The sequence below is a fragment of the Mesorhizobium sp. B2-2-3 genome, from assembly GCF_006442405.1.
Classification (GTDB): domain Bacteria; phylum Pseudomonadota; class Alphaproteobacteria; order Rhizobiales; family Rhizobiaceae; genus Mesorhizobium.
This window is the reverse complement of record NZ_VFWC01000006.1, coordinates 168,574-353,140: the sequence shown is the minus strand read 5'-3', so window position 1 is coordinate 353,140 and position 184,567 is coordinate 168,574. Positions and strand designations below refer to the sequence as shown.

General features: G+C 62.6%; 190 protein-coding genes, 3 tRNA genes and 5 pseudogenes (1 of these 198 cut by a window edge). 141 read left to right on the top strand and 57 right to left on the bottom strand.

Annotation, left to right across the window (positions count from 1 at the left end; all coding sequences use genetic code 11):
* The 13 genes and pseudogenes from FJ951_RS14190 to FJ951_RS14130 form a co-directional block, all read left to right on the top strand.
* Positions 1-76, top strand: a pseudogene (locus tag FJ951_RS14190) (elongation factor Tu); the annotation flags it as partial.
* A gap of 206 nt (positions 77-282) precedes the next feature.
* A complete protein-coding gene (locus FJ951_RS14185) occupies positions 283-765 on the top strand; it encodes a group II truncated hemoglobin (protein WP_140515459.1) in 483 nt (160 codons plus the stop codon).
* Positions 766-976: 211 nt separating this feature from the next.
* A tRNA-Trp gene (locus FJ951_RS14180) sits at positions 977-1,052 on the top strand.
* Between the two features lie 247 nt (positions 1,053-1,299).
* Positions 1,300-2,058 (top strand): hypothetical protein, encoded by a 759-nt coding sequence (locus FJ951_RS14175; RefSeq protein WP_140515458.1) that lies wholly within the window; start codon positions 1,300-1,302, stop codon positions 2,056-2,058.
* A gap of 452 nt (positions 2,059-2,510) precedes the next feature.
* Positions 2,511-2,714, top strand: coding sequence for a preprotein translocase subunit SecE (secE, locus tag FJ951_RS14170; RefSeq protein ID WP_013531408.1), 204 nt, complete (start codon positions 2,511-2,513; stop codon positions 2,712-2,714).
* A gap of 27 nt (positions 2,715-2,741) precedes the next feature.
* The gene (gene nusG / locus FJ951_RS14165) at positions 2,742-3,269 is read left to right on the top strand and encodes a transcription termination/antitermination protein NusG (RefSeq protein ID WP_140515457.1); all 528 of its coding nucleotides are present in this window, start codon (positions 2,742-2,744) and stop codon (positions 3,267-3,269) included.
* Positions 3,270-3,443: 174 nt separating this feature from the next.
* A complete protein-coding gene (gene rplK / locus FJ951_RS14160; RefSeq protein WP_140501622.1) occupies positions 3,444-3,872 on the top strand; it encodes a 50S ribosomal protein L11 in 429 nt (142 codons plus the stop codon).
* Positions 3,873-3,876: 4 nt separating this feature from the next.
* Positions 3,877-4,575 carry a 50S ribosomal protein L1 gene (gene rplA, locus FJ951_RS14155; RefSeq protein WP_140501624.1) on the top strand — a complete coding sequence of 233 codons (699 nt, stop codon included), beginning with the start codon at positions 3,877-3,879 and terminating at the stop codon, positions 4,573-4,575.
* A 409-nt stretch (positions 4,576-4,984) separates the two neighbouring features.
* The gene (rplJ, locus tag FJ951_RS14150; RefSeq protein WP_140515456.1) at positions 4,985-5,503 is read left to right on the top strand and encodes a 50S ribosomal protein L10; all 519 of its coding nucleotides are present in this window, start codon (positions 4,985-4,987) and stop codon (positions 5,501-5,503) included.
* A gap of 54 nt (positions 5,504-5,557) precedes the next feature.
* A complete protein-coding gene (gene rplL / locus FJ951_RS14145; protein WP_027146630.1) occupies positions 5,558-5,935 on the top strand; it encodes a 50S ribosomal protein L7/L12 in 378 nt (125 codons plus the stop codon).
* A 266-nt stretch (positions 5,936-6,201) separates the two neighbouring features.
* On the top strand, positions 6,202-10,338 hold the full coding sequence (gene rpoB, locus FJ951_RS14140) for a DNA-directed RNA polymerase subunit beta (protein ID WP_140501628.1): 4,137 nt from the start codon (positions 6,202-6,204) through the stop codon (positions 10,336-10,338).
* A 135-nt stretch (positions 10,339-10,473) separates the two neighbouring features.
* Positions 10,474-14,670 (top strand): DNA-directed RNA polymerase subunit beta', encoded by a 4,197-nt coding sequence (rpoC, locus tag FJ951_RS14135; RefSeq protein WP_140501630.1) that lies wholly within the window; start codon positions 10,474-10,476, stop codon positions 14,668-14,670.
* Between the two features lie 85 nt (positions 14,671-14,755).
* Positions 14,756-15,421, top strand: coding sequence for an O-methyltransferase (locus FJ951_RS14130; protein ID WP_140515455.1), 666 nt, complete (start codon positions 14,756-14,758; stop codon positions 15,419-15,421).
* 49 nt (positions 15,422-15,470) lie between these two features.
* Here FJ951_RS14130 and FJ951_RS14125 read toward each other — a convergent pair whose 3' ends face one another.
* Positions 15,471-16,397: a Gfo/Idh/MocA family oxidoreductase gene (locus tag FJ951_RS14125; RefSeq protein ID WP_140515454.1), complete on the bottom strand. Its 927-nt coding sequence runs from the start codon at positions 16,395-16,397 to the stop codon at positions 15,471-15,473.
* A 164-nt stretch (positions 16,398-16,561) separates the two neighbouring features.
* On the bottom strand, positions 16,562-16,843 hold the full coding sequence (locus FJ951_RS14120) for a transcriptional regulator (RefSeq protein WP_140501636.1): 282 nt from the start codon (positions 16,841-16,843) through the stop codon (positions 16,562-16,564).
* A 464-nt stretch (positions 16,844-17,307) separates the two neighbouring features.
* On the opposite strand from FJ951_RS14120, the gene rpsL reads away from it, so the two are divergent.
* The 40 genes from rpsL (at position 17,308) to FJ951_RS13915 (ending at position 47,680) form a co-directional block, all read left to right on the top strand.
* Positions 17,308-17,679 (top strand): 30S ribosomal protein S12, encoded by a 372-nt coding sequence (gene rpsL / locus FJ951_RS14115; protein ID WP_006333356.1) that lies wholly within the window; start codon positions 17,308-17,310, stop codon positions 17,677-17,679.
* A 63-nt stretch (positions 17,680-17,742) separates the two neighbouring features.
* Positions 17,743-18,213: a 30S ribosomal protein S7 gene (gene rpsG / locus FJ951_RS14110; protein WP_008875664.1), complete on the top strand. Its 471-nt coding sequence runs from the start codon at positions 17,743-17,745 to the stop codon at positions 18,211-18,213.
* Between the two features lie 29 nt (positions 18,214-18,242).
* Entirely contained in the window at positions 18,243-20,333 is a 2,091-nt protein-coding gene (fusA, locus tag FJ951_RS14105; RefSeq protein ID WP_140515453.1) for an elongation factor G, read from the top strand.
* A 65-nt stretch (positions 20,334-20,398) separates the two neighbouring features.
* The gene (gene tuf / locus FJ951_RS14100; protein ID WP_140515452.1) at positions 20,399-21,574 is read left to right on the top strand and encodes an elongation factor Tu; all 1,176 of its coding nucleotides are present in this window, start codon (positions 20,399-20,401) and stop codon (positions 21,572-21,574) included.
* Positions 21,575-21,640: 66 nt separating this feature from the next.
* The gene (gene rpsJ / locus FJ951_RS14095; protein WP_006205468.1) at positions 21,641-21,949 is read left to right on the top strand and encodes a 30S ribosomal protein S10; all 309 of its coding nucleotides are present in this window, start codon (positions 21,641-21,643) and stop codon (positions 21,947-21,949) included.
* A gap of 61 nt (positions 21,950-22,010) precedes the next feature.
* On the top strand, positions 22,011-22,739 hold the full coding sequence (rplC, locus tag FJ951_RS14090; RefSeq protein WP_140501257.1) for a 50S ribosomal protein L3: 729 nt from the start codon (positions 22,011-22,013) through the stop codon (positions 22,737-22,739).
* Positions 22,739-23,359, top strand: a complete 621-nt coding sequence (gene rplD, locus FJ951_RS14085; RefSeq protein ID WP_140501259.1) for a 50S ribosomal protein L4 — start codon at positions 22,739-22,741, stop codon at positions 23,357-23,359. The genes rplC and rplD overlap by 1 nt, the downstream gene beginning before the upstream one ends.
* Positions 23,356-23,649, top strand: coding sequence for a 50S ribosomal protein L23 (locus FJ951_RS14080; RefSeq protein ID WP_006205465.1), 294 nt, complete (start codon positions 23,356-23,358; stop codon positions 23,647-23,649). Before rplD ends, FJ951_RS14080 begins: the two co-directional genes overlap by 4 nt.
* 22 nt (positions 23,650-23,671) lie before the next feature.
* A complete protein-coding gene (rplB, locus tag FJ951_RS14075) occupies positions 23,672-24,505 on the top strand; it encodes a 50S ribosomal protein L2 (RefSeq protein WP_140501261.1) in 834 nt (277 codons plus the stop codon).
* A 16-nt stretch (positions 24,506-24,521) separates the two neighbouring features.
* Positions 24,522-24,800, top strand: a complete 279-nt coding sequence (gene rpsS, locus FJ951_RS14070; RefSeq protein WP_006205463.1) for a 30S ribosomal protein S19 — start codon at positions 24,522-24,524, stop codon at positions 24,798-24,800.
* A gap of 2 nt (positions 24,801-24,802) precedes the next feature.
* Positions 24,803-25,192 carry a 50S ribosomal protein L22 gene (gene rplV / locus FJ951_RS14065; protein ID WP_006205462.1) on the top strand — a complete coding sequence of 130 codons (390 nt, stop codon included), beginning with the start codon at positions 24,803-24,805 and terminating at the stop codon, positions 25,190-25,192.
* Positions 25,192-25,920 carry a 30S ribosomal protein S3 gene (rpsC, locus tag FJ951_RS14060; protein WP_140501263.1) on the top strand — a complete coding sequence of 243 codons (729 nt, stop codon included), beginning with the start codon at positions 25,192-25,194 and terminating at the stop codon, positions 25,918-25,920. The genes rplV and rpsC overlap by 1 nt, the downstream gene beginning before the upstream one ends.
* Positions 25,921-25,947: 27 nt before the next feature.
* Positions 25,948-26,361, top strand: coding sequence for a 50S ribosomal protein L16 (rplP, locus tag FJ951_RS14055; RefSeq protein ID WP_027026963.1), 414 nt, complete (start codon positions 25,948-25,950; stop codon positions 26,359-26,361).
* 13 nt (positions 26,362-26,374) lie between these two features.
* Positions 26,375-26,575 carry a 50S ribosomal protein L29 gene (gene rpmC, locus FJ951_RS14050; protein WP_006205459.1) on the top strand — a complete coding sequence of 67 codons (201 nt, stop codon included), beginning with the start codon at positions 26,375-26,377 and terminating at the stop codon, positions 26,573-26,575.
* Between the two features lie 11 nt (positions 26,576-26,586).
* A complete protein-coding gene (gene rpsQ / locus FJ951_RS14045; RefSeq protein ID WP_010909280.1) occupies positions 26,587-26,826 on the top strand; it encodes a 30S ribosomal protein S17 in 240 nt (79 codons plus the stop codon).
* Between the two features lie 85 nt (positions 26,827-26,911).
* Positions 26,912-27,280, top strand: coding sequence for a 50S ribosomal protein L14 (gene rplN, locus FJ951_RS14040; RefSeq protein ID WP_006205457.1), 369 nt, complete (start codon positions 26,912-26,914; stop codon positions 27,278-27,280).
* A gap of 12 nt (positions 27,281-27,292) precedes the next feature.
* Positions 27,293-27,607: a 50S ribosomal protein L24 gene (gene rplX / locus FJ951_RS14035; RefSeq protein ID WP_006205456.1), complete on the top strand. Its 315-nt coding sequence runs from the start codon at positions 27,293-27,295 to the stop codon at positions 27,605-27,607.
* Positions 27,600-28,178, top strand: coding sequence for a 50S ribosomal protein L5 (gene rplE / locus FJ951_RS14030; protein WP_140501265.1), 579 nt, complete (start codon positions 27,600-27,602; stop codon positions 28,176-28,178). The genes rplX and rplE overlap by 8 nt, the downstream gene beginning before the upstream one ends.
* A gap of 27 nt (positions 28,179-28,205) precedes the next feature.
* A complete protein-coding gene (gene rpsN / locus FJ951_RS14025) occupies positions 28,206-28,511 on the top strand; it encodes a 30S ribosomal protein S14 (RefSeq protein WP_013895695.1) in 306 nt (101 codons plus the stop codon).
* 12 nt (positions 28,512-28,523) lie between these two features.
* On the top strand, positions 28,524-28,922 hold the full coding sequence (gene rpsH / locus FJ951_RS14020) for a 30S ribosomal protein S8 (RefSeq protein WP_006205453.1): 399 nt from the start codon (positions 28,524-28,526) through the stop codon (positions 28,920-28,922).
* 92 nt (positions 28,923-29,014) lie between these two features.
* Positions 29,015-29,548 carry a 50S ribosomal protein L6 gene (gene rplF, locus FJ951_RS14015; RefSeq protein WP_140501269.1) on the top strand — a complete coding sequence of 178 codons (534 nt, stop codon included), beginning with the start codon at positions 29,015-29,017 and terminating at the stop codon, positions 29,546-29,548.
* A 139-nt stretch (positions 29,549-29,687) separates the two neighbouring features.
* The gene (rplR, locus tag FJ951_RS14010) at positions 29,688-30,047 is read left to right on the top strand and encodes a 50S ribosomal protein L18 (protein WP_140501271.1); all 360 of its coding nucleotides are present in this window, start codon (positions 29,688-29,690) and stop codon (positions 30,045-30,047) included.
* Between the two features lie 147 nt (positions 30,048-30,194).
* Positions 30,195-30,758, top strand: a complete 564-nt coding sequence (gene rpsE, locus FJ951_RS14005) for a 30S ribosomal protein S5 (protein ID WP_006333394.1) — start codon at positions 30,195-30,197, stop codon at positions 30,756-30,758.
* 24 nt (positions 30,759-30,782) lie between these two features.
* A complete protein-coding gene (gene rpmD / locus FJ951_RS14000) occupies positions 30,783-30,980 on the top strand; it encodes a 50S ribosomal protein L30 (RefSeq protein ID WP_006205449.1) in 198 nt (65 codons plus the stop codon).
* 22 nt (positions 30,981-31,002) lie between these two features.
* Positions 31,003-31,476 carry a 50S ribosomal protein L15 gene (rplO, locus tag FJ951_RS13995; protein WP_140515451.1) on the top strand — a complete coding sequence of 158 codons (474 nt, stop codon included), beginning with the start codon at positions 31,003-31,005 and terminating at the stop codon, positions 31,474-31,476.
* A gap of 191 nt (positions 31,477-31,667) precedes the next feature.
* Positions 31,668-33,008, top strand: a complete 1,341-nt coding sequence (gene secY / locus FJ951_RS13990; protein WP_140501275.1) for a preprotein translocase subunit SecY — start codon at positions 31,668-31,670, stop codon at positions 33,006-33,008.
* Positions 33,005-33,613, top strand: a complete 609-nt coding sequence (locus FJ951_RS13985) for an adenylate kinase (RefSeq protein ID WP_140501277.1) — start codon at positions 33,005-33,007, stop codon at positions 33,611-33,613. The genes secY and FJ951_RS13985 overlap by 4 nt, the downstream gene beginning before the upstream one ends.
* A gap of 191 nt (positions 33,614-33,804) precedes the next feature.
* Positions 33,805-34,173, top strand: a complete 369-nt coding sequence (gene rpsM / locus FJ951_RS13980; protein ID WP_006205445.1) for a 30S ribosomal protein S13 — start codon at positions 33,805-33,807, stop codon at positions 34,171-34,173.
* 155 nt (positions 34,174-34,328) lie between these two features.
* A complete protein-coding gene (gene rpsK / locus FJ951_RS13975) occupies positions 34,329-34,718 on the top strand; it encodes a 30S ribosomal protein S11 (RefSeq protein ID WP_006205444.1) in 390 nt (129 codons plus the stop codon).
* 101 nt (positions 34,719-34,819) lie between these two features.
* Positions 34,820-35,830, top strand: coding sequence for a DNA-directed RNA polymerase subunit alpha (locus FJ951_RS13970; protein WP_023682599.1), 1,011 nt, complete (start codon positions 34,820-34,822; stop codon positions 35,828-35,830).
* Between the two features lie 43 nt (positions 35,831-35,873).
* Entirely contained in the window at positions 35,874-36,305 is a 432-nt protein-coding gene (gene rplQ / locus FJ951_RS13965; protein WP_140501279.1) for a 50S ribosomal protein L17, read from the top strand.
* A gap of 162 nt (positions 36,306-36,467) precedes the next feature.
* A complete protein-coding gene (locus FJ951_RS13960) occupies positions 36,468-37,958 on the top strand; it encodes a DegQ family serine endoprotease (protein ID WP_140515450.1) in 1,491 nt (496 codons plus the stop codon).
* Positions 37,959-38,003: 45 nt separating this feature from the next.
* Complete coding sequence (locus FJ951_RS13955) at positions 38,004-39,311, top strand: replication-associated recombination protein A (RefSeq protein ID WP_140515449.1); 1,308 nt, start codon at positions 38,004-38,006, stop codon at positions 39,309-39,311.
* Between the two features lie 334 nt (positions 39,312-39,645).
* On the top strand, positions 39,646-40,476 hold the full coding sequence (locus FJ951_RS13945) for an aspartyl/asparaginyl beta-hydroxylase domain-containing protein (protein WP_140515448.1): 831 nt from the start codon (positions 39,646-39,648) through the stop codon (positions 40,474-40,476).
* A 253-nt stretch (positions 40,477-40,729) separates the two neighbouring features.
* Complete coding sequence (locus FJ951_RS13940; RefSeq protein WP_140515447.1) at positions 40,730-42,388, top strand: hypothetical protein; 1,659 nt, start codon at positions 40,730-40,732, stop codon at positions 42,386-42,388.
* Between the two features lie 95 nt (positions 42,389-42,483).
* Positions 42,484-42,858: a fluoride efflux transporter CrcB gene (gene crcB / locus FJ951_RS13935; RefSeq protein ID WP_140515446.1), complete on the top strand. Its 375-nt coding sequence runs from the start codon at positions 42,484-42,486 to the stop codon at positions 42,856-42,858.
* 60 nt (positions 42,859-42,918) lie between these two features.
* Positions 42,919-43,899: an RluA family pseudouridine synthase gene (locus tag FJ951_RS13930; protein ID WP_140515445.1), complete on the top strand. Its 981-nt coding sequence runs from the start codon at positions 42,919-42,921 to the stop codon at positions 43,897-43,899.
* Positions 43,900-43,901: 2 nt separating this feature from the next.
* A complete protein-coding gene (locus FJ951_RS13925) occupies positions 43,902-44,825 on the top strand; it encodes a DMT family transporter (protein WP_140515444.1) in 924 nt (307 codons plus the stop codon).
* A gap of 1 nt (position 44,826) precedes the next feature.
* Positions 44,827-45,618, top strand: coding sequence for an ATP12 family chaperone protein (locus FJ951_RS13920; RefSeq protein ID WP_140515443.1), 792 nt, complete (start codon positions 44,827-44,829; stop codon positions 45,616-45,618).
* 172 nt (positions 45,619-45,790) lie between these two features.
* Positions 45,791-47,680 carry an MFS transporter gene (locus tag FJ951_RS13915; RefSeq protein ID WP_140501296.1) on the top strand — a complete coding sequence of 630 codons (1,890 nt, stop codon included), beginning with the start codon at positions 45,791-45,793 and terminating at the stop codon, positions 47,678-47,680.
* A gap of 77 nt (positions 47,681-47,757) precedes the next feature.
* On the opposite strand, the gene FJ951_RS13910 is transcribed toward FJ951_RS13915, so the two are convergent.
* On the bottom strand, positions 47,758-47,952 hold the full coding sequence (locus tag FJ951_RS13910; protein ID WP_140501298.1) for a DUF2735 domain-containing protein: 195 nt from the start codon (positions 47,950-47,952) through the stop codon (positions 47,758-47,760).
* Positions 47,953-48,263: 311 nt separating this feature from the next.
* Here FJ951_RS13910 and FJ951_RS13905 point away from each other — a divergent pair, with 311 nt between their 5' ends.
* The gene (locus FJ951_RS13905; RefSeq protein ID WP_140501300.1) at positions 48,264-49,304 is read left to right on the top strand and encodes a glutamine synthetase beta-grasp domain-containing protein; all 1,041 of its coding nucleotides are present in this window, start codon (positions 48,264-48,266) and stop codon (positions 49,302-49,304) included.
* An 851-nt stretch (positions 49,305-50,155) separates the two neighbouring features.
* On the opposite strand, the gene glnA is transcribed toward FJ951_RS13905, so the two are convergent.
* Entirely contained in the window at positions 50,156-51,565 is a 1,410-nt protein-coding gene (gene glnA, locus FJ951_RS13900) for a type I glutamate--ammonia ligase (protein WP_140515442.1), read from the bottom strand.
* A gap of 59 nt (positions 51,566-51,624) precedes the next feature.
* Entirely contained in the window at positions 51,625-51,963 is a 339-nt protein-coding gene (locus tag FJ951_RS13895; protein ID WP_006205430.1) for a P-II family nitrogen regulator, read from the bottom strand.
* A gap of 332 nt (positions 51,964-52,295) precedes the next feature.
* Here FJ951_RS13895 and FJ951_RS13890 point away from each other — a divergent pair, with 332 nt between their 5' ends.
* Positions 52,296-53,825, top strand: coding sequence for an NAD(P)H-hydrate dehydratase (locus FJ951_RS13890; RefSeq protein ID WP_140515441.1), 1,530 nt, complete (start codon positions 52,296-52,298; stop codon positions 53,823-53,825).
* A 17-nt stretch (positions 53,826-53,842) separates the two neighbouring features.
* Here FJ951_RS13890 and FJ951_RS13885 read toward each other — a convergent pair whose 3' ends face one another.
* Positions 53,843-55,375, bottom strand: coding sequence for an acyl-CoA carboxylase subunit beta (locus FJ951_RS13885; protein ID WP_140515440.1), 1,533 nt, complete (start codon positions 55,373-55,375; stop codon positions 53,843-53,845).
* A gap of 398 nt (positions 55,376-55,773) precedes the next feature.
* On the opposite strand from FJ951_RS13885, the gene FJ951_RS13880 reads away from it, so the two are divergent.
* The gene (locus FJ951_RS13880; protein ID WP_140515439.1) at positions 55,774-57,189 is read left to right on the top strand and encodes a DEAD/DEAH box helicase; all 1,416 of its coding nucleotides are present in this window, start codon (positions 55,774-55,776) and stop codon (positions 57,187-57,189) included.
* A gap of 108 nt (positions 57,190-57,297) precedes the next feature.
* Here the strand turns inward: FJ951_RS13880 and FJ951_RS13875 are convergent, their stop codons facing one another.
* The gene (locus FJ951_RS13875; protein WP_140515438.1) at positions 57,298-58,272 is read right to left on the bottom strand and encodes an alpha/beta fold hydrolase; all 975 of its coding nucleotides are present in this window, start codon (positions 58,270-58,272) and stop codon (positions 57,298-57,300) included.
* 93 nt (positions 58,273-58,365) lie between these two features.
* Entirely contained in the window at positions 58,366-59,187 is an 822-nt protein-coding gene (locus FJ951_RS13870) for an SDR family oxidoreductase (protein WP_140501312.1), read from the bottom strand.
* A gap of 231 nt (positions 59,188-59,418) precedes the next feature.
* Between FJ951_RS13870 and FJ951_RS13865 the strand changes: the two genes are divergently transcribed.
* From FJ951_RS13865 to FJ951_RS13840, 6 genes are all read left to right on the top strand, one after another.
* On the top strand, positions 59,419-60,453 hold the full coding sequence (locus tag FJ951_RS13865; RefSeq protein ID WP_140515437.1) for a cysteine synthase A: 1,035 nt from the start codon (positions 59,419-59,421) through the stop codon (positions 60,451-60,453).
* Positions 60,453-61,196, top strand: coding sequence for an alanyl-tRNA editing protein (locus FJ951_RS13860; RefSeq protein WP_140515436.1), 744 nt, complete (start codon positions 60,453-60,455; stop codon positions 61,194-61,196). The genes FJ951_RS13865 and FJ951_RS13860 overlap by 1 nt, the downstream gene beginning before the upstream one ends.
* Before the next feature lie 81 nt (positions 61,197-61,277).
* The gene (sseA, locus tag FJ951_RS13855; protein WP_140515435.1) at positions 61,278-62,129 is read left to right on the top strand and encodes a 3-mercaptopyruvate sulfurtransferase; all 852 of its coding nucleotides are present in this window, start codon (positions 61,278-61,280) and stop codon (positions 62,127-62,129) included.
* A gap of 2 nt (positions 62,130-62,131) precedes the next feature.
* Entirely contained in the window at positions 62,132-62,695 is a 564-nt protein-coding gene (locus tag FJ951_RS13850) for a GNAT family N-acetyltransferase (protein WP_140515434.1), read from the top strand.
* 96 nt (positions 62,696-62,791) lie between these two features.
* Positions 62,792-63,349, top strand: coding sequence for an OmpA family protein (locus FJ951_RS13845; protein ID WP_140501321.1), 558 nt, complete (start codon positions 62,792-62,794; stop codon positions 63,347-63,349).
* A gap of 143 nt (positions 63,350-63,492) precedes the next feature.
* Complete coding sequence (locus tag FJ951_RS13840; RefSeq protein WP_140515433.1) at positions 63,493-63,960, top strand: DUF1203 domain-containing protein; 468 nt, start codon at positions 63,493-63,495, stop codon at positions 63,958-63,960.
* Positions 63,961-64,337: 377 nt separating this feature from the next.
* Here the strand turns inward: FJ951_RS13840 and ald are convergent, their stop codons facing one another.
* Entirely contained in the window at positions 64,338-65,453 is a 1,116-nt protein-coding gene (ald, locus tag FJ951_RS13835) for an alanine dehydrogenase (RefSeq protein WP_140501325.1), read from the bottom strand.
* A 158-nt stretch (positions 65,454-65,611) separates the two neighbouring features.
* Here ald and FJ951_RS13830 point away from each other — a divergent pair, with 158 nt between their 5' ends.
* Entirely contained in the window at positions 65,612-66,085 is a 474-nt protein-coding gene (locus tag FJ951_RS13830) for an Lrp/AsnC family transcriptional regulator (RefSeq protein WP_140501327.1), read from the top strand.
* 30 nt (positions 66,086-66,115) lie between these two features.
* On the opposite strand, the gene FJ951_RS13825 is transcribed toward FJ951_RS13830, so the two are convergent.
* Positions 66,116-66,775, bottom strand: a complete 660-nt coding sequence (locus tag FJ951_RS13825; protein ID WP_140515432.1) for a 5-formyltetrahydrofolate cyclo-ligase — start codon at positions 66,773-66,775, stop codon at positions 66,116-66,118.
* A 165-nt stretch (positions 66,776-66,940) separates the two neighbouring features.
* Between FJ951_RS13825 and FJ951_RS13820 the strand changes: the two genes are divergently transcribed.
* The 7 genes from FJ951_RS13820 to FJ951_RS13795 all read left to right on the top strand — a co-directional run bounded on the left by FJ951_RS13820 (position 66,941) and on the right by FJ951_RS13795 (position 73,397).
* Positions 66,941-68,206 (top strand): NAD(P)/FAD-dependent oxidoreductase, encoded by a 1,266-nt coding sequence (locus FJ951_RS13820; RefSeq protein WP_140515431.1) that lies wholly within the window; start codon positions 66,941-66,943, stop codon positions 68,204-68,206.
* A 152-nt stretch (positions 68,207-68,358) separates the two neighbouring features.
* Positions 68,359-70,335: a bifunctional 2',3'-cyclic-nucleotide 2'-phosphodiesterase/3'-nucleotidase gene (locus tag FJ951_RS13815; RefSeq protein WP_140515430.1), complete on the top strand. Its 1,977-nt coding sequence runs from the start codon at positions 68,359-68,361 to the stop codon at positions 70,333-70,335.
* 200 nt (positions 70,336-70,535) lie between these two features.
* On the top strand, positions 70,536-70,670 hold the full coding sequence (locus FJ951_RS29000) for a hypothetical protein (protein WP_263483007.1): 135 nt from the start codon (positions 70,536-70,538) through the stop codon (positions 70,668-70,670).
* Between the two features lie 117 nt (positions 70,671-70,787).
* Positions 70,788-71,078, top strand: a complete 291-nt coding sequence (locus FJ951_RS13810; RefSeq protein ID WP_140501335.1) for a Dabb family protein — start codon at positions 70,788-70,790, stop codon at positions 71,076-71,078.
* Positions 71,079-71,126: 48 nt separating this feature from the next.
* The gene (locus FJ951_RS13805; protein WP_140515429.1) at positions 71,127-72,017 is read left to right on the top strand and encodes a VOC family protein; all 891 of its coding nucleotides are present in this window, start codon (positions 71,127-71,129) and stop codon (positions 72,015-72,017) included.
* Positions 72,014-72,859, top strand: coding sequence for a 3-deoxy-8-phosphooctulonate synthase (kdsA, locus tag FJ951_RS13800; RefSeq protein ID WP_140501337.1), 846 nt, complete (start codon positions 72,014-72,016; stop codon positions 72,857-72,859). Before FJ951_RS13805 ends, kdsA begins: the two co-directional genes overlap by 4 nt.
* 172 nt (positions 72,860-73,031) lie before the next feature.
* Positions 73,032-73,397: a PRC-barrel domain-containing protein gene (locus FJ951_RS13795; protein WP_140501340.1), complete on the top strand. Its 366-nt coding sequence runs from the start codon at positions 73,032-73,034 to the stop codon at positions 73,395-73,397.
* Between the two features lie 68 nt (positions 73,398-73,465).
* Here FJ951_RS13795 and FJ951_RS28995 read toward each other — a convergent pair whose 3' ends face one another.
* Entirely contained in the window at positions 73,466-73,588 is a 123-nt protein-coding gene (locus tag FJ951_RS28995) for a hypothetical protein (protein WP_263483006.1), read from the bottom strand.
* 199 nt (positions 73,589-73,787) lie between these two features.
* Here FJ951_RS28995 and eno point away from each other — a divergent pair, with 199 nt between their 5' ends.
* The 10 genes from eno (at position 73,788) to FJ951_RS13745 (ending at position 83,863) form a co-directional block, all read left to right on the top strand.
* Positions 73,788-75,062: a phosphopyruvate hydratase gene (gene eno, locus FJ951_RS13790; RefSeq protein WP_140501342.1), complete on the top strand. Its 1,275-nt coding sequence runs from the start codon at positions 73,788-73,790 to the stop codon at positions 75,060-75,062.
* Positions 75,063-75,219: 157 nt separating this feature from the next.
* Complete coding sequence (locus tag FJ951_RS13785; RefSeq protein WP_140501344.1) at positions 75,220-75,543, top strand: septum formation initiator family protein; 324 nt, start codon at positions 75,220-75,222, stop codon at positions 75,541-75,543.
* A 214-nt stretch (positions 75,544-75,757) separates the two neighbouring features.
* The gene (pdhA, locus tag FJ951_RS13780; protein WP_140501346.1) at positions 75,758-76,795 is read left to right on the top strand and encodes a pyruvate dehydrogenase (acetyl-transferring) E1 component subunit alpha; all 1,038 of its coding nucleotides are present in this window, start codon (positions 75,758-75,760) and stop codon (positions 76,793-76,795) included.
* A 15-nt stretch (positions 76,796-76,810) separates the two neighbouring features.
* Positions 76,811-78,202 carry a pyruvate dehydrogenase complex E1 component subunit beta gene (locus FJ951_RS13775; protein WP_140515428.1) on the top strand — a complete coding sequence of 464 codons (1,392 nt, stop codon included), beginning with the start codon at positions 76,811-76,813 and terminating at the stop codon, positions 78,200-78,202.
* A gap of 18 nt (positions 78,203-78,220) precedes the next feature.
* A complete protein-coding gene (locus FJ951_RS13770) occupies positions 78,221-79,615 on the top strand; it encodes a pyruvate dehydrogenase complex dihydrolipoamide acetyltransferase (protein WP_140515427.1) in 1,395 nt (464 codons plus the stop codon).
* Positions 79,616-79,738: 123 nt separating this feature from the next.
* On the top strand, positions 79,739-80,374 hold the full coding sequence (locus tag FJ951_RS13765) for an SGNH/GDSL hydrolase family protein (RefSeq protein ID WP_140515426.1): 636 nt from the start codon (positions 79,739-79,741) through the stop codon (positions 80,372-80,374).
* 15 nt (positions 80,375-80,389) lie between these two features.
* Positions 80,390-81,835 carry a dihydrolipoyl dehydrogenase gene (lpdA, locus tag FJ951_RS13760; RefSeq protein WP_140515425.1) on the top strand — a complete coding sequence of 482 codons (1,446 nt, stop codon included), beginning with the start codon at positions 80,390-80,392 and terminating at the stop codon, positions 81,833-81,835.
* A gap of 99 nt (positions 81,836-81,934) precedes the next feature.
* Positions 81,935-82,192 carry a GlsB/YeaQ/YmgE family stress response membrane protein gene (locus FJ951_RS13755; protein WP_140498561.1) on the top strand — a complete coding sequence of 86 codons (258 nt, stop codon included), beginning with the start codon at positions 81,935-81,937 and terminating at the stop codon, positions 82,190-82,192.
* A gap of 135 nt (positions 82,193-82,327) precedes the next feature.
* Positions 82,328-83,293 (top strand): lipoyl synthase, encoded by a 966-nt coding sequence (gene lipA, locus FJ951_RS13750; protein WP_140515424.1) that lies wholly within the window; start codon positions 82,328-82,330, stop codon positions 83,291-83,293.
* A gap of 114 nt (positions 83,294-83,407) precedes the next feature.
* Entirely contained in the window at positions 83,408-83,863 is a 456-nt protein-coding gene (locus FJ951_RS13745; RefSeq protein WP_140515423.1) for a type II toxin-antitoxin system RatA family toxin, read from the top strand.
* Here the strand turns inward: FJ951_RS13745 and FJ951_RS13740 are convergent.
* Together FJ951_RS13740 and FJ951_RS13735 are read right to left on the bottom strand one after the other, a co-directional pair.
* On the bottom strand, positions 83,842-84,348 hold the full coding sequence (locus FJ951_RS13740; protein WP_140515422.1) for a CinA family protein: 507 nt from the start codon (positions 84,346-84,348) through the stop codon (positions 83,842-83,844). The two genes, FJ951_RS13745 and FJ951_RS13740, sit on opposite strands and share 22 nt — an antisense overlap.
* Positions 84,345-85,574: a bifunctional 2-C-methyl-D-erythritol 4-phosphate cytidylyltransferase/2-C-methyl-D-erythritol 2,4-cyclodiphosphate synthase gene (locus FJ951_RS13735; protein WP_140515421.1), complete on the bottom strand. Its 1,230-nt coding sequence runs from the start codon at positions 85,572-85,574 to the stop codon at positions 84,345-84,347. Before FJ951_RS13735 ends, FJ951_RS13740 begins: the two co-directional genes overlap by 4 nt.
* 239 nt (positions 85,575-85,813) lie before the next feature.
* Here FJ951_RS13735 and dusB point away from each other — a divergent pair, with 239 nt between their 5' ends.
* The 8 genes from dusB (at position 85,814) to hflX (ending at position 96,026) form a co-directional block, all read left to right on the top strand.
* A complete protein-coding gene (gene dusB / locus FJ951_RS13730; protein ID WP_140515420.1) occupies positions 85,814-86,836 on the top strand; it encodes a tRNA dihydrouridine synthase DusB in 1,023 nt (340 codons plus the stop codon).
* Positions 86,833-87,975 (top strand): nitrogen regulation protein NR(II), encoded by a 1,143-nt coding sequence (locus FJ951_RS13725; RefSeq protein WP_140515419.1) that lies wholly within the window; start codon positions 86,833-86,835, stop codon positions 87,973-87,975. Before dusB ends, FJ951_RS13725 begins: the two co-directional genes overlap by 4 nt.
* Positions 87,972-89,432 (top strand): nitrogen regulation protein NR(I), encoded by a 1,461-nt coding sequence (ntrC, locus tag FJ951_RS13720; protein WP_140515418.1) that lies wholly within the window; start codon positions 87,972-87,974, stop codon positions 89,430-89,432. Before FJ951_RS13725 ends, ntrC begins: the two co-directional genes overlap by 4 nt.
* Before the next feature lie 130 nt (positions 89,433-89,562).
* Complete coding sequence (locus FJ951_RS13715; RefSeq protein WP_181169983.1) at positions 89,563-91,848, top strand: PAS domain-containing sensor histidine kinase; 2,286 nt, start codon at positions 89,563-89,565, stop codon at positions 91,846-91,848.
* Complete coding sequence (locus tag FJ951_RS13710) at positions 91,838-93,199, top strand: sigma-54 dependent transcriptional regulator (protein ID WP_140515417.1); 1,362 nt, start codon at positions 91,838-91,840, stop codon at positions 93,197-93,199. Before FJ951_RS13715 ends, FJ951_RS13710 begins: the two co-directional genes overlap by 11 nt.
* Positions 93,200-93,382: 183 nt before the next feature.
* On the top strand, positions 93,383-94,246 hold the full coding sequence (locus tag FJ951_RS13705; protein WP_140498570.1) for a D-amino-acid transaminase: 864 nt from the start codon (positions 93,383-93,385) through the stop codon (positions 94,244-94,246).
* Between the two features lie 145 nt (positions 94,247-94,391).
* Positions 94,392-94,637 carry an RNA chaperone Hfq gene (hfq, locus tag FJ951_RS13700; RefSeq protein WP_006202172.1) on the top strand — a complete coding sequence of 82 codons (246 nt, stop codon included), beginning with the start codon at positions 94,392-94,394 and terminating at the stop codon, positions 94,635-94,637.
* The gene (gene hflX / locus FJ951_RS13695) at positions 94,638-96,026 is read left to right on the top strand and encodes a GTPase HflX (protein ID WP_140515416.1); all 1,389 of its coding nucleotides are present in this window, start codon (positions 94,638-94,640) and stop codon (positions 96,024-96,026) included.
* A gap of 6 nt (positions 96,027-96,032) precedes the next feature.
* Here the strand turns inward: hflX and mazG are convergent, their stop codons facing one another.
* Positions 96,033-96,857, bottom strand: a complete 825-nt coding sequence (gene mazG, locus FJ951_RS13690; protein WP_140515415.1) for a nucleoside triphosphate pyrophosphohydrolase — start codon at positions 96,855-96,857, stop codon at positions 96,033-96,035.
* Between the two features lie 89 nt (positions 96,858-96,946).
* A complete protein-coding gene (locus FJ951_RS13685) occupies positions 96,947-98,131 on the bottom strand; it encodes an amino acid aminotransferase (protein WP_140515414.1) in 1,185 nt (394 codons plus the stop codon).
* 205 nt (positions 98,132-98,336) lie between these two features.
* Here FJ951_RS13685 and FJ951_RS13680 point away from each other — a divergent pair, with 205 nt between their 5' ends.
* From FJ951_RS13680 to FJ951_RS13660, 5 genes are all read left to right on the top strand, one after another.
* Complete coding sequence (locus tag FJ951_RS13680; RefSeq protein ID WP_246671044.1) at positions 98,337-98,858, top strand: sigma-70 family RNA polymerase sigma factor; 522 nt, start codon at positions 98,337-98,339, stop codon at positions 98,856-98,858.
* Positions 98,855-99,628, top strand: a complete 774-nt coding sequence (locus FJ951_RS13675; protein WP_140515413.1) for an anti-sigma factor — start codon at positions 98,855-98,857, stop codon at positions 99,626-99,628. Before FJ951_RS13680 ends, FJ951_RS13675 begins: the two co-directional genes overlap by 4 nt.
* A 23-nt stretch (positions 99,629-99,651) precedes the next feature.
* Positions 99,652-100,368 (top strand): Bax inhibitor-1/YccA family protein, encoded by a 717-nt coding sequence (locus tag FJ951_RS13670; protein WP_140515412.1) that lies wholly within the window; start codon positions 99,652-99,654, stop codon positions 100,366-100,368.
* 205 nt (positions 100,369-100,573) lie between these two features.
* Positions 100,574-101,458 carry an aldose 1-epimerase family protein gene (locus tag FJ951_RS13665; RefSeq protein ID WP_140515411.1) on the top strand — a complete coding sequence of 295 codons (885 nt, stop codon included), beginning with the start codon at positions 100,574-100,576 and terminating at the stop codon, positions 101,456-101,458.
* Between the two features lie 78 nt (positions 101,459-101,536).
* Positions 101,537-101,929, top strand: coding sequence for a GFA family protein (locus tag FJ951_RS13660; RefSeq protein ID WP_140515410.1), 393 nt, complete (start codon positions 101,537-101,539; stop codon positions 101,927-101,929).
* A gap of 43 nt (positions 101,930-101,972) precedes the next feature.
* Here the strand turns inward: FJ951_RS13660 and FJ951_RS13655 are convergent, their stop codons facing one another.
* On the bottom strand, positions 101,973-103,490 hold the full coding sequence (locus tag FJ951_RS13655; protein ID WP_181172235.1) for a winged helix-turn-helix domain-containing tetratricopeptide repeat protein: 1,518 nt from the start codon (positions 103,488-103,490) through the stop codon (positions 101,973-101,975).
* 135 nt (positions 103,491-103,625) lie between these two features.
* On the opposite strand from FJ951_RS13655, the gene FJ951_RS13650 reads away from it, so the two are divergent.
* A complete protein-coding gene (locus tag FJ951_RS13650; RefSeq protein ID WP_181171999.1) occupies positions 103,626-103,886 on the top strand; it encodes a DUF1127 domain-containing protein in 261 nt (86 codons plus the stop codon).
* Between the two features lie 358 nt (positions 103,887-104,244).
* A complete protein-coding gene (locus tag FJ951_RS13645) occupies positions 104,245-105,012 on the top strand; it encodes a putative nucleotide-diphospho-sugar transferase (RefSeq protein WP_210239544.1) in 768 nt (255 codons plus the stop codon).
* Between the two features lie 377 nt (positions 105,013-105,389).
* On the opposite strand, the gene FJ951_RS13640 is transcribed toward FJ951_RS13645, so the two are convergent.
* The 8 genes from FJ951_RS13640 to FJ951_RS13605 form a co-directional block, all read right to left on the bottom strand.
* Positions 105,390-105,875 carry a heme-binding protein gene (locus FJ951_RS13640; RefSeq protein ID WP_140498580.1) on the bottom strand — a complete coding sequence of 162 codons (486 nt, stop codon included), beginning with the start codon at positions 105,873-105,875 and terminating at the stop codon, positions 105,390-105,392.
* A gap of 280 nt (positions 105,876-106,155) precedes the next feature.
* Complete coding sequence (locus FJ951_RS13635; RefSeq protein ID WP_140515409.1) at positions 106,156-106,977, bottom strand: MBL fold metallo-hydrolase; 822 nt, start codon at positions 106,975-106,977, stop codon at positions 106,156-106,158.
* 3 nt (positions 106,978-106,980) lie between these two features.
* Positions 106,981-107,775 (bottom strand): TatD family hydrolase, encoded by a 795-nt coding sequence (locus tag FJ951_RS13630; RefSeq protein WP_140515408.1) that lies wholly within the window; start codon positions 107,773-107,775, stop codon positions 106,981-106,983.
* Positions 107,775-109,328 (bottom strand): methionine--tRNA ligase, encoded by a 1,554-nt coding sequence (gene metG, locus FJ951_RS13625; protein ID WP_140515407.1) that lies wholly within the window; start codon positions 109,326-109,328, stop codon positions 107,775-107,777. Before metG ends, FJ951_RS13630 begins: the two co-directional genes overlap by 1 nt.
* An 83-nt stretch (positions 109,329-109,411) precedes the next feature.
* Positions 109,412-110,467, bottom strand: a complete 1,056-nt coding sequence (locus FJ951_RS13620) for a DNA polymerase III subunit delta' (protein ID WP_140515406.1) — start codon at positions 110,465-110,467, stop codon at positions 109,412-109,414.
* The gene (gene tmk / locus FJ951_RS13615) at positions 110,464-111,138 is read right to left on the bottom strand and encodes a dTMP kinase (RefSeq protein WP_140561191.1); all 675 of its coding nucleotides are present in this window, start codon (positions 111,136-111,138) and stop codon (positions 110,464-110,466) included. The genes FJ951_RS13620 and tmk overlap by 4 nt, the downstream gene beginning before the upstream one ends.
* Positions 111,139-111,322: 184 nt before the next feature.
* Entirely contained in the window at positions 111,323-112,489 is a 1,167-nt protein-coding gene (locus FJ951_RS13610; RefSeq protein WP_140515404.1) for a D-alanyl-D-alanine carboxypeptidase family protein, read from the bottom strand.
* Positions 112,490-112,572: 83 nt separating this feature from the next.
* Complete coding sequence (locus tag FJ951_RS13605) at positions 112,573-113,790, bottom strand: septal ring lytic transglycosylase RlpA family protein (protein WP_140498587.1); 1,218 nt, start codon at positions 113,788-113,790, stop codon at positions 112,573-112,575.
* Between the two features lie 328 nt (positions 113,791-114,118).
* Here FJ951_RS13605 and FJ951_RS13600 point away from each other — a divergent pair.
* From FJ951_RS13600 to FJ951_RS13575, 5 genes and pseudogenes are all read left to right on the top strand, one after another.
* Positions 114,119-114,208: transfer RNA gene (locus FJ951_RS13600), tRNA-Ser, on the top strand.
* A 246-nt stretch (positions 114,209-114,454) separates the two neighbouring features.
* Positions 114,455-114,712 (top strand): annotated as a pseudogene (locus FJ951_RS28790) (FAD-dependent oxidoreductase); the annotation flags it as partial.
* A gap of 47 nt (positions 114,713-114,759) precedes the next feature.
* Entirely contained in the window at positions 114,760-115,458 is a 699-nt protein-coding gene (locus FJ951_RS13585) for a DUF2161 family putative PD-(D/E)XK-type phosphodiesterase (protein ID WP_140515402.1), read from the top strand.
* Positions 115,459-115,503: 45 nt separating this feature from the next.
* On the top strand, positions 115,504-115,911 hold the full coding sequence (locus FJ951_RS13580; RefSeq protein WP_140498595.1) for a DUF930 domain-containing protein: 408 nt from the start codon (positions 115,504-115,506) through the stop codon (positions 115,909-115,911).
* A 185-nt stretch (positions 115,912-116,096) separates the two neighbouring features.
* Positions 116,097-116,783 carry a TerC family protein gene (locus FJ951_RS13575; RefSeq protein ID WP_140498596.1) on the top strand — a complete coding sequence of 229 codons (687 nt, stop codon included), beginning with the start codon at positions 116,097-116,099 and terminating at the stop codon, positions 116,781-116,783.
* A gap of 29 nt (positions 116,784-116,812) precedes the next feature.
* Here FJ951_RS13575 and FJ951_RS13570 read toward each other — a convergent pair whose 3' ends face one another.
* Complete coding sequence (locus FJ951_RS13570) at positions 116,813-117,238, bottom strand: hypothetical protein (RefSeq protein ID WP_140498597.1); 426 nt, start codon at positions 117,236-117,238, stop codon at positions 116,813-116,815.
* Between the two features lie 310 nt (positions 117,239-117,548).
* On the opposite strand from FJ951_RS13570, the gene rimO reads away from it, so the two are divergent.
* Together rimO and FJ951_RS13560 are read left to right on the top strand one after the other, a co-directional pair.
* Entirely contained in the window at positions 117,549-118,862 is a 1,314-nt protein-coding gene (gene rimO, locus FJ951_RS13565; protein WP_140498598.1) for a 30S ribosomal protein S12 methylthiotransferase RimO, read from the top strand.
* A 99-nt stretch (positions 118,863-118,961) separates the two neighbouring features.
* Positions 118,962-120,071: an acyltransferase gene (locus tag FJ951_RS13560; protein WP_140515401.1), complete on the top strand. Its 1,110-nt coding sequence runs from the start codon at positions 118,962-118,964 to the stop codon at positions 120,069-120,071.
* A 46-nt stretch (positions 120,072-120,117) separates the two neighbouring features.
* On the opposite strand, the gene FJ951_RS13555 is transcribed toward FJ951_RS13560, so the two are convergent.
* The 8 genes from FJ951_RS13555 to FJ951_RS13520 all read right to left on the bottom strand — a co-directional run bounded on the left by FJ951_RS13555 (position 120,118) and on the right by FJ951_RS13520 (position 128,422).
* Positions 120,118-121,185: a BMP family ABC transporter substrate-binding protein gene (locus FJ951_RS13555; protein WP_140498600.1), complete on the bottom strand. Its 1,068-nt coding sequence runs from the start codon at positions 121,183-121,185 to the stop codon at positions 120,118-120,120.
* Positions 121,186-121,236: 51 nt separating this feature from the next.
* On the bottom strand, positions 121,237-122,157 hold the full coding sequence (locus FJ951_RS13550; protein ID WP_140498601.1) for an ABC transporter permease: 921 nt from the start codon (positions 122,155-122,157) through the stop codon (positions 121,237-121,239).
* A complete protein-coding gene (locus FJ951_RS13545) occupies positions 122,157-123,287 on the bottom strand; it encodes an ABC transporter permease (protein ID WP_140498602.1) in 1,131 nt (376 codons plus the stop codon). Before FJ951_RS13545 ends, FJ951_RS13550 begins: the two co-directional genes overlap by 1 nt.
* Positions 123,284-124,861 carry an ABC transporter ATP-binding protein gene (locus FJ951_RS13540; RefSeq protein WP_181165345.1) on the bottom strand — a complete coding sequence of 526 codons (1,578 nt, stop codon included), beginning with the start codon at positions 124,859-124,861 and terminating at the stop codon, positions 123,284-123,286. The genes FJ951_RS13545 and FJ951_RS13540 overlap by 4 nt, the downstream gene beginning before the upstream one ends.
* Before the next feature lie 215 nt (positions 124,862-125,076).
* Positions 125,077-126,054 (bottom strand): quinone oxidoreductase, encoded by a 978-nt coding sequence (locus tag FJ951_RS13535; protein WP_140515400.1) that lies wholly within the window; start codon positions 126,052-126,054, stop codon positions 125,077-125,079.
* Positions 126,055-126,081: 27 nt separating this feature from the next.
* Positions 126,082-126,900, bottom strand: a complete 819-nt coding sequence (gene pcsA / locus FJ951_RS13530) for a phosphatidylcholine synthase (RefSeq protein WP_140498605.1) — start codon at positions 126,898-126,900, stop codon at positions 126,082-126,084.
* Entirely contained in the window at positions 126,897-127,511 is a 615-nt protein-coding gene (locus tag FJ951_RS13525) for a DUF1326 domain-containing protein (RefSeq protein ID WP_140515399.1), read from the bottom strand. The genes pcsA and FJ951_RS13525 overlap by 4 nt, the downstream gene beginning before the upstream one ends.
* Positions 127,512-127,525: 14 nt before the next feature.
* Positions 127,526-128,422, bottom strand: coding sequence for a DUF2182 domain-containing protein (locus FJ951_RS13520; RefSeq protein ID WP_181172234.1), 897 nt, complete (start codon positions 128,420-128,422; stop codon positions 127,526-127,528).
* Positions 128,423-128,534: 112 nt separating this feature from the next.
* Between FJ951_RS13520 and FJ951_RS13515 the strand changes: the two genes are divergently transcribed.
* Positions 128,535-129,749: a UbiH/UbiF family hydroxylase gene (locus tag FJ951_RS13515; RefSeq protein ID WP_140515398.1), complete on the top strand. Its 1,215-nt coding sequence runs from the start codon at positions 128,535-128,537 to the stop codon at positions 129,747-129,749.
* A 159-nt stretch (positions 129,750-129,908) separates the two neighbouring features.
* The gene (gene hspQ / locus FJ951_RS13510) at positions 129,909-130,232 is read left to right on the top strand and encodes a heat shock protein HspQ (protein ID WP_181165343.1); all 324 of its coding nucleotides are present in this window, start codon (positions 129,909-129,911) and stop codon (positions 130,230-130,232) included.
* Between the two features lie 92 nt (positions 130,233-130,324).
* Here the strand turns inward: hspQ and FJ951_RS13505 are convergent, their stop codons facing one another.
* Complete coding sequence (locus FJ951_RS13505; RefSeq protein ID WP_140498608.1) at positions 130,325-130,954, bottom strand: invasion associated locus B family protein; 630 nt, start codon at positions 130,952-130,954, stop codon at positions 130,325-130,327.
* A 225-nt stretch (positions 130,955-131,179) separates the two neighbouring features.
* Between FJ951_RS13505 and FJ951_RS13500 the strand changes: the two genes are divergently transcribed.
* The 5 genes from FJ951_RS13500 to mgtE all read left to right on the top strand — a co-directional run bounded on the left by FJ951_RS13500 (position 131,180) and on the right by mgtE (position 137,918).
* Positions 131,180-133,000 (top strand): extracellular solute-binding protein, encoded by a 1,821-nt coding sequence (locus tag FJ951_RS13500; RefSeq protein WP_140515397.1) that lies wholly within the window; start codon positions 131,180-131,182, stop codon positions 132,998-133,000.
* 61 nt (positions 133,001-133,061) lie between these two features.
* On the top strand, positions 133,062-133,742 hold the full coding sequence (locus tag FJ951_RS13495) for a DsbA family protein (RefSeq protein WP_140498610.1): 681 nt from the start codon (positions 133,062-133,064) through the stop codon (positions 133,740-133,742).
* Complete coding sequence (locus FJ951_RS13490) at positions 133,717-133,986, top strand: hypothetical protein (protein WP_140515396.1); 270 nt, start codon at positions 133,717-133,719, stop codon at positions 133,984-133,986. Before FJ951_RS13495 ends, FJ951_RS13490 begins: the two co-directional genes overlap by 26 nt.
* Before the next feature lie 372 nt (positions 133,987-134,358).
* Positions 134,359-136,263, top strand: a complete 1,905-nt coding sequence (locus tag FJ951_RS13485; protein ID WP_181165342.1) for an ABC transporter ATP-binding protein/permease — start codon at positions 134,359-134,361, stop codon at positions 136,261-136,263.
* Positions 136,264-136,553: 290 nt separating this feature from the next.
* The gene (gene mgtE / locus FJ951_RS13480) at positions 136,554-137,918 is read left to right on the top strand and encodes a magnesium transporter (protein ID WP_140515394.1); all 1,365 of its coding nucleotides are present in this window, start codon (positions 136,554-136,556) and stop codon (positions 137,916-137,918) included.
* A gap of 52 nt (positions 137,919-137,970) precedes the next feature.
* On the opposite strand, the gene gor is transcribed toward mgtE, so the two are convergent.
* From gor to rpiA, 3 genes are all read right to left on the bottom strand, one after another.
* Positions 137,971-139,362 carry a glutathione-disulfide reductase gene (gor, locus tag FJ951_RS13475; protein ID WP_140515393.1) on the bottom strand — a complete coding sequence of 464 codons (1,392 nt, stop codon included), beginning with the start codon at positions 139,360-139,362 and terminating at the stop codon, positions 137,971-137,973.
* A gap of 118 nt (positions 139,363-139,480) precedes the next feature.
* A complete protein-coding gene (locus FJ951_RS13470; RefSeq protein ID WP_140515392.1) occupies positions 139,481-140,077 on the bottom strand; it encodes a DUF2059 domain-containing protein in 597 nt (198 codons plus the stop codon).
* Positions 140,078-140,099: 22 nt separating this feature from the next.
* A complete protein-coding gene (gene rpiA / locus FJ951_RS13465; protein ID WP_140515391.1) occupies positions 140,100-140,795 on the bottom strand; it encodes a ribose-5-phosphate isomerase RpiA in 696 nt (231 codons plus the stop codon).
* A gap of 387 nt (positions 140,796-141,182) precedes the next feature.
* On the opposite strand from rpiA, the gene FJ951_RS13460 reads away from it, so the two are divergent.
* From FJ951_RS13460 to FJ951_RS28440, 3 genes are all read left to right on the top strand, one after another.
* On the top strand, positions 141,183-141,866 hold the full coding sequence (locus tag FJ951_RS13460; RefSeq protein ID WP_140498617.1) for a phosphoglycolate phosphatase: 684 nt from the start codon (positions 141,183-141,185) through the stop codon (positions 141,864-141,866).
* Positions 141,867-142,240: 374 nt separating this feature from the next.
* Positions 142,241-142,315 (top strand) — tRNA-Val (locus FJ951_RS13455).
* A 196-nt stretch (positions 142,316-142,511) separates the two neighbouring features.
* Positions 142,512-142,685 carry a hypothetical protein gene (locus FJ951_RS28440; RefSeq protein ID WP_181165341.1) on the top strand — a complete coding sequence of 58 codons (174 nt, stop codon included), beginning with the start codon at positions 142,512-142,514 and terminating at the stop codon, positions 142,683-142,685.
* 30 nt (positions 142,686-142,715) lie between these two features.
* Here FJ951_RS28440 and FJ951_RS13450 read toward each other — a convergent pair.
* Positions 142,716-142,876: pseudogene (locus FJ951_RS13450) on the bottom strand (glutathione S-transferase N-terminal domain-containing protein); the annotation flags it as partial.
* A 114-nt stretch (positions 142,877-142,990) separates the two neighbouring features.
* On the opposite strand from FJ951_RS13450, the gene FJ951_RS13445 reads away from it, so the two are divergent.
* Both FJ951_RS13445 and FJ951_RS13440 read left to right on the top strand, forming a co-directional pair.
* Positions 142,991-143,248, top strand: coding sequence for a PepSY domain-containing protein (locus FJ951_RS13445; RefSeq protein ID WP_140515390.1), 258 nt, complete (start codon positions 142,991-142,993; stop codon positions 143,246-143,248).
* Between the two features lie 166 nt (positions 143,249-143,414).
* Positions 143,415-143,891 carry a hypothetical protein gene (locus FJ951_RS13440; protein ID WP_140515389.1) on the top strand — a complete coding sequence of 159 codons (477 nt, stop codon included), beginning with the start codon at positions 143,415-143,417 and terminating at the stop codon, positions 143,889-143,891.
* Positions 143,892-143,895: 4 nt separating this feature from the next.
* Here the strand turns inward: FJ951_RS13440 and FJ951_RS13435 are convergent, their stop codons facing one another.
* Positions 143,896-145,791 carry a murein L,D-transpeptidase gene (locus FJ951_RS13435; RefSeq protein WP_140515388.1) on the bottom strand — a complete coding sequence of 632 codons (1,896 nt, stop codon included), beginning with the start codon at positions 145,789-145,791 and terminating at the stop codon, positions 143,896-143,898.
* A gap of 224 nt (positions 145,792-146,015) precedes the next feature.
* Here FJ951_RS13435 and FJ951_RS13430 point away from each other — a divergent pair.
* Together FJ951_RS13430 and FJ951_RS13425 are read left to right on the top strand one after the other, a co-directional pair.
* Positions 146,016-146,195 (top strand): annotated as a pseudogene (locus FJ951_RS13430) (TetR/AcrR family transcriptional regulator); the annotation flags it as partial.
* Positions 146,196-146,267: 72 nt separating this feature from the next.
* Entirely contained in the window at positions 146,268-146,669 is a 402-nt protein-coding gene (locus tag FJ951_RS13425) for a rhodanese-like domain-containing protein (RefSeq protein ID WP_140498621.1), read from the top strand.
* Positions 146,670-146,676: 7 nt separating this feature from the next.
* Here FJ951_RS13425 and FJ951_RS13420 read toward each other — a convergent pair whose 3' ends face one another.
* Positions 146,677-147,588, bottom strand: a complete 912-nt coding sequence (locus FJ951_RS13420) for an alpha/beta fold hydrolase (protein ID WP_140498622.1) — start codon at positions 147,586-147,588, stop codon at positions 146,677-146,679.
* Between the two features lie 47 nt (positions 147,589-147,635).
* On the opposite strand from FJ951_RS13420, the gene FJ951_RS13415 reads away from it, so the two are divergent.
* The gene (locus FJ951_RS13415; protein ID WP_140515387.1) at positions 147,636-148,088 is read left to right on the top strand and encodes a MarR family transcriptional regulator; all 453 of its coding nucleotides are present in this window, start codon (positions 147,636-147,638) and stop codon (positions 148,086-148,088) included.
* 21 nt (positions 148,089-148,109) lie between these two features.
* Here the strand turns inward: FJ951_RS13415 and FJ951_RS13410 are convergent, their stop codons facing one another.
* Positions 148,110-148,721 (bottom strand): pyridoxamine 5'-phosphate oxidase family protein, encoded by a 612-nt coding sequence (locus tag FJ951_RS13410; RefSeq protein ID WP_140515386.1) that lies wholly within the window; start codon positions 148,719-148,721, stop codon positions 148,110-148,112.
* Between the two features lie 63 nt (positions 148,722-148,784).
* The gene (locus tag FJ951_RS13405) at positions 148,785-149,138 is read right to left on the bottom strand and encodes a DUF971 domain-containing protein (RefSeq protein WP_140498625.1); all 354 of its coding nucleotides are present in this window, start codon (positions 149,136-149,138) and stop codon (positions 148,785-148,787) included.
* A 197-nt stretch (positions 149,139-149,335) separates the two neighbouring features.
* On the opposite strand from FJ951_RS13405, the gene moaA reads away from it, so the two are divergent.
* The 13 genes and pseudogenes from moaA (at position 149,336) to FJ951_RS13340 (ending at position 158,481) form a co-directional block, all read left to right on the top strand.
* On the top strand, positions 149,336-150,331 hold the full coding sequence (gene moaA, locus FJ951_RS13400; RefSeq protein ID WP_140515385.1) for a GTP 3',8-cyclase MoaA: 996 nt from the start codon (positions 149,336-149,338) through the stop codon (positions 150,329-150,331).
* Positions 150,332-150,385: 54 nt separating this feature from the next.
* Positions 150,386-150,859 (top strand): hypothetical protein, encoded by a 474-nt coding sequence (locus tag FJ951_RS13395; protein WP_140515384.1) that lies wholly within the window; start codon positions 150,386-150,388, stop codon positions 150,857-150,859.
* 119 nt (positions 150,860-150,978) lie between these two features.
* The gene (locus FJ951_RS13390) at positions 150,979-151,338 is read left to right on the top strand and encodes a hypothetical protein (protein ID WP_140498628.1); all 360 of its coding nucleotides are present in this window, start codon (positions 150,979-150,981) and stop codon (positions 151,336-151,338) included.
* Positions 151,339-151,457: 119 nt separating this feature from the next.
* Positions 151,458-152,378 (top strand): DMT family transporter, encoded by a 921-nt coding sequence (locus FJ951_RS13385; protein ID WP_140515383.1) that lies wholly within the window; start codon positions 151,458-151,460, stop codon positions 152,376-152,378.
* Between the two features lie 50 nt (positions 152,379-152,428).
* Positions 152,429-152,518, top strand: a pseudogene (locus FJ951_RS29090) (molybdenum cofactor guanylyltransferase MobA); the annotation flags it as partial.
* 50 nt (positions 152,519-152,568) lie between these two features.
* Positions 152,569-153,078: a molybdopterin-guanine dinucleotide biosynthesis protein B gene (mobB, locus tag FJ951_RS13375; RefSeq protein ID WP_140498630.1), complete on the top strand. Its 510-nt coding sequence runs from the start codon at positions 152,569-152,571 to the stop codon at positions 153,076-153,078.
* Positions 153,079-153,237: 159 nt separating this feature from the next.
* Positions 153,238-154,023 carry an ABC transporter substrate-binding protein gene (locus tag FJ951_RS13370; protein WP_140498631.1) on the top strand — a complete coding sequence of 262 codons (786 nt, stop codon included), beginning with the start codon at positions 153,238-153,240 and terminating at the stop codon, positions 154,021-154,023.
* Positions 154,024-154,097: 74 nt separating this feature from the next.
* A complete protein-coding gene (locus tag FJ951_RS13365) occupies positions 154,098-154,814 on the top strand; it encodes an ABC transporter permease (protein ID WP_140498632.1) in 717 nt (238 codons plus the stop codon).
* Positions 154,811-155,635, top strand: a complete 825-nt coding sequence (locus FJ951_RS13360) for an ABC transporter permease (protein WP_140515382.1) — start codon at positions 154,811-154,813, stop codon at positions 155,633-155,635. Before FJ951_RS13365 ends, FJ951_RS13360 begins: the two co-directional genes overlap by 4 nt.
* 110 nt (positions 155,636-155,745) lie before the next feature.
* Positions 155,746-156,615 (top strand): NAD(P)-dependent oxidoreductase, encoded by an 870-nt coding sequence (locus FJ951_RS13355; protein ID WP_140515381.1) that lies wholly within the window; start codon positions 155,746-155,748, stop codon positions 156,613-156,615.
* 7 nt (positions 156,616-156,622) lie between these two features.
* On the top strand, positions 156,623-157,327 hold the full coding sequence (locus FJ951_RS13350) for a DNA alkylation repair protein (protein ID WP_140515380.1): 705 nt from the start codon (positions 156,623-156,625) through the stop codon (positions 157,325-157,327).
* A complete protein-coding gene (locus FJ951_RS29085; RefSeq protein WP_348642797.1) occupies positions 157,287-157,826 on the top strand; it encodes a GNAT family N-acetyltransferase in 540 nt (179 codons plus the stop codon). The genes FJ951_RS13350 and FJ951_RS29085 overlap by 41 nt, the downstream gene beginning before the upstream one ends.
* A gap of 85 nt (positions 157,827-157,911) precedes the next feature.
* Positions 157,912-158,481, top strand: a complete 570-nt coding sequence (locus FJ951_RS13340) for a DUF3299 domain-containing protein (RefSeq protein WP_140515379.1) — start codon at positions 157,912-157,914, stop codon at positions 158,479-158,481.
* 46 nt (positions 158,482-158,527) lie between these two features.
* On the opposite strand, the gene FJ951_RS13335 is transcribed toward FJ951_RS13340, so the two are convergent.
* The 4 genes from FJ951_RS13335 to FJ951_RS13320 form a co-directional block, all read right to left on the bottom strand.
* The gene (locus tag FJ951_RS13335; protein ID WP_006205209.1) at positions 158,528-159,019 is read right to left on the bottom strand and encodes an Lrp/AsnC family transcriptional regulator; all 492 of its coding nucleotides are present in this window, start codon (positions 159,017-159,019) and stop codon (positions 158,528-158,530) included.
* Positions 159,020-159,127: 108 nt separating this feature from the next.
* Positions 159,128-159,745: a uracil-DNA glycosylase family protein gene (locus FJ951_RS13330; protein ID WP_224518976.1), complete on the bottom strand. Its 618-nt coding sequence runs from the start codon at positions 159,743-159,745 to the stop codon at positions 159,128-159,130.
* Between the two features lie 2 nt (positions 159,746-159,747).
* Entirely contained in the window at positions 159,748-160,359 is a 612-nt protein-coding gene (locus tag FJ951_RS13325; protein WP_140515378.1) for a glutathione S-transferase, read from the bottom strand.
* A 49-nt stretch (positions 160,360-160,408) separates the two neighbouring features.
* Positions 160,409-161,032 (bottom strand): thermonuclease family protein, encoded by a 624-nt coding sequence (locus FJ951_RS13320; RefSeq protein ID WP_140515377.1) that lies wholly within the window; start codon positions 161,030-161,032, stop codon positions 160,409-160,411.
* Between the two features lie 73 nt (positions 161,033-161,105).
* Here FJ951_RS13320 and FJ951_RS13315 point away from each other — a divergent pair, with 73 nt between their 5' ends.
* On the top strand, positions 161,106-162,626 hold the full coding sequence (locus FJ951_RS13315; protein ID WP_140515376.1) for a HAMP domain-containing sensor histidine kinase: 1,521 nt from the start codon (positions 161,106-161,108) through the stop codon (positions 162,624-162,626).
* A 37-nt stretch (positions 162,627-162,663) separates the two neighbouring features.
* On the opposite strand, the gene FJ951_RS13310 is transcribed toward FJ951_RS13315, so the two are convergent.
* Positions 162,664-163,662 carry a nicotinate-nucleotide--dimethylbenzimidazole phosphoribosyltransferase gene (locus FJ951_RS13310; protein WP_140515466.1) on the bottom strand — a complete coding sequence of 333 codons (999 nt, stop codon included), beginning with the start codon at positions 163,660-163,662 and terminating at the stop codon, positions 162,664-162,666.
* A 160-nt stretch (positions 163,663-163,822) separates the two neighbouring features.
* Here FJ951_RS13310 and FJ951_RS13305 point away from each other — a divergent pair, with 160 nt between their 5' ends.
* Positions 163,823-164,056 (top strand): DUF1289 domain-containing protein, encoded by a 234-nt coding sequence (locus FJ951_RS13305; protein WP_140515375.1) that lies wholly within the window; start codon positions 163,823-163,825, stop codon positions 164,054-164,056.
* Positions 164,057-164,069: 13 nt separating this feature from the next.
* Positions 164,070-164,774: a TIGR02281 family clan AA aspartic protease gene (locus FJ951_RS13300; RefSeq protein ID WP_140498643.1), complete on the top strand. Its 705-nt coding sequence runs from the start codon at positions 164,070-164,072 to the stop codon at positions 164,772-164,774.
* Between the two features lie 17 nt (positions 164,775-164,791).
* On the opposite strand, the gene dusA is transcribed toward FJ951_RS13300, so the two are convergent.
* On the bottom strand, positions 164,792-165,790 hold the full coding sequence (dusA, locus tag FJ951_RS13295; RefSeq protein WP_140515374.1) for a tRNA dihydrouridine(20/20a) synthase DusA: 999 nt from the start codon (positions 165,788-165,790) through the stop codon (positions 164,792-164,794).
* 454 nt (positions 165,791-166,244) lie between these two features.
* Positions 166,245-166,547 carry a DUF982 domain-containing protein gene (locus FJ951_RS13290; protein ID WP_140498645.1) on the bottom strand — a complete coding sequence of 101 codons (303 nt, stop codon included), beginning with the start codon at positions 166,545-166,547 and terminating at the stop codon, positions 166,245-166,247.
* A gap of 328 nt (positions 166,548-166,875) precedes the next feature.
* Here FJ951_RS13290 and FJ951_RS13285 point away from each other — a divergent pair, with 328 nt between their 5' ends.
* Positions 166,876-168,333: an NCS1 family nucleobase:cation symporter-1 gene (locus FJ951_RS13285; RefSeq protein WP_140515373.1), complete on the top strand. Its 1,458-nt coding sequence runs from the start codon at positions 166,876-166,878 to the stop codon at positions 168,331-168,333.
* Positions 168,334-168,399: 66 nt separating this feature from the next.
* Here FJ951_RS13285 and FJ951_RS13280 read toward each other — a convergent pair whose 3' ends face one another.
* From FJ951_RS13280 to tpiA, 5 genes are all read right to left on the bottom strand, one after another.
* The gene (locus FJ951_RS13280) at positions 168,400-168,951 is read right to left on the bottom strand and encodes a DUF1697 domain-containing protein (RefSeq protein ID WP_140515372.1); all 552 of its coding nucleotides are present in this window, start codon (positions 168,949-168,951) and stop codon (positions 168,400-168,402) included.
* Positions 168,952-168,977: 26 nt separating this feature from the next.
* Positions 168,978-170,615, bottom strand: a complete 1,638-nt coding sequence (locus FJ951_RS13275; RefSeq protein WP_140515371.1) for a CTP synthase — start codon at positions 170,613-170,615, stop codon at positions 168,978-168,980.
* Between the two features lie 212 nt (positions 170,616-170,827).
* The gene (locus FJ951_RS13270; protein WP_140498649.1) at positions 170,828-171,952 is read right to left on the bottom strand and encodes a L,D-transpeptidase; all 1,125 of its coding nucleotides are present in this window, start codon (positions 171,950-171,952) and stop codon (positions 170,828-170,830) included.
* 329 nt (positions 171,953-172,281) lie between these two features.
* Positions 172,282-172,746: a preprotein translocase subunit SecG gene (gene secG / locus FJ951_RS13265; protein ID WP_140515370.1), complete on the bottom strand. Its 465-nt coding sequence runs from the start codon at positions 172,744-172,746 to the stop codon at positions 172,282-172,284.
* 171 nt (positions 172,747-172,917) lie between these two features.
* Positions 172,918-173,685 carry a triose-phosphate isomerase gene (gene tpiA / locus FJ951_RS13260; protein ID WP_140515369.1) on the bottom strand — a complete coding sequence of 256 codons (768 nt, stop codon included), beginning with the start codon at positions 173,683-173,685 and terminating at the stop codon, positions 172,918-172,920.
* Between the two features lie 143 nt (positions 173,686-173,828).
* On the opposite strand from tpiA, the gene FJ951_RS13255 reads away from it, so the two are divergent.
* From FJ951_RS13255 to glp, 5 genes are read left to right on the top strand one after another with little or no spacing between them, the layout of a single operon-like run.
* On the top strand, positions 173,829-175,721 hold the full coding sequence (locus tag FJ951_RS13255; RefSeq protein WP_140515368.1) for a SurA N-terminal domain-containing protein: 1,893 nt from the start codon (positions 173,829-173,831) through the stop codon (positions 175,719-175,721).
* Positions 175,718-176,728 (top strand): anthranilate phosphoribosyltransferase, encoded by a 1,011-nt coding sequence (gene trpD / locus FJ951_RS13250; RefSeq protein ID WP_140515367.1) that lies wholly within the window; start codon positions 175,718-175,720, stop codon positions 176,726-176,728. The genes FJ951_RS13255 and trpD overlap by 4 nt, the downstream gene beginning before the upstream one ends.
* A gap of 4 nt (positions 176,729-176,732) precedes the next feature.
* Positions 176,733-177,545 (top strand): indole-3-glycerol phosphate synthase TrpC, encoded by an 813-nt coding sequence (gene trpC / locus FJ951_RS13245; protein WP_140515366.1) that lies wholly within the window; start codon positions 176,733-176,735, stop codon positions 177,543-177,545.
* A gap of 2 nt (positions 177,546-177,547) precedes the next feature.
* Positions 177,548-178,048 (top strand): cyclic pyranopterin monophosphate synthase MoaC, encoded by a 501-nt coding sequence (moaC, locus tag FJ951_RS13240; RefSeq protein ID WP_140498660.1) that lies wholly within the window; start codon positions 177,548-177,550, stop codon positions 178,046-178,048.
* A complete protein-coding gene (gene glp, locus FJ951_RS13235) occupies positions 178,048-179,253 on the top strand; it encodes a gephyrin-like molybdotransferase Glp (RefSeq protein WP_140515365.1) in 1,206 nt (401 codons plus the stop codon). The genes moaC and glp overlap by 1 nt, the downstream gene beginning before the upstream one ends.
* Before the next feature lie 15 nt (positions 179,254-179,268).
* Here glp and FJ951_RS13230 read toward each other — a convergent pair whose 3' ends face one another.
* Entirely contained in the window at positions 179,269-180,099 is an 831-nt protein-coding gene (locus tag FJ951_RS13230; protein WP_140515364.1) for an alpha/beta hydrolase, read from the bottom strand.
* Between the two features lie 167 nt (positions 180,100-180,266).
* Between FJ951_RS13230 and FJ951_RS13225 the strand changes: the two genes are divergently transcribed.
* The gene (locus FJ951_RS13225; RefSeq protein WP_140515363.1) at positions 180,267-181,892 is read left to right on the top strand and encodes an AMP-binding protein; all 1,626 of its coding nucleotides are present in this window, start codon (positions 180,267-180,269) and stop codon (positions 181,890-181,892) included.
* A complete protein-coding gene (kynA, locus tag FJ951_RS13220; protein WP_140498668.1) occupies positions 181,889-182,725 on the top strand; it encodes a tryptophan 2,3-dioxygenase in 837 nt (278 codons plus the stop codon). Before FJ951_RS13225 ends, kynA begins: the two co-directional genes overlap by 4 nt.
* A 63-nt stretch (positions 182,726-182,788) precedes the next feature.
* On the opposite strand, the gene kynU is transcribed toward kynA, so the two are convergent.
* A complete protein-coding gene (gene kynU / locus FJ951_RS13215) occupies positions 182,789-184,036 on the bottom strand; it encodes a kynureninase (protein ID WP_140515362.1) in 1,248 nt (415 codons plus the stop codon).
* Positions 184,033-184,567: the 3' portion of a TetR/AcrR family transcriptional regulator C-terminal domain-containing protein gene (locus FJ951_RS13210; protein WP_181172231.1), read on the bottom strand. It continues 143 nt past the right edge of the window; only the last 535 of its 678 coding nucleotides appear in the window; the start codon falls outside the window, past its right edge — the gene reads right to left on this strand; its stop codon occupies positions 184,033-184,035. Before FJ951_RS13210 ends, kynU begins: the two co-directional genes overlap by 4 nt.

Here is a 184,567-nt window from a genome sequence, read left to right as displayed (position 1 = left end):
AGAGAAGCTGCGCTTCGCCATCCGTGAAGGCGGCCGCACCGTCGGTGCCGGCATCGTCGTCACCATCAAAGAGTAATCGACACCGGCATCAGCCGGATCGAGAAGGAAGGGCGGTCCTCGGGCCGCCCTTTTTGTCGGCGACCGAAGGTCAGCGTTGGCATGCCGGGGCCGACACGCGGTCGAACGGTAGCCGCGTTCATCGAACTGGCCATCGAGGCAGGTTGAGGCTTGCTCGATTTTTCCGCTATCGTCGCTGCAGGCGGCGCTGGGCGGAGGTCAAGTATGAGCCAGGATGTTCCCACACTCTACGAATGGGCCGGCGGCAGCGAAGCGCTCAACCGGCTGACGCAGACCTTCTATGACAAGGTGGCGCGGGATCCGGTCGTCGGGCCGGTGTTCAAGCATATGTCGCCCGACCACCCCGCTCATGTCGCGGCCTTTATCGGCGAGGTTTTCGGCGGGCCGAAAACCTACAGCGAAAAATTCGGCGGCCACCGCGAGATGGTCATGCATCATCTCGGCAGGCATTTGACGGAAGAGCAGCGCCGCCGCTGGATCAACCTGCTGGCCGATGCCGCGGATGCCGTCGGGCTGCCTGACGATCCGGAGTTCCGTTCCGCCTTCATGGGCTATGTCGAGTGGGGATCGCGGCTCGCCAAGATGAATTCCAATCTCGGCGAAACGTGCGACCCGGAGACCGAGCCGATGCCGGCCTGGGGCTGGGGCGTGCCCGGCGGGCCTTACCGGGTCCCGGACACCAAATAGCGTCCAACGGATACACGGGCCGGCAGGCAAGATCTCCGCGAACAGCATGCCGGCGCACTCGAGCATGAAACCGGAGATCGATGGCGGCGGGCTGGTCGTCGACCATCCCGATTTCCGGGAAAGGGGATGAAGGCGCGTTTGCTTGCAAACCGCTCTTTACAGAGCGCGCGGAAGCTTTTAGGAAGCCCCTGCTGCGCCGAGGCGCACGTGTACGGGCATAGCTCAGTTGGTAGAGCGGCGGTCTCCAAAACCGCAGGTCGTAGGTTCGAGCCCTGCTGCCCGTGCCATTTTCCCTCAGGGGAACAGGTACCTAGAAAACGCCTTGCGTGGCGCGGAGCCCGAAAGTAGCCTTGCCTGGATGCGAATTTAGGTATTGTTCATTTTTTGTTCACTGGTCCGCTTGCATATGATAGCTTACGTAAGTCACTAAAGAACGTGCTCGGAGGATTCTCCACATGAGAGACATCATCATTATTTAATTCCGCGTGCAGATGCGATAAGAAGCCCCTGGGGATTCCCCGGGGGCTTTTCGTTATGGGCGAGTTTCTCGGCTACCTAATCGGGCTTGGGAAGAATACATCGATCACGCAGATCCCAGACGGCTACGCTGTCCTTCTCACGGGTATTCTGGTGATCCTCGGCTGGTACATCTCGGCCCGTCAGGCCACGAACGCGTTTCGGCGGGAAAAGGCCAACAAGTACCTGCTTGCCGATTCCCATCCGGTCTATCCGATCCTGAGAAGGCTCTCTAATCCTTACTTGCAGAACCGGACCCCATTTCCGACCTATGGGGAGCTTCAAGCAGATGCAGCTCAGCAGAATTTGCAGAAGGATATCCGGGAAGCGCTCGTCTATTTTGAATTCGCGGCAGCGGACATCATGCACGGGCTCGTTTCGGAGCGATACCTGTATGTCTCCCAGCGCAGCTTGACGATGAACGTTTTCGAACAGTCGCGGCGCTACATCGTTAGCGTCCGGGAACTGCACAAGCAGCCTTCGGCGTTCGAAGTCTTCGAGACCCATTATATCCGCTTTGCATACCCAAGCTTGAGCTACGGGGCCAAGATCCTTGAATTCGCAATGCACCGGCCACTCTACAAGCCCTACCGCTTCATCTTCCTGTGTCATTATTGGTTCGGATCGCAGGGGATGAGCTATCCCTCCGATCCCATGCAAGCGGACCTGAAAGAGATTTCCGAGGCTTTGAGGCGCAGTTGCCAGCTTGTAGGCCTAGGACGGCTGATGGCTTTGCTAGTGGTCGCTTTGCTGGTGGGGAACTGGCTTCGAACTTGAGATCGTTTTTCACTCGGTGCTCAAGATCGCAGCCGGCGGCCGGTCGCAAGGTCTTCCGAGTTCGGTCGGTGCGTGGGCTGACGCCGCTCGGCAGAAAAGCTCGATTCTGGTTATACAAAATGTTGCACGTCATTTGAAAATCGGCGACCGGCTTGCCATATTAGGCTGATTGAGGCATAAGGGCGCCATAGCCGGGACGGAACGACTGGATGGTTCCGAGGCGGCGTTTGGTCATAAAGCGGACACTTGCCACTTGCGTGGATCAAGAATCGGTTTTATGTAGACGAAACAGACACGCGACGCGTGGAGCTGGGAAGCCGGCTTTACGCGTCTGATTTGCATGGGCGAAATGATTGCGCTGATTCGGCGCGAAAATGGACCCAGGCGGCACGTCCCGGCCAGCGGGATCATCCAGGAGACCCGGCCAACGGGTCTTGAAGACAGAGCGGCATATGGCTTCGAAAACCACAAATCCTTTCGTCTTTCTCCAGCAGGTTCGCGCGGAGACCGCCAAGGTGACTTGGCCGTCGCGACGCGAAACGATGATCTCGACGGTGATGGTTCTGGCTTTCGCTGTGATCGCGATGATCTTTTTCTTCACCGCCGATCAGCTCATGGGCCTCGCGGTCGAACAGATTCTGGGCATTGGACGCTAAGTCCGGCGATTACGGAGAAGTCGTGAAATGACTACGCGCTGGTACATCGTCCACGCCTATTCGAACTTTGAGAAGAAGGTCGCCGAGGACATCGAGAACAAGGCCAGGCAGAAGGGCCTGTCCGCCGATATCGAGCAGATCGTCGTGCCGACCGAGAAGGTCGTCGAGGTTCGTCGCGGCCGCAAGGTCGACGCCGAGCGCAAGTTCTTTCCGGGCTATGTGCTCCTGAAGGCCAACTTGACCGACGCCGTGTTCTCTCTGGTCAAGAACACGCCGAAGGTCACCGGGTTTTTGGGCGACTCCAAGCCGGTGCCGATCACCGAGGCCGAGGCGCAGCGCATCCTGAACCAGGTGCAGGAAGGCGTCGAGCGGCCGAAGCCCTCGGTTACCTTCGAGATCGGCGAGGCGATCCGCGTTTCGGATGGCCCCTTCGCGTCCTTCAACGGCTTCGTCCAGGAAGTGGACGAGGAGCGGGCGCGGCTCAAGGTGGAAGTTTCGATCTTCGGGCGCGCCGTGCCTGTCGATCTGGAATTCGGGCAAGTCGAAAAAGGCTGATCCGAAATCCCTGGCGCCGTTCCGGTGGTCAGGGGAGGCGGCGCGGCACGCGCGGCCTGAGAACGGTGGGAGGCGAATGCGGCTTTAGCCGGCCGCAGGAACCGCACCACCAGACTGCAACAGCCGGTGTTTTCCCAGATCGAGGGGCCGGCATAGACAAAGGCAGGAATAGAGATGGCTAAGAAAATTGCAGGCCAGCTCAAGCTCCAGGTTGCCGCGGGCTCGGCTACGCCGTCGCCCCCGATCGGCCCGGCGCTTGGTCAGCGCGGCATCAACATCATGGAGTTCTGCAAGGCGTTCAACGCGCAGACCCAGGAAATGGAAAAGGGATCGCCGATTCCGGTCGTCATCACCTACTACCAGGACAAGTCGTTCACCTTCGTCATGAAGACGCCGCCGGTGAGCTACTTCCTGAAGAAGGCCGCGAACCTGAAGTCGGGCTCCAAGGAGCCGGGCAAGGTCAAGGCCGGCACGATCGGCCGCGACAAGGTGCGCGCCATCGCCGAGCAGAAGATGAAGGATCTGAACGCAAACGACGTCGAGGCGGCCATGCGCATGGTCGAGGGCTCCGCCCGCTCGATGGGTCTGGAAGTGGTGGGCTGAGATCATGGCAAAGATTGCAAAGCGTGTATCGAAGACCCGCGAAGGCATCGATCCCAACAAGGCTTATACCTTGGGTGACGCGCTGAAGCTGCTCAAGGATCGCTCCACGGTCAAGTTCGACGAGACGATCGAAGTCGCGATGAATCTCGGCGTTGATCCTCGCCATGCCGACCAGATGGTCCGCGGCGTGGTCAACCTGCCGAACGGCACCGGCCGCTCGGTCCGCGTCGCCGTGTTCGCCCGTGGCGACAAGGCCGAGGAAGCCAAGGCCGCCGGCGCCGACATCGTCGGCGCGGAGGACCTGGTCGACATCGTCCAGAAGGGCACGATCGATTTCGATCGCTGCATCGCCACGCCGGACATGATGCCGCTCGTCGGCCGTCTGGGCAAAGTGCTCGGCCCGCGCGGCATGATGCCGAACCCGAAGGTCGGTACCGTCACCACCGACGTCGCGGCCGCCGTCAAGGCATCGAAGGGCGGCGCTGTGGAGTTCCGCGTCGAGAAGGCCGGCATCGTTCACGCCGGCGTCGGCAAGGTCTCGTTCGACGTCAAGGCGCTGGAAGAAAACGTCCGTGCCTTCGCCGATGCGGTGACCAAGGCAAAGCCGGCTGGCGCCAAGGGCAACTACGTCAAGAAGGTGTCGGTCACCTCGACGATGGGCCCGGGCCTCAAGCTCGACGTCTCGACGCTCGCAGCGTCCTGATTAAGACCGTTTGGATCGGCCGCTGAACGGGCCGATCCGTAAGTGAATTCCGGGCCTGGATCGTTCTGGGCCCGGTACCGGGAGCCGAAAGGTTTCCGGACATCCTGTCCGAGATTGCAGGCGGCCCGGCCTTGATTGAAAAGGGGGGCCTTAATTCATGTGGGCCTGCATGAGACGGGTGAAGACCTGACAACGGAGCAAGCGCTCCAATGAAAGGTTCGAACCGTGTTTGCCTTTTGTCTGCGCATCGTCCGGCTTGCCGGCGATGTGGCGAAAGGGGGCAGGATCCTCGAGCGCTGTTCGGGAGATCCGTTACTGGATGGCCCGGCCGGCAAAAGGCAACCCGACGCCTGTCCTCGTGAATGGGAATGTTCCCGTTAGCAGGGTGGGGGTCAACTGGAGATAGGCAGTGGACAGAGCGGAAAAACGCGAACTCGTCACGGGCCTGAACGATGCGTTCTCGAACGCGGGTTCAGTGGTCGTGGCCCACTATGCCGGTATCACCGTCGCGCAAATGAACGACCTCCGGTCGAAAATGCGCGCTGCCGGTGGCACCGTTAAAGTCGCGAAGAACCGTCTCGCCAAAATCGCTCTTCAGGGCACGGACTCCGCATCGATCATCGATCTGTTCAAGGGACAGACGCTGGTCGCCTATTCGGAGGATCCGATTGCGGCGCCGAAGGTCGCGTCCGATTTCGCCAAGGGGAATGACAAGCTCGTCATTCTCGGCGGCGCAATGGGCACCACCTCGCTCAACGCCGACGGTGTGAAGGCACTCGCCACACTTCCGTCGCTCGACGAGCTGCGCGCCAGGCTGGTTGGCATGATCGCCACGCCGGCAACCCGGATCGCCCAGATCGTCAATGCGCCCGCGGCTTCGGTCGCGCGTGTCATCGGCGCTTACGCCCGGAAGGACGAGGCGGCATGAGGCCGTTCCTCGCTATCACAAACACACGTTCGAACCTTATGAAGGAATACAACAATGGCTGATCTCGCAAAGATCGTAGACGACCTTTCGAAGCTGACCGTCCTTGAGGCGGCTGAGCTGTCGAAGCTTCTGGAAGAAAAGTGGGGCGTTTCGGCTGCTGCTCCGGTGGCTGTTGCCGCTGCCGGCGGCGCTGCCGCTGCCGCTGCTCCGGTCGAGGAAAAGACGGAATTCGACGTCGTCCTCACCGATGCCGGCGCTCAGAAGATCAACGTCATCAAGGAAGTCCGCGCCATCACCGGCCTTGGCCTCAAGGAAGCCAAGGACCTGGTCGAAGCGGCTCCGAAGCCGGTCAAGGAAGCCGTTTCCAAGGCCGACGCCGACAAGTTCAAGGCCCAGCTGGAAGCAGCCGGCGCCAAGGTCGAGCTGAAGTAAGCGTAACAATCGGCGGACGGCCTCGCGCCGTCCGCCACTCCCTCGGGTGACCTGGGGAGGCTGCGTAGCGCGAGATGCACGAAAACCTCTTTCCTGAGGGCCGAAAACCGGCTCTCAGGAAACGGGTTTTCTCCCGTTTTAGCCGGCCGCCGCCAAGTAGTTTGGTAATGGGGCCGGAGAACAGACAGAGAGCCGCTGCCCAGGCGGTTCGGATGCAAGGCGAGCCGCGGCGAGGCTCGCCCCGAGTTTAGAGCTAAGGAGCGACGATGGCCCAGACCCAGACTTTCAATGGCCGCAGACGCGTACGCAAGTTCTTCGGAAAGATCCCGGAAGTTGCGGAGATGCCGAACCTCATCGAGGTTCAGAAGGCGTCCTATGACCAGTTCCTGATGGTGGACGAGCCCAAGGGCGGACGTCCGGACGAGGGACTGCAGGCTGTTTTCAAGTCGGTCTTCCCGATCTCCGATTTTTCCGGCTCCTCGATGCTGGAGTTCGTGAAGTACGAGTTCGAAGGACCGAAATTCGACGTTGACGAATGCCGTCAGCGCGACCTCACCTATGCCGCACCGCTGAAGGTGACGCTGCGCCTGATCGTGTTCGATATCGACGAGGATACCGGCGCGAAGTCGATCAAGGACATCAAGGAGCAGGACGTCTACATGGGCGACATGCCGCTCATGACCTCGAACGGCACCTTCATCGTCAACGGCACCGAGCGCGTCATCGTCTCGCAGATGCACCGCTCGCCGGGCGTCTTCTTCGACCATGACAAGGGCAAGTCGCACTCGTCGGGCAAGCTCCTGTTTGCCGCGCGCGTCATCCCCTATCGCGGTTCGTGGCTCGACATCGAGTTCGATTCCAAGGACGTCGTGCACGCCCGCATCGACCGTCGCCGCAAGATTCCGGTGACGTCGCTGCTGATGGCGCTCGGCATGGACGGCGAAGAGATCCTGTCGACCTTCTACAACAAGATCACCTACAAGCGCGCCGGCGATCACTGGCGCATTCCGTTCAACGTGGATCGTTTCCGCGGCCTCAAGGCCGTCGGCGACCTGGTCGACGCCGACACGGGTGAGGTCGTTGTCGAGGCCGGCAAGAAGATCACCGCCCGCCAGGCCCGCCAGCTCGGCGAAAAGGGCCTGAAGGCGATCAAGGCGACCGACGAGGACCTGCTCGGCAACTATCTCGCCGAGGACATCGTCAATTACGCCACCGGCGAGATCTTCCTCGAGGCCGGCGACGAGATCGATGACAAGACGCTGAAGGTGCTGCTTGGCACCGGCGAGGACGAGATCCAGATCCTCGACATCGATCACGTCAATGTCGGCGCCTACATCCGCAACACGCTCGCCGTCGACAAGAACGAGAGCCGCCAGGACGCGCTGTTCGACATCTATCGTGTCATGCGCCCCGGCGAGCCGCCGACGCTCGAAACCGCCGAAGCCATGTTCAACTCGCTGTTCTTCGACAGCGAGCGCTACGACCTGTCCGCCGTCGGCCGCGTCAAGATGAACATGCGCCTCGAACTCAAGGCCGAGGACACCGTGCGCGTGCTGCGCAAGGACGACATCCTGGCCGTGGTCAAGACGCTGGTCGAACTGCGTGACGGCAAGGGCGAGATCGACGACATCGACAATCTCGGCAATCGCCGCGTGCGTTCGGTCGGCGAGCTGATGGAAAACCAGTACCGCGTCGGCCTGCTGCGCATGGAGCGCGCGATCAAGGAGCGTATGTCCTCGATCGAGATCGACACGGTCATGCCGCAGGACCTGATCAACGCCAAGCCGGCGGCTGCCGCCGTGCGCGAGTTCTTCGGTTCCTCGCAGCTGTCGCAGTTCATGGACCAGACCAATCCGCTGTCGGAGATCACCCACAAGCGCCGTCTCTCCGCGCTTGGACCGGGTGGTCTGACCCGCGAGCGCGCCGGCTTCGAGGTGCGCGACGTGCACCCGACGCATTACGGCCGCATCTGCCCGATCGAGACGCCGGAAGGCCCGAATATCGGCCTGATCAACTCGCTCGCCACCTTCGCGCGCGTCAACAAGTACGGCTTCATCGAGAGCCCGTACCGCAAGATCGTCGACGGCAAGCTGACCAATGACGTCGTCTATCTGTCGGCGATGGAAGAGGCCAAGCACCATGTCGCGCAGGCCAATGCCGAGCTCGACAAGGATGGTCGCTTTGTCGACGAATTCGTCATTTGCCGCAGTGCCGGCGAAGTGATGATGGCGCCGCGCGAAAACGTCGACCTGATGGACGTTTCGCCCAAGCAGATGGTGTCGGTGGCCGCGGCCCTGATCCCGTTCCTTGAGAACGACGACGCCAACCGCGCGCTGATGGGCTCGAACATGCAGCGCCAGGCCGTGCCGCTGGTGCGCGCCGAGGCGCCGTTCGTCGGCACCGGCATGGAGCCGATCGTCGCCCGTGATTCGGGCGCCGCCATCGGCGCCCGCCGCGGCGGCATCGTCGACCAGGTGGACGCGACGCGTATCGTCATCCGCGCCACGGAAGACCTCGATCCGGGCAAGTCCGGCGTCGACATCTACCGGCTGATGAAGTTCCAGCGTTCGAACCAGAACACCTGTATCAACCAGCGTCCGCTGGTGCGCATGGGCGACCGGGTCAACAAGGGCGACATCATCGCGGACGGTCCTTCGACCGAGCTCGGCGATCTGGCTCTCGGCCGCAACGTGCTGGTCGCGTTCATGCCGTGGAACGGCTACAACTACGAGGACTCGATCCTCCTGTCCGAGCGCATCGTCGCCGACGACGTCTTCACCTCGATCCACATCGAGGAGTTCGAGGTCATGGCGCGCGACACCAAGCTCGGACCGGAGGAAATCACGCGCGACATTCCGAACGTCTCGGAAGAAGCGCTGAAGAACCTCGATGAAGCCGGCATCGTCTATATCGGTGCCGAAGTTCAGCCGGGCGATATCCTGGTCGGCAAGATCACGCCGAAGGGCGAAAGCCCGATGACGCCGGAAGAAAAGCTTCTGCGCGCCATCTTCGGCGAAAAGGCATCCGATGTGCGCGACACCTCGATGCGCATGCCTCCGGGCACCTTCGGCACCGTCGTCGAGGTGCGCGTGTTCAATCGCCACGGTGTGGAGAAGGACGAGCGCGCCATGGCGATCGAGCGCGAGGAGATCGAACGCCTCGCCAAGGACCGTGACGACGAGCAGGCGATCCTGGATCGCAACGTCTACGCGCGCCTTTCCGACGTGCTCGTCGGCAAGGAAGCGATCGCCGGACCGAAGGGCTTCAAGAAGGGCTCGACGCTGTCGAAGGACACGCTCGACGAGTATCCGCGTTCGCAGTGGTGGCAGTTCGCCGTGGAGAACGAAAAGCTCCAGAGCGAACTGGAAGCCCTGCGCGGCCAGTACGACGATTCCAAGAAGGCACTCGAACAGCGCTTCATGGACAAGGTCGAGAAGGTGCAGCGCGGCGACGAAATGCCTCCGGGCGTCATGAAGATGGTCAAGGTCTTCGTGGCGGTGAAGCGCAAGATGCAGCCGGGTGACAAGATGGCCGGCCGTCACGGCAACAAGGGTGTCGTGTCGCGCATCGTTCCGGTCGAGGACATGCCTTTCCTCGAGGACGGCACGCATGCCGATATCGTGCTCAACCCACTGGGTGTGCCGAGCCGCATGAATGTCGGCCAGATCCTGGAAACGCATCTGGGCTGGGCTTGCGCCGGAATGGGCAGGAAGATCGGCGAGATGATCGACGCCTACAAGTCTGCCGGCGACATCAAGCCGCTGCGCAAGACGCTGGAGAGCTTCATGCCCGCCAACGACCGCAACGAGCCGGTCCGCGAGTATGACGACGAGAGCATCGTTCGCCTGAGCGAGCAGATGCGCCGCGGCGTCTCGATCGCAACCCCGGTGTTCGACGGCGCGCACGAGGCCGACATCAACGTCATGCTGGAGCAGGCGGGCCTGCACACTAGCGGTCAGTCGCAGCTCTATGACGGACGCACCGGCGAGCCGTTCGATCGCAAGGTGACGATGGGCTACATCTACATGCTCAAGCTTCACCACCTCGTGGACGACAAGATCCACGCGCGTTCGATAGGTCCGTACTCGCTCGTCACCCAGCAGCCGCTGGGCGGCAAGGCGCAGTTCGGCGGCCAGCGCTTCGGCGAAATGGAGGTCTGGGCGCTGGAAGCCTACGGCGCCGCCTATACGCTGCAGGAAATGCTGACGGTGAAGTCGGACGACGTCGCCGGCCGCACCAAGGTCTACGAGGCGATCGTCCGCGGCGACGACACCTTCGAGGCCGGCATTCCGGAGAGCTTCAACGTTCTCGTCAAGGAGATGCGGTCGCTCGGCCTCAACGTCGAATTGGAGAACACCAAGCTCGACGAAGCCCCGGTTCGGCTGCCCGACGCAGCGGAATAAACAAGACACCCGGTCGCGGGAGAGGCTCCCGCGACCGGGTGCACCAAATTCTTCGGCCGGTGGGCCGACCACTCAGCGGGCATTTGCCCCGCATCAGATGCAAGGGGTTTTCGAGGACCCCGAAAGGAGAACGGCATGAACCAAGAGGTCATGAATCTCTTCAATCCCCAGGCGCCGGCGCAGGTGTTCGATTCCATCCGGATATCGCTCGCCAGCCCTGAGAAGATTCTGTCCTGGTCGTTCGGCGAGATCAAGAAGCCGGAGACCATCAACTACCGCACCTTCAAGCCGGAGCGTGACGGTCTGTTCTGCGCGCGCATTTTTGGCCCGATCAAGGACTACGAGTGCCTGTGCGGCAAGTACAAGCGCATGAAGTACAAGGGCGTCATCTGCGAAAAGTGCGGTGTCGAAGTCACGCTGTCGCGCGTTCGCCGCGAGCGCATGGGCCATATCGAGCTGGCGGCACCCGTCGCCCATATCTGGTTCCTGAAGTCGCTGCCCTCGCGCATCGGCACGCTGCTCGACATGACCCTGAAGGACATCGAGCGCGTCCTCTACTTCGAGAACTACATCGTCACCGAACCCGGCCTCACCGCGCTGAAGGAGCACCAGCTGCTCAGCGAGGAAGAGTACATGATCGCCGTCGACGAATATGGCGAGGATAGCTTCACCGCCATGATCGGCGCCGAGGCCATTCATGACCTTCTGGCCGGCATGGACCTGGAGAAGATCGCCGGCGACCTGCGTTCGGAGCTGGCTTCGACCACATCCGAGCTGAAGCAGAAGAAGTATCTTAAGCGGCTCAAGGTCGTCGAGAACTTCATGGAGTCCGGCAACCGTCCGGAATGGATGATCATGAAGGTGGTTCCGGTGATCCCGCCGGACCTGCGCCCGCTCGTCCCGCTGGACGGCGGACGTTTCGCGACGTCGGACCTCAACGATCTCTATCGACGCGTCATCAACCGCAACAACCGTCTGAAGCGGCTGATCGAGCTGCGTGCCCCCGGCATCATCGTGCGCAATGAAAAGCGCATGCTGCAGGAGGCCGTCGACGCGCTGTTCGACAACGGCCGCCGTGGCCGCGTCATCACCGGCGCCAACAAGCGTCCGCTGAAGTCGCTGTCGGATATGCTCAAGGGCAAGCAGGGCCGGTTCCGCCAGAACCTGCTCGGCAAGCGCGTCGACTATTCCGGCCGTTCGGTCATCGTCACCGGTCCGGAGCTCAAGCTGCACCAGTGCGGCCTGCCCAAGAAGATGGCGCTCGAACTGTTCAAGCCCTTCATCTACGCCCGCCTCGACGCCAAGGGTTACTCCTCGACCGTCAAGCAGGCCAAGAAGCTGGTCGAGAAGGAGCGTCCGGAAGTCTGGGATATCCTCGACGAGGTCATCCGCGAGCATCCGGTGCTCTTGAACCGCGCGCCGACGCTGCACCGCCTCGGCATCCAGGCGTTCGAGCCGATCCTGATCGAAGGCAAGGCGATCCAGCTGCATCCGCTGGTCTGCACGGCCTTCAACGCCGACTTCGACGGCGACCAGATGGCGGTCCACGTGCCGCTGTCGCTGGAAGCGCAGTTGGAAGCCCGCGTGCTGATGATGTCAACCAACAACATCCTGCACCCGGCTTCCGGCGCGCCGATCATCGTGCCGTCGCAGGACATGGTTCTGGGTCTCTACTACCTCTCGATCGTCAACCAGAACGAGCCGGGCGAGGGCATGGTGTTTGCCGACATGGGCGAACTCCAGCACGCGCTCGAGACCAAGGCGGTGACCCTGCACGCCAAGATCAAGGGCCGCTTCCGCTCGGTCGACGCCGAGGGCAAGGTCGTGTCGAAGATCTACGACACCACGCCTGGCCGCATGATCATCGGCGAGCTTCTGCCGAAGAACGTCAACGTGCCTTACGAGACCGCCAACCAGGAGATGACCAAGAAGAACATCTCCAAGATGATCGACACCGTCTACCGCCATTGCGGTCAGAAGGAGACGGTCATTTTCTGCGATCGCATCATGGCGCTCGGTTTCGCCCATGCCTGCCGTGCCGGCATTTCGTTCGGCAAGGACGACATGCTGATTCCGGATACCAAGATCAAGCTGGTGTCGGACACCGAGGCCTTGGCCAAGGAATACGAGCAGCAGTACAATGACGGCCTGATCACGCAGGGCGAGAAGTACAATAAGGTCGTCGACGCCTGGGCCAAGTGCTCGGAAAAGGTCGCCGACGAAATGATGGCCCGCATCAAGGCGGTCGAGTTCGAGGACAATGGCCGTCAGAAGCCGATGAACTCGATTTACATGATGTCGCACTCCGGTGCGCGTGGCTCGCCCACCCAGATGCGCCAGCTCGCCGGCATGCGCGGCCTGATGGCCAAGCCGTCGGGTGAAATCATCGAGACGCCGATCATCTCGAACTTCAAGGAAGGCCTGACCGTGCTCGAGTACTTCAACTCGACCCACGGCGCCCGCAAGGGTCTGGCGGACACCGCCTTGAAGACGGCGAACTCGGGCTATCTCACCCGTCGTCTGGTCGACGTGGCGCAGGACTGCATCGTCAACTCCGTGGACTGCGGCACCGACAAGGGCCTCACCATGCAGCCGATCGTCGATGCCGGTCAGGTCGTCGCTTCGGTCGGCCAGCGCGTGCTGGGCCGCACCGCGCTCGACGACATCAACCATCCGGTGACCGGCGAATTGCTGGTCAAGGCCGGAACGCTGATGGACGAGCGCGACGTGGAGCAGATCGAGAAGGCCGGCGTGCAGTCGGTCCGGATCCGCTCGGCGCTGACTTGCGAAGTCAGGGTCGGCGTCTGCGCGGTCTGCTACGGACGCGATCTGGCCCGGGGCACCCCGGTCAACCAGGGCGAGGCCGTCGGCGTCATCGCGGCGCAGTCGATCGGTGAGCCGGGCACCCAGCTCACCATGCGTACCTTCCACATGGGCGGTACGGCGCAGGTGGTGGATAGCTCGTTCCTTGAAGCCTCCTATGAGGGCAAGGTCGAGATCCGCAACCGCAACGTGGTGCGCAACTCGGACGGCCAGCAGATGGTCATGGGCCGCAACATGGCGGTGCTGATCCTCGACGAAGCCGGCAAGGAGCGCGCCACGCACCGCGTCACCTATGGTTCGCGCATCTTCGTGGATGATGGCGACAAGGTGAAGCGCGGCCAGCGCATCGCCGAGTGGGATCCTTACACCCGCCCGATCCTCACCGAAATCGAGGGCAAGGTGGCGTTCGAGGATCTGGTCGACGGCATTTCCGTCCAGGAAACGGCCGACGAGTCGACCGGCATCACCAAGCGCGAGGTCATCGACTGGCGTTCGACGCCGCGCGGCAACGACCTGAAGCCGGCGATCGTCGTTCAGGACGCCAAGGGCAAGGTCGGCAAGCTGTCGAAGGGCGGCGATGCCCGCTTCCTGCTCTCGGTCGAGGCCATTCTCTCGGTCGAGCCGGGTGCTCAGGTTCGCCCTGGCGACGTCCTGGCGCGTATCCCGATGGAAAGCGCCAAGACCAAGGACATCACCGGCGGTCTGCCGCGTGTTGCCGAGCTGTTCGAGGCCCGTCGTCCGAAGGATCACGCCATCATCGCAGAGATCGATGGTACGATCCGCTTCGGCCGCGACTACAAGAACAAGCGCCGCATCATCATCGAGCCGCATGACTCGACGCTTGAGCCTGTCGAATACCTGATCCCGAAGGGCAAGCCGTTCCATCTCCAAGACGGCGACGTCATCGAGAAGGGCGACTACATCCTCGACGGCAATCCGGCGCCGCACGACATCCTGGCGATCAAGGGCGTGGAGGCGCTTGCGTCCTACCTCGTCAACGAGATCCAGGAGGTCTACCGTCTGCAGGGCGTGTCGATCAACGACAAGCACATCGAGGTGATCGTTCGGCAGATGCTGCAGAAGGTCGAGATCACCACGCAGGGCGACTCGACCTATATTCCGGGCGACCACGTCGACGTGATCGAACTGGAAGAGGTCAACGAGCGCCTGATCGAGGACGGCAAGAAGCCGGCCGAAGGCCAGCCGGTGCTGCTCGGCATCACCAAGGCTTCGCTGCAGACGCCGTCCTTCATCTCGGCCGCCTCCTTCCAGGAGACGACCAGGGTGCTGACGGAAGCCGCGGTTGCCGGCAAGACCGACATGCTGCAGGGCTTGAAGGAAAACGTCATCGTCGGCCGGCTGATCCCGGCCGGTACCGGCGGCACGATGAGCCAGATCCGCCGCATCGCCACCTCGCGCGACGAACTGATCATCGACGAGCGCCGCAAGGCCTCCGGTGTCGAAGTCGCCGAGCCGATGCTGGCCGACATGACAACCGCCGCGCAATAAGCGCGGCGGCAAGAGATCTCAGGCAACAAGGCCGCCGGGGCAACCCGGCGGCCTTTTCGTTTCAACGAACAATCGAGGAAGGCAGATGAGCACGAAAACCTGGACGGCTGTCGATAACTACATCGTTTCCTCGCTCTTCGAGGCGGATCCCGTTCTCGACGCGGTCCTGGCGGCCAACCGCGACGGTGGCTTGCCGGCGATCGACGTCTCGGCGGCGCAAGGAAAGCTGCTCTCGCTGCTGGTGCGCATTCGCGGCGCGAAAAAGGTGCTCGAGATTGGTACGCTGGGCGGTTATTCCACCATTTGGATGGCGCGGGGATTGCCGGCCGGCGGCAAGATCGTGACGCTCGAACTCGATCCGCACCACGCCAAGGTCGCGCGTTCGAATTTCGACCGGGCAGGGGTTTCCGAACGGATCGATCTGCGAGTCGGGCCGGCGCTGCAGTCGCTCGCTGCGCTGGGCGCCGAAAACGCCGGGCCGTTCGACCTCGTTTTCATCGACGCCGACAAGCCTAACAACCCCAACTATCTCTCCTGGGCCATGCGGCTCTCGCGCTCGGGAACGGTCATCGTCTGCGACAACGTCATCCGTGACGGCGCGGTGCTCGACGAGGACGGTCGCGACGCCAACATCGAAGGTGCACGCGCGGCGTTCTCTTTCATCGGCGGCGACAAGCGCCTGGACGGCACCGCGATCCAGACTGTCGGCGCCAAGGGCTATGACGGGTTTGCCATAGCGATTGTCGATTGAGTTGTTGCGATAGGCGGACCGGATCGCGGATCCGGTCTACGGCCGCTGTTCAGTCGAAGAACGCCTCGACCACATTGCGCTTGCCGAGCATGAAGGCGTCGGCGACATGCTGGAGGGGCGCGAGATCGACATCGGAAGTGCCGGCGCGCACGATTTCGGCGAAACGCCTGTAGAGTTCAGGATATTCCGCTTCCGGTTCTTCATGGACGACGCGGCCGTCGATGGCGAGTTTCGAGCCACCGCCCGAGAGCACCATCTTGCCGGCATCGGTATCGGCGAGAATGTCCCAGCTCTGCGGCCCGGTCTGGAGCCAATCGAGATCCATCGTCACCGCCGACCCGTTCGCCGCGCGGAAGGCGACCTGGGCGGCGATCGGCGCGTCGCGGTTCTCCGGGAAGTCGAGCGCGGCCGAGGTGATGTACATGGCGGGCAGGATGTAGGTCGCGATCGACAGCGCGTTGATGCCTGGATCGAAGACGCCGAAGCCGCCTGGCTGCCAGATCCAGTCCTGGTTCGGGTGCCAGCGGCGCACGTCTTCCTTCCAGACGATTGCCGCTGATTTGATTTGCGTCGCGGCCAAAAAAGTCCGCGCCGCTTCAACCGCCGGCGCATAGCGCGAATGCCAACTGGCGAACAGCGACACGCCCTGTTTCGTCGCCAGCGCCTTCAGGTCCTCGACCTCGCTGACCGTGGCGCCGGGCGGCTTTTCCAGGAACACGTGCTTCTTCGCCTCGAGCGCGGTGCGCGCCGCAGCGTAGCGGAATTGCGGCGGCATGCAGAGTGAGACGGCGTCGAGTTCGGGAACGGCGCCAAGCATCGTCTCGATATCGGGAAAATTATGGATGTCTTCAACCTTGCCATGCCGGCTGGCAGCGGCGATCAGCCGGTAGTCCCGGTCCTTGGCGAGCGCCGGAAGGTGTTGGTCGCGGACGATCTTGCCGACACCGACAATACCTATCTTGATGGGCTGGGACACGGCCGCTCCGTCTGTGGATGATGGTGAGCGCTTCTTATCAGAACACTTGCCCCGGACAAGCCGAAGCCGAAAGGTCAACTCCGTCTTTGCCGGAGCTGCAGCGTGGGCCTTTCACTCGTTGGAAGGCTTCAGCGGCGATTCGAACGGCAAGGGCCGGCACGCTTTCAGATCGGCACGTCAAAGGTCACGATCGACACTTCGCCTTCGAGCGCGCCCTGGAAGGCCGAAAGATGCGGCTCCTCGTCGGGCTCGCCCTCCATGTCGCCGATCTGGTCGAGCTCGGCTTCGGCGTAACCCTCCGCCGCCAGCGATTCGAGCGCACGGCGCACCGCCGAATCGTCATCAGGCGCAACCAGCATGACGTGCACGCCTTCCGGCTTGCCGCCTTTTCTCTTCCACACCCGGCCGGTGATGATGGTGACCGGGCGTTCCTCGTTGTCGTTCACGGGCCGATTCCTTCGCGGCGAGGGGCTTTGACTGTTCATGCGGCTTTTTCGCATGAAGCCGCGCCGCGCAACAGCCAAAACCCGGTCACTTTCTTCCTCGCCCTTGCAAAATGACGAAAGAAAATTACATGCGGTTTACGCATGGCTGCCAAGCCCCGGCTTCAATGCAATATTTGCCGCTCCGGGGTTGACGGTACGCGGGCTTGCGAGTAGAAGCCGCCCAGTCAGAACCGATGTGAGGCTCTCCCTTCCGAAGCGACACGCTTTGGAGTTTGCCTCAAACAGGGTTCGTTTTACGAGCGAAAAGACATTTCCGGCGTGCACGAAGCGGTATCCGCTTCCTCTGCGATTTGTTCGGGCAAGACCGCAAGGCGCGGTTTGTGGCCCGAATTTGCGTATGGAAATGACGCTTTGAGCGAGCCTTGACCGGCACGAGACACGGAATTGAGAGACAAGAGGGTTTAATGCCTACCGTCAACCAGCTGATCCGCAAGCCGCGCATTGCGCCGGTGAAGCGCAACAAGGTCCCGGCCATGCAGCAGAACCCGCAGAAGCGGGGCGTCTGCACGCGCGTCTACACAACGACGCCGAAGAAGCCGAACTCGGCGCTGCGCAAGGTGGCCAAGATCCGCCTGACCAATGGTTTCGAGGTGATCGGTTACATCCCCGGCGAAGGTCACAACCTTCAGGAGCACTCCGTGGTCATGATCCGCGGCGGCCGCGTCAAGGACCTTCCGGGTGTCCGTTACCACATCATCCGCGGAGTGCTCGACACGCAGGGTGTGAAGAACCGCAAGCAGCGCCGTTCGAAATACGGTGCCAAGCGTCCGAAGTAAGGTTTTCCGGCTTCGGCGCTTTTTTGACTGCGCCGGGCTATGAGAGATTGAGAGACAAAAGCCATGTCCCGTCGTCACAGTGCAGAAAAGCGTGAGATCAATCCGGACCCCAAGTTCGGCGATCTGATCGTCACCAAGTTCATGAACGCCGTCATGTATGACGGCAAGAAGTCGGTTGCCGAGACCATCGTCTACGGCGCGCTCGACCAGGTCCAGTCGAAGACCAAGCAGGAGCCGGTCACCGTCTTCCATCAGGCGCTCGACAATGTCGCGCCGCATGTGGAAGTGCGTTCGCGTCGCGTCGGCGGCGCCACCTACCAGGTTCCGGTCGACGTGCGCCCCGAGCGCCGTCAGGCGCTGGCCATTCGTTGGCTGATCGCCGCGGCCCGCAACCGCAACGAGACCACCATGGTCGACCGCCTTTCCGGCGAGCTGATGGACGCGGCCAACAACCGCGGCACCGCCGTGAAGAAGCGTGAAGACACCCACAAGATGGCTGAAGCCAACCGCGCCTTCGCGCACTACCGCTGGTAAAGCGCGAAAGAGACTGAGAGGCAGTTACGATGGCCCGCGAATATAAAATCGAAGACTACCGCAATTTCGGTATCATGGCGCATATCGACGCCGGCAAGACGACGACCACCGAGCGCGTCCTCTATTACACGGGCAAGTCGCACAAGATCGGCGAAGTGCACGACGGCGCCGCGACCATGGACTGGATGGAGCAGGAGCAGGAGCGCGGCATCACGATTACGTCGGCCGCGACCACGACCTTCTGGAAGGGTCGTGACGGCAAGATGCACCGCTTCAACATCATCGACACGCCCGGACACGTCGACTTCACCATCGAGGTCGAGCGTTCGCTGCGCGTGCTTGACGGCGCCATCGCGCTGCTCGACGCCAATGCCGGTGTGGAGCCGCAGACGGAAACCGTCTGGCGCCAGGCCGACAAGTACCGCGTGCCGCGCATGATCTTCTGCAACAAGATGGACAAGACCGGCGCCGACTTCTACCGCTCGGTCGAGATGATCGGCTCGCGCCTCGGTGCGCAGGCTGTCGTCATGCAGCTGCCGATCGGCGCCGAGACCGAATTCAAGGGCGTCGTCGACCTGGTCGAGATGAACGCGCTGGTCTGGCGCGACGAGACGCTGGGCGCTGCCTGGGACGTCGTCGAGATCCCGGCCGACCTCAAGGCTCGCGCCGAGGAATACCGCGAGAAGATGATCGAGGCCGCCGTCGAGATGGACGAGACGGCTCTTGAGAACTACCTCGAAGGCAGGATGCCGTCGAATGACGAGATCCGCGCGCTGATCCGCAAGGGCACCATCGCGGTCAAGTTCTTCCCGATGTTCTGCGGCTCGGCATTCAAGAACAAGGGCGTGCAGCCTCTGCTCGACGCCGTCGTGGAATACCTGCCGTCGCCGGCCGATGTGCCCGCGATCAAGGGTGTCGATGCCAAGACCGACGCCGAGATCGAGCGTCACGCCGACGACAACGAGCCGCTGTCGATGCTGGCGTTCAAGATCATGAACGACCCGTTCGTCGGTTCGCTGACCTTTGCCCGTATCTATTCGGGCAAGCTCACCAAGGGCATCTCGGTCGACAACACCGTGAAGGGCAAGAAAGAGCGCATCGGCCGCATGCTGCAGATGCATGCGAATTCCCGTGCCGACGTTGAAGAGGCCTATGCCGGCGACATCGTCGCTCTCGCAGGTCTCAAGGACACGACCACCGGCGACACGCTGTGCGATCCGCTTCATCCGGTCATCCTCGAGCGTATGGAATTCCCCGATCCGGTCATCCAGATCGCCATCGAGCCGAAGACCAAGAACGACCAGGAAAAGATGGGCCTCGCGCTGCATCGCCTGGCTGCCGAGGATCCGTCCTTCCGCGTCAAGACCGACGAGGAAAGCGGCCAGACCATCATTTCCGGCATGGGCGAGCTGCACCTCGACATCATCGTCGATCGCATGCGTCGTGAGTTCAAGGTCGAGGCCAATGTCGGTGCGCCGCAGGTGGCTTATCGCGAGACGATCACCCGCAGGCACGAGCAGGACTACACGCACAAGAAGCAGACCGGTGGTACCGGGCAGTTCGCTCGCGTGAAGATCGTCTTCGAGCCGAACCCCGAGGGCGAGGATTTCGTGTTCGAGTCCAAGATCGTCGGCGGCGCTGTCCCGAAGGAATACATCCCGGGTGTCGAGAAGGGCCTGCTGAGCAAGATGGGTTCCGGCCCGTTTGCCGGTTTCCCGATGATCGGCGTCAAGGCTACCTTGATCGACGGCGCTTTCCACGACGTCGACTCTTCGGTGCTCGCATTCGAAATCGCTTCCCGCGCTTGCTTTATGGAAGCTTCGCCGAAGCTCGGCGTGCAGCTGCTCGAGCCGATCATGAAGGTCGAGGTCGTGACGCCGGAAGATTATGTCGGCGGTGTCATCGGCGACCTCAACGGCCGTCGTGGCCAGATCCAGGGCCAGGAAGCCCGCGGCGTGGCAGTCGTCATCAACGCGATGGTGCCGCTCGCCAACATGTTCAAGTACGTCGACAATCTGCGCTCGATGAGCCAGGGCCGTGCGGCATACACGATGCAGTTCGACCATTACGAGCCGGTCCCGACCGCGGTCGCCCAGGAAGTCCAGAAGAAATACGCGTAACCCGGCAGGGTGCTGCGGCAACTTAATTAAGAGCCCGTACGGGCGAGCAGGAATGGAGACATCACATGGCAAAAGGTAAATTCGAGCGCACCAAGCCGCATGTGAACATCGGCACGATTGGCCACGTTGATCATGGCAAGACGTCTTTGACGGCAGCGATCACCAAGTATTTTGGCGAATACAAGCGCTATGACCAGATTGACGCGGCGCCGGAAGAGAAGGCGCGCGGCATCACGATTTCGACGGCTCACGTCGAGTACGAGACGGAGAACCGCCACTACGCCCACGTCGACTGCCCCGGCCACGCCGACTATGTGAAGAACATGATCACCGGTGCCGCGCAGATGGACGGCGCGATCCTGGTTGTGTCGGCCGCCGACGGCCCGATGCCGCAGACCCGCGAGCACATCCTTTTGGCCCGCCAGGTCGGCGTGCCGTCGATCGTGGTGTTTTTGAACAAGGTCGACCAGGTCGACGACGCCGAGCTGCTTGAGCTGGTCGAGCTCGAGGTTCGCGAATTGCTGACCAAGAACGAGTTCCCCGGCGACGACATTCCGATCGTCAAGGGTTCGGCGCTGGCGGCGCTTGAAGATTCGGACAAGAAGATCGGCGAGGACGCGATCCGCGAGCTGATGGCTCAGGTCGACGCCTACATCCCGACGCCGGTTCGTCCGCTCGACAAGCCGTTCCTGATGCCGATCGAGGACGTGTTCTCGATCTCGGGCCGCGGCACGGTCGTGACCGGTCGCGTCGAGCGCGGCGTGGTCAAGGTCGGCGAGGAGCTGGAGATCATCGGCATCCGTCCGACCACCAAGACGACCTGCACGGGCGTCGAGATGTTCCGCAAGCTGCTCGACCAGGGCCAGGCGGGCGACAACATCGGCGCGCTGCTGCGCGGTGTCGACCGTGAAGGTGTCGAGCGCGGCCAGGTTCTGGCCAAGCCCGGTTCGGTGAAGCCGCACAAGAAGTTCGTGGCCGAAGCCTACATCCTGACCAAGGACGAGGGTGGCCGTCACACGCCGTTCTTCACCAACTACCGTCCGCAGTTCTACTTCCGCACCACCGACGTGACCGGCATCGTGTCGCTGCCGGCCGGCACCGAGATGGTGATGCCTGGCGACAACATCACGGTCGACGTCGAGCTGATCGTGCCGATCGCCATGGAAGAGAAGCTGCGCTTCGCCATCCGTGAAGGCGGCCGCACCGTCGGTGCCGGCATCGTCGTCACCATCAAAGAGTAATTTGGACTTAAACCGATCTGTCGCGGGCGCGGGTGCCCGCGCCGCGCCAGAACAAGGAAGTGACGCATGAACGGACAGAATATCCGCATCCGCCTGAAGGCGTTTGATCACCGGGTGCTCGACGCCTCGACGCGCGAAATCGTGTCGACGGCCAAGCGCACCGGTGCCAACGTCCGCGGCCCCATTCCGCTGCCGACGCGGATCGAAAAGTTCACGGTCAACCGGTCGCCTCACGTCGACAAGAAGAGCCGCGAGCAGTTCGAGATGCGCACGCACAAGCGTCTGCTCGATATCGTCGATCCGACCCCGCAGACCGTCGATGCTTTGATGAAGCTCGATCTGGCCGCCGGTGTCGACGTCGAGATCAAGCTCTAAGGGAATGAGAGCGCGGTAAGGGGCGGTGCCCCTGGCCCGGAACTCTAAAGGAATTGAACCGATGCGTTCAGGTGTGATTGCAAAGAAGGTGGGAATGACCCGCATCTACAACGATGCCGGGGAACATGTTCCCGTCACCGTTCTCCAGATGGAGAACTGCCAGGTCGTGGCGCAGCGCACGCAGGAGAAGAATGGCTACACCGCCGTTCAGCTCGGCGTTGGCCTTGCCAAGGTGAAGAACACGTCGAAGGCGATGCGCGGCCATTTCGCGACCGCTTCCGTCGAGCCGAAGGCCAAGCTTGCCGAGTTCCGCGTCTCCGCCGACAACATGATCGATGTCGGCGCCGAGATCACCGTCGAGCATTTCGTCGCCGGCCAGAAGGTCGACGTCACCGGCACGACGATCGGCAAGGGTTTCCAGGGCGTCATCAAGCGCCACCATATGGGTGGTGGCCGCGCGACCCACGGTAACTCGGTCTCGCACCGCACGCACGGCTCGACCGGCCAGCGCCAGGACCCCGGCAAGGTGTTCAAGGGCAAGAAGATGGCCGGCCACATGGGCGACACGCGCGTCACCACGCAGAACGTCGAGATCGTCTCGACCGATGCCGACCGCGGCCTGATCCTGATCCGCGGCGCGGTTCCCGGGTCGAAGGGTGCGTGGATCCTGGTTCGCGACGCCGCCAAGGTGGCGCTTCCGGCCAATGCGCCGAAGCCCGCCGCGATCCGCCCAGTTGCTGCCGGTATGGGCACGAAGAATGAGGCTCCGGCCACAGAGGGAGCGGAATAATGGATCTCAAGATCACAACGCTGGGCGGCAAGGACGCCGGCAAGGTGAAACTCTCCGAGGAGATTTTCGGCCTTGATCCGCGCGAGGACATTTTGCAGCGCGTCGTGCGCTGGCAGCTCGCCAAGAAGCAGCAGGGCACGCACAAGGCCAAGGGCCGCGCCGAGATCGCGCGCACCGGCGCCAAGATGTACAAACAGAAGGGTACGGGCCGCGCCCGTCACCATTCGGCACGCGCTCCGCAGTTCCGCGGCGGCGGCAAGGCTCACGGCCCGGTCGTTCGCAGCCACGAGCACGAGCTGCCGAAGAAGGTCCGCGCGCTCGGCCTCAAGCATGCTCTCTCGGCCAAGGCCAAGAGCGCGTCGATCATCGTCATCGACGAGCTGAAGCTGACCGAGGCAAAGACCAAGGCGCTGATCGCGAATTTCGCGACGCTGGGCCTGACGAACGCCCTGGTGATTGGTGGCGCCGAGCTCGACCGGAACTTCAAGCTGGCCGCGACCAACATCCCGAACATCGACGTGCTGCCCATCCAGGGCATCAACGTCTACGACATTCTGCGCCGCGGCACGCTGGTCCTTTCGAAGGCCGCCGTCGAGGCTCTCGAGGAGCGCTTTAAATGACCGACCTTCGTCACTACGACGTAATCGTCAGCCCGGCGATCACCGAAAAGTCGACCATGGCTTCCGAGCAGAACCAGGTCGTCTTCAACGTCGCCAAGAAGGCGTCGAAGCCGGAAATCAAGGCCGCCGTTGAAGCGCTGTTCGGCGTCAAGGTGATGGCCGTGAACACGCTTGTCCGCAAGGGCAAGATCAAGCGCTTCCGCGGCACGATCGGCCGCCAGAGCGACGTCAAGAAGGCGGTAGTGACGCTGGCCGACGGCCAGTCGATCGACGTCGCGACGGGTCTCTGAGCAAGGCCGCGAGGACAGGACAATGGCACTTAAAAAATTCAACCCGATAACGCCGAGCACCCGTCAGCTGGTCATCGTCGACCGCTCGGGCCTCTACAAGGGCAAGCCCGTCAAGGGTCTGACCGAGGGCCTGACCAAGTCGGGCGGCCGTAACAATTACGGCCGCATCACTGCACGCTTCATCGGCGGCGGTCACAAGCGTTCGTACCGCATCATCGATTTCAAGCGCCGCAAGTTCGACGTCGTCGGCACGGTCGAGCGCATTGAATACGATCCGAACCGCACCGCCTTCATCGCGCTGATCAAGTATGACGATGGCGAGCTGTCCTACATCATCGCTCCGCAGCGCCTTGCCGCCGGCGACAAGATCGTGGCTGGCGAAGCGGTCGACGTGAAGCCGGGCAATGCGATGCCGCTGGCCTCGATGCCGGTCGGCACGATCGTCCACAACATCGAGCTGAAGCCGGGCAAGGGCGCCCAGGTCGCCCGTTCGGCTGGCGGTTACGCCCAGCTCGTCGGTCGCGACCAGGGCATGGCGATCCTGCGCCTCAACTCGGGCGAGCAGCGTGTCGTTCACGGCTCCTGCATGGCCACCGTCGGTGCGGTGTCCAACCCGGACCACGGCAACATCAACGACGGCAAGGCCGGCCGCACGGTTTGGCGTGGCAAGCGCCCGCACAATCGCGGCGTGACCATGAACCCGGTCGACCACCCGCATGGCGGTGGTGAAGGCCGCACCTCCGGTGGCCGCCATCCGGTCTCGCCGTGGGGCAAGCCGACCAAGGGCAAGAAGACGCGGTCCAACAAGGCGACCGACAAGTTCATCCTGCGCTCGCGCCATCAGCGCAAGAGCTAAGAAGAGGTAACGCCAAGTGACTCGTTCTATTTGGAAAGGCCCCTTCATCGACGGCTACCTTCTCAAGAAGGTGGACAAGGTTCGTGAAGGTGGTCGCAATGAGGTGATCAAGATGTGGAGCCGTCGCTCCACCATCCTGCCGCAGTTCGTCGGCTTCACCTTCGGTGTCTACAACGGCCAGAAGCATGTTCCCGTCTCGGTGAACGAGGACATGGTCGGTCACAAGTTCGGTGAATTCGCTCCGACGCGGACCTATTACGGTCACGGCGCGGATAAGAAGGCGAAGAGGAAATAATCATGGGCAAGGCCAAAGCTCCGCGCAGGCTTGCTGACAACGAAGCGCGCGCCGTACTGCGCACGATCCGTATCAGCCCGCAGAAGCTGAACCTGGTTGCCGCGCTGATCCGCGGCAAGAAGGTCGCGACAGCGCTTTCCGACCTGGAATTCTCGGCCAAGCGGATTTCCGGCACGGTCAAGAAGACGCTGGAATCGGCGATCGCCAACGCGGAAAACAACCACGACCTCGACGTCGATGCGCTGATCGTGGCGGAAGCCTATGTCGGCAAGTCGATCGTCATGAAGCGGTTCCATGCCCGGGGCCGTGGTCGCGCCAGCCGTATCGAGAAGCCGTTCTCGCACCTCACGATCGTCGTTCGTGAAGTCGAAGAAAAAGGGGAGGCCGCATAATGGGCCAGAAAGTCAATCCGATCGGTCTTCGCCTCGGCATCAACCGCACCTGGGATTCGCGCTGGTTCGCGAACACCGGCGAGTACGGCAAGCTGCTGCATGAGGACATCAAGATCCGCAAGTACCTCGAGAAGGAGCTCAAGCAGGCTGCCATCTCGAAGGTCGTGATCGAGCGTCCGCACAAAAAGTGCCGCGTCACCATCCATGCCGCGCGCCCGGGTCTGATCATCGGCAAGAAGGGCGCCGACATCGAGAAGCTTCGCAAGAAGCTGATGGAGATGACCAAGTCCGAGACGCACCTCAACATCGTGGAAGTGCGCAAGCCGGAAATCGACGCGACCCTGGTCGCCCAGTCGATCGCCCAGCAGCTCGAGCGCCGCATCGCGTTCCGCCGCGCCATGAAGCGTGCCGTGCAGTCGGCGATGCGCCTCGGTGCCGAAGGCATCCGCATCAACTGCTCGGGCCGTCTCGGCGGCGCCGAAATCGCGCGCATGGAATGGTACCGCGAAGGCCGCGTGCCGCTGCACACGCTGCGCGCCGATGTCGACTACGGCACGGCCGAGGCGAATACGGCGTACGGCATCTGCGGCGTCAAGGTGTGGGTGTTCAAGGGCGAGATCCTCGAGCACGACCCGATGGCTTCGGAGCGCCGCGCGACCGAGGGCGATCATGCGCATGGCGGTGGTGGTGGTGATCGCGAACGCGGTCGTCGTCGCGAAAACGCCTGAGACATTTAGGAATTTGGAGTTAGAACGATGCTGCAGCCAAAGCGCACAAAGTTCCGCAAGCAGTTCAAGGGCCGTATCCACGGTACCGCCAAGGGCGGGACCAACCTGGATTTCGGTGGTTTCGGGCTGAAGGCGCTTGAGCCGAACCGCGTCACCGCGCGCGAGATCGAAGCGGCCCGCCGCGCGATCACCCGCGAGATGAAGCGCGCCGGCCGTGTCTGGATCCGTATTTTCCCGGATCTGCCGGTCACCTCGAAGCCGACCGAAGTCCGCATGGGCAAGGGCAAGGGCGCGGTCGACTACTGGGCGGCGCGCGTCAAGCCGGGCCGGATCATGTTCGAGATCGACGGCGTCAACGAAGAAACCGCCCGTGAGGCACTGCGTCTCGGCGCGGCCAAGCTCTCGGTCAGGACGCGCTTCGTACAGCGCATCGCAGAATAAGGACGGGCTGATCATGAAAGCCGAAGACATCCGGACCAAGACCCAGGACCAGCTGACCGACGACCTGGCCAGCCTGAAGAAAGAGCAGTTCAACCTGCGCTTCCAGAAGGCGACCGGCCAGCTCGAAAAGACCGCGCGCGTGAGGCAGGTCCGCAAGGACATTGCGCGTATCAAGACCATCGCTGCGGAAAAGTCCGCGGCTAAGAAGGCTTAAGGACGAAAACCATGCCAAAGCGCATTCTGCAGGGCACCGTCGTCAGCGACAAGAACGAGAAGACGGTTGTCGTCAAGGTCGAACGGCGCTTCACGCATCCCGTGATGAAGAAGACCGTGCGCATGACCAAGAAGTACAAGGCGCACGACGAGAACAACGCCCACAAGGTTGGCGATCAGGTGTTCATCCAGGAATCGAAGCCGATTTCCAAGGACAAGCGCTGGATTGTCGTGTCTTCGGACCAAGCCTGATCTCTGGGCGTAAACAAACGAATTTTGGACAGACCGGGGAGGGGTGAAGAACCCGTCCCGTTAGAAAAGAAGAAGGCGGCCAGTCATGATTCAGATGCAAACAAACCTCGACGTCGCGGATAATTCCGGCGCCCGTCGTGTCATGTGCATCAAGGTGCTGGGCGGCTCGAAGCGGAAATACGCTTCCGTAGGCGACATCATCGTGGTGTCGATCAAGGAAGCCATCCCGCGCGGCCGCGTGAAGAAGGGCGATGTGATGAAGGCGGTCGTGGTTCGCACGGCCAAGGACATCCGCCGCCCGGACGGCAGCGTGATCCGTTTCGACAAGAACGCGGCCGTTCTCGTCGACAACAAGAAAGAGCCGATCGGCACGCGTATCTTCGGACCGGTTCCGCGCGAACTCCGCGCCAAGAACCACATGAAGATCATCTCGCTCGCGCCTGAAGTGCTGTAAGGAGCCGGACCAATGCAGAAGATTAGAAAAGGCGACAAGGTCGTCGTGCTGGCTGGCAAGGACAAGGGCCGTTCGGGCGAAGTCCTGTCGGTTCAGCCGAAGGACGACACCGCGCTGGTGCGCGGCGTCAACATGATTCGTCGTCACCAGAAGCAGTCCCAGTCCCAAGAGGGCGGGATCATCACCAAGGAAGCGCCGATCCAGCTGTCGAACATCGCGCTGGCCGACCCCAAGGATGGCAAGCCGACCCGCGTCGGCTTCATCTTCCAGAAGGACGGCAAGAAGGTGCGCGTCGCCAAGCGCTCGGGAGAAGTCATCAATGGCTAAGGCTCAAACCAAGCAGGCGACTGCCCAGAACACGCCGCGCCTCAAGCAGGTCTACAACGATACCATCCGCAAGGCCTTGCAGGAGCAGTTCGGCTACGACAACGAGATGCAGGTTCCGCGCATCGACAAGATCGTGCTGAACATGGGCGTTGGCGAAGCGACCGGCGATTCGAAGAAGCCTTCGATCGCGGCCGAGGATCTGGCGATGATCGCCGGCCAGAAGGCCGTCGTCACCCGCGCCCGCAATTCGATCGCAGGCTTCAAGGTCCGCGAGAAGATGCCGATCGGCGCTAAGGTCACGCTGCGCAAGGAACGCATGTACGAGTTCCTCGACCGCCTCGTGAACATCGCGCTGCCGCGCGTCCGCGACTTCCGCGGACTGAATCCGAAGAGCTTCGATGGCCGTGGCAACTACGCCATGGGCATCAAGGAACACATCGTGTTCCCGGAGATCAACTACGACAAGGTTGATCAGATCTGGGGCATGGACGTCATCGTTTGTACGACTGCGAAGACGGACGACGAAGCCAGGGCACTGCTCAAGGCCTTCAACTTCCCCTTCCGCCAGTAACGGCAGCGAGAAAAGGAAAAATCTGAAATGGCAAAGACCAGCTCAGTCGAGAAGAACAACAGGCGCCGCAAGCTTGCCGACCAGTACGGCCCCAAGCGCGCTGCCCTGAAGGCGATCATCATGGACCAGTCCAAGCCGATGGAAGAGCGCTTCCGCGCTCAGCTCAAGCTTGCCGCCATGCCGCGCAACTCGGCCAAGATCCGCATCCGCAACCGCTGCGAAGTCACCGGCCGTCCGCGTGCCTACTATCGCAAGCTCAAAGTATCGCGCATCGCGCTTCGTGATCTCGGCAATAACGGCCAGATCCCGGGCCTGGTCAAGTCGAGCTGGTAAGGAGGACATAATATGTCATTGAGCGATCCTCTCGGCGATATGCTGACCCGCATCCGCAACGCCTATGGCCGCAAGAAGTCGAGCGTGTCGACGCCGGCCTCGCGTCTGCGCACCCGCGTCCTCGACGTGCTGAAGGCTGAAGGCTATATCCGCGACTACAGCCAGACCGACTTCGACAACGGCAAGTCCGAAATCGAGATCGAGCTGAAGTATTTCGATGGAGCGCCGGTCGTGCGCGAAATCGCCCGCGTCTCGAAGCCGGGCCGCCGCGTTTACGTTTCGGCCAAGTCGATCCCGCATGTCGCCAACGGCCTCGGTATCGCCATCCTTTCGACGCCGAAGGGCGTGATGGCCGACCACGAAGCGCGCGAACAGAACGTCGGTGGCGAGATCCTCTGCCAGATCTTCTGATCCGGCAGCGTGATCCCGAAAAAATGGAATCCGGTCTTCGGATCGTTCCGAAGACAGAGACCTGAAACAAGAGAAGTGACGAGGACAACAAAATGTCTCGTATTGGAAAGAAACCCGTTTCGCTGCCGCAGGGCGTGACCGCGACCGTCAACGGCCAGACCGTGACGGCGAAGGGCCCCAAGGGCGAGCTGAAGTTCGTGGTCAACGACGAAGTGCTGGTCAAGATGGAAGGCAGCGAGATAGCTGTCGAGCCGCGCGACCAGTCCAAGACCGCCCGCTCCAAGTGGGGCATGTCGCGCACGCAGATCGTCAACATCCTGCAGGGCGTCAAGGACGGCTTCGAGAAGAAGCTCGAGATCACCGGCGTCGGCTATCGCGCCGCCTTGCAGGGCAAGAACCTGCAGCTGGCGCTCGGCTTCAGCCACGACGTCGTCTACGAGACGCCGCAAGGCATCACCATCACCGTGCCGAAGCCGACCGAAATCACCGTGGCCGGCATCGACAAGCAGCAGGTCGGCCAGGTGGCTGCGGAAATCCGCGAATACCGTGGTCCCGAGCCCTACAAGGGCAAGGGCGTCCGCTACGCAGGCGAGAAGATCGTCCGCAAGGAAGGCAAGAAGAAGTAGTGGGTTTGGCCCCGGGAAGGTGCAGACTTTTCGGAAGGGGCCAAGCCAGGAAGTGTAACGCCGCGGGGAGCGGTCGCGGGAGGCGCTTTCGCCTACCGCACAGGGCGGCCCCCGTTTTCTGAAGGCAAGGAAGACCATCATGGGTACCAAGGAAGCCACTCAGCGCCGCGCGCAGCGCGTCCGCCGCCAGATCAAGAAGGTCGCCGGCGAGCGTCCGCGCCTGTCGGTTCACCGCACGTCGAAGAACATCTACGTCCAGGTCATCGACGACGCCAAGGGCCACACCATCGCTGCCGCCTCGACCCTCGAGAAGGACCTCAAGGGTTCGCTCAAGACCGGTGCAGATACCGCTGCCGCTGCCGCGATTGGCAAGCTGATCGCCGAGCGTGCCGCCAAGGCGGGAGTCAAGGAAGTCGTCTTCGACCGCGGCCCGTACATCTATCACGGCCGCGTCAAGGCGCTGGCCGAGGCGGCTCGTGAAGGCGGCTTGAGCTTCTAAGCCTGATCCGGACCGAAAGTCGGCAGAAAGTTGCAGACTTTTCGAAACGGATCATGCAAGGGAGTGATGATTTTCACCGTCGGCGACCCGCAATGAGGCGTCGGCATTCAGCAACCCGTGCTTCCGGAAAAGAACAAGGAACAGGATATGGCACAGGAACGTAGGGATGGCGGCCGCGGCCGCGATCGTGAAGAACGCGATGACGGCATGGTCGACAAGCTCGTCCACATCAACCGTGTCGCCAAGGTCGTCAAGGGCGGCCGCCGCTTCGGTTTTGCAGCACTCGTCGTCGTCGGCGACCAGAAGGGCCGCGTCGGCTTCGGTCACGGCAAGGCGCGCGAAGTGCCGGAAGCCATCCGCAAGGCAACCGAATCGGCCAAGCGCGACATGATCTTCGTGCCGCTGCGCTCGGGCCGCACGCTGCACCACGATGTCGAGGGACGCTGGGGCGCCGGCCGTGTTCTCCTGCGCGCCGCCAAGCAAGGTACCGGCATCATCGCCGGCGGCCCGATGCGTGCCGTCTTCGAGACGCTCGGCATGCATGACGTGGTCGCCAAGTCGATGGGTTCGTCGAACCCTTACAACATGGTTCGCGCCACTTTCGACGCGCTGAAGAGCCAGATGCATCCCAAGGATGTGGCTGCCGCGCGCGGCATCAAGTATTCGACCCTTCAGGCCCGCCGCGGCACCGCCGTCGCGGCTGAAGAATAGTCGATCTGACCAGGGATTTTGACCATGGCCAAGAAAGCAACCAAGACCATCACCGTTGAGCAGATCGGTTCGCCGATCCGCCGCCCGAAGGAACAGCGCGCGACGCTGGTCGGCCTCGGCCTCAACAAGATGCACAAGCAGCGCACGCTGGAAGATACGCCTTCCGTGCGCGGCATGATCGCTGCCGTCCAGCATCTCGTCCGCGTCGTGGACGAGGGCTGAGCACAGGCGCAGGAGAAGCAAGATGAAACTCAACGATCTGCGTGACAAGGACGGCGCGACGCATTCGAAGAAGCGTCTCGGCCGCGGCATCGGCTCCGGTTCCGGCAAGACTGCCGGTCGCGGCGTCAAGGGCCAGAAGGCGCGCTCCGGCGTCGCCGTCAACGGCTTCGAGGGTGGCCAGATGCCGCTCTATCGGCGCCTGCCGAAGCGTGGCTTCAACAACATCTTCGCCAAGAGCTTCACCGTCGTCTCGCTGGCCCGTATCCAGGCCGCTGTAGACGCCAAGAAGCTCGATGCGAAGGCGACCGTGACGGCCGAGGCGCTGGTCGCCGCCGGCGTCATCCGTCGCGTGAAGGACGGCGTGCGCGTGCTGTCGGACGGCGATATCAAGGCGAAGCTCGCCTTTGACGTCGCCGGGGCCTCCAAGGCCGCGATCGAGAAGATCGAAAAGGCCGGCGGTTCGGTCAAGCTGCCGCAAAAGGCGGCCGCCGAGTAACAGCAATTTGAAGCGCGGTCGGCAAGGCCGGATCCGGTTTTGCTTTCGATCGCGCTTCGACCTGTTCAATATGGCGGCCGCGTCAACGCGGCCGCTTGCATGTTTACAGTCCGGAGCTTATCTCGTGAGCTTCGGTGACACGCGCCGCCTGACCTTAGGGCCATCAAGCGTGACCAAGCGGAGAATCGGGCATGGCTTCGGCTGCTGAACAACTAGCCTCGAATCTGAATTTCTCAGCCTTCGCCAAAGCGGAGGACCTGAAGAAACGAATCTGGTTCACCGTCGGCGCGCTGCTCGTCTACCGCCTCGGCACCTACATCCCGCTTCCCGGCATCAATCCCGATGCCTTCGCGCAGGCCTTCTCTTCGCAGAGCAAGGGCGTGCTGGGCATGTTCAACATGTTCGCCGGCGGCGCCGTGCAACGCATGGCGATCTTCGCGCTCGGCATCATGCCTTACATTTCCGCTTCCATCATCATGCAGCTGATGACCTCGGTCATCCCGTCGCTGGAAGCGCTGAAGAAGGAAGGCGAGCAGGGCCGCAAGGTCATCAACCAGTACACGCGCTACGGCACGGTGCTCCTGGCGCTGGTGCAGGCCTATGGTATTTCGGTCGGGCTTGAAGGCGGCAACGGCATCGTCAGCGATCCCGGCATGTTCTTCCGCATCTCGACCGTCGTCACGCTGGTCGGCGGCACCATGTTCCTGATGTGGCTCGGCGAGCAGATCACCGCGCGCGGCATCGGCAACGGCATTTCGCTGATCATCTTTTCAGGCATCGTCGCCGGCCTGCCGCATGCCATCTCCGGCACGCTGGAGCTCGGCCGCACCGGAGCGCTGTCGACCGGCCTGATCCTGGCGATCATCGTGCTGGCCATCGTCGTCATCGCGCTCATCGTCTTCTTCGAGCGCGCCCAGCGGCGTCTGCTGATCCAGTATCCGAAGCGTCAGGTCGGCAATCGCATGTTCCAGGGCGACACTTCCCACCTGCCGCTCAAGCTCAACACGTCGGGCGTCATCCCGCCGATCTTCGCTTCGTCGCTGCTCTTGCTGCCGGCCACCGTCGCCGGCTTCTCGCAGACCACGAACATGCCGGCCTGGGCCAGCACCATCCTGGCCTCGCTCGGCCATGGCCAGCCGCTCTATATGTTGTTCTACGCGGCGATGATCGTGTTCTTCGCCTTCTTCTACACCGCGATCGTCTTTAACCCGAAGGACACCGCCGACCAGCTCAAGAAGCACTCCGGCTTCATCCCTGGCTACCGTCCGGGCGAGCGCACCGCCGACTATATCGACTACGTTCTTACCCGCATCACTGTCGTCGGTGCCATCTATCTGGTGCTGGTCTGTCTGCTGCCGGAGTTCCTGATCTCGGCGACTGGCGTACCATTCTACCTTGGTGGCACATCGCTTCTGATCGTGGTCAGTGTCACGCTCGACACGGTTGCGCAGATTCAGGGCCACCTGATCGCGCACCAATATGAAGGCCTGATCAAGAAGTCGAAGCTGCGCGGGGGGAAGAAAGCCAGATGAGGTTGATTTTGCTTGGGCCGCCAGGAGCGGGCAAGGGGACACAAGCACAAAGACTGGTAGAGAGACACGGCATCCCCCAGCTTTCCACGGGCGACATGCTGCGCGCCGCGGTGCAGGCCGGTACCGAAGTCGGCAAGCGCGCCAAGGCGGTCATGGATGCCGGCGAGCTGGTCTCGGATGCCATCGTCAACGCCATCGTGGCCGAGCGCATTGACCAGCCCGATTGCGCCAATGGTTTCATCCTCGACGGCTACCCGCGTACGCTGGTGCAGGCTGATGCGGTTGAATCGATGCTTGACGAACGTGGCATTGCGCTCGACACCGTCATCGAGCTTGTCGTCGACGACAAGGCGCTGGTCGGCCGCATCGTCAAGCGAGCCGATGAGGCCAAGGCAGCCGGTCAGCCGGTGCGCAAGGACGACAATCCGGCGGTGTTCGAGGAGCGGCTGCGGGAATATTACAAGAAGACCGCTCCGCTGATCGGCTATTATTATGCCAAGCGCCGGCTGAAGAGCGTGGACGGCATGGCTGGTATTGATGCCGTGACGTCGGAGATCGAAGCCGTGCTCGCGGCGACGGTGAAAGAGGCCGCCTCGGCCAAATAGCGATTGTGCTTGACTGAAGCGGTCCGCTGGGGTATGGCGGCCCGTCTTCCTGTCAGGCATGGAGTTTGCTTGCCCGCAAGGGCAGGGCAGCCGTTTTTGACCAGGAAACTCCCGCAAGGGCCGGCCTCCACCGGACGCGGGGCAACGCAGACAGCGCCGGCTCGTCCGGCCCATATGGAGATGAGAAGAACATGGCTCGTATAGCCGGCGTCAACATTCCGACCAACAAGCGCGTTGTCATCGCGCTTCAGTACATTCACGGCATCGGCAAGAAGTTCGCCCAGGAAATTGTCGACAAGGTCGGCATCCCGGCCGAGCGCCGCGTCAACCAGCTGACCGACGCGGAAGTGCTGCAGATCCGCGAGACGATCGACCGCGACTATCAGGTCGAGGGCGACCTGCGCCGCGAAGTGTCGATGAACATCAAGCGGCTCATGGACCTCGGCTGCTACCGCGGCCTGCGTCACCGTCGCTCGCTGCCGGTTCGCGGCCAGCGCACGCACACCAATGCACGCACCCGCAAGGGCCCGGCCAAGTCGATCGCCGGCAAGAAGAAGTAATTTAGGGCAGTAAGGGAGTAGGGAGTAAGGCAGTAGGGAATGCCCGACAATCGGGTCGCACTTTCCCTACTCCCTTACTGCCCTATTCCCCACTCCCTTACCAAGGTGGAGCCGCTGGCATTACGGCGGTGTAGAGATCAACTGAAAGGAATACCATGGCCAAGGAAGCCGCTCGTGTTCGCCGTCGCGAACGCAAGAACATCTCGTCGGGCGTTGCCCACGTCAATTCGACCTTCAACAACACCATGATCACCATTACCGACGCGCAGGGCAATTCGATCGCCTGGTCGTCGGCCGGAGCCCAGGGCTTCAAGGGTTCGCGCAAGTCGACCCCCTTCGCCGCCCAGATGGCTGCCGAGGATGTTGCCAAGAAGGCCCAGGAACACGGCATGCGCATGCTCGAGGTCGAGGTCTGCGGACCCGGCTCCGGCCGTGAATCGGCGCTGCGCGCCCTGCAGGCGGCTGGCTTCACCATCACCTCGATCCGTGATGTGACCCCGATCCCGCACAATGGCTGCCGTCCGCGCAAGAAGCGTCGCGTCTAAGGAATTACCGAACGCCGCGTGAACGCCAGAAGCGTTCCTCCGCGGTTTTCCAGGTCGCCCGCCACGATTGGATGGTGGCGGGTCAACGGAAGGAAAGCATCATGATCCAGAAAAATTGGCAGGAACTGATCAAGCCGAACAAGATCGAGTTCTCGTCGAAGAAGAAGACGCTGACCACGCTGGTGGCCGAGCCGCTCGAACGCGGCTTCGGCCTCACGCTCGGCAACGCGTTGCGTCGCGTGCTTCTGTCCTCGCTGCGCGGCGCGGCAGTCACCGCCGTACAGATCGACGGCGTCCTGCATGAATTCTCGTCCATCGCCGGCGTGCGCGAGGACGTGACCGACATCGTCCTCAACATCAAGGAAATCGCCATCCGCATGGAAGGCGACGGCCCCAAGCGCATGGTTGTGCGCAAGCAGGGCCCGGGTGCGGTTCTCGCCGGCGACATCCAGACGGTGGGCGACGTCGAGATCCTCAATCCGGATCACGTCATCTGCACGCTGGACGAGGGCGCTGAAATCCGTATGGAATTCACTGTCGATACCGGCAAGGGTTACGTGCCGGCCGACCGCAACCGCGCCGAGGATGCGCCGATCGGCCTGATCCCGGTCGACAGCCTCTATTCGCCGGTCAAGAAGGTCTCCTACAAGGTCGAGAACACCCGTGAGGGCCAGGTTCTCGACTACGACAAGCTGACCATGACCATCGAGACCGACGGTTCGATCTCGGGCGAGGACGCGGTGGCTTTCGCCGCCCGCATCCTGCAGGACCAGCTTGGCCTGTTCGTCAATTTCGACGAGCCGCAGAAGGAAGTCGCCACCGAAGCCGTCACCGAGCTTGCCTTCAACCCGGCGCTGCTCAAGAAGGTCGACGAACTCGAGCTTTCGGTGCGTTCGGCCAACTGCCTGAAGAACGACAACATCGTCTACATCGGCGATCTCATCCAGAAGACCGAAGCCGAGATGCTGCGCACCCCGAACTTCGGCCGCAAGTCGCTGAACGAGATCAAGGAAGTCCTGGCGGCGATGGGCCTGCACCTCGGTATGGAAGTGCCGGATTGGCCGCCGGAAAACATCGAAGACCTCGCCAAGCGTTACGAAGATCAATATTGAGGCTCCGAGGAGCTTCTCGAACCCGGAATGAAGGAGAAGAGCCATGCGCCATGGATTTAAAGGCCGCCGGTTCGCCCGCAGTATAAGCCATCGCAAGTCGATGTTTGCCAACCTTGCCGTGTCGCTGCTCGAACACGAGCAGATCGTCACCACCTTGCCCAAGGCGAAGGACCTGCGTCCGATCGTCGAGAAGCTGGTGACGCTCGGCAAGCGCGGCGACCTGCACGCCCGCCGCCAGGTGATCGCGCAGATCGGCAATGAAGGCGTCGTCAAGCGCCTGTTCGACACCATCGCGCCGCGCTACGCCACCCGCAACGGCGGCTATCTGCGCATCATGAAGGCGGGCTTCCGCCACGGTGACAATGCCGCGATGGCGGTCATCGAATTCGTAGACCGCGACACGGAGGCCAAGGGCGCCGGCGACCGCGCCCGCCTCGAAGCCGAAGGCACCGATGCGGAAGCCGCAGCCGCTTAAGGCTTCGCTTTTCAAATGATTTAAAGGGGCCTGCGGGCCCCTTTTTCATATTCTGGCCGCCTCGGCTGCTCCTGCGTCAAAATAATTCGATTTAATCGCCTTAGCCTTTCATTTTGCACATTCGTCGGGACAATGCGCCCGAACTCGCTCGGAGGATTCGCAATGCGCGCTAAAAGACTGTCCCTGGTTCTGCTCTGCGCCTTTATGGTGTTCGCAACCATGCCGACAGTCCGGCAGGCACTGGCCGAGGATGCCCCCAAGGCCGATCCGGGTCTCTCCGACGTACTGACCGACCTGCTGCACGGCGTCGAGGGCGAAAATGCCACCTCGGGCCCCGACAAGCGCGTGCCGTTCGGCCGTGAGGAAGTGCAGTTGTCGTTCGCGCCATTGGTCAAGCAGACGGCGCCGGCCGTGGTCAATGTCTATGCCTCGCAAACGGCCAAGGTCGTTTCGCCCTTCGAAGGCGATCCGTTCTTCGAAGAATTCTTCGGTCGCGCGCAGCCGCGCGCGCAGTCCTCGCTGGGCTCGGGCGTGCTTGTCGATCCGAGCGGCGTCATCGTCACCAATTTCCACGTCATCAAGAATGCCGACGAGGTGAAGGTCGCGACCGCCGACGGGCGCGAATTCACCAGCAAGGTGATGCTCAAGGACGAGACGCTCGATCTTGCCGTGCTCAAGATCGAATCCGACAAGCCATTCCCGGTCATCGCCATCGGCGATTCCGATGCGCTCGAAGTCGGTGACCTGGTGCTGGCCATCGGCAATCCTTTCGGTGTCGGGCAGACCACCACGAGCGGCATCGTTTCCGCACTTGCCCGCAGCCATATAGGCGTTTCGGATTCGGGTTATTTCATCCAGACGGACGCTGCCATCAATCCCGGCAATTCCGGCGGCGCGCTGATCAACATGGGCGGCCAGCTGGTCGGCATCAACACCGCCATCTTCAGCCGCAGCGGCGGCTCGATCGGCATCGGCTTTGCCATTCCTGCCAATATGGTGCGCGCTTTCGCCGATGCCGCCAAGGCCGGTCTCGATTTCTTCGAGCGGCCTTACATCGGGGCCGAGTTCGAAGCGGTGACGCCGCAGATCGCTGAATCGCTCGGCATGGAAAAGCCTGCCGGCGCGCTGGTCTCGTCCGTTGACGCGTCCGGACCGGCCGGCAAGGCCGGATTGAAGCCTGGCGATGTCGTCCTGCAGATCAACGGCAAGCCGGTCGAGAGCATCGAGGCACTGGACTATCGCATGGCGACGCTGTCGATCGGTACAAAGGCCAATTTCGCGGTGCTGACCAAAGGCCAGCAGGCGGCGATGGACATCGCCCTGGAACGCGCGCCCGAGGGTGCAAAACCCTCGGAGGTGACGCTGCATGGCCGCAGCCCCTTCTCGGGCGCCAAGGTTGCGGAATTATCGCCGCGGCTGGCTCAGAAGCTCGGCCTGCGCACCGACATCAAGGGCGTCACCGTGGTCGACATCAATCGCGATTCGCCGGCCGCCGATTTCGGCTTCCAGCCGGGCGACATCGTGCGCGAGGTCAACGGCACGACAATCGATACGGCGGCGACGCTGGCGCAGGCTTCCCAGCAGGATACGCGCTGGTGGCGCTTTACCGTCGAGCGCGGCGGGCAGATACTGCGCCAGGTGTTGCGTTACTGAGCTCGATCGCTGAAGAGATCGCGCTCCAAACCCAAAAAGAAGTGCATGGCCGATCTGTTCAGTGTCGATGAACCGGAAAAGGCGCCGCCAGGCCGGCCGCTGGCAGACAGGCTGCGCCCGAAAAACCTTGGCGAGGTCGTCGGCCAGGAGCATCTGACCGGCCCCGATGGCGCACTGACCCGGCTGATTAATTCCGGTTCGCTCGGCTCCATGATTTTCTGGGGGCCGCCCGGCACCGGCAAGACCACGGTGGCGCGCCTGCTTGCCGGTGAAACCAGCCTTGCCTTCGAGCAGATTTCGGCGGTTTTCTCCGGCGTAGCCGAGCTGAAGAAAGTGTTCGAGGCGGCCAAGCTGCGCCGCGCCAATGGCCGCCAGACCCTGCTGTTCGTCGACGAGATCCACCGCTTCAACCGCGCCCAGCAGGACGGCTTCCTTCCAGTCATGGAAGACGGCACCGTCGTGCTCGTCGGCGCTACCACCGAAAATCCGTCCTTCGAGCTCAATGCAGCTCTGCTGTCGCGTGCGCGCGTGCTGGTTTTCCATTCGCTTGGCGAGGAAAGCATCGCAAAGCTTCTGGCCAGGGCCGAAGAGACGGAGGGCAGGGCGCTGCCGCTCGATGCTGAGGCGCGAGCGATGCTCATCCGCATGAGCGACGGCGATGGCCGGGCCTCGCTGACGCTGGCGGAAGAAGTTTGGCGCGCCGCCAAACCAGGCGAAGTGTTCGGTCCCGAAGGCTTGCAGCGCATCATCCAGCGTCGGGCGCCGATCTACGACAAGGGCCAGGACGGTCATTACAATTTGATCTCGGCGCTGCACAAATCCGTGCGCGGCTCCGATCCCGATGCCGCGCTCTACTACCTCGCGCGCATGTTCGACGCTGGCGAGGATCCGCTCTATCTCGGCCGGCGGCTGGTGCGCATGGCGATGGAGGACATCGGGCTGGCCGATCCCCAGGCATTGGTTGTCGCCAACGCGGCCAAGGACGCCTACGATTATCTGGGTTCGCCCGAGGGCGAACTCGCCTTCGCCGAGGCCACCGTCTATCTCGCCACGGCGCCCAAATCCAACGCGGTCTACACCGCCTTCAAAGCCGCCACGCGTGCCGCCAAGGAGCACGGCTCGCTGCTGCCGCCCAAGCACATCCTCAACGCGCCGACAAAGTTGATGAAAGACGAAGATTACGGGGCCGGCTATCGCTACGATCATGACGAACCGGACGCGTTTTCCGGCCAGGACTATTTTCCGGAAAAGATGGGCCGCCAGACCTTCTACGACCCACCCGAACGCGGTTTCGAGCGCGATATCAGGAAACGGCTCGACTACTGGGCGAAGCTGCGCAAAGAGCGGGAATAGCAGGCTTGCGGCGGCCGGTGGCGGTTGCGGTCCGAAACGAGGCTTCGCCTTGGGGTATTTCCACGTCGGTTCTTCTGCACGCGCTGCTCGCGGCCACGATTATATCGATGCCAATGCCGCAGCTTCCGAGCCGGCCGGAGGAAGAACGGGTTTCGGTCGATATCCTGACCCCGCGACAGTTCGAGGTCTCGGCAAGGCAGTCAGCCGGCGACGATGCCGTGGCCGTTGTGCGGCAACCCAAAAGACCTTATCAAGGCGCACGGCCGGGCGGTGGTCGTTGTCGTGATTTTGGCACTATTCATTCGCAACAGGATCGCGCTCGGCGCGTGGAAAAATGACAAAAACCCTTCGCAAGACCCTTCGCAAATTCGCCATTGCCATCCCGCTCCTTGCCCTTGGCTTCTATTTCATTCCGATCCTCACGACGATTTTCGTGGTTTGCGGCCTGATCGACGTGCTGCGCAACGACCGCAAGAATCTGTCCCTGTTCAGCGGCTATTTCCTGGGCAATGGCCTCTTCACCTGGCTGCTTTCGCCATTCAACCTGCTGGTCGACCTCCTGTGCTACAGAAATCCGGGCGTGTGGAAGCTGGAGCAGTTCCCGGAGGATTATCAGCGCGAAGTCAACGAGGTCTTGGATGTCTTCAAGGCGCGCAAGGCCGAAATCATCGCCGACATCGACGCCAATTTCGGCGCCGGCCGGCGCGGCATGTATGTCTACCAATGGTATGGCAAGCACAGGATAGACAACGTCGCCGAGTTCAACAAGGATTTCAAATACATCAAGACGATTGCCGTCTCGGTCTTCAGCAAGCGCGAATCGACCTCCTGGCACTTCGGACCGTTGCGGCTCAGCCTCCGCATCCTCTACAACCTCATTCCGATGAAGTCAGAGATCTTCGTCGAGTGCGGCAACGTCAAGAACTACTGGTACGACAATCCGCTGTTCATTTTCGACGACACGCTGCTGCATCGCTCGGTCAACGAGTATGACGGTCGTCGCTACTGCGTATTCATGGACATTATCAGGCCGTCCCCGGTCCCCAGGCTTATCGCCGGCCTTCTCGCCATCGTCTCGGTGAGTGTCGAGAGGATCAATTCGATGTTCTACAAGAACTGGAAGATGATCGGCTCGACCAAGCCGAAAAAGGCCGAAACCACCTGAACTGAATTCATCGACGCTGCCGACGATGCCGGCGGCGTTCTGGGGCCTGCATGCGTGGGTTCGGCCATTCACTACGGGCTGCTGCCGTCCGCTTGCCGGCGTCCGATTGTTCAAGTGCACATCGTTCTCAAGCTCTCAAGAATTCATGCTATGAATCTCTTGGGGCCCATTCCGCTGGAAAAGCTCTTGGCTGTATGAGCGCTTTCGGGTTTGATCGCGACGGTTCTATCTCTTTCCTTTTTGGCGGCCTCAAGTGACCAGCTCCAAAACCTCCGGATTCTGGACGGCAACCTACATAGGTACTGTGTTGCTGGGCGTTACCTTCTGCGCCGTCTACATAAGTCTCGAAGACTCCGTCTACTATTGGGACTTCGCCGCCTATTTCAATACGTTCAACCGGGAGGGAGCGCTCCTGGTCAAGAGTCCTCTGGAATGGCTGAGCCATTTAGGGGCCTCCATCGAAACAGACGACTACAGTACGGCAATTCTGGTGCCTCTGATGCCGTTTCACCTGTTATTTGGCGGCTCACGGTTTTCATATCTAGCCGGAGTAGTGACGGTCTATCTGGTCCCGACGGCTCTCTTCATAGGAAGAATGAGCTATCTCGAAGCGGTCTCCGAGACCTCTTCATCCCGAAGCTGGTTTGCTGTCTGGATCGCGGTCTTTCTCTACACGCCGTTCTGGGCGGCAACGCTTCGCGGACTGCCGGACATTGCCGGTTGTTTCGCACTTGCCGCCGCGAGCTGGTTTCTTTGGAGGTCGAAGTTCCTGACCCGGGAACCGGTGATCAGTGCGATATCAGTCGGCGCTTGCCTGTGGTTGGCATTCATGCTGCGCCGCTGGTACGCCTATGGCGCGATAGGAATCGCGCTTTCTGCGGCACTCTTTTGTGTGCTGCAGGTCGCAAAAGATTGTGATCTCCCTGCGCTCCGCAAAGCTGTGTTGGGGGGCATGTGCGCAATCGCCGTTATTCTGGGGAGCGCATGGAATTTCCAGCTCCCGCTGATCGCCAAGATCCTGAGGACCAGCTATGGCGACCTTTACAGCGGATACCGGACCGATCTCCTCACCCAGCTTGGTGAAATGAGTTCCAGGCTCAGCTTTGTAAATTGGCTCCTGATCTTGTTGGGCCTCTATTTCTCTGTTGTGCGGGGCAACAGATTTGCTTTGTTTTGCGCTCTCGCCTCGGTACTCACCTTTTTCCTTTTTACCCGGACGCAGGACCCGGACCGGCACCATTCTATGCCGATGTTTCTATGGTTCTTTCCTGCCTATGCCCAGGCGATCGTTGCCATTGTTTCGATGCCTGCGCTGAGGTCGCGATGGTCAACCGCCGTCATCGCAATTGCCGCCGGACTTGCGTTTGTAGGCACCTTCTTCCCGATCGGCCGCGAGTTGCTCTCGCCGGTCAGCATCGTTTTCGCCAAGGAAGCCACACTCCCTCTGCACCTCGACAATCTCCCTGAATACAGACGCCTGATTGCCGACCTTATGCGCAACATGGAACCTGAGAATCGGGTTTCCGTCTTTGCTTCAGGCCCGGTCATGAGCGATTCACTGCTGTTTGGCATGAATCGAGGACTTTTCCCTTACGTCGTATGGACTTGCCAGGTGGACAGTCGTGATCGCTTTGTGCCGGAAGTATTGAAGTCCAGATATGTGGTCGTCACCGACCGACCGGTCACCCATTTGCAATCAGGTGCGCAGTTGTGTGTCACGATACCGAACCAACATATTTTCGAAGGAACCGGCATCGGTGCTGCTTACAAGCGGATCGATATCTATCGCCTGTCCGGCGGCGTTACCGGCTACCTCTATGAACAGGTGCGTCCGGTCAGCAAGTCGGAACTCGACGCCTTATACAGCGAATTCAGGAAGAAATATCCGGGTTGGACGACACCGCAATGGTAACGTTCGGAGTTTAATTCCCGACGCGCTCGGCGGTTTGTGCCTCCCGCAAACAATTGGGATTGACCGCCGCGTCCGTGCGAGGGCAGTAAGCGTCCATGTTCAATCTGCTTCTCGTGGCCGCCGGCGGCGGCATTGGCGCCGGCGTTCGCCATCTGACCAATATGGGCTCGCTGCGCCTTGTCGGCCCCAACTATCCCTGGGGCACGATGGCGATCAACATCGTCGGTTCGTTCGCGATGGGCCTGTTCATCGCCGCCTTGGCGCGCCGCGGCGGGTCTAACGAACTCAGACTGTTTGTTGCCACCGGCATCTTAGGCGGCTTCACGACCTTTTCCGCCTTTTCGCTCGATTTCGCGACCTTGTGGGAGCGGGGAGCCACCTTGCCGGCGTTTGGATATGCGCTGGCCAGCGTGATTGGCGCCATCATTGCCCTGTTTTTGGGTCTTTGGCTCGCAAGAAGCCTGCCTTAATGCTATTGCCGCGCCGAGAGCAGGCCTGGGCCTGCCAGGAAACGGGTAAGCGAAAACAATATGGCAGGCGTTGAACAGATCACGGTGGAGGCCGGCGAGGCGGGCATGCGGCTCGACCGCTGGTTCAAGACCCATTTCCCGGGCCTTGGCTTTGGTCATCTGCAGAAGCTGCTTCGGTCCGGGCAGATCCGCGTCGACGGCGGCCGCGTCAAGGCCGACACCCGTGTCGAGCCTGGCCAGACGGTGCGCATTCCACCGCTGGAAGTGGACAAGAAGGGCGACAGCCCGCTGACCGGCCATTCGATCCGCAACCAGGGCGATGCCGAAGTCCTGGCAAAGATGCTGATCCATGAGGATCCGAAGGTTTTCGTCTTCAACAAGCCGGCTGGCCTTGCGGTGCAGGGCGGCTCGGGCGTCACCCGTAACGTCGACGACATGTTGGAAGCCTGGCGCAACCAGAAGGGCGAGAAGCCGCGGCTGGTGCACCGGCTCGATCGCGACACGTCTGGCGTGCTGGTCGTCGCCCGCACCAGGCTGGCGGCGATGAAGCTCTCCGAGGCGTTTCGCGCCCGCGAGACCAAGAAGACCTACTGGGCTTTGGTCAAAGGCGTGCCGCCCAAGCGCGAGGATAAGATATCGACCTGGCTGATCAAGGAAGCCACGCCGGATGGCGATCGGGTGCGCATTGCCAAGCACGGCGAAAAGGGCGCCGACCATGCCGTATCCTACTATCGCATCATCGAGCAGGCGGCGCAGGCGCTGACCTGGCTGGAGATGGAGCCCTATACCGGCCGCACCCATCAGTTGCGCGTTCATGCCGCCCATATCGGTTGTCCCATCATCGGCGATCCCAAATATTTCGAGGCCGACACCAATTGGGATTTTCCGGGCGGGATGCAGAATCGCCTGCATCTGCACGCGCGCCGCATCGTCATCCCGCATCCGGACCAAGGTTTCATCGACGTCACCGCGCCTATGCCGCCGCATATGCGCCAGAGCTGGAACCTGATCGGCTTCGACGACGCCAGTGCGGAGGATTGACCATGAGCGGCGCTGCCGATGCGCTCGACCGTCGCGATGCGGTCGACATGGCGGCCGCCGCCATAATGGTCGGCCTGACGTTCTCCTGGGGCCTGAATTACGTCGCCGCCAAGATCTCCTATGCCGGCTATGATCCGGTTTTCCTGTCGATCGCGCGCTCGGTTATCGGCGGGCTCTGCGTCTTCCTCTGGTGCCGCTGGCGCGGCATTGCGCTTTTCAAGAGGGACGGGACATTGCTCGCGGGCATTGCAGTGGGCGTGCTCTTCGGCATCGAGTTCCTCTGCCTTTATGTCGGGCTGGAGCACACCACGGTCGCCCGCAACACGCTGCTGGTCAACACCATGCCGTTCTGGATGCTGCTGGGAGGGCATTTCCTGCTCGGCGAGCCGATCAGCCTGCGCAAATCCCTTGGCCTTCTGCTTGCCTTTGCCGGCCTCGCCGCGGTCTTTTCCGACAAGCTCGGCGGCGGCGGGGACATGCTGTTCGGCGATCTGCTGAGCCTTGGCTCCGGATTCGTCTGGGCCTTGACCAATATCCTGATCAAGCGCTCGAAGCTGGGTAACACGAGCGCCGAAAAGCTGCTGCTCTATCAACTCTCCGGCGCTGCGATCGTCGGCGTCCTGGTGTTGCCTCTGGCCGGCCCCTCCGTGCGCGATCCCGCGCTGTTGCCGACGTTGGCCCTGCTTTTCCAGGCGCTCTATATCGTCGCCTTCACCTATGTGTTGTGGTTCTGGCTGCTGCGGCGCTATCCCGCCTCCAGCCTGTCGAGTTTCACGTTCCTGTCGCCGGTCTTCGGCGTGCTGTGCGGCGCCCTGTTCTTGAACGAGCCGCTGACCATACGCATTTTTCTGGCACTTGGTCTCATTGCCGCCGGTCTGGTCATCGTCAACAGGCCGCCGCGCCAGCAGACGGCCGAAGGAGGCTGACATGCGCGATATCCTCAGCGATCTCGAGGCGGGGAAACTGCTCTCCGACCCCGATCCGGTGCGCCGCGCCCAGATCCAGATGAAGAAGCCGCTGCCGAAGCGTTTTTACAAGATCGTTTCGGTCGCGCCGGCCGATGATGGCTTTGCCGTCCATCTCGACGGCAAACCGGTGCGCACGCCGGGCAAGGCGCTGCTGACGCTGCCGACCGAGAAGGCGGCATCGCTGGTCGCCGATGAATTCGCCGCCCAGGGCGAGACCATCGATCCGGTGTCGATGCCGGTGATGCGTCTCGTCAACACCGCGCTCGACGGCGTCGCCAGCGATCCGCAGGCGGTGCTGGAGGACATACTGCGCTTTGCCTCGTCGGATCTGCTCTGTTATCGCGCCGAGGCACCACAAGGCTTGGTCGAGCGGCAGAACGAGCTGTGGGATCCTGTCCTCGACTGGGCGCAGGCAGCACTCGGCGCTCGCTTCAACCTTGCCGAGGGCATCATTCACGTCGATCAACCGCGCGAAACCATTGCTGTGCTGGGTGCGCATCTTGCCCAGCGCGCCGAGCCGCTGCGCCTGGCAGCGATCCACGTCATGACCTCGCTGACCGGTTCGGCGCTGCTGGCGTTGGCCGTGGATTTCGGCGAACTCGGCGGTGAGGCGGCCTGGACTGCCGGCCATGTCGACGAGGATTGGCAGATCGAGCATTGGGGACAGGATGCGGAAGCTGTCGCGCGCCGCTCCGCCCGCAAGCGCGACATGATGGCTGCCGTCGGTCTGATCGAGGCGCTCGAAGGCTGACCGGCCACCGCACCGCACCTAATACCAAAGTCATAATCCCAAAGTCATCTGCCGTTGGCAGGCGCTTTCTGTCATTTTTCCCGTGATTGCTGCCGCGAGTCTGCGTTCGGAAGAGAATGCGAACGCAAGGGCGCTGCATCGAGCACAAGGGTCTCACGGGAGGAGCATCTCAATGGCTATCGCATCGACCGCCAGCGGAAAGAGCCGCGGCATGACGCGAGAGGAGAAGAAGGTCATCTTCGCTTCTTCGCTCGGCACCGTTTTCGAGTGGTACGATTTTTATCTCTACGGGTCGCTGGCGGCTTTTATTGGTTCGACCTTTTTCAGCCCGACCATTCCGGAAGCGACGCGCAATATTTTCGCGCTGCTGGCTTTCGCCGCCGGCTTCCTCGTCCGTCCGTTCGGCGCTTTGCTGTTCGGCCGCATCGGCGACCTTGTCGGCCGCAAATATACCTTCCTCGTCACCATGACGATCATGGGCCTGTCGACCTTCCTGGTGGGCTTGCTGCCTGGTTATGCGAGCCTCGGCATCGCGGCTCCGGTGATCCTGATCATCCTGCGCATGCTCCAGGGCTTGGCACTGGGCGGCGAATATGGCGGCGCGGCCACCTATGTCGCCGAGCATGCGCCGGACGACCGGCGCGGCTACTATACGTCGTGGATCCAGACGACCGCCACACTCGGCCTGTTCCTGTCGCTGATCGTCATCCTGATCGTCCAGGGCTCCATGAGCAAGGAAACCTATGCCGCCTGGGGCTGGCGCGTTCCTTTCATCGTGTCGTTCCTGTTGCTCGGCATTTCCATCTGGATCCGGCTGTCGCTTTCCGAATCCCCCACCTTCCAGCGCATGAAGGAAGAGGGCAAGGGTTCCAAGGCACCGCTCTCGGAAGCCTTCGGCCAGTGGAAGAACGCCAAGATCGCGCTGCTGGCACTGCTCGGCCTTACGGCTGGCCAGGCCGTGGTCTGGTATAACGGCCAGTTCTACGCCCTGTTCTTCCTCCAGAACGTGTTGAAGCTGGACGCACAGTCGGTCAACATCATGATCGCCATCGCGCTTGCGCTGGGCTCCATCTTCTTCGTCGTGTTCGGCTGGCTCTCCGACAAGATCGGCCGCAAACCGATCATCATGGCCGGGCTCGCACTGGCGATCGTCTGCACCTTCCCGCTGTTCAAGGCATTGACCTGGGCCGCCAATCCGGCCCTTGCCGAGGCACAGCAGAGCACCCGCGCGACGGTGACCGCGGCACCCGGCGACTGCAGGTTCCAGTTCAATCCGGTGGGCACCGCCAAGTTCACGACGTCTTGCGACATCGCGACCTCGTTCCTGACCAAGAACTCGGTGCCCTATGACGTCGTTTCCACGGCGGCACCCGGTACGGCTGCTTCGGTCAAGATCGGCAATGAAACGGTGGCATCCTACGATGCTGTCGCCGCGGGCGACCAGGCCAAGGCCAAGGAGGCCGCCTTCGTCAAGGCCGTCAACATGTCGCTGCAGGACGGCGGATATCCGCTGAAGCGTGCTGCGATCAAGATACCGGACCAGAAGCTCGACGCGTTTGTCGCTGCCAATCCCGAACTGAAGCTCGACGCCGCCGTCATCCGCGCCGGCGAGAAGGCGACGGTTCCTACCGATCAGGCTATCAAGGACAAGCTTTTGACCGCCGACGAGGCTGCCGGTGCGCCTGAGGTCACCGTCTACAACATACCCGGCGGCGGTGCCTTCGCCATGTTCGCCGACCCTGCGGCCGTGAACTGGCCTATGACGATCGCCATCCTGTTCGTCCTCGTCCTGTTCGTGACCATGGTCTACGGTCCGATTGCGGCCATCCTGGTCGAGATGTTCCCGACCCGCATCCGCTACACCGGCATGTCGCTGCCCTACCATATCGGCAATGGCTGGTTCGGCGGGTTGCTGCCGGCGACGGTGTTCGCGCTCAGTGCCTACAGGGGCGACATCTATTATGGCCTCTGGTATCCCGTGATAATCGCGGCGATGTCGCTCGTCATCGGCATGATCTTCGTCAAGGACACGCTGGGCACGAACCTGGAGACCAAGCAGTAACGGGTCGGATCCACATGCATGAGAAAACCCGGCGCGAGCGATCGCGCCGGGTTTTCATATCGAGGCTGAAGATGCGTTCAGCTCTTCGGCTGCTGGTTTTCTTCCTCGACAGCGGCCTCGTGATACCAGCCATCGAAATCGGCATGCGTGTTACGCAGCGAGGCAAGCTCTGCCGCGAACTTGGCCTTCGCGCCTAAATTTGAGGCAGATACGCGGCCTGCAAGCGGGAACATCAGGATCTTTGCCGACGGACGGGCGAGGGTGACTTCCATTGGCGGTCTCCTTTCTTCTCCGAGGGTCAGTTGATTCAGCTTTTCCTCAAAATAGGTTCTGCGATTCATTTAGGCAATATGCTTATGAAAAGATCAGTTATTGCCTATTATTTGCGCAATCTCTGCGTCTGATCGATCCCGGCGCATTGCTGGGGCGGTGCAGTGAATTCACGGGAATCTTACGACCATTTTGTCGCACCGGTCGACGCCAGAGTGGCATATGAATTGCTTTTTACCAGTCGGCAGGTCGGCTTGCTCCGGCCATGCGTCGACACCGCGTGCGGTGGTCAAGCACAACGAGAGGCTCTAGAATGACCAAATACAAGCTCGAGTATATCTGGCTCGACGGATACACCCCGGCCCCCAATCTTCGCGGCAAGACCCAGATCAAGGATTATGCCGAGTTCCCGAAGCTCGATCAGCTGCCGCTGTGGGGCTTCGACGGCTCGTCCACCATGCAGGCCGAGGGCCGAAGCTCCGATTGCGTGTTGAAGCCGGTCGCGCTTTATCCCGATCCGGCCCGCACCAACGGCGTTCTCGTCATGTGCGAAGTCATGATGCCCGATGGCGTCACGCCGCACGTGTCCAACAGCCGCGCGACCATTCTCGACGACGAGGATGCCTGGTTCGGTTTCGAGCAGGAGTACTTCTTCTACAAGGATGGCCGTCCGCTCGGTTTCCCCGAGAGCGGTTATCCCGCCCCGCAGGGCCCGTACTACACCGGCGTCGGCTATTCGAACGTCGGCAGCATCGCGCGCCAGATCGTCGAAGAGCATCTCGACCTCTGCCTTGCCGCGGGTATCAACCATGAAGGCATCAACGCCGAAGTGGCCAAAGGCCAGTGGGAATTCCAGATTTTCGGCAAGGGCTCCAAGAAGGCCGCCGATCAGATGTGGATGGCCCGCTACCTGCTCCAGCGCCTCACCGAAAAGTACGGCATAGATATCGAGTTCCACTGCAAGCCGCTCGGCGACACCGATTGGAACGGCTCGGGCATGCATTGCAACTTCTCGACCAAATATATGCGCGAAGTCGGCGGCAAGGGTTATTTCGAGGCCCTGATGGCGCAGTTCGAAAAGAACCTGATGGACCATATCGCCGTGTACGGCCCGGACAACGACAAGCGTCTGACCGGCAAGCACGAGACGGCCCCGTGGAACAAGTTCAGCTATGGTATCGCCGACCGCGGCGCCTCGATCCGCGTGCCGCATTCGTTCGTCAAGAATGACTACAAGGGTTATCTGGAAGACCGCCGCCCGAACTCGCAGGGCGACCCCTACCAGATCGCTTCCCAGGTTCTGAAGACGATCTCGCAGGTTTCGACCGGCGCATCGGTTTCGGCCGCTGCTTGATATTTCACGTCGGGCCTCAAGATCCCCGACAACCATGACGCGAGCCCCGGCGGGAGTTGCCGGGGCTTTTTCGTGTGACGATGGCGGGCACTATCGCATGCCGCTGTTTCCGTTCGCCGCTCCTCGTCTTCCTGGCTCCTGGCCTGGCAAAGCAAATTCCCCCAAAAAAAGTCAGGTTAAAAAGGGCGGCTCAAACCCATCCCGACAAGGCGGCTTTGGGCTGACGAAAGCATACCTTGGCGCCGGGCCGCAGGCTTCGAAATCCTCGAAAAAGCCCGGAAATCCGGCCATTCCGGCAAGAATGCCTGTCGACCGATCCTTTCATAAGCCCCTGTTCATACACCAAAATCGACCGTCTCGACGCCCGGCAGGCGACATTGACAGGCTGCGGCGCAACATGCGTATTCGCAGGCATTGGGGGATACGCCAAGCGGTGCTGTTCGAACGGGGCGGGGTTTCTTGAACGACAGCATTGGCGGGGGCGCCGGACGAGCGGGCATTGCAGCCTGAGGCAGTGTGCCGCTCGCTCCTGGCTTATCCCTTTACTCGCAAAAAGCGCATGCCGGATCGCGTGGCAGCACAGCTTGGCTGGCTCAAGCCGGTCTGTGCCTCAGCGCAATCGACACGTGTGACGTGACCAGCCGACGGAACCTCAGCAGCCGGTGCGCCTTTCCAGTCGCTGGATCGGGCAGCATCCGATCGAACGCGTCAGTGTCCGCGGATTTGGCTGAACGGAAGCCTCGATATGAGCAAACAAAGAGGCCGGAAGAGGTTCATCTTCCGGCCTCGCATTTGCAGGCTGAATTGAAGCCGCTGGATCCGGGTTATGCCGGGTCCAGGGAGATCAAAAATCAGACCGAATAGTACATGTCGTATTCGACGGGATGCGGTGTCATTTCGAAGCGCATCACCTCGGCCATCTTCAACTCGATGTAGCTGTCGATCTGGTCGTCGTCGAAGACGCCGCCGGCCTTCAGGAATCCGCGGTCCTTGTCGAGGCTCTGGAGCGCTTCACGCAGCGAGCCGCAGACGGTCGGGATCTTCTTCAACTCCTTCGGCGGCAAATCGTAGAGATCCTTGTCCATCGGCTGGCCGGGATGAATCTTGTTCTTGATCCCGTCGAGGCCGGCCATCAGCATGGCGGCAAAGGCGAGATAGGGGTTCGCACCCGGATCGGGGAAGCGGACCTCGACGCGCTTCGACTTTGGCGACGAGCCGAACGGGATGCGGCAGGATGCCGAGCGGTTGCGCGCCGAATAGGCGAGCAGCACCGGCGCCTCGTAGCCCGGCACCAGACGCTTGTAGGAGTTGGTCAGCGGGTTGGTGAAGGCGTTGATGGCCTTGGCGTGCTTGATGATGCCGCCGATATAGAACAGGCAGCTTTCCGAGAGGCCGGCATACTCGTTGCCGGCGAAGGTCGGCTTGCCGCCTTTCCAGATCGACTGGTGGACATGCATGCCCGAGCCGTTGTCGCCGAAGATCGGCTTCGGCATGAAGGTGGCGGTCTTGCCATAGGCATTGGCGACCTGATGCACGACATATTTGTAGATCAGCATCTTGTCGGCGTTGCGGACCAGCGTGTCGAACTTGATGCCGAGTTCGTGCTGGGCCGCGGCCACCTCGTGGTGATGCTTCTCGACCCGCACGCCCATCTCGGCGAGCACGGTCAGCATCTCGGAGCGCATGTCCTGCGCCGAATCGATCGGCGGCACCGGGAAATAACCGCCTTTGATGCGCGGACGGTGGCCGAGATTGCCGGTTTCGTAGTCGGTGTCGTCATTGGACGGCAGTTCGGTGGAATCGAGCCTGAAGCCGGTGTTATAGGGATCGGCTTTGTACTTGACGTCGTCGAAGACGAAGAACTCGGCTTCCGGGCCGACATAGATGGTGTCGCCGATGCCTTCCGACTTCATGTAGGCCTCGGCCTTCTTGGCAGTGCCGCGCGGGTCGCGGTTATAGGATTCGCCCGAAACCGGATCGAGGATGTCGCATAGGATGACCATGGTCGACTGCGCGAAAAACGGATCCATGTGGACCGTTTCAGGATCGGGCATCAGCACCATGTCGGACTCGTTGATCGCCTTCCAGCCGGCGATCGAAGAACCATCGAACATCACGCCATCGGCGAACATGTCTTCCTCGACCTCGATGACATCCATCGTCACGTGCTGCAGCTTGCCCTTCGGGTCGGTGAAGCGCAGGTCAACGAACTTCACATCGTTGTCCTTGATCTGCTTCATGATGTCTTTGGCTGTCGTCATGTCATGTATCCCTGTGGTGACGTTTTTTAATAATGACGTTTCGGAAGATGGGCGAGGTGTCAGACCGCATCCATGCCGGTTTCGCCGGTGCGGATGCGCACGACTTCCTCGATGTTCGAGACGAAGATCTTGCCGTCGCCGATGCGCCCAGTCTGGGCCGCCTTGCGGATGGCTTCGATGGCGCCTTCGACCGCATCGTCGCCGAGCACGACCTCGATCTTCACCTTGGGCAGGAAGTCGACGACATATTCGGCGCCGCGATAAAGCTCGGTGTGGCCCTTCTGGCGTCCAAAACCCTTGGCCTCGGTCACGGTGATGCCTTGCAGTCCGGCCTCCTGAAGCGCTTCCTTCACTTCGTCCAGCTTGAATGGCTTGATGATCGCTTCGATCTTTTTCATGTAAAAAGTGGCCTCCACTGCCAAAAAAACGGGTTGTGAGCCCCGCTTGCGCCTCCATCAAGCACGAATTGTGCCAATTGGCGGGATTTCAAGCGGTGTCATTCGATTCCAGAACATGCCGCACGAAGATGCAAATTCGCATCGTTCACTGCATCCAGCGCGCGACGGATGGCTGCAGCCTACGCGGCGTCGGTGTTTATGTCTGCCCGATATTTAGGCGTATTGCTTATTTGGTGGGCATTGCTCAGCTTGGCTGGGACCGCGCCAACTCCTCTGCGTTTGCGTCGAGCCGAAAACTGGACAATGCTTTATCGAATGCGGATCGGCAATCCATGAGCAACGAACTTCTTTCTCCCGAGGAGATGAGCGAGGCGGATCGGTTGACGATTGCCGCCGGCGCAATCGACGGCATCGGCCTGATGCGCCGTGCAGGCGAAGCCGTCGCGGCCGAAATTTTCAGGCGCGATCCGGCAGCGAAGCGGGTCCATGTGCTTTGCGGTCCCGGCAACAATGGCGGCGATGGCTATGTCGTGGCCCGCTGCCTGGCAACCGCTGGCGTCGACACGGTGGTCTGGGCGACGGGCACGCCGAAGCCGGGCAGCGATGCCGCGCTTGCCGCCGGCGAATGCCCGGTCAAACCTCGGCCGCTGGTGAATTTCGCGGCCGAAGCCGGCGCTGTCGTCGTCGACGCTCTTTACGGAGCAGGGCTGTCCAAACCGCTGTCCGGTGAAGCGGCGAGAACGGTTGGCGTGGTGACAAGCCTGGCCTTGCCGGTCGTCGCGGTCGATCTGCCATCAGGCGTTTCCGGGGACAGCGGCCAAGTGCTCGGCCATGCTTTTCGGGCTGGGGTCACCGTCACCTTCGCCCGCAAAAAACCTGGTCATCTTTTGCTGCCCGGGCGCGAGCTGTGCGGGGAGATCGTGCTCGCCGATATCGGTATCGCCGATGGTCTCATTGCCCGGATTCGGCCCCAGGCGTTCGAGAACTCGCCGGCGCTTTGGCTCAGCGCCTTTCCGATTCCGGGCGTCGATACGCACAAGTACAAGCGCGGCCATGTCGGCGTCTTTTCCGGTGGCCCGAGCGCCACTGGCGCGGCGCGGCTTGCGGCGCTTGCCGCGGCGCGAAGCGGGGCAGGGGCGGTCACCGTCCTGTCCCCGGCGAAAGCCATGCAGGTCAATGCCGCGCATCTGACCTCGATCATGCTGCGCAAAGCAAATGACAGCGCCGACATCGACGCCTTCATCGGCGAACGCCGGCCCTCCGCTTTTGTACTGGGCCCTGGCTTCGGTGTCGGTGAAAGAACGCGGAATTTTGCTCTCACGCTGCTTGCCGCTGGCCAGCAGCGGAACGTTTCCGCCTCGGTCGATGGTCTGGTGTTCGACGCCGACGCGATCACCTCGTTTCGCGAGAAGCCGGATGTCCTGTTCGAAGCCTCGCGCCAGCCGAGCGCGCCGTCGCTGGTGATGACGCCGCATGAAGGCGAGTTCGCCAGGCTGTTTGCTGACATCGCGGGTGGCGCCGTTTCGTCCAAGTTGGGCAGGGCTCGTATGGCCGCCACCCGTGCCAATGCCGTGATCGTCTATAAGGGCGCCGACACCGTAATCGCTGCTCCCGATGGCAAGGCCGCGATAAACTCCAATGGCGCGCCGTGGTTGGCAACCGCCGGTTCGGGCGACGTGCTCTCGGGGCTCGTGGCCGGCTTCCTGGCGCAAGGCATGCCGGCCTTCGAGGCGGCGTGCGCGGCGGTGTGGATCCATGCCGAGACCGGCAGCCGGTTCGGGCCGGGGCTGATCGCCGAGGACTTGCCGCTGGCGCTGGCGCCGGCGTTGCACGAACTGGTGGCGGCTCGCGGCGCGCGCTGACCGGCTCGACATTCAGCTCACAGCGGAATGTTGTCGTGCTTCTTCCAGGGGTTCTGCATGTCCTTGTTGCGCAGCATTCGCAGCGCGCGGGCAATGCGGCGGCGCGTCGAATGCGGCATGATCACCTCATCGACATAGCCGCGCTCGGCGGCGACGAAGGGCGACAGGAAGCGGTCTTCGTAAGCCTTTGTATGGGCTGCGATCTTTTCGGCGTCGCCGATGTCCTTGCGATAGATGATCTCGACCGCGCCCCTGGCGCCCATCACGGCGATCTGCGCCGTCGGCCAGGCATAGTTCATATCGCCACGCAGGTGTTTCGAAGCCATCACGTCATAGGCGCCGCCATAGGCCTTCCTGGTGATGACGGTGATCTTCGGCACGGTCGCCTCGGCATAGGCGAAGAGCAGTTTGGCGCCGTGCTTGATCAGCCCGCCATATTCCTGCGCCGTTCCCGGCAGGAAGCCCGGAACGTCGACGAAGGTGACGATCGGGATTGAAAAGCAATCGCAGAAGCGCACGAAGCGCGCCGCCTTGCGGCTGGCGTCGGAATCGAGCACGCCGGCCAGCACCATGGGCTGGTTGGCGACGAAGCCGACCGTGCGGCCTTCGATGCGTCCGAAGCCGGTGACGATGTTCTTGGCGAAACTTTGCTGGATCTCGAAGAAATCACCCTCGTCGGCGACTTTCAGGATCAGCTCCTTGATATCGTAAGGCTTGTTGGCGTTGTCGGGGATCAGCCGGTCGAGCGACAGATCGTGATCGGTGACCGACTGGTAGCATTCGATCTCGGGAATCTCCGATGTGTTCGAGGCCGGCAGCAAATCGACCAGCCGGCGCATCTGCAGCAGTGCTTCGACGTCGTTGTCATAGGCGCCGTCGGCGATCGAGGATTTCGTCGTATGGACGGAAGCGCCGCCGAGGCTCTCGGCGGTCACCGTCTCGTTGGTGACGGTCTTCACCACGTCCGGTCCAGTGACGAACATGTAGGAGGTGTCGCGCACCATGAAGATGAAGTCGGTCATGGCCGGCGAATAGACGTCGCCGCCGGCGCAAGGCCCCATGATCACAGAAATCTGCGGAATGACGCCCGACGCCAGCACATTGCGCTGAAAGATCTCGGCATAGCCGCCGAGTGCGGCCACGCCTTCCTGGATGCGGGCACCGCCGGCATCGTAGAGGCCGATGATCGGCGCGCGGTTGCGCAGCGCCATCTCCTGCACCTTGATGACCTTTTCGGCATGCGCTTCCGACAGCGAGCCGCCGAACACGGTAAAATCCTTGGCGAAAAGGTAGACGGGACGGCCGTTGACGGTGCCCCAGCCGGTGACAACGCCATCGCCGGCGATCTTGGTCTTTTCCATGCCGAAGTCGGTCGAACGGTGCTCGACATACATGTCGAACTCCTCGAACGAACCCTCGTCGAGAAACACCTCGATGCGCTCCCTCGCGGTGAGCTTGCCCTTCTTGTGCTGCGCGTCGATGCGAGCCTGACCACCGCCCATGCGGGCGATCTCGCGACGACGCTCGAGTTCCTTCAGCACGTCCTTCATTCTCGATCTCCTGCGCGGACTGCTTTGTGGTAATGATGCCCGCAGGCGAGCGCAAGCGTCGCTTTTCCGAGGCGTTTTGTTGCGCTGCAACATGATGCCCTTGCATTTCAGAGCGAACTCAGCCATATGCACGGCATAGGCGCTTGGGCCGGACTGATCCGGCCTTCTCCTCGAATGAGACTGGTTGCGTCTGTTTTCCCTCTTTCCTGCTGATCGGCCCCGATTGGTTAGCAAGGTGGCGAAAAAGCCCCGTGGCATGATGCCTGCGGGCACGACAGCGCAGCCGCGCGGACGAACACGTCCGCCGCCTTGTCGTTCCATGACAATTGATTCGACGGCAGGTTGCGCCCTGCCGCCATTGATGTTTGCGGCCGGAGGCCGCGTGAAAGAAGAATATTTTGACCAACGAAAACACTTTGCCCGGCAACGACACTGGAGAACTCTCCGGTTTCGCAGCACTGGGAATCACCGGTGCGCTGCTCAAGGCCACCCATGCCGCCGGCTTCACCGATCCGAAGCCGATCCAGGCTCAGGCGATCCCGCCGCAGATGGAAGGCCGTGACATTTTCGGCATCGCCCAGACCGGCTCCGGCAAAACTGCGGCCTTCGCGCTGCCGATCCTGTCGAAGATCATTGCGCTCGGCACCAAGCGCCGGCCGAAGACGGCACGCGCGCTGATCCTGGCGCCGACTCGTGAGCTCGCCGTGCAGATCGAGGACACCATCAAGATCCTCGCCAAGGGCGCGCATGTCTCGACCGCGCTCGTGCTTGGGGGCGTCTCGCGCTTCAGCCAGGTGAAGAAGGTTGCGCCCGGTGTCGACATCCTGATCGCCACGCCTGGCCGGTTGACCGATCTGGTGCGCGAAGGCGACCTCATGCTTGCCGACACCAAATGGCTGGTGCTCGACGAGGGCGACCGCATGCTCGACATGGGCTTCATCAATGACGTCAAGCGCATCGCCAAGGCGACCGCGCCGGACCGTCAGACGGTGCTGTTCTCCGCGACTATGCCCAATGAAATCGCCGAACTGGCGAAAGGCCTGCTGAAGAACCCAATCCGTGTCGAAGTCGCGCCGCAAAGCACGGCGGCGGCCGAGATCGCGCAGAGCGTCGTCCTTGCCCGCACCAAGCAGAAGCGCCAAGTGCTGTCGACGATGCTCGCCGACGAGACGATGAAGTCCGTCATCATCTTTTCGCGCACCAAGCACGGCGCCGACCGGGTAACCAAGGACCTCGAGCGCGACGGCTTCAAGGCCGCTGTCATCCACGGCAACAAGTCGCAGAATGCGCGGCAGAAGGCACTGAACGATTTCCGCGAGGGTTCGGTGCGCATTCTGGTGGCCACCGATATCGCCGCGCGCGGCATCGACGTGCCCGGCATCAGTCATGTCGTGAATTTCGACCTGCCTGATGAGGCGGAGAGCTATGTCCACCGCATCGGCCGCACCGGCCGCAACGGCCGGGACGGCATTGCGATTACGCTCTGCGATCCGTCCGAGAACAGCAAGCTGCGCCAGGTCGAACGCATCATCCGCGCCAAGCTGCCTGTTGTCGCCGACCATCTCGGCAGCCCCGATCCGCAGCGCAACCCGGCTGAGAAGAACGAGCGCTTCGAGCCTGCCAATGACCGAAACGACCGCAATGGCCGTCGCGACGGCAGGCGGCCGGGCGGCCAGAACAACGGCTCCGGCAAGAAGCGCTTCGGTGACAAGCCGGCCTTCGCTGGCGACCGCAAACCGGAAGGCGCCAAGCCCTTCAAGGGCAACAATAAACGCCGCTTCGGCGGCAAGCGGCCCGCGGCGCGGGCCGCGTAGGCAGGCCGCTTCGTATTGGCCGGGCATTTGCGTGCCCGGCTGGTCACCAGTGAGATAAAGGGCGACCGCGGTGAGGCTGCGGTCGCCCTTTCCGTATGGAAGCTCGGGCTACTTCGCGACCGCCTCGATCCAGACGGCAATTCTTTGTGCAAGGAAGGTCGTGGTCGATGGCGACAGGGCGTCGCCGGCGATGACGTGGTTGTCGGGATCGCCGGTATCGTCGACCGGAACCAGCTCGTGCGGCGCGCCCCAACGCCCGGCGATTTCACGCGTGCGGTCAGGCCGCACCACGCTGTCCGAATCCGAAAAGATGAAGAGGGCAGGGACCACCGCTTTCTCCACCGGCGCGCCATAGGCAAGTTCCGTCAGCGCCTGCATCGGCAGCGTCGCGGCAAGGGGATATCTGGTGGTCCAGAATTTCTCGTGCAGCGCGTTGCGCGGCATGAAGCTGCGCTCCTTGCCGGCGACGAGTTCGGCTATTTGTTTGCCCCATCGCATGGTCAGGATCCCGGCGCCCGACGCCTTGACGCCGAAATTCGGCGAGATGAACGCGATCGCCGCCACGCCGTCCGAAGCACCCGGTTGTGTTGCCGCCCAGGCCGCCAGCGAGCCGCCGGTCGAGGTGGAGATGACGATCACCTTGTCGCCGATGGCCCGGCCGATCGCGAGCGCCTCCTCATAGTCGTTGATCCAGGCATCGACGCTGCCTTGCGTCATGGCCGCGCCATCCTGCCCGTGGCCGGTGAGGCGGGTAAAGAACAGATTGGCGTCGAGCTGGTCGGCAACCTCGTCGGGCAGCGGGCGGAGCTCGCCTTTCGACGCCGAAAAGCCGTGGATATAGACGATCGACAGCCGTGTCCTGGCATGCACCATCGGATTGGCCCAGATGATCTCTTTCTCCAGCCCGTCACGGATGCCGGATATCGCCGCTTCCGTCCTGGCCACATAGGCCTGCGGATCGTCGCCGATTGCGGCTGGATCGAAGCGGATCGTGGTGTCGACGGGAACCCGCGGGCCGAGCACGAAGGCCAGTGCGAGGATGGCGACTAACCCCAGCACAGCAAGCACGATTCGTCGCCCCATCGCAGACTCCAAACGCAACAACAACAAACCTACGGCGGCGGCGGGGAACAGGCAACGACCGGCCCGGCGATGAAGCCGCCGATCCGCTGGCTTCTATTCGCTCGGCGGCTTGCGGTCGTAATTCAGCGGCCGTGCCTTCCAGCTCGTCATGAGGCTGATCACGCCTCGGTACACCGGTCTCGGCAACAGGCTGAGCAGCTTCAGGGGCCAGCTCGTCCGGCGCGGGAATGTGACCTCGAAGCCGCCGGATTTGATACCCCGCACCATGCGCCGCGTCGCTCGGCTGACCGGCATCAGCCCCGGCATGGGCAGCATGTTCTTCTCGGTCAGCGGTGTGTCTATGAAGCCCGGATTCATGACCTGGACGCGCACGTTCATCTTGTCGAAATCGTATTTCAGCGATTCGGCCAGGATGTTGATCGCCGCTTTGGTGCCGCCATAAGCGGCCGTCGTCGGCCAGCCGAAATAAGCGGTGACCGAGCCGACCAGCACGATATGGCCGCGCGCCCGCACCCGCATGCGTTCGACGACCGGCACCAGCCCGTTGATGATGCCGAAATAGTTGACCTCGAAAGACCGGCGAAAATCGCTGACGACGAGAGCCTCGCCAGGCGTGGAAATGTAATTGCCCGCGTTTAAGACGGCGAGCACGATGGGGCCAAGCTCGTTTTCGATCGCAGCGACGGTTCTCGCCATGCGCGGCTCGTCGGTCACATCGCAGGGAAAAGCCTTGACCTTGCCTGGCATCTGCGCGGTCTCGACAATGAGCGTGTCGATCGGATCGCCATCGGGTGCGGTTACGGCCACCGCATAGCCCTGGGACGCAAGATCCCTGGCCAGCGAACGGCCGATGCCGCTGCTGCCTCCCGTGACCCAGGCGACGCCATGCTTCGGGTCGGCCCGATAAAGTGTCATGCTGCGCCCCCGTCGAATTGTTCTTGGCTTTTGCTCTAACCGCGAAGAAATCGAATGAAAAGAGCGGTTTTCGATGCCGGTCCCAAATGAACCGCGCGGATACGCCCGGCACCAGGGAGAGGCCGGGCGCAAATGCAGTGCAGAAAATGCGACTGGACCAGGCAAATTCTTGCCTTGAAACCGAAGCTTCGGGTTTCTAGGGTTTCGCCGCAGCTACAAAAGGACTCCCGAATGCCCCGCTCCGTGATCGACGCTATCGGCAACACGCCATTGATCCGCCTCAACAGGGCTTCGGAAGAAACCGGCTGCGAGATCCTGGGCAAGGCCGAATTCATGAATCCCGGACAGTCGGTCAAGGACCGCGCCGGCCTGTTCATCATCCGCGATGCCGAAGAGCGTGGGCTGCTCAGGCCGGGCGGCGTCATTGTCGAGGGCACGGCCGGCAATACGGGCATCGGGCTGACGCTGGTCGCCAAGGCGCTCGGCTACCGCACCGTCATCGTCATTCCCGAAACGCAGAGCCAGGAGAAGAAGGACACGATCAAGCTGCTCGGCGCCGAGCTGATCGAGGTTCCGGCCGTGCCGTACAAGAACCCCAACAATTACGTGAAATTGTCGGGGCGGCTGGCTGAGCAAATGGCGCGTTCGGAGCCGAACGGCGCTATCTGGGCCAACCAGTTCGACAATGTCGCCAACCGCGACGGGCACATCCGCACCACGGCGCAGGAGATCTGGAGCCAGACCGGCGGCAAGGTCGACGGCTTCGTCTCGGCGGTCGGCTCGGGCGGAACGCTGGCCGGCGTCGCTTTCGGACTGAAGGCGAAAAACAGGGACGTCAAGATTGCTCTCGCAGATCCGCTGGGCGCCGCGCTCTACAGTTTCTACACCAGCGGTGAGCTGAAGTCGGAAGGCAGTTCGATCACCGAAGGCATCGGGCAGGGGCGCATCACAGCCAACCTCGATGGGTTCACGCCCGACTTTTCGTTCCAGATTCGTGATGAGGATGCGTTGCCGATCGTCTTCGACCTGGTCCAGGAGGAAGGCCTTTGCGTCGGCGGTTCGACCGGCATCAACATAGCGGGCGCGATCCGACTGGCGCGTGAACTCGGCCCCGGCCATACCATCGTGACCATTCTTTGCGACTACGGCACACGCTACCAATCGAAACTGTTCAATCCCGAATTCCTGCGCGAAAAGAAGCTGCCGGTGCCCGGCTGGATGGAAGAGAAATCAGATATTTCCGTGCCGTTTGAAAAGGTCGTGTGATGGCGCACAAGACCGAAGCGCTGTTTCGCGACGACGCCTATCTCAGGACGGCCGATGCCGTGGTGGTCGCCGTCAACGAGCGCGGCGGCATCGTTCTGGACCGCACCATCTTCTATGCCACCTCGGGCGGGCAGCCGGGCGATAGCGGCCATCTCCAGCGCGCCGATGGCAGCCGCATCGTCCTGGCCGCCACCATCACCGGGGAAACAAAGGACGAGATCATCCACGTGCCGGCGCCGGAACAAGCCGCGCCTGCGGTCGGCGAGCGCCTGAAGCTCGCAATCGACTGGGAGCGACGTCATCTCTTGATGCGCATGCATGCCGCTTGCCATTTGCTCACCGTCGTCTGCCCGTTTCCGATCACCGGCGCGGCGGTTTCGGAAGACGACAGCCGTGTCGATTTCGACATTCCCGACGCCAGCTTCAGCAAGGAAGACGTGACGGCTGGCCTGATGGGCCTGGTGCGGGCCGATCATCCGATCTTTACCAGGCTGATCAGCGACGAGGAACTGGCCGCCAATCCGGGTCTGGTGAAGTCCAAGAATGTCCGTCCGCCGCTAGGTACCGGCAAAATCCGGCTGGTCTGCATCGGCGAGAATGCTTCGGTGGACAGTCAGCCCTGTGGTGGCACCCATGTCAAAAGCACCGGCGAGATCGGCGAAATCCATATCGGCAAGATTGAGAAGAAGGGGCGTGAAAACCGGCGCTTCCGCATCCGGTTTGGACCGATGCCCCAAACATGATCTCGAAAGCTACGATGTTTTCGGACAAGATCATGCGGCAAGGCAAGACAACGTCTGGTCAATGGCGGCAGGAGAACCACAATGGCTGAAGACAGTCCTTTCACCGTCGACGCGGACTGGTTGCAGGAGCGTTTGGGCCAGCCTGGCCTGACGATTGTCGATGCATCCTGGTATCTTCCGGCGCAAAACCGCGACGCGCGCGCCGAGTATGACGCCGGGCACATTCCGGGCGCCCGCTTCCTGGATCAGGACGCGGTCTCCGATCCGGACGCCGCGCTGCCGCATACGCTGCCGTCGCCGCAGCATTTCGCGCAGTATGTCGGCGCGATGGGCGTTTCGGCAGATGACACGATCATCGTCTATGACGGCCCGGGCTTTTTCTCGGCACCTCGGGCTTGGTGGATGTTCCGGGTGATGGGCGTCTTCCAGACCTATATCCTTGACGGCGGTTTCGATGGCTGGAAAGCGGCAGGTCGGCCGGTGACGGCCGAACCGACCAAAATCGCGCCAAGCGTGTTCCACGCCGATTTCGACGCCGGCCGGGTCGCCAGCCTTGCCGAGATGCGCCGCATCGTCGAAACCCGGGAAAGCCAGATTGCCGATGCACGCGGGGCAGGACGCTTCACCGGCGCGGAGCCGGAGCCGCGCGCGGGCGTCCGTTCCGGCCATATGCCGGGCGCGCGCAACTTGCCTTATTCGGCGCTGTCGGAAAACGGCGTGCTTCTGCCGAAGGAGCGGTTGCGCAAGGTGGTCGAGGACGCCGGCCTCGATCTGTCGAAGCCTATCGTCACTTCCTGCGGCTCCGGCGTTACGGCGGCGGTGATCACGCTTGCGTTGGAAACGCTTGGCCATACCGACAACAGGCTTTACGACGGCTCATGGACCGAATGGGGCGGTCTCTCCGACACACCAGTCGTGACAGGCAAGGAATGACGATGGAAAACGGCGAGCTGAAGGACATCGAAGTCGCGGTGACGTTCCTCGAGATGCATGCGCCACCGGCCGTGTCGCCGCCCATGCCCTACAACCGCCAGGTCGCACTCCTGAAAACTAAGGACATTCCGCTGCATTTCTACCGGTACCTGATGGATCGGGTGGGGCGTAAATGGCACTGGGTCAATGTGCTGAGGCTGGATGACGACGAGCTTTCGGCCGGCGTCCACCGCGAGGATCGCGACATCAGGGTGCTCTATCTCGATGGCGCACCCGCCGGTTTTTTCGACCTCAAGCCGCATCTGCCGGAAGAAGTCGAGCTTGCCTATTTCGGCATGATGGAACACGCCACCGGGCAAGGCATCGGCCGCTGGTTCCTGGGATCGGCGATCGCCGCGGCTTGGTCGTATGGACCGAAGCGGGTGACGGTGCAGACCTGCACGCTCGACCATCCTGCTGCCTTGCCGCTCTACCAGAAGCTCGGCTTCGCGCCGGTGGCGCAGAAGAAGGAGACCGTTCACCCTCTGCCCTTCGCCGAGCGCTCGGCCAGCGTCATGCGGCCATAGCGACGCCCTCACAAAAGCTGAACCTCTCGTTCATCCGCGCTTCAGCCTGTCTCTGCCATCTTGCCCGCACATAATACGGGCCGAAGGAGAAAAGACATGCTGACCCGCCGTACCCTTGCCGCCGCGCTGATCGCGGCAATCGCAATGCCCGGTCTCGCCGCCGCGCAGGCGACAACGCCTTCGGCCGCAACCATCGAACGAAAGCTCGAGGCGGCACCCCGCGTGAAGCTGCGCCCGAACGAGCGCGTCACCATCCGTGAGTTCAAGCGCCGGCCGGACCTGCGCCGCATGGCCCGGTCGATCGATATCCAGTCGATCAATTTCGCTTTCGGCTCGGCCGCGATCTCCAGCTCGCAATACGACAAGATCGACACTATCGCCGATGCGTTGCAGCGTATCCTGCGCCGCAACCCCGGGGCGCGCGTCCTCATCGAGGGCCATACCGACGCCGTCGGCTCCTTCCAATCGAACCGGATCCTGTCGGAACAGCGCGCCGCCTCGCTGAAGCGCACGCTGGTGCGCGAGTTCGGCGTGCCGGCCTATGCTTTGGAGACGGTCGGTTATGGCGAGGAATTCCTGCTGGTGCAGACGCAGAACGAAAACTGGCGGAACCGGCGGGTCACCCTCCGTCGCTTTGATGACTTCATTCGCTGAGGGAGTTCCGACAATCCGGTGAAGTTCGCCTTGCCTTGGTCGGCTGGAACAAGCCGACCAAGGGCCAATGATTGTCAGGAATCGGGTGGGAGGCGGGGGCTGATGCGCATAATTTCCGATCAATGACATCGGAGATTTTCGCCATGACCATCCAGTTCAAAGCCTTGCCGACACAAGATGTACGAGCGCTTCAGCGCGGCGGGCCCGATGCCTATGGAAACACGCCCGAGCGTAAGGTCTCCGACGGCGACGGCATGCCATGCCGGCATTGCCTGAAGAACATCGCCGGCGGAGACGACTATCTCATCCTGGCCTACCGGCCATTCCCCAAACTTCAGCCCTATGCCGAGACCGGACCGATCTTCCTTCACGCGCAGGAATGCGAGCGCGCCGCGGAATCTCAGGCACTTCCCGAAATTCTCGAAAGCCCGGACTATATCGTGCGCGGCTACGGCAGGGATGACCGCATCGTCTATGGCAGCGGTGGCGTCATTGCGACCGATGCGATCGCCGCGCGCGCCGAGGCTCTCTTGGAACGCGACGAGATTGCCTACGTGCATGTCCGCTCGGCGCGCAACAATTGCTTCCAGTGCCGGATCGAACGTGTCTGACGGGCGCATGTGGCGGTGCGATAGCGGAGCGCTGTCGTACTCCTGTCATACCATTGCGGTACACGGGTAGCCGTCGATCGATTTGTCGACCGCGGATGAACCGGCGGCAAATCTCGACATCGAGGAAGCGGGGCCTTGGCTCCGCTTTTTTGTTTGCCTGAACCTTCCACAGAAATTTTCTGCGCAAAGAAGCATATGGGCTTCGACTATTTGCCTGGAGGGCTCAGTTAAACTTGCAATTGGCGCCGAGACGCAGGTTGCGGCACCATGTTTTAAGTCCGAGCCGGGTGCAGGCCTGACAGCCGCCAATCCGGAAAGAAAAAACCCGCCGGGAATGACCGGCGGGCTGACGGGAGGCAGGTATCCTCTCAGGAGAATCAGGCCGCGAGAACCGCCTTCGGCTCGACCAGTTCGTAGCCGAGCGCTTCGGCGACCGCACGGTTGGTGATCTTGCCTCTGTGGACGTTGAGTCCATTGCGCAGATGATGGTCGTCGACCAGCGCCTTCAGGCCCTTGTCAGCGAGCTGAAGGCCATAGTGCAGAGTCGCGTTGTTGAGTGCATGTGCTGAGGTGACCGGCACGGCGCCCGGCATGTTGGCGACGCAATAGTGGATGACGCCGTCGACCTCGTAGGTCGGCTCGGCATGTGTGGTCGCGTGCGAGGTCTCGAAGCAGCCGCCCTGGTCGATGGCAACGTCGACCAGCACCGACCCCTTCTTCATGCCCGAAAGCATTTCGCGCGAGACCAGCTTCGGCGCCGCAGCACCCGGGATCAGCACGGCGCCGACAACGATGTCGGCGGAAAAGCACTCTTCTTCCAGAGCCTCCACGGTCGAGTAGCGGGTATGGACGCGGCCGGCAAAGAGGTCATCGAGCTGGCGCAGGCGCGGGATCGAGCGGTCGATGATGGTGACGTCGGCGCCCAGGCCAGCCGCCATCCTGGCTGCGTGCAGGCCGACGACGCCGCCGCCGAGCACGGTGACCTTGCCGGGCAGCACGCCGGGCACGCCGCCGAGCAGCACGCCGCGGCCGCCATTGGCCTTCTGCAGCGCCGTGGCGCCGGCCTGGATCGACAGGCGGCCGGCGACTTCCGACATCGGCGCCAGCAACGGCAGGCCGCCCCGGTCGTCGGTCACCGTTTCATAGGCGATGGCGGTAACGCCCGAAGCGAGCAGGCCCTTGGTCTGTTCCGGATCCGGAGCAAGGTGAAGATAGGTGTAGAGGATCTGGCCATCGCGCAGTTGGGCCCATTCGTTAGGCTGCGGCTCCTTGACCTTGACGATCATATCCGACTTGGCGAACACATCGGCCGCCGTCTTGGCGATGGTGGCGCCGGCAGCGCGATAGGCGTTGTCGTCGGCTCCGATGCCGGCCCCGGCGCCGGTCTCGACCAGCACCTCATGTCCGTGGGCGACATATTCGCGGACCGAGCCGGGCGTAAGTCCGACGCGATATTCATGATTCTTGATTTCCCGGGGGCAGCCGACGCGCATTTTCTTTTCTCCTGACACGGCCCTTCGGGGCTCGTTCCCTGTATTGACGCAGTCAACCACGAATCGTTGCGTAAGTGTTTGCGAATGCACTTGCAGGAGGGTTCGCTATTCGATAATTGTTGCGTAGAATGCGCAAAAATTCGCAGGAATCACGAAGAATGCCACTCGACAGGATTGATATCGCCATTCTGGAGACCTTGCAGAAGGATGGCAGGATGCCGAACGCCGCCCTTGCCGAAAGGGTCGGCCTGTCGCAGTCGGCCTGTTCGCGCCGGCTCGACAATCTGGAGAAATCCGGAACCATCCGCGGCTATCATGCCCGGCTTTCCAATGCAGCACTTGGTCACCAGATGACGGCGATCGTGCACATATCGCTGTCGGGCCAGTTCGAGAAGACGCTGTCGGATTTCGAGGCTGCGATCAAGCGCTGCCCGAACGTGCTGTCCTGCCACCTGATGTCGGGCGAGTACGACTACATTCTCAGAATCGCTGCCAAGGACCTTGCCGACTACGAACGCATCCACAAGGAATGGCTGTCGGCGATGCCGCATGTGACGAAGATCAATTCGTCTTTTGCCCTGCGCGAAATCGTCGACCGGACGGCGATGGGCCTGAAGCCCGAAATGGCCTGAGCATTCTCAGCCTTCCATGCCTTCAGCCGTCTACGCCTTGGCAGCCTCCGTCACGATCCGGTCCATCGGGATATCGTGCGGCTGCGGGTAGATGGTGGCGATGCGCTGCAATTCGTAGCCGACGCCGATGACCAGCGGCTTGAACGGCATCGCCGCCAGCGTTCGGTCATAGAACCCGCCGCCATAGCCCAGGCGATAATTGCCGGAATCGATGCCGACGATCGGCGAGATGACGATGTCGGGCAAGACCGGTTCGCCCTCGGCCGGAATCGGAATGTTCCACACGCCCTTCTCCAGCCGGTCGCCCGGAACATAGGCCCGGAAGATCAGCGGCTGTGCCTTTTCGATGACGACGGGCAGCGCGGTGCGCCCGCCTCGTTCATTGATGGCGGCCATCCATGGCCGCAGGTCCGGCTCGCCGCGAAACGGCCAATAGAGGCTGACCATGCGGCCGTCGATATCGCCGATCGCCGCGTCGAGGGCTCCGGCGATGCTCTGCGACATCGCCGTTCGCGCATCGGCGGAAACCGCGAGACGCGCCGCGATCAGGCGTTCCCGTTCGGCCTTGCGCCATCGTCTGACGTCGGTCCAATCGGATATCGGCGCGTGAAACGCGGGATCGAGTTCGTGCATGAAGCATGGCGGCGAGGAATATTGCGCCGGACCCTGGTCGTCGTGATCGTTGGCCATGCTTCACCTCATCGCTGTTTTCCATAACGCTATACCCGGCGGGGGGATGCGACATGTGCATTCACGACATGGAACGACGAGTCTCGGGCACGGCCTTCGTGTTGTTGCATTGCACAAAAGCTCCTACATCAAAGGCATGCGATATTGCTGGTCAGGGTGAATGCGATGGATCAAGCCAATCACCATGTCGTCGTCGTAGGGGCGGGGTTCGGCGGCCTCGAATTCACCCGCGCTCTCGCCGGTGCGTCCGTGCGCATCACCATGATCGACAAACGCAATCACCATCTTTTCCAGCCGCTGCTCTACCAGGTCGCAACGACAGCGCTGGCGACCTCGGAGGTCGCCTGGCCGATCCGCCACCTGCTGCGCAAGCGCAAGGACGTGACGACGCTGCTCGCCAATGTCACCGGCATCGACCGAGCCGGAAAACGCGTGCTGCTCGATGACGGCAGCACCGTCGCCTACGACACGCTGGTGCTCGCCACCGGCGCCCGACACGCCTATTTCGGCCACGACGAATGGGAGCCGTTCGCGCCAGGGCTGAAGACGCTGGAGGACGCCACCACCATCCGACGGCGCATTCTGCTCGCCTTCGAGCAGGCCGAACGGGAAACCGATCCTGCCAGGCGCCAGGCGCTGCTGACGATCGCGATCGTCGGCGGCGGTCCGACCGGTGTCGAACTTGCCGGCACCATTGCCGAACTGGCGCACGACACACTGCGCGGCGAATTCCGCAACATCGACACGCGCGAGACGCGTGTGGTGCTGATCGAGGCTGGCGACCGCATATTGGCCAATTTCGCACCGAAACTGTCCGATTATGCCGGAAAGGCGTTGAAGCGGCTCGGCGTGACGATCGAACTCGGCCGGGCGGTCACGCGCTGCGACGCCGAGGGCGTCGTCTTCGGCGACACGCATCTGCCGGCGAGGACCATATTGTGGGCGGCGGGCGTTGCCGCTTCGCCGGCAGCCGAATGGCTGGGCGCCGCCGCCGACCGGGCGGGAAGGGTGCTGGTTGAACCCGATCTCACCGTGCCGGGCAGCCCCGAGATTTTCGTCATCGGCGACGCCGCTCTCGTGCTGCGGCCCGATGGACGGCCCGTTCCCGGCGTGGCGCCTTCCGCCAAGCAGGAGGGCCGCCATGTTGCCGCGACCATCAAGGCCAGGCTTGCCGGCGATACGAGCGTACGGCCGTTCTACTACAAGCATGCCGGAGACCTGGCCACGATCGGCAAGCGCGCCGCGGCGATCGATTTCGGCTGGATCAGGCTGACCGGCCGGCCGGCCTGGTGGCTGTGGGGACTGGCGCACATCTATTTCCTGATCGGCTTCCGCAACCGGCTCGCGGTGTCGCTGAACTGGCTATGGATCTACGTCACGGGCCAACGCAGCGCCCGCCTGATCACGCAGGGCGACGACGACAAGGGCTGATCTTCCGCGCTTGCGCCCGTTCATCCGCGCGTCATCTGTTGCTGATCGACTGACAGCTCCGATGCGCGCAACTTCTTGAATGGACTCGAATAGGTTTCAGCGCGAAGTTCGCTTCGGGCCAGGGTCTTTCGTGTCGTCGAAAAGGAGAAAACATGTCGCCGCTCCATTCCGTCTCCCGCCGCGGTCTCCTCGCGGGCGCCGCCGCCACAGGCGCGCTGATTGCGCTTCACCCTTTCTCCGCCCGCGCCCAGGCCAACCAGGCGCATCTCCGGATCATGGAGACCACCGACATCCATGTGAATGTGCTGCCCTATGACTATTACGCCGACAAAGCGAATGACACGATGGGACTGTCGCGCACGGCCTCCCTGATCGACGCGGTGCGCAAGCAAGCCGTCAATTCGATGCTGATCGACAATGGCGACCTGCTGCAGGGCAATCCGATGGGCGACTACATCGCCTATGAGAAGGGCATGAAGGACGGTGACCTGCATCCGATCATGAAAGGCATGAACCTGCTCGGCTACGAGTGCTCGACGTTGGGCAACCACGAATTCAACTACGGCCTGTCCTTCATGGACAAGGTTCTGGCCGGCGCCAATTTCCCCTTCGTCTGCGCCAACCTGATCCGCGGCACCGAGCTTGCCGCGAACCCGCGCGACGACAAGCTCTACCTCAAGCCCTACGTCATCCTCGACAAGAAGATCAGCGACGGTTCAGGCACCGAGCAACCGATCAGGATTGGCATCATCGGCTTCGTGCCGCCGCAGATCATGGTCTGGGATCTCAAGAACCTCGAAGGTAATGTCAGAACGCGCGACATTGTCGAGGCCGCCAAGGCCTGGGTGCCGCAGATGAAGGAAGAGGGCGCCGACATTATCATCGCGCTCTCGCATTCTGGCATCGACGTCAAGCAGGGCGACATGATGGAGAACGCATCGTTCTTTGTCGCCGGCGTCGAAGGCATCGACGCGGTGTTCACGGGTCACCAGCATCTGGTGTTCCCTGGCAAGAAGGATTTTCAGGCGCTCGAAGGCGTCGATGCGCAAAAGGGTACGCTGCAGGGCAAGCCGGCCGTCATGGGCGGCTTCTGGGGCTCGCATATGGGCCTGATCGACCTGATGCTGGAGCGCGACGGCTCGAAATGGAAGATCGTGTCCGCCACCTCGGAAGCGCGGCCGATCTTCGAACGTGTCGACAACAAGAACAAGCCGACTGTCGCGGACGACAACCGCATCATCGCCGCGCTCGAGCAGGACCGCCAGGCAACGCTCGCCTATGTGCGTCGTCCCGTCGGCAAGACCGCAGCGCCGCTCTATTCCTATTTCGCGCTGGTCGCCGACGATCCGTCGGTTCAGGTCGTCAGCCAGGCGCAGACCTGGTACCTTCAGGACATCCTGAAAAACACACAATGGAAGGACGTGCCGCTGCTGTCGGCGGCAGCCCCCTTCAAGGCCGGCGGGCGCAACGGCGCCGACTACTACACCGATGTGCCGGCAGGCGACATCGCCATCAAGAACGTCGCCGACCTCTACCTTTATCCCAACACCGTGCGGGCCGTTGAGATCACCGGAGCGCAGGTCAAGGAATGGCTGGAAATGTCGGCCGGCATCTTCAACCGGATCGAACCTGGCAAGGCCGACCAGGCGCTCATCAACACCGACTTTCCGTCCTACAATTTCGATGTTATCGACGGCGTCACCTACAGAATAGATCTGTCGCAGCCGCCGAAATACGATGCCAAGGGCGGGCTGGCGAATGCTAGTGCCAATCGCATCGTCGGCCTGATGTTCGACGGCAAACCGATTGATCCCAATCAGAAATTTGTCGTTGCAACGAACAACTACCGGGCCGGCGGCGGCGGCAATTTTCCTGACATCGACGCTTCCAAAATTATCTACGAAGCGCCAGACACCAACCGCGACGTCATCGTCCGCTACATCGTCAAGCAGGGCACCATCAACCCGTCGGCGGACGGCAACTGGTCGTTCGCGCCGCTGCCCGGAACCAGCGTCGTGTTCGAGACAGGGCCCAAGGCGAAGGACCTCATCGCCGAAGTGAAGTCATTGAAGATCGAGCCGGCGGGCGCCGGCGAGGCAGGATTTGCGAAATACCGCATCCTTCTCTGACCGCCATTCGCAATTGGGACGCGGGCCATTTCTGGATCATGTCCGGCCAGTCGCCGGCGACGAGATCGAAGGCGCGCCGGCATAGATTTGGCAGTTCCAGGTGCCGAGAGCTCACATACCGGACGAGGGTCGACACGGATCCCATCTTTGCCTGGCGGAAACGTCTATGAGCACAGCCGGGCTTATGCGATAGATTAGCCATGCGTTATGTCATCGTCATCGCCGCCGTTGCGTTCTTCCTGATCTGGGACGGTCTCTACAACCAGGGCCGGTACCTCGATATGACGGTGAGGAATGTCTCTCACGTGGTGCGTTACGTCACCGGCAAGGTCTAGTCCCGTTCAGGTCTCATGCATCCCGGGCGCGTCGCAAGGACGCGCGGCACCCTGAACGGTTGACCTGACGGTTTCGTCGTCACAAAAGACCCCGGATTTTTGATCGAGGAGGCGGGGTTGATCCGGCATATCGTTTTCTTCAGCGCGCGGCGTGGCGAGGATGTGGAGGCAGTGCGCTCTGGGCTGCTGGCGCTCGGCGGCATTCCCCATTCCAGCCTGTTCGAGGTGACGCTGAACACCAAGGTCGATCCGCTGTCGGATGAGATCGACGTGGTCGTCTACGCCGAGTTTACCGATGCCGCCGCATTGGCCGCCTACAAGGCGCATCCGCTCTATGCGCAGACCACCAGCAGGGTCAAGCCATTGCGCGAACTGCGTTATTCCGCCGATGTGGTGGCCGGAAGCTGATTCGGGCGCCCTTGAACCCTTTTGCGCAATGATGCACACCGCGCTGGCATGATCCAAACACCACCCACAGGCACTCATCCGCTCGATCACCTCGTGCTGCCGACCTCGAGCCTCGATGTGGCGCGGGCGCGGCTGACGGCCCTCGGCTTCATCGTCGCGCCGACAGGCATCCATCCATTCGGCACGGAAAATTGCTGCGTCTTCCTCGCGGACGGCACCTATCTGGAACCGCTGGCTGTAGGCGATGATCAGGCCGCGATGAAGGCCGCCGGCCAGGGCAATGTCTTCGTCGCGCGCGACCGGCTCTATCGTGACCGCAATGGCAATGAAGGTTTTTCCGCCGTGGTCCTGACCACGGACGACGCCGATGCGGACCATGCACGCTTTGTCGATGCGAGCCTGTCGGGCGGGGACATGCTGGGCTTTTCGCGGGCGTTCACCGACGCTGCCGGCAAAAGCGACATGGCGTCATTCAAACTGGCCTTCGCGTCGACCGGGGGTCCAACCGATGCGTTCCTGTTCGCCTGCCAGCGCGTCAACGCGCCGGAAGTGGACCGCACGGCGCTGCAGGCTCATGCCAACGGTGCCACGGGAATTGTCGAGATCGTGGCGATCAGCGACGAGCCCGCCGAGCAGCGCCGGCTGATTTCCGTGGCAGTAAACGATCCGACGGCTGACGCGCGCGCCTCCATTTTTCGTCTACCTAACGCTATCTTGACTGTACTCGACCCGGCCTCTTTCACGGCACGCTTTGGCGTGCCCGCCGGTAAGCCGACGCAACTCCGCTTCGCGGCAGTCGTCTTTTCGGTTCGGCGTGCCGCCGTCGCGGCAGGTCTGCTTGCAGCCAATTCCATCAGATACGATATGTCGGGCAGTGATATCGTCGTGCAGCCGACATCCGGGCAGGGCGCGGCCTTCATCTTTCGGGAGATACAATGAGCAACGCCTTGGCGCCCAATTCATCGGTAACCGTCGGCAATGTCGTCTTCGACAACGCAGCGCCGCTGTCGCTGATCGCCGGCCCTTGCCAGTTCGAATCACGCCAGCATGCCTTCGACATGGCCGGCGCGCTGAAGGAATTGACAGGCAGGTTGGGCATCGGCCTCGTCTATAAGACCAGCTACGACAAAGCCAACCGCACCTCCCTGTCGGCAACGCGCGGTGCCGGCATGGAGGCGGCGCTCCCGGTCTTCGACGAGTTGCGCAAGGAATTCTCCTTGCCGGTACTGACCGACGTCCACACCGAGGAACAGTGCGCCATCGTTGCGCCGCATGTCGACGTGCTGCAGATCCCGGCCTTCCTGTCGCGCCAGACCGACATGCTGGTTGCCGCCGCAAGGACGGGCAAGGTGATCAACGTCAAGAAGGGACAGTTCCTCGCGCCCTGGGACATGAAGAACGTGGTGGCCAAGGTCACTGGCTCCGGCAACGCCAATGTCTTGACCACCGAGCGCGGCGCCTCGTTCGGCTACAACACGCTCGTCTCCGACATGCGGGCCCTGCCCATTATGGCCGACATTGGCGCGCCTGTGATTTTCGACGCCACCCATTCGGTCCAGCAGCCGGGCGGGCAGGGCGGTTCGTCCGGCGGCGAACGCCGCTTTGTCGAGACCTTGGCCCGCGCGGCTGTCGCCGTCGGCGTTGCCGGCGTCTTCATCGAGACCCACCAGGATCCGGATAATTCGACCTCGTCCGACGGACCGAACATGGTGCCGCTGAAGGACATGCCGGCACTTCTGGAAAGGTTGATGGCGTTCGATCGGGTAGCGAAGGCCCGCTGACCCGGCGCAGCTGAAGGTCGTCGCCGCGGAGGGCATATATCGGCCTGCCACGTCAGTAAGAAGTCACCTTTATACAGGTGGAAAAAGTCGAACAGACCGGCGGAAAAGTCGGGAACCTTCGATCTCGCCCCTCATTGTGAAAGTCCAGAGCAACGACAATGAGGAGCACATCATGACAACCCAGGCAGGACACACAGAGGCTATCGCTGCTTCGCGGGTCATCGGCACATCCGTCTATAACACCGAAGGCACGAAGATCGGCAGCATCGAGGACGTCATGCTCGACAAGCTGTCCAACGGCATCATGTTCGCTGTGATCGGTTTTGGCGGCTTTCTCGGCATGGGTGAAAAATATCACGCCATCCCGTGGGCGAGTTTGGATTACGATGAGGATAGGGGCGGCTATGTCGTGCCATTCTCGAAGGACCAGCTGAAAGCCGCTCCCGCCTATTCGATCAACGAGCTGACGGGCGCCGATGGCGAGGCCGCACGTGACGCCTCCTACAATTACTACAAGGTCGAGCCTTACTGGCATTGACCGGCCAGCCTGACGTGAAAAGGCCCCCGCAAACCAGCGGGGGCCTTTTACATGATCGCCTGCCGTGCTTACTCCGCGCTGCGGAGGGTCGACAGTTGCACCGCGCCCTGTGGAGGCTGCTGGTTGTCGCAGGACGTCAGGAACGCCGCCGCGATCAGGAACAAACTCACGATACCGCTTAACTCGGACATGGCGAAACTCCTCCTGTTTCGCCCCGCGCAGCCGCCATCATAGACCGGCGGCCATCCTATGGCGCATGACTTATGATGACAGGAATTTGCGCTTCGTGAATCGCGCCGGCGGCAATAATTGGCGGTGGCCCGATTGCCTTTTGCGCCGCTTTGGCTAAGACGGGCGCGACGTTTCGTCAGATCAATCGGGGACATCGCAATGACCGCCATCATCGACATTGTCGGGCGTGAAATCCTGGACAGCCGTGGAAATCCGACCGTCGAGGTCGATGTCGTGCTCGAAGACGGTTCGATGGGCCGCGCGGCCGTGCCGTCTGGAGCTTCCACCGGCGCGCATGAAGCCGTCGAACTGCGCGACGGCGGCGCCCGCTATCTCGGCAAGGGCGTGCTGCGGGCCGTCGAGGCGGTCAACGGCGAACTGTTCGAGGCAATCGGCGGCATGGAAGCCGAAAACCAGATCCACATCGACCAGACCATGATCGAACTCGACGGCACGCCCAACAAGAGCCGGCTCGGCGCCAACGCTATTCTCGGCGTGTCGCTGGCGGTGGCCAAGGCCGCGGCCGAAGCCGCCGGCCTGCCGCTCTATCGTTACGTCGGCGGCACCAAGGCGCATCTGCTGCCGGTACCGATGATGAACATCATCAATGGCGGCGCCCATGCCGACAACCCGATCGATTTCCAGGAATTCATGATCCTGCCGGTCGGTGCGCCAACGCTGCGCGAAGGCGTGCGCTGGGGTTCTGAGGTCTTCCACACGCTGAGGAAGAAGCTGAAGGACGCCGGCCACAACACCAATGTCGGCGACGAAGGCGGCTTTGCCCCGAACCTGAAGAGCGCGCCGGTGGCGCTCGATTTCATCATGGAGTCGATCGAGCAGGCCGGCTTCAAGCCGGGCGAGGAGATTGCGCTCGGCCTCGATTGCGCTGCGACGGAATTCTTCAAGGACGGCAACTACGTCTATGAAGGCGAGAAGAAGACACGCGATCCGAAGGCGCAGGCGAAATACCTGGCCAAGCTCGCCGCCGATTATCCGATCATTTCGATCGAGGACGGCCTTGCCGAGGATGACTGGGAAGGCTGGAAATATCTGACCGACCTGATCGGCAAGAAGACGCAGCTCGTCGGCGATGATCTCTTCGTCACCAATACGGCGCGCCTGCGCGATGGCATCCGCATGGGGGTCGCCAATTCGATCCTGGTCAAGGTCAACCAGATCGGATCGCTGACCGAGACGCTCGATGCCGTCGAGACCGCGCACAAGGCCGGCTACACCGCCGTCATGTCGCATCGCTCGGGCGAGACCGAGGATTCGACCATCGCCGACCTCGCCGTCGCCACCAATTGCGGGCAGATCAAGACCGGATCGCTGTCGCGTTCCGACCGCATGGCCAAATACAACCAGCTCATCCGCATCGAGGAAGAACTCGGCAAGCAGGCGCGCTACGCCGGCAAGTCGATGTTGAAGGGCTGAGCCGGAGCATCTGACACAGGGATGGCGGTGAGGGGCGGGAATTCCCGCCCTTTTTCGTTGGAGCGCCTGTGGACGCGTCATCCGTAACCGTCCGTTAAGCACAATGGAGCGAAAAAGACCGTGGTCGCCCGAGTTCGCGACTGCGAGGGAACGGACGATGTGGACGCGTCAGCACAAACAGAGAAACACCGGCCGGCTGATTATCCCCTCGCTCTGCGCGGTGTTCCTGGCCTATTTCGGCTTTCATGCCTATCACGGCGAGTTCGGCATCAATTCGAAATACCAGCTGGAGGCCGAGACTGTTGCCCTGCAGGCCCAGCTCGATGCGATCAAGGCGCGCAGGATGGAGCTGGAACGGCGCGTCAAGCTGATGCACGACGGCACGCTGGAGAAGGACATGCTCGACGAGCAGGCGCGTAAGGCGCTGAATTTGTCCCAGGCCGACGAAATCACCATCATGTTGCCGGTCTCGGCAAAGTAACCAATATCAGGTTAATCACCAATATTTTCAATGATTCTAATTGCTTAGTCGCATGCCAGCTATGCAATTTCGACATGGCGGAACACGTTCTCACGTGTTAGCCTCCCCAAAATCAGTGGGGAGAGCTGATCTCCCCTGAGCAGATTTCATCTTGCTCGAGCAGATTTCATCTTGCTCGAAATGTCCGCGAAGAGACGCCAACAGGGAGTGATGCATGGCAACCGCAGCCAGGAAAGCGCCTGCCAAATCGAAATCCGACGGCAAATCGGGCCTTTCCGCGCCCAAACCAGTGGAATTCACCAAGGACGAGGAGCTTGCCGCCTACCGGCACATGCTGCTTATTCGCCGTTTCGAGGAAAAGGCCGGCCAGCTTTACGGGATGGGCTTCATCGGCGGCTTCTGCCATCTCTACATCGGCCAGGAAGCGGTCGTCACCGGTATGAAGATGGCGCTGATCGACGGTGACCAGATGATCACGGCCTACCGCGACCACGGTCATATGTTGGCGATGGAACTGTCGCCGCGTGGCGTCATGGCCGAACTGACCGGCCGCCGAGGCGGCCTGTCGAAGGGCAAGGGCGGCTCCATGCACATGTTCTCCAAGGAGAAGCATTTCTACGGTGGCCACGGCATCGTCGGCGCCCAGGTGTCGCTCGGCACGGGCCTGGCCTTTGCCAACCGCTATCGCAGCAACAACAATGTCACGCTGACCTATTTCGGCGACGGGGCCGCCAACCAGGGCCAGGTCTACGAAAGCTTCAACATGGCTTCGCTGTGGAAGCTGCCGGTGATCTACATCATCGAGAACAACCGCTATGCCATGGGCACCTCGGTATCGCGCTCCTCGGCGGAGACCGACTTCTCGAATCGCGGCGCCTCGTTCAAGATTCCCGGCATCCAGGTCGACGGCATGGACGTGCGTGCTGTCAAGGCCGCCGGCGATCTCGCTACCGAATGGTGCCGTGCCGGCAATGGGCCGCTGATCCTCGAAATGCAGACTTACCGCTATCGGGGCCATTCGATGTCCGACCCGGCGAAATACCGCTCCAAGGAAGAAGTGCAGAAGATGCGCTCCGAGCATGACCCGATCGAGCAGGTCAAAGCGCGGCTGATCCAGAAGAAGTGGGCAAGCGAGGACGAATTGAAGACCATCGACAAGGAGGTTCGCGACGTCGTCGCCGATGCCGCCGAGTTTGCCCAGCACGACGCCGAGCCGGATCCGTCCGAGCTCTGGACCGACATCGTATTGTAACGGGAGGGCAAGGACATGCCGATCGAAATTCTCATGCCCGCCCTTTCGCCGACCATGGAAGAGGGCAATCTTTCCAAGTGGTTGAAGAACGAGGGCGACAAGGTCGTCGCCGGCGACGTCATCGCCGAGATCGAAACCGACAAGGCGACGATGGAAGTCGAAGCTGTCGATGAGGGCACGCTTGCCAAGATCGTGGTTCCCGCAGGCACCGAAGGCGTCAAGGTCAACGCGGTGATCGCCGTGCTGGCTGTCGATGGCGAAGATGTCGACAAGGCCGGCGAAGGCATCGGTGAAGAGCCCGCCAAGACTGAGGCAAAGGCGCCGACACCGGCACCCGCCGCGGCCAAGAGCGAGGCAGCGGCGCCTGTGGCGGCCGCGCCGAAGACGGAAGTCGCCGCCGATCCTGACATACCCGCCGGGACCGAGATGGTCTCGACCACGGTGCGCGAAGCGCTGCGCGATGCCATGGCGGAGGAAATGCGCCGCGACGGCGATGTCTTCGTCATGGGCGAGGAAGTTGCCGAGTACCAGGGCGCCTACAAGATCACCCAAGGCCTGCTGCAGGAGTTCGGACCGCGTCGCGTCGTCGACACGCCGATCACCGAGCACGGCTTTGCCGGCGTCGGGGTCGGTGCGGCGATGGCTGGCCTGAAGCCGATCGTCGAATTCATGACCTTCAACTTCGCCATGCAGGCGATCGACCAGATCGTCAACTCGGCCGCCAAGACGCTCTACATGTCCGGCGGACAGATGGGCGCGCCGATCGTCTTCCGCGGGCCGAATGGTGCTGCGGCTCGCGTCGCCGCCCAGCATTCGCAATGCTATGCCGCCTGGTACAGCCACATACCGGGCCTGAAGGTGGTGATGCCTTATACCGCCGCAGACGCCAAGGGACTGCTCAAGGCGGCGATCCGCGATCCGAACCCGGTCATCTTCCTCGAAAACGAAATCCTCTACGGCCAGTCCTTCGACGTGCCGAAGCTGGACGACTTCGTGTTGCCGATCGGCAAGGCGCGCATCCATAAGTCAGGCAAGGACGTCACCATCGTCTCCTTCGGCATTGGCATGACCTATGCGGTCAAGGCCGAAGCGGAACTGCGCGGCATGGGCATCGACGCAGAGATCATCGATCTCAGGACCATCCGTCCGCTCGACTTCGACACCATCATCGCCTCGGTGAAGAAGACCAACCGGCTGGTCGTGGTGGAAGAAGGTTTCCCGCAGAACTCGGTCGGCGACCATATCGCCAACCAGGTGTCGCAGCGAGCCTTCGATTTCCTCGACGCGCCGGTCATCACCATTGCCGGCAAGGACGTGCCGATGCCCTATGCGGCCAATCTCGAAAAGCTGGCTTTGCCGAATGTCGGCGAAGTCATCGAGGCCGTCAAAGCCGTCTCATATCGCTGAACCGGGCGGGAGGACACAATGCCAATCAACATCACCATGCCGGCCCTCTCGCCCACCATGGAAGAGGGCAATCTGTCGAAGTGGCTCGTGAAGGAGGGCGACAAGGTTTCGCCCGGCGATGTCATTGCCGAGATCGAGACCGACAAGGCGACGATGGAAGTCGAAGCCGTCGATGAGGGCACGGTGGCGAAACTGGTCGTTCCCGCCGGCACCGAAGGCGTCAAGGTCAATGCGCTGATCGCCGTGCTTGCCGCCGAGGGCGAGGACGCAAGTGCCGCCGCTAAAAGCGGTGGCGATGCCGCACCGGCGAAAGCGGAGCCTCCCAAGGCTGAGACATCGAAGACCGAGACTCCCACCTCTCCGTCTGATGGGGGACGTCGCGCCGCGGGTGAACCCGCCGCCGCGACCCCCACTCCGGCCGGAAGGCCGGCCGACCCTCCCCACAAGGGGGAGGGTGAAGGGCGCACCTTTGCTTCGCCGCTCGCGCGCCGAATTGCCAAAGAGGCGGACGTCGATGTGTCTGCCGTGACCGGCACCGGCCCGCATGGCCGGGTGGTGAAGGCCGATGTCGAGGCCGCCATCGCCGGCGGCGGCGCCAAGGCAGCACCCGCTGCCAAGGCTCCGGCTGGCGCGCCGGCCGCTGCTCCCGCGCCGGTAAAGGCGATGTCGGACGATCAGGTGCTGAAGCTGTTCGAGGAAGGCTCCTACGATCTCGTCCCGCACGACAATATGCGCAAGACCATCGCGCGGCGGCTGGTCGAGGCCAAGACCACCATCCCGCATTTCTACCTGACGCTCGACTGCGAGCTCGATGCGCTGCTTTCGCTGCGCACGCAGCTCAATGCGGCCGCACCGCTAAAGAAGACCGACAAGGGCGAGGCGCCCGCCTACAAGCTGTCGGTCAACGACATGGTGATCAAGGCGATGGCCATGGCCTTGAAGGCGGTGCCGGATGCCAATGCCTCGTGGACCGAAAGCGCCATGGTCAAGCACAGGCATGCCGATGTCGGCGTCGCCGTCTCGATCCCCGGCGGCCTGATCACGCCGATCATTCGCAAGGCGGACGAAAAGACGCTGTCGGTGATCTCCAACGAGATGAAGGACCTGGCCAGCCGCGCGCGCAGTCGCAAGCTGAAGCCGGAAGAGTATCAAGGCGGCACCACGGCGGTGTCGAACCTTGGCATGTTCGGCATCAAGGATTTCGCCGCCGTCATCAACCCGCCGCATGCGACGATCCTGGCGGTGGGCGCCGGCGAGGAGCGGGCGGTGGTCAAGAACGGCGAGATCAGAATCGCCACGGTGATGTCGGTAACGCTGTCGACCGACCATCGCGCCGTGGACGGAGCACTCGGTGCCGAACTGCTGGTCGCCTTCAAGAAGCTGATCGAGAACCCGATGGGCATGCTGGTGTAGGAAGAACAAGGCGGTGCGGAAATTCTTCACCGGCCTCTTCGCCGGCGGCTTGGAGGCGCAGGAATTCGCCGTCGTCACCAACGCCGAGGAAGAATACTCCCTCGCAAGGGCGGGTTGAGCAAGATGAAGACGGTTCTTTGCTACGGCGACTCGCTGACCTGGGGCTACAATGCCGAGGGTGGCCGTCATGCGCTCGAGGATCGCTGGCCAAGCGTGCTGCAGACCGGACTAGGTGACGGCGTGCATGTCATTGCCGAGGGGCTGAATGGCCGCACAACGGCGTTCGACGATCACCTGGCAGGCGCCGACCGCAATGGCGCAAGAACGCTGCCGACGGTGCTGACCACGCATGCGCCGATCGACGTCATCGTCATCATGCTCGGCGCCAACGACATGAAGCCCTGGATCCACGGCAATCCCGTTGCGGCCAAACAAGGCATCCAGCGCCTGATCGACATCGTGCGCGGCCACGACTATCCGTTCGACTGGCCGCCGCCGCAGATCCTCATCGTCTCGCCGCCTCTCGTCAGTCGCACCGAAGATGCCGAGTTCAAGGCGATGTTTGCCGGCGGCGACGATGCGTCCAAAGAGCTTGCGCCGCAATATTCCGCGCTTGCCGATGAGGCTGGCTGCGGCTTCTTCGATGCCGGCACTGTGGCCAAGACCACGCCGCTCGACGGCGTCCATCTCGATGCCGAAAATACGCGAAACATCGGCGAGGCGTTGACGCCGCTCGTGCGCGTCATGCTGGAATTGTGATTGAAGGAGAAAACCGTGGCTGAGAACTACGACGTCATCATCATCGGCTCCGGTCCCGGCGGCTATGTCACGGCAGTGCGTTCCGCGCAGCTCGGTTTCAAGACGGCGATCGTCGAGCGCGAGCATCTCGGCGGCATTTGCCTGAACTGGGGCTGCATTCCGACCAAGGCGTTGCTGCGTTCGGCCGAGATCATGCATTATTCGGATCATCTGAAGGACTATGGACTGAAGCTCGACGGCAAGGTCGGCGTCGATACGTCGGCCGTCGTCGACCGCTCGCGCAAGGTTTCGCTGCGGCTCAATGGCGGCGTCGCCTTCCTGATGAAGAAGAACAAGGTCGACGTCATCTGGGGCGAGGCCAAGCTGACAAAACCGGGCGAGATCGTCGTCGCCAAGACGGCCAAGAAGCCGATGGAGCCACAGCCGCCTGTGCCGAAAGGCGTCAAGGGCGAGGGCACCTACACCGCCAAGCACATCATACTAGCGACCGGCGCCCGGCCGCGGGCGCTGCCGGGCATCGAGCCGGACGGCAAGCTGATCTGGACCTATTTCGAGGCCATGGTGCCCAAGGAAATGCCGAAGTCGCTGCTGGTGATGGGTTCGGGCGCCATCGGCATCGAATTCGCCTCGTTCTACCGCACCATGGGCGCCGACGTGACCGTCGTCGAGCTGCTGCCGGCCGTGATGCCGGTCGAGGACGCCGAGGTGTCGAAATTCGCCCAGAAGCAGTTCGAGAAGCAGGGCATGAAAATCATTCTCGAAGCCAAGGTAACCAAGGTCGAGAAAAGCGCCAATTCAATCACCGCGCATGTCGAGATGAAGGACGGCAAGGTGGAGAAGATCACGGCCGATCGCATGATCTCGGCCGTCGGCGTGCAAGGCAATATCGAGGGCCTCGGCCTGGAAACGCTTGGCGTGAAGACGGAGCGCGGCTGCGTGGTCGTCGACGGCTACGGTAAGACCAATGTGTCCGGCATCTACGCCATCGGCGATGTCGCCGGCCCGCCGATGCTCGCCCACAAGGCCGAGCATGAAGGCGTCGTCTGCGTCGAGAAGATCGCCAATTTCCCCGGCGTGCACGCCACCGACAAGCTGAAGATCCCTGGCTGCACCTATTGCAATCCGCAGGTCGCTTCGGTCGGCCTGACAGAAGCGAAAGCCAAGGCCGAGGGCAAGGATGTCAGGGTCGGCCGCTTCCAGTTCGCCGCCAATGGCAAGGCCATCGCGCTCGGCGAGGACCAGGGCTTCATCAAGACCATCTTCGACAAGAACACCGGCCAACTGCTTGGCGCCCACATGGTGGGCGCCGAAGTGACCGAACTGATCCAGGGTTTTGTCGTTGCGATGAACCTCGAGACGACCGAGGAAGAACTGATGCACACGATCTTCCCGCACCCGACGCTGTCGGAGATGATGAAGGAAAGCGTGCTCGACGCCTATGGCCGTGCGTTGAACGCATGATAGATTGGCCGCACGAGACTCAGACGCGAAAGCCGCAGGAGCTCGACGGCAAGTTAGTTCGTTTCCGGATGCGTTTTTTCTCAAGCAAGGAGAGGGCATATGGACGTGAATGGCGTGGGCTGGATCGCAGCCATCATCATCGGCGGCCTGGCGGGCTGGTTTGCCGAAATGGTCATGAAGAGCAATACCGGCGTCTTGATGAACATCATCTTAGGTATTGCCGGCGCAGTGGTGCTGAACGCGATCCTGCGAGCCTTGAACATCGGCGTATTTGGCGTCGGCTGGACCGCCTACCTGATCACCGGTTTCATCGGCGCCTGCCTGCTGATCTGGGCCGGGCGTCTGGTGCGCCGTTAGTCGGTATCGTTTCCGCCATGCGAAAACGGTTGTGGCGGCATGTACCGCCGCAGCCTTTTTCTTTGTGCTGAAAAGTCCTAGATGACGTGTAAGTGACGATCGCCGGCGGCGATCGCAAAGAAAACCAGGGTTCCGATGGTCACCGTCCTCGACACGATCGCCAATGCGCCGCGGCTGCGGCATCCGGAGAAGGCGCACAAGCCCGACCAGGACGTGCTGCGCAAGCCTGACTGGATCCGCGTCAAGGCGCCTGTGTCGAAAGGCTATGCCGAAACCCGCGAGATCGTGAAATCGCACAAGCTGGTGACGGTCTGCGAGGAGGCCGGCTGCCCGAACATCGGCGAGTGCTGGGACAAGAAGCACGCCACCTTCATGATCATGGGCGAGATCTGCACACGTGCCTGCGCCTTCTGCAACGTTGCCACCGGCATCCCGACCGCGCTCGACCCGGACGAGCCGGCACGGGTCGCCCACGCGGTCAAGCAGATGGGCCTCAGCCACGTCGTCATCACCTCTGTCGATCGCGACGATCTCGCCGATGGCGGCGCGCAGCATTTCGCCGAGGTCATCCGTGCGATCCGGGCGGCGACGCCTTCAACCACGATCGAGATCCTGACGCCCGACTTCCTGCGCAAGGACGGCGCACTGGAGGTCGTGGTTGCGGCAAAGCCCGATGTCTTCAACCACAATCTCGAAACGGTGCCGTCGAACTACCTGACGGTCCGGCCAGGCGCCCGCTATTTCCATTCGATCAGGCTTTTGCAGCGGGTCAAGGAGCTCGACCCTTCGATCTTTACCAAGTCCGGCATCATGGTTGGACTGGGCGAGGAGCGGAACGAAATCCTGCAGCTTATGGACGATCTGCGTTCGGCCAATGTCGACTTCATGACCATAGGCCAGTATCTGCAGCCATCGAAAAAGCACCACCCGGTGATCCGCTTCGTCACCCCGGAGGAGTTCAAGTCCTTCGAGACGATCGGCCGGACCAAGGGCTTCCTGCTGGTGGCGTCGAGCCCGCTGACCCGCTCCTCGCACCACGCCGGCGACGATTTCGCCAAGCTGCGCGCCGCGCGCCAAGCGCAGCTCGAGAAATCGCTCTGATGCATGTCGCCCAAAGTGACTTCGGGTTTGGGGAGAACGGCATGCACGAAAACAAAGACTCTAAGGTGCGTCGCATGAGTCTGTGTCGACGCGACGCGCTTTAGAGCCGGGTTCATGCCGAAATTCGAAGCCACCCGCCGCGTTTCCCACACGCCGGAACAGATGTTCGCCCTGGTCGCCGACATCGAAGCTTATCCGCAATTCCTGCCGCTTTGCGAGGCACTGACGGTGCGCTCGCGCAAGGAGCGTGACGGGCGCACGATCCTCGTCGCCGATATGAGCATCGGCTACAAGGCGATCCGCGAGACCTTCACGACGCAGGTGCTGCTGAAGCCCGACGAGCGTGCGATCGACGTCAAGTACATCGACGGTCCGTTCAAATATCTGACCAATGTCTGGCGATTCGACCCTGCCGACGGCGGCTGCGCGGTCTGCTTCTTCATCGACTACGAGTTCAAGAGCCGCATTCTGGGCGCCCTGATGGGCACGATGTTCGACCGTGCCTTCCGCATGTTCTCCGAAGCCTTCGAAAAGCGTGCTGATGTCATCTACGGTGCAAGACCGGCGTGAGCATGCCCAAGCGCGTGCAATCCCAGCTTGAGTGCATGGCTGACGGTCTCCTGGCGAATGAAAGCACGGCCTTCATCGGCGAACAGCACCCGCTCGGCCGTCACCGGCCGGCCACTTAGGCCAATGCCGAACCAGACCAGGCCGACTGGCTTTTCCGGCGAGCCGCCGCCCGGTCCGGCAATGCCGGTAACGGCGAGGCTGAGCCCGGCACGGGAGCGCGCCAGCGCGCCGGTTGCCATTTCGATCGCTGTCTCGCGTGAAACCGCGCCATGAGCCTCCAGCGTGGCGGCGGAAACCCCGAGCATGTCCAACTTGGCTTCATTGGAATAGGTGATGAAGCCGCGATCGACCACGGCGGAAGAGCCGGCGATGTCGGTCAGCGCGGCGATGATCATGCCGCCGGTGCAGCTTTCCGCCGTCGCAAGCATAATGCCGCGCTTCTGGCAGGCTTGCAGCAATGCATTTGCCAGTTCGCTGTTGCTCATTCCGGCACCTCGCCGGGAAACACCACGCTCGCCGTGGCGATCGCCGCAATGCCTTCCTCGCGGCCGACGAAACCGAGCTTCTCGTTGGTTGTCGCCTTGATGGAGATGCGGTCCGCAGAGATGGCTAGCATCTGCGACAGGGCAGCCGTCATCGCCTCGCGATGTGGGCCGACGCGTGGCGCCTCGCAGATCAGCGTGATGTCGGCATTGGCGATGCGGCCGCCGCGCGCGCGCACCAGCTTTGCCGCATGTTCTACGAATATCCGGGAGGCAGTACCCTTCCACTGCGGGTCGGACGGTGGGAAATGCGTGCCGATATCGCCCGCGCCGCAGGTCGCCAGCAGTGCATCGGTAAGGGCATGGAGCCCGACATCGGCGTCGGAATGGCCGGACAGTTTCTTGTCATGCGGGATGGCGATGCCGCATAGCATGACGTGGTCGCCAGGCTCGAACGCGTGGACGTCGTAGCCATTGCCGGTTCTGATATCGGGAAAGCGCATGCGCTCGCTGGAAAGTCGTTGGTCCGCCATGGCGATGTCCCGTGCCCAGGTGAGTTTGACGTTGTCCGGCGAGCCGGGAACGAGTTTGACCGGCATCTGCATCCACTCGGCGATCGCGGCGTCGTCGGTAAAGTCGGTTTTGCCGCTGTTATAGGCTTCCTCATGCATGGCCATAATCGCCAGGAATGGGAAACCCTGCGGCGTTTGCGCTGCGTGAAGCCCGCTCCGGGAAACCGTTTCGGCGACCATCCCGGCGGTGGATTCGCGTTTCAGCGTGTCGGCGACGGGCAACGCCGGGAGCGCGCCCTCGCGCTCGCCGATGGCTGCGATCGTGCGGTCGATCAGGTCCGCGTCGACGAAGGGGCGCGCCGCGTCGTGGATGAGAACCTTGTCCGGTGCGTAGCTTCTCAATGCCTGCAGTCCGAGTCGAACCGAGTCTTGCCTGGTGGGGCCACCCGCAATTGCCGTGACGCGATTGGAGTGTGCGCCGACGGCATGTCGAAAAAGTTCGTGATCCTCGGCGTGTATTGCCACGACGAGCGGGCCGATACGCGGATGCGCCAGGAAAATATCGATGACGTGGGCGATGACGGCGCGACCGCCGATCTGCTGATATTGCTTCGGGCCATCGGCCTGTCCGGCACGCGCGCCGCGGCCGGCCGCAACAATAACCACCGCGACCTTGCCGTTCGCCTCCAAAGCCTGATTTTCGCTCGCGTCAGTCATGCCGATTGGCTTAGCGCACGATCCCCAAAAGTGTAATCGGTTTTCGGAGAGATTGTAGGCCGAACAGGAAGCCCTAAAACGTCCATTGCGTGTTCGTGCAAGGCGCGGCGCTTTGCTCGGGACTGCAGCCGAGCTCGGCACTTCCCAATTGCGCCGTAATGTGGCGTCATTCCGCGTTGCACATTGCGGCCGATATGGCTAGAGAATGTGCAGCAAATGAACATGCTTGGTTTTTGTGCATGCTTGACCTGACCAAATTGGCCGCACCTCTCGACGTCGGCGGCGTGAGTATCCGCAATCGCGTGTTCCTCGCGCCGATGTCGGGAATTACCGACGAGCCGTTCCGGCGACGCGCCCATGCGCATGGCGCCGGCCTGGTCGTATCCGAAATGGTGGCAAGCGGCGAGCTCGCCAAAGGCAGGGCCGGTTGCGACCTGCGCATACGTCATTCGGGCCTGCCCGTTCATATGGTGCAGCTTGCCGGCCGCGAGGCGGCACACATGGCCGAAGGCGCGCGCATCGCCGCTGGCGAGGGCGCCGACGTCATCGACATCAATATGGGTTGCCCCGCCAAGAAGGTGACTGGCGGCTATGCCGGCTCCGCACTGATGCAGGACCTCGATCATGCACTGTCGCTGGTCGACGCCGTGGTCGGCGCGGTCGCTGTGCCGGTAACGCTGAAGATGCGGCTCGGCTGGGACGAAACGGCGCTCAACGCGCCTGACCTGGCGCGCCGTGCCGAGCAGGCGGGCGTGAAGATGGTGACAGTGCACGGCCGCACGCGCTGCCAGTTCTATCAAGGCAAGGCTGATTGGCGCGCAATAGCCCGCGTCAAGGCTGCCGTGTCGATCCCGGTTGTCGCCAATGGCGATGTGTCTTCGCCTGCGCAAGCAGCCGCTGTTCTGGAGCAATCCGGCGCCGATGCGGTGATGGTGGGCCGCGCCCACTACGGCGCGCCCTGGGCCGCCGGAACCATCGCGGCCGCGGCGGCAGGCGAGGTTGGCCGCGTGCCGGAAAGCGCTGCGGAACTGACCGACTACATCATTGCCCATTACGAGGACATGCTTGCGCTCTACGGCGTCGAGAGCGGCCTGCGCCAGGCGCGCAAGCACCTCGGCTGGTATCTGGACCGCCATGCCGGCGCCCTTGCCGACGAAAAGCGCAAGGCCATTCTCACGTCTTTCGATCCCGCGCGGACGATTACCTTGCTTCGCGAGGTGTTTTCGGCCGCCGAGCAAGCACCCATGCGGAGCGCCGCATGAACGCCTCCGTCGGCCAGGGCCCGGAAATGGCGGATGCCGCCCAGATCGTGCTCAACACCATCCGCCGTCCGGTCATCATGATCAGCCCGGAGGGGTTCATCACCTTCGCCAACGCCGATGCGGAGGACTTCTTCCGCTCGAGCGCGACGATGCTCGCCCGCAACACGCTGTCAAAGCTCATCCCCTTCGGCAGCCCATTGCTGACGCTGGTCGACCAGGTGCGCGAGCGCCGGGCCCCCGTCAACGAGTACCGGGTCGACGTGTCGTCTCCGCGTCTCGGCATCGAGAAGGTGGTCGATCTCTATGTTGCCCCGGTGCCGGAGTTTCCAGGCTCCGTCGTGGTGATGTTCCAGGAACGGTCGATGGCCGACAAGATCGACCGGCAGATGACGCATCGCGGCGCGGCGCGCTCGGTGACCGGTCTGGCGGCGATGCTGGCTCACGAGATCAAGAACCCGCTCTCCGGCATCAGGGGCGCTGCCCAGCTGCTTGAACTGTCCGCTTCAGACGAAGATCGCGCGCTGACGCGGCTGATAACCGACGAGACCGATCGCATCGTGTCGCTGGTCGATCGCATGGAGGTGTTTTCCGACGAGCGGCCGATCGACCGCTATCCCGTCAACATCCATGTCGTGCTCGACCATGTGAAGGCGATCGCAAAGAACGGTTTTGCTAAAAAAATCAAGATATTGGAGGATTATGATCCTTCATTGCCTCCGGTTTTCGCCAACCGCGACCAACTCATCCAGGTGTTCCTAAACCTGGTCAAGAACGCCGCCGAGGCGATCGGCGGCGACCCCCAAGGTGAAATCGTCCTGTCGACGGCCTTCCGGCCGGGCATTCGCGTTTCGGTTCCAGGCACTCAGGATCGCGTGTCGCTGCCGCTCGAGTTCTGCGTGCGCGACAACGGTTCCGGCGTCTCGGAGGATATCCTGCCGATCCTGTTCGATCCCTTCATCACCACCAAGCCGAACGGCTCGGGACTGGGCCTCGCGCTGGTGGCCAAGATCGTCGGTGAGCATGGCGGCATCATCGAATGCGAATCGACGCCGCGCGCGACAATGTTCCGCATCCTGATGCCGGCCTGGAAGGAAACGGCGCTCGGTGCCGATGAAGACGCTGAAGGAGACCGCAAATGACCGTTCGCGGCAATATTCTCGTCGCCGACGACGATGCGGCGATCCGTACGGTCCTCAACCAGGCCCTTTCGCGTGTCGGCCATGAGGTGCGCGTGACCTCCAATGCCTCGACGCTGTGGCGCTGGGTGGCGGCGGGCGAGGGAGATCTCGTCATCACCGACGTGGTGATGCCGGACGAGAACGCATTCGACATGCTGCCGCGCATCAAGAAAGCACGGCCGGAGCTGCCCGTCATCGTCATGAGCGCCCAGAATACGTTCATGACGGCGATCCGTGCCTCCGAGACCGGCGCCTACGAATATCTGCCGAAGCCGTTCGACCTCACCGAGCTCCTCAACATCGTCAACCGGGCGCTGTCGGAGCCGCGGCGGCCGAAGATCGACGCACGGCCGGAAGAGCAGCCCGAGACGATGCCGCTGGTCGGCCGCTCGGCCGCCATGCAGGACATCTACCGCATGCTGGCGCGCATGATGCAGACCGACCTGACGGTGATGATCTCCGGCGAGTCGGGCACCGGCAAGGAGCTGGTGGCGCGTGCGCTGCACGAATATGGCCGCCGCCGCGGCGGACCGTTCGTCGCCATCAACATGGCGGCCATCCCGCGCGACCTGATCGAATCGGAACTGTTCGGCCATGAGAAGGGCGCCTTCACCGGTGCGCAGAACCGCTCAACCGGCCGCTTCGAACAGGCCGAAGGTGGTACGCTATTCCTTGACGAGATCGGCGACATGCCGATGGAAGCGCAGACGCGCCTGCTGCGCGTCCTCCAGCAAGGCGAATACACGACGGTCGGCGGCCGCACGCCGATCAAGACCGACGTGCGCATCGTCGCCGCCACCAACAAGGATTTGCGCACGCTGATCAACCAGGGGCTCTTCCGCGAGGATCTTTTCTATCGCCTCAATGTCGTGCCCCTCAGGCTGCCGGCGCTGCGCGAGCGCTCCGAGGACGTGCCGGACCTCGTCCGGCACTTCTTCAAGCTCGGCGAGATGGAGGGTCTCCAGACCAAGCGTATCTCGTCGGGCGGCATCGAATTGATGAAGCGCTATCCCTGGCCGGGCAATGTGCGCGAACTGGAAAACCTGGTCCGCAGGCTCGCCGCGCTCTATTCGCAGGACGAGATTTCCGCCGAGATCATCGAGGCGGAACTCAAGACCGGCGAGCGTCCCGTGGTGCCGGGCGGCGGCAACCTCATTCCCGACGACCTGTCCATCGGCCAGGCGGTCGAGCATTTCCTGCAGCGCTATTTCACCTCGTTTGCCGGCGAATTGCCGCCTGCCGGCCTCTACCAGCGCATTCTCTCGGAGGTCGAGTATCCGCTGGTGCTGGCCTCGATGACCGCGACGCGCGGCAACCAGATCAAAGCCGCGGAACTGCTGGGGCTCAACCGCAACACGCTGCGCAAGAAGATTCGCGAACTCGGCGTCAACGTCTACAAATCGTCACGCCAGGCCTGAGCCGGGATAGAGCCGAAGCGCTTTTTCCGGGGGACTGTCCGCGAAAGATTTCCGTCCAGGCCACACTTGTTGCATAATCGCCACAATGCGTTGCATAGATCCGACGCAATCAATGGCTCTAGACGGCGACATGGCTTCGCAGGCTCCGACACCGAACGAACCGCTTTTCAACGACCCCGGCACGCGTGACGGGCGCCGGCTGCTGGCGCTGCCCGGCGTGGTGGCGGTCGTCGGTGCGCTGGTCATGGCGGCCATTTCGTTCGCGATCCTGGTCGGCGCGACGCCGATTGCGCCCGACGCCAGGACAACCTGGGCGCTGATCGCGCTCAACGCCATCTTCGTCCTGTTGCTGATCGCACTGATCGGCCGGGAGGTGCATCGCATCGTCATGGCGCGCCGGCATGGCAAGGCAGCCTCGCGGCTGCATGTGCGCATCGTGGCTATGTTCGCGCTCGTCGCCGCCATCCCCGCCATCATGGTGGCCATCATTGCGTCGATCACGCTCGATATCGGCCTCGACCGCTGGTTCGAGATTCGCACCAAGACGATCGTCAATTCGTCGCTGTCCATCGCCGATGCCTATGTGCAGGAAAACGCGCGTAACCTTCAGGGCACGACGCTGTCGATGGCCTATGACCTCGACGCGTCGCGCACGCTTTACGGCCTCGACCGGACTGGCTTCCTCGATCTGATGAGCAAGGAAGCGGTGGGCCGCTCGCTGGCGCATGCCGCGCTGATCAAGCCCGACGGCTCCTTCGTGATGAGCGCCAAGACCGATGCCGACTTCGCCATGCCGGAACCGCCCGAGGGAGCGGTCGCCAGCGCCACCGACGGCAAGCCGGTTCTGATCGAGCCGCGCACGCGCAACATCATGGGCGCCATCGTCAAGCTGCGTGAGATCGAGGGGCTCTACCTCTACACGATCCGGCTGGTCGATCCCGAGGTGATAAAGGCGCGCCAGATCGTCAGATCGAATACCGACGAATATCGCAACCTCGAAGACAACAGGCGCACTTCGCAGGTGGCGTTCGCGTTGCCTTATTTGTCGTTGACTTTGATTATCATCCTGTCGGCAATCTGGACCGGCATTGCCGTGGCCGACCGGCTGGTGCGGCCGATTCGTCAGCTCATCGGCGCTGCCGACGAGGTCGCGACCGGCAATCTCGACGTCGCCGTGCCGGTGCGCCCGTCCGACGGCGACGTTGCCTCGCTCGGCAACACTTTCAACAAGATGCTGCAGGAATTGAAATCGCAGCGCAACGAGATCCTGTCCGCCAAGGATCTGATCGACGAGCGACGGCGCTTTTCGGAAGCGGTGCTGGCCGGTGTCACCGCCGGCGTCATCGGCGTCGATCCCTATGGCATCGTCACCATCGTGAACCGCTCGGCCGAGTCCATGCTGGCCATTTCGGCCAGTGCGGCACTCGGGCAGAACCTTTCCGCCATTCTGCCGCATGTCGGCCGCGTCTTCGAGATCGGCCGCCAGTCGGGCAAGCCCGTCTATCGCGAGCAGGTGACGTTTTTCCGCGCCGGCACGGAGCGGACTTTCAACGTGCAGATCACCATCGAGGCCGGCGATAACGGCACTGAGGAGAAATCCTACGTCGTGACGGTCGACGACATCACCGATCTGGTCCAGGCGCAGCGCTCCTCTGCCTGGGCCGACGTGGCGCGCCGCATCGCCCATGAGATCAAGAACCCGCTGACGCCGATCCAGCTTTCAGCCGAGCGCATCAAGCGCCGCTACGGCAAGGTCATCACCGAGGACCGCGAGGTGTTCGACCAGTGCACCGACACGATCATCCGGCAGGTCGAGGATATCGGTCGCATGGTCGACGAATTCTCCGCTTTCGCGCGCATGCCGAAGCCCGAGATGAAGTCCATAGACCTGCGTGAATCCCTGCGCGAAGCCTCGTTCCTGGTCGAGGTGAGCCGTTCCGACATCACGTTCGAGCGCATATTCGGCAACGAACCGCTCAAGGGTACTTTCGACAGCCGCCTGTTGGCGCAGGCTTTCGGCAACGTGATCAAGAACGCCGCCGAAGCGATCGACGGGCTGGAACAGAAGGACGGTTCGCACGGCATAATCCGGATTCAAGCCGGACGTCAGAATGGCGCGATTCGCATCGACGTCATCGACAATGGCAAAGGCCTGCCGCGGGAGAATCGCCAACGGCTGCTGGAGCCCTACATGACCACGCGTGAGAAGGGCACGGGCCTTGGCCTCGCCATCGTCAAGAAGATCGTGGAGGACCATGGCGGCAGGCTGGAGCTCCACGATGCGCCTGCGGATTTCCACGGCGGGCGCGGCGCGATGATCAGCATCATCCTGCCACCTGCGGCCGTGGCGCCAGCGCGCGGCGAAAGCAGGACGGAACACGAAAGAGAAACTGAAAAGGTCGGTAATGGCGTCTGATATTCTGATCGTCGATGACGAGGAAGACATCCGTGAGCTCGTCGCAGGCATACTGAGCGACGAAGGTCACGAAACCCGCACGGCATCCGATGCCGACACCGCGCTGGCGGCCGTCGCTGACCGAGCCCCGCGGCTGATTTTCCTCGACATCTGGTTGCAGGGTTCGCGCCTGGACGGCCTGGCTTTGCTGGACGAGATCAAGACCATGCACCCCAACCTGCCGGTGGTAATGATTTCGGGCCACGGCAACATCGAGACCGCGGTCTCCGCCATCAGACGCGGCGCCTATGACTTCATCGAGAAGCCCTTCAAGGCGGACAGGCTGATTCTGATTGCCGAGCGTGCGCTGGAAACCTCCAAGCTGAGGCGCGAGGTTTCCGATCTCAAGCTGCGCAGCGGCGAGACCTTCGACCTGATCGGCATGTCGTCGGCGATGAGCCAGTTGCGCCAGACCATCGAGCGCGTCGCGCCGACCAACAGCCGCGTCATGATCATTGGGCCCTCCGGATCTGGCAAGGAGCTGGCCGCGCGCGCCATCCACACGCTGTCGGCACGCAAGAGCGCGCCTTTCGTGACGCTGAGCGCCGCCAACATCACGCCCGAACGCATGGAGATCGAACTGTTCGGCACCGAATCGAACGGTGTCGAGCGCAAGGTCGGCGCCCTGGAGGAAGCCCATCGCGGCATCCTCTACATCGATGAGGTGGCCGACATGCCGCGCGAGACGCAGAACAAGATCCTGCGTGTGCTGGTCGAACAGCAGTTCGAGCGCGTCGGCGGCACCAAACGGGTCAAGGTCGATGTCCGCATCATCTCCTCGACGTCCCAGAACCTGGAGGCGATGATCGCCGATGGCCGTTTCCGCGAGGATCTTTACCATCGCCTTGCGGTGGTACCGGTGACGGTGCCGGGACTTGCCGAGCGGCGCGAGGACATTCCTTATCTCGTTGACAATTTCATGAAGCAGATCGCCCGTCAGGCCGGAATCAAGCCGCGCCGCATCGGCGATGACGCCATGGCGGTGCTGCAGGCGCACAATTGGCCAGGCAATGTTCGCCAATTGCGCAACAATGTCGAACGGCTGATGATTCTGGCGCGCGGCGACAATGTCGATGCGCCGATCACCGCCGACCTGTTGCCATCCGAAATCGGCGATGTCATGCCCCGCACGCCGAACCAGTCGGACCAGCACATCATGGCGCTGCCGCTGCGCGAGGCGCGCGAACAATTCGAGAAGGACTATCTGATCGCCCAGATCAACCGGTTCGGCGGCAACATCTCGAAAACGGCCGAGTTCATCGGCATGGAGCGTTCCGCGCTGCACCGCAAGCTGAAGTCGCTCGGCGTCTGACTGATATCTTGAGCGGTTCGGCGTTTGATGCATTGCCGGCCCGGTTCGATACCTTGCTCAAGCAGTTCCGGCCGGAAAACCGTTACACGCTTTCTGGAGTTGCTTCAGTGGCCCACGCGATTATCCATCACTGTTGAGGCGGAATCGCTTAAACAAGCCGAAGCAGATCCCCCGAGGTGACAAATGCCGCGTATTGCCTATGTGAACGGGCGCTACACCGCTCATGCCGATGCCGCTGTGCATATCGAAGACCGTGGCTACCAGTTCGCCGACGGCGTTTACGAGGTCTGCGAAGTGGCGCGCGGCTTCATCGTGGACATGCCGCGTCACCTCGCCCGGCTGAACCGTTCGCTGAGCGAGCTGTCGATCGGCTGGCCGGTCACCCCAGGCGTCCTGCCGCTCATCATGCGCGAAGTGGTCAATCGCAACCATGTCGTCAACGGCCTGGTTTACGTTCAGGTCACACGCGGCGTCGCCAGCCGAGACTTCGCCTTCCCCTCGGCTGATACCAGGCCGTCGCTGGTGATCACCGCCAGGAAGCTGGATCCCGCTGCTGGAGCCAAGCGGGCCGAGACCGGTATCGCCGTCATCACCGTGCCCGAGAATCGCTGGGATCGCGTCGACATCAAGAGCACCGGCCTGCTAGCCAATGTGTTAGCCAAGCAGAAGGCCAAGGAAGCTGGCGCGCAGGAAGCCTGGTTCGTGGATACGGACGGCAACGTCAAGGAAGGCGGGTCGTCGAATGCCTGGATCGTCACCAGGGACGGCGTTCTGGTTACCAGGCCCGCCGAGCACGGTATTCTGCGCGGCATAACCCGCACCACCATGTTTGAAGTGGCGGCCAAGCTCGGACTCAAGATCGAGGAACGCGGTTTTTCCGTCGCCGAGGCCAAGGCGGCGAGGGAGGCTTTCATCAGTTCCGCAACCACGATCGCCATGCCGGTCGTGGCCATAGACGGCGACCCGATCGCCAACGGCCACCCCGGCTCGATAACACTTTCGTTGCGGCAAGCCTTTTTTGACATTGCGGAAAAAAGTCCAGCCTGATAACCGCACAGGTGGAATGAACATCAATATATCTCGTTCTGCTTGTCGTTACTGACGACAAGACGGTGTTTGCGCGCTTGACATGTGCTGGTTAATTTGGCGCATTGGCTTGCAAACCGAAGGGGATCGGCGAAAGACAAGAACAATGGCGGAACGATCGCAAAACCTTCAGGACCTGTTCCTGAACTCCGTTCGCAAGAGCAAGAACCCGCTCACCATCTTTCTCATCAACGGCGTGAAGCTGACCGGCGTCGTCACTTCATTCGACAATTTCTGCGTCCTGCTGCGCCGCGACGGCCACTCCCAGCTCGTCTACAAGCACGCCATTTCCACGATCATGCCGAGCCAGCCGGTTCAGATGTTCGATGGCGAGGAAAGCCAGGGCGCCTGATTGGCACGTGAGAAGGACCCGGACCGCAGCGTTCGCGGAAAATCAGCACATCAGCCGGGGACGGAGGCCGAGGGTCCGACCCGGGCAGTTGTCATCGTGCCGGTGCTTACCCGCCAGCCGCGCGGCGAGGACGACACCAACCGTCCGCGGCTGACGCGCTCAGCCGAGGCCCGTCACGACGAGGCGGTCGGTCTTGCCCGCGCCATCGATCTCGATCTGATCCACACGGCCGTGGTTACCGTCAACGATCCACGTCCGGCGACCTTGCTCGGCAGCGGCAAGGTCGAGGAGTTGGCGGAGATCGTCAAGGAAGGGCATGCGGAGGTGGTCATCGTCGATCATCCGCTGACGCCGGTGCAGCAGCGCAACCTCGAGAAGGAATTCAACGCCAAGGTGCTGGACCGCACCGGGCTGATCCTCGAGATATTCGGCGAGCGCGCCCGCACCAAGGAAGGCACGCTGCAGGTCGAGCTTGCCCATCTCAACTACCAGAAGGGCCGGCTGGTGCGCAGCTGGACCCACCTCGAGCGCCAGCGCGGCGGCGCCGGCTTCCTCGGCGGCCCCGGCGAAACCCAGATCGAATCGGACCGGCGCGTCCTGCAGGACAAGATCGTCAAGCTGAAGCACGAGTTGGAGACGGTGCGCCGCACCCGCGACCTGCATCGTGCCAAACGCAAGAAGGTGCCGTTTCCGGTGGTGGCCATCGTCGGCTACACCAATGCTGGAAAATCGACGCTGTTCAACAAGCTGACCGGGGCAGGGGTGCTGGCGCAGGACATGCTGTTCGCCACGCTCGATCCGACGCTGCGCCGCGTGCGGCTGCCGCACGGCACGCCGATCATCCTCTCGGATACGGTCGGCTTCATCTCGGACCTGCCGACGCATCTCATCGCGGCTTTCCGCGCCACGCTTGAAGAGGTGGTCGAGGCGGATCTCGTCATCCATTTGCGCGACATTTCCGATCCTGACACATCCGCCCAGGCTGACGACGTCGAGCGCATCCTGGCCGATCTCGGCGTCGACGCTAGCGATACCAAGCGGGTCATCGAAGTCTGGAACAAGGTCGACCTGCTCGATGCAGGCAATCGCGCACGGCTGCTTGCCGAGAGTACGGACGCCAAGGCGCCGCCCGTCGCCATATCGGCCGTCACGGGCGAAGGCATTGACGCGCTGAACGCGATTATCGAGACACGCATGTCCGGCGAGCTTGAGGATCTGACGGTGACGATCGGGCCGGCGCAGTTCGGCCTTGTCGACTGGCTTTACCGCAATGGCGATGTCGTTTCGCGAACCGACAATGACGACGGCAGCGCCACCATCTCCCTCAAGGCCACGCAAAGTGCCCGCGAAGAGATCGAAAGCAGATTGCGTCGCAAGAATAACGGTTAACGCCAGTTATTTCGCGCTCTTCGCTTCCTGCCAGAGCGCTTCCATTTCGTCCAGATCAGCCTTTTCCAGCGAACTGCCGGATTTCTCCAGGGCCTGCTCGACATAGTGGAAGCGCGAACGGAATTTCTCGTTGGTGCCGCTTAGCGCTGCTTCCGAATCGAGCTTCAGGTGACGGCCGAGATTCACGACGGCAAACAGCATATCGCCGAATTCATCCTTGATCCCCGCGGTTTGGCCTTTGGCCAGCGCCTCGCGCAATTCGCGGATCTCTTCCTCGATCTTGTCGAGGATGGGGGCTGCCTCGCTCCAGTCGAAACCGACGCGGGCGGCCTTCTCCTGAAGCTTCAATGCCCGCGTCAGTGCGGGCAGGGCGACCGGCACGCTGTCCAGAAACCCCTTGCCGTTGTCTTCCGGGTCGAGTCCGCGCGCGAGACGGGCGCTACGCTTCTCGGCCTTCTCTTGTGCCTTGATCTTCTCCCACATGCCCTTGGCCATGCCGGCACTGCGGGCCTGTTCGTCGCCGAAGACGTGTGGATGGCGGCGGATCATCTTCGTGGTGATGGCCTGGACCACGTCGCCGAAAGCGAACTCGCCGGCTTCCTCAGCCATCCGCGCGTGGTACACGACCTGCAAAAGGAGATCGCCGAGTTCGTCGCGCAGATCGTCGAGATCGCCGCGCGCGATGGCGTCGGCCACCTCATAGGCCTCCTCGATCGTGTAAGGCGCGATGGTCGAGAAATCCTGTTCGATATCCCAGGGACAGCCGGTCTTTGGCGCACGCAGCGCCGCCATGATTTCGATCAGGCGCGAAATGTCTTTCGATGGCTTCATGCGGCGGATGCTATCGCGCGGTCCGCCGCGCGGCCAATGCCGTCGGCGAGCGAAGCGGGCTTGTCCACAGTTGCGCCGAACAAGTCCGGTCAGTCGAGCACGGAAACGATCGCCTTGGCGAGCTTGTCCATGCCGTCTTCCGGCAGGCCGGCGACATTGATGCGGCTGTCGCCGACCATGTAGATGCCATATTCCGCGCGCAGCCGTTCGACCTGCGCTTCCGTGAGCCCAAGCCGGGAAAACATGCCGCGATGGCTGGCGACGAAATCGAAGCGGTCGGAATTGGACTGCCGGCGCAGCGCCTCGGCGAATTGCACCCGAAGCCTGAGCATGCGCAGGCGCATCTCCTCGAGCTCGGCTTCCCAGTCCGCGCGCAAGACCGCGTCCTCGAGCACGATGCGCACTGCCGCTGCGCCGTGGTCCGGCGGCATCGAATACATGGCACGAGCCGCCGACAGCATCTGGCCCAGCGCCACGTCGGCCTGCGCGCTGTCCCTGGCCAGGATCATCGCCGCGCCGACACGGTCGCGGTAGACGGCGAAGTTCTTCGAGCAGCTGGACGCGACGACCATTTCCGGAACTTTTTCGGCCAGCAGCCGCAGTCCGCCGGCATCGGCCTCGAGGCCATCGCCAAAGCCCTGATAGGCAATGTCGACAAACGGCAGCAGGCCGCGCTCGACGACGAGATCGGTGACAGCGGCCCACTGCGCGATGTCCAGATTGGCGCCGGTCGGGTTGTGGCAGCAGCCATGCAGCAGCACCACGTCGCCGCCCTTCGCCGTGCGCAGTGCTGCCAGCATGTCGTCGAAGCGAACGGCGCCCGATGTCGCGTCGAAATAGGGATATTCACGGATTTGCAGCCCGGCGGCGCGCATCACTGGCATGTGGTTCGGCCAGGTGGGATCGGACAACCAGACCGTCGCATCGGCGCGGGTTCGCTTCAAAAGCTCGGCCACCAGCCGCAACGCGCCGGAGCCGCCCGGCGCCTGCGCGGCACGGATCCGCGTCATGTCTGCGTCCGCACCGAAGGCGAGCCTGGCCATCACGGTATTGAACCCGGTGTCGCCGGCGAGGCCGAGATAAGTCTTGGTGTCCTGACCCTGCAGCAGCCGCTTCTCCGCCTCGCGCACGGCCCGCATGACCGGCGTCTTGCCGTCGCGATCCTTGTAGACGCCGACACCGAGGTCGACCTTGTCGGGTCGAGGATCGGCACGATAGAGGCCGATTAGGGCAAGGATCTTGTCGGCGGCAGCCGGCTGAAGGTTTTCAAACATCTGCATGGTTCCGTTGGCGCGGCGGAGTGATACGCAAATCGAACCCCTTGCACCAGCGGTTTTAACTCGCGCCAGCCTGAATCGCATAGCCTGGCATCGCTGCGAGCCACCTCCGCGGCTGCATATCTGCGGCGTTTCGCGAAAAAATCTGCAGGGCCGGGATTAAAACCCCCACATGTTCCGTAAACAGGGCATGAAACGGTCGATGCCACGCTTCGATATCGTCGGACAACTCGGTTCGCTCAGGCGTTACGCGCGCTCGCTGACGCGCGACGGTGCCGATGCCGAGGATCTCGTGCATGACGCTCTTGTGCGCGCCTATGAGCGGCGCGGCACCTTCCGCTCGGGCGGAAATTTGCGCGCCTGGCTGCTGTCCATCGTCCACAACACGTTCGTCGACCGCATGCGCTCGCGACGCTCTGAAGCAGCGCGCATCGAACAGGCTGGATACCTTGCGGATGGCAGCGCGCCGGCGCCGCAGGAGCATTCGGTGCGCCTTGGCCAGGTGCGCGATGCTTTTTTCAGCCTGCCCGAAGAACAGCGCTCGGCCCTGCATCTCGTCGCCATTGAGGGCCTTTCCTACAGCCAGGCGGCCGATGCCAGCGGCGTGCCACTCGGAACGCTGATGTCGCGCATCGGTAGGGCGCGCGCCGCGCTTCGGAAGATGGAGGAGGGGGCTCCGACGAAGGCGAAAAATCACCTCAGGATTGTTGGAGGCCCGTCATGACAGGAACTATCGACCCCGTGACGGACGCCGATCTCGACGCCTATGTCGACGATCAGCTCGACGTCTCGCGCCGTATCGAAGTCGAGGCCTTCCTCTCCGCCCGGCCGGAAGAGGCCGCGCGTGTGATGTCGGATCTCAGGATGCGGGACGAACTGCGCGTGGCGCTGGCCGGATCAGGCGGCATGGCGAGGCCGGTGACGACCGATGCCGCGCGGCGCCTGGAGAGGGGGCTTGCCCGGGGCCGCATCTTCGGCGTCTTGCAACGTGCCGCGGCGGTGGCCGCTTTCGTCGCTGCCGGCTGGCTGGCTAACGGCATCGTCGGGCCGATGTCTGTGACCAGGGTCGTCGCCTCGCCGCAGCCGCCCGCCTATGTCGACGAGGCGGTGCGCGCGCACAGGACGACCCTTGTGCGCGAAAGCATGTCTTCGCAGGCCGAGGCGCCAAACTACAATGCCGGCGAAATCCGCGCGGCGACGGCCATCGTCATGCCGTCCTTGCCCAATGACTGGAAGGTCCGCGACGTGCAGGTCTATCCATCGCGCTTCGGCCCCAGCGTCGAGATGGCGGTCGAGACCAAGGAGATGGGCCTGGTGTCGCTGTTCGCGATACGGCCGGGAACCTTCGACGTGGTCAAGCCGACCGTCGCGCCCTCGGGCGACATTTCCTCGGCCTATTTCCAGATCGGCGAGGTCGCTTATGCGGTGGTCGCGCAAAGCCAGGTCCGCGACCTCGACCGCGCCGCCGAGACGCTTGCGAGAACGCTTTACTGATCCGTTCACAAAGGAGAATGCAAATGAACACGCCCAACCTGGGATACCGCGTCGGCACCGGCGCCCAAAGCGGCGCCCTCTACGACGAGGGCCTGCGCCAGCACATGCTGCGCGTCTACAACTATATGGGCCTCGGCCTCGTGGTCACCGGCCTCGTCGCGTTCATGGTGTCGTCGACGCCCGCGCTCTACGTGCCAATCTTTTCCAGCCCGCTGAAATGGGTGGTGATGCTGGCGCCGCTCGCCTTCGTCCTGCTGTTCTCGTTCAAGATGCAGACGATGTCGGCGGCAAGCGCGCAGGCGATGTTCTGGGCCTTCTGTGCGGTCATGGGTCTGTCGCTGGCCTCGGTCTTCTTGGTTTTCACCGGAACCAGCATCGCACGCACCTTCTTCATCGCCGCCACCATGTTCGGCGCCACCAGTCTCTACGGTTACACGACCAAGCGTGACCTGACCCAGTTCTCGTCCTTCCTGATCATGGGCCTGATCGGCGTGGTGATCGCCAGCATCGTCAACATCTTCCTCGGCTCGACCGCTTTGCAGTTCGCCATCTCGGTGATCGGCATCGCCGTGTTCATCGGCCTGACCGCCTGGGACACGCAGTCGATCAAGGAACGGTATGCGGAGAACTTCGACGCGGAGTCGCGGCAGAAGCTGGCCGTTTTCGGCGCCTTCTCGCTCTACCTCAACTTCGTCAACATCTTCCAGCTGTTGCTGAACTTCACCGGCGAGCGGGAATAGTCCGAACTGTAGCAGGCAACACCTTGCATCTTGCCGTGGCCGGAGGGAAATCTCCGGCCACTCTTCATTTGAGACGGCGCCTTGTCCGCTTGTGCCATCGCACGTTCATCGTGACTGTGTGAAACGCAATGCAAACCGCCGCCTTGAGTTCACGCCTGGCCATTTGCTAGCCTGCCGGCCAAGCAAAGACAAACCGCGAGAACATATGGCACAGGACAGCCAGACACTTCATGGCGACGACATCTCGGCCGTTATAGTCGGGCAGGGGGCCGAACTGGTCTCGCTGCGGGATGCGGATGGGCTGGAGCTTGTGTGGCAGGCCGGACCGGCCTGGCGCCGTCATTCCCCGGTGTTGTTTCCGATCGTCGGCCGGCTGAAGGGCGACCAACTGCGCCATCGCGGCCAGACCTATTCGATGACGCAGCACGGCTTCGCCCGCGATAAGTCGTTTGCCTGGGCGGAGAGGGGTTCTCGGTCCTGCATGCTGGTGCTCACCGACGACGCGGAGACCCGAACGCACTACCCCTTCGCCTTCCGTCTGGCGGTAACCTACACTCTCGACGGCCGGCAGCTTGGCGTCACGTTCGAGATCACCAACACCGGCGACGAGCCGCTACCGGCGTCGATCGGGGCGCACCCGGCATTCAACTGGCCGCTGCTGCCGGACCTGCCCAAGGAGGCCTACCGCCTGACCTTTGCAAAGCCCGAGCATGCGCCGATCCGCCGTCTCAAGGACGGGTTACTGCTGGCGGCAAGGCAGCCGACGCCCATCGAGGGCAACATTCTCGCTTTGTCGGATCGGCTGTTTGACGAGGATGCCTTGATCCTGGACCAGCCTTCCAGCACCGCTGTGCGTTACGGTGCCGATCGTGGTCCGGCGATCGAGATGCATTGGAACGGATTCCGGGAATTGGGCGTCTGGTCAAAGCCGGGCGGCGCGCCATTCCTCTGCATCGAACCCTGGCACGGCCTCGCCAGCCCGGTGGATTTCGATGGCGAATTCGCCGACAAGCCAGCAGTGATGCTGATCGAGCCGGCCGGAAGGCGCGTGCTCGGCTATCGGATCGAACTTCAACCGCAGACGCGTTAGCTGAAAGGCTGGCGTCGCGTTCATGGATGGTGGAGTTGTTCGTAAACATCCAGCTCGCTTGATTTGGAGGAATGCAGCATGGACCGATTCACCGGCGGTTGCCTGTGCGGCAACGTCCGAATTGTGGCGACTGGACGCCCATACCGGGTGGGCCTTTGTCACTGTCTCGACTGCCGCAAGCATCATGGAGCCCTTTTTCACGCTTCCGCGATTTTCCCTCAGGATGCGGTCACGATCGATGGCGAAACACGCGACTACGCCGGGCGGTTTTTCTGCCCTCGCTGCGGCTCGACCCTTTTCGGCCGCACCGCCGACGAAATCGAAGTCAACCTGGGATCCCTGGATGCCCCTGACCAACTGACGCCGACCTACGAAAGCTGGATCGTCCGTCGCGAGTCCTGGTTGCCGCCGTTTCCGCTCACGAGACGATATGAGCGCGATCGTGACGCCACGGGCCGCTTCGAGGAGTAGACAAACGGCGGGAAGGCGGCGTGGTCAGGGGACCAGCGGCGCTTCACTCCGGAAGGCCGGCCTTGCGGAAGCCATCGACGAAATGGTCGAGCATCGCCGGATCGCGGAAGGGCTCCGTCCAGACCCAGTGGCTGGTGGTGAAATGCGGATTGCCGACGAGGAACAGTTCGACTTCCGCGCGCGCCTCATCGAGCCGTCCGAGCTGCGCGAGGCTGGCCGCCAGGAAGCGGCGTGAGCTGGTGCGGTAAGTCTCGTCCCGACGCAACGTCTCGACCGCGGCCTCGTAGTCGCGCGCCGCATATTGCGCCGCGCCGAGCGTCAGATAGTACCAGCTTGCCGGAAACGGGTTGAGCCGGAACGCCTTGCGGATTTGTTCGAGCCCTTCCTCGACCCGCCCGGCCAGCACGGAGATGTCAGACAGTGTCGCCCAGGCATCGGCCTCGTTGGGGTCGAGCTCGAACGCCCTGGCGAACTCGGCATCCGCTTCGGCGAAGTCGCGCTCATAGGCAAGCAGGTTGCCGAGCACCCAGCGGCAGCCGGCGTCGTTGGGATCGATCGCCACCGCCTTGCGCGCCAGCTCCAGGGCAATACGGCGGTTGGGTTCCACCGGCTCGCCCCAATGCACCCATCCCATCCAGTGGTTCATGGCAAGCCAGCGATAGGCCTCGGCATAGTCCGGATCGAGCGCGACCGCGCGCGTCAGCATCAGATGCGCCTCCCGCGCGGTCTGCGGCGAATCGTCGATCAGCTTGCGCGCCCGCACGCACAGATCGTAGGCCTCGAGAGTCTTGGGCCGATTGCGCGGCGGCGGCGCGCGCAGCCGGCCAAGCAGCGCCTCCACGATCTTGGCCGTCACCTCGTCCTGAACGGCAAAGATATCGTCCAGGCCGCGATCGAAGCGTTCCGCCCACAGGTGATCGCCGCTCGCCGCGTCGACCAGCTGGGCGTTGATGCGCACGCGCCCCGCGGCACGTCTTGCGCTGCCCTCCAGGAGGTAGCGCACGCCAAGCTCCCGGGCGATCTCGCGCACGTCCGCCGCCTTTCCCTTGTAGGCGAAGGTCGAATTGCGCGCGATGACGAACAAGCCCGAGGCCCTGGACAGGTCGGTGATCAGGTCTTCGGTCAATCCGTCGGCGAAAGGCTCTTGTTCGGGGTCGTTGCTGAGATTGACGAAGGGGAGCACGGCTATCGACGGTTTGTCGGGCAGCGGCAAAGCTTTTCGGTTCGCGCCATCGAGGGGTTCGACGATCCCCGTGAAGCGGTAGCCGACGCGCGGAACAGTGGTGATCCATTCACCGCCGTCGGCGGACGGACCAAGCAGCTTGCGCAGCTGCGCGATCTGGACGGTGAGATTGCCTTCCTCGACGGCCGTACCCGGCCACGCCGCATCCATCAGCTTGGCCTTGTCGAGGATTTCGCCAGGCCGCCCGACGAGCGCCGCCAACAGCTTCAGCCCGCGGTAGCCGACGGCAACAGGATCATCGTTCCGAAGCAGCGTTCCCGCATCCGGATCAAGCACGAACGGACCGAAGGCAAAGCGCGATCCCTGCATAAGGCGCATCTATAGCCCGTTTGGAACTTTTGAGAACTATTTGGGAGGGCTTAATTACGGCGCTGTTTGCATCCGGCACAATTCAACCTCTTTCAGGTCGAGGTCCCAAGTCGAGGACCCACCCTCAAACCATAGGAGGTTGCCATGAACGATACCCTTGCATCGACGCGGTGTCAGACGGTGCGGCCGAGAATGCCTGTAGTGCTGGCGGAAGCGTCGCGTCGGCACTTGGCGACCCTGCGAAGCATTGTCGCGGCCTGGCACGATCGGACCTGGCGCGAGCGGATACGCTTTCGCTGGGAGCTTGAGCGAATGTCGAAGGACAATCCCCATCTGATCGACGACATCGGATTGACGAGACAACAGGTCGAGGCGGAGCTGGCAAAGCCTTTTTGGGAACGGTAGGCCGAATGCTGCAACCAGAGCGAGCGGAGCTCATTGAAAGTTCTGGGGTAGGGAGGTTGCCTCGAGAAGCCGGGGGCAAACCAGCAGCGCGTCGCCAGATCCAAAGCACGAACTCGCCGAGGTCATCGACCAGGTGGATTCTTACGGCTGCATCATGGCCGGCGAAATGATCTGGTTGAGCGCAAGGACAGGAGTTCCAGACCGCGGCCTCGGCCCAGCTGGCGCCCCTCGTCAACAAAATGGTTGTGGCCCAATGTTTTCTGCGCCGCTACCGATGACTTTATCGCATTGCGAGGCTATTCGGACTTATTGCTATATGCTTGGCGTCTAAATATTCATATCCTAATAAGGCTTCGCGTTGCTCACCCACGTTCTTGATTTGTTCCGGGCCACCAAACACAGGCACCGGGAAATGCTCGCTCCCTTCCCGATAAACCCACAGCCGTCCGGCAACCCGGACAAGGCCGGTGAAATCGTGGCGTTCTTTACGATCAACTCCTTCTATGAGACAGAAGCCGCTCGCATGACCGCGTCAGCGTGGCGTCTTGGCCTTTCTGTCCAAGCCCGGCCATTCGCCGACGCTGGATCCTGGGTGCGCAACGCGAGCCTGAAGCCGACATTCCTTGTCAATATGCGTAGGAGGCTTCAGGGACCGCTGCTGTATGTGGACGTCGACACGGTCTTCCATCATGATCCCTGGCCGGAGCTCGCCGGTTTTGATTGCGACATCGCGGTCTATCGCGAAAGTGGCCGGCTGATGGCTGGAACCATCCTCATCAACGATACGCCGGCTGCTCGCGAGATCCTCGCCTTGTGGAAGAAGCGCAGCGATGAAAACCCGGAAGTCTGGGATCAGGTCGTGCTGCAGGAAATCCTCGACGAAGATCAGGCCTCGGCAAGCCCGCGCTATCGCGAAGGCCAGCTCCCGGCGCCGTTCTGCTGGGTGTTCGACCGCCTTGAGAATGGGAAGCCCGATAAGGTGTATATCGAGCAGCTCCAGGCGAGCCGGGAAATCTATGAGCGGCACGCTCGCGGCAAAGCACGCAGAGGTCTCAACCGTCGGCAGGACCGAGTCCGGACCATTGAGCGCATTCTTGACGAACACAGAGAGCGGCTACGCAGGTAGCCGACGACAGCCATTGCTGCAGCTTCGATGCCCTCGCGGGCGGCGACGAAGCGGCTGCCATGTGGCCCGTGATCTGCAAAGCGTTCATTCCAATTCACCAGTTTAGCAGAACGGGCACCAAAAACCGTGTCAGGAGAGTTGAGGTGGGGAGATTGGCTGCGCACAAGCAGGAGCGACATTCCTACCTTGCCGAAAGTCGCATAAGATAGATTATGGAACTAAGCTTCCAGCTCGGGTCTCAGGATCGGCCGTCGGTTGCCGGTCGAATGCGATCTTACGTCCGCCGGTTCCGGTGTGGAGACAGGGTTCACAGACTGAACCCCGTTCAACGGAGCAGCCCGCCTTGGGCGGGCTGCGTTGGCACATCCTAGGCAAGTTTACTCGGCGGCGCCGATCGCCTTGAGCCCGGCGGCGGCGCATTTGGCGTCGATATCGCCCGAAGGAGCACCGCCGACGCCAATGCCGGCCACCAAGGCATCGCCGAACTTGACCGGCAAGCCGCCAGCCTGGATCACCATGCGAGGATCCATGTCACGCATGCCGTCATTTGCCGGCTTGGAGGCTATGAATTCGGCGAGCCCCGCAGTGTCGCGACCCAAGGCTGCCGCGGTGAAGGCCTTGCCTTCGGCGCTGGATGCGGTGTGTGCGCCGGAATTATCGGCCTTGAGCAGCACTTGCGTCGCGCCGCTCCGCGCCACGATGGCGACGCTGACATTGCTGCCTTCGGCAGCGCAGGCCTCCAGCGCGGCTTGTGCTGCCTTGGTTGCCCGCTCAAGCGGCAAGTAAGGGGCGGTTGGCAATTCCTGCGCTGTGGCAGCGATAGGAGCAAGAAGCGTCACTGTAAGTATGAGTTTGCGAATCATCGGGCCTCTCCTTTCCAACTAACGGGCAAAGGTTAGCGCCTCTTGCTCTCAATGTATATTTTAGGAAGCCATCACATAGACTGCCTGTCAGGCCTGCAATGCAGATCGACAAGCATCCACCGGCCTGACAATGCAATCCTCTTTTGGCATTTTGCAATCTTGAAGCGACAGCGAACTGGCGGCGGCCGTGTGGCGATCCCAGGTGCAAGATCTCGACATCGGACCTGTATCGGCGGCTCACTGCCAGGCGATCAGTGCCATCAGCTATGAAGAGAATATTCTATCTGTCTGATCTATAACGAATTTCAAGCGCCATGCCATCAAATGCCGGCTCGACATTTGCCGGAGTCTCAGCCATCACGGTAGCGTAGTCCAGCGGCCCATGCATATGGGTCAGCACAGCCTGTTTCGGGGCCAGCCGCTCGATCCACTCAAGCGCCTCGCCGAGCGACAGATGGCTCGGGTGCGTCCTGTACTGAAGCGCGTCCACGATCAGGACATCAAGATTACGCAGCCGCTCGGCGGTGGCAGCCGGAAAATCGCTGATGTCGGGGCAATAGGCTAGTCCGCCGATGCGGAAACCGAGCGATATGATGTCGCCATGGACCTGCGGCAGCGGCTCGAGGGTGAGGGCACCGCCCTCGCCTTCGATCACGACCGGCTTTGTGTGATCGATGATATGGGCGTCGACAATCGGTGGATAGGAACTGCCTGGCGGCGTCTCGAAACAGTAGCCGAAGGCCTGGCGCAGCCGCAGCATCGTTGGCTGGTCGGCATGGATATCGATCCGCTGCCGCTGGTCGAGCACGAAGCCGCGCAGGTCGTCGATGCCGTGGATGTGGTCGGCATGTGGATGGGTGTAGACGACGGCGTCGATGCGCTTGACCGAGGCCATCAGCATCTGCTGGCGGAAATCCGGTCCTGTGTCGATGACGACGGTGGTGCGGGCGCCGCTCTCGGCAATCCGCTCCACAAGGGCTGCCGTGCGCATGCGCCGATTTTTCGGATTTTGCGGATCGCAATTGCCCCAGTCGCCGGTGATGCGCGGCGTGCCCGGTGACGAGCCGCAGCCGAGAATGGTGAGGCGCAGCCGGTCTGTCATCGTTCAGGCGCTTTGCTCGGCGGGGCGCGGCATCTTGCCGAACAGCCGGAAGAAATTATCGGTCGTCAAAGCTGCGATTTCACCTTCGCTGACGCCGATCGTCTCGGCCAGAACCCTGGCCGTGTGCGCGACATAAGCGGGTTCGTTGCGCTTGCCGCGAAATGGGATCGGCGCGAGATATGGCGCATCGGTCTCCACCAGCAGCCGGTCGTGCGGCAGGTCGGCGGCTATGGCGCGTATTTCGGCCGAATTCTTGAAGGTCAGGATGCCGGAAAACGAAACATAGCCGCCCAGCGAGACGCCGACCTCGGCCAGCCTGCGTCCCGACGAAAAACAGTGCAGGACGAACGGGAAGGCGCCCTTCCCCGTTTCTTCCTCAAGGATATGAGCCATGTCGTCGTCGGCGTCGCGCGAATGGATGACCAGCGGCAGGCCCGTCTCGCGAGCAGCGGCGATGTGGTTGCGCAAACCCTGCGCCTGCGCATCGCGGGGCGCTTTGTCATAGAAATAGTCGAGCCCGGCTTCGCCGATCGCCACCACCTTGGGATGGGCGGACAGGCGCACGAGATCCGCCGTCGTCACGTCAAGCTCTTCGGCGGCATTGTGCGGATGGGTTCCGACGGAACAGTACACTTCGTCGAAAGCGTCAGCGATTTCAAGTATTTGCTGAAATCGCTTCACGCGCGTCGAAATGGTTACCATGCGGCCGATCCCGGCGGCCAGGGCGCGAGCGACGACGGCCGCCCGTTCCTCGGCGAAGTCCGGAAAATCCAGATGGCAGTGGCTGTCGACGAGCATCAGCCGTTCGCTTCCGGCTGATCGACATAACGCGGAAACACTCCTTCTGGCACAGGCAACGCTCTGCCCGGCACAAGCGCATGGTCGGCGTGGAGATGCACGAAATCGCGCTCGTCTGCCGGCACCGCCAGCAGGTCAAGCAGCTTCGCGGCCGATCCTGGAGTGAAGGGTTGGCACAGAATCGCCACGCGCCGCACCACTTCGGCCGTTGTCCACAGCACCGTTTGCATGCGCTCGGGGTTGGTCTTCTTCAGTGCCCAGGGTTCCTGTCCGGCGAAATACCGGTCGGCTTCGGCCACCACGCCGAAGATCGATGCCAGCGCCAGATGGATGCCCTGCTCGGACATTGCCTTGCGCGCGGCGGCAAGAGCGGCCGCCGCCTGATCGAGGATTGCCTTGTCGGCATCCGTCAGCTCGCCGCGCGTCGGCACCACGCCGCCGCAGTTCTTGGCGATCATCGACAGCGAGCGCTGCGCCAGATTGCCGATGCCGTTGGCAAGGTCGGCATTGGTGCGGTTGACGATCGCTTCGTGGCTGTAGCTGCCGTCCTGGCCGAACGGCACCTCGCGCAGGAAGAAATAGCGCACCTGGTCGAGCCCGTAGTGCTCGATCATGGTGAAGGGGTCGATGACGTTGCCGACCGATTTCGACATCTTCTCGCCGCGGTTGAACAGAAAGCCGTGGCCAAAGACGCGCTTCGGCAGCGGAATGCCTGCCGACATCAGGAAGGCCGGCCAGTAGACGGCGTGGAAACGCACGATGTCCTTGCCGATGATGTGCGCATCGGCCGGCCAGAATTTCCAATCATCTGCTTTTTCATCGGGATAGCCGACGCCGGTAATGTAGTTTGTCAGCGCGTCGACCCAGACATACATCACGTGCTTTTCGTCGCCGGGCACCGGCACGCCCCAGTCGAACGTCGTGCGCGAGATCGACAGGTCTTTCAGTCCCGATCTGACGAAGCTCATCACTTCGTTGCGCCGCTCGGCCGGGCCGATGAAATCCGGCTGGCCCTCATAGAGCGCCAGCAGTTTGTCCTGATAGGCCGAAAGCCGGAAGAAATAGCTTTCCTCCTCGACCCATTCGACCGGCGTTCCTTGCGGGCCATAGCGGATATTGTCGGGACGAACCTCGGTTTCCTCCTCGCCGTAATAAGCTTCGTCACGCACCGAGTACCAGCCGGCATAGCCGCCCTTGTAGATGTCTCCATTGGCAGCCATCGCCTTCCAGATCGCCTGAGAGGCCGCGTAGTGCCGCTCTTCGGTGGTGCGGATGAAATCGTCGTTGGAGGCGTTGAGCGCGGTCGCCATGCGCTTGAACTCAGCCGAATTGCGGTCGGCCAGTTCGCGCGCCGAAATGTCTTCCTTCTTCGCCGTCTGCAGCATCTTGATGCCGTGTTCGTCGGTGCCGGTGAGAAAGAAGACCTGCTTGCCGTCGAGCCGTTGAAAGCGGGCCAGCGCATCGGTGGCGATCAATTCGTAGGCATGGCCGATATGCGGCTTGCCATTGGGGTAAGAGATCGCGGTCGTGATGTAGAATGTATCGCGTGACATGAATGAACCGTCATGAATGTCTGAATGGAAGGCGTGGCGGTGGATATCGCATCGGGGCGGCGATTGCCATCCCGAGGGAACCATCACATTCGCATTGCAGACTTCAGGCGGCCGATCATGGTCAAGGCGTGCTGCTTCTTGTCGAGATTGTAGGTATCCGTCTCAGATATAGCGTCCAGCGCCTCATGCCAAGTGTCCGAAAGCGTTTTGGCTCGTGCGAGATCGCCGGCCAGCGCCGCCCGGCTCGCCGCATCGGACAACAGGTCGAGCGCCCGGCGGTTGAAGATATCGAACTGGATCGCCTGGTCGCGCCCGGCCACCACCTCGGCAAGGCGATAGGCGCCGGCGATGTTGCTCTTGCCGGCGGTCACCAGGGCGTCCAGTGTTTCGGCGATCTCCAGCCCGCCATACTGCGTCAGGAGGATCGCATTGCGGGCGCTGCCGCCCGCCCGCGTGGCCAGCGCTGCCCGCGCGGCCGGATCGCCCGGCGGCGGCGGCTCGGCGGTTTCCAGCACCGCCATCAGCTCGTCGGTATCGAGCGGCGACAGCCGCACCAATTGGCAGCGCGAGCGGATCGTCGGCAGCAGGCTGCCCGGCGCATGGACGATGAGAATGAACAGTGTTCGCGCCGGCGGCTCCTCGAGGTTTTTCAGCAAGGCATTGGCTGCATTGGTGTTCATGTCGTCGGCCGGGTCGACGATCACCACCCGGTAGCTGCCGTCATGCGAAGTCAGCGACAGGAAGCGATTGACCTTGCGGATCTCGTCGACGGTGACGACCGTCTTGAAGCTCTTGGTCTTGTCGTTCAGCGGACGGGTCAGGTGCAGCACGCCGGGATGTGCGCCGGTTGCGATCTGGCGAAACAGCGAGGACGCCGGATCGGGAACGGCGAGCGTCTCCGGCGCCTGCTCGAAGGCCGGATGCTTCAGGAGGTGATGCGCTAGATGGAAGGCGAGCGTCGCCTTGCCGATGCCGAGCGGTCCGGCGAAGATCAGCGCGTGCGGCAGCTTTCCAGCCCGATAAGCGGCGGCGAGCATGGCGGCGGCCTGCCCGTGCCCGACCAGGCGTGGCGTTTCGGACGGTTCGGGGACGCCGTCCAGCGTGTCATGCTGTTCCGGCGCGATGCGTTCGAAGATCATGCGGGTGCGGTCTGTCTGTTGCGCATGGGCGCCCTCGCCTCCAGTGCCGCGAACACCGTGGCGGTGACAACATTTTCCACCGCATCGGGAGCGGCGGATGCGTCGATCACAACGCAGCGCTCCGGCTCGGCCGCGGCGATCGCCAGGAACGCCTCGCGGCGCGCCTGGTGGATGGCAAGCGTTTCCTTTTCGAAGCGATCGGGGCCGGCGCCGGCGCCGCGACGCACCGTTGCGCGTCTCAGGCCTTCCGTGGGATCGATGTCGAAGATCAGCGTCATGTCGGGCATCATGCCATTGATGGCGACCTGCTCCAGCGTCTCCATGAACACCGGATCGAGGCCGCCGGTGACGCCCTGGTAGACGCGCGAGGAATCCAGGAAGCGGTCGCATAGCACGATGGAGCCGCGCTCGACCGCCGGGCGGATGACCTGCTCGACATGGTCGGAGCGGGCCGCGGCGAAAAGCAGCGCTTCCATCTTCGGCCCGAACGGCTCGGCGGCGCCCGAAAGCAGCACATGCCGGACCGCTTCCGCGCCCGGCGAGCCGCCCGGCTCGCGGGTGACGAGGACGTCGTATTTCTTGGCGCGCATCTTTCCCGCCAGCCGCTCGATCTGCGTCGACTTGCCTGCTCCTTCGCCGCCTTCGAAGGTGATGAAAAATCCGCGTGCCAATCGAAAGGCCTTTATCCCTTATTTGAATGGATTCTAGCGCTCTAGATAGTCCGCGTTCGGGAAAACGTCCATGCCGCCGGCGTTATCGCATGTCGCTCAAAAGTGACCTCGGCTTTGAGAGAACGACATGCATAAACAAAGACGCTAAAGCGCATTGCGTGAATCCGGTTCAGCGCGACGCGCTTTAGCGGAGCCAGCCGACGGCCAGTTCCTTGACAGCGTCGAGGGCGCGTTGCGGCAGCGTGCCGATGCCGATCGATTCGGCGGCGAAAAGCGGCGTCTCCTGGCTCAGTGTGTCGCCGATCCAGACCCGCAGCACGCCTACCGGCTGCCCCTCCTCCACAGGTGCGGCAACCGGTCCGTCATAGACGATGCTCGCCGTCAGTTTGTCGCGGTTGGCTACCGGCAGGAAGATGGCGATCGGCCCTTTCGCCTTCAGCGTCACGCCGGCCTTAATGCCGCCGAAAACCTGAGCTTGGCCCACCACCTCGTCCTTGGCGAAGATTTGCGTCTTCTCGAAGGAACGGGCACCCCATTCGAGCAGCTTGCGCGCCTCCTCGGCGCGTTCCTTGTCGCTGGCGAGCCCGCTCATCGCCGCGATCACCCGCGCGCCATTGTGGCCGACCGAGCCGACTATGCCAAAGCCGGACACCTCACTGCTGCCGACCGCCAGGCCGTCGGCGCCGATGTCCATCGCCAGCAGCGGGTTGCGATTCCTCTGCGAAATCTTGTTCCAGGTAAAATCCTTCAGGCCGTAGTAGCGATAAAGGTCCGGATACTCGCGCCACAGATGCAAAGCCAGCATTGCCAGCTCGCGCACGCTCGTCTGCTGGCCCTCCGCCGGCAGCCCGGTCGAATTGACGAAAGTCGATTTGGCCAGGCCGATCTGGCGGGCGCGTTCGGTCATCTGCGCGGCGAAATTGTCCTCGGACCCGGCCAAGCCTTCGGCCAGCACGATACAGCCGTCATTGGCCGCCTGCACCGTCACGCCCTGGATCAGGTCCTCGACCCGGACCGCCGATTTGAGCTTGGCAAACATCGTCGACGTTCCCGAAGGGGCGCCGCCCGTGCGCCAGGCGTTTTCACTCACCACGAACGTGTCGTCGAGGGTCAGGCGCCCGGACTTGATGGCGTTGAACACCACTTCCATCGTCATCAGCTTGGCCATCGAGGCCGGCTGTATCGGCTTGTCGGCGTCCTTGGAAAACAACACCGTCCCTGTGTCGGCGTCTATCATGAAGGCCTGGGCTGCCTTGGTCTCGAAAAGCTGCGCGCTGGCGGGCGCGATGCAAAACAGCAGCAGGGCCAATCCCAGAAATCCGGCCAAAGGCGGAAAGACGCGCAACTGCATGAAATCTCGACCCGTTTGCCGGTTCTGGCGCAGCCAAGCTATCAGGGTTTTTTCCGCAGGATCAACCGTGCGGGAAAAATAGATCAGTTGCGCACGGCCAGGGCGTCCGGCGCACCATGCGACCAGGCCGCCTGCAGCAGATCGTCGACGCCGCCATGGCCGTCCGGGTAGAGGTTTACCGCATACCAGTCCTTGCCGTCGAATTCGGAACGCTGGATCTCTATCCTGCCGAAGGGCTCGAGCGCGGCGGCCACGCGTTTTGCCTCGGTGGCGTCATCGAAAGTGCCGGCCGCGACATAGGCCGGCGACGGCGCCTGGGGATTGGCGCTCTTCCATGAGCGCAGGATGTCGGCGGGCGACATGCCGTCGTCGTCAAGTGCGGCAAAGACATCGGCGCTCCGCACGCGCTCGTCGGCATAGGAGAGCGAGGCCACCGAAAACGGCGATTGCGGCGGCAGGCCGATATCCGGACGCTCTGGCACGATCGGACCGAAGTCGGGCAGCGCCAGGTCACCCAACGCCGGCGATTGTGCCGGCACCTGCCCTTGCGGAACCATATCGGAATTCGTCAGCTGACCCGGAAACGGCACGGCGGCAGCACCCACCGGCAGGCTGGGCGACGGTCCGTTCATGGCCACCATGACGCCGGTCGGCAGGCCGTCCGACGGATCCGGTATCCTGTTGCCTGGATGGTAGGAGGCCATCAGATACTGGTCGTCATTGCCGTCGAGCGGCGCGCGGCCAACATATTCCACCTTCACCTCGGCCGTGCCGACATTGGCATAGTCGAGCATCTGGGCGGCGCGTTCCGAGACATCGATGATGCGGCCCTGGTGGTAGGGACCGCGATCATTGACGCGCACGATGACCGAACTGCCGGTCTTGAGATTGGTGACGCGAGCGTAGCTCGGCAGAGGCATGGTCGGGTGCGCCGCCGTCAGATGGCTCATGTCGTAGACTTCGCCGTTGGCGGTCAGCCGTCCATGAAAGGCATCGCCGTACCACGACGCCAGGCCGACCTTGGCATAGTGCTTGTCTTCCTTCGGATAGTACCACTTGCCGCGAACCTGGTAGGGTTTTCCGAGCTGGTCGCGGCCGCCGCCACGCCGCATGAAGGCGACGCGAGGGCTGGCCTTCACGCCATATTCGGTTTCGGCGAAATATTCCTTGGAACGGGTCCTCTTGTGGACCATCCCTTTTGGTTCAGGCTGCGACGCGCAGGCGGCAAGCAAGGCTGCCGACATGGTGAATAGCGCGAAAGCGCAAGCACGGCGTAGACGCGGGCGCGCCGTAGTTTGCATTTTCTGATGTCCCCTACAGTCTCGACCAAAAACGCCGCGGCTTGAACGTCGCAGGAGCCAAAGCTTACCTGACCAATACCAACGACGCCTCGAACCCCTGTCCTTTGTGCGCAGGAATTGTTTATCACGCTATTAATCGATTGTGGCCGGAACCGGGCAAGATTGTGACGCCACCCTGCCCGGCGTCGGCTGCCGGGAAACATGCGGTCCGCGCATGCCGGTTGACAGATCTTTGCCGGGCACACTAGAGCATCAGCGAGATGGCTCTCTTCATTCGCCGCCAGGCTCGAATATCTGATCGAGTGACGTTGGGCGAAGAGATGTCGCTGGAGGGATGGCCGAGCGGTTTAAGGCACCGGTCTTGAAAACCGGCGTGGGCGCAAGTTCACCGTGGGTTCGAATCCCACTCCCTCCGCCAGATTATTGCCGTAAGGTGTTGATATGGCTTCGCTAATCGCAGGTTGCGTTACCGATCCCCACTTTCATCCCACTGGTTGACTATGGAGTGCGACATGGCTCCCCCGAAAAAACGTCTGCTGGAAGAGGAAGCGCTGGCGGTGTTCCTGCGAGAGTTGGCGACCGCTGATGCCATCGCGTCGAGCCTTATCCGAGATATTGAACCGCCATCCGAGGAAGACCGCGCATTCGGAGCCGAGCCGCTGTCAAAATCAGCGAACTCCTCAGCCCGGGCAAGGGCCTGTTCCTTGACTTTGACGCTCGCCCATCGCTTGAAGCGCTTGCAGGCCGCTGGGGCGACCGGATCACCTACGTCGCCGGTAAGGCCAAGGATCAACTGGGCCTGAGCGCCGTGCTCGTGCGCCCCGATGGCTTCGTGGCCTGGGCCGCTGGGGATGACCCCAACCCGGAGGAAGCCGCTCAAGCCGCATCACGATGGTTCGGCGAACCCCGGAAAGGCATGTAGGCCTGCCCCCGAGGCTTTTCGTGCCGAATCGGCTAAGCCTTGAGCCTATGAACGAAACCTCCCTCTACGCGCCGGTGAAGCGGTTTCTCGAAAGCCTGGACTTTGCCGTGAAGGGCGAGATCGGCGGCTGCGACATCGTCGCGCTGCGTGAGGGGGAGCCGCCTATCGTCGTCATTTGCGAGTTGAAGCTGGCGTTCAATCTCGAACTGGTGCTGCAAGGCGTCGACCGCGCGACCGCCTGCGACGAGGTGTGGCTGGCCGCGCGCATGTCGGCCAGGGGCAAGGGACGCGAGAGCGACGCCCGGTTCCGCAATCTTTGCCGCCGGCTTGGCTTCGGCCTGCTCGGCGTGACGGCGAGCGACCGGGTCGAGGTGCTCCTGAGTCCGGTCACCGTCGCGCCGCGCAAGAACTCACGGCGCCGCTCGCGGCTGGTCGACGAACATCGCCGACGCCGCGGCGATCCGGTCGCGGGCGGGGGATCGCGCAATCCCATCATGACAGCATACCGCCAAAGCGCCCTCGCCTGCGCCGCGGCATTGGCCGACGGGCCCAAGCGCCCGCGCGATCTCAAGGCGCTGACGCCGCTTGCGCCGAAAATCCTGCTGCACAATGTCTATGGCTGGTTCGCGCGCGTCGACCGCGGCGTCTACGATCTGACCGACGCCGGCCGTGCCTCGCTGATGCGTTGGCCGCAGCCGTCGCACGATGAATCCCGACGCGGGATTTTGAACGCGCCGAGTGGCTGAGCGCGGGACAACGCCCGGCCCTTTGGTTGATTTTTCAGACAAAATATGCTGCTTGTCCCGCCCATGAAGACACTCTGCACGACGGTCATGGCGTTCTTGACCCTGGCTTTTCCGGCCAACGCCATGGACAGCGCCTTGCGCGCAGGCCTCCTGAAACTCGACCCGCAAACCCGCCTCGAACAGCGCTGTGATGCTGAAGTCCTCGACCGGATCACCCATGACGACCGCAAGTACAAGGCGGATCGGGTGGTCGCTTACGCCTTTGCCACGCCGGTCATGAGCGACGACGCCATTAAGAGCCCGGGAGCCGCCTTCCGCAGCAAGGGGCAATGGTACCGGCTGAAATTCAAGTGCGAGACGGCGCCGGACCATATGGAGGTTTTACAGCTCCGCTACCGCATCGGCGACGAGATTCCAGAGACCGACTGGGCAAAATACAATCTCTACGATTAGGTTTTTCACTGCCGTTTCGACTCGCTCGGCCGCGATTGTCGAATCCCCTCAATGGCGCCGCTGCAACGAAAGCGGTTTTGCGGCGTTGCCCGAAGCGATGTCTTGACGGCAAGGAACCATGCCTTTAGGGCGGGCTGGGCGATCGACAACGAACACTCGGCGAACAGGCAAGGGCTTCCAGGTCGATGGAAATATTTACTGCCGCAGGCTTATCGGCCCTTTTTCAGGTAATCGCGATCGATCTTGCGCTGGCTGGGGACAACGCCATCGTCATCGGCCTTGCGGCGGCCGGCTTGCCGGCCAGTCAGCGCAAACGGGCCATTCTGGTCGGCATCATCGCGGCCACCGTCCTTCGCATTTTCTTCGCCCTGATCACGCAATGGCTGCTGACAATTGGCCCCATGCTCCTCATCGCCGGCGGCCTGCTGCTGCTTTGGGTGTGCTGGAAGATGTGGCGGGAGCTGGGTGTCAGCCACGAGCAGGAGCGCGACGCGACCGAAGCGCTGTCGAATGGCGATTTCGACAAGGATGGGACCATTGCCGGCAAGTCGCCGCGCAAGACCTTCTCGCAGGCCGCCTGGCAGATCGTCATTGCCGACGTCTCCATGTCGCTCGACAATGTCCTGGCCGTGGCGGGAGCGGCCATGAACCATCCGACGGTGCTGATCATCGGCCTCGCTCTGTCGATTGCGCTGATGGGCTTCGCCGCGTCCTTCGTCGCGCGCCTGCTGCACAAATACCGCTGGATCGCCTATATCGGCCTGCTGATCATCCTTTACGTCGCCGTGAAGATGCTTCTCGACGGCGCCGTGCAGCAGTTTCCCGACCAATTCGCTTTCCTGGCGCCATGGTTCGGGTCGAGCGGCCACTGATCTGGAACCCTCGCGCCCGCCGATGTTGGTCAGTTTGAAATTGCAGCGTAGTGGTTCATTCTAATTGGGATTGAACCGGTGCCCATCGGCGCGAAGAAGCACGTCCACCTATATCGCTGGTAAGGATCAAACTTCATATGGGGAATGATCGTTCGATAAAACGTCATTAGACGCTCGCAGATGTGGTATCGATCATCGGGCGCAGCCTGGACACGTTCTCTCGGGATAAACCACTCTGCTTCTTGTGGCTCATTCAAGTAGGTAGGGTGCAGCCTGACAAAATAGCCGTCTTTGGTCATCCTGACATCGTTGGAATCGATGGGGCGGCAATCCTTGTTTCCGCAGCAGTCATAGTGAAGAACGGGATCGGTCTTGCCCGTATACCAACCGTGTGCGTCCGCATCGCCGGGCAGCACAAGCCACGCCAATGCAATATGTCCTAGCAACTGTTTCATGGGACTAGCCCCTCACCATTCTGCCTATAGCATATTAGTGAGTCCTAATCATAGCGCTGAAAGTCGCGTTGACTGGCTGCCATTACCCGGCAATTCGCTTTAAGAGCCGCGAACCAACGGCTTTCGGCTTCTTCGCTTCGATCTGCACAACGAGATCGCCGATGTCGGAGAGCTTGCCTGTTTGCCTGTTCGGGCGAGCCGTGCTATTGCGCCGCCCGAATTGAGCTCCCGCCAGAGCCGTGCAAACCGTTATATGTCGAGACTTCGAGCCGGATCAGCGTTTCCGGTTCATGTCATTGGAACCTTGCCCATGTCCGCCCCGCGCGTCAGCTTCGTCAGTCTCGGATGCCCCAAAGCCCTGGTGGATTCCGAACGCATCATCACGCGCCTGCGCGCCGAGGGCTATGAGATCGCGCGCAAGCATGACGGTGCCGATCTCGTCGTGGTCAACACCTGCGGCTTCCTCGATTCCGCCCGTGATGAATCGCTCAACGCCATTGGTTCGGCGCTTTCGGAGAACGGCAGGGTCATCGTCACCGGCTGCCTGGGCGCCGAGCCCGATGTCATTCGCGAGAAGCATCCCAACGTTCTCGCCATCACCGGTCCGCAGGCCTATGAGAGCGTCATGGCGGCCGTGCACGAGGCGGCGCCGCCGAGCCATGATCCCTATATCGATCTCCTGCCGCCTCAAGGCGTCAAGCTCACGCCGCGCCACTATGCCTATCTCAAGATTTCGGAAGGCTGCAACAATCGCTGCACCTTCTGCATCATCCCGGCGCTGCGCGGCGACCTTGTCTCGCGGCCGGCGGCCGATGTGCTGCGTGAAGCCGAGAAACTGGCCAAGGCCGGCGTCAAGGAACTCCTCGTCATCTCGCAGGACACCAGCGCCTACGGGATCGACATCAAATACCAGGCCAGCATGTTCGGTGATCGTGAAGTGCGGGCGAAATTCCTCGATCTGTCCGAGGAACTGGGCAAGCTCGGCATCTGGGTGCGCATGCACTATGTCTACCCCTACCCGCACGTGGCCGACGTCATCCCGCTGATGGCCGAGGGAAAGATCCTTCCCTACCTCGACATCCCCTTCCAGCATGCTTCGCCGCAGGTGTTGAAGAACATGCGCCGGCCGGCACATGGCGAAAAGACGCTTGAGCGCATTCGCGGCTGGCGCGATGTGTGTCCCGACCTCGCCATCCGCTCGACCTTCATCGTCGGCTTTCCCGGCGAGACCGACGAGGATTTCGAGATGCTGCTCGACTGGCTGGACGAAGCAAAGATCGATCGCGCCGGCTGCTTCAAATATGAACCTGTACGGGGCGCGCGCTCCAACGAACTCGGCCTTGAGCAGGTGCCGCAGGAAATCAAGGAGGCGCGCTGGCACCGCTTCATGCAGCGCCAGCAGAAGATCTCGGCGACGCAATTGGCCAAGAAGGTCGGCAAGCGCCTGCCGGTGCTGATCGACGAAGCACATGGCACGTCGGCCAAGGGCCGCACCAAATACGATGCGCCGGAGATCGATGGTTCCGTCCACATCCAGTCGCGACGCCCGCTGCGCGCCGGCGACATCGTCACCGTCAAGGTCGATCGCGCCGACGCCTATGATCTCTACGGTTCGGCCGTCTGAGGGCTGCGATTTACCACATTTCGCGATAGTTCCGGCCATTTACCCTGTGCGGCCGCCGTCTGCTTTATGGTTTCCGGACCGTAAATGCAGGAACTCAGGATGGACCCCAGACCTGTCCGCCAGGACTATATCGCGACACTGGACCTGTTGAGGCTGGCCGCGGCGCTGGCCGTCGTGCTGTTTCACTATTTCTTTCGTGGCGCGGCTGCAGACGGTTTTCTCACGGCGGGTTATCCTCAGGCCGCGCCGCTCGCTTTATACGGCTATCTCGGCGTCAATCTGTTCTTTCTGATCAGCGGTTTCGTCATCGCATGGTCGGCGGATGGCCGCGGCTGGGAAGAATTCGCCGTCGCGCGTTTTGCGCGTCTATATCCGGGCTTTCTGCTCTGCATGACGATAAGCTTCGCGGTTATCGCCTCTTCCGGCACACCGCTGCTCCCAGTCTCCTTCAGCCAATATCTCGCCAATCTCACGATGTTCGCGCCGGCCGTCGGTCAGCCTTTCATGGACGGCGTCTACTGGTCGGTCGTGCTTGAAGTGGTTTTCTACGGATGGGTGACGCTGGCCCTCGTTGCCGGCATTTTCCAGAAATGGAAATTGAGGCTGATCCTCGGCTGGCTGGCGATCTCGGCCATTAACGAACTCTTCCTCGGCAGCGGCGCGGCGCGGCTTCTGTTTCTCACCGAGTTCGGGCCGTTCTTCGCCGCCGGCATGCTGGTCCATCATCTCCACGCGCATGGTCGCTCAGTGCCGGCCTTGCTGCTGCTGCTGGCGGCCGCCTTCGTGCTCTCCAGTTATACGCTGTCTGTGACGCAACAGTGGATGATCGGGCACTACGGCATTGCGGTCTCGTCCGCCCATCTCGTGGCCGCCAACCTAGCGATGCACGCGGCGCTGATCGGCGCTGTCCTGCTGCGCCACCGGATCAGGCCGTCGGCGTTCACGCTGGCTCTCGGCGGGCTGACTTACCCGCTTTATCTCCTTCACCAGAATGCCGGCTATCTCTTCATCAACGCCTTGACGCCGCTGGCCGGCAAATGGGTTGCAGCGTGGACCTGCGTGGCGCTCATGGTTTTGGTGTCGTGGGCGATCTGGCGCTATTTCGAGCGGCCGGTGCAGCGTTGGCTCAGGATCCGGCTCAGTCTCGTGGTGGACGCCGGCCTGGTGCGGTTTCGCCATGTCTCGGTGGCCGCGCAAGCCGCCGAATGAGAAAGGGCGCCGCGCGGCGCCCTTTCCTGACGAACGTACGTAGAGCTTATTGCGGCAGCTTGTCGTCGACGCCCTTGACGTAGAAATTCATGCCGAGCAGCGTGCCGTCATCGGCGACCTCGCCGTCCTTCAGCCATGGCGAGCCGTCCTGCTTGGCGATCGGTCCGGTGAAGGGATTCCAGCCGCCGGCAATTTTCTTTTCGGTCGCCTCGGCCATTGCCTTCACGTCGTCGGGCATATTGGTGTAAGGCGCGAGCTTCACCGCGCCGTCCTTGATGCCGAGCCAGACATTGTCGGGCTTCCAGGTGCCGTCGATCGCTGCCTGAACCCGGCTGATGTAATAAGGTCCCCATTCGTCGGTCAGCGAGGTCAACTGCGCGTTCGGCGCGAACTTGATCATGTCGGAGGACTGGCCGAAGCCGTGCAGCTTGCGCTCCTCGGCCACCTGCAGGGCCGCGGTCGAATCCGTGTGCTGGACGATGATATCGGCTCCCTGGTCGAACAGGGCCTTGGCCGCATCGGCTTCCTTGCCCGGATCGAACCAGGAATTCACCCAGACGATCTTGGCCTTGAAATTCGGATTGATCGACTGCGCACCGAGCATGAAGGAGTTGATGCCCATCACCACTTCCGGGATCGGGAAGGAGACGATGTAGCCGGCGACGCCGGACTTCGATTCCTTGGCCGCGATCTGACCGAGCACATAGCGGCCTTCATAGAAGCGCGCATTGTAGATGCCGAGATTGTCCGCCGTCTTGTAGCCGGTGGCGTGCTCGAACATCACCTTGGGGAACTTCTTGGCGACCTTCACTTCTGCATCCATGAAGCCGAAGGACGTGCCGAAGATGATCTTGCAGCCCTCGCGCGCCAAGCGCTCGAAAGCACGGTCGGCATCGGGGCCTTCGGAGACGTTTTCAAGATAGGCGGTCTCGACCTTGTCGCCGAGCGCCTTTTCGACTTCGAGGCGGCCCTGGTCGTGCTGGTAGGAATAGCCGAAGTCGCCGATAGGGCCGGTATAGACCCAGCATGCCTTCAGCTTGTCGGCGGCCTCCGCGGACGCGACCAGCGAAAATGCCGCTGTCGTCGTCATCAGGGCAATAAGCAGTTTTTTCATCGTGTTACCTCTCTGAGTTAAGCCTTGGAGCTTCCCGTCTTGTTATTGTTGTCAACGATCCGGAACGAATGGCTGCCCCAAGGAAGCCGGTGTGTTCATCATCGTCAGACGCTTGTTGCGCGAGATTAGAACGAGAACCACGACCGTCGCCAGATAGGGCAACGAAGAAAGCAGTTGCGAAGGCACCGGAATGCCAAAAGCCTGTGCATGAAGCTGGCCGATCCACACCGCGCCGAAGATATAGGCGCCCGCCAGCACCCGCCACGGCCGCCAGGACGCGAACACCACCAACGCAAGCGCGATCCAGCCGCGGCCCGCGCTCATGTTCTCGACCCATTGCGGGGTGTAGACCAGCGAGAGATGGCCGCCGGCAAGACCGGCGCAGGCGCCGCCGAAGATCACCGAGAGATAGCGGTAGCGGATGACCCTGATGCCGAGCGCATGCGCCGAGGCGTGGCTGTCGCCGATCGAGCGCAGCGTCAGCCCGGTGCGCGTCCGGAACAGGAACCACATCACCGCCGCCGTCAGCGCGATCGAGATGTAGAACAACGGATCCTGGCCGAACAGCAGTCTGCCCACCACCGGGATGGAGCTGAGCCCGGGAATATCGAGATTGGGCAACCTGACGCCGGGCTGGCCGACGAAACTGGTTCCCATCATGCCGGAGAGGCCGAGGCCGAGCAGTGTCAGCGACAAGCCGGTCGCCACCTGGTTGGTGGCCAGCGACAGCGTCATGACGGCAAACAGCAGCGAGAACAGCGCGCCCATGGCGATGGCCGCCAAGAGCCCGATCCAGGGCGAGCCGGTCAGATAGCCTGCGCCGAAACCGCCGACGGCGCCCATGATCATCATGCCTTCGACGCCAAGGTTGAGCACGCCGGAGCGCTCGACCACCAGTTCCCCGATCGCCGCAATGAGCAGCGGCGTCGCCGCCGTGGCGATGGTCAGGAGGATGTTGACGGTGATGTCCATCAGCGGGCTTCCTTCAACTTTGGCGCGGCCTCGAGCTTCGCGGCACTCTCCGATTTGGTCAGCGCCAGACCGATCAACCGGATGCGGTAATGGATGAGCGTGTCGCAGCCGAGCACGAAGAACAGCAGCATGCCCTGGAACACGCGCGCCACCTTGTCGGAGATGCCGAGCGCGCTTTGCACCGCCTCGCCGCCGAGATAGGTCAGGGCCAGCACCAGGCCCGCCGCGACGATGCCGAGCGGATTGAGCCGGCCAAGGAACGCCACGATGATGGCGGTGAAGCCGTAGCCGGGCGAAATGACGGGCTGAAGTTGCCCGATGGCGCCGGAAACTTCCGATATCCCGGCAAGCCCGGCCAGGGCGCCCGACAACAGGAAGGCGAAGAAGACCATGCGGTTGAGGCCGAAGCCGGCGAAGCGCCCCGCCCTCGGGCTGGAGCCGAGCACGCGAACCTCGAAACCCTTGAGCATGCGGCTCATCATCAGCCACACCAGCACCGCCGCGACCAGCGCGAACACGAAGCCCCAATTGGCGCGGCCGGCATCCGGCATCAGTTCCGGCAGGATGGCGGAATCGCCGAATTGGATGGTCTGCGGGAAGCCATGGCCCTGCGGGTCGCGCCAGGGTCCGCGCACCAGCCAGTCGAGGAAGAGCTGTGCGACGTAAACCAGCATCAGGCTGGTCAGGATCTCGTTGGTGCTGAAGCGGGTTTTCAGAAATGCGGGGATAGCCGCGTAGGCGGCACCGCCGACCATGCCCAGCAGAAGCATCAGCGGCAGCACCAATGGGCCCTCGAACCCAGGAAACAGCACCGGAACGGCCGAGCCGAAGATGGCGCCGAAGATGAACTGGCCTTCGGCGCCGATGTTCCAGATGTTGGCCTTGTAGCAGACCGACAGGCCGACCGCGATCAGGATCAGCGGCGCCGCCTTGATCGCCAGCTCGTGCAACTGCCAGACCTGGCTGACCGGCTCGATGAAATAGATGTTGAACGCGCTGAACGGATTGACCCCGAGCAGCGCGAACATGATGCCGCCCGCGATGATCGTCAGCGCGAAGGCGATGAATGGCGACAGCATGGAAAACAGCGCCGAGCGCTGCGGCCGTTTGACGAGTTCGAGGCGCATCATGCCGTCTCCAGCGTGTGTTCGGCGTGGCCTGGTTCGGCGCCGCCCATCAGCAGGCCGATTTTTTCGAAGGTCGCCTCGGCGATCGCCAGCGGCCTGGACAGTTCGCCATTGTGCATCACCGCAATCGCATCCGATATCTCGAACAGCTCGTCGAGATCCTGGCTGATGACCAACACCGCCGATCCGCTGCGGGACAGTTCGATGAGTGCCTGGCGGATATGGGCGGCTGCGCCTGCATCGACACCCCAGGTCGGCTGGTTGACCACCATGACGTCAGGCCTGCGGTCGAGTTCGCGGCCGACGATGAATTTCTGCAGATTGCCGCCGGACAGCGCTGCCGCCTCCGGATCGGGCGCGCTCTTGCGCACGTCCATCGCCTCGATGATGCGCTGGGCGGCGGCGTAGACGGTGCCGCTCTTGACCATTCCGCCCGTCCCGACGAAGGTCTTGCCGTCGGTGGCATGGCGCGACAGGAGCAGGTTTTCCGAAAGCCGCATGCGCGGGGCGGCACCATGGCCGAGGCGCTCCTCCGGCACGAAGGCTGCACCCAGCAGCCGGCGCCCGGTAATGCTGAGGCTGCCCGCATCCTTGCCGCGAATGCGCACCGAGGCGGCATCCGGCTGCAGGACTTCACCGGAAACGGATTCGAAGAACTCGCCCTGGCCGTTGCCCGCGACACCGGCGATGCCGATCACCTCGCCGGCGCGGACGGTGAGATTGATATTCTTGAGCGGGATCGAAAACGGCGTCGCCGGCTTGCGGCTGAGGCCGCGGATTTCGAGCAGGGACTGTGCCGTTTCGATGCCCGCGACCGGCGCGCGCACCACGGCCTGCACTTCGTTGCCGACCATCATGCGGGCCAAGGACGCGGCGGTCTCCTCGCGCGGATTGCAGTGGCCGACCACCTTGCCGTGCCGCAGCACGGTGGCGCGGTCGCAGATGCGTTTGACCTCCTCCAGCCGGTGCGAGATGTACAGGATCGATTTGCCTTCCGAGCGCAGACGTTCGAGCGTCTCGAACAGCTTGTCGGCCTCCTGCGGCGTCAGCACCGAAGTCGGCTCGTCGAGGATGATGAGTTGCGGCGTCTGCAGCAGGCAGCGGATGATCTCGATGCGCTGGCGCTCGCCCACCGACAGGTCGCCGACCAGCGATTCCGGATCGAGCGGCAGGCCATAGCTGTAGGAAAGCGCCCTCGCCTTGGCCGCGATGCTGCTGATCGGCGAACCGTCATCCAGGGAAAGCGCGATGTTCTCGGCCGCCGTCAGTGCCTCGAACAGCGAGAAGTGCTGGAATACCATGCCGATGCCGAGCTTTTTCGCGACGCCCGGGCTGGTAATTCGGACGGCCTGGCCATTCCAGAAGATCTCGCCGGAATTGGGTTCCAGCGAGCCGAACAGCATCTTGACCAGCGTCGACTTGCCGGCGCCGTTCTCGCCGAGCAGCGCGTGGATCTCACCCTTGGCGATGTCGAGGTCGACATGATCGCACGCCGTCAGCGTGCCGAAAATCTTGGTAAGGCCGCGAACCTCAAGCAGATTCGCTCCGTTATGATTTGCACTCACAGTGCCTCCCATCCGGGTTCCCGGATATGTTCTGTGTTCCCGCAAGCATCGTATGCGCGGCCAGCTCCCATGCGAAAGCAGCACTCGACTTGAAAGAGCTTCAAGAATTTCAGCGGAAACTCAAGGGCAAAGATCAGTCTTCTTCGCGCAACCGCGCGGCGGGCCGGCTTTTCGTGCAAACCTTGCCCGCACCTGTGTGAGAGAGCTGAAAACCAGGGCAGTATCCGTCAGGGAACCAGTATGGTCGTGCCTGTCGTGCGGCGCCCTTCAAGATCCGCGTGCGCCTTGCCCGCGTCCTTCAGCGCATAACGCTGGTTGATCTTGATCTCGACGGCGCCGCTGAGCACGACCTCGAACAAGGCCGCGGCCGAGGCGTCCAGATCCTCGCGTTTTGCATTGTAGACGAACAACGTCGGCCTTGTGGCGAACAAGGAGCCTTTCTGCGCCAGCAGCGACATCGAGAATGGCGGGATCGGTCCCGACGACTGGCCGAAGCTGACGAACATGCCGAGCGGCTTCAGGCAGTCGAGCGAGGCCGGGAATGTGTCGTTGCCGACGGAGTCGTAGACGACGTCGCATTTTTTGCCGCCGGTGATGGCCGCGACGCCGGCAACGAAATCCTGCTCCTTGTAGTTGATGACATGGTCGAAGCCGTGTGCCTTTGCGAGTTCGATCTTGTCGCTCGAACTTGCCGTGCCGATGACGGTCGCGCCCAGATGCTTCGCCCATTGGCCGAGAATGAGCCCGACGCCGCCGGCTGCCGCATGGAACAGGATGGTGTCGCCTGCCTTGACCTTGAAAATCCGGCGCAAGAGATATTCGGCGGTCATGCCTTTCAGCATCATTGCTGCCGCCTGCTCGTCGCTGATGCCGTCCGGCACCTTGACGACCTTGCTGGCATCGATGACGCGCTCCTGCGCATAGGCGCCTGTGGTGACGGCATAGGCGATCCGGTCGCCGGGCTTCAGCCAGTCGACGCCCTCGCCCACAGCCAGCACCGAACCGGCCGCCTCGCTGCCGGGAATGAGCGGAAACCCGCCGGGCGGCGGATAGAGACCGGAGCGATGATAGACGTCGATGAAATTGAGGCCGATTGCCGTGTGTCTGACCAGGATCTGCCCTGATCCCGGTTGGCCGGGATCGGTGTCCTCATAGGTCAGGACTTCCGGACCGCCATGGGCGAGGATGCGGACTGCTTTGGGCATGGTGGGCTTCCTTGAGAAATGGGCCGATCAGGCTTTTTTGGCACCGAGATTTGGAAAGAACTGCATGATGCCGCCGATACAGGCGAGATAGAGCCCGGTAACGGTAATGCCAATCTTTATGAAGGTGCTGACCTGCGCGCCCAGCACGCCGATCTGGTCATAGAAGGCGGCGAGTGCCGCTTGCGCAAGCGCAAGCGCGCCGAAAGCGCACCACAAAAGAGTCATTGCGAGATTGATGCGCCGCAGCCGCACCACCCGAACCGGATGGATGAAGTTGATCGGAACGAATGTCAGGATGCCTGCCACCACGACCACCGCGAACGAGACCCATTGTCCCGGCTCGATGACGAACAGCGTGAACACCACCATGTTCCAGACAACGGGGAATCCCTTGAAGAAATTCTCCTTCGTCTTCATGCCGGTGTCTGCATAGTAGATCGCGCTGGACACCACGATGATGGCCGCCGACAGGAACGACAGACCCTCGCCCATGAAGCCGCGCTGATAGAGCGCGAAGGCCGGGATCAGCACATAGGTGACATAGTCGATGATGTTGTCGAGGAGCTCTCCCGACCATGTTGGCAGGATCTCCTTGACCTCGAGCTTGCGCGCGATCGGCCCGTCTATGCCGTCGACGAACAGCGCCAGCCCCAGCCACCAGAACATGGCCGTCCAGCGCTCCTCGCTCGCCGCCACCAGCGACAGGAAGGCCAGGAACGAACCGGAGGCGGTCAGGAGATGCACCGAAAAGGCGCGCGCCTGCGGCCAGGTGACTTTCTTCTTCGGCCGCGGAATCCGGTCGGCGATTTTCTTGGCGGCTTTCCTGGCCGTTGTGTTCTTGCTCACGGGCCCTGCCAGTCCAGCTTGCAGATTTCGGCTGAACGGCCGCCGAAATTCCAGTTGCGACCAAAGGCTCGCATCTTGCTCTTGTCGGACTTGGCCACGATGATCTCCGGCGCGATCCAATATTCGGAATTGCTGATCACCGTGTCCTTGTCGCGGTCCTTGCCGGCAATTGGCGTGACCGCCCCATCGATGATCTTCGGTATCTGGAAGATACGCGTCTTGTCGCGTGTCTCATAGGTAATCGGCACTTGTTCGACACCGAGGAATTTGCCGACGAGGATCGAAAGCAGCGACGTCGTCCCGCCCGCCTTGCCGGTGAAAATCTTCGTCAACGCCTTGACCGCGTAGATCGAGGCTCTGACGTCGATGAACAGGCCGGCGGTCCAGTTGCCGCGGCTCATATAGCCGGGGATTTCCATGATCAGCCCGAGATTAAGCCCTGACAGGTCGACCTCTCCGAAATGACCGGCATCGATACGGAAACCCGCCCAGGTCTGGCAATAGCCTTCGGTCGGAGGATGGCTGCCCAGCGACAGCACGCAAGGGCAAAAAACCGTGCAATTGCAGGAGAGTACGAGCTCCCCTTTCATTGCCCAGCTCGGATCCGTCATCGAGTTTCCCCCACTCATAGCGAGACTACTAGCAGCGCGGCTGCCCAGACAAGCAGTATCGCACCGGCCAGCCGGGTTGGAAGCCTGCTTGCGGCTTGTTTTTCGATCAGGGTGAACAGGCCGATCAGCGCCATCCAGAAGACGTTCATCACGCCCACGGCGAACATCACCAGCATCAGTGCCCAGCAGCAGCCAAGGCACCAGACGCCATGCGCGACGCCGAGCCGAAAAATGGCGGCGGGCCGGACGCTCCAGTTGGAAAACAGGATCGCGAACGGGTTCCTGCATTTCTTCAGACAGGCCTCCTTCAGGCCGCTGAACTGGTAGAGGCCGGCGACCAGCAAGGCGACGGTACCGGCAATGCCCAGGACCGGATCGAGCATCTGGCCGGACGAGGCGAACGCATCGAGGGCGAGCGTCAGCACCGCAAACCCCGCCGACGCGGCCAGCCATATCGAGAGATAGCCGGCGACCAGCACCAGCGGATGGACGACCGGCTCATGCCTGATCCTGGCCGTATCGGCGATCTCGCAATAGGTTCGGATCATCGGCGCCGCCGAGGGCAGCATCGTCGCGATCGCCATCAGGAACCACATTGCCGTCAACGCACCGGCGCGCGGGCCGATATCTCCGTCCAGGGGCGCGGCCGAGAGGCACAGCGCGAAGAACCGGGCCAGCGAATCGGGCAACGGCAGCTGCGGCAGGGTTTTCAACAAGGCGTCGCCGGGCGCGCCGATACCCGCGGCGCGTCCCTCCGCGGCGCGGACCGCCATTGCGGCCAGGGACAGCCAGGCAAGCAGGATGCCGGCGCCGACAACGAGGTTCACCGTCAAACGCGGGTTGCGTGCGATATCGGCCGTCGCACGGCCTGCGCTGTCGAGATGGCTGAAGTCGTCCTGGCGGCCGGTCATGACCTTCGAATGGGCCGAATCGCCCCGTTGATCAAGCCGTATGACCTGACCTATATGCTCATCGAGTGGCGGGGCGCGTGCGCTGCCCCGCATCGCAAGCCGGAAGCCGATCTTGGAGCATCAGAAAACAACACGGATACTCATCGCCGGCACGGGGCCGGCAGGGCTGATCGCCGCGCTCGGTTTCGCCGATGCCGGCTTTCCGGTGACGCTCGTCGGGCCGGAGGCATCCGCTCCCGATGGCCGCACGACGGCACTGATGAACCCTGCCTTGAAGGTGCTTGAGCGGCTGGGCGTCCTCGCCGACATCAAGCCGCAGGCCGCGCCCCTCAAGGTGATGCGCATCGTCGACGCGACCAACCGATTGATCCGCAGTCCGGTCGTCACCTTCCGCGCCAGCGAGATCGACGAGGATCAGTTCGGGCTCAACCTGCCCAATAGCGTCCTCATTCCCGCGCTCGCCGGCAGGGTTGCCGCGCATTCCGGGATCGCGTGGCTGACATCCATGGTCGATGCCTGGCATCTCGGCGCCGATAAGGCTCGCGCGGCCCTTGCCGACGGCAGCGTGATCGAAGCATCCCTGGCGGTTGCCGCCGACGGACGCCTGTCGCCGGCGCGCCAGGCGGCGGGCATCTCGACCGCCGCCCGGACTTATCCCCAGGCAGCGCTGGTGCTCAACTTCTCCCACGGCCGCGATCATGCCTTCACCTCGACCGAACTCCATACCGAAACCGGTCCGTTCACGCAGGTTCCGCTGCCCGGCAACCGCTCGAGCCTGGTCTGGGTGGTCAAGCCGGAAACCGCCACGGAACTTGCCGCGCTGGACGATGCGACGTTGTCGCTGCGGGTCGAACAGCGGATGCAGTCCATGCTGGGCCGGGTGACGGTCGAGCCAGGCCGGCAGGTCTATCCGCTTGCAACGGCGACGCCGCTGCGTTTTGCGCGCGACCGGGTGGCGCTTGTCGGCGAAGCCGCCCACGTATTTCCGCCGATCGGCGCGCAAGGGCTCAATCTTGGCATCAGGGATATCGACGATCTTATTGGAATCGCGAATGAAAATTATGAAGACCCAGGGGCCGCGAAAGCCCTCGCCATCTATGACTTCAAGCGCCGGCCCGATATTCTGGCGCGCAGCAGCGCGGTCAATCTACTGAACATGTCGCTGCTTTCCGACCTGCTGCCGGCGCAGATGGCGCGCGGTGCCGGGCTCGGCGTGCTTGGTGGTTTTGCACCGCTTCGCGCTTTCTTCATGCGCGAAGGGCTCCGTCCCGGCAGCGGGTTTGCGGCGCTTGGCGGTGGCTTGGGAAAGCAAGCGCGCCAGCAGTGAGCTTGCGAACACATTTGCTGCCGGCAGGCATCGATGGCCGGCAACTCGCCCACAATCTTTGCTACGTATCACACGCAGCTTGAGGACGCTCAAAGCTTCGGGATTGAATTGATTCGGAGTCTGCGCCAAATAAAGCTAAGGAATTCAGTGGTGAGTACGATGAGAACAGCCAAATTCGCGATCGGACAGGTGGTTCGCCATCGGCTGTTTCCGTTCCGGGGCATCATTTTCGATGTCGATCCGCAATTCGCCAATACGGAGGAATGGTACGAGGCGATCCCCGTCGACGTGCGCCCGCGCAAGGACCAGCCGTTCTACCATCTGCTCGCCGAGAATTCGGAAACCGAGTACATCGCCTATGTGTCCGAGCAGAATCTGCTCGAGGACCAATCGGGAGAACCGGTCCGCCACCCGCAGATCAAGGAAATGTTCGACAAAAAGCCGGACGGACGCTACGAACCGAAACGGCAGTCCAGGCATTGATCACCTCAGGCACTGATCAGTGAGTCAGGTGCAGAAGCAAAAAAGCGGGGCATGACCCCGCTTTTTTGTGGCTTTGAGAATGCCCGAACCGATCAGTTCGCGGTCTTCGCCTTGTCCTGCTCTTCCTTGAGCTTCTTGGCGAAGTCCTGGTTGTTCTTGGCGACGAAATCCTGGAGCTTCTTCTGCCGGTCCTCGATGTCCGACTGCTGCAGCGGCGGGCCGTCATAGGCGCCGCTGAAGCCCTGCAGCGCGACCTTGATCGGATTGGGCTGGTTCTGGAAATTGATCGAGGTCAAGGTGAGCGCCTGGCCCTTCTTGAAGGAGGCGACGAGCTGGTCGGTCAGCGGCACTTCCGCCACGCAGCGGTCGGGGAAGCAGACCACATATTCAAGCTTCTGCGTTTTGCCGGTATCGATCTGGAGGCCAATGCCGGCACCAACCAGACGACCGGTCGGAACCGTCACCTGGAAGACCTTGCGGTTCACCTTGCCTTTCAGCTCGATCAGGCTCACGCCGGTGACCAACTGGCCGTTGCCGGCGGTGGTGATGTTCTGCACGTTGCAGATGTCGACGTCTTCCTGCTTTGTGCAAGCCTTGAACCAGCCCTGCGGGATCTGTTGTTGCTGCTGTGCGGAAGCAACGGGAATTGCCGCGCCCAGAAAGCCGATCACGCCAGCGGCCATGACCGACAGGCGGTACGCATTGCTGTTCAGGCTCGTCATGTCGTGCACTTCCTCTCAAATGATCCCGGGGACCCGCTTCTTCGCGCCGTGTGGTCCAGCTACCTGTTGCCGAAATGAGGCAACAGAATGACTTCGGACGGCGTGTTACACTGCAAGCGGTGCCGAATCCAGCCCGCAATCTGCGATTCTTGGCAACGAACATTGGCGATGCCCCATGCTAGTGTGCGCACCGAATCATCAAGCCGACCCGGTAAGGAGACGGTCATGGGCCGCGTTCTCGTTTGGCTGATCACCGCGACATCATTTTTCGCCCTTTCGCCCCTGCCGGCGGCGTCGGAACCCAGATATGCAATTGCCATGCAGGGTGAGCCGGCCCTGCCGCCCGACTATGCGCATTTCGACTACGTCAATCCCGACGCGCCGAAGGGCGGCAGCATTACCTATTGCGTCGTCGGCAGTTTCGACAATCTCAACCCCTTCATCCTGAAGAGCCTGCGCACCACGGCGCGCGGCATGATGGACACGATCTTCGGCAATCTGGTCTTCGAGCCGCTGATGCAGCGCAATGCCGACGAGGCCTTCACGCTCTATGGCTTGCTTGCCGAGTCGGCCGACATGGATTCCGAGCGCAAGAGCATCGAATTCCATCTCAACCCGAATGCCAAATGGTCGGACGGCCAGCCGGTGACGCCGGAGGACGTGCTGTTCACCTACGATGCCTATACGCAGAAAGGCCGTCCGCCCTACAGCGACCGCATGGCCAGGATTGCCAAGCTTGAGAAGACCGGCGACCACAGCGTGCGGTTCACCTTCAACGACAAGGCCGATCGCGAATTTCCGCTGATCATCGCGCTGACGCCGATCATCCCCAAGCACGCCTTCGACATCGAGACTTTCGACAGGACGACGCTGAAGCCGTTGATCGGCAGCGGCCCCTACAGGATCGCACAGGTGACGCCCGGCCAGCGCATCGTTTTCAAGCGCAACCCGGACTATTGGGGCAAGGATATTCCGGCCAAGCGCGGCTTCGACAATTACGACCAGATCACCATCGAATATTTCCTCAACGCCAATGCCAAGCTCGAGGCGTTCAAGAAAGGCCTTTGCGCCATCGACGACGACAGCGATCCGGTGAAGCGCGAACGCGATCTGGATTTTCCCGCTTTCCATAGGGGAGAGGTGGTTGCCGAAACTTTCGACACCGGTATTCCACCCGTCGTGACCGGTTTCCTGTTCAACACGAGGCTGCCGAAATTCTCGAACCCCGTGGTGCGTCAGGCGCTCGGCATGCTCTACGACTTCGAATGGGCCAACAAGAACCTGTTTGGCGGCAAATACGCGCGAACGATGAGCTACTGGCAGAATTCCGAGCTTTCGGCGCTCGGCCATCCGGCCGACGACAGGGAAAAAGCGTTGCTGGCGCCCTACCCCGGCCGCGTGCCGGCCGACGTCATGGACGGAACCTGGCGGCCGCCGGTGACCGATGGCTCGGGCCAGGACCGAAAGGTGCTGAAAGCGGCTTTCGATCTCCTGAAAAGCATCGGCTACCACCTGCAGGGCGGCACGATGCTCGACCCCGAGGGCAAGCCCTTCGGCTTCGAGATCCTGACCGCCTCGCAGGACGAGGAGCGTCTCGCCGGCATCTACCAGCGCACGCTGGAAAAGATCGGCATCGATGTCTCCATCCGCAGCCTCGACGGCGACCAGATACAGTCGCGCAAGCAGCGTTTCGATTTCGAGGTGCTGATCGGCTCGAGCGGCTTCAACAATTCGCTCTCGCCCGGCATCGAGCAGATCGGGCGTTGGTCATCCTCCGCCGCCAAGGCTGAAGGTTCGTTCAACCTCGCCGGCGTCGCCGATCCCGCGGTGGACGCTGCGATCGAGGCCATGTTGCGCGCCCGCACCAAGGAGGATTACGTCGCCGCCGTGCGCGTTCTCGACCGGTTGCTGATCTCCGGCAACTACATGGTGCCGATGCAGCACAACACGCAGCAATGGATCGCTTACTGGAATTATCTGGACCATCCGCAAAAGACGCCCATATTCGGTTACCAGTTGCCGACCTGGTGGCGAAAGCCGAACTGAGCATAGGCCCAGGAGTGGAAGCCCGGTAAGTGCACGGCGCCCGAACGTTCAGGAGATCGAGATGAGCCAAGCGAATACGATCACCATAGACGTGGTGTCCGACGTCGTGTGCCCATGGTGCTTCATCGGCCAGAAGCGGCTGGATAAGGCGGTCGCCGCCGCCGGCGAGGTGGATGTGCATATACGCTGGCGGCCGTTCCAGCTCGATCCGACCATTCCGCCGGAAGGCAAGGATCGCCGCGAGTATATGCTGGCCAAGTTCGGCAGCGACGAACACATTCGCCAGATCCACGCCCGTATCGAGCCGCTCGGTGAAGCCGAAGGCATTTCCTTCGCTTTCGGCGCCATCAAGGTCGCGCCCAACACGCTTGATGCCCATCGCGTCATTCGCTGGGCCGGTGCGGCCGGCGAAGACGTGCAGAACCGGCTGGTGCGCCGCCTGTTCCAGCTGAACTTCGAAGAAGGCGCCAACATCGGCGATCACGCCGTGCTGGTCGAGGCGGCGCGCGAGACCGGAATGGACGCATCCGTTGTCGAGACGCTCTTGCCGACCGATGCCGATGTCGAGGCGGTTCGCACCGAGATCGCCACCGCGTCGCGCATGGGCATATCAGGCGTGCCATGCTTCCTGCTGGAGGGCAAATACGCGGTGATGGGCGCGCAGGACGTCGACACGCTCGCCGACGCCATCCGCCAGGTAGCCGCCGCCAAGGCGCGTGGCGAACTGGAAAAAGTCGACTGAACCCGATCTTCAACGCAGGATTTTCAAGCAGCCCTCCCCGGGCGTGAGGCAACGCCTGGCCCCGGTGGGTTCCGCGATCATCGGCTTTGCCGGCGTCGCGGCCTGCCTTGATGCCGCCGGTCCGGTCGATCGCTGGCTTGCCCAGCGTCTCAGGTCATTTCCGGACTTCCGACGGGGACATGCCGGCGAGGAATCAAGCGTCCAGGGCGACGTGTTTTCCGGAATTTTGATTAGCCTGCAATGAAAAGCCGGCTTGCCGGGCAGCCCAAGCGGGTCACAAATTCGTGCGAACGCCTTCCCTAGGGGAAGGTAGAAACGTCGCGCTCTGATGCCGCGTAATTACCTGACATCACTAGCTTAAACCGGCTTTTCGTCGGCTTTGGCGCGACGCTCGGAAAGCCCAACCTGTTGCCCTGCAGCCACGGCATCCACCTCAATCCCGCTGCCCCCCTATAAAAATTAATGGAAAATGATCAATTGGTGTTACCATCCGTAACAATACAAAAAAGGTTTGGGCGGGATTGTGATTCGGGTCGACAGACCACCGCAACTGTCAGGAACAGATGGACTACACAGCGATGCCGCAAGGCGGTCGCTTCTGACCCCGGTTTCCTCGATGCGCAGCTTCTGGGGCCTGATGCGGGCCTACTGGGTCTCGGACCGGTGGAAGGAGGCCTGGACGCTGACGCTGGTGATCGCGCTGCTCACCGCTCTGTCCAGCAAGGCCGGCGTCTGGTTCGCAGAAGCATCCGGGGAACTGGTCAACTCGATCGCCTTCTTCCACGACGCCGCCAACACCACCCCTCTCCAGACGCTTTTGGCCAATGCCGGTATTTTGGTGCTGCTGGTCGTGCTCAAGGACGCCGGCTTCACGGGCATCCGCAATCTCGTCTCAGCAACCTTGCACCGCAAATGGCGCGGTTGGCTCGACAGCCGTTTCAACGAGGCGCTGCTGGACGGCAACCACACCCATTTCCACGCCCAGCATGCCTCGACCGGCAATGGCGCGCCGGCCCCCGACAACATCGATCAGCGCGTCCAGGAATCGATCAAGGACATGACGGGCGGCGCCATCGGGCTGGCCATGGGTGTGCTGGGTGTCGCCACCTCGCTCTATTTCGTCGGCCAGAAGCTGCTCGAGACCTCCGTCGAGGTAAAGGGGCTCGAATTCCTCGGCAGCTATGGCAGCGCCATCCTCGCCCTCCTTGCCGTCGCCATCTATGTGCCGCTCAACACTTGGATCGCGGTAAAGCTCGGTGGCATGCTCGAGCGTCTCAATGTCAGGATGCAGCAGGCCGAAGGCAGTTACCGTGGCGAGCTGACGACATTCCTGCGCCGCAGCTTCCATGTCGCGGCCTCGCGGGGCGAAAGCGTTCAGAGGACCATGCATGGCCGCCTCTATGGCGATATTGACGGCACATGGACGCGGCTCAACATCGTCAACACCGTCTACATGTCGTTCGAGCTGATCTACAATTTCATCGGCGCCCGCATTGTCGCCTATGGGCCGGGCCTTGTGCCGTTCATCCACAACGGCTTCGACCTGAAGGGTTACATAACCGGCTCCGAACTGGTCAATTCGCTGATCGGCCAATGTTCGTGGTTCATCCATGTCATGCCCGCCATCGCCACCCTGCGCGCCAACAGCCAGCGTGTCACCGAGTTGGCCAATGCGATCGAGAACGTTCAGCACCCCCAGGAATTCTACAGCCAGAGCGGCCGTTCCGACTTCCGCTACGCCAGCCAGAACCCGGTTTTTGGCTTGACCATCCAGAAGCTCGAACTGGCGCATCAGGGTGAGGACGCAACGCCTTTCCTCGTAGCGGCGAACCTGCGCTTCCGGCGCGGCGAATGGACCTTCCTGAAAGGCGAATCCGGCTGCGGCAAGACCTCGCTGATCAAGGCCATCAACGGCCTGTGGCCCTACGGCCGCGGCACCATCGTCTTCCCCGAAGGGGTGAAGAGTTTCTATGCAGCCCAGGAGGTCAAGCTGCAGCAGGTGACCCTGAAGCAGCTGGTCTGCCTGCCGGGCTCCGAGCACGACCATGGCGACGCGCAGGTCGCGTCCGCGCTGCACAAGGCGGGTCTGGGCGACTTCATCGAGAATATGGGCGACGAAAGCCGCGAAGGCAAAAGCTGGGATCAGGTCCTGTCCGGCGGTCAGAAACAGAAGCTGGTGGTGGCCCGCATCGTGCTCCATCAACCCGGGCTACTATTCCTGGACGAGGCGACCGGCGCACTCGATCCGGAGGGCAAGGTTGCCTTCCACCAGGCGATCAAGGACAACTGCCCCGATGTAACGGTGATCAGCGTCATGCATGAAGCGGTGGCGCCGCGATCGGTCACCGGCGCCGAGTTCTACCACTCGATCGTCGCGATCGCGGACGGCGTCGCCACCAAGAAGCCGCTGGTGCCGAGCCTGCCTCCCGAGCTCACCACCATTCTCGCACAGCCGGGGCCGGTGCCAAGGCCGGTCGACGACAAATGGCTGCGTTTTCCGCGCCGGCTGAAGCAGAAGTAGCCGGACTCGCCGCGGCATAGGCCGTCCAGCCATTTTACTGTTTCGGCGCGATACGCTTCAGCGATCACAGTCTCGCGACTGGGGCATGTTGCCCGCATTTTCCTCGATCACCTCGATTGACAGGGCAAGGCGAGCTCCTATGTTGCACCCGCTCGCAGACATCAAACTCGAACCCGCGAGCGGAAAGGTCACCGCGCCATGCCTGGCGACAGTCACAGTCGAACGCAACCGCCGTCCGCCCTGACGTGACCTCGACGGTTCACGTCTTGCCGGACGGCAAGGAGTGAACCATGAACGATTTTTCCCCCGTAGCGGACGACGAGGCCGTCGCCATCGCCCGCATCCTTGCAAACGACCATGTCGCAGACGTGGTCGAAGCGCTCAACCGCGAGTCGCGCGAAACGGCGACCGAGCTGCTTTGCGAAGTGCCGTTCGAACGGCTGGTCGAGATCTTCGACCAGCCGGAGCTCGAGGGCGCGCCCGAGCTGGCGGAGGCCTTGCCTCGCGCCAAGGCGGGCAAGCTGCTTACCGCCATGTCGGTCGATCGCGCTGCCGACATCCTGCGCGATCTTGACGAACCCGCCCGTTCCGAGCTGCTCGGCGTGCTGGCGCCCCCGCTGCGCGCAACCCTGCTCTCGATTCTCGGTTACCCCGAAGGCAGTGCCGCTTCGATCATGACGACGGAGTTCGTCAGCGTGCCCTCGGACTGGACCGTCGGCCGCACGCTCGACTACATCCGAAAGGTCGAGCGGACGCGCGAAACCGTCTACGCCATCTACATCGTCGATCCCGAGACGCATCTGCTCATGCGCTCGACCGGCCTGCGCCGGCTCATCACCGGCGAGCCTGGCGATTCGATCCTGTCGGTGGCGCCGGACCGCGTGCCGGTGACCGTCACGCCTTTGACCGATCGCGAAACCCTGGCGCAGACGATTTCCAAATACGATCTGCTCGCCGTTCCCGTCGTCGATCACGGCAAGATCCTCGGCATCGTCACCATCGACGATATCATCGACACGATGATCGAGGAGACGACGGAGGACGTGCATCGCTTCGGCGGCATGGAGGCTCTCGACGAGCCCTACATGAAGATGAGCTTCCTCGCCATGATCCAGAAGCGTGCCGGCTGGCTGTGCGCGCTGTTCATCAGCGAGATGCTGACGGCCAACGCGATGCAAAGCTACGAGAGCGAGCTGGAAAAAGCGATCGTGCTGACGCTCTTCATTCCGCTGATCATGAGTTCCGGCGGCAATTCCGGCTCGCAGGCGACCTCGCTGGTCATACGCGCGCTGGCATTGCGCGAGATCGGCCTGCGCGACTGGTGGCGGGTGGCGTTGCGCGAATTGCCCACCGGCCTCCTGCTCGGGGCGATACTCGGCGTCGTCGGCATCTGCCGCATCGCGCTCTGGCAGTATTTCGACTTCTACGACTACGGCCCGCACTGGCCGTTGATCGCCGCGACGGTCGGAGCGGCATTGGTCGGCATCGTCACCTTCGGCTCGCTGTCGGGTTCGATGTTGCCGTTCGCCTTGAAACGCGTCGGCTTCGACCCGGCCAGCGCGTCGGCGCCGTTTGTCGCCACGCTGGTCGATGTCACCGGGCTTGTCATCTATTTCTCGGTGGCGCAGGTGATCCTGCGCGGCACGTTGCTGTAGCAGCTCTCCTAGCTGCGTCGCGGCAAGTACCTTGCCGCGGCGCGTTTGTCCGTCAGTCTACGCGCTCGCCATCCTTCACTCGGTAAGTCGGCTTGTACATGGTCACAAGCTCTTCCGCGGCCGTCGGATGCACGGCCATGGTGCGGTCGAAATCATCCTTGACCAGCCCGGCCTTCAGCGGAATGGCGAGAAGCTGCGCCATCTCGCCGGCATCCGGCCCCAATATGTGCGCGCCGAGTACCTTCTTAGACGCGCCATCGACCACCAGCTTCATCAGCATCTTTTCGTCGCGGCCGGACAAGGTGTGCCGCATCGGACGGAATGCCGCGCGATAGATCTCGATGTCGGGGAAGCGCTTGACCGCCTCGTCTTCCGACAGGCCGACCGTGCCGATCTCCGGCTGCGAGAACACGGCGGTGGCGATCGTGTCGTGGTCGGGCGCGGTCGAGTTGCCCTTGAAGGCGGTCTCGACGAAGCACATCGCCTCGTGGATCGCCACCGGCGTCAGTTGCACGCGATTGGTGACGTCGCCGATCGCCCAGATGTTTTCGACGTTGGTGCGGGAGTACGCGTCGACCTGGATCGCGCCGGTCGCGGTCATCTCGATGCCGATGCCTTCCAGTCCCATATTCTCGGTGTTGGGGATGCGGCCGATGGCGAGCATCACCTGGTCGACCGTCAGCGTCTGGCCGCCGGTGAGCAACGCGTCGAGCCGGCCGTCCGGCCGTTTGCGGATCCATTCCGAGACGGCATGGCAAAGGATCTTGATCCCCTTCTTCTCCATCGTTTCGTGCAGCATGCGCCGCAGGTCCATATCGAAGCGGCTGAGGATCTCCTTGCCGCGATAGACCAGCGTGGTGTCGACGCCCAGGCCATGGAAGATGTTGGCGAATTCGACCGCGATATAGCCGCCGCCTTCGATCATGATCGACTTGGGCAACTGCTTGAGGTCGAAGGCCTCGTTGGAGAAGATGCAGTGTTCGTGGCCGGGCAATGCCGGGTGCGGCGCCGGACGGCCGCCGGTGGCGATCAGGATCTGGTCGGCGGTGACGGTACGGTCCTCGTCCAGAAGACGTACCACATGCGGGTCGACGATCATGGCGCGCGTGTGAAAGGCCTCGCCGCCGGCGCCCTCGACGTTCCTCTTGTAGATCGCCTCCAGCCGGCTGATCTCGCGGTCCTTGTTGGCGACCAGTGCGGGCCAGTCGAAACTGGCTTCCGGCACCGTCCAGCCATAGCCGGCGGCATCGGCGAAATGCTCAGGAAATTGCGAAGCATAGACATAGAGCTTCTTCGGTACGCAGCCTCTGATGACGCAGGTGCCGCCGAAGCGGTATTCCTCGGCGATGCCCACGCGCTTGCCGAGCGCTGCGGCGACGCGCGCCGCCCTCACCCCGCCCGAACCGCCGCCGATGACGAAAAGATCGTAGTCGTAAGCGGCCATTGCGCGGCTCCTTGAGCTTCGGAAAATGTGAGTGACAGGTAGGCCGCAAACCATCAAAAGAAAAGCCCGGACAAGCCGGGCTTCACAGATGGCCGCAGGGCCGTTTGGAATGGCAGGATCAGTTCTGCGTGTCGTCGGCAGGGGCCGATCCATCGGCAGGCGCGGCGCCATCGGCGGGCGCGGCCGCATTAGCAGGCGCTGCCGGCGCTTTCGCCTTGGCCGCCGCGGCCAGCGTTTCACCGACCTGCTGGGCGAGGTCACGAGCAAGCCCGTTCTGCCAGATATCGGCGGCCTTCACCAGGTCGCGCGTCACGGCCGGGCCGCTCTCGAGGAGCTTCTTGCCGGAGTCCGAATTGTAGAAGGTCGCGATGTCGTTGAGTTCCTGTTCGGAAAACACCTTCGCATAGGCAAGGGCCGCTTCCTTCTCCAGGTCGGCCCGGCGCGAGGCAAGCGCCAGCGCCTTCTCGCTGATCGTCTTGGCGATCAGCTCCTGCATGTCGGGGTTCTTTTGGATGAGCTGCGATTCGAGGGCGGCGGCGGCCTGCGGCAGGATGTTGTCGAACGGGTCGGTCGCATGGATCGCGGTGACCGCGGCGCGCGCCGCCTTCAGGTGTGCTTCCGTGACGTCCTGCGAGAACGCCGGCGAAGAGAAGGCGAAGACGGCCGATGCCGCCAGAAGGACGGACAAGCGGCGAACCCGGTTATGCAACATCATGGTCGATAGAACTCCCTGTTTTTCAGGCGGCATGGACGGTTTGGATGCCATCGCCCCCGGCGATGATGGCCGCTGACGCCAGCCCGATGAAAAGACCGTGCTCGACCACGCCGGGAATGGCGTGGAGAGCATTCGATAGCGCTCTTGTATCCGGAATGCGGCCAAAAGATGCATCGAGGATAAAGTGGCCGCCGTCTGTAACAAAAGCCTGGCCGCCCGTCATCCTCAATGTAACCGGACCGGAAAGGCCGAGCCTTGCAGCCGCCTTCCCGATCGCGATTTCGGTTGCGCGCAGGCCGAACGGGTTGACCTCGATGGGCAATGGAAAACGGCCGAGCGTCTCGACCATCTTGGAGCGATCGGCGATGACGATCATGCGAGCGGAAGCCGCCGCGACGATCTTCTCGCGCAGCAATGCGCCGCCGCCGCCCTTGATCAGCGTTAGTGCGGGGTCGACTTCGTCGGCGCCGTCCACGGTGAGATCGAGTTCCGGCGTGTCCTCCAGTGTCGACAGCGGCACCCCAAGCTCGCGGCACAGCGAGGCGGTGCGCTCGGACGTCGGCACGCCGATGATGGTCAGGCCGGTGGCCACCTTGTCGGCAAGCAGCCGCACGAACTCGTCGGCGGTGGTGCCGGTGCCGATGCCGAGCCGCATGCCGTCGGTGACATGGGCAAGGGCCGCCCGCGCGGCTTCGACCTTCAACTGTCTTGCATCCATGCCGCTTTTACCGCCCCGGAACCTGGTGTTTGCGGCTCCTACCATTTTTGCCGGTCCGGTCAAAGCCCTTGCAGCGGCGTAGGTTGATGACGGTCGGCCTCCCGTCAATGGTGTGCCCGCGCGGTCAGCGAGCGATGCGCGGGCAACGTTAATAGGAATTTTTTCTTATATGCCATTGACTGGGTGAAGGCAGTTATGCTACATATTTGCCTATGGTGCAGATTTGCGCCGGGACCCGCCGCACTGGCGGGTTTTTTCATGGCTGGCGGTTCGTCGCGAATGCCCGGTCCGGGGAGCTTGCTTGCCTGAACGAGCCTGCCCGGCGCTTGCCTTGACGCGCCGCAGCCTTTATCGCCTGCCCATTGCATAAACTGCCCAGGATGGATCATGACCCGCCCGATCATCGTGTTTGACCTCGACGGTACGCTGATCGACACAGCGCCGGACCTGCTCGACAGCCTTAACCACAGCCTTGCCGCCAGCGCGCTCGCGGCCGTCGACGAAGCCGGCTTCAGGCGCTTCGTCGGCCATGGCGGCCGCGTCATGATCGAGCGGGCGCACGCCGCGCAGCAGCGGTCGCTCGATGTCGCCGAACACGACCGGCTGCTGAAACTGTTCCTCGACCACTACACCCTCAACATTCCCGGCAAGTCCCGCCCCTACCCCGGCGTCCTCGAGGCGATCGCCCGCTTCGAGAAGGCAGGCTATCTCCTGGCCGTCTGCACCAACAAATACGAGGCCAACTCGCTGGCGCTGATCGAGGCGCTCGGCCTGACCAAACACTTCGCGGCGATTGCCGGACAGGATACCTTCGCCTTCCGCAAACCCGACCCGCGTCACCTCACCGAAACCATCAAGCGCGCCGGCGGCGACCCGCACCGAGCTTTGATGGTCGGCGATTCGCAGACCGACATCGACACCGCGAAAGCCGCCGGCATCCCAGTGGTGGCCGTCGACTTCGGCTACACCGACCGCCACGTGCGCGAATTCGAGCCCTCGGCGGTAATCTCGCATTTCGACGCGCTGACGCTGGACCTGGCTGAGCGGCTGATCGCCGCGGCGCAACATTGAACGGATAGCGGGCGGCCGGGACAGGTTCAATGACAGTTTCCTGTTTGCGGCGGATGCCTCTAATGATCGAAGTCGGCGCCGCCCCTCATCGCCCTGCCGGGCATTTCTCCCCGCACAGAGACGGGGAGAAGGGTCTGGCCGGAACGCTGGCGCCTCCATTGCAACGTTAAAAATTGGCGAAAACGGCGACACAGCCCCCTCTCCCCGTCTATACGGGGAGAGGATGCCGGCAGGCAGGTGAGGGGCGGCGCCGGCGCTTGAAAGAGTATGACGAAACCTGAAGCGATTGCCCCTGTGAGAACGCCGGACACCGCCTTGACTTCCCGCACCGCCCTCCCTTATATCGCGGCTCGCTTGGCCTTCGGGCAACGAGCGGGCGATTAGCTCAGCGGGAGAGCACACCCTTCACACGGGTGGGGTCGCAGGTTCAATCCCTGCATCGCCCACCATCCAACTAAACTGATTTGTTGGATGACTAGGCCCCTCCACTTTGTCCAAAAAAGCTACTGGCGCGTAGGCCAAACAGCTTGGCGCCTCGCCCTTATTGATTTTGGGTTTCCGTCACCATCTGTCGGTTTGTTTGTATGCAAATCAGTTGGGCGACGCTATGGTAGCTTCCTCAACGTCAGATTCTCGGGGGAGAACATGGCAGAACACGCCGTTGAAATCGTCAGGGAAAAGTCGTGGTCGGTTCGCGTGACCGTCAATGGCGTCACCACCACCGTCCCATTCTCAGCCGAAAGTTATGCGCGCTCATACGCCGACGGTCAGGCGTTCCGGCTGGGTGTGCAGGTGGCAGAGCTTAAGCGGTCAGCCTGACGCGTGGGGGTTGAGAAGCCCTCCGAAAGATTGCAGGTAGGCGACGAAAGCCGGATCATGTGGGGCGACGGCGAGCGGGCTCGGCCCGTGCGGGCGAGCAGGTATTCGAGAATCGCGATCGATTCGACCATGATCATCTCGCCGTCTTGTAGCGCCGGGACAAAGCCGGCGGGGTTGATTGCAAGAAAATCGGGAATTGCTCGAGGGCAGTCACAAAGCCGATGCATAGCCTGGCCATCCATCCCGCCTGGGGAACAAACCTCCCCATCACTGAGTTTCCCCCTGTCGAAACTTGAGGGAAAACCATGACCAGATTTCTCGTGGCGACAAGCGTCGCCGTTCTTCTCGGCTCCGGCCCGGTTCTGGCGGCCGACGAAAAACCGCTGCCGCCGCCCAATGCCAAGAAATTGTCTGACATCATCGCCAAGGTCGAGCAGCGCGATGGCTTCCGCTATGTCCAGGAGGTCGACTGGGATGATGGCGCCTATACCGTCACCTACTACACCGCCGACAAGGCGAAGGTCGAAATCACCTATGATCCGGTGACGGCCGAGCCCAGATAGCTTCGTCAGGAGAAACTTGCGGGGCGGGCAACCCGTTCTACGATCCCTCCCGCGGTGATCACCGGTCCCCATCTGAAAATGCCGAGCCTGCGGCGTGAGATGCGCCCGCCCTTGCGCCAATGCACCTTTGATGGCTGATTACAGCGGAGCTTCACGGGGGGTATGCATGGCGACGGCCAGGCATGTGTTGAAACGTATCTTGATGGTGCTTGCCGGCTATCTCGTCGCCGTGCTGGTCGGCCTGATCGCCGTTGTCGCGATCTATGCCGTGCTGAGCTCCCTACCCAATGCGCCCCGGTATTTCGACCTCATGGGCGTCTCGCCGATCGCGGCGCTGGTGGTGCCGCCGGTCGGCATGTTCATCTATTTCCTGACGATCGTGCTGACCGGGGTGCAGACATTGGTGTTCGCATTGATCGCCGAATGCTTCTCGTTGCGCGGCTTCTGGCTGCACATGCTCTTCGGCGGGGCGGCGGCGGTCGGCGGCTTTGCCCTGATCTGGCCGAGCGCGCTCGAGGACATGGCGTCGGAGCGCTGGGCCGATATAGGCATCATCGCCGCTGCCGGCCCGGTCGCCGGGCTTGTCTACTGGCTGATCGCCGGGCGCGACGCCGGTTTCCGGCGACCGCTCTCGGCCCGCTGAATTCTCAGCTCGACGGCGAGCGCGCCGCTTCGGTGGCGTCCAGGGCCTGCTTCAACCGCGTGTCCCGGTCGTAGACGTCGTTGAAGTATTCGACCTTGCCGGACATGTCGGGCCATGCGGTGAAGTAGGCGACATAGACCGGAATCGTGCGCGTCACGCTCTCGGTCGAATGGCCGTGCTTCAGCTTCTCGGCGATATCGTCGACCGAGGTACCCAGCACCGCAGCCGCCATGCCCCGCGGATCCTGCAGCCGCACGCAACCATGGCTGAGCGCGCGCATGTCGCGCTGGAAGAACGACTTCTGCGGTGTGTCATGCATGTAGATGGCGTGCTTGTTGGGGAACAGGATCTTCAATTCGCCCAGCGCATTGGCCTCGCTCGGCAGTTGGCGCACGCTGTAGGGGATGTTCGCGCCATAGCCGCCCCAGTTTACCGCCGAGGACGGAATGCGCTTGCCGCGCGAATCCGTCACCTCATACCCGGCCCGGTCGAGATAACCCGGATCGCTGCGCAATCTCGGCAGCATCTCGTTGACGATGATCGACTGCGGCACCCCCCAATAGGGATGGAAGTCGACCTGCTTGATCTGGTCGTAGAAGAAGGCGGTCTGGTTGGTGGTCCTGCCGATGACCGCACGGGTTTTCAGCTTTTCCTCACCATTGTCGATGTAGCTCGCCGTGAAGGCTGGCTGGTTGATGAAGACACGCGGGCTGCCGAGGTCGGATGGCAGCCAGCGCAGTTCTTCCAGCGCCACCTGTACCTTGAGCAGCCGGTCGGCCTTGGATGTTCCGGCCAGCGACGCGACGGTGCGCGGTCCGATGACGCCGTCGCCCTTCATGCCTGCTTTTTGCTGCACGGCCTTGATGACCGGGACCAGCTCAGGGAGGTAGACATCGCTGGTGGCGAGCCGCGACAGCACTTCGCCGTAGGCGCCGCCCATCTCGTCGTCGAGATTGCGCGCGATCAGGCTCAGCAGCTTGGGAAGCTCGGGACTGGTTTCGCCCGGCTTCAGCAACAGCTTGGGATCGACGACGATCTCGTTTTCGGCGCTCGCTTGCAGCGCCTCCAACTCGACGCGCAGCGCCTGGTACTCCGGGTTCTGCGGATGCCGCGATTCGAGATAGGTGCGCACTTCCTGGGTGTGCGCCAGCGTCTTCAAAACGCCTTCCATGTCGAGCGGCTTGGCGGGGAAATCATAGTAGCCGGTCATGCGGTTGGGTTCGACGCGGCCGCTTTGGGCATCATGGACATAGCGAAGCACGCGAGCCGACAGCGCCATTTCGAAGCGCACGAACTCCTTCAAACGTGCAGCGGCGTCACCAGTCGACGCAGCGGCGGTCGGCACGTCGACCGTGTAGTCGGACGGTGCCAGGCCGTAGCTCGCCGCCTCGCCAAGCACCCGCACCGCGTCCTGTGCGCGGCTGTTGGCGTTGGCTCCGGTCACCCAGATGAAATCCGGATTGGCCGAATAATAGGCGATCAGCGCCTTGGCGATATCCGGCTCCGCATAGAGCTCGTAGTCGCTCAGTCCGGCGATTGCCTCGCGAAAGGCGTTGCCGGTGGCTGAGGGCACGAAGGCGGCGTCCTGCGGCGTCGCCGGCTGCGGCGCTGCCGTAAGCGCCGAGAAGTCGACGCGCACGAGCTTGTCGGCTTTGTAGGTGTAGTAGGAAGGGCTGCTGATCTTCACGCTGCCGCCGCCACCACCGCCGGCGGATACGTTGGGGTTCGGCTTGCGCCTTGGTGGCGGAGGAGGAAACTCACCTCGCGGCTCGTGCCTTACGCCGCCGCCGAAAAGCATGTCGAAAAGCCCCTGCGCGCCTGCTTGCGGCGTTCCCAGGGCCAGCGTCGCCACGAGCGCTGCAAGCGGCAACGCGGTAGCTTTGTTTCCCGGCAATTTCATGGTCACCCGCTCCAGCCGCAACCGGCTCCGTTCCGCACGCTCGTGCGTCTTGCCCACCGCATGGCGGATGTAAGACGCGACTATACCGATTCATACCGATTTCGTTAAGCTTTCATAAATTTTGGGGCGGCTGTGGCAGAACGGTTTCACAACATCGTGACGGCCGGAGCGGACACAATCCGCTCCGGCCGTCGAAGCCCAGGGGCGTCGTCAGACCTCGGCGCATGGCCGTGGGCGAATTGCCGAGGAGTTTCGACTGCGAAGCCGCTGCGACCTCTTTCGCGACGGCTCAACACGGCATGTCGATCCAGGCGCGCGACGGTGCTTCGCATGCGGCCCTGCTGGCAACCGTGGAGGGGGCAATGGCCGCCTGGAAGATGATAGCCGGTACCGACGCGGGATGACAAACGCCGGGCGTTGTGCTCGAAATCCGAACGGACGGAGCGCCAGTCTAAACGGGCCGGGAGGATCGGACGGTGAAAAAGGGTTATCGCGAACTGCTGGATGAGGCGAATGCCGAGATCGAAGTGCTTTCGCCCGAGGAAGCGGCAGCCCTGATCGAGGACGAAGGCACCATCTTTGTCGACCTGCGAGATCCTCGCGAGATTGAACGCGACGGCAGGATTCCCGGCGCGAAACATGTCACCCGTGGCATGCTGGAATTCTGGATCGATCCCGAGAGCCCTTATCACAAGCCGTTCTTCGCTTCGGGAAAGAGCTTCGTGTTCTTCTGCGCCGGCGGCTGGCGTTCGGCGCTCGCCACCAAGACCGCGCAGGACATGGGGCTGTCGCGGGTCAAGCATATCCTTGGCGGCTACACCGCCTGGAAGGCGGCCGGACTGCCGGTGGAACCCGGCGAGAAGAAGAAACAGCCCTGATTGCGGTTCAATGGAGCAGCGACGGCTCCCGTTGCGCGGCCACGAAGCTGACGGCGCGTTCCACCACGCCCTTGTCCGCCAGGATGCGGCGATGGCCGAGCCCTTCGGCCCAGTGGAGCAACACATGGTCACCGGCGCCGGCATAACGCCAGGCATGATCGGCCGAGACTTCGCGATCGTCGGGTGCGTGGATGACCAACGTCGGCACCGGCGCCTGGGCAAGCTGCCGATCGCCGGTGAATTCGTGCAGCGGCCGGCCGGAAAGATATTCGACACGGTCCGCCATGGCGGCCTGCGAGCGCGGACCGACATTGAGCATGCGGCTGAAGTCGGCGAAGATGGCCGGCAATGAACTCGGCGCGGCGATCAGCACCAGGCGCCCGGCCGCCAGCGGCGCAATGTTCCTGATCGATCCGGCGATTGCATTGGCGGCGACGGCGCCGCCGAAGGAATGACCGACCACCGCCGCGAACGGGCCGAACCATTCGCCCGCGATTCGCACCGCATCCACGGCATTGACCATGTTCAACCGCCGGCCATGCGATTGGCCGTGGCCGGGAAGGTCGAGCGAGACGACCCTGTAGCCGGCGGCGCGGTAGCCCTCGATCAGCATGCGCATATATTCGGTGCGCGAGCGCCACCCATGAACGACGAGAACCGTTCCGGCGGACGCCCTGCCTGGCTCCGGACGGAATTCATGCACCATGACGCAGCCGGATCCGGCTTTCAGCCGGTGATGCCGCGCTTCATCCATGAAATCTGCCGCGCGGTCGACGGCACGGCGTTCGCCCTCGCTCAGCACCCTGGCGTTCGGCGTACGGCAGAACAGCTCGAATGCGGCGCGCCCGGTGAGGCGGGGGGCGACATGTTCGGCGGCCCCGAATACACCCCGGATGACCTTCAGTCCGAATGATGCCATAGTGGGAATCCATCCATACGTTCAAGCATGAACATAATAGTTCAAAGATGAACAATAAACAAGAGCTGCCCTGGGACAACCCGCGGTTTCGCAACTGGGTCGCGGTTGCGCGCGCCTGCCATGTGCTGGAGCGCACGCTTGCCGTGAAGCTCGCTCCGCTCGATCTGAAACCCGCGCAGCTCGATGTGTTGATGAATCTCTACCGCCATCCCGGCATGTCGCAGCACGATCTCGCCCGCAAGCTACTCGTCGGTCGCTCCAACATCACCATGCTGTTGCCTCAGCTTGAGGCTCGCGGCCTGCTGCGCCGCGAAGGCGACGAGAAGGACAAGCGCATCCTGCGGCTGGCCCTCACCGAAGCCGGCGAGGCGCTGCTGATGCAGGCGCTGAAGGTGCACATGGCGCTGATCGAGAAAGCGATGAGCCAGTCGACGCCGGAGCAGTGCGACATGATCGGCGAGCAGATGCGCAAGATCCACGAGGTGTTGAAGGACGCCTGACCGCCATTGCGGTCCGGCGGATCACCACATCGTCTTTTTCGCCCGCTCCGGCCATTCCTTGTCATAGGCGGCGCCGTCGATGTTCCTGCGGCTGGTGATCTCCAGGATCTTTCCTGGTGTCGGCAGGGACTTCGGATCGACATGCCTTTCCGGGTTCCACAGTTCCGACCGCACGATGGCGCGGGCGCATTGGAAATAGACCGTATCGACATCGATGACGCTCACCGAGCGTGCCGGCCTGCTGTCGACCGTGAACGACGCGCAAAGCGCGGCATCCGTGGTGATGTGTGCGCGGCCGTTGATGCGCAGCGTCGTTCCGGAGCCCGGCACCAGGAACAGCAGCCCGACGCGGGGATCGCGAATGATGTTTCTCAGCGAATCGGCGCGGTTGTTGCCGCGCCGGTCCGGCATCATCAGGGTTTTCGGATCGACGATGCGCACGAAGCCGGCGAGATCGCCGCGCGGCGAGCAATCCAGCCCTTCCGGCCCGCTCGTCGCCAGCGCGACGAAGGGCGAGGCCTCGATGAAGGCGGCGTATTCGGGAATGACGTGGTCGAGTTCCTTGACCACCGAGGCTTCGCCGGGCAGGCCATAGAGCGTTTCAAGCTGTTCGACTGTGGTTATGATGGACATTGTCTCGTCTTCCGATCCGCCGCCCCTACTCCCGCTCCATGACATCTTGACGACGCCCGCCGGCTAACGGTCGCGGCTGAGACCCTTTTGCGCAAGCTCGGCAAGGTAGGCGTTCCAGCGCGCGTCCTTCTCGTGGCCTAGCGTGTGCAGGTAATTCCAGGTGAAGATCCCGGTGTCGTGGAAATCGTCGAAGGTGATGCGCACCGCGTAGTTGCCGACCGGTTCAATTTTGAGGATGGCGACATCGCGTTTGCCCGGAACGGTCACCCGCTGGTCCGGCGAATGGCCCTGCACCTCGGCCGACGGCGAGGCGACGCGCAGCAGCTCGGCCGGCAGCTCGAATGGCTGGTGGCCGGGAAAGGTCACGGAGAGCAGTTTGCGGTCTTTGGAGACCCGCAGTTCCTTCGGCGCCGTCATGGTGTTTTTCCGTTTCGAACCGCCCTTCCCTACGCCGCTTCGCCGGATTGGAAAAGCCCGTACCAGGCAGCCGACATCCGGTGTCGGTCGGGGAATGTTACCAAAGATCGAGAGCGGCTATCTTGAACGACAGGCCGGATCGTATCACATAGCGATATATAACGCCGTCGTTCACAGCCACGGGAAACGCTTCACGCATGGACATGATCGATCCTTTCGGCCGCACGATCAGCTACCTGCGCGTGTCGGTCACCGACCGCTGCGATTTCCGCTGCACCTATTGCATGGCCGAGGACATGGCTTTCCTGCCCAAGAAGGACCTGCTGTCGCTCGAGGAACTCGACCGGCTGTGCAGCGTCTTCATCGCAAAAGGCGTGCGCAAATTGCGTCTCACCGGCGGCGAGCCGCTGGTGCGCAAGAACATCATGCACCTGGTCCGTCAACTGTCGCGTCATCTCGAAAGCGGCGCGCTGGAAGAACTGACGCTGACCACCAACGGCTCGCAGCTTTCGCGTTTTGCTGCCGAGCTCGCCGATTGCGGCGTCAAGCGCATCAATGTTTCGCTCGACACGCTTGATGCCGACAAGTTCCACGCAATCACCCGCTGGGGCCATCTCGGCAAGGTCATGGCCGGCATCGATGCGGCGCAGGCGGCGGGGCTGAAGATAAAGCTCAACGCCGTGGCGCTGAAGGATTTCAACGACGCCGAATTGCCTGAGATGATGCGCTGGGCGCATGGCCGCGGCATGGACCTGACCGTCATCGAAACCATGCCGATGGGCGAGATCGACGCCGACCGCACCGACCAGTACCTGCCGCTGTCGCTGCTGCGCGCCTCGCTGGAGCGCCAGTTCACGCTGACAGACGTCCCGTTCAAGACCGGCGGTCCGGCCCGCTATGTCCATGTCGCGGAAACCGGTGGCCGGCTCGGCTTCATCACGCCGATGACCCATAATTTTTGCGAGAGCTGCAACCGCGTCCGGCTGACCTGCACCGGCACGCTCTATATGTGCCTGGGCCAGGAGGATGCCGCCGATCTCAGGGAGCCGTTGCGTGCGTCCGAAGGCAACGATCTGGTCGGCGCGGCGATCGACGAGGCGATCGGGCGCAAGCCGAAAGGGCATGATTTCATCATCGACCGTCGCACCAGCCGCCCCTCCGTGTCGCGGCATATGAGCGTCACCGGCGGCTGATTTTCCCACGGATCTGGTGCAGGATCGCTTCCGGCTGACTGCTGGAGGAATGGAATGAAGTGCGCGCGCTCGGTATTGGCATTCGTTGCGGCGATCGCGGCAATCCCCTCGGCCGCCGCTCCTTTGACCTACACCAACGAGCGATTCGGCACGGTCTGCACCTTTCCCGATGATGTTTTCACCGACCGCCAGCCCGAACCGGACAATGGCGACGGCCAGCAATGGCTCGCGCCCGACGGCGCCAGCCTGATCTGTTCCGGCATCCTCAATATCGACAACGACACGCCGAAGAGCTTCGTTGCGGCCGAGAAGACAAGCACCCAGGCGGGTTACAAGGTCACCTACAGCAGGACGGGAAAGAACTGGGCCGTGCTTTCGGGGCTGAAGGCCGGGAACATCTTTTATGAGCGCCGCCTGTTCGGCAAGGACGGCGTCATCCGCACCGTCTGGATCGAATATCCGCCGGCCGTGAAGCCGAAATACGACCCGCTGGTCGGCGCCATCGCCGCCAGCCTCGAGGGACCGTGACTATTGCGGCCATGCCGCAATAAATCTCCGCCGGCGGATGCCCGCCTGATTTACCCCAGCCGTTTTCGCGCCTAGCCTTCCATCCGGTAGCGGCTTTCGCTCCGTTGGGGGAAAACATTATGCGCAAATTCATCTTTTCTGTTGCCTTGCTCGGCCTCGCCGCCATGCCGGCGGCGGCGCAATCCATCGGCGGCACTTACGATGTCGCCGGCACCAATTTCGATGGTTCGGCCTATGGCGGCGAAGCAACCATCACGCTGACAAGCGGCACGACCTGCACGATCCATTGGGAAACCGGCGGCTCGTCCTCGGACGGCATCTGCATGCGCAACGACAACGCCTTCTCGGCCGGCTATGTCCTGGGCAAGGAGATCGGCCTTGTCGTCTACAAGATGGATGACGACGGCTCGCTGCACGGCCTGTGGACGATCGCCGGCAAAGACGGCAGCGGCACCGAGGTGCTAACGCCGAAGAAGTAAGGCCGGTCATCCGCGGTTGAAATTCTGGGCCGCGATCAAGGCCGTGGCCCAGCCCTTTGTCGTTGCTGTTTCGGTCCCGGCTGCTACAGGCTTTTTTCAAAGCAGAACCGGTAGAGATCTTGCCCCTTTCTCCCAATCTTCGCGGTGCGTTGTTCATGGTGGTGGCGATGGCCGGCTTCACCCTCAATGACGCGATCACCAAATATTCGTCGCAGTCGATGAACATGGCGCAGGTCATGCTGATCAGAGGCGCATTTGCCTCGCTCTTCGTCGGCCTGCTTGCCTGGCAGCGCGGCGCGCTGGTCCGGCCGCGCTCGATGCTGCAGCCACTGGTGGCGCTGCGCGTCCTTGCCGAGGCCGGCGCGACGGTGACCTTCCTGGTCGCGCTTGCCCATTTGCCGATCGCCAGCGTCTCGGCCGTCCTGCAGGCACTGCCGCTGGCCGTGACAATGGGCGCGGCCCTTGTCTTCGGCGAGGCGGTCGGCTGGCGCCGCTGGCTGGCGATCGCCGTTGGATTTGCCGGCGTGCTGGTCGTGGTGCGCCCGGGCTTCGAGGGGTTCAGCATGTTTTCGCTCGTGGCGCTGGCCAGCGTCGCCTGCTGCGCAGTGCGCGACCTCGCCACCAAGCGGATTCCGCAGGCTATCCCCACGCTGCTCGTCTCCACCGCAACGGCATTGGCCATGACCATGGTCGGCGCGCTGCTGCTGTCGCCGATGGGCGGCTGGACACCGATGACGGGAAAAGCCACTGCGCTGCTGGCGCTCGCAGCGGTGCTGGTGCTCATCGGCTATCAATTCATCATCATGGCGATGCGCTCGGGCGAGATTTCCTTCATAGCGCCGTTCCGCTATACGGCGCTGCTCTGGTCCATTGTGCTCGGCCTGCTGGTCTTCGGCGATGTCCCCGACATGACAATGATCATCGGCGCCAGCACAATCGTGGGCTCCGGCCTTTACGCGCTTTATCGTGAGCGCGTCGTCGGCCGGCGCAGGATCGTCGCGGAAAGCACTGGTCCTGCCATGGCCCCGGACGGCATATAAGAGGCTCGGGGAGAATCCCGTGATTTTCGCGACGGCGCACGGGCTCGATGATGGTGATGGATATTGCGGGATTGATGCTGGCCGGCGTTCAATCCAGACGCAGGGGCGGCGGCGACAAGACCTTGCTGCGGCTCGAAAGCGCCCCCCCGCGATCTTGCCAAGGCGGCGCGGTTGCTGCAGAGCATCTGAGATGAACAAGCGCCTCTTCGGCATCACCGGCTGGAAGAACTCCGGCAAGACGACCCTGACTGAGAAACTGGTCGCGGAACTCGTTGGGCGCGGCTGGACGGTTTCGACCGTAAAGCACGCCCATCATGATTTCGACATCGACAAGCCGGGCGCGGACAGCTTTCGCCACCGGCAGGCAGGAGCCATGGAAGTCGCCATCGTCTCCGCCAATCGCTGGGCACTGATGCACGAATTGCGCGGCGAGGATGAGCCGGCGCTGGAAGCGATCCTGTCGCGGCTTGCGCCGTCCGACATCGTGCTGGTCGAAGGCTACAAGCGCGAAGCCCACCGCAAGATCGAAACCCGGCGCCTGGAGGCGAAGGACCGGACGCCGCTTTCGGCGGGTGACCCCGGGATCGTTGCCATTGCGGCCGACTTCGTCATCGAGGACAAAAGCCTGCCGGTGTTCGACCTCGACGACGTGAAATCGATAGCCGACTTCGTCGAGCGCGCGACCGGCCTCGTTGCTTGAGAAGTAACGTAACGGCAGAAGGACATTGCCGATTTTCGTGGTTTTGCAGTTGCTTTTTTCTTGGAAAGAGTGGGAGTATCGGGCCAGCGGGCGGTCAAAAGCACCGCCCCCACAGAGCCGTTTCGGAACGACGGCCGGGACCATAAAGAGAGGATCATTATGCGTATTGCACTGCGTATCGCGCTCGCCGCTTCGGCCGCGCTGCTGACGCTCGGCGTAGCCCAGGCCCAGGAAAAGACCCTGAGAATCGGCACCGAGGGCGCTTATCCGCCCTTCAACAACCTGACTTCCGATGGCAAGCTCGTCGGTTTCGACATCGACATCGCCCAGGCGCTCTGCGATGAGATGAAGGTCAAGTGCACCTTCGTTGCCCAGGATTGGGACGGCATCATCCCGGCGCTGCAGGCGGGCAAGTTCGACGCCATCGTGGCATCGATGTCGATCACGCCGGAGCGTGCCGAGAAGGTAGACTTCACTCACAAATACTACAACACGCCCTCGGCGCTGGCCGTCCCGAAGGATTCGACGCTGAAGGGCGTGACCAAGGAGGACCTCGCCGGCAAGAGTATCGGCGTGGCCACCACGACGACCCATTTCAACTATGCCTCGAAGACTTACACCGACAGCACGATCAAGGGTTATCCGAGCAGCCCCGAGGAACAGGCGGATCTGGCCAACGGCCGCCTCGACGCCATCGAGGATGATATCGTGGTGCTGCAGCAGTGGCTGGATTCGCCTGACGGTGCCTGCTGCAAGATCCTCGGCCAGCCCTCGCCGCAGCCGGTCGAGATTTTCGGACCTGGCGCCGGCATTGCCGTGCGCAAGGGCGAGACCGATCTGGTCAACAAGCTGAATTCCGCCATCGACGCCATCAGGGCCAACGGAAAATACAAGGAAATCAACGACAAGTACTTCAAGTTCGACGTCTACGGCGCCGAGTCCTGATAATCACCTCCAAGGGCGGCAGGGTCTCCCTGCCGCTTTACCCGATCTGGGAGCTCTGGAGATAACACCACTCGATGCCAGCCCAAAGCATATGGACACTTCTCAGTTGGGGACCCAATGGCTGGCTTGACGATATCGCCTATGGCGCGGTGGTCACCATCGCGCTGGCGCTCGCCACGCTTCCGATCGGCCTGACGATCGGCTTTTTCATTGCCTGGGCAAAGCAATCCGAAGAGCCTTCGCTGCGGCTGGCCGCGAACATTTACACCACCATGTTTCGCGGCCTTCCGGAGCTGGTGACGCTCTTCCTGTTCTTCTTCGGCATGCCCATCCTGCTGCAATACATCATCCGCTTCTTCAGGCCCGAGGCGACGATCGATGTCGACAGCTTCATCGCCGGCATGATCGTGCTCTCGTTGATCTTCTCTTCCTATGCCAGCGAGGTATTCCTTTCGGCCTTTCGCGCCATTCCGAAGGGCCAGTATGAGGGCGGCTATGCGATCGGTCTGTCGAAGTGGCTGACCATGCGCAAGGTGATCCTGCCTCAATTGCTGCGCATCGCCTTCCCCGGTCTCGAGAATTGCTGGCTCAGCCTGCTCAAGGACACAGCCCTGGTCTCGGTCGTCAACCTCGCCGAGACCTTGCGCAATGCGGGCGTCGCGGCGCGCGTCACCAAACATTCGTTCCTGTTCTACAGCGTCGCGGCGCTGGTCTTTCTCATCCTGGCAATCCTGTCTTCGATCGCCACCGGCTTCATCTTGCGGTCGCTCGGGCAGAAGGAAGCGCGATGAGCGTCACCGACACCATTGCCGTCGATCGGCCGCCGCCGCCGGCGCGCGGCTGGCCGCGTGCCCGTATCGTGGGATACGCACTCGTCGGCCTCTGGATCCTCTTCGGCTTCGGCATACTGGCCTATCTGGTCTCCGCGTGGAACGGCGAGTTCTTCGCACGATATGCGCCGGCCTATCTGCAGGGACTTGGAACCACCCTGTCGCTGGTGGCGGTGTCGATGGTGGCCGGCGCCATCCTGTCGCTGCCCGTCACCTATGGCCGCATGTCGAACAACCGGTTGCTATCGTGGCCCGCCTATTGCTACGTCTATTTCTTCCGCGGCACTCCGCTGCTGGTTCAGGTCTATCTGGTCTATTACGGGGTCGGTTCTTTCCGCGTGCAGCTCGAATCGGTTGGGCTATGGTGGTTCTTCCGCGACGCCTTCAACTGCGGCGTGTTCGCCTTTGCGCTCAACACGGCCGCCTATCAGGCCGAAATCCTGCGCGGCGCCATAGAGAGCGTTCCAAGGGGCCAGTGGGAAGGCGCCGCTTCGCTCGGCCTGCACAAGCTGCAGACGCTGCGGAAGGTCATTCTGCCCCAGGCGATCATCGTGGCCTTGCGACCCTACGGCAATGAACTCGTTCTGATGATCAAGGCCTCCGCGATCGTCGCCATCATCACCGTCTACGACCTGATGGGCAATGCGAAACTCGCCTACGCCAAATCCTTCGACTTCCAGGCCTATGTCTGGGTGGCGATCGTCTATCTGGTGATGGTCGAGATCCTGCGCCACTGCGTCGAATGGATCGAGCGCCGGATCACCATTCACCTGAAACGGTAAGCCTACCTGATCTGTGCCAGTCGATGGCGCGGCGCGCGCCTTGACGAATCCGCCGCATGGCCTAGACCTTCCGCAACTGCAATTTCTGCTCCCGTCGGAAGGAACAAGCCATGGCATCGGTGGCATTTCTCGGTCTTGGCGTCATGGGCTATCCCATGGCCGCGCATCTGAAGAACAAGGGCGGCCACGACGTCACCGTCTACAACCGCACCAGGGCGAAGGCCGAGCAATGGGTCGCCCAGCACGGCGGCGCTCTCGCCCTGACGCCGGCACAGGCTGCCGAAGGCAAGGACTTTGTTTTCTCGTGCGTGGGCAATGATAACGATCTACGTTCGGTGACGACGGCAAAGGACGGTGCCTTTCAGGCCATGAAAAAGGGCGCCGTCTACATCGACAACACCACGGCATCGGCCGAGGTCGCGCGCGAGTTGGCCGAGGCCGCACAGGAGCGCGGCTTCTCGTTCCTCGATGCGCCGGTCTCCGGCGGCCAGGCCGGCGCCGAAAACGGCATTCTGACCGTCATGGTCGGCGGCGATCAGGCAGCCTTCGACAAAGCCAGGCCCGTCATCGACGCCTATGCCCGGATGATCGGGCTTATGGGACCGGCAGGCGCCGGCCAGCTCACCAAGATGATCAACCAAATCTGCATCGCCGGGCTGGTGCAGGGACTGTCCGAAGGCATCCATTTCGGCAGGAAAGCCGGGCTCGACATCGAGAAGGTCATCGATGTGATCTCCAAGGGCGCAGCGGGCTCGTGGCAGATGGAGAACCGGCACAAGACGATGAATGCAGGCAAATACGACTTCGGCTTCGCGGTCGACTGGATGCGCAAGGATCTCGGCATCTGCCTTGATGAAGCCGACCGCAACGGGGCCAGACTGCCCGTGACGGCGCTCGTCGACCAGTTCTACAAGGACGTCCAGGCGATGGGCGGCAGGCGCTGGGACACATCCTCACTGCTGGCGAGGCTGGAAAAGTAGAACGCAGATGTCCCTGCCCTGCCCGAGCTGGAGCGCGGACGACATCGTCGCTCACCTGCGCTCGATCGGCACGCAGGAAAACCGCGCCGGCATGGCCCGGTTCGGCATCAACACCGCGACGGCGCTTGGTGTAGGCAATTCGGATTTGCGGCCGCTGGCGCGCAAGCTGAAGCGCAATCACGAGCGGGCGCTTGCCCTGTGGGACAGCGGTGTTCGCGAGGCGCGGCTGGTGGCGGCGTTCACCGGGGAGCCGAAAAGGATCACGGCCGAGCAGTGCCGCCGCTGGGCCGGCGATTTCGATTCATGGGAGATCGTAGACAGCGTTTCGGATCTCTTTGCTGAAACGCCGTTCCGGCGTGAGTTGATCGAGGAGTTTGCTGCCGACGAACGCGAGTTCGTGCGCCGCGCCGGCTTTGCCATGGTGGCGTGGAGCGCAGTGCATCTGAAGCAGGAGCCGGACGCGACGTTTCTCGCCTATCTGCCGTTGATCGAGGCGCATGCCGGCGATCCGCGCAATTTCGTCAGGAAGGCGGTCAGCTGGGCGCTGCGGCAGATTGGCAAACGCTCGGCCGCACTGCATGCCCCTGCCCTTGCGCTCGCGCAAAAGTTGGCCGGATCATCCGACAAGACGGCGCGCTGGATCGGCCGGGACGCCGTGAAGGAGTTAACGGATGCCAAAACGCTGGAACGGCTCACCGCCAGAAAAAACTGATCTTGCCGATATCCGGTTCACGGAGGTGACGCCGGCAACACGCGGCGACTTCGAGATATTGTTCGAGCAGCCGGGTGCGCCAAAATATTGCTGGTGCATGGCGTGGCGGCAGTCCGTCCGCGAGCACATCCCGAATGATGAGAAAAGGCGCCAGATGATGGCACTTATCGATGCCGGCAGGCCGGTCGGCATCCTCGCCCAGATCGACGGCAAAAGCGTTGCCTGGTGTTCGGTCGCGCCGCGCGAAACCTACCGAAGGCTTTCAAAGCGGCAGGACGACAGGGAGACGGGGGTATGGTCGATCGTCTGCTTTTATGTGCCAAGGGCTTTGCGCGGCCGCGGTCTGGCTTCCGCAGTGCTCGATGCGGCCGTTCACCACGCGTTCGCCAAGGGGCGCATATCATTGAGGCCTATCCGGTGGACGAGGCATCGCCGAGCTACCGTTTCATGGGGTTTCGCGACATGTTTGCGACGCGCGGCTTTCATGACACCGGCATGACCGGTTCTGGCCGGCATGTAATGCGGCTCGAGCGTTGACGTCGCCGGAGACGGTGTCTTTACTCGAACGCAAAGGAAAACGTCCGATGACCAAACGTCTCATAGCCATGGCAGCGTTCGCGGGCGCGATGTCGGCTTTTACAGCCGCCCTCGCTTCGGCCGAGACCACACACATATTCTGGAAGGATTTGCGCCCGGCGACCCAGGCGGTTGCCGAAGAAGCCGGCCTGCCGATGATCGCGGCAAAATTGCCCGATCGCGGCGAGACGTTATCCCTCGGCCTGCAGGACAAGACCATACAAATAGCCGGCTATGCGTTGCCGGTCGATCGCGAAGGCGATCTTGTCTATCAATTCCTACTGGTGCCGTGGACCGGCGCCTGCAGCCACATGCCGACACCACCACCCAACCAGATCGTCCTGGTCACCCCGGCTCATCCCTACAGGATGTCGCAGGCCTACCAGCCGGTTTCCGTAACCGGCGCGCTGAAACCGGGCATGGAGAAGAGCCAGCTTTTCATCCTGGACGGCGTCTCGGTCATCCAGTCGGGCTATACCGTGCGCAAGGCAGACGTGACCGGCGTCGACACCGTGCCGGACACAGTCACCCTACCGGTCAACTCGCCTTGGACTTTCCTCAACAAAAAGAAGAACTAAGCAAGGCGAGCTTGCGTGACCTTGCATGCATCAAGGCCACGCGCGCTCAGGCCGCGTTCGCACCCGATTCCTTGTCCAGCACCATGTAATCGAGCGGGATTTCGGTCGTGTATTTGATCTGCTCCATGGCGAAGGAGGACGAGACGTCGCGAATCTCGATCTTGGCGATCAGCCGCTTATAGAAAGCATCATAGGCTGCAATGTCGGGCACCACGACACGCAGGAGGTAGTCGACATCGCCGCTCATGCGGTAGAACTCGACCACCTCGGGGAATTCCTGGATGACTTCGGAAAAGCGCCGCAGCCATTCATGGCTGTGCGAATTGGTGCGGATCGAGACGAAGACGGTGACCCGCACATTGACCTTTTCATGATCGAGAATGGCGACACGCCGCTTGATGACGCCCTCTTCCTCGAGCTTCTGGATGCGCCGCCAGCAAGGGGTCGTCGACAGTCCCACTTTCTTGGCGACATCTGCGACCGCGAGCGTCGCGTCCTCCTGCAGGAGGCGGAGAATTTTTCGGTCAAGGCGGTCCATTGAAAGCTCCTGAAGGAATGGATTGGCCATAATCGGCGTTATTATAGGCTTCCACAAGAAAAAAATTCTGCTGATTGGCGGAAAAGCCGGTGGTTTCTTGCTGAATGTCTAACCGAGGCGATAGCGGATTTCCGACCTGAGGAAAGGCAGCAAATCCATTTCAAACCAGGGATTCCGCTTCAGCCAGCCGGTGTTGCGCCAGGACGGATGCGGCAGCGGCAGCACCTTCTGGCCAGCGGATTTCTCCCAGATGGAGCGCCAGTCCCTCACCGTTTCCGTCAGGGACGGGCGCCGCGCGGCACCCATGTGCCAGGACTGCGCGTAGATGCCGATCGTCAGCACCAAGTCGATCTGCGGCATGAGCCCCATCAACGGCGCGCGCCAGGCCGGCGCGCATTCACGCCTTGGCGGCAAGTCGCTGCCCTTGGCGTCCTGGCCGGGGAAACAGAAGCCCATCGGCACGATAGCGAACTTCTCGGTGTCGTAGAACTCCTCGCTGGTGACGCCGAGCCAGTCTCGCAGCCGGTCGCCCGAAGCATCGGTGAACGGCATGCCCGACAGATGCACCTTGGTTCCCGGCGCCTGGCTGGCAATCAGGATGCGGGCATTCGACGAGGGTCGCAGCACCGGGCGCGGTTCGTGCGGCAGTGGCCGGCCGATCGGATTGTCGACGCAGATGCGGCAGGCGCGAACCGTCGCGGCGAAGCTTTCGAGTTCCGCAGTCATCCTCAGGCCGCGGCACTCGGCCGGCTCGAAACCATCCGATACCAGCGCAACACATTGCTGCACTCGTCCGGCACCTTGATGCGCGCCGGTTTCATAAAATCGATGGCGATCATCCCGGTGATATCGGCGATCGAATAGGCGTCGCCGGCGGCGAATTCGCGGGTTCCCAGTTCGCCGTCGAGAAGTCGCAGAAATTCGATTGCCTTCGGCTTGTTGGCCTCGCCCCACTCGGGAATCTGCGGGATCTCCCATTCCTTCATGGCCGGATGGGTGTGGCGGAAAGCTTGCGCGACGCAGGTCAGCAGGTTGAATTCCATCCGCCTTTGCCACATCTCGACCTGCGCCTTGCCGAGCGCCCCGCGACCGAACAGTGCGGGCTCGGGATTGAGTTCCTCGAAATAGCGGCAGATGGCGACGGACTCGGTGATGACGGTGCCATCGTCAAGCTCCAGCACCGGCAATCGCCGCAGTGGATTGCGCGAGCTGACCGCCTGTTGCCTGTGTTCCAGCGCGCCCATGTCGACGGACACCAGCGGAACCGCGATTCCCTTCTCGGCCAGAAAAATGCGAACCCGTCTTGGGTTGGGCGCTCGGCCGCCGTCGAAGAGCTTCATTCGATCCTCCAGTTCTTGCCGGTGATGGCAGGGTTCAGCTTCCGCCGGCTTACCAGAAGCGGAAGATCTCTCGCACGGCATCGCCGATGGAGGCGAACGTGCCATGTTTTCTCTCGACGGACTCGCCATGGTGGCTGTCGCGCCAATCTTGCGGCTGGTCGAACGTACCTGCCCAGATACCGGCCTTTGCCGCGCGCGCGATCGCTTCCTCGCTCTCGTAATCGCCGAAAGCGACCGCCCAGCCCGCCTCGACCTGTGCGCGGTTGAGATCGGTGTCCCCGGCCCTGCAATCGCCGAGCAGCCGGCCGTAACGATCGCGCTGCCAGCCGCTGCAGATGACGGGCCTGCCGGCGATCAGGCGCACCAGAGATTGGCGCGCAAGCGTGCCACAGGAATAGTCGGCGCCTTTCTTGCGGCAGGTCTGAGTGTATTCCGGCGCGTCGATGCCGCGCATGCGAATGCGTTCGGCGCCGAGCGTGATCGAGTCGCCATCATTGATGATGGCGACGCCCTGTGTCTTTCGCGTCTCCACGCGATCGAGGCGCGCCGCAAGCACGATCAGCAACCCCAGAATAATGACGGTCAGCCCGTAGTCCAGCAATTTGCGCCATGGGCTTCGCGGACGCGGCGCAGCGTACCGCCGGCGCGGTCCTTGCGACCAGGAACGGCTCATATGGCAAACGGTTGGTTAATCATTCGAACGTAGCTTAACACCTTGAAATGCCGCCCGCATAATTGAAGTCTTCATGCCTTTGCAACGCTCGAACACAGCGGACAAATTCATTGTGGACCGCAGGAAACGCCATCGCAACAGCGATGTCGCGCGCGCGGTGCGCAAGACGCGCGACCGTCTTTCGCAACAGGCCGGCAATCCGGATTTCGATCGCGAACTATTGAAACTCCATGCGCGCGCGATGACCAGCGGCGCCATTGCCATTCCGCTGCTTGTCCTGGCGATCGCCGCGCTTGGCCGGCTGGCCGGCATCGGCAATGAGATCATTCTCTGGGCGCTGTTCACCCTGACCTGCTACACGATGTTGGCTTTCATGGCGCGCCGCGTCGAACGCGTGGAAGCGTCCGAGCTTAACCCGTTGCAAACCCAGAGAGAATTCCTGTTCGCACATTTCCTGTGCGGCCTCGGCTGGGGCTGGTTCGTCTGGCTCGGCTGCGGTGCCTGCGCGGTCGACCAGTTTCAGGTGGTCAAGGCCGTGGTGCTGCTGCTTGCCATGGCCGGAACCGCTATCATGGCCTCATCCCTGCGCGGGGCGCTGCTGGCGACTTTCGCTGTTCCGGTGACGCTTTACGCCTACGCCGAAATAAGGCTGTGGATGCCTGTCGGGGCGATCATGGCCGTACTGCTCGTTCTTTCGCTGCCTTTCTTTGCCTATATCGCGCGGAACCTCAACCGCTCCTCCCTGATGCTTTTGTCGTTCCGCTCCGAAAAGGACGCACTGATCGCCGAAGTCGAGACCGCGAAATCGATGTCGGACGAGGCGCGGCGGCGCGCGGAAGATGCCAATCTGGCCAAATCGCGCTTTCTTGCCTCGATGAGCCATGAATTGCGCACGCCGCTCAACGCAATTCTCGGTTTTTCCGAAGTGATGTCGAACGAAGTGCTGGGGCCGATGAGCAATCCCACTTATCGCGACTATGCCCATGACGTGCACGAATCCGGCCAGCATCTTCTCGACCTCATCAACGAGATCCTCGACCTGTCGCGCATCGAGGCCGGCCGGTACCAGCTCAATGAAGAGCCGGTGATGCTGCTCGGCATTGTCGAGGATTGCTGCCACATGATGGAGTTGAAGGCGCGCAACAAGGATATCCGCGTCATTCAGGATTTCGAACATGCCTTGCCGCGCCTGTTCGCCGACGAGCGCGCGGTGCGCCAGATCACCCTCAACCTCTTGTCCAACGCGATCAAGTTCACCGCCACCGGCGGCGAAATCCGCGTGCGCGTCGGCTGGACGGCCGGCGGCGGACAATACATCTCGGTCAGGGACAACGGCCCCGGCATACCGGAAGACGAGATCCCGGTAGTGCTTTCGGCCTTCGGCCAGGGTTCGATCGCCATCAAGAGCGCCGAACAGGGCACCGGACTTGGTCTGCCGATCGTGCAGGGCCTGCTCGCCATGCATGGCGGCGAATTCCAACTTCATTCCAAGCTGCGCGAAGGCACAGAGGCGATTGCCATCTTCCCGCTGAGCCGGGTGATGGAGGAACTGCCGGCCCTGCCGACCGCGGCGGTCGCGGCGCGTCGGCGTTGACGCGCCTCATGCGTGGAATGAGCGACGAATGCTCGGCCTAGCCGCGAACGGCCGCGGCCATGCCCGAACTGGTCAGTGCCGCTGCCTTGATTAGGCCGGCGGCAAGTGCCGCGCCTACTCCCTCGCCGTGGCCGACGCCGAGGTCAAGCAAGGGGCGAAGGCCAAGGCGCTCGGCGGCCTGCGCATGCGCGGGCTCCGGCGACAGGCCGGCGAGAAGGCAATGATCCAGCGCGGCAGGATTGGCGGCATGCAGGACCGCTGCGGCTGCCGTTGCCGCAACTCCGTCGAGCAGCACGGGGATTCTCTGCATCCGTGCCGCAAGGATGGCGCCGGCTATCGCCGCGAACTCACGGCCACCGAGCCGGCGCAGCACCTCCAACGGTTCATCGAGATGGCCGGCGTGGAAAGCCAGCGCCGCATCGACCACCTCCGCCTTGCGCGCCTGCATCGCCGCATCGGCGCCGGAGCCCGGGCCGACCCAATCGGTGCCCTTGCCGCCCAACACGGCCGCGAACAGGGCCGCGGCGACGGTGGAATTGCCGACGCCCAGATCGCCGAGGCAAAGCAGGTCGGCGCCGCCGGCGATCGCCTCCATGCCGAAGGCCATGGTCGCGGCGCAACCCCGCTCGTCGAGTGCGGCATCCTGCGTGATGTCGGCTGTCGGAATATGCAAGGCGAGATCGAAAACCTTCAGCCCGAGGTCGTTGGCGACGCAGACCTGGTTGATCGCTGCACCGCCGGCCGCACACAGTTCGACGGCGTTGGCGGTCGCCGCCACGACTCTCGGCGAAACGCCGTGCCTGACAACACCATGGTTGCCGGCAAAGACCGCGACCAGAGGCCGCGTCACTGCCGGCGGCGCACGGCCGCTCCATGCTGCCAGCCAGGCAGCGATATCCTCGATGCGACCAAGCGAGTTCCTTGGCTTGTCCGCCTTGGCGAACAGCGTTCGCACACGGGCCTCGGCTGTCGTGTCGGCCGCCGGCAGGTTGGCCAGCAGGTTACGGAAATCGTCGAAGGGCTGTGCTCTGGTCATGTCGTGGAAATCGTCCTTGCAGATGGCAGCGGCATAGCCGCCCTCGTGCGCCGGCACAACCTCCCGCGCCTGATGTAAAAGCGGCCGCGGGCGACGCATTCCCGAGGGCTTGCAAAGGCCATGCCGTTGCACCATGTGGAAGTCAGCCAAGGAAACATTCATGACGGCCATCGAATCCCCATGCATTCTGGTCTGTTCGATCGATATGAAGACCGGTTTCTGTTTCGGGTGCGGCCGCACCCGGGACGAGATCGGCGCTTGGATCGACATGACGGCGCAGGCGCGCCGTGACGTCATGGCCCAACTGCCTGCAAGGCTGGAGACGGTCGAGCGCCGGCCGCGCCGCGAAACCCGCCGCACCCGTATGGCACGGGAACGCGACGCGCTCTCGTGAACGGATTGCCGACATGAACCGCCTGTTCTGGATCCTGATGCTCGTCATCGGCGTCGGCGCGGTGCTGCTGATGTTCAACGATTCCGCCGGCAATACGCTCGGCGTCGAGAACGATGATTTCGGCCGGTTGATCTGGCTGGGCGCCTTCGGCGCGCTCATCGGCGCCGGCCTTCTAAGGTCGGGCCGCCCGCTCAGCGCCATGGCGCGCAATCTCGGCGCGTGGGCGGCGATCGCGCTCGCGCTGATCGCCGGCTATCAATATCGCTACGAATTGCAGGATTTCGCCAACCGGGTAACCGCTGGCCTTGTTCCCGGCAGCCCGCTGGCGCTGGGCATCGAGGACGGCCATGCCACCGTGACGCTCGACAAGGCCGACAATGGCCATTTCGAGGCGCGCATCCTGATCAACGGCGCGCCAGTGCGCACGGTGGTCGACACAGGAGCGACCAGCACCGTGTTGACGTCGCAGGACGCCCAGGCAGCCGGGATCAATCCCGCCGCTCTCGATTTCACCATACCGGTCTCGACCGCCAACGGCACGGCGCGCGCCGCGGCTGTGAAAACCAACGAACTGGCCATCGGCGGCATCGTGCGAAAGAATATGCCGGTGATGGTCGCGGCACCCGGTATGCTTGGCCAGAGCCTGCTCGGCATGAACTTCATCAGTTCGCTGTCCGGCTTCGACGTGCGCGGCGACCGGATGACCCTCCGGGATTGACGTTCGGCAAAAGCGGTTCAGGCGGCCTTGTCGACCGCCCCGCTGAGGTCGACCGCGGCGAACGCCGTCTTCAGCACCTGCGGCCCAGCGCCGGGGCGCGTTGCATCCGTGGAGAGGATCTGGCGGTAGCGGCGGGCACCAGGCAATCCATGGAATAGCCCGACCATGTGGCGGGTGACATGACCGAGCCGCCCGCCCTGTTCGACATGGCGTGCGGCGTAGCCGGCCATGACGTCGATCAGCGCGGCGAAATCGAAGGGAACGGTCCGCTCTCCATAAAACATGGAATCGACGCCGGTCAGAATGCCTGGAGTATGGTAGGCGGCGCGGCCGAGCATGGCGCCGTCGAGGTGCTGGAGATGCGTCCGCGCCTCTTCAAGCGATTGAATGCCGCCATTGATGCCGATGAATTCGCTCGATTTTCTCGTCTTCAGCCGATAGACGCGACCGTAGTCGAGCGGCGGGATGTCGCGGTTTTCCTTGGGGCTCAGCCCCTCCAGCCATGCCTTGCGTGCATGCACCCAAAGGGCGTCGGCGCCGGCCGCGAAAACACCGTCTGCAAGCGCATCCAGCGCCGGCTCGGGATCCTGCTCGTCGACGCCGATGCGGCATTTGACGGTTACGGGAATGGTCACCGCCGCCTTCATCGCCGCGACACAGTCGGCGACGAGGTCAGGCACCTTCATCAGGCAGGCGCCGAACGTACCGGACTGGACGCGGTCCGACGGGCAGCCGACATTGAGGTTGATTTCCTCGTAGCCGAAAGCCTGGCCGATGCGCCCCGCCTCGGCCAGCTTCCCCGGATCGGAGCCGCCGAGCTGCAGCGCGACCGGATGTTCCGCATCGTCGAAACCGAGCAGGCGCTCGCGCGCGCCCTGGATGACCGCGTCCGCCACCACCATCTCGGTGTAGAGCAACGCACGGCGAGTCAGCTGGCGATGGAAGAACCGGCAATGGCGGTCCGTCCAATCCATCATCGGGGCGATTGCCACCTTATGCTCTTGGTAGCTCGACATTTTTAGCGTCAATTGGTTGGTTGATGCGGGCGGCATGGCCACCGATCATCATATCGGCGACATATGCGAAGTAGGCAAGCCCCTCGCTCGAGCAGTAAGTCTGAAGGCGGTCCTTCTGCGCCTGCCAAATCCTATGGCCTGAGTGCTGTCTTCTCGTTTTTTCGAGTGCTGGGCGAAATCGCTCCAAGAAATCGGAAGCTTGCACCCCCTTGCTACACCGCAGGAGAGCGGCACGCCGTTTTGCGACCTGGTCGATAGTCTTTCAACTGCGGCGAACAAGACGGGGGACCGCCTTTCCAGGATTGGCTGCTTTCCGAAGTTGCCGACCACAAGCAGATGGTGGCCATCCTGGGCCGCGCCGCATTAGGCGTTCGCCGACGCCATGGCAAACGGACAAACAGTCGATCGGCGCCGGGGGTCGGCGCCGATTTTCGACTACAGCCGGTTCAGAACGTTACCGCCGCAGCGCGTACACGCGCCCAGCTGGCTCGCTGCCCACCGACAAGGCCATGTCGTCATCCAGAAGCCGCGTGATCCGGGCGAAGCCGGTGAACGCCTTCCTGGCTTCTTCAGCCGACATCTGCCCCGACAGGGCGGCCGCGCAGCAGTTCAGCGCGCATTGATAGACAGGGCCACGTCGCCCGGTCGGCCATTTACGCAAAAACATCATGGCCTCGGCAACACTGTCGATTTCCTCGATAGGGTGTCCCTGCCCGCGTGAAATCCGCACGGGCGAAAAAAAATGCAAATAGTCCATCATATCCTCCCGCTCGGTCGCGACGTGTTCGACCGAACCCCATCAAACGCGCCATCATCCACTTGGTTCCATAAAAAACGTACGCTTGGCAAAAAAAGGGCAGGTTTGCCCGCCGCGGCTCCGATGTCGTCGCGTCGGCGCTTGAAAGCGCCACGAACCCGACTCGCCGATCAGAGGGCAAGCATCATGCCGCGCGACAATGGCGATCCCCATTGAATATCTTTAAGGCCAAAGCCGGCAAATCAGCCGATTGCCCCTTCCCTCGCGTCAGGCGTAACCTTGACGGTCAACGCGTGAGGGCGCGTGCTGCAAGAAGGGGACAATTGCAATGACGATACAAGGCGCATCGCCGGATCTATATAACGAAGATCTCGCACCGGCCAAGATACGAAACTGGGGACCATTCTCGATCTTCAACGTCTGGACGTCGGACGTGCACAGCCTCTGGGGTTACTATCTCGCCGCCAGCCTTTTCCTGTTCTGCGGCGGTTTCGTCAACTTCATCATCGCCATCGGCATCGGCTCGCTCGTCATCTACGCGCTGATGAACATGGTCGGTTATGCCGGCGTGAAGACCGGCGTGCCTTACCCAGTGCTCGCCCGCGCCTCGTTCGGCATATGGGGCGCCAACATACCGGCGCTGGTGCGCGCCATCGTCGCCTGCTTCTGGTACGGCGCACAGACGGCGGCCGCTTCCGGCGCCATTGTCGCGCTGCTGATCCGCTCGCAATGGTTCGCCGATTTCAACGCCAACACCCATTTCCTCGGCCACTCCGGGCTGGAAGTGATCTGCTTCGCGGTCATCTGGGCGCTGCAGCTGCTGATTATCCAGAACGGCATGGAGACGGTGCGCCGCTTCCAGGATTGGGCCGGGCCAGCCGTGTGGGTGATGATGCTGATCCTGGCCGTCTATCTCTGTGTCAAAGCCGGGACCTTCGCCTTCACCAGTGACATTCCGATGGAGGTGCTGCTCGAAAAGACCAAGGATGCGGGCGTGCCAGGTACGCCGGGATCGTGGACGTCGCTGTTCGCCGTCGCCGCGATCTGGGTGACCTATTTTTCGGCCCTCTATCTCAACTTCTGCGATTTCGCCCGCTATGCACCGGACAAGGCATCGCTGCGCAAGGGCAATATCTGGGGCCTGCCGATCAATCTCATCCTGTTCTCGCTGGTCGCTGGCGTCACCACCATTGCCGCTTACGACGTCTATCACGAGGTGCTGCTGCACCCCGACCAGATATCGGCGAAATTCGGCAGCTGGTTCTTGGCCGCGCTCGCCGCCTTGACCTTCGCGGTGGCGACGCTCGGCATCAATGTCGTGGCCAACTTCGTCTCGCCGGCCTTCGACTTCTCCAACGTCTTCCCGCGCCAGATCGACTTCAAGAAGGGCGGCTACATCGCGGCACTGATCGCGCTCGTGCTCTATCCCTTCGCGCCTTGGGAAGGCAGCGCTGCGTCCTTCGTCAACATCATCGGCGCGACAATGGGGCCGATCTTCGGCGTCATGATGGTCGACTACTACCTGATCCGGAAGGGCGAGGTCGACGTCGAAGCGCTTTATCGCGAGGATGGCGAGTTCCGCTTCCAGGGCGGCTGGCATGTCAATGCCTTCATCGCTGCCGGCATTGGCGCCGTCTTCTCCTCGATCCTGCCGAACTTCACCAATTGGCTGCCATCCTGGTGGGGCGTCTATGGCTGGTTCTTCGGCGTCGGGATTGCCGGCATCATCTACTACGTGCTGCGCACCGCGGCCGTGGGTGCCGGCGCCAAGACAGCGAAGGCCTGAAATGGGCAGTAGGCAGGAAAGGTAGGGAAAGCAGACGGCTTCCCCCTACTGCCTACTGCCTACTGCCTACTGCCTACTGCCTACTTCTACCATCTCGGCGAGCCGGCGCACCGTGTTCCAGTTGCGCGACGTACCGACGCCCAGGCGTTTGTGATTGGCGGCCGCGAGCAGCCGTGAACTCGGTCGTGCCCGCGAAAAGACGACCCAGATGTCGCCGCCGCGTGACATCACCTTCTCATCGGCGGCGGCATAGGTCTCGAGCGCCGCCGCCGCATTATCGGGCACGGGCTTGCGCATTATCCGGACCGCCACCTGGTCACCGGTCTCGGCGGATTCAGCCGGAAACGGATTGCCGGCCGCGAGCCTCAGCCAATCTTCGGCAGCGCGCACGATGATATCGACATGTCGGCCGAAAGCTTTTTTGAAGGCGGCCTCCAGACGCTGCTCGAGACCGGCGACGTCCGTCGCCGGCGCCTCGAAGACAAGATTGCCCGTCGCCACGAGCGTACGGACATTCTTCAGCCCGAGGCCTTCCGCCATCGCCCTCAGGTCGGACATCACGACCCGGCGCCCTTCTCCCAGGACGATGCTGTAGAGAAGGGCGACATAGGTCTGCATCGGTTGCCGAACCCCGCCTGGCGCGCCTATACCAGGCGCGATTGTTCGACCGCCGCCTCGATGAAGCTGGCGAACAGCGGATGCGGGTCGAGCGGCCGGCTCTTCAGCTCGGGGTGGTATTGCACGCCGATGAACCAGGGATGGTCGGGGTATTCGACCGTTTCGGGCAGCACGCCGTCGGGCGACATGCCGGCAAACACCAGGCCGCAATCCTCCAGCCGCTGCTTATAGTCGATATTGACCTCGTAGCGGTGGCGGTGACGCTCGGAAATCTGAGTATCGCCATAAATGTCGGCGATCTTGGAACCCTTGGCGAGCTCGGCCTGATAGGCGCCGAGCCGCATCGTGCCGCCGAGATCGCCGGTTGCCCGGCGCTTCTCCAGCATGTTGCCCTTCAGCCACTCCGTCATCAGGCCGACGACCGGCTCCTTGGTCGGGCCGAACTCGGTCGAGGAGGCCTCGTCGACCCCGGCCAGGGACCGCGCCGCCTCGATACAGGCCATCTGCATGCCGAAGCAGATGCCGAAATACGGCACCTTGCGCTCACGCGCGAACTTCGCCGCCAGGATCTTGCCTTCCGAGCCGCGCTCGCCGAAACCGCCGGGCACCAGGATGCCATGCACCTTTTCCAGCCAGGGCGCCGGATCCTCCTTCTCGAAGATTTCCGATTCGATCCAGTCGAGCTTGACCTTGACGTGGTTGGCCAGACCGCCATGCGACAGCGCCTCGATCAGCGATTTGTAGGCGTCCTTGAGGCCGGTATATTTGCCGACGATGGCGATGGTCACCTCGCCTTCCGGATTGTGGATGCGGTTGGACACGGCCTGCCACGGCTCCATGCGCGGCTTCGGCGCAGGGTCGATACCGAACGCGGCCAGCACTTCCGAATCGAGCCCTTCCTTGTGGTAAGCCATCGGCACGTCGTAGATGTGCGGCACGTCGAGCGCCTGGATGACCGCGCTCTCCCTGACATTGCAGAACAGCGACAGTTTTCTACGCTCTTCCTTGGGAATGGCCCGGTCGGCGCGGACGAGCAGGATGTCGGGCGCGATGCCGATACCGCGCAGCTCCTTGACCGAATGCTGGGTCGGCTTGGTCTTCAATTCGCCCGCGGTCGGGATATAGGGCATCAGCGTCAGATGCACATAGACGGCGTTGTTGCGCGGCAGGTCGTTGCCGAGCTGGCGGATCGCCTCCAGGAAAGGCATCGCCTCGATGTCGCCCACGGTGCCGCCGATTTCGCACAGCACGAAATCATAGTCGTCATTGCCGTCGAGGACGAAATTCTTGATCTCGTCGGTGACGTGCGGGATGACCTGCACGGTGGCGCCGAGGTAGTCGCCGCGCCGCTCGCGCTCGATGATGTTCTTGTAGATGCGGCCGGTGGTGATGTTGTCCTGCTGGTTGGCGGAACGGCCAGTGAACCGCTCGTAATGGCCAAGATCGAGATCGGTCTCGGCGCCGTCATCGGTGACGAACACCTCGCCATGCTGATACGGCGACATCGTGCCCGGATCGACATTGAGGTAGGGATCGAGTTTTTTGATGCGTGCGCGATAGCCCCGCGCCTGCAAGAGAGCCCCTAGGGCCGCTGCGGCAATGCCTTTTCCAAGTGAGGAAACCACGCCGCCTGTGATGAATACATATCGCGCCATGGGAGTCATCGCTTAACGCGGCCGGATTGATTCCGCCAGAGAAAAAACCGCCGCTAAGGCTTTTTCCCAAGAAGGCGCTCGAACCGTGATCCGAAAATGGGATCCGGTTTTCGGATAGGCCCATGTCGAACGGGCTGGCCCGTTCCACTGGAACGCGACCGAGAGCGAGGCAAAACAAAAGGGCCGGCTGAACCGGCCCTTTTGGCAAGCTGCTGCAAACGTCAGATGATGACGACCTTGGTGCCGACCTTGACGCGGCTGTAGAGGTCCATGACGTGCTCGTTCATCATGCGGAAACAGCCATTGGAAGCGCTGGTTCCGATCGACTGCGGCGCGATGGTGCCGTGGATGCGCAGATGCGTGTCCTTCTTGCCGTCATAGAGGTAGATGGCGCGGGCGCCGAGCGGATTCTGGCCGCCGCCGGGCATGCCGTCCTTGTACTGGGCATAATGCTTGGGCTCGCGCTTCTGCATGTCCAGCGTCGGGATCCAGCGTGGCCACTCCTGCTTGTCGCCGACCGCCACGGTGCCCTTGAACTGCAATCCTTCGCGGCCGACCGCGATGGCGTAGCGGCGGGCGGTGGACGATGATTCCACCAGATAGAGCCGGCGGGCACTGGTATCGATGACGATCGTGCCGGCCTCGTAACCGGTGAATTCCACGTCCTGTGGCACGAACTCCGGCTTCACCTTGAACGGCTTCTTGGCGTTTTTCCTGGCGAGCGCCGAATCCAGCGCACGGGTCTCAGGCAGATAGTTAATCGAGGACGATGCCATCTGGCCGCCAAACAGTCCGGCGAACAGGCCGCCGCCGGTGCGCTGTTTCTGGCCAGGCAGCTCGCTGCGCAATTCGCCATTATTGCCGGTCAGCGCAACGTTCATCACCTCGGCCGATTCCGGTTCGGCCGAAGGAATCGGCTCGATCGGCGTCAACGGCTCGATGATCTTCGTGATCTTCTTGGCCGGCTTGGCCGCGGCCACTTCGGTCGCCGGGGCAGTCTTGCCTTTCTTGGCCAGGAACGCCTGCCGTTCCGCCTCGGCCTTCGCTTTCGCCGCCTCGCGCATCGCCATCTTCCTGGCTTCCAGCGCCTTGGCCTTGGCGGCTTCCTTGTCGGCAACGATCTTGGCCTCGATCTTTTTGATCTGGGCGAGATCGTCCGGTGTCGGATTTTTCTTCTTCTTGAGAAGCCTCAACTGCGCCGCATCGCTCTTGGCTGCGACGTTGATGGCATCGGTCTTGCCGACCGACTGATTGGCGGCCAAATTGGCTGGCACGCCGGCGAAAGCCGGGGAGCTCATGCCGAGTGCGGCGCAAAGTCCCAGGAAGATGAAGCTGCGAAGCTGCATGGCCAAGATCCGATCGTTCAATATTTGTTGCCCACGGCGTCGCCCGGCATCCCCCAAGGACACCGAAAATGCCGCGCGCAATCTATAGTCGAATAAGCGCGGGCGCCTCAAGCGCGAGGCCGCTGCACTTCCCGTCGAATCTTCGTGATGCCGCCGCATTTGCCGCGACTGTGGTCAAACGACAACAGATCGGCTGAGTGTAAGAGATCAGAGCGGGCCGAGAGCCCGGCGGCGAGGACCGGAACCGAGCGCAGTTCGGTTGTAACGACGCAGAATGCGGCGTTCGCACGCCGGCGCTCCCTGTCAGATAGCCCTTGAACGAACCCGGATTATTGGTTCGGAACCTGCGGCGCCGCGGGCGCGGTGCTGGCGCCGTTGGTCGCCGGCGACGTCGAGCCGGCGGCGGGCGGCGTGGCCGGAGGCGTTGTCGCGGCTCCGTTGCCGGAAGGCGGCGTCGGCGCCGCGTTGCCGGAAGGCGGCGTCGGGGTGGTCGTGCCAGGCAATTGGTTGAGTACGCCCTTGCCGGCGCCGTCCGATGTTGCGGGAACGCGGTCGAGAATGTCGATCGGCTTCTCGCCGTAGCGGGCAATGATCGACAAGGTCAGCGACGTCACGAAGAAAGCGGCCGCCAGAATCGCCGTCGCCCGGGTCAGCGCATTGGCGGCGCCGCGCGCCGTCATGAAGCCAGATCCGCCACCAATGCCAAGGCCGCCGCCTTCGGAGCGCTGCAGCAGCACAACGCCGACAAGGGCCAGAACGACCATGAGATGGATGACGATCAGTACGGTTTGCATAGTTTATCCTGGCAATGCCCTGCCCGGCCGCGGACACGACCGGGGAATTGGAGGCGGCTCAATACAATGCTTTCACGGCATTTCCAAGCCCGTGGCCGGAATATGGGAAGCAAGGCGTCCTTTACAACGATTTCCCGTGCGCCGCGCCCGCTTCGGCGCCGCGCGAAGTCATCAGGAGATGCTGCGATAGGCTTCCGCGATGCCCAGGAAGTCGGCCGCTTTCAGGCTGGCCCCGCCAACCAGCGCGCCGTCGACATTCCTGACCCCAAGCAGTTCCACTGCATTGGACGGCTTGACCGAACCGCCATAGAGAATGCGCATCTTGCCCGCGGCGGCGCCGAGCTTCTCCGACAATTTTTCGCGAATATGCGCATGCGCTTCGGCTACATCGGCGACGGTCGGGGTCAGGCCGGTGCCGATCGCCCACACCGGCTCATAGGCAATGATCGTGTTGGACGCGGTAGCGCTTGCCGGCACCGAACCGGCAACTTGGCGTGACAGCACGTCCAGCGTCGCGCCCGCTTCGCGCTCCTGCCGCGTCTCGCCGATGCAGACAATGGCTACAAGCCCGGCGCGCCAGGCTGCGGAGGCCTTTGCCTGAACTGTGGCATCATCCTCGCCGCGCTGTTCGCGGCATTCGGAATGGCCGACGATGACGTGGGTCGCGCCCGCATCCTTCAGCATCTCCGCGGAGATGCACCCGGTGTAGGCGCCGCTCTCCTTGGCGTGGCAATCCTCACCGCCGGCATGAACCGGCGTACGCGACAGAATCTCGGCGGCATGGGCGAGCAAGGTCGCGGGAACGCAGACCAGCGCCTCGGTGTCTGCGTCGAGCCCGCTCATGAAACCGTTGCCGATCATCCTGAGTTCGTTGAGCGAGGCGCTGGTACCGTTCATTTTCCAGTTGCCTGCGACGAGCGGGCGAATTCCTGGCGTCATCGTTTGCTTCTCCGGGTGACATTCGGCTGGCGTTCTCACTACCAAAATCAAGCCACAAAGCAATCGACAGTGGACCGGAAGGGCGCTATTGCGCTTGTTTCAGACTCGGCGCATCCGAAAATGCGCATAAATCGGAAGTAACGATGCTTGGTGTATTGAGAAGCGCGGCGGGCACCTGGGTCGCGAAGTTACTGCTTTCGCTGCTGGTGGTCAGTTTTGCGGTCTGGGGCGTATCGGGACGGCTGATGGGTGGCCTTGCCGGCCACGACTCCGTCATCACGGCCGGCGGCACCAAGGTGTCGATCAACGAATACCGCCTCGCCTATGACCGCCAGCTCGCCGTCATGTCGCAGCAGTTCGGTCAGCGCCTCACCCACGAACAGGCAAAGGCGCTCGGCGTCGACAACCAGGTGTTGGCGCAGCTTGTTTCGGGCGCGGTCCTCGACGAACAGGCTCGCAAGCTCGGCCTTGGCCTGTCCAAGGACCGGCTGGCGGAACTCACCCGCGAGGATCCGGCGTTCAAGGGCCCCGGCGGACAGTTCGACCGGAGAGCCTTCGAATACAGGCTGCGTGAGGTCGGCATGCGCCCGGAGGATTATTTGAAGAATCGTGCCCAGGTCGCGGTGCGCCAGCAGATCGTCGAGGCGGTTTCGGACGGCCTCAAGGCGCCTGACACCTTCTTCAAGGCGGTGGCCCTGTACCGTGGCGAGGATCGTACGGTCGACTATCTGACCTTGCCGAAGGCGCTGGTCGAACCCATCGAGGCGCCGAGCGACAGCGCGCTGCAGGCCTATTTCGAGGCCAACAAGAAGACCTATGCCGCGCCCGAATACCGCAAGTTTTCCTATGTCAGGCTCGAGCCGCAGGACATCATGGACACGAGCTCTGTGACCGACGCCCAGGTCAGCGACGACTACAACAAGAACAAGGCGCGCTACACCACTCCCGAGATGCGCACCATAGAGCAGCTTGTGTTCAAGACGCCGGACGAGGCCAAGGCCGCGCTCGATTCGTTGAAGTCCGGCGCAACCTTCGACAAGCTCGTCACTGCGGAAGGCAAGACCCCGGCCGACACGCTGCTCGGAACGCTCGCCAAGGACAAGATCGCCGACAAGGCGGTCGCCGACGCTGCTTTTGCGCTCAACGTCAATGAGGTCAGCCCTGTCGTGCAGGGTGCCTTTGGTCCCGTGCTGCTGCGCGTCACCGAGATCAAGCCCGAAGTCGTGAAGCCGCTGGCCGAAGTGTCGGACCAGATCCGCAAGGACCTGGCGCTGGGCGAGGCAAACCGCATCCTTCTGGACGTGCATGATAATTACGAGGACAGTCGCGCCGCCGGCAGTTCGCTGGCCGACGCCGCCGCCAAGCTGAAGCTGAAGGTCGTCACTGTCGACGCGATCGATCGCAGTGGCCTGCGGCCCGATGGCTCCATCGTCAAGGATCTGCCGGAATCGCCGGCCCTGATCAAGGCTGCCTTCGATGCCGAACCGAATACTGAAAACGAGGCGCTGACCACGGCCGATAACGGCTTCATTTTCTATGAAGTGGCTTCGATCACGCCGGCCCGCGACCGCACGCTGGACGAAGTTCGCCAGAAGGTCGTTGCCGACTGGACCGCGGCCGAGACGGCCAAGCGGCTGACCGCCAAGGCGCAGGAGCTGGAAAAGCGGCTCAAGGCCGGCGCAACGCTCGACGTCATTGCCGGCGAGCTCAAGCTGGAAAAGCAGACCAAGCGTGGCCTGAAGCGCGAAGCCGACGACGCCGATTTCGGCAAGGAAGGTGCAGCGGTGATGTTCGGCGTCGGCGAAGGCGGCACCGGCTTGATCCCCTCTCCCACCAGCGACGCGCAAATCCTGTTCAAGGTCGCCGAGGTGTTCGAACCCGCCGGGGCCGATGCCAGTTCGGTGCCCGAGGACGCGCGCAAGTCCTTCACCTCCGGCATGTCGGACGATCTGCTCGACCAGTTGGTGGCGCAGTTGCAGACGCAGTACGGCGTCCGCGTCGACCAGGCTGCCGTTGCCCAAGCCTCGACAAGATGAGCGCGCTGAAAACCCATATCGCCAAGGTCGCGACCGGCACCGCCCTGTCCTTCGACGAGGCGCGCGAGGCCTTCGACATCATCATGTCGGGCGATGCTACGCCCGGCCAGATCGGCGGCTTTCTGATGGCGTTGCGTGTGCGCGGCGAAACGGTGGACGAGATTTCGGGCGCCGTCGCCACCATGCGCGCCAAGATGCTTCGCGTCGACGCACCTGTCGGCGCCATCGACATCGTTGGCACCGGCGGCGACAATTCGCACTCCGTCAACATCTCGACGGCATCCGCTTTCGTCATCGCCGCCAGCGGGGTTCCGGTCGCCAAGCATGGCAATCGCGGGTTGTCTTCGCTGACCGGTGCGGCCGACGTCCTGACCGCGCTCGGCGTCAAGATCGACCTCACGCCGCAGGCCATCGGCCGCTGCATCCACGAGGCTGGTGTCGGCTTCATGTTCGCGCCGGCACATCACCCGGCGATGAAGCATGTCGGCCCGACCCGCGTGGAGCTCGGCACCAGGACCATCTTCAACTTGCTCGGTCCGCTCTCCAACCCGGCCGACGTGCGCCGGCAAATGGTCGGCGTATTCATGCCGGAATGGATCATACCGGTGGCCCAGACGCTGAAGGCGCTGGGCACCGAGCATGCCTGGGTCGTTCATGGTGACGGCTACGACGAGATCACCACCACGGGTGAAACGCATGTCGCCGAACTGATCGGCGGCGAGATCCGCACCTTCACCTTGACGCCCGAAGCGGTTGGCCTGACCCGTCACACCAAGGAAGAACTGCGCGGCGGCGACGCTGCCTACAACGCCGAGGCGTTGCGCGCTATGCTGGGTGGCGCCGTGGGCGCTTTTCGCGACACCGTGCTGATGAACGCCGGCGGCGGCTTGGTGGTGGCGGGCAAGGCGACGACGCTCGCCGACGGCATGGCGACGGCAGTGCAAGCCATCGACAGCGGCCGGGCGCTGCAGGTGCTCGACCGGCTGGTCGAGATTTCGAACGGTTAGACAGATGTCGGACATCCTGCGCAAGATCGAGGCCTACAAGCGCGACGAGATCGCGACGGCCAAGGCGCGCGTGCCGCTGGCCGAGATCAAGGCGCGGGCGAAAGACACTGACGCGCCGCGCGGCTTTCTCACGGCGCTTGAGGCGAAGCGCAGATCCGGCGGCTTCGCTCTGATTGCCGAGATCAAGAAGGCAAGCCCGTCCAAGGGCTTGATCCGCGCCGACTTCGATCCGCCAGCGCTCGCGCGGGCCTATGCAAAGGGCGGCGCCGCCTGTCTTTCGGTGCTGACCGACGCACCGTCTTTCCAGGGCGCGCCGGAATTTCTCACCAAGGCAAGAGCCGCCGTCACCCTGCCCGCGCTGCGCAAGGATTTTCTGTTCGATCCTTATCAGGTCCATGAAGCTCGCGCCTGGGGGGCGGACGCCATCCTGATCATCATGGCCAGCGTAGATGATGATTTGGCGAGCGAGCTTGAAGCGACGGCATTCGAACTCGGCATGGATGCGCTGATCGAGGTCCACGACGAGGCCGAGACGGAGCGCGCACTGAAGCTGTCGTCGCAATTAATCGGCATCAACAACCGTAATCTGCGGACATTCGAGACCCGTCTCGAAACCTCGGAACGACTGCGGGCGATGATTCCGGGCGGTTACTTGCTGGTCAGCGAAAGCGGCATCTTCTCTCATGACGACTGCCTCAGATTGCAGAAGAGCGACATCGGCACCTTCCTGGTCGGCGAAAGTTTGATGCGCCAGCAGGATGTGACCGCGGCAACGCGCGCGCTGCTCACCGGCAAGGCAGCGGCCGAGGCCGTCTGACGATGACGGCCGCCCTCACCCATCTCGGCCCGCAGGGCCAGGCCAACATGGTCGATGTCGGCGGCAAGGACGAAACGACGCGCACCGCTGTCGCCGAGGGTTTCGTCTCGATGCGGCCCGAGACGCTGAAGATGATCCTGGCCGGCAATGCCAAGAAAGGCGATGTGCTGGGCACCGCGCGCATAGCCGGCATCATGGCAGCGAAGAAGACGCATGAGCTGATCCCGCTCTGCCATCCGCTGCTCTTGACCAAGGTCTCCGTCGACATTGAGCCCGATCCTGCCCTGCCCGGACTGAAGATCGTTGCGCTGGCGCGCGTCACCGGCAAGACCGGCGTCGAGATGGAAGCGCTCACCGCGGCTTCGGTTGCCTGCCTGACCATTTACGACATGGCCAAGGCGGTCGACCGTGCCATGGTCATCACCGGCATCCGGTTGGTCGAAAAGACCGGCGGCAAGTCGGGCGACTACAAAGCCGCTGGCGAAGATGGGGCGGTCGCCTGATGGCGCTGCTTCCGGTCGCAGCAGCGCTCGAACGCCTGCTGGAGGGTGCTGCGCCGCTTGCGAGCGAAAGCGTTTCGCTCCTCGAGGCCGTGGATCGCGTTCTCGCGGAACCGGTGGTGGCGTTGCGCACCCAACCGCCCTTCAACGCCTCTGCCATGGACGGATACGCGGTCCGCGCTGTCGATGTCGCGTCCGTGCCGTCCCGGCTTTCGGTGATGGGCGTGGCGGCGGCCGGGCGCGGCTTTGACGGCGCCGTCGGCAAGGCGCAGGCCGTGCGCATCTTCACCGGTGCTCCGCTGCCGCAAGGCGCAGACACCATCGTCATCCAGGAAAACGTTCGTGACCTCGGCGGCGGCAGCATCGAGGTGGTCGAACCGACGGCCGAGGGGCGCAACATCCGCCGCTTCGGGCTCGATTTCTCCGAGGGCGACATCCTGCTGGAAAAAGGCCGCGTGCTCGATCCGGCAGCACTGTCGCTTGTCGCCTCGGCCAACCATCCCCGGGTGGGCGTCGTAAAGCGGCCGCTGGTTGCCATCATCGCCACCGGCGACGAGCTGCTGCCGCCCGGCAGCGAACTCGGCCCCGACCAGATCATTTCGTCAAACGCCTATGGCGTCGCCGCCGCCGCGCAATCGGTCGGCGCGCATGCGCTTGATCTCGGCATTGCCGCTGATCGCGAGGAAGCCATCGCGGCGCTGGTCAGGAAAGCGGTCGCGGCCGGCGCTGATGTCATCGTCACGCTTGGCGGCGCCTCGGTCGGCGACCACGATCTGATCCATGACGTGCTGACCGGCGAAGGCATGACGCTCGGTTTCTGGAAGATCGCCATGCGTCCCGGCAAGCCGCTGATGTTCGGCCGCCTCGGCGACATCAGGTGCATCGGCCTGCCCGGCAATCCGGTGGCGAGCCTCGTCTGCTCGCAACTGTTCCTGAAACCGCTCCTGGCACGCCTCGGCGGCCGCGATTTCCGGCAAGATATTCGTCAGGCAAGGCTGGGCGCCGCCATGCAGGCCAATGATCTGCGCCAGGACTATGTGCGGGCGGTGGTCAGGCAAGAGGCCGGCATGCTGGTGGCAACCCCTTTCAGCATCCAGGATTCCTCGATGCTGAGGATACTGGCCGACGCCAACGGACTGATCGTGCGCGAACCGTCTGCGTCCGCCGCGGCTGTAGGAAATGCCTGCAGCGTTATAATGCTGAGGTGAAGTTTCGCCGTTTTTCTACTCCGCAAGCAAAGTTCGTGTCAGCGGATGGACCGGATCAGCCAGGCCTTCGACAATGTCGTAATGATGTCGGTCCGGCTCGACCACCGCGCTCGTGACGGCACCAAGCCCTGTCCAGATATTGGCCAGCAAGGCGTTCTGGCGCAAGAACTCGGACCGCTCGCCGCCTCCGGCCCAGCACGTGACGCGAGCGCCATCCATGGGCCGCAGCAGCGCCGGGCTTTCCGTCAGCGCCTCGGCTTCATCGATTTTCAGCGCCGCGTTCATGCCGGTGCGCATAAGCGGACGCAGGTCATGCAGGCCCGAAATCGAAACGACGTGGCGTACGCGCCTTGCCACGCCGGCCGCCAGGGGCGTTGATGTCGTCGCCATGCGGCTGGCGAGATGGCCGCCGGCCGAATGCCCGGTCAGCATAAGCGGTCCCCCGACCATCGCCGCCGCCTTGCCGATCGCCGCGCCGATCTCGTGGGAGATGCCGGCGATGCGTATGGCGGGGCAGAGCGTATAGGACGGCATCGCCACGGCAAAGCCGCTGTCAACCGAGCCCTTGGCGAGATGCGACCAGCTATCCTTGTCGGACTCCAGCCAGTAGCCGCCATGGATGAACACGACGAGCCCCTTGGGTGCCCCGGCGGGAAGGAAGAGATCGAGCCGGTTGCGCGGCCTGTCGCCATAGGCGATGTCGAGCTGAGTCTTGCCCTTTGCCGCAAGCGCATCGCGAAATGCCTGCGCCGGTTCGACCCATGCAGCTGGCCAGCGATCGCTGCCGGCGATGTTGGCGCCGTTGGCGTAGGCATTGTCCCAATCGGCAATGCGATGTTCGAGCATCGGCACCCTCCCCCGGACGGCATCGTTTCAGCCGATAGCAATGGCGATCGACAGCGGCAACGTCAATGCTCCGGGGGCAAAACATTTTAGGCTTGAAACAAATTTCGACTGGTGCAATCCTGTGCCTTGTTCAGCGATGGGCGTGAGGCAGACAGGGGCAGCCGAAAATGCTTGGGCCATCAGCGCATATCGACACGTTCACGCGCGATAACCTGCCGCCGCCGGATCAATGGCCGGACTTCCTGCTCGACGGCTTCGACTATCCCGAACGGCTCAATGCCGGCGTCGAACTGACCGACAGGCTGGTCGAGAAAGGGTTGGGCGACCACACCGCGCTGATCGGCAACGGCCGCCGCCGCACCTACAAGGAATTATCCGACTGGACGAACAGGCTGGCGCATGCGCTGGTCGAGAATTACGGCGTCAAGCCAGGCAACCGGGTGCTGATCCGCTCGGCCAACAACCCCGCAATGGTGGCCTGCTGGCTGGCCGCCACCAAGGTCGGCGCCGTCGTGGTCAACACGATGCCGATGCTGCGCGCCGGCGAACTCGCCAAGATCGTCGACAAGGCCGAAATCACCACAGCGCTGTGCGACACCAGGCTGATGGACGAGATGACCGCCTGCGCCAAGGACAGCGCGTTCCTCAAGCAGGTCATCGGCTTCGACGGCACCGCCAACCACGACGCCGAACTCGATCGCGCCGCCCTCGACAAGCCCGTGACGTTTACCGCGGTGCAGACCGGGCGTGACGACGTCGCCCTGCTCGGCTTCACCTCAGGCACGACAGGCGTGCCGAAGGCGACGATGCATTTTCACCGCGACCTCCTGATCATCGCCGACGCCTACGCCCGCGAGATCCTGCAGGTGACGCCTGACGACATCTTCGTCGGCTCGCCGCCCCTGGCCTTCACCTTTGGCCTTGGCGGGCTCGCCATCTTCCCGCTGCGTTTCGGCGCCGCGGCGACGCTGCTGGAACAGGCAACGCCGCCCAACATGGTCCACATCATCGAAACCTACAAAGCGACGATCTCCTTCACCGCGCCCACCGCCTATCGCGCAATGCTCAAGGCCATGGACGAAGGGGCCGATTTATCGTCGCTGCGCGTCGCCGTTTCGGCCGGCGAAACCTTGCCGGCGCCGGTGTTCGAGGAATGGACTGAGAAAACCGGAAAGCCGATCCTTGACGGCATCGGCGCCACGGAAATGCTGCATATTTTCATCTCCAACCGCTTCGATGACATGAAGCCTGCCTCCACCGGCAAGGCCGTTGGCGGCTATCAGGCGCGCGTCGTCGACGACGAAATGCGCGAAGTGCCGCGCGGCACCGCGGGCAGGCTCGCGGTGCGGGGACCGACCGGCTGCCGCTACATGGCCGATGCCAGGCAGAGCGACTATGTCCGCGACGGGTGGAACCTCACCGGCGACACGTTCTGGCAGGACGAGGACGGTTTTTTCCACTTCGCAGCGCGCTCCGACGACATGATCGTCAGTGCCGGCTACAACATCGCCGGCCCAGAGGTCGAAGCGGCGCTGCTGGCGCATGCCGATGTCGCCGAATGCGCGGTGGTCGGCGCCGAGGATGCCGAGCGCGGCCAGATCGTCGAGGCTCATGTGGTGCTCGTGCAAGGCGTGGCGCCAGACGCAATGACCGTCAAGCGTCTGCAGGATCACGTCAAGGCCACGATCGCGCCCTACAAATATCCGCGCTCGGTAAAATTCATCGCCGCTTTGCCCAAGACGCAGACCGGCAAGATCCAGCGCTTCCGGCTGCGCGCGGAGAAGATCAATTGAGCAAGCCCTACGACCCGTCCGCCGAGGGCGCGGAAATGTCGTTCAAGGAGCGCATGTCCTACAGCGACTATCTGCATCTGGAAAAGGTGCTCGAGGCGCAGGAGCCGCTTTCGTCAGCCCATGACGAGATGCTGTTCATCATCCAGCACCAGACATCGGAACTCTGGATGAAGCTCGCGCTGCACGAAATCGGCGCCGCAATCCGCTCCATCCGCGCCGACCGTCTCGAACCGAGCTTCAAGATGCTTTCGCGCGTCGCCCGCATCTTCGAGCAGCTCAACAATGCCTGGGACGTGCTGCGCACGATGACGCCCAGCGAATACACCGAGTTCCGCGACGCGCTTGGCCAGTCCTCGGGCTTCCAGTCGTGGCAGTACCGTGCCATCGAGTTCATGGCCGGCAACCGCAATCTCGCAATGCTCGGACCGCACAAGCACCGGCCGGACCTCAGCGAGAAACTGGAGGCGATCCTGGCGCAACCGTCGCTCTACGACGAGGCGCTGCTGCTGCTCGCCCGTAACGGCTTCGACATCGGTGCCGACGCAAGGCGTACGGACTGGCGCGAAACGCGGACCGAGAACGAAGAGGTCCTTGTCGCCTGGCAGATCATCTACCGCGACCCGCAGCGCTACTGGATGTTCTACGAACTCGCCGAGAAGCTGGTCGATTTCGAGGATTATTTCCGCCGTTGGCGCTTCAACCACGTCACCACGGTCGAGCGCATCATCGGTATGAAGCGCGGCACCGGCGGCACATCGGGCGCGTCCTACCTGAAGAAGATGCTGGAGGTGGAGTTGTTCCCGGAGCTGTGGAAGGTCCGCACCCGGCTCTGACGTAGCTTTGCCGACTGCATATCGTTATCCCGAACCCACTGCGCTTTTCTGAGCGACAGGCTCTTAAGTCACCGCCGCCTTGACGGCGAAACGCGCCTCCTGCCACGCGTCCGTGCGCAAAATGTCTTCCAGCACCTCGACAGCCTGCCAGACATCGACATAGCCGACATAAAGCGGCGTAAAGCCGAAGCGAATCGTGGATGGCGCGCGGAAATCGCCGATCACGCCGCGCTCGATCAAGGCCCGCATCACCTGATAGCCATGCGGGTGGAGGAACGACACCTGGCTGCCGCGCTCATTGCCGTCGCGCGGGCCTTCGAGTTCGAGGCCGTAGGCGCCGCATTTTGCCTCGACGAGCTGGATGAACAGATCGGTCAATGCGATGCTCTTCCTGCGCACCTCTGCCATGTCGACGTCGTTCCAGACATCGAGGGCCCCTTTGAGCGCGCGCATCGACAGCACAGGCTGCGTGCCGCAGAGAAACCGGCGGATGCCTGTGCCGGCAGCAAAACCCTGTTCGAAGGCGAAAGGCCGCGCATGGCCCCACCAGCCGCTGAGCGGCTGGCGGACATCGCCATGGTGGCGCTCGGCCGCGTAGATGAAGGCCGGGGCACCTGGGCCTCCATTGAGATATTTGTAGGTGCAGCCGACGGCGAAATCGGCGTTCGAACGGTCGAGCTCGACCGGCAAGGCGCCGGCGGTATGGCAGAGATCCCAGACGATCAGCGCGCCGGCATCATGTGCCGTCCGCGTCAGCGCGGCCATGTCGCGCAACTGCCCGGATTTGTAGTTGACGTGGTTGACCAGGATGACCGCGACCCGCTCGTCGATCAGTTCTTCTATGGTCGGCGCATCGACACCCTCGAGCCGCAGCACCGTGCCCGGCCGCGTCGAGGCAACGCCTTCGGCCATATAGAGATCGGTCGGAAAGCTGTCCCCCTCGGCGACGATGACTGACCTGTCCGGCCGCATCCCGAGTGCCGCATGCAGCACCTTGTAGATGTTGATCGAGGTGGTATCGCAGACCACCGTCTGGCCGGCGGCGGCCCCGATCAGGCGCCCGAGTTGGTCGCCGAGTTCGACCGGCATGTCGAACCAGCCGGCGGTGTTCCAGGCGCGGATGAGATCCTGCGCCCACTCCTGCGTGGCGGCCTTCTGCAGCTCGCCGAACACGGCGGGCGAAGCGGCGCCCAGCGAATTGCCGTCGAGATAGATCACCCCCTGGGGCAAGGTGAAGCGGTCACGCATGGCACGCAGCGGATCCGCGGTGTCCATTGCCTTGATCGCTGCGAGATCGGGAATTTTGCTCATGGTCGCGATGTTCCTCGGTGAGAAGAGCGCCCTGGAAACGGGCCGGCTGTTTTGCCGCCCGGGCAAGGGCTGGCCGCATAGAGGCGCAAGAACAGGGTGAACGCCCGGTGCGATCTTTGCTCGATTTCCGCCCGAGGCAGTTCCTCGAGCACCCCAACGATCCGGCGAACCTGGAGATCGCCGATCAAAAGACTGATGTAGATGTCGGCGGCTTCGGCAGGATCGTCACAGGCGATCAGGCCGGCCCGACTTGCGGTTCGAAGCAGGTCGCCAACAAGCGGCATTATGGTATTGCGGCCGAATTGCGCGATCGATTGGCCAAGCGTGCCTGTATCGTTGACGTCGCCGGCCGCGGCGCGATTGAGCGCCACCGCCTTGTCGCCCGTCACGAGGGTCAGCAGGACTGGCCCGAGCAAGTTCAGGGTTTCGAGCGGATCGCGCGCCTGGTGAAGGGCGTCCTCCAGCAGCTTCCTTGCCTCTCCCGCATTGGCTTCGATCAAGGATCGAAACAGGGTCTGCTTGTTGCCGTAC

Excerpts from the sequence above, each read along its gene's own strand:
- FJ951_RS13670 (WP_140515412.1), top strand. The coding sequence starts at position 99,652 with ATGAACACGCCCAACCTGGGATACCGCGTCGGCACCGGCGCCCAAAGC.
- FJ951_RS13255 (WP_140515368.1), top strand. The coding sequence starts at position 173,829 with ATGCTTGGTGTATTGAGAAGCGCGGCGGGCACCTGGGTCGCGAAGTTA.
- FJ951_RS13410 (WP_140515386.1), bottom strand. The coding sequence starts at position 148,721 with ATGTCCATCATAACCACAGTCGAACAGCTTGAAACGCTCTATGGCCTG.
- FJ951_RS13275 (WP_140515371.1), bottom strand. The coding sequence starts at position 170,615 with ATGACTCCCATGGCGCGATATGTATTCATCACAGGCGGCGTGGTTTCC.
- FJ951_RS13840 (WP_140515433.1), top strand. The coding sequence starts at position 63,493 with ATGACCATCCAGTTCAAAGCCTTGCCGACACAAGATGTACGAGCGCTT.
- FJ951_RS13785 (WP_140501344.1), top strand. The coding sequence starts at position 75,220 with ATGTGGACGCGTCAGCACAAACAGAGAAACACCGGCCGGCTGATTATC.
- FJ951_RS13705 (WP_140498570.1), top strand. The coding sequence starts at position 93,383 with ATGCCGCGTATTGCCTATGTGAACGGGCGCTACACCGCTCATGCCGAT.
- FJ951_RS13270 (WP_140498649.1), bottom strand. The coding sequence starts at position 171,952 with ATGCAGCTTCGCAGCTTCATCTTCCTGGGACTTTGCGCCGCACTCGGC.
- rplP (WP_027026963.1), top strand. The coding sequence starts at position 25,948 with ATGCTGCAGCCAAAGCGCACAAAGTTCCGCAAGCAGTTCAAGGGCCGT.
- FJ951_RS13905 (WP_140501300.1), top strand. The coding sequence starts at position 48,264 with ATGACCAAATACAAGCTCGAGTATATCTGGCTCGACGGATACACCCCG.
- FJ951_RS13725 (WP_140515419.1), top strand. The coding sequence starts at position 86,833 with ATGAACGCCTCCGTCGGCCAGGGCCCGGAAATGGCGGATGCCGCCCAG.
- FJ951_RS13320 (WP_140515377.1), bottom strand. The coding sequence starts at position 161,032 with ATGAGCCGTTCCTGGTCGCAAGGACCGCGCCGGCGGTACGCTGCGCCG.
- FJ951_RS13495 (WP_140498610.1), top strand. The coding sequence starts at position 133,062 with ATGAGCCAAGCGAATACGATCACCATAGACGTGGTGTCCGACGTCGTG.
- FJ951_RS13985 (WP_140501277.1), top strand. The coding sequence starts at position 33,005 with ATGAGGTTGATTTTGCTTGGGCCGCCAGGAGCGGGCAAGGGGACACAA.
- FJ951_RS29000 (WP_263483007.1), top strand. The coding sequence starts at position 70,536 with ATGCGTTATGTCATCGTCATCGCCGCCGTTGCGTTCTTCCTGATCTGG.
- rpsJ (WP_006205468.1), top strand. The coding sequence starts at position 21,641 with ATGAACGGACAGAATATCCGCATCCGCCTGAAGGCGTTTGATCACCGG.
- rplV (WP_006205462.1), top strand. The coding sequence starts at position 24,803 with ATGGGCAAGGCCAAAGCTCCGCGCAGGCTTGCTGACAACGAAGCGCGC.
- FJ951_RS13655 (WP_181172235.1), bottom strand. The coding sequence starts at position 103,490 with ATGCGCCTTATGCAGGGATCGCGCTTTGCCTTCGGTCCGTTCGTGCTT.
- ntrC (WP_140515418.1), top strand. The coding sequence starts at position 87,972 with ATGACCGTTCGCGGCAATATTCTCGTCGCCGACGACGATGCGGCGATC.
- FJ951_RS13330 (WP_224518976.1), bottom strand. The coding sequence starts at position 159,745 with ATGACTGCGGAACTCGAAAGCTTCGCCGCGACGGTTCGCGCCTGCCGC.
- FJ951_RS13635 (WP_140515409.1), bottom strand. The coding sequence starts at position 106,977 with ATGACAGACCGGCTGCGCCTCACCATTCTCGGCTGCGGCTCGTCACCG.
- rpiA (WP_140515391.1), bottom strand. The coding sequence starts at position 140,795 with ATGGATGCAAGACAGTTGAAGGTCGAAGCCGCGCGGGCGGCCCTTGCC.
- rpsH (WP_006205453.1), top strand. The coding sequence starts at position 28,524 with ATGTCATTGAGCGATCCTCTCGGCGATATGCTGACCCGCATCCGCAAC.
- FJ951_RS13440 (WP_140515389.1), top strand. The coding sequence starts at position 143,415 with ATGGCGACGGCCAGGCATGTGTTGAAACGTATCTTGATGGTGCTTGCC.
- FJ951_RS13350 (WP_140515380.1), top strand. The coding sequence starts at position 156,623 with ATGTCCCTGCCCTGCCCGAGCTGGAGCGCGGACGACATCGTCGCTCAC.
- FJ951_RS13765 (WP_140515426.1), top strand. The coding sequence starts at position 79,739 with ATGAAGACGGTTCTTTGCTACGGCGACTCGCTGACCTGGGGCTACAAT.
- rplE (WP_140501265.1), top strand. The coding sequence starts at position 27,600 with ATGGCTAAGGCTCAAACCAAGCAGGCGACTGCCCAGAACACGCCGCGC.
- eno (WP_140501342.1), top strand. The coding sequence starts at position 73,788 with ATGACCGCCATCATCGACATTGTCGGGCGTGAAATCCTGGACAGCCGT.
- FJ951_RS13505 (WP_140498608.1), bottom strand. The coding sequence starts at position 130,954 with ATGACGAGCCTGAACAGCAATGCGTACCGCCTGTCGGTCATGGCCGCT.
- rpsG (WP_008875664.1), top strand. The coding sequence starts at position 17,743 with ATGTCCCGTCGTCACAGTGCAGAAAAGCGTGAGATCAATCCGGACCCC.
- FJ951_RS13960 (WP_140515450.1), top strand. The coding sequence starts at position 36,468 with ATGCGCGCTAAAAGACTGTCCCTGGTTCTGCTCTGCGCCTTTATGGTG.
- FJ951_RS13335 (WP_006205209.1), bottom strand. The coding sequence starts at position 159,019 with ATGGACCGCCTTGACCGAAAAATTCTCCGCCTCCTGCAGGAGGACGCG.
- rimO (WP_140498598.1), top strand. The coding sequence starts at position 117,549 with ATGTCCGCCCCGCGCGTCAGCTTCGTCAGTCTCGGATGCCCCAAAGCC.
- FJ951_RS13355 (WP_140515381.1), top strand. The coding sequence starts at position 155,746 with ATGGCATCGGTGGCATTTCTCGGTCTTGGCGTCATGGGCTATCCCATG.
- FJ951_RS14175 (WP_140515458.1), top strand. The coding sequence starts at position 1,300 with ATGGGCGAGTTTCTCGGCTACCTAATCGGGCTTGGGAAGAATACATCG.
- tuf (WP_140515452.1), top strand. The coding sequence starts at position 20,399 with ATGGCAAAAGGTAAATTCGAGCGCACCAAGCCGCATGTGAACATCGGC.
- metG (WP_140515407.1), bottom strand. The coding sequence starts at position 109,328 with ATGTCACGCGATACATTCTACATCACGACCGCGATCTCTTACCCCAAT.
- FJ951_RS13845 (WP_140501321.1), top strand. The coding sequence starts at position 62,792 with ATGCTGACCCGCCGTACCCTTGCCGCCGCGCTGATCGCGGCAATCGCA.
- FJ951_RS13365 (WP_140498632.1), top strand. The coding sequence starts at position 154,098 with ATGCCAGCCCAAAGCATATGGACACTTCTCAGTTGGGGACCCAATGGC.
- rplA (WP_140501624.1), top strand. The coding sequence starts at position 3,877 with ATGGCAAAGATTGCAAAGCGTGTATCGAAGACCCGCGAAGGCATCGAT.
- kynU (WP_140515362.1), bottom strand. The coding sequence starts at position 184,036 with ATGAGCAAAATTCCCGATCTCGCAGCGATCAAGGCAATGGACACCGCG.
- fusA (WP_140515453.1), top strand. The coding sequence starts at position 18,243 with ATGGCCCGCGAATATAAAATCGAAGACTACCGCAATTTCGGTATCATG.
- rplB (WP_140501261.1), top strand. The coding sequence starts at position 23,672 with ATGGCACTTAAAAAATTCAACCCGATAACGCCGAGCACCCGTCAGCTG.
- FJ951_RS13545 (WP_140498602.1), bottom strand. The coding sequence starts at position 123,287 with ATGATGCGCCTCGAACTCGTCAAACGGCCGCAGCGCTCGGCGCTGTTT.
- FJ951_RS13500 (WP_140515397.1), top strand. The coding sequence starts at position 131,180 with ATGGGCCGCGTTCTCGTTTGGCTGATCACCGCGACATCATTTTTCGCC.
- FJ951_RS13805 (WP_140515429.1), top strand. The coding sequence starts at position 71,127 with ATGATCCAAACACCACCCACAGGCACTCATCCGCTCGATCACCTCGTG.
- secG (WP_140515370.1), bottom strand. The coding sequence starts at position 172,746 with ATGCAAACCGTACTGATCGTCATCCATCTCATGGTCGTTCTGGCCCTT.
- rpsM (WP_006205445.1), top strand. The coding sequence starts at position 33,805 with ATGGCTCGTATAGCCGGCGTCAACATTCCGACCAACAAGCGCGTTGTC.
- rplD (WP_140501259.1), top strand. The coding sequence starts at position 22,739 with ATGGATCTCAAGATCACAACGCTGGGCGGCAAGGACGCCGGCAAGGTG.
- FJ951_RS13680 (WP_246671044.1), top strand. The coding sequence starts at position 98,337 with ATGCCACGCTTCGATATCGTCGGACAACTCGGTTCGCTCAGGCGTTAC.
- FJ951_RS13550 (WP_140498601.1), bottom strand. The coding sequence starts at position 122,157 with ATGGACATCACCGTCAACATCCTCCTGACCATCGCCACGGCGGCGACG.
- FJ951_RS13955 (WP_140515449.1), top strand. The coding sequence starts at position 38,004 with ATGGCCGATCTGTTCAGTGTCGATGAACCGGAAAAGGCGCCGCCAGGC.
- FJ951_RS13580 (WP_140498595.1), top strand. The coding sequence starts at position 115,504 with ATGCTGCTTGTCCCGCCCATGAAGACACTCTGCACGACGGTCATGGCG.
- FJ951_RS13370 (WP_140498631.1), top strand. The coding sequence starts at position 153,238 with ATGCGTATTGCACTGCGTATCGCGCTCGCCGCTTCGGCCGCGCTGCTG.
- FJ951_RS13825 (WP_140515432.1), bottom strand. The coding sequence starts at position 66,775 with ATGGCCAACGATCACGACGACCAGGGTCCGGCGCAATATTCCTCGCCG.
- FJ951_RS13775 (WP_140515428.1), top strand. The coding sequence starts at position 76,811 with ATGCCGATCGAAATTCTCATGCCCGCCCTTTCGCCGACCATGGAAGAG.
- FJ951_RS13630 (WP_140515408.1), bottom strand. The coding sequence starts at position 107,775 with ATGCTCGTCGACAGCCACTGCCATCTGGATTTTCCGGACTTCGCCGAG.
- glnA (WP_140515442.1), bottom strand. The coding sequence starts at position 51,565 with ATGACGACAGCCAAAGACATCATGAAGCAGATCAAGGACAACGATGTG.
- FJ951_RS13535 (WP_140515400.1), bottom strand. The coding sequence starts at position 126,054 with ATGCCCAAAGCAGTCCGCATCCTCGCCCATGGCGGTCCGGAAGTCCTG.
- hspQ (WP_181165343.1), top strand. The coding sequence starts at position 129,909 with ATGAGAACAGCCAAATTCGCGATCGGACAGGTGGTTCGCCATCGGCTG.
- glp (WP_140515365.1), top strand. The coding sequence starts at position 178,048 with ATGGCGCTGCTTCCGGTCGCAGCAGCGCTCGAACGCCTGCTGGAGGGT.
- FJ951_RS13230 (WP_140515364.1), bottom strand. The coding sequence starts at position 180,099 with ATGCTCGAACATCGCATTGCCGATTGGGACAATGCCTACGCCAACGGC.
- FJ951_RS13895 (WP_006205430.1), bottom strand. The coding sequence starts at position 51,963 with ATGAAAAAGATCGAAGCGATCATCAAGCCATTCAAGCTGGACGAAGTG.
- FJ951_RS13555 (WP_140498600.1), bottom strand. The coding sequence starts at position 121,185 with ATGAAAAAACTGCTTATTGCCCTGATGACGACGACAGCGGCATTTTCG.
- FJ951_RS13870 (WP_140501312.1), bottom strand. The coding sequence starts at position 59,187 with ATGACACTTTATCGGGCCGACCCGAAGCATGGCGTCGCCTGGGTCACG.
- rpsE (WP_006333394.1), top strand. The coding sequence starts at position 30,195 with ATGGCACAGGAACGTAGGGATGGCGGCCGCGGCCGCGATCGTGAAGAA.
- FJ951_RS13360 (WP_140515382.1), top strand. The coding sequence starts at position 154,811 with ATGAGCGTCACCGACACCATTGCCGTCGATCGGCCGCCGCCGCCGGCG.
- FJ951_RS13520 (WP_181172234.1), bottom strand. The coding sequence starts at position 128,422 with ATGACCGGCCGCCAGGACGACTTCAGCCATCTCGACAGCGCAGGCCGT.
- gor (WP_140515393.1), bottom strand. The coding sequence starts at position 139,362 with ATGGCCGCTTACGACTACGATCTTTTCGTCATCGGCGGCGGTTCGGGC.
- FJ951_RS13735 (WP_140515421.1), bottom strand. The coding sequence starts at position 85,574 with ATGACTGACGCGAGCGAAAATCAGGCTTTGGAGGCGAACGGCAAGGTC.
- FJ951_RS13390 (WP_140498628.1), top strand. The coding sequence starts at position 150,979 with ATGCGCAAATTCATCTTTTCTGTTGCCTTGCTCGGCCTCGCCGCCATG.
- rplF (WP_140501269.1), top strand. The coding sequence starts at position 29,015 with ATGTCTCGTATTGGAAAGAAACCCGTTTCGCTGCCGCAGGGCGTGACC.
- rpsQ (WP_010909280.1), top strand. The coding sequence starts at position 26,587 with ATGCCAAAGCGCATTCTGCAGGGCACCGTCGTCAGCGACAAGAACGAG.
- FJ951_RS29085 (WP_348642797.1), top strand. The coding sequence starts at position 157,287 with ATGCCAAAACGCTGGAACGGCTCACCGCCAGAAAAAACTGATCTTGCC.
- FJ951_RS13770 (WP_140515427.1), top strand. The coding sequence starts at position 78,221 with ATGCCAATCAACATCACCATGCCGGCCCTCTCGCCCACCATGGAAGAG.
- hfq (WP_006202172.1), top strand. The coding sequence starts at position 94,392 with ATGGCGGAACGATCGCAAAACCTTCAGGACCTGTTCCTGAACTCCGTT.
- dusB (WP_140515420.1), top strand. The coding sequence starts at position 85,814 with ATGCTTGACCTGACCAAATTGGCCGCACCTCTCGACGTCGGCGGCGTG.
- FJ951_RS13875 (WP_140515438.1), bottom strand. The coding sequence starts at position 58,272 with ATGGGGCGACGAATCGTGCTTGCTGTGCTGGGGTTAGTCGCCATCCTC.
- tpiA (WP_140515369.1), bottom strand. The coding sequence starts at position 173,685 with ATGACGCCAGGAATTCGCCCGCTCGTCGCAGGCAACTGGAAAATGAAC.
- pdhA (WP_140501346.1), top strand. The coding sequence starts at position 75,758 with ATGGCAACCGCAGCCAGGAAAGCGCCTGCCAAATCGAAATCCGACGGC.
- FJ951_RS13930 (WP_140515445.1), top strand. The coding sequence starts at position 42,919 with ATGGCAGGCGTTGAACAGATCACGGTGGAGGCCGGCGAGGCGGGCATG.
- FJ951_RS13560 (WP_140515401.1), top strand. The coding sequence starts at position 118,962 with ATGGACCCCAGACCTGTCCGCCAGGACTATATCGCGACACTGGACCTG.
- FJ951_RS13470 (WP_140515392.1), bottom strand. The coding sequence starts at position 140,077 with ATGATGTTGCATAACCGGGTTCGCCGCTTGTCCGTCCTTCTGGCGGCA.
- FJ951_RS13305 (WP_140515375.1), top strand. The coding sequence starts at position 163,823 with ATGACGGCCATCGAATCCCCATGCATTCTGGTCTGTTCGATCGATATG.
- rpmD (WP_006205449.1), top strand. The coding sequence starts at position 30,783 with ATGGCCAAGAAAGCAACCAAGACCATCACCGTTGAGCAGATCGGTTCG.
- FJ951_RS13585 (WP_140515402.1), top strand. The coding sequence starts at position 114,760 with ATGAACGAAACCTCCCTCTACGCGCCGGTGAAGCGGTTTCTCGAAAGC.
- mgtE (WP_140515394.1), top strand. The coding sequence starts at position 136,554 with ATGAACGATTTTTCCCCCGTAGCGGACGACGAGGCCGTCGCCATCGCC.
- FJ951_RS13640 (WP_140498580.1), bottom strand. The coding sequence starts at position 105,875 with ATGATTCGCAAACTCATACTTACAGTGACGCTTCTTGCTCCTATCGCT.
- FJ951_RS13290 (WP_140498645.1), bottom strand. The coding sequence starts at position 166,547 with ATGGACTATTTGCATTTTTTTTCGCCCGTGCGGATTTCACGCGGGCAG.
- FJ951_RS13925 (WP_140515444.1), top strand. The coding sequence starts at position 43,902 with ATGAGCGGCGCTGCCGATGCGCTCGACCGTCGCGATGCGGTCGACATG.
- dusA (WP_140515374.1), bottom strand. The coding sequence starts at position 165,790 with ATGTCGAGCTACCAAGAGCATAAGGTGGCAATCGCCCCGATGATGGAT.
- FJ951_RS13970 (WP_023682599.1), top strand. The coding sequence starts at position 34,820 with ATGATCCAGAAAAATTGGCAGGAACTGATCAAGCCGAACAAGATCGAG.
- rplR (WP_140501271.1), top strand. The coding sequence starts at position 29,688 with ATGGGTACCAAGGAAGCCACTCAGCGCCGCGCGCAGCGCGTCCGCCGC.
- FJ951_RS13650 (WP_181171999.1), top strand. The coding sequence starts at position 103,626 with ATGAACGATACCCTTGCATCGACGCGGTGTCAGACGGTGCGGCCGAGA.
- FJ951_RS13745 (WP_140515423.1), top strand. The coding sequence starts at position 83,408 with ATGCCGAAATTCGAAGCCACCCGCCGCGTTTCCCACACGCCGGAACAG.
- FJ951_RS13575 (WP_140498596.1), top strand. The coding sequence starts at position 116,097 with ATGGAAATATTTACTGCCGCAGGCTTATCGGCCCTTTTTCAGGTAATC.
- FJ951_RS13660 (WP_140515410.1), top strand. The coding sequence starts at position 101,537 with ATGGACCGATTCACCGGCGGTTGCCTGTGCGGCAACGTCCGAATTGTG.
- FJ951_RS13710 (WP_140515417.1), top strand. The coding sequence starts at position 91,838 with ATGGCGTCTGATATTCTGATCGTCGATGACGAGGAAGACATCCGTGAG.
- FJ951_RS13830 (WP_140501327.1), top strand. The coding sequence starts at position 65,612 with ATGCCACTCGACAGGATTGATATCGCCATTCTGGAGACCTTGCAGAAG.
- crcB (WP_140515446.1), top strand. The coding sequence starts at position 42,484 with ATGTTCAATCTGCTTCTCGTGGCCGCCGGCGGCGGCATTGGCGCCGGC.
- FJ951_RS13920 (WP_140515443.1), top strand. The coding sequence starts at position 44,827 with ATGCGCGATATCCTCAGCGATCTCGAGGCGGGGAAACTGCTCTCCGAC.
- lipA (WP_140515424.1), top strand. The coding sequence starts at position 82,328 with ATGGTCACCGTCCTCGACACGATCGCCAATGCGCCGCGGCTGCGGCAT.
- FJ951_RS13300 (WP_140498643.1), top strand. The coding sequence starts at position 164,070 with ATGAACCGCCTGTTCTGGATCCTGATGCTCGTCATCGGCGTCGGCGCG.
- rpsN (WP_013895695.1), top strand. The coding sequence starts at position 28,206 with ATGGCAAAGACCAGCTCAGTCGAGAAGAACAACAGGCGCCGCAAGCTT.
- FJ951_RS13755 (WP_140498561.1), top strand. The coding sequence starts at position 81,935 with ATGGACGTGAATGGCGTGGGCTGGATCGCAGCCATCATCATCGGCGGC.
- secY (WP_140501275.1), top strand. The coding sequence starts at position 31,668 with ATGGCTTCGGCTGCTGAACAACTAGCCTCGAATCTGAATTTCTCAGCC.
- kdsA (WP_140501337.1), top strand. The coding sequence starts at position 72,014 with ATGAGCAACGCCTTGGCGCCCAATTCATCGGTAACCGTCGGCAATGTC.
- FJ951_RS13485 (WP_181165342.1), top strand. The coding sequence starts at position 134,359 with ATGCGCAGCTTCTGGGGCCTGATGCGGGCCTACTGGGTCTCGGACCGG.
- sseA (WP_140515435.1), top strand. The coding sequence starts at position 61,278 with ATGGCTGAAGACAGTCCTTTCACCGTCGACGCGGACTGGTTGCAGGAG.
- rplL (WP_027146630.1), top strand. The coding sequence starts at position 5,558 with ATGGCTGATCTCGCAAAGATCGTAGACGACCTTTCGAAGCTGACCGTC.
- FJ951_RS28995 (WP_263483006.1), bottom strand. The coding sequence starts at position 73,588 with ATGTCCGAGTTAAGCGGTATCGTGAGTTTGTTCCTGATCGCGGCGGCG.
- ald (WP_140501325.1), bottom strand. The coding sequence starts at position 65,453 with ATGCGCGTCGGCTGCCCCCGGGAAATCAAGAATCATGAATATCGCGTC.
- mazG (WP_140515415.1), bottom strand. The coding sequence starts at position 96,857 with ATGAAGCCATCGAAAGACATTTCGCGCCTGATCGAAATCATGGCGGCG.
- FJ951_RS13420 (WP_140498622.1), bottom strand. The coding sequence starts at position 147,588 with ATGGCATCATTCGGACTGAAGGTCATCCGGGGTGTATTCGGGGCCGCC.
- trpC (WP_140515366.1), top strand. The coding sequence starts at position 176,733 with ATGTCGGACATCCTGCGCAAGATCGAGGCCTACAAGCGCGACGAGATC.
- FJ951_RS13915 (WP_140501296.1), top strand. The coding sequence starts at position 45,791 with ATGGCTATCGCATCGACCGCCAGCGGAAAGAGCCGCGGCATGACGCGA.
- FJ951_RS13570 (WP_140498597.1), bottom strand. The coding sequence starts at position 117,238 with ATGAAACAGTTGCTAGGACATATTGCATTGGCGTGGCTTGTGCTGCCC.
- FJ951_RS13540 (WP_181165345.1), bottom strand. The coding sequence starts at position 124,861 with ATGGGAGGCACTGTGAGTGCAAATCATAACGGAGCGAATCTGCTTGAG.
- FJ951_RS13945 (WP_140515448.1), top strand. The coding sequence starts at position 39,646 with ATGACAAAAACCCTTCGCAAGACCCTTCGCAAATTCGCCATTGCCATC.
- FJ951_RS13340 (WP_140515379.1), top strand. The coding sequence starts at position 157,912 with ATGACCAAACGTCTCATAGCCATGGCAGCGTTCGCGGGCGCGATGTCG.
- FJ951_RS13910 (WP_140501298.1), bottom strand. The coding sequence starts at position 47,952 with ATGGAAGTCACCCTCGCCCGTCCGTCGGCAAAGATCCTGATGTTCCCG.
- FJ951_RS13610 (WP_140515404.1), bottom strand. The coding sequence starts at position 112,489 with ATGCAGTTGCGCGTCTTTCCGCCTTTGGCCGGATTTCTGGGATTGGCC.
- rpsK (WP_006205444.1), top strand. The coding sequence starts at position 34,329 with ATGGCCAAGGAAGCCGCTCGTGTTCGCCGTCGCGAACGCAAGAACATC.
- trpD (WP_140515367.1), top strand. The coding sequence starts at position 175,718 with ATGAGCGCGCTGAAAACCCATATCGCCAAGGTCGCGACCGGCACCGCC.
- FJ951_RS14185 (WP_140515459.1), top strand. The coding sequence starts at position 283 with ATGAGCCAGGATGTTCCCACACTCTACGAATGGGCCGGCGGCAGCGAA.
- FJ951_RS14080 (WP_006205465.1), top strand. The coding sequence starts at position 23,356 with ATGACCGACCTTCGTCACTACGACGTAATCGTCAGCCCGGCGATCACC.
- FJ951_RS13885 (WP_140515440.1), bottom strand. The coding sequence starts at position 55,375 with ATGAAGGACGTGCTGAAGGAACTCGAGCGTCGTCGCGAGATCGCCCGC.
- moaA (WP_140515385.1), top strand. The coding sequence starts at position 149,336 with ATGGACATGATCGATCCTTTCGGCCGCACGATCAGCTACCTGCGCGTG.
- FJ951_RS13435 (WP_140515388.1), bottom strand. The coding sequence starts at position 145,791 with ATGAAATTGCCGGGAAACAAAGCTACCGCGTTGCCGCTTGCAGCGCTC.
- rpoC (WP_140501630.1), top strand. The coding sequence starts at position 10,474 with ATGAACCAAGAGGTCATGAATCTCTTCAATCCCCAGGCGCCGGCGCAG.
- rplO (WP_140515451.1), top strand. The coding sequence starts at position 31,003 with ATGAAACTCAACGATCTGCGTGACAAGGACGGCGCGACGCATTCGAAG.
- rpmC (WP_006205459.1), top strand. The coding sequence starts at position 26,375 with ATGAAAGCCGAAGACATCCGGACCAAGACCCAGGACCAGCTGACCGAC.
- FJ951_RS13665 (WP_140515411.1), top strand. The coding sequence starts at position 100,574 with ATGGCACAGGACAGCCAGACACTTCATGGCGACGACATCTCGGCCGTT.
- FJ951_RS13890 (WP_140515441.1), top strand. The coding sequence starts at position 52,296 with ATGAGCAACGAACTTCTTTCTCCCGAGGAGATGAGCGAGGCGGATCGG.
- moaC (WP_140498660.1), top strand. The coding sequence starts at position 177,548 with ATGACGGCCGCCCTCACCCATCTCGGCCCGCAGGGCCAGGCCAACATG.
- FJ951_RS13605 (WP_140498587.1), bottom strand. The coding sequence starts at position 113,790 with ATGCAAACTACGGCGCGCCCGCGTCTACGCCGTGCTTGCGCTTTCGCG.
- rplQ (WP_140501279.1), top strand. The coding sequence starts at position 35,874 with ATGCGCCATGGATTTAAAGGCCGCCGGTTCGCCCGCAGTATAAGCCAT.
- FJ951_RS13445 (WP_140515390.1), top strand. The coding sequence starts at position 142,991 with ATGACCAGATTTCTCGTGGCGACAAGCGTCGCCGTTCTTCTCGGCTCC.
- FJ951_RS13310 (WP_140515466.1), bottom strand. The coding sequence starts at position 163,662 with ATGACCAGAGCACAGCCCTTCGACGATTTCCGTAACCTGCTGGCCAAC.
- FJ951_RS13460 (WP_140498617.1), top strand. The coding sequence starts at position 141,183 with ATGACCCGCCCGATCATCGTGTTTGACCTCGACGGTACGCTGATCGAC.
- FJ951_RS13405 (WP_140498625.1), bottom strand. The coding sequence starts at position 149,138 with ATGACGGCGCCGAAGGAACTGCGGGTCTCCAAAGACCGCAAACTGCTC.
- FJ951_RS13850 (WP_140515434.1), top strand. The coding sequence starts at position 62,132 with ATGGAAAACGGCGAGCTGAAGGACATCGAAGTCGCGGTGACGTTCCTC.
- FJ951_RS13865 (WP_140515437.1), top strand. The coding sequence starts at position 59,419 with ATGCCCCGCTCCGTGATCGACGCTATCGGCAACACGCCATTGATCCGC.
- rplC (WP_140501257.1), top strand. The coding sequence starts at position 22,011 with ATGCGTTCAGGTGTGATTGCAAAGAAGGTGGGAATGACCCGCATCTAC.
- rplK (WP_140501622.1), top strand. The coding sequence starts at position 3,444 with ATGGCTAAGAAAATTGCAGGCCAGCTCAAGCTCCAGGTTGCCGCGGGC.
- FJ951_RS28440 (WP_181165341.1), top strand. The coding sequence starts at position 142,512 with ATGGCAGAACACGCCGTTGAAATCGTCAGGGAAAAGTCGTGGTCGGTT.
- FJ951_RS13715 (WP_181169983.1), top strand. The coding sequence starts at position 89,563 with ATGGCTTCGCAGGCTCCGACACCGAACGAACCGCTTTTCAACGACCCC.
- FJ951_RS13415 (WP_140515387.1), top strand. The coding sequence starts at position 147,636 with ATGAACAATAAACAAGAGCTGCCCTGGGACAACCCGCGGTTTCGCAAC.
- mobB (WP_140498630.1), top strand. The coding sequence starts at position 152,569 with ATGAACAAGCGCCTCTTCGGCATCACCGGCTGGAAGAACTCCGGCAAG.
- FJ951_RS13280 (WP_140515372.1), bottom strand. The coding sequence starts at position 168,951 with ATGCAGACCTATGTCGCCCTTCTCTACAGCATCGTCCTGGGAGAAGGG.
- FJ951_RS13225 (WP_140515363.1), top strand. The coding sequence starts at position 180,267 with ATGCTTGGGCCATCAGCGCATATCGACACGTTCACGCGCGATAACCTG.
- secE (WP_013531408.1), top strand. The coding sequence starts at position 2,511 with ATGGCTTCGAAAACCACAAATCCTTTCGTCTTTCTCCAGCAGGTTCGC.
- FJ951_RS13860 (WP_140515436.1), top strand. The coding sequence starts at position 60,453 with ATGGCGCACAAGACCGAAGCGCTGTTTCGCGACGACGCCTATCTCAGG.
- FJ951_RS13620 (WP_140515406.1), bottom strand. The coding sequence starts at position 110,467 with ATGATCTTCGAACGCATCGCGCCGGAACAGCATGACACGCTGGACGGC.
- FJ951_RS13820 (WP_140515431.1), top strand. The coding sequence starts at position 66,941 with ATGGATCAAGCCAATCACCATGTCGTCGTCGTAGGGGCGGGGTTCGGC.
- FJ951_RS13740 (WP_140515422.1), bottom strand. The coding sequence starts at position 84,348 with ATGAGCAACAGCGAACTGGCAAATGCATTGCTGCAAGCCTGCCAGAAG.
- rpsL (WP_006333356.1), top strand. The coding sequence starts at position 17,308 with ATGCCTACCGTCAACCAGCTGATCCGCAAGCCGCGCATTGCGCCGGTG.
- FJ951_RS13325 (WP_140515378.1), bottom strand. The coding sequence starts at position 160,359 with ATGAAGCTCTTCGACGGCGGCCGAGCGCCCAACCCAAGACGGGTTCGC.
- FJ951_RS13285 (WP_140515373.1), top strand. The coding sequence starts at position 166,876 with ATGACGATACAAGGCGCATCGCCGGATCTATATAACGAAGATCTCGCA.
- FJ951_RS13675 (WP_140515413.1), top strand. The coding sequence starts at position 98,855 with ATGACAGGAACTATCGACCCCGTGACGGACGCCGATCTCGACGCCTAT.
- FJ951_RS13315 (WP_140515376.1), top strand. The coding sequence starts at position 161,106 with ATGCCTTTGCAACGCTCGAACACAGCGGACAAATTCATTGTGGACCGC.
- rplN (WP_006205457.1), top strand. The coding sequence starts at position 26,912 with ATGATTCAGATGCAAACAAACCTCGACGTCGCGGATAATTCCGGCGCC.
- rplX (WP_006205456.1), top strand. The coding sequence starts at position 27,293 with ATGCAGAAGATTAGAAAAGGCGACAAGGTCGTCGTGCTGGCTGGCAAG.
- FJ951_RS13685 (WP_140515414.1), bottom strand. The coding sequence starts at position 98,131 with ATGTTTGAAAACCTTCAGCCGGCTGCCGCCGACAAGATCCTTGCCCTA.
- FJ951_RS14130 (WP_140515455.1), top strand. The coding sequence starts at position 14,756 with ATGAGCACGAAAACCTGGACGGCTGTCGATAACTACATCGTTTCCTCG.
- FJ951_RS13395 (WP_140515384.1), top strand. The coding sequence starts at position 150,386 with ATGAAGTGCGCGCGCTCGGTATTGGCATTCGTTGCGGCGATCGCGGCA.
- nusG (WP_140515457.1), top strand. The coding sequence starts at position 2,742 with ATGACTACGCGCTGGTACATCGTCCACGCCTATTCGAACTTTGAGAAG.
- rpoB (WP_140501628.1), top strand. The coding sequence starts at position 6,202 with ATGGCCCAGACCCAGACTTTCAATGGCCGCAGACGCGTACGCAAGTTC.
- FJ951_RS13525 (WP_140515399.1), bottom strand. The coding sequence starts at position 127,511 with ATGACGGATCCGAGCTGGGCAATGAAAGGGGAGCTCGTACTCTCCTGC.
- FJ951_RS13815 (WP_140515430.1), top strand. The coding sequence starts at position 68,359 with ATGTCGCCGCTCCATTCCGTCTCCCGCCGCGGTCTCCTCGCGGGCGCC.
- FJ951_RS13795 (WP_140501340.1), top strand. The coding sequence starts at position 73,032 with ATGACAACCCAGGCAGGACACACAGAGGCTATCGCTGCTTCGCGGGTC.
- rpsC (WP_140501263.1), top strand. The coding sequence starts at position 25,192 with ATGGGCCAGAAAGTCAATCCGATCGGTCTTCGCCTCGGCATCAACCGC.